The following is a 230,686-nucleotide window of genomic DNA, read 5'->3' as shown; positions in this document are numbered from 1 at the left end:
GAGATTTATTGCTAGTAATATAAATACTGAAATTCCCATAGAAAATGGTGCCCCTCCCGGAAATTATACAGTAACGCTTCTCTTTTCAATAGCCCAAGACGGTTCTGTTATAAATGTAACTGCACTAAATAATCCCGGATACGGCTCTGCTCAAGAAGCTATCCGTGTCATATCTAACTCTCCCAAATGGTTTCCTGCAGTTCAAAATGGAGAGGCCGTCAATTATAGGCAGAAACAGATGATTACATTTCAAGTAAGGGAAAAATAACGTACCTAAGTAAATAATCTCATTATTAAAATATACTGTGCATTATGTAATTGTTTAAATGTTTTATTGTATGTGGTTGAATTTGATAAATACACTTAAGTAGATGTGGAGTTCTGGAGCTGTAAACTAGGAATAATGTAGGTTTGATAATTGTTGAATTAAATTGAAGTAAATATGTTAACAAGAGGATTTATCATTGGAAAGATTGTGGATGACCTAAGTGTTCTCCAGGGGAAAATTAGCTTTCGCTGTCAGTTGGGATTAACGGATCTGAATAAGTTTTGCGAAGATTTTATCAAAGATGTAATAAATATATGTTGGGATTATAACGTTAAAAATTTAAATCAAGACCGCTCTAATGAACCTGGTCTTGATTTAGGAGATGTTAAAAAAAGTGTAGCATTTCAAATAACTTCTACTAGTACATCTGATAAAATTAATAGGACGTTAGATGCTATTACTAGGGAACAACTAGAACGATACAAAAAAGTAATTGTTTTTATATTAGGAGAAAAACAGTCGTCCTACACTGCTATCAATGAAGCCTTGAAAGAGAAGTGTTCCTTTAGTAACGATAATATATGGGACTTTAGTGATTTGTCCAAAAAAATCATTTCATTGAAATTTGATGAACTGTATGAATTAAAAAAGCTATTTGAAAAAGATTTAAATGTTGTGTTGACGGAAATAGAAGTGCCTAATGGTAAGGGGGAATTTCCGACAACATTCGCTGATAAACTTGAAGTGTCGCCTAATACAGTTCCCAATAATGCTACTAAATATTTATTAGATTATGAGGATGCTTCATTTGATGAAGTAAAGAATGTTTTTAAGCAACTTAAACAATTGCCTAGAATAACGAGGGACTTTCTTGAAATATTTATTAGCTTAGGCGAAAACGATAACGGCAATTTTACTGTAGATTATAATGAATTAAAGAGAAAGCTTAAATCTCCAGAAAAAGAAATTAAGGAAGAATTAAGTATTTTGATTAAAAGACGCCTTATTAGTGAGCCTGAGGAAGGGGATACCTCTTTTTCGACAAATTTTGAAGATGAGATGATAGGTGTTGTTGATTTTGCGATAAAGAATGACTGCCTAAAAAAGGTTCTTGTAGCTTTAGATTTTACACTTCTTGATGCAGATGAATGATGGTGCTTGAAATAATTTAATATTATACCCCATTTGCTTGGATGGGGCAAATATAATTGTAAAAATAAATAAACTTAATTGAATGCTTTATGAAAGATTACGATAGGCGAATTAAAAAATATGAAATGGCTACGCAATTACTGATTTATGAAGGCCAAATGTTATGGACAATTCTTTCTGCATTTCTCGTTACAAATACTCTGCTTCTTGGTTTTGTAGGTCAGATGGTGTCAAATTTAAAGCCGCTAACATTTTTGTCAAATTGGCCTTGCTTTATCGCTGGGATATTAGGATTTCTTCTAATGATTCCTTGGACTGGTACATTTCTTCGCAATTCAGATTACTACCATTTTAGAATGGAGCAAGCTAAGGAAGCAGAGCCGGAAGAATATCAGTTATTAAGAAATAGAGGCGAGTTGTTTGCAGAAGGTAATAGAGTTGTCGTAAATAATAAAGGGATTAGGATTGGGCATTTTGCTTGTATTTTAAGAAACAAGAGGGCTGTGTATTTTTTGCTGGGAATTTTCTATGTATTATACATGTTTATAATTGTCACTTTTGGCCCTTGGTGGTGTAATAAATAGCTTGTAATAAAATTTAAGATAGTAGTATAATCTTTCTGATTGAAATACAGCAGCTATCTAGTATTAAAATGCTATTTAATAGACAGCTGCTGTTATTTATTTAATTAGAACGTTGGTTTAGTTAATTCCTATCCAATTTGGGAGTTTTTCTTTGCGTGAGTTTTCAAATTTTTCTTTCTCTTTTTCTCCTATCCAACGAATGTTGTCGGGTAGGTTAATTACCAGCTCTTCAAAGGAACTATAGTCTGCATATTTCTTCAAGTTTTTTTGTAATATGAGAATAGTGGCTTTCATTCTTACACTTTTTTTTCTTTCTGTTAAATCGTTTAGAACATCCTTTAATTGGGTTTGGTTGTTTTCTTTAACAAGAATTTCAAGTGATTGAATTATCGTTGCATCAGGTTGAATTGTTGCTAATAGTGTTCCAAAAATTTCATTGCCAAGCACTTCGTAAAGTTCGGATGTCCCATAATAATGCAATGCTTCAATATTTTGTTCAAGTAGTTTTATGAAATCTTCTTCCGAGCCGTCTTTGATATAACGTCCATGCAATAATTTAATCATCTCAGCTGTGTCGTGCAAAACATAAGAACATTCTGTCATTCCATAAATGAGTTCCTCTGTAACTAGTTTTTTATCCGTTGTGTTATTGCAGACCAACTTCCAAGTACCCATGCCACCTGGCCATGTTCCTCCAAACCCGTTCAAGCCAGCAAATACTAATTCTGACATACAATTTTTAAAGAAAGGCGCTATATTATTTTCAAGTATGTAAGTAATAACTGATTGCCAGAATTTGATATTTTTTCTTTGTGTCGCAAGCCACCAAAGTGGTTGTGGTTTTCCGAAATAAAATGCTAATGAATCTGATAAAATTTGAGTGTCAAGTTTTTTGATAAATTCCTCTGGTGGTAATAAAAAGACAGATTCTCCGAACAAAGCATTCTGTATTTCTTCCGGTGGGCGCTCGCAGGTTAATAAAACAGCTTTAATCCACCTGGAATCATTTCTATCATCTTTAACAAGGTCGAGTATTTGTTTTTTCTCATATTCTGCCAGGTTGTCCCAATATCTTACTGTCCACTTTAAGGTAGATACCATAAAACTTGTATCGTTGTAAGATAAAAGTTTATTGAATAGTTTCGAGCGAATAGCTGCGTCATCCTCTGTGAAATTCAAAAGAATATCAGCTATACATAATTCGAATTCATCTAAGACTTCATTGTTGGTTATTTTGAAATCAATGCGGTTATACCAAGCGTCTAAAACCGCCATACCTATGGGTTTGCTTAAATATTTAAATGCTTCATCAATTGTGTTTCCAAATCTTCCAGGGTTTAAAAAGGCTGAGGATGGTAGATGTTCTAAGTAAATGGGATAAAGCTCTCCCCATATGTTCCAAAGTTCTCTTGTCTCTGCTGGATTTAATGAAGACCAGTTAATAGCTTCATGCGTATGTTCTTTACTAAACGTACTGAATAGACGATTCGTACGTACGGAAACCGCTTGTGTTTTTATTACCTTTTTAATCAATGGCAATAGAAAGCTTTTCTTTTCCTGGTCAAATAAATTCCAGTTATTCAATGAATACCTGATAGCAGTGAATACTACTGAAGGATGATTATCAGTGTATAAAGTAGATAAGTGCTGGATTTTAGCTGAATTTCCTTGCATGAATATTGAGCGACAAACTTCTTTCCTAATAAATACTTCGTCATATTGAATGAGGTATTTAAATATTTTGTCGTTTAAAATGTATTTATTTCTGCTGGATGCGCCTAAGATAAAATGCCACGCATCCAAGGGACTAACCTTTTGATCAGTGTTAAACTTATCTTCTATTGCCTTAAAATCTTCATCTGTAATAGTGTAATATCTATGAGGTAATATGCCTTCATTTTCGTTTGATATAAATGGGAAACCTTCATGCCACGCAATTTCAATTGGGTCTATATCATAATATTCAAGGGTGTTAATAATGCTGGTTTCAATTTCATTTCCAACATCGGAAATATGCTTAATGAGAAATACTAGACATATATCTCTAGCAGCTGGGAAAATAGATTTTTTGCCGTGCACTGCCAGTTCAAATACTTTTGATTTATCTTTAATATTGGTGTCATTGGATAAGAAATCAAAGTGTTTGGCTGCCAAAATAACGTTTCTTGGAGTAAGCAAACTGAGTGCTTTGCGATAGAAATTAAAGATCCTCGTTTGACGAAATGTACCTCCGGTTGTAATAAGTTGTTTACCAGCTTCATAAAAATTAGGATGTGTAAAAAAAAATTGCACACCATTGAAAATTATAATCCCCCTTCTTTCTAAATATTCAAGAGCTTTTTGATTTCCTGTGGTAAATGAAAATGAGTGTTTATATTCTGGATAGGATGCTTTCTTTTTCGAGCGTTGATTCGACCAATTAATTTCAGGCAAGGTTCCGTATTCAACGTTGTCCTCTGATAGCAGGTACCCTAAGTCCTGGGGGGAAATGCCGGTAATTGTATCAACGGAGATTGCCAATGTCGCTAGTATTGTAGCTGTTTCTTCATCTTTGGATTGAATGTCTGAAGCTATTTGAGAGGAGTTATGCCGAGCGATATGGAGTAATCCTTCCAATGGTTGGTTTACCAAATCTTCCTGATCATACCTTGCCAGGTATTGAAGTTCGCCGATTTGTAAAAGATGATCAGGAGGGCAGATAGAAATATGATCTTCGATCAACTTCACTATTTTATTATTCAGCTTGGCTTCATCTGCAAATATTCGCCAAAAGCTATCTAATGTTTTATTTTCTATAATAGTAGTGTTAGCCCAATTATAGCCTGCTATCTGATTTTGTGTCACAAAGCCCCCGGCGCTTAGCTCCTGAAGAATTTCGTTGCGGGAGGTGACGATGATCTTATGTTGAGGTTGTTTGTTTTTAATAAGATTTTCTAATTTTTTCCATTTGTTCAGGCCATTATCTACCACTGCTACGTGTCCCCACGGATCTTCAATAACTAATATTTTATCTTCTTTAATATTTAGATTTAAGAATTGTTCTGCGTGTTCAATCTCTGTACATATTTTATAAGTAAAACCTTTTTTGTGGAAGTAGTCAGCAATTTTCTTTGCTAATTCGCTTTTGCCGGCTTGTGTTACCCCCTTTAATAATAAGACTCCCTGAATCTCTAGTTGTTGAGTTAGTGTTGATTCTTCGCTCCTTGATTTGTAGTTGGGGTCGATTATTGGAGCTTCGCCTTCATATTCATTAATCAATTTTTTAAATATAGGAGTAAGATCTGTTTTTTGATCTCTAGATTCTTTGACTGCTTCTAGTAATTTAAAATACAAGGTTTCACTTGCGGACTGTGGAACAAGATAAAGCCTGTTAAGTAACTGAAGAATTTCGTTATCTAGTGAATCAGCTGTCAATCCATCCCAGATAAGTATCTTTGAAAGATCATGCTCTAGAGTAAGTGAGTTTTGAAGGTCTGTAGCTTGTGCCTTACAGAAAGAGTTGCGTTTTGTCTGTAATGTAGTAGAGCCTGTAAAGCCATTTTTATCTAGCTCTTTACAGAAATCTTTTTGCCATGTTTTTGTAAGTTTTAAACTATTATGGCTTGACAAATCTTTAAACCTCTGGCTGAAAAGATGTACGTCATCTAGACAGCGTCCAGAGGTAATAATAAGGGCTGTATGTTTTTTATTTATAACCCGATCAAGCAAGTTGTCTTGTGCTAAATTTGCCGGAAAATGACATAGCCATTTCACAAAAGTTGAAAGCGAAATGTCGGCTATTGTATCTTTCATTTGTACCTCAACAATATGGTCTTGCCCGTTATGTGTGATGGTGATCTGTCCATCTTCACCTCCATCTTTTTCAATAAAGATTGATCTACTTTGACGCAGATTCAGCAAACCTAGGGCAATAATTGCCTTGTATTGATATTCGTATCCTTTAACACCAGCAGTAGTTACATTCATAAAATAATTTGCAGGCAAAGTTATTTGGTTTGGTAGGCAAAGTGTTGATATTATCCAAAAAATTAGGGCTGGTATATAAGTTGGTGTCGGCCGTAGATACTATTTAAAAGATTGAGAACAAAATCACTTGAATGTATGGTTAGTATCTATAGGGTATTACACCTAAACACCCACCACCACCTCCAACACCAGCACCCCAATCAACCCCAACACCGAAATCGCTGTCTCCATCACCGTCCACGATAAAAACGTCTGCTTCAAACTCAAATTAAAAAACTCCTTAAACATCCAAAACCCCGAATCATTCACATGCGACCCAAACACACTACCCGTACCCACCGCCAACACCATCAACTCTGGAGAAGCCACCCCGGAAGCTACTAACGGCGCCACCACACCCGCAGCAGTAATCCCCGCCACGGTAGCCGACCCAATAGCCACCCGCAGTATGGCAGTAATCAACCACCCAAACAACAACGGCGGCATTTGCCACTGGGCACACAGCGCAGCAATATGCTTATCCGTACCACTATCCTGCAACACCTGCTTAAACACTCCACCGGCGCAGATAATAAACAATATCACAGCAATGCCCCCAATGGCTTCATTTACCCATTTCACGGTAGCAGCCAAAGGCTGGCCGGCAGCTTTACCAAAGTAAGCAATAGCCAGCAGTACAGAGATCAACAAAGCAATAGTAGCATCCCCAGTAAAGTCCAATATCGTCCTCAAAAGATAATCACCTAGAAGATGATCCGCCAGCAGTTTCGCGGTAATCAACCCTACAGGCAACAACCCAATCAAAAAACTAGGCAAAGTACCCGGCAATGGCTTTTCCGGATCATCATCCTTCGACAAAAAAACAGATTCCGTTTTCACCTGCACGTTCTTCAACAATCGCCCCAGCAATGGCCCTGCAACAATTACCACCGGTACGGTAATCATCAACCCATACACCAGTGTTTTACCCATGTTCGCATGGAAGGCGTTTATCAGAAACACCGGGCTGGGGTGGGGCGGCAAAAAGCAATGGGTGGTAGAAAGTGCAGCGGCCATGGGCATAGCCACATACAGCAGCGGCAGCTTAGCGCGGTAGGCCACGGAAAACACCAGCGGCACCAATATCATAAACCCGGCGTTATAATACAGTGGTATGCCGATAAGAAAGCCGGTAAGCAACAGCACCCACTGAATATTACGCTCACCAAAAGCGCCGATAAGGGTAGTGGTAATGCGTGTTACAGCCCCGCCTGCTTCCAGTATTTTACCCAGGGCGGCGCCCAGGCAAATAACCAGGGCCAGGCCGCTGAGGGTGTTGCCTACACCTCTTTCTATGGAGCGGATCAGTTGCTCCGGGTGCATGCCCAGGCATAGGCCGGAAAGTAGGGCCACGATAAGCAAGGATAAAAAGGGGCCGAGTTTTTTCCAGGTAAGGTATACCTGCAAGGCTACTGCGGCCAGTATAACAAGCCATTCCATATGGTGGTGTTTAGGTTATGCAACAGTGTTGGTAAGCGTTCCGATACCGTCAATGCCAATGCTGATTTCATCGCCGCTTTGCAGGGTGAAATCATGGCCGGGTACTATGCCGGTGCCTGTCATAATCAGGCAGCCGTGGGGGAAGCTGCTTTCGCGGTATACAAAGCTAACCAGCTCTTCCGGGGTGCGTTTCATTTGCGATAGTTCTACATCGCCGGTAAAAGCTTGTTCGCCGTTGCGGGATATGGTAAGGCGTATCAACGCCTGGGCAGGCAGGGGCTGGTTGGTAACGTAAATGCAGGGACCTAACGCGGCGCAGCCATCGTAGGTTTTGGCCTGGGGCAGGTATAGCGGGTTTTCGCCTTCTATGCTGCGGCTGCTCATGTCGTTGCCGATGGTGTAGCCGATGATTTTGCCGGAGCTGGTTACCACCAGTGTCAGTTCGGGTTCGGGTACATCCCAGGTGCTGTCTTTACGTATGCGCACGGGCTGGCCGGGGCCGACTACACGGGAGGGAGTGCTTTTAAAAAATACTTCGGGTCTTTCGGCGTGGTATACCTTTTCGTAAAAGTCGCCACCGCCGCTGGCTTTGCTTTCTTCCTGGCGGCCTACTTTGCTGCGCCAGTAGGTAACACCGCAGGCCCATAGTTCCTGCCGGGGGCCGATGGGGGGCAGTGTTTCCGATGCGGATGGGTGGGGTGTGGCAGTGGCCTTACCGCTGGCGAGCAGGCTGGTAAGGGTGTTATATAAATCATCGTTGTTAATAAAAGCTTCCCAGTCGGTAACGGGTAGGGTATATGTGTTTCCTTCGGCTTCCAGCAGTGCGCCGGACTGTGTTTTGTAAACCTTCATATGGCAATCGTGTGTTTTGTTTTAGCAGTTATTGTTAATGAGAATCGCGGGTGACTTCCGATCCGGAGCTGCCTTGCAGAAAATCCAGGTCGGCCCCTTTATCAGCACCCATTACGTGCTGGATATATAAACTTACATACCCACGGCGCGAAGCGGGTGGTGGCGCTGTCCAGGCCTGTCTTCTTTGTTCCAGCTCGGCTTCGCTTACGTGCAGGTGCAGCAAACGTTTTTCTACGTTCAGCTCTATCATATCACCGTTTTGCACCAGCGCCAGGTTGCCGCCAATGGCACTTTCGGGAGATACATGCAATACAGCGGTACCATAAGCGGTGCCGCTCATTCTGCCATCCGATATGCGTACCATATCGCGTATACCTTTTTCCAGTATCTTTTTGGGCAGGGCCATGTTGCCTACTTCGGGCATGCCGGGGTAGCCCACGGGGCCTACGTATTTCAGTACCATCACGCAGGTTTCATCTATATCCAGGTGGGGATCGTCAATACGGGCGTGATAGTCTTCAATGCTTTCAAACACCACGGCGCGGCCGGTATGCTGCATCAGGGCAGGAGTGGCGGCGCTGGGCTTTATTACGGCACCGTTCTGTGCCAGGTTGCCTTTTACCACTACTATACCGGCTTCGGGTTGCAGGGGTTGTTGTATAGAAGCAATCACGTCTGCATTATAACATTCGCTGCTGCCTTTGATATTATCGTGGTGGTTGTGGCCGGTTACGGTAACGATGTTGCGGTGCAGCAGCTCCTTCAGTTCGTTCAGTATTACGGGCAGGCCGCCTGCGTAAAAGAAGTCTTCCATTAAAAACTTGCCGGAAGGCATGAGGTTCAGCAGCAGCGGGATTTTACTGCCGAGTTTGTCAAAATCATCCAGGTGCAGGTCAACCCCAATACGACCGGCAATAGCCATCAGGTGTATTACAAAGTTGGAAGAACCACCTACGGCGGAGTTGACCATAATCGCGTTTTCAAACGCCTCGCGGGTGAGTATTTTATCAATGGTAAGGTTATCCTTTACCATTTGCACAATGCGCCTGCCGCTGAGCTGCGCCATTACTTTTTTGCGGGAGTCCGCAGCGGGTATGGCAGCCGCGCCGCTGAGGGTTAAGCCCAGCGATTCTACCATGCAGGCCATGGTGCTGGCGGTGCCCATCGTCATACAATGTCCTATGCTGCGGCTCATACAGCTTTCGGCATATTCACATTCTTCCTGCGTCATGACGCCGGTTTTCATATCCTCATCAAATTTCCACACGTGCGTACCGCTGCCTATCTGCTGACCTTTATAACGGCCGTTCAACATAGGCCCGCCGGGTACTACAATGGTGGGCAGTCCCACACTGGCAGCGCCCATAACGGTAGAGGGGGTGGTTTTATCACAGCCGGTCAGCAGTACCACACCATCTATCGGGTTACCACGTATGCTTTCCTCTGCGTCCATGCTGGCCAGGTTGCGAAATAGCATGGCAGTGGGTTTGAGCAGGGTTTCGCCCAGGCTCATGATGGGAAACTCTACCGGAAAGCCGCCTGCTTCCAGCACGCCTTTCTTCACGGCTTCTGCATGATCGCGGAAGTGGGCGTTACACGGAGTAAGCTCGCTGAAAGTATTGCATATACCTATCACAGGCCTGCCATCGAACATATCCGTAGGCATGCCCTGGTTCTTCATCCAGCTGCGGTAAATGATACCGTCTTTGTCTTTGCGTCCAAACCAGTCCTGGCTTCTAAATCTGCTGCTCATCTTGTTTACAATTATAATTGGGTAAAGGCTCTGCCGCCGTTGACCATTCTGTAAATGCCCATGGGGTTGCTTTCCTGCAATTCGGCAGGCAGCAGGGCATCGGGCATGTTCTGGTAACATACAGGCCGTACAAAACGGTATATGGCGGCGGTACCTACTGAGGTGCTGCTGCTGTTGGTTGTTGCGGGGAAGGGGCCGCCATGCACCATGGCGCTTACAGGTTCTACACCTGTGGGAAAACCGTTGATGACCACACGGCCTGCTTTCTGTTCCAGTATATCCAGCAGCTCCTGCCACGCAGGCAGTTCTTCTGCGGTGCCGTGTACAGTAGCGGTCAGCTGACCGGGCAGGCTATGGGCCAGTGCCAGCATGGCTTCGCGGGTGGTTACAGGTACGGCTATAGAAGCCGGGCCAAATATTTCTTCCCGCAGTAAGGGTTGTGTGATCAGTTCATCGCTATGGGTGGTCATCAGCACCGGTGTAACTACATGGGTATCGGTGGTATCGGGTGCTTTACCACTGGCCAGGGTGGCAACGGCAGGCAGCGCCAGCCTTTCTTCCACACCTGCCTGGTAGGCATGATACATATAGGCAGCCAGCATAACGCCGCCGGTAATATTGGAAAAAACATTACTTAACTGCCCGTTAAAGTCAGCCGCCTGCTGGGGGTAGAACAACATACCGGGACTGGTACAAAACTGCCCTACACCCATAGCTACCGAAGCGCTATAGGCTTCTGCAATAGTGGCCCCTTTTTGCTGTGCGGCTTCGGGCAATACAAACACGGGGTTGGTGCTGCCCATTTCTGCAAACACGGGTATAGGCTCCGGCCGGCGCACGGCCATATCATACAGGGCTTTACCGCCTCGGTACGATCCGGTAAAAGCTACTGCTTTTATCAGCGGGTGCGTAACCAGCTGTGCGCCGGTTTGCGTGCCACTATCAAACAACAGGGAGAACACGCCATCCGGCATGCCTGTGCTTTGCGCAGCGCGCTGTATGGCTTTGCCGGCAAGGGCAGAGGTTGCGGGGTGTGCGGGGTGTGCCTTTACTACTACGGTACACCCGGCAGCCAGTGCCGATGCGGTATCGCCACCGGCCACCGAAAATGCGAGGGGGAAATTGCTGGCTCCAAATACAGCCACGGGGCCGAGTGGTATATTCATATAACGCATGTCGGGTTTGGGCAATGGCTTCCTGTCGGGCAGTGCCGTTTCAATACGCGCATCTACCCACGAGCCTTCTGCCACCAGTGTGGCAAACATACGCAGCTGCCCGGTGGTGCGTGCGCGTTCCCCTTCCAGCCTTGCGCGGGGCAGGGCGGTTTCCTGCATGCAGGTGGTAATGAGTGCATCGCCGCAGTTTTCCAGTTCTGCTGCTATGGCGTTTAAAAAAGCGGCTTTACGGGCCGCAGGTATTTTGCGGTACAGTGCAAAAGAAGAACTGGCCTGCTGCACCGCCTGGTTTACTTCTTCGGCTGTTGCCTGGTGAAAGTAAACGGCGCTGTTTTCTTTTCCCGAAGGGTTAATAGAATAAAATACTTCTTTACTGTTTCCTGATTCTCCGTAGCCGATAATGTGTTTTTCTTCCCGCATTATGTAAGGTAGTTTAACTGTTACCCGGAGCAAGGTATTAACATCCCCTCCCTGAAACTACCAAAAAAAACCGGTGTAGCATTTTATACAGTGAGTTAATAATTTTTGCCTTTCTTTAGGTGGTAATAAAAATTGCCTGCCAGATGTATCAGTTTCACTACCAGCAGGGCGCTGCCGGCAAGTTGGACGCATTTCCGCACATCCTGGAGATATATGCAAAAAAGAACACCGCCATACAACTGCAGTCCTTTCCGCAACAGGTAGCCAAAGGCCTGTGTATTTATTTTATACAAGAGGGAAAGTTTGAATGGTGGGTGAACGGGGTGCATTATTTCCTGTTCCCCGGCGATACCGTTTTGGTATTGCCCGGCGAAACCATTGGCAATGAGAAAGGATTACTGGAACTGGGCAGCATTTATTGCCTGGAACTGAATATAAAACCGCTGAAACAGGGCGAGCTGGTGCCAGGGGTATGGAGTGGCCTGGGCCAGGCAGAATGTGCGGCTATTGGCAAGCTGCTGCACCTGAAGAGTACTTCCGTGCTATCGCGCATGAGCGATGCAGGGCGTATATTGACCAGCCTGTTTTACGAAATACACCACCTGGAACTGGCGTATGTAACACGCGTGAACCAGCTGATAGATGAACTGATCATTGCCATTACCCGGCAGCTGACACGGCAATGCCTGCCCGCCCGCGATTTCAGCAGCATATTTATGAAACTGGAAGATGCGTTGCGTAAAGATTTGTCGCACCAGTGGACGGTGGAAGAAATGGCCGCTATAGCCGGTATGGGCACCACGCTGTTTACCGAAAAAGTAAAAGGGTTTACGGGTTTTACACCCATTAACTACCTCATCAATATCCGCATATCGGAAGCTACCCGGCTGCTAAAGCGCAGGGATATCAGTATTACGGATATTGCGCTGGACACGGGTTTCTACTCTTCCCAGCATTTCTCTACCACTTTTAAAAAGCTTACCGGTTACACTCCCGGCGAGTTTAGAAAAAACAATACGTATACCGAGTAAATGTAGAATATGAAGTGCATTATTACCATAGAACTGGGCACCAATGCGGTACGGATTTTTGCCTTTGACCTGAACGGTTCCGTAATAGGGAGTATGAAAGGTTTTTACCCCACCTTTTACTCGCAAACGGATTACAGCGAGCAGGATCCGGAACAGATATTTATTACCATGCTGTATGTGCTGAAGAACCTGCTGAATGAGGTGATACATGCCCGGAAATATACCGTGGCTTCTATTTGTTTCAGCTCATCGATGCACAGCCTGCTGGTGGTGGATAAAAACGGAGTGCCGCTGGGTAATGCGCTAACCTGGGCAGATAACCGTGCTAAAAAAGAGGCCCGGGAAATCAATGCTTCGCCGCTGGCCGATACCCTGTATGCCAGCACGGGTACCCCTTTGCATCCGATGTCGCCTTTGCTGAAGATAGCCTGGCTGCGGCATAACGAGCCGGATAAGTTTCAACGGGCCGGCAAATTTCTATCGGTAAAATCGTACGTCATTTACCAGCTTACCGGCGCTTACCTGATCGATTACAGCCTTGCCTGCGCCACGGGTATGATGGACATTCGCACGGCAGACTGGGCCGAAGAGGCGCTGCAATATGCCGGCATTAGCCGTGACCAACTGCCGCAGCTGGTGAGCGTGTTTGCCGGTGCGGGCAACCTGAAAAAAGCCTATCAGAATTCACTGGGAATAACAGATGATACCCGCATACTGGTAGGTAGCAGCGATGGTTGCATGGCCACACTGGGTGCAGGCATCTGGAACAGTGATAAAGCTACCATTACCATTGAAGACAGCAGCGCCGTGCGCATCGCAGGCAACCACATATTACAGGATGAAAAAAAACGTGTGTTTAACTACCTGCTTACCGATAACTGTTTTATCAGCGGCGGCCCCAGCAATAGCGGCAGCGGCATATTTGAATGGTTTGTGAAACAGTTTGGTGATAGCACCGGTGCCTATGATATGGAAACCTGCCTGACCACTTTGCTGGAAGAAGCCACCAAAGTGCCACCCGGATCGGAAGGCCTGTTGTTTTTGCCTTACCTGCTGGGCGAGCGTGCGCCTATCTGGAATCCCGATGCGCGGGGCTGTTTCTTTGGCATCAACATTCAACACGAAAAACAACATTTTATACGCGCTACCATTGAAGGTATTTTATATGAGATATACAGCATTGGCCGCCTGCTGATGGAACACCGGGATATTAAAGGCCTGTCTGTTAACGGCAGCTTTGCTACCATCCCGTTTTGCTCGCAGATGATTGCCGATATGTACAACGTGCCTGTGTATGTTACCAAACACAACAACAGCGTAAGTGTAGGCGCGTTTTTGCTGGCGGCTACCGAAATGGGCATCTATCGCACACTGGATGAAGCAGCAGCACAGGTAGAGATAGATAAAACCTACTGGCCACAGGAATTACACCACCAAACCTATATGAAGTATTATGATATTTTTGAAAGGCTCAGCTATAAACTCAGCGATGAATTTGCGCGCATTGCAGAATTGCAGGCCCACCGAACGCAATAGCCGGTAATAGCTGCCTTTTTCTTCCTCTTATAAATGGATTGCTATGTCATTGAACCACAAACCGCTTTACACGGGCGGGTTGGTGGCGGCTATTGCCTGCGCCTGCCTGTACCTGTTTCTTACCCTGCGCCAGTTACATGTTATGGCAGGCTGGTGCCTGGTGCTGGCTTTATTGTGTACTGCATTGGCCGTGCGGGGCCACCCTTTGCTGCGGGGCTTTTCCTATACCATTACCATACTGGCTGCCGTGTGCATGGCGTTGTATTATCCCCGGTATTTTGTGCATGTGGGCAGCTTTCGCTTATCCAGCCTTACCATTCCGCTGTTGCAGCTGATTATGTTTGGTATGGGAACGGAATTAAGCCTTAACGATTTTTCCGAGGTATTGCAATCGCCCAAAAAAGTAGTGGTGGGTATGGTAGGGCATTTTACCATTATGCCTTTCCTGGGTTTTGGTATTGCGCACCTGTTCCATTTCCCGGGCGAAGTAGCGGCGGGTATTATCCTTATCGGCTGTTCGCCCAGCGGGCTGGCATCCAACGTAATGGCCTACCTGGCCAAAGCCAACCTGGCACTGTCGGTATGTATTACCGCCTTATCCACCTTACTGGCACCGGTGTTAACGCCGCTGTTAATGAAGCTGCTGGGTGGCACTTACATTGAAGTGCATTTCTGGGCCATGCTGTGGGATATAGCGAAGATAGTGCTGTTGCCTATTGCTGCCGGCCTGCTGTTTAACTACTTTCTGTACGGCCGCTTTCCGTGGCTGGATAAAGCTATGCCTTTTGTGTCTATGGCGGGCATTATGTTCATCATTATCATATTCATTGCTGCCGGGCGCGATCATCTGCTACAGGTAGGAGCGCTGCTGTTGCTGGCTGTGTTGATGCACAATGCAGGCGGCTTTTTTATAGGCTACTGGCTATCGCGGTTGCTGGGCTTTGCAGAAAAAGATTGCCGTACCATTTCTATTGAAATAGGTATGCAAAACGGCGGACTGGCTTCGGGTCTGGCCCTGAACATGGGCAAGATGGCTACCGTAGGCCTGGCACCCGCCATATTCAGCTCTATGATGAATGTCACCGGCTCGGCACTGGCCAGCTGGTGGCATCACCACCTGCCTGAAGAACACGATCATTCACCATCCAATAATAACAACCATGAACAGGAACCTTCTGCGGCTAACCCTGGTGGCTATAACGGTTAGCTGTTGCCAAGCGGCTGCACAGGAAGTGCAGATTACCCGCAGTGAATTAGTAGCCTTAACTCCCGAATGGAAAGGCACCCGCTTTGCCGATGGACGACCCCGCGTATCGGACACGCTGCTGCAACGCATGAAGCAGGTAAGTGTGGAAGAAGCCTGGGCGGTGCTCAAGAATGCCGGGTATGGCTACCAGGTAGCCGAAAGCTGGCAGGTGCTGCAGCCGGATAGTGTGTTGGTGGGCCGTGCTGTTACCGCCACCTTTATGCCTGCACGCCCCGATGTATGGAAGGCCATAGACAGCCTGGGCAAACAACAGGGCAAACGCGGGCAGAACACCTGGCCGGTAGACCTGCTGGTAAAGGGCGATGTGTATGTAGCCGACCAGTTTGGCGCGCACCGCAACGGGCCTACCATTGGCGATAACGTAGGCAATGCCATTTACGCACGTAGTGGCAACGGCATTGTATACGATGGTGCGCTGCGCGATATAGAAGGACTGAAAGAGATACCCGGCTTTACCGCTTTTTACACCAGTTACGACCCCTCGTATCACAATCCCCCCGGCGATCTCAACACCATGATCACGGCTATTAACCGCCCCACGCGCATACGCACCGTAACCGTAATGCCGGGTGATGTAGTGCTGGGTAAACTGGGCGTAGTGGTGTTTATACCACCGCACCTGGCTGAGAAGGTATGCACCACCTCTGAAATAGTACGTCTGCGCGATATGTTTGGCCACCAGCGCCTGCGCGAAGGCAAGTACACCGCCGGGCAAATTGATACGCGGTGGACAGAGGAGATAGAAAAAGATTTCTCCCGCTGGATCAACGACCATATCAGCGAACTGCCTGTGCCGAAAGCTACCATACAGCAGTTTCTGAAAGACCGCACCTGGTAAACACCACCCGTTATACTTCTACATTTAAAAACTTCCATATGAGCAACAGTCATTCACGAAGATCTTTTCTTTCCAAAGCCGCGCTGGCCACCGCTATGGCGCCGCTGGCATCGTTCAGCAGCTTTGGCAGCAGCTATGAAAAAGCAGTGGGCGAAACACCCAAAAACTCCGCACCATCCGATTTAAAGATCACCGATGTAAAATGCGGTTATATCAAAGGCAGCCTGTTTGTAAAAATTTACACCAACCAGGATATATGGGGATGTGGCGAAGGCGTAGATGCCGTGCCCGGTACCTATCACCTGGTAAAGAACTTTGGCCAGCGGTTAAAGAACCAGAACCCGCTGAACGTATACCGCCTGTTTGAAAACATCCGCAAATCAGGCTTTTTCCAGGGCGCACAGGCGGGAATGTATGTAGCCGTACTTTCTGCCATAGAAACCGCGCTGTGGGATCTGGCGGGCAAGGCGCTGCACGTGCCGGTGTATCAGTTACTGGGTGGTAAGTTTCGCGATAAAATACGGGTGTACTGCGATACGGCCCTGTACCAGCGCAACCTGCCCCAGCCAAAGGATTTTGCGGAGGCGGCGATGAAAGCAAAGGGCATGGGCTTTAACGCCATTAAGTTTGATCTGGATCAGTTTAACGACCCCAATAAATACGATATGTATAACTGGACGGCCAGCCCCGGCGAGCTGCAGCGTATGTACGAGCAGATAGCTGCCGTGCGCGAAGCCGTAGGCCCCAAAACAGATATACTGGTAGATATGCATGGCCGGTACGATGCCGTAACCGGCCAGGCCATCAGTAAACGGCTGGAACCCTTAAACCTGCTATGGCTGGAAGAGCCCATACCCGCCGAAAACATAGAAGCCTATAAACTCATTACCGAAGCCACCAGCACACCCATTGCCGCCGGTGAAAACCTGTACCTGGCCTACGGCTTCCGCCGTTTGCTGGAAATAGGCGGGGTGGATATTGTAATGCCCGATTTGCAGAAGTGCGGGGGGCTGGGAGAGGGGCAGCGTATTGCCAACCTGGCCAACCTCTACTATACACCGTTTGCACCGCACATGGTGGCTTCCTTCCTGGGCTGTATGGCCTCCTGCCATGTATGTGCTTCAGTACCCAATTTTCTGATACTGGAATGGCAGAGCTATTTTCATACAGACCCTATGTTTAAAGAGATTGTGCAGTACGATGGGGAATGGGTGAAAGACAGCTTTATTACCGTGAGCGAAAAGCCGGGGATAGGCGTAGAGATCAATGAAGCTGCGATGAAGAAGTACGCGGTGCCCGGTGTGCCTTTTTTTGAATAGTCCAGGAAACAGAAAGAAACCAATCATACATAAATGGGGCGGCTTTTCATCCGCCTGACTGCTGAAAATATCCTTTGTCACCTGAAGAGGCAGGCAGAGGATATTTTCTTTTATGTCTCTCCTGAAACGCTTCGGCTATCCCGAAAATGAGTGGCTCCTGTTTTACTACTCTATTTTCGTTTATCTTTCTGCTACCTCATTACCCTATAAACATGAATACATCCAATGACATTTACAGAGCCCGGATTAATAAAGTGATCGATTACATCCAGGCTCATGTGCATGAGCCTGTTTCCCTGGACAATCTGGCGAATGTGGCCTGTTATTCCCCATTCCATTTTCACCGGGTTTTTAAGGCGGTTACCGGTGAAGCAGTGAATGAATATGTGGGGCGCGCCCGCTGCGAAAAAGCGGCACGCCTGTTACGTTTTTCTAAAAAGCCGATTGCAGCAATTGCTGTTGAATGTGGTTTTTCCTCAGCGGCTACGCTCACCCGGGCTTTTACGGGTTACTTTCAGATTGCTCCGGGTGCCTACCGCAAAGGGGGTGAAATTAAAAATGGCAAGATTGGCAAAGAATTTTTCCCGGTACAATCCTACCATTGTGACCGTGAGTTTGAGGTGGAGATCAGACGGTATCCGGAAAGGAGGATCGCTTATATCAGGGTTACGGATGCGTTCAGGCAGGGCCTGGTGTTGCGGGCCTTTGAAAGTTTGGTTGTTTGGGCGAAAGAAAAGAACCTATTTGATACCCAGACCATCTTCGGCATGTCCATAGATGATCCGGAAGTAACGCCCAAAGAGAAATACAGGTATGATGTGTGTATTACGCTTCCGCCGGATTTGAAAATACAGGAGGAGGAACCAGTCAGTACCACCCTTTTACCACCATGCAGATATGCCGTAACCCGGTTGTCCGGTGATTTACAACTGGTAGGTGAGGCTTTTCATTATCTGTTTGATAAATGGCTGATCAATAGTGATTATGAGTGTGAGGCGCAGCCAGGGATGGAAGTGTATCTGGATAAGGAAAACATTTGTAACTGGGAACACTTTGACCTGGACATTATGATACCCATCAAAGCTTTAACCAATTAAATGTTTGTGACCGCATTGCATTTATCGGTCGATGCCTGCAGTACAATTGGTGAAAATAAAAATGATATAAAATGAAAAAAGTAACTGGAATTGGCGGCATTTTCTTTAAGTGTAAAGACCCGAAAGCTGTAAATGAATGGTATAAAGCGCACCTGGGTTTCGATACCACCCCCTACGGCACCACCTTTTCATGGACAGACGCTGAAGATGTTACGAAGAAAGGATTAACCCAGTGGAACCCTTTTCCCGAAGACACGAAATATTTTGCACCATCCGGAAAAGATTTCATGATCAACTACCGGGTGCAGAACCTTGAGGCGCTGGTGGCTGAACTCAGGAAGGAAAATGTGGTGATTGTGGACGAGATATCATCCTTTGACTATGGCAAATTTGTACATATCCTGGATGTTGAAGGTAATAAGATTCAATTGTGGGAGCCTGCGGAGTAATGAAACAGATTCATTTGCTGAGTGATGGGTTAGGTCATTTACCGATCACTTCTTTGCGATGAGCCAAACCCCAGAAATGGAGTTCATCCAGTACTTTTTCAAGAGACAATCCGTGTGGCGTTATTGCATACTCAATTGTTGAAGGGAAAGTATCGAGAACAGTTCTGCGGATAAGTTTATTTACTTCAAGACTTTTCAGCTCTTTTGACAGGGTTTTATCTGTGATTCCATGGACTTCTTTTGCGATCTGACTGAATCTTTTCGGCTTTTCGGCCAGGGCAAATAAAATAAGCAGCTTCCATCTTCCTTCTACAGCATCAAGCGCATCTTTGATGGAAAGCATTGTTTTTGGACACCCGGCATTTGACAGCATCTCTTTCTTTTTTACGTCACTTCCATTTTGGATAGTGCTTTCCGGATGGAAAGTACTATCAATCGGATAGCGAATATAAATACTTTGCGCTATAAACACGAAGTGATGAGTACACAACAAGGATCGTCAAAAGCGATAAATCTGATGATTTGGGTAGCGCAAGGATTATTAGCTGTAACTTTTATGTGGGCGGGGGCAACGAAAATATTTAAACCCGAAAGTCTGCCATTTCCCTGGGTAAAAGACAACCCCGCCCTCGTTTTACTAACAGGCATTATTGATGTGTTGGCCGGAGTTGGCATTCTATTGCCAGCTGCACTTAACATCCGGCCTAAACTGACAATTTTTGCCGCTTATGGAATTATTGCATTAATGACAGCTGCAATTGTATTTCATATTTCACGCGGTGAAGGACATGACATTGGTGTTAATATTTTCATACTGCTTCTTGCCGTATTCGTTGTGTGGGGTAGAGGTAAAGGATCATTTAACAAGAAATGATGGAGGAGGCAGTCTGAAATATCTAAATAATACTGCCTTCCATATTCATTATTACTCATAGGTGGCCATCTTTTGTATCCGGACTTATTCGCTATTCCTTTGTAAAAATTAAGCCTTTATGAAAAAGAAGAAGCTGCCTCATTTTGAAGTGAACCCAAAACCTGAGACCACTTCTTTTTGAGGCAACTTACTTTAAAAGCTCTTTCAGGAGACGCTTGGTTATTTGCTTTCTGTAATCAGAATAGCAGCCAGTTTATCCGGCATAGAAATAAAGGGCGTATGGCTGGATGGCAGGCTGTATACTTTAGCCACTTTACCTGCTTTTGCCATGTACTGTTGTGCTGCATAACTGATGGCATTGTCATTCACAGTGTGTATATACACTTTTCTGATGCTGCCGAAATTTTTATCGGTGAGGTGAACCGGTGTGGCAAGAGGGGCCAGCGGCTCTGGTTTCAGGTTGGCTGCGATGTATTCCTGTACCTGCTGTGGCGCATCGGCAGCAAAGATGTCTGCGGCGGCCTCTTTGGTAACAATGGCTGCACCATGCTCCTTGTCAATGGTAAGCGCCTTGCCTATATGAGAGGCAGGATCCTGTTTGGCAAGGGATAAAAGACTGGCTCCGTCGTTGGGAAGCGCTGCTGCCAGAAAAACCAGTTCTTTTACCTGGGAAGGTATTTCTTCAGCTACCTGGCTTATTACCAGCCCCGCAAAACTGTGGCCTGCCAGAACAACGGCTGTGCGGTTGCCGATGGCTGCCTTTACCTGGTTAACATAGGTTTGAAAGGAAATACCGGCAAATGCAGTGGTATCTTTTCCGTGACCTGCCAGGTTAATATTAATTACCTCTTCACCCTGCGCCCTTAAGATGGGGGTTACGGCATTCCAGGAAGAAGAATCTGACCATGCTCCGTGAACAAGTACAATGGTTTTGGAGTGTTTGCTGACTACTTTCTGAGCCTGGGTAGTAAAAGCGGATACGGTCATGGCCAGAATGAATATTACTTTTTTCATGATGTTGGTTGCCTATTGTTTTTTAGGACATCACAAACCTCGCACTATGCCATGGGGATAAATTTAACCTGGGTTAAAATCAAAAACGTTATTTGCCAACCATACGTTTGCGGATACGGCTTAGCGATGGGCCCTGTATACCTAAATAAGAGGCAATATGATAAAGTGGCACCGCATTGAAAATATCCGGATGCTTTTCCAGCATTTCACGGTAACGATCTTCCGGTGTTTTAAATAAAAAGCCTTCCGTGTTCACCATTACTTCATGAAAAGCCTTTTCTGCTACCAGCCGGCCGAATCTTTCCCACTGATGCGATTGCTCATACAGCGTATTAAGATGGTCTATATGGATATATAATATAGTAGAATCAACCACCGCTTCTGTGTAATAGTCGCATGCCGTTTGAGCTAAAAAGCTTTTATAGGAGGCTACAAACTGATGATTGGTAAAAAAGAGCATATTCTTCTCTTCTCCCGTTTCACTGTTTACCCGGTAAATCCTGAACACCCCGTTAATAACAAAGCCAAGGTGCTTGCAAACATTTTTGTATTCGTTGTAGAACTCTCCCTTTTTATATTGTTTTATACTCCAGTATGGTATTGATAAATCAAATGCTTCCGGCTTCATTCCCGATGCGCCAAGTGCCGACTTTAATAATTCGATTTCATCTATGTTATCTGACATGCAGCAAATGTATTCTTTTTCCTTTTTTTCCCGTTATCTGGCTTCGGAAGATGAAAGCATATCGCCCCTGAAACCAAAAGAAGCCGACTCATTATTTTTGAGCCAGCTTCTGACAATCCACACCCCGGCACCTCTGCCAGGGTTTTTCTTTCACACAACTTTATTAATTCTGATCCCAGAATATACGTGTAGTAAGATTATCCTGACCTCCTATGCTTTTAACCGCTTCAATGTAGTTGGCGGCGTTTTTGGATGATTCCTCGTTGGGGTAAGGATAGCGCCTTACAAAGCCACCTTGCAGGTTGTTGTTGTATTTGTTAGGACTCAGCGCCGGGTAACCGCTTCTTCTGAAATTGGCAAACCCTTCTGCTCCGTTACTGATGGAAGCGATCCAGTATTGGGTATTGATCTGCTGCAACGCATTGGCATCGGTATACGCTACGCCCGGTTGCGCCAGGTAACTATCCTGCATAGCAGTAGGTACGGCTGGTACCGGTGTGTTAGGGTAGCGTTCAAAATCGTTCATATGCGCCCTTACACCTGCTTCGTAATACTGTTGTGCGGTAAGCGCGCCCGACAGCCCCGTAAGCCAGCCACGATAAGCGGCTTCGGCCAGCAGCAACTGGGTTTGTGCATAGCTTACAAAGAAGTTAGGTGCAGTAGCGCTGCCCAGCACCAGGAAGTTGAGTTGCGAATAGTTTTGTCCGGTGCCTGCCGCGCCTCTGTAGCCAGGATAGTTTCCCACCGTTAACTGATCGTACCCTACAGGAAAACCAAACTGGTTGGCAGTAGTGGTATCCGGTGTTAAAGCCAGTACCTGGTTAGGATCGGTGTATTTACCGGATATGTATTTTAAACGGGGATCGTGCGTGGTTTTCAACTGATTGATAAACGGCTCTGCCAGGTAATAGAAATAAGGATTCAGCGTACGTGGGTTGGTGTTAATGGGGTTTACATACACCGAGGTGTAGGTAATGAACGCATTATCACTGTTGCTTTGCATTACACCTGCATTAAACGCTTCCTGTACAATGATTTTGGCTTTGTTCTGGTCTATTTTGGAATAACGCATGCCTATGCGCAGCAATAAACTATTGCCCAGCCTTTTCCACTTATCTACCTGTGCAGCGGCACTGCCGGCTTTGCCATACAGCAGGTCTTCTATTACCAGGTCGCCGCTGGGATTAAGCGCTGCTATCGCCGCTTTTATATTCGTATACAGCCCGGCATAGATGTCTTCATCCTTGTCATATGCCGGATAAAAGTTGGCTTCCAGGTAGGCTTTACCTGCCTGGCTATAGGGTATATCCCCATAGGTATCTACCAGGGTCATATACACATAGTTTTTCCATATTACCGTCATATTAGCCAGGTTGGTACGGGCGGCATCCCCTTTTACCAGTGCAGTTACCTGCTCCAGCATCTTAATGGGGTTGGGATAGTTATCATTCCAGCGGGTAACATTGAACGTGTTGTTATCATCATTCAGGTTAAAGCCCGAGGTGGCCCCGGTATTATAGGCATTTACAAACTGCTGCACAATGGTTTGATCACCTTCCCACGAACCCGGACTGGTAAGCCGCTGCGCATTGGTGAAAAGCAGCGCGGGGTTGGTGCTGGTTAAGCCGTAGGGATTGGTATTGATTTGGCCAAAGTCTTTATCGCAGCCTGTGTGCAGCAAACAAATGGCTGGCAGTAGCGCTATTAATCGATTCAATTTTTTCATGCATACACAATTTTAGAATTTCACATTCAGGTTAATACCATAGTTGCGTGTGGTAGGCAGCGTGGTTTGTTCGTACCCTACACGGTTATCGCCGGAGGAAGCAAAGGCTTCCGGATCCAGATCGGGCAGGTATTTTTTAATAATGGCCACATTGCGGCAGGTAGCAGAAAGAATCAGCCCTTTTACAAACTTCACCTTGTCGCCTACTACGCGGGTAAGGTCGTAGCTCAGTGTAATGTTCCGCAGTTTGATAAAATCGCTTTTGAATACAAACGGATCGGCAATCTGCTGGTTACGGTATTGTGTATAGAATGTTTGCGGGTCTACTGCTTTGTTGTTGTTGGTGCCATCTGCCTGCACACCATTAAACACTACGCCGCCCTCGCGGCCCACCAGCGAAGCTTTGGTATGGCCCTGGCGCAGCCCGTTAAGCGCGGTGGATGAGAGTATTTTACCACCGGCCTTATAATCGATATGTACCAACAGACTCAGGTTTTTATAACGGAACGTGTTGTTCCAGCCACCGGTGGCTTTGGGCAATGCGCTGCCAAACAATACATCAGCGCCGGTGTTGGCCTGTAGGCCGCCTGTGGAGTTTAATACAATCTGGCCCTTGTCGTTTCTTAAATAGGTTTTGGCGGCCAGCTGGTTCAGGGGTTTACCCACCTCGTACACCAGCGAGCCTATAAACTCGTTACCGGAGAAAGTGGTAACCACCTGCCGCTGCTGACCGGGGGCAAGCGCCAGCACTTTGGTGCTGTTGATGGCGGTGTTGAACGAACTGCTCCAGCTAAAGTTTTTATGACGTATAGGCACCAGTTCCAGCATGAATTCCAGGCCCCGGTTTTGCAACGAGCCCAGGTTCAGCGGCGTGCCATCATAGCCGGAAGCATTGGAAATGGCTACGGTAATGATCTGATCGCGGGTTTGCTTATCGTAAGCAGCCACATCCAGGTTTACCCGGTTGTTAAACATTTTCAGTTCCAGGCCTATTTCCTTTTCTCTTACACTAAAGGGCTTGAGCAGCGGGTTAGGACTATTGGCACCGGGTATATTACCCAAACTAAGGCCATTGAAGGTATTAGGCAATATGCCGTAGGTAAGTAAACCGGTAAAAGCGCCGATACCATTGGCACTACCTACGCTGGCGTAAGAAGCGCGTAGTTTACCATAGTTAAGCCAGGGCAGGTTTTTGGTAAGCTCAGAAAACACAAAACTACCGCTGAAACTGGGGTAGAAGTAGCTGTTGTTTTTGGGGTTAAGCACGGTAAACCAATCGTTACGGCCCGTGATGTTTAAAAACAGCATGTTTTTATAACCCAGCTCTGCAAAAGCGTAGAGTGAGTTTACCTGCTCGCGGTAATAATCGTGACGGGTAAGGTTATCCGGGTCTGATTTGGTTAACCCGTTTTCAAAAGAATAGAGATCGCGTACGATAAAGTCTACCACGCTGAGTACAGAGTTGCGGTTGAGCACGGTGTAAATGTTGCCGCCGGCACTGAGATCGACCGTAAAGTCTTTAAACGCATGGTTGGCGCCGATGAGGAAGTCGGAGTTCATTTGCCGTGCTGTGCCCTGGGCAATGCTGTAAGTACCGTTAAAGCCCGTGCCTGCCGAGTTAAGCGGGGTTGAGCTGCCGGTGCCGGTAGGACGGTTGCGCTCCAGCAGGTTTACACCATAGTCCATATTTACACGGCCCTGTGCATACAACCACTTGGTAATATCATAACGGAGAGTGGCCGTACCCAGTATCCTGTCCCGCTTGTTAATGATAAACTGGCGGGGCATCAGGAAGTACGGATTGATGAGTGTGGTTTGAAAACCGGAGGTCTGTGTTTCTGTACCCGTTGGTGTTACCGCCTTCTCCTTCAGCACATCCAGCCCTATGGAATTAGACATGCGGTATAAAAAGTTGGGAGCGCCATCGCCCTGGGCACCTACCTGTGGCGGATTATTGTTGACCTCGTTGGTATAGTTGATGTTTACCTGCAATGATAACTGGTTGCTGAGTTTATGGTTTACGCCCAGGTTAAAAATGCGCTTCTTATAATCGTTGTTAGGGGAGATGCCCTGCACGTTCTGGTTAGAATAAGAAGCCCGGAAACTGCTTTGCCCGTTGCCGCCGGAAAGGGCCACCGTATTGATGACAGAGCGGCCGGTTCTGTAAAATTCTTTAATACGGTTGCGGTGGGCTACATAGGGCCTGGCCACACCATCAAACTGCACGGTAGGCACACCATCGTATTTTGCGCCCCAGCCAAACTGGCCTGTGGTAATGGCTTCCCCCTGTGTAGTGGGCTTTTTACCGCCCTGGCCCTGGCCATACTCATACTGAAAGTCGGTAAAGTCCAGCACCTGGTCTGCCGAGTAGTTCAGGTTATATTCCACCCCCAGTCCTTTTGCCTTGCTGCCGTTTTTGGTGGTGATAATGATAGCGCCGTTTGCCGCGCGGGAGCCATACAGGGCAGCAGCCGTAGCTCCTTTTAATACGGTCATGCTTTCAATATCATCCGGGTTAATCTGCTGCATGTTATCGCCCAGGTCAATAGAGTTGTTGCCGTCTGCACCGCGGGCACCCTGATCCATCGGTAAACCGTTGATGACAATGAGCGGTGAGTTGGTAGCACCTGCAAAAGCACTCTGGCCCCGCAAACGTATTTTAGTGCTGGCGCCGGTACCCGCTGTTGGCGGCGATATATCCAGCCCGGCCACCTTGCCTTCCAGCGCACCCATCACATTGGTAGTACGGTTTTGCTTCATTTCATCCACCTTAACGGTTTCAGCAGAGTAGCCCAGCTTTTTGGCCTGCCGTTTCATGCCCAGGGCTACAACAATTACATTGTCCAGGTTGTCGGCCACCTCTTGCTGCAAGCTTACGCTCAGGGTGGTGCGGCCATTCAATGCCACTTCCTGCGTGGCAAAGCCTACAAAAGAAATCTGTAAAACATCTTTGCCGGATGCAGCAATCGTAAACCGGCCTTCTTCGTTGGTAGTCACTTTTTTGTTGGAACCTTTAACGGCTACTGTTGCGGCTGCAACAGCTTTTCCCGAGGAATCTGTTACTTTGCCCGTGACGTTTTGGGCTACTGCCACTGTACAAAACAGCACAGATAGCAGGAGAGTGAGTAAGTCTTTTTTGTTCATATCGCAAGCCTTTGGTAGTTAAATGCACTTTATACAGAAAGTGTAGAGAGTACAATAATAACCGCTTTAACCCGCGGAAACTTCCAATAATAACCACTGTAAGATTCTGTACAAATTGTATTACCCTTCTTCGCCTCAAACGGGTACCGTGAACTGAAATGCTGGTAACGATTGCAGTAATTTTTTCATGCCTATGGTAACCTGGTTGCGTACGGTAGGCAGCGAAAGCCCCAGTACATCAGCAGCTTCCTGGTAAGTGAGGCCTTCCAGCTTTACCAGCTGAAAGATAATACGGCATTGGGATGGGAGACTATGGATGGCCTGGTTGATTTTTCTGATCGCTTCGCCGGATATAAAAATATCTTCCGGGTGCTGCCAGGTGATACTGTGGTCATAGGTAAAATCGTCAATGGTATAGAGTATATGCTTATCGCAGCGTGTTACATAATTAATAGAAAGATTTTTAGTGAGTGTAAACAGGTACGCTTTTAAATTATGGATGTGGTTAAGTTGGGCTGCCTGCTGCCATACTTTTATAAAAGTATCGGATACAATCTCTTCTGCAGCCTCATGGCTTTTTACAAAGGAAAAACTGAAACGGAACAAAGAAGGAAACAATAACTTATACAAAGCCTCATAGGCTTTCATATCGTTGTTATTGGCAATGCGTTGCTGAATAGTTTTGATATAAGCAAAGTCAGTGGTCATGGCAGCATCTCCCGTTAAAGATAGGAGTTTTATGTAATCGGTTACATCCGGTTGTCTTTATTTCTAATTTATAGGTATTATGCCGCATTTTACAGATAAATACTTAAATTAGCAATCGATTGCAATAAAGGGTGGGTTTGGATGCCCTTTGCCTGTTTTATGAAATACTTATAGGAATGATTGTTTGTCGCCCGATCCTGCTTATAGTTCTCACCTTTGGTATATATACCTGCTATGCCCGACAGGATAGCCTGCATTTTATTCATCTGAGCAGCAAGGATGGCCTTTCGGCCAATACCGTTAATGCTGTATTAAAAGACAAGTGGGGTTATATGTGGTTTGCCACAGACGATGGTTTAAGCCGTTACGATGGCACTCACTTTACCAATTACAATCATAATTCGTCAGATACCGCTTCTATCCGCTCTAATGCAGTATTGGAACTGATGGAAGATGCCAGCGGCAATTTGTGGATAGGTACCAATAAAGGAGTATCGCTGTACAACCGCACCAGGGATGCTTTTATGAATACCGATATTACACGTGGTGCTTCCGTTCGTGCCATGTGCCGCGATCACAACGGTAATTACTGGTTCGGCGGTTATTCCGGTTTGTTTAAGTACAATCCGGCATCGGGTAAAACAAGGTATTACTTCATGGAAGACAGCAGCAGTACCCATTTACCCGCTGCCATGTTCCTGAGCATATTGGAAGATAGCCAGGGGCGTTTGTGGTTTGGCACCAATGAAGGTTTATACCTGTACCTGCCTGCACAGGATCAGTTTACATTATATACCGGCGGCATTGCTAACAGGGCGCAGTGGCGTTTGGCTGTTAAAAGCATCAGCGAAGATGCAAAAGGGAATGTATGGTTTGGCACCATTGATGGTGGATTGAACCAGCTGTTGCCGGGAAGTACCCATTTTCGCAATTATAATACCGGTGGAGCAGCGGGTAACAACCTCAGCAGTGATCGTATTTATAAAACTGCCCATGACGGGGATGGTAAAATATGGATAGGTACAGAGAAAGGGCTGGACATACTGGAACCAGTATCAGGCAATGTGCGTCATATACCCGTAAATCCGCGTAACCAGTACAGTTTGCAAGGCAGCTCGGTAAGAAGTATTTTCATTGATAAAAAGGGTATTTACTGGATAGGTACTTTTCAAAGCGGTATGAATAAATACGACCGCAACCTCACGGCTTTTGACCTTGTGCGTAGTAATCCCTTTGATCCGCAGGGACTCAGCGCGCCTAAGGTAACTGCTTTTGCTGCTGCAAATGAAGGCAATGTTTATGTGGGCACAGATGGCGGTGGTTTGCACTTATATCATTACAGCACCGGCTTGTTTACCCGTATACCCATTGGGCAGTCACCTTTAACCATATTAGCGATGGAAAGGGTGAATGAGGAGCTTTGGATAGCCACTTATATGCAGGGTATTTATGTACTCAATACCATCACCGGCGCCATACGGCATTACACAACAGGGGATGGCGTATCGGGCCTGTTGAGCGATGAGGTGTTCTGCCTTCGTAAAGACCGGCAGGGTCATGTATGGATAGGCAACAACGGGAAAGGCGTGCAGGTGTATGTACCCGCCAGGCAGGTGTTTGTAGCATTGAAGGATTATGTGGGTAAGGTTAATGGCGATAAGGTACCCGAAAGGGGCTTTATACGCGATATACAGGAAGATGCGGAAGGCAGGATATGGATAGCAGCACCCGGCAGGGGTGTGGATATGTATGATGCCGCTACTGCCACCTTTCGTACGTATGGCCGCTACCAGTCTGGTAACCTGCCGGTGGATGAAGTACAAACCCTGTTACCGGGCAAAAACGGCGTACTATGGGCAGGAACGGGGGGACGTGGACTTTGCAGGCTGGACTTCCGGAAAAACAGTTTTGCTATCTATACCACCAGGGAAGGGCTGGCCAATAACGTAATAGCCAAAATACTGGCAGATAGCACAGGCACGCTCTGGTGCAGCACCAACAAGGGTATCAGTTCATGGGATACAGCCACACAAAAGTGTAAGAATTTTACTACAGATAATGGATTACAGGGAAGTGCTTTTGCTATGGGGGCAGGCTTTATTTCCCGGGAAGGCGTGTTCTTTTTTGGCGGGCTGGATGGGTTTAACTTCTTTCATCCTGCAAGGCTGCATTATAACCACAATGTGCCTGCGGTGATATTTACCGGGCTGAAGGTAGATAATAACGATGTGGCCCCGGGCGGGCATAGCCCCATTAGCAGCAATATTTCTGTGGCACAGGAAATAAAGCTGCGTTACAAACAAAACTTTTCCCTGGCGTTTACTGTACTGGATTTTACCAGTCCCGATGAATGCCGTTACCTGTATCAGTTACTGGGTTTTGATAAATCGTGGAATGCAGTGGGAGCCAGTCAGGCCGCTGTGTTTACCAACCTGGACCCTGGCGAGTACACGCTGCTGGTAAAAGCCTATAATGCTAACGGAGACTGGACTACGCCTGCAGCTTCTATCCGCATTATCATTACACCGCCTTTCTGGCGCACCGGGTATGCCTGGTGTGCCTATATACTGCTGGCTGCCGGTTTACTGTGGGGTATACGGCACCGGGGTATTCAACGATTAAAGCAAAAATTTGCAGCCGAGCAGGAGCGCAGGCGCATTCATCAGCTGATAGAAGAAGAGCGCAAAGAAGCAGAAAGGCAACGTGCGTTTGATGAGGGCAAGATTCAATTCCTTACCAATCTCAGCCACGAGTTTCGTACCCCTATATCACTGATAGCAGGGCCGGTGCAGGCTTTGCTGGATAAAGAATATGACCCGGAGAAAAAAAGCCAGCTGTCGATGGTGCGCAGGAATACACGCCGGCTGCTGAACCTGGTGAACCAGTTACTGGATATTCGCAACCCGGAAGAGCAGGAACTGTTGCTGCATGCACAACCCGGCGACCTGGTAAGCTTTGTAAGAGAAGCGGCAGAATCGTTTCGCGACCTGGCAGAACGCCGTAATATCCGGTTCAGTTTTCATACCGCTTTAGAAACCTATTACACTTCGTTTGATAAAGACAAGATAGAACGCGTGCTTTTTAACCTGCTGGGCAATGCCTTTAAGTTTACCCGCGATAACGGCATGGTAAGCCTGCTGCTGCAGGAACAGGACAGTGGCATTGCTATTACAGTAGCTGATAACGGGCAAGGTATGACGGCAGAAGAGCAGCGCCGCATTTTTGATCGCTTTTTCCAGGGTGAAACACGTGCGGATATTATGAACCAGGGTAGTGGCATTGGATTGTCTATTACGCGTGAGTTTGTAAAGCTGCATGGTGGTAGTATAGCCGTGCACAGCGAATATGGCAAAGGCAGTGCGTTTATCGTACACCTGCCCTTATTGCAGCAAGCGCCTGTTAATGCACCGCTATCATTCGTGGCGCGGGATGCTGCAGGTGAGCAGGAGGAGCCCGCCCCGGTGGCTGAAACCCTGCTGCCACCGGATGAATGGCTTACCGTGTTGCTGATTGAAGATAGCGAGGATTACCGCACCTTTTTGCGCAACCAGCTTACTCCCTACTACAAAGTGATAGAAGCGGCAGATGGTAAGGAAGGATGGCAGAAAGCATTGGCCTGCCATCCGCAGGTAATAGTAAGTGATATTACCATGCCTTACATGGATGGCATTACGCTGAGTAAAAAAATAAGGGAGGATAAACGTACCACACATATTCCCATTATACTGCTTACTGCCCTTACCGGCGATGCGCATCAGCTAAAGGGATTGCAAACAGGCGCCAGCGATTATCTTACCAAGCCTTTTAGTCCCGGGATACTGATAGTGAAAATCCGTAACCTGGCATCGCTGAACCAGCGTTTAAAAGAAACCTATACCAAACGGGTAGAGGTGGCTACACCACCGGCTCTGGTAGAACGAGAGAACGAAAAGCTGCTGCTGAAAATAAACCGTTACATAGAAGAGAATATGGAAGATGAAAAGTTGTCGGTAGAGCAGCTGGCCAAATACCTGTTCATGAGCAGGGCTACCCTGTATAATAAACTGATGGAGCTTACCGGTGAAACACCTGTGGAATATATCCGCTCGGTGCGGCTGAACAAGGCGGCGGCTATGCTGGAAAACAGCGATATGCGGGTGGCCGAGATCGGGTACGCTGTGGGCTTTGTAACCCCCAACTATTTTGCCCGGGCCTTTAAGGCAAAGTATAACATGTCGCCTACAGAATACATTGCTCAAAAACGAAAACCGGCGAATTAGCAGGTATCAGCGGTATATGATGGAAGATCAAAGTATGTTTAACATTTGTGCTATTCTTTTCATCATTTGTTCTCCTCTGTTGAGGTGGGGCCAGTGTAGTTTTGGCTATAATCATTGCTATATGCCAAAATCATCCACTGCCTTTTTTCGTTGCTTTGCCTTGTTAAGCGTAATGCTTTTTATTACTGCTGCCCGCGCACAGGATACCAGCTTTCATATTTATTTATGCCTTGGGCAATCTAACATGGAAGGCAATGCCCGCTTTGAGCCACAGGATACTATCGTGAGCAATCGTTTTAGAATGATGAGTGCGGTGGATTGCCCTGACCTTAACAGGAACATGGGGCAGTGGTACACGGCCCGGCCACCTTTATGCCGTTGCCGCACGGGCCTTACCCCGGCAGATTATTTTGGCCGGGAAATGCTGGCTCACCTGCCGGCCCGTAACCGCGTAGGCGTGGTAATGGTGGCAGTAGGTGGTTGTAAAATAGAATTGTTTGATAAAGAGAATTATGCCGGCTACATTGCTTCTGCACCGGACTGGCTGAAGAACATGGCAAAGGAATATGCTAACAATCCTTATGGCCGGCTGGTAGAGATGGCTAAACTGGCGCAGCGCGATGGCGTAATTAAAGGCATACTGCTGCACCAGGGCGAATCTAACACCAACGACAGTACCTGGCCGGGCAAAGTGAAAAAAGTATATGAAAACCTGCTGCACGATCTGGGGCTGAATGCAGCTGAGGTTCCCTTACTGGCAGGCGAGGTGGTGCATGCTGAGCAGAACGGTAAATGCGCCGCTATGAATGGCATTATAGCCACACTGCCACAGGTAATACCCACGGCACATGTAATTTCATCCAAGGGCTGCGGGGTGGCGGGTGATAACCTGCATTTTAATGCAGCAGGCTACCGCACACTGGGCGCACGTTATGCAGCCACCATGCTATCCTTACTATACACGGGTAACGCGCAGCAGGCCCCGCCTTACAGCCCACTTACCAACACAACTAAATAAGAATAATTATAATGATGCAATTTTCAGTTACTACCCTTAGCGGAAAAAAAACTTCTGCGTATATGCTGGCATTGGCCATGCTACTGGGTTCGGGCGCGCAGGCACAGAAGAAAAAGCAGGCACCCGTTAACAACCAGCCTGTATTTACCCAGTTTGTATACCAGGGCGATGATCAGATCTATAAAGATCATCCGTTAAAAGAAGGTGAGTTTTACAGTCCCGTTTTACAGGGTTGTTACCCGGATCCCAGCATTACCCGCAAGGGAGATGATTACTACCTGGTTAACTCTTCTTTTTCTATGGTGCCCGGTGTGCCTATCTTTCATTCCAACGACCTGGTGAACTGGAAACAGCTGGGGCATGTGCTGGACAGGCCTTCGCAGCTGAAGGTGGAAAAGGCGGGTATCTCCGCCGGTATCTATGCTCCTGATATCAAGTACAACAAGTATAACAATACATTTTACATGATCACCACTCAAATTGCAGGAGGCATAGGGAATATGGTGGTGAAAACGCAAGACCCTGCCAAAGGATGGAGCGATCCTATCAAGCTGCAATTTGACGGCATAGATCCATCGCTGTTTTTTGATGACAACGGCAAGGCTTATATTGTACATAACGATGCACCGCCCAAAGCGCTGTACAATGGGCACCGTTGTATTAAGATATGGGAGTACGACCTGGAAAAGGATGCCATCATTCCCGGTACCGATAAAGTGATTGTAGATGGTGGTGTAGACATTACACAGAAGCCTATCTGGATTGAAGGCCCGCATTTGTATAAGAAGAACGGCCGTTATTACCTGATGTGTGCCGAAGGGGGCACCGGTGGCTGGCACAGTGAAGTGATTTTTGTAAGCAATGATGCTAAAGGCCCTTTTGTGCCTGCCAATAATAACCCCATACTTACCCAGCGTTATTTTCCGAAGGACAGGGCCAACAAAGTAGACTGGGCAGGACATGCGGATTTGGTAGAAGGCCCTGGTGGCAAGTACTATGCGGTGTTCCTGGCTGTTCGCCCCAATGATAAAAACCGGGTGAATACCGGCAGGGAAACTTTTATGCTGCCTGTAGATTGGAGCGGCGAGTTTCCGGTGTTTGAAAACGGCCTGGTGCCTTTGAAACCCGCTATTAAAATGCCAGCCGGTGTGGTGAACCAGCAGGGACAGAATGGTTTCCTGGCCAATGGTAATTTCACTTTCAAAGATGATTTAACAGCAGCCAAGCCCGACTTTCGTTGGATAGGTGTAAGAGGTGCGCGCGAAAACTTTATCACTACCGGCAAAAACGGGGTAACCATTCAGCCATTTCCGGTAACCATTAAAGCTACCGGACCCACCTCCACACTATTTTACCGCCAGCAACACGCCAGCTTTGATGCTACGGTAAAGCTGAGCTATGCGCCACGCAGCGAAAAGGAACTGGCGGGTATTGTCTGTTACCAGAAAGAGACATACAACTTTGTTTTTGGCGTTACCACCAAAGGCAGCGACCGGTACCTGGTGCTGGAAAAAACGGCGAACGGTGAATCTACCCTACTGGGCAGCGTTAAAATAGCCGCCCAGGGCGATATCCGTTTAAAAGTAGCTGCCAAAGGTGATGCCTATACCTTTAGCTATGCTATGGATAATGAGCAGTTTACCTCCGTAGGCGGTACTGTTTCCGGCGATATATTATCTACCGATGTGGCTGGAGGGTTTACCGGCGCGCTGATAGGTTTATATGCCACCTCGGCCAATGATGTACTGATTCCTTAATACCTGTTACCAGTGCCGGAGGGCCTGGTACATTACTCAAACGGCTATGCTTTTGTTTCCACAAAACATAGCCGTTTTGCATGTATTCATAGACATACGTGCTATTTTTTTAGCGATTTGGAACATACAGCACCCGGTGCTCACTCTACTTTTGTTTATGCTGTATAACACAGCCTCATGTATTGATTAAACGATTGCAGTATGAAACCGAAACAATGCTTATGCAAGGACTTGCCATGTCCTTTGCCCATTTTTGCCACCGGTGATCATTACCGGATTCTCTTTCTTAAACCACATTCCGAACTTTAAAAAGCTCATTATGACTTTCAGATTGCCGCTGCTGAAGGGACTACCTATGTGCTTACTGGTGCTGTCAGCCTTGCTATGCTGTTGCGCCGGGTTTGCACAAAATGCCCGAACTATTAAAGGAACTGTTTACGATGCCCAGAACCAACCCCTGGCAGATGCCACCGTAAGGGTGAAGGGAAAGGGCACTATCACCAAAACCAATAAGGATGGAAAATTTACGATATCAGTACCTGTCGGGAAACAGGTGCTGGAAATAAGCCATGTAGGCAAATCCACCCTGGAAATGACCGCCGATAACCAGGAAGACCTGGTATTATCTTTAAAAGATGCGGCTGCCAACCTGGAAGATATTATTGTGGTAGGCTATGGCCAGCAGAAAAAAGCCAGTGTAGTAGGCGCCATTAGCCAAACTACCGGCAAGGTGCTGGAACGCACGGGGGGCGTAAGCAACCTGGGTATGGCCTTAACCGGTAACCTGCCCGGCCTGGTAACTACTGCCTCTACCGGTATGCCTGGTGCAGAAACACCGCAGATACTGATTCGCGCGCAAACTACCTGGAACAACAGCTCGCCGCTGATTCTGGTAGATGGGGTAGAACGTCCCGGTGCGTTGGGGGCTATTGATATTGCTTCGGTAGAAAGCATTTCTATTTTAAAAGATGCCTCCGCTACCGCAGTGTATGGGGTAAAAGGCGCAAACGGCGTTATATTAATCACCACCAAAAAAGGCAAGGAAGGCAAGGCTACCATTCGTATTCGTAGTAACGTTACGGTGAAAACTGTTTCCAAATTACCCGCTAAATTAGATGCGTATGATGCATTGTTACTCAAAAACCAGGTAATTGAACGCGAGCTGCCCAGTACGCCCAGCGCGTGGACGGCTTATATGCCACTGGCCATTATTGATAAATACCGCCACCCGGCCAATGCGGAGGAGTGGGACAGGTACCCTAACGTAGACTGGCAGAAAGAGTTGTTTAAAAGCAACACCAAATCGTACAACACCAGCGCCAGTGTATCAGGCGGCTCTAAGTTCGTGACTTACTTTGCCGGGGTGGACTATACGTATGAGGGCGATTTGTTCAGAACCTTCCAGAACAACAGGGGCTACCAGAGTGGTTACGGTTACAGCCGTACCAACGTACGCAGTAACCTCGATTTCAATCTTACCAAAAGCACCAAATTCACTACGCGCATATTTGGTTCCAATGGCGTACGTAAAGTGCCCTGGGGTGCGGCGGATGGCGATGCCTCTTACTGGGCAAGTGCCTACCGTACTTCACCGGAAGCGATGCGCCCGGTGTATTCCGATGGTACGTTTGGTTTCTATTCCCCCCGTAATGCCGATGTGCCTAACTCTGTTTACAACCTGGCGGTATCCGGCCTGGAAAAAAGAACCAGCACGCAGCTGACTACCGATTTTGTATTGCAGCAGGAGCTGAATATGATTACCAAAGGGCTGAGCGCGAGAGGCAGTATCTCACTGGATAATACTTTCTCTGAAACAGGCCGTGGCATTAACGATTTATACAACGGCCCGCAACGTAAATGGATTGATCCTGGATCTGGTTTGGTGGTATACGAGCAGCCCATTAACAGTGGTACCCAGCTGGATTATACCGATATGGTGCGCTGGTCTATTGCCGCCGGTTCGGTGGATAAAGGAGCTACGTACCGTCGCCTGAACTACATGCTGCAATTGAACTATGCCCGCCGCTTTGGCAAGCATGATGTATCGGCACTTGCCTTGTTGCAACGGGAGAAATATGCTACCGGCAGCGAGTTCTACCGCTTTAGAGAAGACTGGGTTTTCCGTCTTACCTATAACTACAATAACAAATACTTTTTAGAAACCAACGGCGCTTATAACGGTTCGGAAAAATTCGGGCCTGCGTATCGTTTTGCTTTCTTCCCTTCCTTTTCGGGCGGCTGGATGATAAGCAACGAATCTTTTGTAAAAGATCACCTGCCTTTTATAGATCAGTTGAAGCTGCGCGCTTCCTGGGGTAAGGTGGGGGATGATAACGTAAGTGGCCGCTGGCTGTACAAAGATCAGTGGTCGTTTGGTGGCAACGCGCAAATGGGTAGCCCCATTGTAAACACTCCGTATACCTTTTACAATATTACCCAGTTAGGCAACCCCAACATTAGCTGGGAAACCGTGGAAAAGCGTAACCTGGGCGTAGAGTACAGTTTACTGGATGGAGAGATTGCGGGTAGTGTGGATGTGTTTAAAGATGAAAGACGCGATGTTATTATAGATGGTGGCTCACGCGCAATCCCTACCTATTTTGGGGTGGCTGCACCCAAAGCCAACCTGGGCCGCGTTTCCGGTAAAGGGTATGAAGCAGAACTGCGTTTAAGTCATACTTTCCGCGGTGGCTTTCATATATGGGCCAATACCAACTTTACCCACGCGGTAAATAAAGTGATCTTTCGCGATGATCCGGAATTATTACCCGCTTATCAACAGCAGGCCGGATGGGCGCTGGGCCAGAACCGCTCTTTCCTGAACAATGGCTACATTCAAAGCTGGGATGATATTTATGGCAGCACCCAACGCAATGCCAACAACAACGCCAAGTTTGCAGGCGACTATAATATCGTAGACTATAACGGTGATGGTATTATTGATAACTACGATCAGGCTCCTTATCAATACAGCAGCTCGCCACAAAACACTTACAGCATGAGCATAGGAGCGGAGTGGAAAGGCTTTAGCGTGTTTGTGCAACTGTATGGTGTAAACAATGTAACCCGCTATGTAGACTTTCCCACCTTTAACACCTACTCGGGCTCTAACGTTGCTTTTGTGGAAGGTACTTACTGGACAAAGGATGCAGGTGGACAGATTCCGCTACCCCGTTACAGCACACTTATGCCTGCCGGTGGCAATGGTACCCGTTACCTGTTTGATGGCTCTTACCTGCGTTTAAAGAATGCGGAGATAGGCTACACCTTCAGTGGTAAAGCTATTAACCGCCTGGGTGTGAAAACATGCAGACTGTATGTGAACGGTAACAACCTGGCCTTGTGGACGAAAATGCCAGATGACCGGGAAAGCAACTTCTCCGGCAGTGCCGCCTTTGGCGCTTACCCTACCATGAAACGCTATAACGTGGGTATTGACATTAACTTATAAACTATAAGTACAATGAAAAAGTTTTTTACAACGATATGTTTGCCCTGCACACTATTGCTTGCCGTAGCAGTGGGCCTGGGTTCCTGTAATAAATATTTAGATAAATCGCCCCTTACCGACATCAGCGATAAGCAGGCTTTTAAAGATTTTCGCAACTTCCAGGGTTTTACCGAAGAGCTGTACAGTGCTATTCCCCTGCTTACCGGCATTGGCTCGCACAACAACTGGAACTTTGGCGATGAAGACATGTGGGAGCCTACCGAAACCAGGGTGCTGGCGTATAATATAGACCAGGGCGATTACTGGGGCTGGAACACGGCCATCTTTGGCTCGTGGTTTAAAAACGGTGGTGTTCCCAGCAGCCAGGTACGTGGCGATAAGGGTAACCTGTGGGGCTTATCCTGGTATGCCATCCGTAAAGCTAACATAGGTATTGCCAACCTGGGGCTGCTGAACGAGGCTACCGATGAAGAAAAGAACCTGATTGCCGGTCAGCTGTATTTCTTCCGTGGCTGGTATCATTTTATGTTAATGCAGTATTGGGGTGGCCTGCCTTATATAGACCTGGTATTGCCTACCGATCAGACGCCTAAACTGCCCCGCTTAAGCTACCAGGCTACCGCGGAAAAAGTAGCGGCCGATTTACAGAAGGCAGCGGATCTGCTGCCAATAGATTGGGATCAAACCACTGCCGGTGCACAAACTACGGGTAACAACAACTTCCGCATCAATAAAATTATGGCGCTGTGTTTCCTGGGTAAAAACCTGTTGTATGCAGGTAGCCCGTTAATGAACCGCGAATCTACCGGCAACAGCAACTATAATGCAGACTACTGTAAAAAAGCAGCGGAAGTATTTGGCCAGGCCCTTACACTGATAGAGAGTACCAAGAGGTACGAACTGGCTAATTTTGCCAACTACCCCCAACTCTTCTACACCTTTAATCAGAACGGTAAGATACCCGGTTTAAAAGAAGCCATTTTTATGGAAAACCTGGCAGAAGCTGCTGGCCGCTTCCGCTGGAACCAGGTGAACGATTACCGCCCTATGACCATTAACGCTTCCGGTATTAAAGTATATCCCACTGCCAACTATGTGGATTATTACGGCATGGCCAACGGGCTGCCTATTACCGACCCTGCTGTTGCTGATGCTGAAAGCGGTTACACCCCGGAATATCCCTGGAGAAACAGAGATCCCCGCTTTTATAACGACATTATGATTGACGGAGAAAAATGTGTAAACAACGCCGCCAACGTGGGAAACAACCAGTTTCGCCAGTATGCGAGTTTGTATACAGGAGGTTTTTTCCGTACCGACTACTCCACCAAAGCGGTGTTTACGGGTTATATGAACTCCAAGCTGTGCTCTAAGCTCACGAACGACTGGGATGGTTATCGCGAAAACAACACGTTTGTATTAAGCCTGCTACGCTTGTCGGATGTGTACCTGCTGTATGCAGAAGCGGCTTCTGAAGGCAATAATTCACCTACCGGCCAGGCCACCAACTACAGCAAAACCGCGGTAGATGCGGTGAACTTTGTAAGAGACCGTCCGGGGCTGGGCGTAGGCCATGTAGCTGCTAAGTTTTTAGGTTCACAGGATGCCTTCCGCAGTGAATACCGCCGCGAACGTGCGGTAGAGCTGGCATTTGAAGGCCACCGCTTTAACGATCTGCGCCGCTGGCTGCTGTTAACCGAGCGCCCTTATACACTAAAAAAGGGTATTGATTTTGACCGCGCCACGCCTAATGCAGAAATATACGAGAGCCCCAGAACCGCAAAAGTGAACAACTTCCGCGAAAAAGTGCTGTTTGAAAGACAACTGGGACAAAGACATTACTGGTTTCCGTTCCTGATAAGCGATGTGAACATGTATCCGGAATTTAAGCAGAATCCAGGTTGGTAAACTTCAAAACGAACAGTAACAATGAACATCAAAAATATAAGGGCCTGCTGCCTGCTGTTTGCTGCTTCAATGCTGCATTCAGCGGCAATAAAGGCGCAGACAAATAAAGACAGCCTCGTAAACGTGGCTTTTAAAACAGTGGCGCGGGAAGACTTACCGGGCGCTGTAACCTCCATTAACGTTACCGAACTATTAAAGAAAAATTATGCAACGTATAGCCTGGACAACCTGCAAAGCCTGGTGGGTGGCTATACCGGCAATATATGGGGCCAGGCGCCGCTGATACTGGTAGATGGTATACCCCGCCGCGCTACAGATGTGCGCCCGGTAGAAATTGAAACCATTACCATACTCAAAGGGGCCAGCTCGGTGGTACTGTATGGCAGCAATGCCTCCAAAGGGGTAGTGCTGATTACCACCAAGCGCGGTACAGTAAAGCCTTTAAGTATTGATGTGCGTGCCAACTCCGGCTGGTTCTTTCCCAAAGCCTATCCTTCCTACCTGAAGGCAGCTGATTATATGACGTTGTATAACGAGGCCAGCCGTAATGATGGCGTTGCCGAACGTTACACGCAGGATCAGATCAATGCCACAGCTGCGGGAACCAACCCGTACCGCTATCCGGATGTGGATTTCTTCAACTCCGCTTACCTTAAAAAGGCGTATACGCGGCAGGATGTTACCACCGAAATATCGGGCGGTAATGAGTTTGCACGCTACTACACCAACTTTGGTGCATCGTACAACAACAGTATCATGAATTTTGGTGAGCAGAAAAAGAATAATGATTTCAATTTTAATATCCGCGCCAATGTGGATATGAACCTCACCAGCTGGCTTACTGCCAGCACCGATGCGGTAGCTATTTTCAATAACAATTATACAGGCAGGGGCAACTTCTGGGGGGCTTCGGCTACTATGCGTCCCAACTGGTTTTCACCCTTTATCCCCATCAGCATGTTCAGTGCGGGTAATGCAGGCTTAAAAACCATTGCCGATAACAGTAACCACCTGATTGACGGGCAATACCTGCTGGGTGGTATATCCACCGACCAGACCAATGCGTTTGCAGATAACCTGGCTGCGGGGTATATCAAAACCCGTAACAGAACGCTGATGTATAATGTAGGCGCTACGGCGGATTTGGGCAGTGCTGTAAAAGGGCTGAAGTTTAAAACCGTGTACAGCATGGATTATACCTCGTTATATTCCGAAGCTTACCAGGTAAGTTATGCTACCTACGAACCTACCTGGGCTACCGTAGATGGTAAGGATGTAATTACTTCCCTGCGCAAATACAATAACGACCTCAGTTCTACCAACGAATATGTAGGGCAAACGGCGTATACGCAAACCATGAGCTTACGCTCGCAGTTTAATTACGACCGCACTTTTGCTTCTAACCATAATATTACCGGAACCTTGCTGGGCTGGTGGTACCTTACGCAGTTTTCCAGCGATGCTGATAACAATGGCGGTAGTACCTATCACCCTATACGCAATACCAACCTGGGCTTTCAGGCAGGCTATAACTTTAAAAAGCGCTATTACGTTGACTTCTCAGCAGCGGTGGTGCACTCTGCCAAAATGCCGCCGGGTAAACGCAATGCACTGTCACCTACTGTTACGGTGGGCTGGCGCATCAGCGATGAGGCTTTCTTCAAGAACAAGGTGACCTTTGTGGACAATCTGAAGCTGAACGCTTCTTATGCCAATATTAAGCAGGATCTGGATATTACCGGTTTCCGGCCGGATGGCACTACACCTACCGATTACTACCTGTACCAGGGTTATTATGGCAATAACGGTCAGCTCGGTGGCTGGTATCCATGGCGCGATGGTGCTTCCGGCGGCTTTACTTCTATCTCTGGTCAGGGTACCAATCCTGATTTCACCTTTGTGCGCAGGAACGAATTCCGGGTAGGTTTAGAAGCTTCTTTATTAAAAGGCGCTATTACTATGGATGTAAACTATTTCCGCCAGAACACCAATGGCCTACTTACCAGGGGCGTGCTTACGTATCCTTCCTGGTTTAGTGGTAACGGTGATTTCCGCCCGTGGTTGAATTACAATAACGACAGACGTACCGGTGTTGACTTTGCGGTAAACCTGAACCGTAAGTTAGGAGAGGTACAGTACTCTATAGGCGTAACCGGTATGGTGTTTAATTCAACAGCGGTACGCCGTGATGAAATTTACCTGGATGCTTACCAGAACCGTGCAGGCAAAGCCCTGGATGCGTACTGGGGTTATATCAGCGATGGCTTCTTCCAGGATCAGGCAGATATTGATGGTCATGCCCGCCAAACCTTTGGTGGTACGTTAAAGCCTGGTGATATTAAATACCGTGATGTAAACAACGATGGCGTGGTAGATGGTAAAGACCAGGTAAACCTGGGCCGCAACGGCTGGGCTGCCAACCCTTTCAACTACGGTATAAACCTTACTGTTAAGTGGAGACATTTTACATTGTTTGCACTGGCCAGCGGACAAACCGGCGCTATTGGTTTTAAAAACAGTTCGTACTACTGGGTAAGAGGTACCAGCAAATTTTCGGATGCCGTATGGGGTCGCTGGACAGAAGCCACCAAAAACACGGCTGACTATCCGCGCCTGACCACTACTGCCGGTAACAACAACTACCAAAACTCTACCTTCTGGATGTATAAAACCAATCGTTTTAACCTGAGTCGGGTACAGCTTACCTACGACTTCAATAACGATCTGTTTAAAAATTCTGTTATCCATGGCCTGAGTGTATACGTGCTGGGCGATAACCTGCTGGTACTATCGAAAGAACGCAAGCTGATGGAAACGAATATTGGAACCGCCCCGCAATACCGCTTTTATAACCTGGGTATCAGGGCTTCTTTTTAACGAACTAATAAAGCACGGCTATATGAAACTTTATTTGGCTATACTGGGGGCAGCGGTACTTACCGGCACCGCCTGTAAAAAAATGCTGACCCCGGATGAGGAAAACCTCAAATCTGTGGAGCAGATGTATACTGATCCCAACTACGCACAAGGCTTCCTGATGAATGCGTACCGCTCCATTCCTGCTTATTATGATAACAGTGAATATGCTACCGATGATGCGGTAACCAACCAACGCAACGATGGTTACCTGCAAATGGCTACGGGATCGTGGACGGCAGCGAACAGCCCTGTATCGGTATGGAACCCATCCTACGGCGCCATGCAATATGTAAACCTGTTTCTGGCCAACGCCGACAAGGTAAACTGGGCGGCCGATCCGGAAGCAGCGGTGTTGTTTAAAATGCGTATGAAAGGCGAGGCCTATGGCCTGCGTGCGTTGTATATGTACTTTCTGCTGCGCAACCACGGTGGTTTTTCTGCCGATGGTCAGCTGATGGGTGTACCTATCATTACCGAAATGCAAACGGCTGCATCCGGTAACTACAATATGCCGCGCGCTACTTTTGCCGCCTGTGTGCAGCAGATTTATAAAGACCTGGATAGTGCCGAAGCCAATCTGCCTATAGAGTACTCCGACCTGAGTAACGTAAACCAGATACCGGACAAATTTAAAGTGGCTACGCAAAAAACAGCCGTGTACAACCGTGTGATGGGACAGTACTCCCGCCAGTTGTTCAACGGACTTATTGCCAAAGCCTTCCGTGCCAGAACGGCGCTGCTGGCGGCGAGTCCCGGTTTTCAGCACGCCTCTAATTCTGTTACCTGGGCCAACGCAGCAGACTTAGCCAGCGCAATCATTGATTACAAAGGCGGTGTAAGTTCCCTGCCTGCCAACGGTTATACCTACTATGCCAATGCGGCGGATATTGACGGCCTCAGCGGTGGCAACAACCCCTCTGAAATTATCTGGCGCGAAAACATACAAACCGGCAACGGCGACCAGGAAGCAGCCAACTTTCCGCCTACACTGTTTGGCAACGGCGCTATGAACCCTACGCAAAACCTGGTAGATGCTTTTCCTATGGCCAATGGGTATCCCATCAGTCATAACAGCAGCCAGTACGATGCGGCGAATCCCTATAAATCAAGAGATCCGCGTTTAACGGCCTATATCATCTACAACGGTGCAACAGCCGGGGTAAGTAATTCTGTGATCCTTACCGGCAGCAATTCCGGCACTGATAACGGCATCAACGTAAGGGAAACTTCTACCCGCACCGGTTACTATATGAAGAAACGCCTGCGGATGGATGTAAACCGTAACCCGGCTTCTATCAGTGGTAAAAACCGTTACAACCCACGCATCCGCTATACAGAAATATACCTGGCCTATGCCGAAGCGGCTAATGAAGCCTGGGGGCCAACCGGTACCGGCAGCCACAGTTATTCTGCGTACGACATCATTAAAAGAATACGCAGCCGCGCAGGTGTAGGGGCAGGTAATGGGGATGCTTACCTGGAAGAGTGCAAGGGGGATGTTGTTAAAATGCGGGAACTGATACGCAACGAACGCCGCCTGGAGCTGAGCTTTGAAAGCTTCCGTTTCTGGGATCTGCGCCGCTGGAAAGCGCCTCTGAATGAGACCGCACGTGGCATGAACGTGAATGGTACCAGCTACACCCCCTTAAACGTGGAACTTCGCACATACCAGGATTTCATGTATTACGGCCCTATACCTTTTTCAGAGGTGCTGAAGTATAACAACCTGGTGCAGAACAAAGGATGGCAGTAAACGCTTTCAATCATCACTAATTGTAATTAAATATGAATATGTATAAAACTTTTGCATGGCTGGCGGTTGCCGCAGGGGCACTGGCCGGTTGCAACAAGAACCAGGATGTTACCCAGCCGGATTTTGTGTACCAGACCGTTTATTTTTCCACGCAGTTCCCCGCCAGAACGGTGGTGCTGGGCGAAGACCTGATTGTAGATAACTCGCTGGATAATGAGCATAAAGTGAGCATTAAAGCTACGTTGGGCGGCACCAGGGATAACCAGAAGAATGTGACCATAGATTTTGATGTGGATGCATCGCTGCTGAACAACCTGTATTACAGTGCTGCCGGCGCTAAAGTACAGGCCATGCCTGCTAACTACTATACTCTGGCATCTAACAAAATAAACATCACCCCCGGAAACATACTCGGGGGTGTGGAGGTGCAGCTGACAGATGCGTTTTTTGCTGATCCGCTGTCGCTTACCAATACCTACGCCATACCGCTGTTGATGAAGGATGTGCAGGGAGCAGATTCCATCCTGCGCGGCACCGCATCGGTAGCCAACCCCAACCGTTGTATTGATGGCAACTGGGTGGTGAAACCACGCGACTTTGTTATCTATACCGTAAAGTTTGTAAATCCCTGGCATGGCAACTACCTTCGCAGAGGGGTAGACGTAATTACCGGCAAACCCGGCAACAGTGCACTGGATGGCACCTTTAGCCGCAGAAAGCAGTATGTAGAGCAGGATGAAGTAAAATCTACCACCACCAAATCATTAAGCAGTGTGGAACTGCCGCTGGTATTTAAAAACACCGCCGGCCAGAACGTAAACATGAACGTACTGCTGAGCTTTGATGCCAAAAACGAAAACTGCATCATATCTGCCTCCGGCAGTGGCTATACCGCCACCGGCACCGGTAAGTTTGTGAAGAAAGGAGAGAAGAACAGCTGGGGCGCGAAAGACCGCGATGCTTTGTACCTGGAATACACCATCGATCACCCACTGATGCAGATTGTATCTAAAGATACCCTTGTAATGCGCGACCGGGGCATTGTACCGGAATACCTTACACCTGTAGTGAAGCAATAATAATATGAAAAAACTATTTCCTTTGACAGTTGCCCTGTGTTGCTCCGTAGGGAGCGCACAGGCGCAAAACAACCCGGTTATTCAAACCCATTACACGCCCGACCCCGCACCGATGGTACGGAAAGACAGTGTATACCTGTACACCGGTGATGACATACCGGGTTATCCTTTTTATTACATGACCAAATGGCGTGTATATTCCACCGCCGATATGGTGAACTGGACAGATCACGGCTCGCCTATATCCCTGGAGTCGTTCTCCTGGGCGGTAGACCGCGCCTGGGCTGCACAGTGTATTGAGCGCAACGGTAAGTTTTACTGGTACATCTGTGCACAATCGAAGGATAACAATATGGCCATTGGTGTGGCTGTAGGTGATTCGCCCACCGGCCCTTTTAAAGATGCGCTGGGCAAACCGCTTATCGCTACTCCTAATTGGAGTAACATTGACCCCACCGTGCATATAGATAGCGATGGACAAGCTTATCTATATTGGGGCAACGGCCACCTGTTTTATGTAAAGCTAAACAAGGATATGATATCCTACACCGGCGATATAACAGAAGTGCCTCAAACCGCAGCCGCCTTTGGTGGCGTAAGGGGTAGTGGCGATGCTCCCCAGGATATGTTTGTAGAAGGCCCCTGGTTTTACAAACGCAAGCAGCAGTACTATATGATGTACGCCGGCATGGAAAACCGCACCGAATGCTTATCCTACGCCACCAGCGCGAATCCCACCGGCCCCTGGGAGTACAAGGGCAAAATAATGAGCAAGCAGCCCACCAACAGCTTTACCAACCACGGAGGCATCATTGACTTTAAAGGAAAATCATACTTGTTCTACCATAACGCCCTGCTCAAAGGGGGTGGTAGCTTCGGCCGCTCCACCGCTATAGAATCTTTTACCTACCATGCAGACGGCACCATTCCCGCTATCAGCATTTCCGCCGATGGCCCGGCCCCAGTGGGCGTTATCAACCCCTACAAACGGGTAGAAGCAGAAACCAGTGCCAAGGCCGAAAACTGTAGCACCGACCAGGATGAGCATACGGGCGTATATGTATCTGACATCCGCACCGGCGGTTATCTGCGTGTACGTAATGTTGATTTTGGCAAAACACCACCCAAAAGTTTTACTGCTTCTATAGCCGCAGGCCTGGCCGGCGGTATACTGGAAGTATATGCAGATAGTGTAGGGGGCACCAAACTCGCCAGCATCATCGTGTCCCGCACCGGCGGCTGGCAAAACTGGCAAGCCTTTACTGAAAAAGTGGTGGTACCTGTTACCGGTGTGCATGATGTATTCTTTGCTTTTAAAGGGCAGAATATTACAGCGGGGCGTAAGCTGTATAATTTTGATTACTGGAAGTTTGAGCAGTAACGCGGAGTCTTTGTTACAGGAAAGAGGGTAAATCCAGGTTCCTGGTTGTATTAGCAAATGCCTGTATATAAATGTATACAGGCATTTGTACATAAAGTAAGTGCCGGCATGCGTTCTGTCGCGTTATTGCCAACCGGGTGAAATGGGTTAGTTTTGCCGGATGTTCTACAGGCGCAAAGTTATATTAGCATTAATTCAGTTATTCGATGGTGAGCTGGAAAAGATCAGGCTGCAAAAGCTGTTGTTCTTATTTACCAGTAAGCAGCAGAAAACCGAATATGATTTTGTTCCTTACAAGTTTGGCTGTTTTTCCTATTCGGCCAATGCAGATATGACTGCTATGGTAGGAAAGGGGCAACTGGCCGAAACTGAAACACATTTTTCCCGTTTGGATAATACTGATTATCTAAAGCTGCTGAAAGAAACAGATAAAAAAATACTGTCAGATGTTCACCGGCTCTACGGTAAAATGAATGCCGATGCGCTGATGAAGCATACCTATGTTAATTATCCTTATTGGGCTACCAATAGTATTAAGGCAGCCAAAATTCTTTCAATGGAAGAAATGGATAAGGTAAAAGCCACCAGGCCTGAGCGAAACGATACAGTGTTGTTTACTATAGGTTATGAAGGTATTTCTCTGGAAGAATATTTGAACAGATTACTAAAAAATGATGTTCGTGTATTAGTAGACGTGCGTTGCAATCCTTTAAGTATGAAGTTTGGTTTTAATAAGAACCAACTCAAGCGTTATTGCGAAAGCTTACAGATTGAATATATGCATTTTCCAGAGGTAGGTATCCAGTCAGATCAGCGGCAGGAGCTGGTTACACAGTCTGACTACGATGTTCTTTTTGACACTTATCGTAGAAATAATCTCACAAAAACTTCCTCTACTCAGAATAATATATTTAAATTACTTCAGCAATACCAACGTATTGCATTAACGTGCTTTGAAGCCAATATTTGTCAGTGTCATAGAAAACACCTGGCAGAGGCAATTGAAAAATTGCCGGGCTTCACATATGAAGTAAAACATATATAGATGCCATTAACCAAAGTGTTAATCACCGTAAAAACGTACCCCAGCATTTCTGCTAAATATGATGAACTTGTTTGTACTGCCGGTTTTAGAGAAGATGGTTCATGGATAAGAATTTATCCTATTGCTTTTCGGAAGAAGACTTTCGCAGAAAAATACAGTAAGTACGATTGGATTGAAATGGACTTAGTGAAAAACGAAAGTGATTTCAGACCTGAAAGCTACCGGCCCTTCTCTCACGATACACCTATTAAGATTATTGATAAAGTAGACACTGCCAGCAACTGGGCTATTCGTAAGCAAGCTGTATTGGGTAAGGTTCACTATAATCTTTCAGAATTAATTGCAGAAGCAAAAGATAAGAGTATATCCACTTCTTTTGCGGTGTTTAAACCTACACGGGTGTTGGATTTTAAAATAGAGGAAGTAGATAGAGACTGGGATAAGGATAAAATGAAAAAGCTGGTTCATTTGAGAAGTCAGATGGACTTGTTTAAACAGGAAGTAGAAGAAGATATGTTCCAGGTAGTACGTAAGTTGCCCTACAAGTTTTCGTATCTGTTTGAAGATGTGGAAGGGAAGCAAAGCTGCCTGATGATAGAAGATTGGGAAATAGGTCAGTTATACTGGAATTGTTTGGATAAACATAAAGATGAAACTAAGGCCATTGCTGATGTACGGGCGAAGTATATGGATGATTTTGCCAAAACCAAGGACTTGTTCTTTTACCTGGGTACCACACAGCTACACCATTATACCTCGCATAATCCATTTATCATTATAGGTACTTTTCATCCTAAAAAAGAATTGCAGCAAAGCCTTTTTTAAATTGTAATTGCTTTATTGCGTATATGCCTGGTAGTGAAAATAAGTATATAAAAAGCAAACAGGGTGTATAATAAGTGTGATACACCCTGTTTCTATTTTGGTAACCTGATAGAGTCGAATCTCGTCACACGATTCTCAGGTACTCACTTTTTCTTTTGATTCCTCCTTCCTTACTGAGAAACCAGCGTAGTTACACTGGATGGTTCGAGGTTAATGCCAAAGCTGCCGCCCGAAACGCTGAACGAGTTCGCGGCCAGGTTGGTGGTGCTGGTAGTGTAATAACGATTAAAGCCAGTTACAGTTACACCGCTGAGTGTAAAGGGCTGATAGGTGGTAGCGCTGTTTTGGTTTACAATTACCAGCACTACTTTTGATCCGCTTTTATAGGCTGTAACATATACGCCTGATGTTGGATTAGCTGTGCAGGCTATTTTAGTATAGCCAGGACGTACATAGCGGGCGTATTGCGCCATTACATAACCCAGTTTGGTAATGTTGCTGCTTTCATCAATAGGGCCGTAGAAGCGGCGGATATACCACCATACATAGGCTGCCCAGCCTGCGTTCATGCAATCGTGAATTTCTTTGGCGGCGGTCATAGCGTTGCCCCAGTCATTACCGCTAATGGATGAATTAGTATAATGTTCTGTCATCCATACCGATTTGCCAATGCTACCCAGATTATAAGGTGTAGCTCCATAAATGTGGCCGCATACAAAGGATGTTTTGGCTTTGGCAGTAGCATTGCTTAAATATGTGTTGAAAAACGACTGCTGCATGTTAAACGGCTCGGGTGCCATAATGGGGGCACCGCAGTTATCGCCCTGTGCAGCCACAAAGTTGGCTACTTCGGTTGCGGTAGCGCCCATCCAGCCGGAAGCGGAATAGTTAGGTTCGTTCCAGGGGCTGATGGCGTATACACCGCCTACAGCTGAATTATAAGAGCTGAGGTGCGCTGCATAATCTGCATAGGAAGTTGTTTTTAAAGAAAGGCCATTCATCATACTGGCAGGTGCATTCCAGGCGGTAGCAATGACTTTAGCGCCAAAGCCTTTAGCGGCATCAATGGTGGGTTTTTCGGCTGCAAACTGGCCACTGCTGGTGGGTACCATTACCCGTAATATGCTCATGCCAATGCCATTGGTAGTAGAGAAAGCTTTGGTGCGTTGGTCGCTGGTTAAATCGCCAATCCAGATAGGGATGCTGGCTCCACCAAAACCCTGGATCGTTTGCTGAACAGTTGCGCCATCAACGGCAGCGGTTCCCTTGGGAATGTTTTCCTGGCTAGCGGTAACGTCTTTGTTTTTTGAACAGGCCGTAAAGAATAGGCTAAAAGCCAATAATGCTGAACTGGCTTTTACTGTGAAAAGTTGTTTGGTCATGTGATTTAATTAATTAAGTGATTTCATTTTGTTAGAACATGGCAGTACAGGGCGCTGTCAGGTAGGAGCGCGCTTTTTCATTATAGCAATCGATCAACAGTTTTACATAAAAGCAGTGAAAGGAAAATGAAGATGGCAATAGGCTTTTATGGCTGTTACGTAATCTGAAATTAACACAGGCAGATTTCAACAACTGCGTCAGATGTTTTAAAAGCTAGCATATATGTTTAATACATTCCGTTACCTGTTTATTGTGGGCCTGCTATAAAGGAAGCGTTGTATACCCGGTCACTGGTAAACACCTGCAAACGGTACACGCCATAAGGTAACTGAAAATAAACGGTATTGCTGATTTCGGAGGGCTGAAACTGCACCGGCATTTCTTTGCCTGTAGTATTTATACAACGTACCTTTTTTATGGAAGGGCATCCGGGTAATGTAAAATGAAGATAGTTATGTGAAGGATTAGGATATACGCGCATAGTGCCCAATACAGGACGATGCGTTTTGCCATAACATTCCTGGATGCCTATGCCGGCAGCAGTAGTTATATTGGCATCAAGTTGATGAATGGGTTGCCAGCTTCCATCTGCAATAAATAAAGTAGAAGCTCCGTTTTTTCCCCTGTTGGCAGCCCGGTACAGGTTTAGTTGCGAGGAGGCTTGTACATGCGGATCATATCCCACAAAGAAGTTGCCCTGAATGCTTAATAACGAGTCAGGTAGGATGGTGTTGATGCCTTTGTGTAACTGGTACAGGCGAATATGCTGAGCATAGATTTCCCGTTGAGGTGCGTTTGCACCCTGCCAAAGGGTAACGGTAATATAGTCGGTAGAGTCTGCAAAAAACAGGCTGGCTATGTGCAGGTAGATTGCGGAAACTACTATACTGCCGGGGTTAAGGTATTGTTCTGCTAAAGGCGTGGAAGCAGGATAGGGTTGCCTGGTAAAGGGATGAGTGAGCAGTGAACTGTCCAGCTTTTCATAGGGTAAAATGTTCCAGGCCTGACCACATAAAGTGCTGTCAAAACCATATGGATCGTAACCATCTATCGCTGTTAAACCGGTTGCTGCAGCATCCAGCCAGGGTTGTAAGGCGTTGTTTATACCAGTGGTATTTTGCCAAATGGCTGCTATCTTATAAAAGTAATCATTACCGCCCTGCCCACAGGTAGCATTGCCACCGGTGAGTGTGCCTGCCAGGCGATGTTGTTGGTTAAACAATGGGGCACCGGATGAACCCGGTTGTGTAATGCCTATATTCCAGGCGCAACGCCAGAAAGTGGTAGTAGTGTCGTTACTATTGTATGCGGATGATAGAATACTTTGATAGGTAAGTGCAATTTGTGTCGGCTTTCCCCAGGGATGGTGCAGCGTGGCGGCAGGCCATTGAGGGGCTACATTGCTGGCATCCCAACCTGCATAAAATGGATGAAAGCTGGTGGGGGGAATGGTGTTCAGCTTCAGCAGTACCGCATCAGCTCCTTCTGCCTGCACTACCAGGCTGGCACCTGACACGGATTGGATGGTAGGTATAGTGGAATCAGTACAGGTGCGGTATTCATAGTTAAATATAAATACGGCTTCCTGCGCATGCTGCTGGGTGAATATAACATGTTGGGCAGTGAGCACATAAGGTGTTTGGCTATGGCTGGTATTACCTACCAGTGTACCGGTGCACAATGCGCCATCGGTAATGATTTTGCACACGGCCCGTTTTTCTGTTTGCCAATAGGTGCCGTTTTCGCAGTTGATATTTTGTTCGCAGGAAAGAGGGGGTACAGGTGTGGAGTGCTTGCTGCCAAAAAGGTTCAGCCGGTCGTGGTATACATACTTCACTATTAAGCTGCCATAGCTATCTATATGCTCAGGAATGTTCAGCTCTATTACTACCCGGCTGCCGGCCAGTGGGGCAATGGATAAGATGGACTGGCCCTGTAATGTTTCCCTGGTGAAAGGGCCTTGTACCTGTTTGTAGTGGTTGTTATAAACATACAATTTCACACCGGGGGCCAGGTGTAGTGATTGTAGGGTAAGATATAATGAATAGGCGCCTGCCGATTGAATGCCCAAACGCCAGATACGTCCTTTGGTGGTTGTGTACCAGGTGCCGGAATTTTTAGGAGTAAGTGCAGTGGTATACTTGTTGGCAAATACGCATGCTGTTTCATGGTCATTACCGCTAAGCAGCTGGCTGCTGGGGCCGTGGGGGGAAAGTACGGCACAGTTTGCTATGGGCAGATAGGTGATAGGCCAACGCAATGATAATTGCCTGCTGGCAGGCATTTCGGCGGCATGTGCCACCGTTGTGCCTGCCAGTAACAGGAAATAGAAAAGTGCGTACAATAAGCGCATTAGTTGCCGGTATTACCACTAATAGTATTGTCCAGTCTGTAATAATCAAAATCAGCATAGCCACCGGTTGTTTGGGTGGCGTAGTTAAACAATCCCAACCGGTAACCCATGAAATGCGGAATGGTGTACGCCATAGGCAATGGCGTGCCTATAGCTGTCCAGGTGTTACCATCCAGGCTGTAATAAAAATATCCTTTATCTGCCCTGTTACGGAAATCGGCGGCTGCTTTGAGATAAACAACCGGTTGATGTATCGGAATGCTTGCTACCTCTTCCGGAATGCCATTAGCCGTGTTCACCATAACCAGTCGATGATTGCCTTTGGCGCCTGCTTTCACGCCTACCCAGCCATATATTTTCTGAAACAACGTTAACCCCGCACAGTCGCCTTCTTTCATGTGGCGTGTATCCAGCGCCGTAACGGCAGCGCATTCCGGGCCAAAGGTGCGTTGGGTAAGCATGTTGCGTACCATTACCAGGGAGGTATCTATGCGGCTGGTAGTCAGGCGCAGATAGCCACTGCGTTTTGTAAGCGACCAGTTATTATTATCCGGGTTGTGGTTCCATTGCCAGGGAAGGGGCAGGGTGTTAGCGCGTGGGCTACGGTCAAACTCGTCAGAGCATACAATGCCTGGCTGGTAGCCGGTAGATACTGGTAACGGAAGGCTATCGGTAACCTTGCCGTTGACACCCAATATGGGCCAGTCATTTTCCCAGGTTACGGGAACCAGGTAGGGGATGCGTCCCACGGCACCAAAGTCTCTGAACAGGTATGCGAACCAGTTGCCTTCCGGTGTGTTTATCAGGCCACCCTGCGCCACGCCTTTATCCTGCAAGGCCAGTCTTCCTTCATAAGGGCCGGTAAGGCTATCGGCCCTGTGTATTACCACTGTTCGCATGCCGCCTTTGGGCCAGGTGATATTAAAGAGATAATATTTGTTATTGATCTTAAATAGTTGTGATCCTTCTGCTGGCAGACCAATATTATTGCCTGCTGGAGCGCTGGCGTTTTCAATCAGTACACGGCTGGTGCCGGGTTTGATGCCCGAAAGATCGCTTTCCAGTTCGGTGATCATAATGCGGCCGTTGCCATATACCATATACACGCGACCATCCTCTTCAAAGAAAAGCGAATGATCGTGCAGGGCCGGAGAAAAGGACTGGGCTTTCCAGGGGCCTTTTTCTATGTCTTTGGTGGAATAGATATATGTTTTACCGGGAGGATTGGCAAAGGTGCTTACATAATAAGTGCCGTTGTGATAACGCAGGCTGCTGGCCCAGGAGCCGTGGCCGTAGGTGCTTTTACCATTGGTAAGCTTGAAGGCATCTATAGTGCTTAAAGTGTCGTAGGCATAATTTACCAGCTGCCAGTTTACCAGGTCGTTCGATTTCATAATGGGTAACCCGGGATTCATATGCATGGTAGTGCTACTCATATAGTAGGTGTTGCCCTGGCGGATGATAGACATATCCGGCACATCAGCATAAATAATGGGATTGCTGCCTTGTTGGGCTATAACGGTTGCGCTGGTGACCAGGAAGAATAAGGAAACAGGTAATGATAATAAAAAACGTTTCATATTGCAAAGCATACTTTCTGTGTTATAATGAATAATGGGTGTTAGGGTGTTCGGAGGGATGAATTGCGTACTACCAAACCGGAACGTACAATGATGGTATTGGTTTGTTCAAGGTTGCCAATGCCATTAATATGATTGATTAAGTTACGGGCGGCAATTTCGCCCATGTCTTCACCCGGATAGTTGATGGTGGTAAGTGTAGGGTCAATCAGCTCGCCAATGGCATCGTTGTTAAAGCCTACTATGGCTATATCCTTTGGCACCGCAATGCCATTTTCTTTCAGCGTGCGAATACACACGGCTGCCAGGAAGTCGTTGGTGATGAATGCGCCGTCGGGCATAGGCTTGCTGTTCATGATTTTGTTGGCGGCACTGACGCCGGCTTTTTTAGAAAGATCTTCTACCATTAACATACTTTCCTCAAAGGGCAGGCCGTGATCGAATAACGCATCTCTGTAGCCCTTATACCGCTGTGAATACACGTTCCTGTTTAAACTGGAAGTTACATGCACTATCCGGCGGCAACCTTGTTCTATCAGGTGTTGGGTGGCTATATAACCGCATTTGGCATTGTCAATGATCACCACGGTTTTGTTGCCATCCTGCTCTACACGGTCAAAAAACAACACCGGTACGCCTCTTTCAAAAAACGGTTTAAAATGCTCCAGGTTACTGGTGTCAAACGAAAGGGAGGCAATTAACCCATCTACCCGCTTATTAAACAGATTTTTGACATTCGCTGCCTCTTTATGAAAGCTTTCTGAGGAGTGGGCTATAATAATATCATATCCTTCTGATGCAGTTACTTTTTCTATACCTGCTAATACGGAAGTAATAAAGTTGCTGTTAAGCTCGTGCACCAGCACGCCAATGGTTTTGGTTTGCTTGTTACGCAGGTTGCTGGCAAAGGGATTGGTTCGAAAACTGGTTTGCGCCACGAAGTCGGCAATCATTTTCTTTGTTTTCTTATTTACCCCGGGATGATCCTGTAAAGCACGGCTAACTGTAGATGCTGAGATGTTCAGTTGTTTGGCTATATCATAAATGGTAGTTTCTTTTCCCTTTTTCATACAATCGATTACAATTCTACATACAATATAGATATTGTGAATTTCATGAAAATTATTTGAAATCGATTGTAAAAACAGGAAAAGTTTATAATATTACATTCGTGTTAATAGAGATAGCTTAATAGCATAGCAACTAGTAATAAGCAATCGTTACAAAAAACGGGGTGATTATTCACCCCGTTTTCGTTTCTGACAGTATAGATAGTTAATGAAGGGATGATTCACGTATCACTAATTGAGACCGGACAATGATGCGGGAAGCATTGGATATACTGGTTACACCATCCAAATGGTCAATCAGGTTTCTGGCCGCAATTTCTCCCATCTCTTTACCCGGGTAATGAATGGTGGTTAATTGCGGATTGACCAGTTTGCAGATATTATCATCGTTGAAACCCACCACTGCTATGTCTTCCGGTATGCGAATGCCTGCATCCTGCAGTTGACGCATACAAACTGCAGCAGCAAAATCATTGGTGATAAAAATGCCATCGGGACGGTCTTTCATGTTTAGAATGGTTTCAGCAGCTTGCATACCCCCTTTTTCGTCCAGGTCGTTGATCATCACCAGTTCTTCCCTAAAGGGAATATCATTATCGCTTAATGCCTGTAAATACCCCTGGTAACGCTGTTCATATACATTGCGTTTCCTGTTGCCGGTAACCAGGGCTATGCGCCGGCAACCGCGTTGTGCCAGGTGATGGGTAGCTTCATAACCGCAACGGGTATTGTCTATCACCACCATTGTGCTGTTAGGCTGGTCTTCGGCACGGTCAAAAAACACCAGCGGAATATTTTTATCCTGAAAAGGCTGGAAGTGGGAGAGGTCTGCCGTATCCATAGCCAGCGAAGCAATTACCCCATCTACCCGTTTATGGAAAAAATTACGGGCATTGGCGGCTTCTTTCACCACGCTTTCGGCGGAATAGCCAATAATAATGTCATACCCGGACTGTGCAGCAACCTGTCCGATGCCCGCTAATACCGAAGTGATAAAATGGCTTTTTAACTCATGTACAATAATGCCAATGGTGCGGGTGCGCTGCGTTCGAAGATTTACCGCGTAATTATTACGCCTGTAACCCAATTCTTCAGCGGCGGCGGCTATTTTCTTCCGGGTATTTTTGTTGATAATGGGGTTATTCTGTAACGCACGGCTTACGGTGGAACTGGCAAGGCCCAGGTGGCTGGCTATATCATATATAGTAACCTCCGGTGTAATAACTTCTTTTTTCATCAGCATTCGTTAATGGAATTACATAAAAGGCAATGAGTACATCCCTGTTTAAAATTAGCTGGCTATGAGGCGGTGGGGTGCGCTTATTGTTGAAAATACTAGCACAAATGTTTAAAATGAACATTTGTGCTAGCGCTTTATAGTTGAAAAACACGCATTTATCATTCCTGCGGAATGATTTGTCGCCAATCGCCATTCTCCGGTTTTGTTAAAATAGCTGTATATTCATCTTATCGATTGGGTGTTTAATGGATTGCTTATGCGTATATGTACATGGATAGCCTTTGCGGTGATACTTATTAGTTTACCTGTTGTAAGGCTGCAGGCTCAAAGCAGCCAGATTAATTTCACTTCCCTGACGGCTCAAAACGGCCTTTCCTATAATACTATCAATGCCATACTAAAAGATAAATATGGGTGGATGTGGTTTGCCACAGACGATGGCTTAAACAGGTTTGATGGTACACGGTTTACCATTTACCGGCATAAGGAAGGCGATTCGGCCAGTTTGCCTGACAATAACATTACCTGTATGCATGAAGACCGGAAGGGGAATTTATGGGTTGGCAGCGGCAGGGGCAATGTGTGCATGTACGATCGGAAACGGGATGTGTTTGTGTCGGTGAAGGGGTATAAAAACGCCAATGCGTTGGACAACTGTGTACGAAGTTTGCATGATGATTACTCCGGTAAAATATGGGTAGCCAGTTTTACCGGTATACATATTATAGATCCCTTAGCGCTCACGGTAGCGCCACTTCCCCTGATAACGCTTGCCGGCAAAACTCCCGCCGATAAACTGGCCATGTGCATTTATGAAGACAGCCATAAACAAACCTGGGTGGGCACCAATCATGGCTTGTACCTATATAACAGGTCGCTGAACAAATTTCAACAGTTTCAACGTGGAAATAGTGTCGCGGGTAACCTGGTGTGCGATAGCATCAATTGCCTGGCGGAAGATAAAAACGGAAAGCTATGGGTGTGCACAGAGAATGGGGTAAGCATGTTACAACCGGGCAGCAACCGGTTTGTGAATTACCGGCAACCGGAAGCAGACGCGGGATTGAACGGTAATGTAATGTATTCATTGGCAGCAGATTCATCTGGCCAGCTATGGATAGGCACCGAAAACGGACTGGCCATACTTACCCCGGCTACCGGTCGTATACAGCGTATTTTGCCGGATGCCCGTAGTGTATATAGTTTGCGGAATAAATCCGTACGGGCAGTTTATATCGATAATAGTCAGGGCATTTACTGGCTGGGGTGCTACCTGGGCGGGATTAATAAATATGACAAAAATCTGAACCTGTTTCAGTTAAAACAAAGCAATGCTTTTGATGCACATGGCCTGAGCGCGCCTTTGGTCACCTCTTTTGCCGAGGGGGATAATGGTAATGTGTATGTAGGCACAGATGGCGGTGGCTTAAACCTGTATTCGCGTGCTACGGGTTTATTCAACCATCTTACTGTTGGTAAAGCTGCGGAGAGCGGCCGGCTGGCTATACTTTCCCTGGAAAAAGACCGGCAGGGAGATATTTGGATAGGCACTTTTGGCAAGGGATTATTCCGGTATCATCCGGCTACCGGTGCCAGCCAGCAGTTTACAAAAGCAACAGGGAAGGAGGCTATACGCAGTAACGATATATTCTCACTACTGGCAGACAGTCGCGGCCTTTTATGGATAGGCACCAATGGTGGTGGCACGGATGTATACGACACACGTACCAACCGCATGCTGTATCATTACACCCGTACCCCTGTGGCACCGGACGACAGGCCGTTGCCCTTAAACGGTTATATCAGGGGCATCCAGGAAGACAAGGAAGGACGGATATGGATGGGCTCTTGCGGTACCGGTATTGTGCGCCTGAACACCGTAACCGGCCAGTGCGATGTATATAATAATGCCAACAGCCAGCTGCCTTCTATGGATGTGCGCTGTATGTTGTACGACAGTAAAGGGCGCTTATGGGTGGGTACCGGCAATGGGTTAAGCCTGTTTGATGCCGTCTTGCAGCGTTTTACTACCTATAATGAAAAGCAAGGCTTAGCCAATGCGGTCATACACGATATTGTGGAAGGAGATAACGGGGTGGTTTGGGTAAGTACCAATAATGGTATCAGCAGTTTTACTACCAGTAGCTCACGTTTTACCAATTACATGCATTATAACGGAGTGCAAAACAACAATTTTGTGATGCGCTCAGGCATTCGTGCTGCTGACGGGGAAATCTTCTTTGGTGGTTTAGACGGGTTTAATTCATTTTATCCCAGCGCCCTGAAGCAAAATCACAATATGCCTGCCGTGGTATTGACCGATCTGCATGTGGCCAATCAATCTGTTTCCCCGGCTGAAAAAGGGCCTATACAGGAGCATATTTCCACTGCCGGGGTTATGCATCTGCGTTACGGGCAGAATTTTGCCTTGAGCTTTGCGGCTTTGGATTTTACTTCTCCCGAACAAAACCGCTATGCTTACCGCCTGGAAGGATTTGATAACGATTGGGTAGATGCCGGATCACATCAAACAGCTTCCTATACCAATATAGATCCGGGGGAATATGTGTTCCAGGTAAAGGCCTGTAATAATGATGGCGTATGGAATAGCAACGGTGCCCGCATTCGTATTGTTATTGATCCTCCTTTCTGGCGTACCACCACAGCCTATGTGTTGTATGTGTTGCTGATAGCCGGGATATTATTGTATTCGCGTTACCGCACGCTGCAGCGTTTGCGCCGGAAGTTTGCTGCGGAACAGGAAAAGCTGATGGCAAGGCAACAAATGGAGCAGGAGCGTAAACAGGCAGAGATGGCCCGGGAACTGGATCAGTTGAAGATTAAATTCTTAACCAATCTCAGCCATGAGTTTCGCACACCTATCTCATTGATAATGGGGCCGGTAGACAATCTACTTAGTAAAAAACAAGACCAGGCATCAGCCGGGCAACTAGGGATGGTGAAGCGGAATGCACGCAGACTATTAAACCTGGTGAACCAGTTGCTGGACTTCCGCCGACTGGAAGAGCATGAGTTGACTTTACAACCTTTACCGGGCGAGATGATAGGTTTTATCAGGGAGGTGTTTGATTCGTTTACCGATCTTGCCGACCGGAAGAAGATCTGTTACCAACTGGATTGTGACACTTCCTCTTTAATTGTAGCTTTTGATCATAACAAGCTGGAACGCATACTCTTTAACCTATTATCTAATGCGTTTAAGTTTACCCCGGCAGGAGGAGCTATTCAACTGGTGGTTAAAAAGGAAGAAAAGGTAACAGAAGATGTTGCCACCACCTGGCTTAGTATTGCCGTATCGGATACCGGCATGGGAATTCCGGAAGAAAAACAAGCGCGCATATTTGAACGTTATTTTCAAAGCCATGCCGCCAACGCTCTTCTTACTCAGGGCACGGGTATCGGGCTTTCTATCACCAAAGAGTTTGTGCAAATGCATGGTGGCACTATTGAGGTGAGCAGTAAGCCTGCACGGGGCAGCACCTTTACTATACAGCTGCCTTTTACTATTGTGCAACCCGTTACGGACAGCTTACCTGCACTGCCTGAACCCAAAGTGTTGCCCATGCAACCGGTGGAGCAGTTGCCGGAGAAGGAGGGCGATACTGCGCGAACCACCCTGTTGCTGGTGGAAGACAATGACGATTTTCGCTTTTACCTGAAGGATAATTTAAAAGCCAACTACCATATTATAGAAGCCAGGAATGGTAAAGAAGGATGGCAAAAAGCACTGGCGGTGCATCCGCAGTTAATTGTTAGTGATATAAACATGCCGGAGATGGATGGCTTGCAGCTATGCAGGAAAATACGGTCAGACAAACGCACCTGCCATATCCCGGTTATCCTGTTAACAGCCTTGCCGGGCGAAGCAACAGAATTAAAAGGATTGGAAACGGGTGCCAGCGATTACCTGACCAAGCCTTTTAATGTGGAACTGCTGCATGCACGTGTACACAACCTGTTACAGATGAATCGCCGCCTGAAAGATACTTTTACCAAACAGCTGAAAGTTACCGGGCCTGAAGTGGAAATAGATTCGGATAACGCCCGTTTTTTGCAGCGCGTGGTATTGTTCATTGAAGAAAACCTGAACGATGCCAGCCTGTCGGTGGAAGCTTTAAGCAAACACCTGGGTTTAAGCAGAAGCACTTTATATAGCAGAATGGTGGAGCTTACGGGTAATACTCCGGTAGAGTTTATACGTAATATTAAGCTGGACAAAGCCGCTGTGTTGCTGGAAAAAAGTGATATGAATATTGCGCAGGTGGCTTATTCTACCGGGTTTTCAACACCTAATTATTTTACAAGGGCATTCAAAACCCGCTTTAATATGCAGCCATCAGAGTTTTTGCAGCAGAAAAGAAAACCTGCTTCGCACACTACAGAATAATATGCGTGGTACATCAGGCTTTGGCAGCAGTACGTTTACCGCTTTTAGACGCGGAAGCAGGAGCCCCTTTATGGAGTGTGCTTTGCCGGGTAATGATCTTGCTGGGGATCACCAACTTCTCATCTGTCAATTCCTTTGTGTTATCTTCATTGGATTTACCGAAATAGAGGTTGGCAGCCTGCTTACCCAATTCTTTGCTCTGCTGATCAACAGAGGTAAGGGTAGGGCGTAACAGTTCTGTAAAGCTTTCATTGGCAAATCCAAGTATACCCAATTGTTGAGGCACTTCTATTTTCAGGCTTTCGGCCAGTTGCAATATAGCCAGTGCCTGGGTATCAGATACTGTAATAAAAGCATCCGGCTTGTCTTTCTGGCTCAGTAGTTCTGTAGCGGCTTCAATAGTGCGCTCGCGAGAAAGGGCATTGTCAACAATATAATTGAACGGTATATTCAGTTTGGCTTCTTTAATACCTTTTATATAGCCTTCTTTCCGGAGCTTAAATGCCGGAAGATGTTCCGGCCCGCCAATAAAGGCTATTTTTTTATATTTTTCATTTACCAGGTGTTTTACAGCTTCATAAGCTGCTTCCAGGTTATCGTTTATTACTTTATAACCTGCTATTTTATCCAGGTACCTGTCAAATTGAATAATGTCTATCCCGGTATCCCTGGCAGCTTCCAGGTGTTCGGCAGATTGGGTTTCTTCTGAAACTGATATCAATATGCAGTCCACATTCTGGCGTACTAAGGTGTCTATTGCTTTACGTTCCTGCTGGAAAGATTCGTGCGACTGGCAAATGATGAGGCTGTAATTGTTGGCAAAACAAGCTTCTTCAATACCGGCAATGGCTTCTGAGAAAAAGCTTTGGGTTATATGGGGTATAATCACGCCCATTGTTTTAGAAGAACCCTGGCGAAGGTTGGCAGCATGCGAATTATGGCGGTAATTTAATTCCGCAGCTTTTTTCTTTACCTTCTCCTTTATCTTCTGGCTCACCAAAGGGTGGTCGTTCAATGCCCGCGATACATAGGAGGCAGACATGCCCAGTTCTTCTGCAATATGATAAATCGTTGCTCTTTTTCCGCTCATCTTAGGCCCAAATTACGCAAATAATTGGGAAGCTACACCACTTGTAGACAATATAGGGCATTGTTGTGGTATGTATTTGTCACCTGAAAACAGCAACATATGGCTTAATTTTCACTTAACTGTATATATGCGGAGGTTGTTTAGGTAAAAAACGCTTTACTTTGTCACTGCTTGTTGTTATGAGTGGGCTTACACTATATGCAGATACGGAACTCTTACAATTGTTAAGGCTACATGATATGTCAGCCTTTGAAGAGATATATAACCGTTACTGGAACAAACTTTTCGATGCTGCTTACCATCGCATTAAACAAAAAGAAACCTGCGAAGAAATTATACAGGAAGTGTTTGTGGTTCTGTGGGAAAAACGGGAATCATTGGATATTACCACCAGCTTGGGTGCTTATCTTTTTTCTGCCGTTAAGTATAAAGTCATCGATTATTACCGCAAACAGCTGGTTCGCGCCAGGAACGCCCCTGCACTTGCCGCTATAACTTCCATAGACAATTCTGCAGAAGAACAGGTTTTTTTGAACGATTTAATGGTGCATATTGATAAACTGGTAATGCAATTGCCGGTTAAATGCCGTTCGGTATACGAACTCAGCCGCATCGAACATAAAAGCAACAAAGAAATAGCCTCCCTGCTCAATATTTCCGAAAAAACAGTAGAAGGCCACCTTACCAAGGCGCTGCAGGTATTGCGCCTGGCGGTTGGTAACTCTGTTGTTATACTATTGTTGGTAGCTGCGAGATAACAGGTTATCAAGGCCGTATCATAATATCAGAGCCGTTTTCCTTTCCCAAAAGGAGGCGGCTTTTTTTATTTAATTTTTTTTGAAAACGGGCAAGGGATGACGACCAGTTAAACGACTATTATTCAGATACGGTTAACTTTTTCAACGCAATTATGAACAGAGAGCAACTGAACGAAGCGCTTAAAAATTACCTGGATGGCACTGCCAGCCCGGAAGAAAAAGCGGTGATAGACCAGTGGTACGAGCAGTATGGCCATATGCCGGGTTTTACGGAAACCTTGTCTGATGAAGAAAGAAAGGGAATGCAGCGTCGTTTATTGGCCGGCATTACCCACAAAATAACACCAGTTGAGCAACAGCAGGTGGCTGAGCTGCCCGCAACGGGAAAGTACCGGCGTCTGACCCGTTGGGTGGCTGCGGCAGCTGTATTAGCAGCACTGGTGCTTACTACCCTCCTCTGGAATAGAAGCGGCAGCAGCAAAACGCATATGAACCTGGTGGCTAACCAAACCGGCCATATTCTAAAGCAGGTATTGTCTGATGGGTCAGTAGTATGGCTCAACCCCGGTGCAACGCTCCGCTATCCTGATACGTTTGCCATAGCCACGCGCACTGTAACCATGAGTGGCGACTGTTTTTTTGAAGTAACCAAAAATCCTCAGCGTCCTTTTATCATAGAGAGCGATAAACTGGTAACAAAAGTTTGGGGTACCAGCTTTCGGGTATGGGATAAAAATGATGGCAGTGTAGCCAAAGTAACGGTGGTAACGGGTAAAGTGTCTGTAAGCAAAAAAGGGAGTGAGGGGGCTGCTTCCACCAATGCCATTGCCCGTGATGAAGTGGTATTGCTGCCAAAGCAGGAAGTGGTGTTTGATAAAAATACGCAGCAGCTGAAAACAGCCGTTGATCCGGATATGAAGCCGGTGCAGAAATGGTCACATACGGGCATGGTGATAGAAGACGAAGCGTTTGCTGATATTGCTGCTGCTTTACAGGAAAAATTTGGTGTAACGATACTGCTTGCTGATAGCCGGTTAGGGCAACAACGAATGACTGCAGATTTGTCGAACCTGAACCTGGCCGAAGTGCTGGAAGTATTAAAAGTATCCATGCAAATACAATACACCATACATGACGACAGTGTAACTCTATCCAGATAAAACAATAAACAATCCGTGCGAAATTTTATGTACAATTACTTGCCATTTTAGCCAATTATTGCTGTAACGGGCTGTAGCCCTTTATTCCGCCTTTTATGCAACCTGTAAAGTTCAGGTTGTACAGGCTTGTCATTATCTTTTTTTACTACAATTACCATTATTATGAATTTTGCTTTCCATCGTTCCCGCTTCTGGCGTCATACAATGAAATGTTCATTTCACCAGTTGTTGCTGATTGTATTGCTGGTGAATATGGCTTATGCAAAGCGTGCTTTTGCACAGGAAGCTTTGAATAAAAAGATCAACTTTACTGCGGAGAACCAGACACTTGCTGCTGTATTAAAAACTTTATCTAAAGACAATAATATCCAATTTGTATACAATCAGGATGTAGTGCAGATCAACAACCGGGTTACGGTAAATTTCACAAACGTTACTTTGAAGGAAGTACTGGATAAACTGCTGCTTCCTTATGCTATCCGCTACCAGGTATACAAGGAGAAAATTATACTTACCAACGCCCGGCAGCAGGATAACGAGTTAGATGCTACTTATAAACTACCGGATGATATTGTAATTACAGGTAAGGTAACTGATGAAAAAGATCAGCCCTTAAATGGAGTGGCTGTTACAGTTAAAGGCACCGATAAAGGTGCCATTACTGATGTTGCGGGAAATTTTAAAATACGGGTAAAGAGTACAAATGATATACTGGTGTTTAAGTCGCTGGGATATAATGTAGCAGAAATACCCGCCTCCGGCGTACAGCCGTTAGCAGTGAAACTGGTAGCAGAAACGAATTCACTGAATGATGTGGTGGTGATTGGTTACGGCACCAAAAAGAAGAGCGATCTTACCGGAAGTCTTGCCACATTAAGCTCAGAAGAAATTACCAAAACCAAAGCGCCCAACGCGCAGGAAGCCATGCAGGGCCGTATGCCAGGCGTAGATATTAAACGCAGCTCAGGCAAGCCTGGTGCAGATATGACAGTGGAAATACGCGGTGTAAACTCCATTTATGGTAACACACAACCATTGTATGTAGTGGATGGCATACCAGTGGCTAATATTAATGATATTAACCCGGCTGATATTGAGCGTATGGATGTATTGAAGGATGCCTCTTCCACAGCCATCTTCGGTTCCCGTGGTGCCAATGGCGTGGTCATTGTGACTACTAAAAAAGGAAAGCGCGGGCAGGCCAAAATAAGCTATGATACTTATGTTGGCGTGGTGAATGCGTATAACCTGCCCAAGGTGTACAAAGGTGCAGAGTTTGTAGATTATGCAAGAGAGTATTATGCTACTCTCGGTGCGAATGCAACACCACAGGTTACTTACACCGACGCGAATATATTTTCCGCCACAGAGCTGGCCAATATTGCCAGTGGCAAGTATACTAACTGGGTGGATATGATTAAACAAAATGGTTTGCAAACCAATCACAACCTCAATATTACGGGAGGCGATGAAAAGACCATTTATTTTTTATCGGCCGGTTTTCAGTCTTATGAAGGCGCTACCAAAGGTGCCAGTACAAAGAAATATACTTTGAAGGTGGGTATTGACAAAACCATCAACAAATGGTTGAAAATAGGTGCTTCTGCTTATAATACCTTTGCCGATTTTAATCTGGGCAGTGGTGAAATATTCAGAAGTGCTTACCGCCTGCGCCCTACAGGCAGTGCGTATAATGCTGATGGCAGCCGCCGTTTTTATGCCTATGAAACAGAATCGCAAATTACCAACCCGCTGTACGATCTGGATAATGACCTTCGCAGAACGCAATATATCCGCATGTTACCCAACTTGTATACTGAGTTAACCTTCTCTAAAAACCTGCGCTTCCGCAGTTCTTTTACGCCGGATATCACCTTTCAGCGTGCAGGTACCTACTACGATACCTATTCTAAAAACGGCGCAGGCACTAAGCCCAGTGCAGCTACCAATACCTCTACCCACAACTTCAACTATACCCTAGATAACGTACTTACCTATAACACACAGCTAGGTAGTGAGCATAAAATAGAAGCCATAGCCGGTAACTCTTTAAACTACTACCAGGCAGATAACAGTTCTATTTCAGTAACAGGGCTGCCTTACCGCTCACTTTGGTACAATGTGGGCAGCGCAACAGCAGTAACTATTAACGGAACTACCATACAGCCTACTACTACGGTATCCAGCAGTTACTCTAAACAAAACATCAGCTCTTTCTTTTTCCGCGCTAACTATACCTTTAAAAGCAGGTATTTGTTTACAGTAACGGGCAGGGCAGATGGTAACTCTATTTTTGCAGACGGGCATAAATGGGGCTTCTTTCCTTCCGCGGCATTTGCGTGGGTGGCAAGTGAAGAAAACTTTTTAAAGAATGTGGAAGTTATCAGCTTTTTGAAACTGCGGCTGAGTGCAGGCCGATCCGGTAACGCTGCTGTTAATAATACTTATTTCTATCCGTATGTAACGCAATCATCTGTTTCCACCAGCTTTTATGACTTCAATGGTAATAATGCAAATGGTTCGCTTGTGGCCAACCTGAGTAGCAAAGCCATTACCTGGGAAAAAACTTCTGAATACAATGCGGGGTTTGATTTGAATATTCTCAAAAACCGTATTGCTTTTACGTTTGACTATTACAATAAAACCGCCAAAGGCACTTTGCTGCCTCAGCAAATACCCGCTGCCAACGGTTATACACAAGTGGTAGCTAACATCGGCTCTATCCGCAACAGCGGTGTGGAAATTGGTATCAACAGCACCAACATTAAAACCACTGATTTTACCTGGACCTCCAATATCAACTTTTCCCGTAACAAAAACAGGATTGTAGACTTATTTGGCAACGGAGCCAATGACGTAGGTAACGCCCGTTTTATTGGCCAGAAAGCAAGGGTATTATACAACTATAAAATTATTGGTGTGTGGCAAACCAGCGAGGCGGCAGAAGCTGCTACCTATGGTCAAAAGCCGGGTCAGTATAAAATGCAGGATACTAAAAAAGACGGTGTAATTAATGCCGATGATCGTGTAGTGCTGGGTAGTGATATTCCTGATTGGTTCGGAGGTATTACCAACACCTTCAATTATAAAAACTTTGATCTGGGGTTTACGGTATATACCCGCCAAGGCACCTTGCAGCAGAGCACTTTCCTGGATCTGTTTATGAATGGCGACCAGGGCCGTGCAAGGTTTGGTGCTTTTAAAAGAAGTTATTGGACAAGTACCAACCCCAGTAACCAATGGGCCAACAATGCCATTGAAACAGATGCCACCCGCAGAACAGTGTCTACTTACCAGAATTCTTCCTATACTAAAATCAGTAATATTACGCTGGGGTATACCTTTCCTAAAAGCATTATCAGCAAGTGGAAAATGAGTTATCTGCGTGCTTATCTTACCGCGTACAATCCCTTTATCTTTACCAAATTTATTGGCTGGGATCCTGAAACGGCCGACCTCAGCTCTTTTGGATTACAGGACTTCCGTACCCGCACATTCATTTTCGGAGCCAGCGTAACATTCTAATTCACTTACTACAACACATGTTCATATGAAATACAGGGCAAACAAATTATTCCGGTGGTATATGGCAGTAGCTTTACTGGCTTCTACCGGTTGTAAAAAATATATTGAGGAATCTAACCTGGGTTCTTCTACCGACGAAACTTATTATGTAACCAAAATAGGGTTTGAAGATCTGGCACGTTCCAATTATTCCAACCTGCGGTTTATATTTCAACAAGGTAATCTGCATACACTGGGTACTGATGTATTTACCAGCTATGCTACTACCGATGTAAACGGACTGAACCAGTACAATGTATCACTCAACTCTTCTCTTAACGATCTGGACATTTACTGGAAGCAACTATACTTTACCATTGGCGGGGCCAATAACACGCTTTACTGGGCTACCCGTGTACAGGGAATGGACAGTACCGTTTTGAAAAACCGCATCGGGGAAGCCAAGTCATTAAGGGCATATTCGTATTTTCTGTTAACCGAAACTTTTGGCGATGTTCCATTGGTAACTGCACGCACTACCGAGCCCAGTGTATCTTATACCAGAACGCCCGAAGAACAGGTGTATGCGCAAATGATCAAAGACCTTACAGAAGCCGTTGACGTTTTGCCAGTTACCACCAGCGATTTTGGCCGCGTTACCAAAGGCTTTGCACAGCATTTGCTGGCGAAGGTGTATCTTACACGGGGCTATAAAACTTATGGCACCACTGCTGATTTTACCACAGCAGCCGGATTGGCCGAAACGCTGATTAAATCAGGAACGTACACGTTACGTAGCACTTTCTCCGCATTGTTTGATCCTGCGGCTTCCGGTTTTCAGAATAATTCGGAGATTATATTTTCTGTACAATACAGTGCCACTGCTGCTACTAACCAGGTGTATTACCTGGGTAAGGTGCAGTCTACAGCAGTAGTAGGCAACAACCTGCATCAGTTTTTTCTGTGGGATCCGCAGGGGCTGGCTGCTATTGGCAGAAGTTCCTTCTATAACAGAAACAGTGTTATTGTGCAGTCAGTACCCGATCCCTATTTCTTTAGCCTGTTTGACAAAGCCAGAGACAGCCGCTACAATGCTACCGTATGGACAGCGCTGATTGCGCAAACGGCGGGCACTGTAAACAGCCGCAGCTTTGCGGTGGGCGATACTGTGGTGTATTATCCCGATGTTGCATGGACTTCAACCCAGAAAGCCGCAGTTAAATATTTTGTGTATAATCCTGATGAGTATCGAACCTCTTCCTTTTCAGGACAAACCCGTTCCTTCCCCTTGTTTAAAAAGTTTCGCGATCCGAATGTAAGTTATGGCGATTATGGTGGCACCCGCGATACTTATGTTTTTCGTTTAGGCGAAACTTACCTGGTAGCAGCGGAAGCATATTTAAAAGCCGGTAACAGTGCTAAAGCGTTGGAATATTTCAACGCCATCCGTACCCGTGCTGCCAAACCGGGTACTAACCCGGTTTCCGGTAATACTTATGTTTCCGAAATGCAGGCTACTTCTCTTACCATTGACAATATCCTGGACGAAAGGGTGCGGGAATTGTCAGGTGAGGAGATGCGCTGGTTTGAACTGAAACGAACCGGCACTTTAATCAGTCGTACTTTAGCGCATAATGAAGAGGCGGCTGCCGCTAATACTTTAACCACTAAGCACCTGGTAAGGCCTATACCACAAAGTCAGATAGATCTTAACCGTGGCGCTTCATTCCCCCAGAATACCGGCTACTAAGTAGCCGGTATTAACCATATCAATTGAACTATTTATGAAAAAAACAGTGTTGTGTTTATTACTGGCAGGGTGCATACCGGCTTTGTATGCGCAAAAAGATTTTAATATCCTGAAATATGGTGCTGTATCTGGTTTAAGCAACAGTAATACAACGGCCATACAAAAGGCCATAGATGCCGCTGCACAAAAAGGCGGCAGGGTAGTAGTTCCCGCCGGTAATTATGTTACCGGGCCATTGATGCTGAAAAGCAATGTTGAACTGCATTTGCAAAAAGATGCCGTGCTGGCAGGCAGTGAAAAAAGATTGGATTACGGCGAAGGCAAAATGTCGCTGGTGGTGTGTATGGGGCAGAAAAATGTATCGGTTACCGGTAAAGGAGTAATAGACGGGCATGGCCGCGAGATTGTTGAAAATGCCTTGATGCTGCTGAATGAAGGCAAGCTGGAAGATGATCCGGAATGGCTGGTAAAAAGACCAACGGAAAGGAACCGGCCCTCTGTTTTGTTTTTTAAGCAATGCACGAATGTGAAGGTTACGGGCATTACTTTAAAAAACGCAGCCAGCTGGGTGCAGAACTATAAAGAATGTACACAGGTGTTCATAGACAGTATCACTGTACAGAGCACGGCTTACTGGAATAATGACGGTATTGACATTGTAGATTCCAAAAAAGTGAAGATCAGTAATAGCTATTTTAATGCTGCTGACGATGCCATTTGTCTTAAATCAGAAATAACCGAAGGGGTATGTGAAGATGTGGTGGTGGAAAACTGTATTGCACGATCCAGCGCCAATGGTTTCAAAATCGGTACCGGTTCGCTGGGTGGATTCAGAAACATCACCGTTAAAAACTTAACTGTTTTTGATACCTATCGCTCTGCCGTGGCTTTAGAAACGGTAGACGGCGCTTTCCTGGAAAATGTAACGGTGAGTAATGTAAATGCCCGTAACACCGGTAATGCGATATTCATTCGCCTGGGCCATCGTAATAAAGACAACCGTTATAGCACTTTGCAACATGTACTTATTGAAAATGTGAAAGCTGAAATACCACTGCGCAAGCCTGATATGGGTTACCCGGTAGAAGGGCCATTGCCTAAAGTACCTCCGCATAACCTGTTACCCTCTTCTATAGCGGGATTACCTGGTCATACTATTAAAGATGTACAGTTAAAGAATATAGAGATTATATATGGCGGAGGTAGCTCGCGCGAAAAGGCTGAGGTAAAAATGGATTCGCTGGGCAGTATAACGGAAAATCCGGCAGGCTACCCCGAGTTTACTATGTTTGGTGAGTTGCCGGCCTGGGGCTTTTATGTAAGGCATGCTGAAAACATAATAATGAATAACTGTACGGTAAAGCTAAAACAGGATGATTTCAGACCTGCCATAGTGTTTGATGATGTAAAGGGGCTGGTACTGGAAAAGATAAATATACCTGCTACAGCCACCTTGCCTGCATTGATTTTTAAACAGGTGCAGGGATTAGAGCGTACACAGGTGGTATTACCTGCTGATAATAAAGCGGTACTTACTATTCAATAGTTTTTGCAGATAGTAGCCGGGGGGCTCAACTCCCAAACTGCTGCTCCCGGTAACGCGCGGGTGGCAGGCTGGTTTTGTTTTTAAACACTCTTGAAAAATGCGGTAGGTTATCAAACCCGGTTGCTTCGGCAATCTCTGTCAGCGACATTTGTGTCGTTACCAGCAGGTATTGCGCCCGTTCTATGCGTTTGGTATGCAGGTAAGAGAGCGGCCGCTCACCGGTCAATTTCATAAACAACCGGGATAGATAGTCCGGATGATAATTGGTCATGTCAGCCAGTTTTTTCACTGTCAGAGCCTGGTTTAGGTTCAGATTAATGAAGCCGAGCAGGTCTACAATTTTAGAGGGTATGTTGCCGGCTATGTTCTGTTTATCTTGTTGAAGGGCAGTAAACCTGGCTACCAGTTGCAGCAGTATTCCCTGTGTTTCCATAAACAGCGCATAATCCTGTTGGTTGTTCAATGCTTCATATTCCTGGTAATAGATGTTTTTTTCATACACCAATGGGTTGTCAGAGCGGTTGATTTTTCGATGCGGATTTATTTGCAGCAACCTTTTAAAGCCTGTTATATCCATGGCCGTGGCTTCGGTTTTAAACACCGTGCGGTGGTTATGAAACAGGGAAATACTGTTCACTGCATCTTCAAAAAAGTGAATAAAGTACTGTCCAAGGCTGGTAGCACAATGCAGGTTACAAAGCGTAAAACCGGGAACCAGGTATAGATGGCCCGGTTCCAGCAGCCAGCTTTGTTTACCATTGGTAATAGTGCCCGATCCCTGATCTATATAATACAAACGGTAATAGGGGCTGAGTACATTTTGATAGTTCCAGCGCTCGTCAAGGCTTACATAATCAATGTTCAGGAGCGAGAAAGAATGTCTTAATATTCTTCTGTTCATAATGGCAATATCGGATTTATATAATACAAAGTCGAATCTGGTTAAAGATATTAAACGGCCAGCACCTAGCTTTGATACAACGCTTGTAATATGGATAGAAGAATGTTACTGAAACAGCTGGGATTGGCCTTACCTGCTTATCTGCTGGCTACGCAGGGCAGCGCACTGGGACTGGCAGATAGCGCTTACGGATATAAGAAAGAACGCTTTTCACCTGATTGGAAATCGCTGCAAGGCTACCAGGTGCCCGAATGGTATAAGAAAGCCAAGTTTGGAATATGGGCGCATTGGGGGCCGCAATGTGAACCGGAGTATGGCGATTGGTATGCACGTGGCATGTATGAAGAAGGTAGTGATCAGTACAATTATCACGTTAGAAAATATGGTCACCCCTCTCAGTTTGGATTTAAAGATGTGATACACCAATGGAAGGCAGAAGAGTGGAATCCGGAAGATCTGGTGAATTTTTACAAAAGGGTAGGGGCAAAATACTTTTTTGCCATGGCCAACCATCACGATAACCTGGATCTCTGGAACAGTAGTCACCACTACTGGAATTCTGTAAACCTGGGCCCCAAAAAAGACATCATTGGCGGGTGGGCCAAAGCAGCTAAAAAGGCAGGTTTACCGTTTGGAGTAAGTGTGCATGCCGCCCATGCGTGGACATGGTATGAAACTGCACAGCATGCCGATAAAAAAGGCCCTTTGCAGGGCGTGCCTTACGATGGCAAACTTACCAAAGCAGCTGGTAAGGGCCTTTGGTGGGAAGGCCTTGATCCGCAGGAACTGTATGTGCAAAATCACCCGTTAAGCAGCACCGAAAACAACCTGAACATTCATGCGCAATGGCATTGGGGCAATGGCGTGGCCTTACCTTCCAAAGAATACTGTGAGTTGTTTTATAAAAGAACCATTGAGCTGATTGATAAGTATGAACCTGAGCTGATTTATTTTGATGATACGGTATTGCCTTTTCATCCCATTAACGATATAGGGTTGAAAATAGCAGCCCACCATTACAACAAAAGTATACAACGCAATAAAGGCCGGCTGGATGCCGTGGTATTTGGAAAAATACTGGATGAAATGCAGCGCCAATGCCTGGTATGGGATATTGAACGTGGCCAGAGCAATGTGATAGAACCCTTTACCTGGCAAACCGATACCTGCCTGGGTAACTGGCATTACGATAAACGCGTGTACGACAGAAAAGGCTATAAGAGTGCCCGCACCGTGGTGCAAACTTTGGTAGATGTGGTAAGTAAGAATGGCAACTTCTTATTAAATGTACCCGTAAAAGGTAACGGCAGTATTGATGAGCAGGAGCGCGCCATATTGGAAGAAGTGGCTGCCTGGATGCAGGTGAACAGTGAATGTATATACGACACCACTCCCTGGAAAATACTGGGAGAAGGGCCAGCGCTTGAAAATGCGGCTCCGCTATCTGCCCAGGGTTTTAATGAAGGCAAAGGAAAACCCTTCACGTCAGAAGATATACGGTTTACACAAAAGGGAAATATTCTCTACGCAGTATTGATGGGTTGGCCTGAAGATGGCGTGGCGCGCATAAAAAGTTTATCGGAAGGAAATATTTTGTGGCCTGGTGCTATTCACAACATAAAATTGTTGGGCGGCCCTGCACTTACCTGTCAACGCAGCAATACAGCCCTTTCTATTCAGCTACCCGACCTCAGAACTCAACAACAGTATGCAGTAGTGTTGAAAATAACATAAACGGTTTTGTTTGGCAGTTGTTATCCTGGAGTCGCCCGTTATACTTACCAGGATACGCTCCGCCTGGCCTTGTGCCCGGCGGAGTTTTTTTTGCTATTCATGGTATGGTATACGGTACCATATTTGTAGCACAACAGGAATCTGTTTACAAATAATATCGCATAGCATGTTTTTGAGCAGCCTCGTAAGACACTACAATGTGTTTGTTTGGAAAGCAATGCGGGAAAAGAACACACGCCAACACTCTGCTTTTGAATACTGGCAAAACAACCTGTTTGTACTGGTAATTACCTGGGTGTTCCCGGTTTGTTTAATTGCCCTTTTACCTACTACTTACCTGGAAATAAAGGGAGGGGGATACACAGTGGCCTGGATGAATGCTATTGCTTTAACTGCTATATACATCCTGGCAATTCAACGGAAGATCAGTTTTCATTGGAGAAAGATATGGGTAGCCCTTATCCTTGTGGTGTTTTCCCTGGTGCTTTCCCGGCTGTTGTATACACTGGAACTGGGAGGTATTTACCTGTTTGCTTTAAGCATTTTTATGGGGCTGCTTTTTACCGGTAAAATGAGCTATGCCGGTGTAATAGTGAACGGGTTGATTATACTTTCTTTTACGCTCAGCCTGCATTTGAATCCAACTCTTTCTTCGCTCTATCAGATAACCTTTCAAAAATGGATCATCTATGCCTCCAATTTCCTTTTCATCAATTTTGTAGTAGTGGTAATGGTAAGGATACTGCTGATAAGTGTAGAAAAAAGCCTGAAAGCACAAACGGAACTGAACAGGCAGCTGAGGGTGGAAATGCTGTTAAAGCAAGATCAGCACCGGAGGTTGCGGGAAATTGCCTATATCCAGTCGCACCTGGTAAGGGCTCCACTTTCTAATATTAAAGGCGTATCTGGCCTTATCCGGTCTATGCACGGGCATCATGTGGAGGAACTGCTGTTACATAGCCTTGATAAATCGGTGGAAGAGTTGGATAGTGTTATAAAATCGGTAGTAGACCGCACCTGTTAATCACGAAGGAAGTTGCGGAATAAATTGGTTTCTGTAAGCTGCCGGTGACTGCCCCGTTACCTTTTTGAAAAAACGAACGAAATTAGAGGTGGCCGAAAAATTATAATCATAACCAATTTCTGCTACGGTTTTAGCAGTGGTTAATAACTCGTTTTTACAGGATTGCACCAGCTCGCTATGTATAAGCGTCAGTGCGGTTTTGCCAAAAGTATCCTGGCAAAGCTGGTTCAACCGGTTGCGATTCATTTGTAATAATGCTGCGTATTCATTTACTGTCTGCTTTTCCTGAATATGTTCCCGTAACAGCTTCTTAAAATGAAGTATATCTGTATTCCGGTAAAGGTTTCCGGATAGCTGGTAATGGGTAGCATACATTCGGTTTAATAGAATCAGTAATTCGTACAGGTAAGCCCGCAGCAAATGCTGACTATCATCCGCCCAATGATTTATTTCCTGCTTTGCCCGGTCAAACAGCAGCTTTAATCTATCTGCTTCTGAACGGGATACCGGTAGCACGGGGGCGTTGCCATAACTGCCAAAATAATACAGGCGGTTTAAAAATAAGTTGTCCTTTAGAAATAGCTCCATAAACTCCCCTTCAAATATCAGTATCATACTGTCAGGCGTTATTTTCAGGTTCCACTTCCGTGGTTGGGAAGGAGGAAGCAGTATTACCGCCGGGCCTTTAAAATGGTATTCGGTACCATCCAGTGTAACAGCTCCTTGGCCTTTCAGAAAAAGGAATACCTCATAAAAAGAAGTGGCATGCATTTCTCCGGAAGAAATAATCTTCGCTTCAATCTCCGGCAGATAGAAACAGTCGATCAGTAATTCCTTACCGTATTTATATTTCTGAAAATCTAAACGTTGCATCTGCTGTTGTTATGCTGCTACGCAATAAAAGTAGTATAAATGCTTTTCCCGGCAAGCAGGCAAATTGATAACAATGAAAGCATTCTGATAATAATACCACCTGGTAGCCAAAGTAGTTTTGTGTTGTCTTTAAACGTATTCATTATTAACAACACAATATAGAACAACAATGAAAAATCTGATTGCCACATTGGCTACCGGTGTTAGCCTGTCTGCTCCCGCGTTTTCACAAGAGTTACCCAAAGCCAGTGTACAACTGGCCGCACAAGCTGCACACGTGAAAATATACACCGTGGTAGCACCTCCTGAACAGTTTTCTAATACTACACATGTTATTGAACTGCCACATGAGCTGGTAGTGATAGATGGACAGTTTTTTGCGCCCTATGCCTGGCAGGTAAAAGCACTTACAGATAGCCTGCATAAGCCGGTGACCCGCTTTTATATCTCGCACGATCACCCTGATCACTATATAGGCTTTGGTGATGCTTTTCCTGATGTGCCTGTTTACGCCCTTGCTGAAACAAAGGCGGGTATAGAACAAGCAGGACAGCAAACGCTGGAACAAAGACAAAAACAGTTTGGTGATGTGATTGCCAAGAAGCTAAACCTGCCTACGCACATACAGCAACCTGGTACAGAAGTTATTGATGGGGTGAAATTTATTTTTGAAGTATCGCATGATAATGAAGCCGCCCTTTCCCTGGTGGTAAAGGTGCCGGAAGTGAAAGCTTATATCGCGCAGGATATTGTGTACAATAACACGCACCTGTTTATTTCGGGCAATTCAGACGGCTGGCGTAAAGCGTTGCACAAAATAGAAAAGGAGCATGATTACACACTGATTTTACCTGGCCATGGTAAACCGGCAGATCGTTCTGTTTTGAAAGAAGATCTCCAATACCTTGATTTTGTAGATCAGGCGCTGGCCGCTTCTAAAACAAAAGAAGAGTATAAGGCCAAACTGCTGGCTGCCTATCCTGGTTATGGCGGTGCACACCTGATTGATATTTACCTGGCTTATTACCTGAAAAAAGATTGGGGCAAGTAGTATGATAGAGAACAGAAAGAGCAATATAAAGTTGCTCTTTCGTTGTTATAATAAACTAATTGATAATCTCCCCTTTATTAGCCGCCAACCTTTCCCGCCATTTGGCCACTTCTTCCGGTGGTGTTTTTATCCAATCAGTAATCTCGCCCACAATTTTTAATGGGGAAACAGTACGGTAAGATCGTGTAGGGTTTCCTGGGAATTTTTTATTGGTAACGTTGGGATCATCCTCAAATTCACCAGTGGGCTCTACAATATATACCCGTTCAATGCCATCCCCCTTTGCCAGTGTGGCAGCTAAGCCGGCTCCGTTGAGAAGGGCGGTAAAGTAGATGTGGTTCATCATCAATTCGGCCTGATAATTAGATTCCTTGCCTGCTACCAGGAAATCGCCGGTTTGCAAATCAGCTTTTGTGCCGTGATAGAATGGCCCTTTGTCAGCAGGCGTGTATACAGATGCAGCTGCCAGTTCGGCATTCTTTTGGGCGTTCTCCTGGTCTCCAGCTTCTTTATAGCTTTCAGCAAGCTGAGAATATAACAGGGGGAAAGCTGCCCTGACGCTATCGTCGTTAAGTGTATGTGCCAGTTGTATCGCCGTTTCCAGCCACTCTATTTTGTCGCGCGTATTTTTTTGCGTGCGTGCTACGTAATAAGCGGCGATAAACTTTTCAAAGTCGCTGGCAGCTTCCTTCCATGCCTGCAAAAACAGCAAACCCGCTTCTTCGGGTTTGCTGCTCGCTTCCATAAACATGCCTTGCATGCAGAGTTTCACAATGTTATTGTTGGGGCTAAATTCCATATTTGTTCAATATCTATTTACTATTTACCCGATAAACGGATGGTGTAAGTAAAGCTGGTATCGTCCGACCAAACCAGGAACTGTTCTAATGGCCTGGGGCCGCAACTGTTTGAGCCTACACCCAATGTTTTGGTGGAGAGGCAAAATACAGTGGCTCTGCTTTCCGGCAAATCAATTTTATACTCTACCGGGTACATCTGTTCATCAGTATGGGGTAGTGCAGAAAACTGCATCTTGTTTTCGTCAGCTTGCAACAGTACAGATGGTTTGTCTGCACCGCTCAGTTTTACCCATCTTACCTCTTCATGATTGCCTCTTTCCATTGGTTTTTCATATTCATACTGCTGGTGCACATTTAAATCAAACAGGCCAATGTCTGCGGCTGTTTTTCTGTCTGGATAGTTTTCAAAGGGGCCGCGGCCAAAATATTGTACCTGATCCAGCTTTTTATCAAATAAGAACCGTACGCCAATGCGGGCCAGGTTAATGCGCCAGCCTGTGAACTGTATTGTATTGTTTACCTGGATGGTGCCATCTCCCTGCACCAGGTAGGTAGCAGTATGATAAGTGTTAAAACCTTCCTTACCGGCAGCGCGTATCACAGTAGTTATTTTTATAGCTCCGGGCCCTGCTGTTTCAGCTTTACAGCTGATAAGGGAATCGGATAAGTTTTGTACGCCAAACCTGTTCCATGTTCTGTTTACCCAGTTATCGTCTGTCTGGTGGGCTGCACGGGTTAAGTAAATCTGTGGTCCTCCACCTTCCGCCAACAGGTTTACCCCGTTTTTAGTGAGTTGTGTGAGTAAGCCTGTTTTGTTATTAAACTGTACCGCAAATCCATTGCCTTTAATAATGATGAACGAAGCGCTCTGGCTCATGGTAACGGGAGGGAGGCTTGTTTTTGCAGACTGCATCACAGGCAGGGTGCGTATAGGTAGTGCAAATTGTGCTGCAGCTACTTCAAAACCTTTACCGGCCCATAACGTTGGGGTCTTTTGCTGGTAGCTCACCCGTAAAAAATATTCTGCACCAGGCTTCAGCTGTTCCAGCTTTACAGGCAGGTTTACGGTGCGAGCGCGACGGGCAGCAATAGAAGGTAAAGCAAAAGTGCCTTTCCCAATCTCTATTCCATTTTCTGTTACACTCCACGAACCCTCAAAGTTATCCAGCGGAATAAACTGGTATTTGTTTTTGATAAGGATAGTGCCGTTTAAAGGATCCACCAGGTCGGTGCCTATCCATTGGAAAGCTTTTTTCATTTCCGGGTAATGGGGTTTCGTGCGGCTGCCTTCCACTGTGCGATCATACGATACTACACCCTTGTGTATAAAGTAATGATCGTTGGGTACTTCGCCAAAGCCTCCACCATAGGCCAGGATGGTATGGTTGGGTGTGCGGTTGTTGGTCAGTGCCTGATCCTGGAACTCCCAGATGGCACCGCCCAGTATTTCGGGGTTTTTATCAAACACTTCGGAGTATTCTGCCAGCGAACCCATGGAGTTAAACATGGCGTGTACAAACTCGCAGATATAAAAAGGTTTTGTCAGTTCTTTATTCTGCGCCACCCGTACGTAATCTTCTGCGGTGCCATACATTCTGCCATCTAAATCGGCAGGATTATTTTTACCGGTGCCAAAGCGCTCGTAATGTATCGGTCGACTGGGATCGAGTGCTTTCACGGCATTCATAGCTGCAACAAAATTAGGGTTGGTACCCCAACCGCATTCGTTGCCCAGCGACCAGATAATAACCGATGCGTGGTTTTTAAAGTTTTCAATGTTGGCAATATTCCGGTCAATGATAGCGGATTGAATGGTAGGCTCGTTTTCAAAACGGCTGTCATAACCATGGCATTCTACGTTGGCTTCTGCTACCAGCCAGATGCCCCATTCATCACACAGTTCGTACCAGCGTGGATCGTCGCAATAATGACTGGTGCGTATATGATTACAGTTGCCTTGCTTAATTACCTGTAAATCGCGTATCATCTGCTCTTCGGTAACTGCATGTCCTACATCCGACCAATGTTCGTGACGGTTTACACCCTTTAGTTTAATGGGTACGCCGTTTACGGTAAACACACGGCCTTTGATTTCTATTTTCCGGAAACCTACTTTAGTAGAAAGTATTTCCCCCTCGGCACTGGTTAATACCAACGTGTATAATTCAGGTGTTTCGGCTGTCCATTTATCTGGATTGTTTACAGAAAATGATATAGATAGCTGCTCTTCTTCCTCCGCACGTAATGCCTTGCCGGCTACTGCAGCTTTGGCTACTATGCTGCCATCCTTACTGTATAACACGGCTGATACAGCTTGTTCTTTTCCTTTGTCAGTGCCATAGTTCCTGGTGTTTACCAATACCTGCACCGTAGCATTTTTATAGTTACTATCCAGATCCTGCTTTACAAAAAAGTCGCGCATATGCACCTGCGGGCTGCTCCAGATGGTAACATTCCTAAAAATGCCATGCAAGCGCCACATGTCCTGGTCTTCCAGCCAGGTACCGGAGCTGTATTGATATACTTCCACTGCAATGCTATTGGCACCTGTTTTTACATACTTTGTAATATCAAATTCGGCTGCGTTTCTGCTGTTGACACTAAAGCCTACTTTCTGGCCGTTGATCCATACGAAAAATGCGCAATCCACACCATCAAAAGTGAGGAACAGCCGGCGGCCATTCCAGGTGGCCGGTACTTCAAAACTGCGCCGGTAGCAACCTACAGGGTTTCGTTCTTTATAAGCCGTATAATTTTTATCCGGCTCACTCATCACCTTGGGATAATCTTTTTTAATAGTATACCCCAGGTTGCGGTAAAAAGGAGTGCCATATCCCTGTACCTCCCAGTTAGAAGGCACGGGTATATCGCTCCAGCCAGAAACGTCATAGTCTTGTTTGTAAAAGTCTACCGGTCTTTTTTCGGGACTGGGCTCCCAATGAAACTTCCATTGACCATTCAGGCTGCGGCAATAGGTTGAGGCATGTCGTTTCCCTGCAAGTGCTTCCTGCAAACTGGCATAGGGCATTAAAGTGGCATGATAGCGTTCTTTGTTGATGCCCAGCAATTCGGGGTTTTCAATTTCTGAAGGGTAATCTACGCCGGCTTTCAAAGGGCTGGCTGGCTGGGCTTTAGCTGCATTCCATAGTATACTGGCCGACAGATAACCGAGGAAGCAGGTTTTGAATAATACGTTTTTCATTCTTTCATGGAATCGTTAGTCGAAGAGATATTGTTACGCCTAAATTACAGTCAAAAACGGGAATTAAGCAGGTTACCCGGTTAAGTATCCAATTATTTCTGTATAACAACAGCCCCGGTGTATCAGTAACACCAGGGCTGTTGGGTTAAGTGGCCAAAAAGGTTAATAGTTGCGAATAATACCCAGGTCGTAGGGGATACTACCATAATCGGGGTAACTGCCATTCTTAACACCCTGTATAATCATCTGGCAGCGATCCATATTATCCACCTCCATGCGTTCATTGTTGGAGGCGCGCAATACTTCCACATGCGATACCTGGTCTGTCCACTGTTCGGCTAAAAAGGTCAGGTTATCCTTGGCAGCCCATTTTTCTGCCACCTTCGTCCAGGTACCGCCCAGCGTGCTGGCCGTCCATAGTTCCTGGTAGCGGTTAATGTCTTCCACCACCATATAAAACTTACCATCTGCTTTGTTCTTGTACACATGTGGCGCTTCAAAAGTAGCGGTAGCGGCCACAGTGGGGGCTTCCCAACTGTAAGGGAAGTTGGCTATGGTGGTTCTTCTTCTTTTAATGGTGTGCGAGCCATCCTGTGCCGAGTAAAAGCAGTACACATAACTGTCATCGGCAATACACCAGAAGTCAATACCGTCTGTAAAGCCCATGGCCCTGTTAGCCGTCCACAAACCTGGGTTGGCTACATCTGTATTGGTAGAAAAAGAAGCGCCCAGGCCGCTCTGGTATATCAAAAACCATTTGCCTTTTACCGGGAACCAGAACACCTGTGGAGCGCAGAAGTAAGAGCCGGCATTTAAGGCGCTCATATAGGTACGGGTAGCACTGTTTAATCCGCTAATAGTGGTAGCGGAAGTGTAACCCATGCGCCACAACCCATTAGTGCCCACATTGCGCCCCGTGTAAAAGAGGTGGTATTTACCGCCTGAATACACAATGGAAGGATCTTTTACGGCAATGTCGTCAAAAGCGCCGGAAGGCCCGTCCAGGAAACAACGGGCTTCGGCTTTCCATACAGGTGAAGCCACCACACTGGCTGTGCTTACTGCTGCCAGCTGGTAGGCGGGCAGCAGTGTGGCAGCATCTTTTTTAACACAGCCTGCAAACAGGCTGTACATGATGGCCGCAATCATACATTTTTTCATAGAAGCTTTTTTTAAATGATGGAATTATTGTTTTACCAATGGCAGCGATGCATGCACCCCGCTGTTATTGGAAATGTTGATATAATACAATCCGGCTGGCAGCGGGGCTACATTCAACTGTTCTGTGCTGCCTTTGATAAGGCGGGTTTCCACAGCCCTGCCTGTAGCATCACACAACATCAACTGATCGCCGGCTTTCCAGCGGTTGCCTAAACGTACGGTTACCAGGTGTTGTGCAGGGTTAGGATAAATGGCCATACCTGCCTCTTCCTTGCAGTTTAGCAAATCCGGTGTTTGCATAACGGTAGTAAGGCCGGTGGTGCAGTTGGCTGCTGTGCCGCCCACTACTTCTATATAATCCACATTCGGCAAGCCGCTGGCGCCAGTAGCTGCCAGCCTGATATCACTGCTGCCGGTGCCTGCGCTGGTGTATACGGTAACCGTGTTCCAGGTTGTCCACGAACCGGTGGCAGGGAAGCTTACATTGGCGGCCACCACAGTACCATTAATCAGCAGGTTGGCTGCACGGGTATCTATAGAGGCATAGCGGAAGGTGAATGATTTGGTGCCGGCAGCAGCAAAGTTCACTTTCCAGCTAATACCATTTCCCATGGCATTATTGGTGTTGGCAAAACCTGCACCGGTATAGCCTCCATTATCCGTATCTACCGTACCATCCACACTGCAAAAACCGGTGGTGTTTTCCTGAATGATATTACCACCACTGCCGGCTGGTACTACCACTATGTTATCAAAATACATCCCATTGGCAGCTGTGGCGCTGGCCTTGTACTCAATCACATTATTACCTGCGTTCAATGTAATGGTTTGTGTTTGTATGGCCCATGCACCCAGGCTGTCGGTGGTGGTAAACACAGGGGTTGCTACCAGGCTGCCGTTTACATAAATGCCTATGGTATTTACGTTGCCTCCGGTAAGAGAATAACGGGTGCGTAACTGGTAGGTGCCGGCATAGGGCAGGTTAATGGTATCCCGTATGCTGGCCGAGGCATTAGTGCCAAAGCGCAGGTAACCCTGGCCTGTGTAATTGCGTACGGTACCACTAACGCCATTGGCAGTGTTGCCGCTGATGCTTTTATAATCAAAAAGCTCTGCTTCATGTTGTAGTGGGCCTGCATACACAGCAGGGGCTACCGGTGCGCTTACCACGGATGGTGTATACGCAGTAAGCCTGCCGGTAGCAGTGCCAGCGCAGTTAACGGTAATGTCCAGTGCGCCGTTGTGCTGCACAGTGAGGGTAAACACACCGCCCGACCAGGCAGCGGTTACATTGCTGGCAGTGTGGCTGCCTCTGTCGGTATAAGACCAGGTAGGTTGGGTGCTGGCGCCGTTAATACGGATAATATCTGTTTTTAAGCCCGTGTTCAGCACATTGTCGTAGTTGTTCAGGTATATATTCAGCCTGTTCGAATACTCCTTAATAACACCGGCAGAATATTGCGAATAACTCAGGTCTATGCTGCTACAGGTATTGTATTTGAAAGGAATATTAGCAGTAGCCATCTGGTTGGTTTTATAGGGATTATAGGTAACCCAGCCATTCTCATGCCTGCCGGCATATAATGTGCCTGTATATTCAGAAGGGAACAATGTGTTCAATTCGGTAACCTTTGAAGTAATGTCTGGCCAGCGGGTAGCATAATCTGATTTATTTACCTTAACAGAAAATGAATTGGCATCTGTATCGTCCAGCTGGTATACAATGGGGATGGCAGGATAACGGCCTGTTTTTTTAAAGAAGCTTTTATTAAACTCATAATTGCCATCGCTATCCATCCGGTAAAGCCCCTCAAACAATGTTTGAGGGGTACTGTATTGATCCTGGTTACTGCCGCTGCTTACATTGTTAATGATCACCACTTTGGTGCGGTCAATAACTTCCCTGCGGGTGGGTATGCGCACGTTTCCATCCAGTATTTTACGAAACAGGTCTACGTTCACATTGTAAAACTGGGGGTAAAACTCCCAGCGGCGCGTAGTAAAGCCATCGGGGGTGTTGGTGGTATTGATTTCACGGGATGATTGTGTCATAATCAACTCCGGCCCGTCTATCACCGTTTCCCCGGTAAGCATTACATGCTCTAAGTGTGGAGCAATACCGGTAGCGGGTGTAAAGTTGGCGTGGGTGCCCGTAGAATCTGTCCAGCCGGTTTCATCGTAGCGAATTCCGTATTGCCCTGTATAGCCGGATACATAAGCGCCCAGGCAGGTGCTCTCCATATCGTGCTGATAGGTTTGCTGGGTGTACTTCTCGCAAAGAATATAATTTTCTGTATAGTTCCGGCACGCGGCAGCAAAGGCCGCATTTCTTTTCAGCATGGCAATGGGGTTTATATTCGCATCCCATTGGTTAGGGCACCAGCTCACCGTCAGGTAACCACCATAGCGATTACTCAGCTGCAGCAGGTTGGCAAACAGGTTAATGCGATCAGCCCAAGGGGGTGAAAGTGGATCATAGCTACTGGATGAAGTAGGCAGGGTGCTGCCATCAAAACCCCAGAACTGCTCGGCATAATTAAAGCCGATAAAATTGGGATAGTCGCGGTAGAACTCTTCATATACGGCCAGGTCAGACTGTGAAAAATGCTGAAAGCCGCCGCTGCTCTGCTGTATCATAGCCCATACGCGGTTTTCTGCACATACCCTTAACCATGACTTCGCTATTTCATAGCCATACTCAGCCTGTAACCATTTGCTGCTAAGTCTGTCGTGGTTAATAGAGATGGAGATATTAAATACTACGTAAGGGCGTATATCGGCAGGCACCATGTTAATGATCTTCTGTGGGTCGGCCTGGTTCCAGGAGTCAATATGGATAAACCAGGCTGGTTGTTGTGGTGATATGGGGCGGCGCAGTGTTGCTGCTTGTCCGTTTGCCTTGTATTGCATCATTATCAGCAATAGGGTGGCAAGCCAGGCAATACTTTGCCGGCCCCTGGATAAAGGAGATTTCATTGTGAGGCTTTAAATATGAAGAATAGGAGGTGAAATGTTTATTTTTTCATAAAGGATTGGCTGGCTCTTTGTCCGTGTACATTGGTTACTTGTATGTAATAAATGCCTGTTGGCAGGCCTGCTGTATTCAGGTTTTCCTGGCTGGCTTTCAACACACGGCGTTGCAGTGTTTTACCCTGTGCGTTATACAAGGTGATATAGTCGCCTGACTTCCAATAGATACCTGTTTTTACAGTAATGGCAGCACCGGCGGGGTTAGGATATACCGAAATGCGTTGGTCTTCCCGCAGGCCTGCATTCGCAGTTGCTTTAGCCTGGGCACTGTCAGCCACTGACAACAGGGTGTTGGCGGCAAGGCTGGCAGGGCAGGCCGCAGCCACACCATTTGTTATTTCCAGGTTATCTATATTAGGTAAGCCACTGCCCCCTGTAGCTTCCAGGCGTATGGTAGCATTGCCTGCACTTACGGTAGCCGGTATGGTTATGGTAGTCCAGGTGCTCCACGAGCCGGTGGCGGGAAAGTTGATGCTACTCATTGCCGTGGTTCCGTTTATTTCCAGTTTGGCTTGCCGTGCATCGGTAGCGGCATACCGGAAGGTGAAATAGGAGGTGCCTGCACCAGCAAAACTTGCATTCCAGCTTATGCCAGCGCCCGTTGTGTTATTGGTGTTGGCAAAGCCAGTGCCTGTGTAGCCGGGATAATTATTATCTATAGTGCCGTTCACACTGCAAAAGCCCGTGCTGTTTTCTTCCAGCACTGCACCGAGAGAAAAGCGTTTTACAAAATTCCATATCTCCTGGCTGGTGTTTACGCCATTTACCGAATCCATCGAATACCAGTGGCCTTTACCCGCCAGGGTAATTAACACCACTTCCGATTGCGACAAGCCGGGCCCCCAATATCTTTTAGTAGCAACCGAATTGGGTTTGCTGGAAGGATATGGCTGGGTTATCTGTGGTGTAGTAGGGCATTGGTTACGGCTGATCCAACCATTCAGGTAGTTGCCCAGGTTGGGATAGGTGACTACGTCATCTGCATCGCCATGCACATGAATAAGAGGTATGGGGCGTGAGCTGTTATAATTACCTCCACCCCATAACGGATAGCCCGATACAGGTGCAAAAGCCGCAATTTTATTGGCTATTTGTGTGGCGGCATGATACGTCATCATGCCCCCCATAGAAAAGCCCGAAAGATATACCCGGTTGCGGTTAATGGCATAGCGCTGCTGCATGGTATCAATAATAGCATTGATAAAACTGATATCAGAGGTGCCGCTGATATCCCACTGATTATTGATGCCGCTGGGGAATACTACTATAAACTTAGACGTATCTGCAATAGGTTCCCATTTAGCGGCATTGCGCTGATAGTCTGCACTCTGATTGGCACCGTGCATGGAAATGAGTAAAGGACGGTTCTGGGGCAGGTTGGTGGGTACATATACGATCATGCTGCGAAGAGTGGTGCCTACAGGAATGGTTACCTGGGCGGTAGATGTGTGGTAAAGTATACAGCCAAGCAATACTGTACACACGAGTTTTCGGTAGAAGTGTTTCATTAGATTGAATTTTGGTGTTGAAAGTATATAGTGTTAACTGTTAGGTAGTTACACAGCGGGTTAGTGAATAATGGCAATCGTTCTGGCACTACTGAAATCATTGGCAAACAATGCTGTGAAAGTACAGGCCTGCAGCAGTGGTGGCTGCGACAAATGTTTTATTTACTAGCAGAAATGTCAAAAAAAGGGGGGGAGGGTAAAGGCTATACAGCAGTTCGTTCTACTACGGATTTGATAACACCATCTAATTCTTCTACAGATTTTTCCAGGCTTAGCAATAGTGCTTCTTCAATATTATATTCCTGGGTATTGATAATTAAGTGCGAAATTCCTTTAATGTTCAATAGCGGGGCCCTTACCAGGTGTGATTGAATAAAGGCAATTTCTCTAAGGCGGCGGTGTTGTTCATGCTTTAACCTGGCTTCCCTGATCAGTTGGCGGTTCAGCTCTTTCTGCGTTTTCAGGCTCCGCTCTATGCTGGTAAGCAACACTCTTATCAATAAAACAAGGGCCATATCAATAAACAGGAAGTTTGCGGCAAAAATTACCCAATTGTACAGGCTAATATTAAAATCAGCAGTGGCGGTTGGGCTATACTGTAAATAAAAAGTAAACACTGCCAGCACCATTGCATTCAGTACTACCCCGGCATAAGCAATGGAGCCGGAAAAGAACAGGGCCATAAAAATGCTGGCAGTGAACAGGTAAATACCACCCAGGGAAAGGTTATGTAAAAAGCCGGCCATTGTTAATGACATTATGGCCAGGATAATGGCAAACAACAGCTTGCGTATAAAAACGCTTAACGAACGTTGCAGCACTATGGTGTTGAGCGAGAAGATAGTAAAGATGTTGGTGAGCACAATGGTATAATCTCCTTTTTTCAGTTCAAAACAGCTTACCAGGATAGTAACTAAAATACCAATGGGCATTATCCAGGTGATGATAAACAAAAACAGATTGTTTTGCCAGTAATCAAAAGCATTATCGGAAGGCGGCTTTTTGTCGCGGATTGTTTTCCAGATAAAAATTCTATAACGCCTGACGGCATACAGATGGCTGTAAGGGATGGTTATCATAGAAGTGGATGTTACCTCAAATGTAGCATTGGTTCACTAATTATGCTTATTTTATAAGTAACATGCAATAATTACATGTTTTTTTAATGCCAGACATATATATAGTAGTATTTTAAATGTATAAATGGCTAAACACATCGTAGCAGGCTTTTGTTTGGTTTTTCAAAAGAACTAATGAACATTTATCTATTGGATTGTTTAGGAAGGGGGGCGGGCCTGTTCCATTAATAGTGTCAGTTCTTCTACTGCCGCATCATCGTCATCTTCAAAGCCGATAAGTTTATACCGGATAATACCGTTTTTATGGTTAGTCAAAAGATTGCCTGAATGCTAATGGCAAAATGTTTGTCTTTTTTGCCTTCATTTCTCCTGAATTTTACAGTGCTAACAAAAAAGAAAAGCCACGCTGCCTGGAAAAGCCGCTCTCAACCTGTTTTGAGTATGCCATGAAGTGTAAGAAAAATAGCTAAATGTTACTATATTTTATTATAGTTATTTCTCTAATATTTACAGTACAAAACATAAACTGTTTAGCTTCTGACGCCTGTGCCATAATAACCGGTGAAAAATGATATAAAGGTGTTCAGATAATATATAGAAAATAAACTAACCAATAAATGACTACTTTGAGAAAGGGGCTTTTTCCTGCTGTTTGCAGGAATAGCTTTCTTATGCTATTGATCCTGTCTATCGTTATTCAGTCGAATGCCCAGGTAAATACATCTATAGGCACAGGCACTGCTACAAACGATGCCTGGCAATCACCCTGTCCGTTGCAGGATGGGGCGGGCGGTAACAGGGCACAATATCTGTATCGCGCCAGTGAATTAATAGCAGCAGGTATGGGGCCTGGCAATATTAGTGCTGTTGCTTTTACTGTAGTAGATCGTGATCTTAATGTGGGCAATACGCATACAGCCATAGAACAATATGCCATTAAAATAGGCACTACTACCATTAATTCCTTAAATCTGAATGCCTGGGTACCCGGCACCACTATGGTATATGGTCCTGTGGATTATATGCCTTCCATCGGGGTAAACACGTTTTCACTTACCAGCCCGTTTTTCTGGAACGGATCGGATAATATCGTAATAGAAGTTTGTAACGGGGCTGCGGATAATAGCAGCACCTGGTACGGCAGCTCCAATCCCCTGGTAAGAATGACAACCGCTTTAGGCTTTAACGGGTCACATTCTTTTGTGCTGGATGGCCAGGGAAATTTATGTAACTCACCAGGTATATTACAGGATGGAGATGCTACCAGCAGACCCAATATCATTTTTAGCTGGGCAGCTGCTCCCGCCTGTTCAGGTACGCCTGTGGCGGGCACTGCTGTTTCTACTATTACTAGTGTGTGTATGGAGCAGGCTTTTTTGTTAGCCCCCCAGGGCGCTACTGTTGCTTCCGGTCTTTCGTATCAATGGCAGTCGTCAAAAGACAATGCCGCCTGGACAAATGTTCCTGGCGGAACTGGTTTTAGCTATAATGCTACGCAGGATACATCTACCTATTACCGCGTAAAAGTAACATGTAACAACGGTGGAGGCTTTTCTTACTCTGCGCCGGTACAGGTTTTTTCTCCGTCTTTTGTACAGGGGGGGTATACTATTGATAAAAATGCGCCTGCAGGTCCTAATATATTGCATTCTTTCAACGAGGCTTACAACCTGGTTAAATGCGGCATTAAAAGCAGTGTTGTATTTAATGTGGCGCCAGGCAGTGGTCCATACAACGAACAACTGATCATGCAACGGGTGCCTGGTACATCTGCTACCAAAACGGTTACTTTCAATGGTAATGGTGAGGTATTGGAATTTGCATCTGGCAATGGCAATGAACGGGCGGTGATCAAATTGGATGGCGCGGATCATATTATATTCGACAGCCTGGTTATTCGTGCAACAGGCGATTTTGGTTATGGTGTGCAAATCATGAATAATGCAGATTCGAATACTATTAATCGTTGTGTTATTACGGTAAATGCTTCTTCCGGCGAAGCTAAATATGCAGGTGTGGTAATCAATAATTCCGATATAGATCTTTTGCCAGACATCGGCGCGTTATGCGATGGCAATATTATTTCCAATAACCATATCACAGGTGGATTTTGTGGTATCGTACTGGCCAGCAACACCACTTCCTCTAATAGTGGTAACATCATACGGAATAATGTTGTAGACGATTTTTACCAATACGGCATGTATATCAGAGGTTCTTTTACCACGACGGTGCAGCGGAATGTTTTTTCCCGTACCGGCAGGGTTGACGGGGCTTCTGACATCTATGGCATTTACGCTAAAGACCTGAGTGCGCGTTTAAGTATTAATGCCAACACCATCACGCACTTGCAGGGAGGAATTGTTTCCGGCAATACACGTTTGAATGGTATTGTGCTGGAACAGGTAAAGGCATTGGCTGGGGTGGATAACCTGGTAAGTAATAATTTATTGTATAGCCTTGGCGACAGATGCAGTATCCGGGGAATAGCCAGTTTAGGTTCCACCAGCGTGTTTTACTATAATAATACCGTTTCTCTGGATGGGAATAACCCGGCTGTTAATTTTGGACCAGCCATTATGGGATATTACCAGGAGGAGCAATCAGCTAATCTGAAGTTCAGTAATAATATTATTACCATCAGCCGTACCGGAGCAGGAGAAAAAACGGCCTTGTATTTCAACGGGCCTGTATCTGGTATCACTTCCGACAGGAATGACCTATATATATTCCCGGGTACAGGTGGAGTTACCCGTTTGGCTCATTCTGATAATGGAGATAAAGCCTCCCTGGCGGATTGGCAGAATGCTACAGGGATGGATATGAATTCTTTTTCACTCAATCCTTTTTATCCGAATGTATCTACCGGTGATCTTCATGTTTTCAATACCGCTATTGACAACAAGGGAGTTCCGGTTACGCAGGTGCCCGCAGATATGCTGGGAGTAGCGCGTAGCACTACCACTCCCGATTTGGGAGTGTACGAGTTTATACCGCCATCTTGTGTTACGCCACCTGTTGGGGGCCATATCCGGTTAAGTAAGGATACGGTGTGTGCCAATACGCTGGTGATGATGAAGCTGGAGGGCAATACGCTTGGAGGCAACCAGATTTACCAGTTGCAGTCGGCTTCTTCTGCCGCCGGACCTTTTACAAACCTGGGGCCAGCTATGCTTAATGGCGATACGGCCGTGCGTGCCAATACAAAAACCTATTACCGTATATGGGTTAATTGCAGTGGTATAAGCAGCTATTCCGATACGGTTGCGCTTACTATTCGCTATCCGCTACCCGGAGGCGTTTATGCCATTAACAAGAGTGGCAGCACAGCTGACTATAAAAGCTTTAACGAGGCTAAAGAGGCTATGGGTTGCGGCATAGCTGATGCAGTTACTTTCCAGGTAGCACCTGGCAGTGGTACTTATGATGAGCAATTGATCCTGGAGCCGATAACAGGTACTTCCAGCACTGCTACAGTTACCTTCAGCGGTAATGGCAATACCCTCCATTTTTCTTCTGATAACCCGGAAGAAATGGCGGTGATTAAGTTGAACAGTGCCGATCATATCATTTTTGATAGCCTGACCATCGATGCTACCGGCGGCGGCAGTTACGGAGTAGGCGCCCAGTTACTGAATGATGCAGACAGCAATACTTTCCGGAAGTGTAACGTAGTGATTCCGTTCCGTGGTTCTGATAATCACTTTGCGGGCTTTGTTATGAATGCCAGCGCGAGTGATCTTTTCGGTTATGGCGATGCTGATTGTGATGGTAATATATTCGATGGCAATAAAGTGAGTGGAGGTTATAATAGTATTTCCTTTTCCGGAAATTCCGGTAAACCTGTAAGGGCGAATCTCATTACCAATAACGATATACAGGACTTTTATAACGCCGGCATACGTTTGACTTATACAGAAAATACTGTTATAGATCATAATAGGATTTCCCGACCTACAGCAAGCGATGTGTCGGATTTTAATGGTGTGTACCTGGAAAATGAAGAAAACGGTGTGCGTATCAATGGTAACAGGTTCTTTCATCCATTTGGTGCTAATACAAGCAGTCTGGCAAACGCTTCCGGCATTGTGTTGATGTTTTGTAGTGCAGAAGCTGGCAAGGAGATAATAGTGTCCAATAACCTGGTGTATGATTTTGTGGGGGCGGGTTCCTTATATGGATGTGATGATATGGGGGCCAGCAATGTAAAATTCTATCATAATACCATTTCACTGGACGACGTAAATAGTACGTCTACGGCATACACATCCGGGTTCAGGCTCTCTTTTGCTTCGACGGTGGCATGGCAGAATAATATCATTTCCATTACACGCGGCGGTAACGGAGAGAAGAAGGCGATGGAATTGAGTGGCAATGCTGCTGACTGGGTAATAGACCACAACGATTATTATGTCAATGGCGCTGGTGGTAAAAACTATATCGGGTATTACAATAATAGTTATACAACATTGACCGATTGGCAGGCTGCTTTGGGGCAGGAGGCGCATTCTATGAATATGGATCCTGTTTTCACCAGCCCGGTTGCCGGCAATTTCATACCTGCTATTACGCCTATGGAAAATACCGGTATTCCTGTGGGAATACCGGCAGATATATTGGGCGTAGCCAGAACTTCCGCTACGCCAGATATTGGGGCGTATGAGTATACAGTAACACCTTGCTCTACACCTGTTGCAGGAACAACAGTATTGACCCCAAACTCCGGCATGTGCATGGGCGCTACGGTAGAGCTGGATTTGAACGGCAGCAACACAGGAGGAGGTCAAACCTATCAGTGGCAGAAAAGTGCCAACGGTGTTTCCGGATGGGATAATGTGGGACCTAAGCTATATGTGAAAGATTACCAGACAGAAGTGTTGCACAGCGATTATTACCGTTGTGGCGTGGCGTGTGGCACTGATACCGTGTACTCTGTTCCGGCACAAATGCATCTGAATGCAGCGTTCCCTGCGGGTATATATACTATTGACAATAGCGGCAATGGCGATTTTTCTTCGTTCTCAGCTGCTGTAGCTGCTATGGATTGTGGCATTGAAGGTGCTGTTACTTTTAATGTTAAGCCAGGGCTTTATAACGAGAAAGTACGCATGCACCGCATCGTAGGGGCTTCAGATACCAGCAGGGTTACTTTCCAGTCTGCTAATGGTATTCCTGCTTCTGTGCTGCTTACTTACCAGGCTACAGACAATACAGATAACTACGTGCTGCAGCTGGACAGCGCTTCTTTTATTACTTACCGCGGCATTACTATACAGGCTTCGAACGATACTTATGGTCGTGCGGTGCATCTGTTGCATCAATCTTCCTTCGATAGTCTGTTGAATTGTGCCATTGTATCGCACAGTACAACAACTACTTCGGAAGACATGGCGGCTGTCTATATAACCGACTTTTCCGGTAAAGGAACAGTGTTGAAAGGAAATACCATACAGGATGGCTCAGCAGGTATCTGGCTGGCCGGCGATTATAATAAGCTGACTCCTGGTGTAACTATTGATAGTAACAAGGTAGTGGGGGCTTACCAGTACGGTATTTACGGACATTATGCAAGCCGTCTGGTGGTTACACGGGATAGTGTTATCCTGGGAGCATCGCAGAATACACCCGCTCATGGCATTTACGTAGACTATTGTGACAGTTCTTTACAGATCACGGGTAATACGGTACTGATGCATAATACAGCAGCTTCTGTTCACGGTATATCGGTTGCCGCAACTGCTGCAGGCCCATTGAATCCGGTGAGCGTAGAAGCTAACTATATGCTGGCCACAGGCAACAATACTGGTGATGTGTATGGATTAACCATGCAAGAGAGCCAGGGTGTGGTAGTGCGTAACAACGTAATCAGTATAAATAGCAGTGGCGACAATGCTTACGGTATTTATAATTATAGTTCTTCTGCACGGTACGAAAACAACTCTGTGCACAGTACTTCTACTGCTGCCATTGATAACTATGCTGCCTATTTCTGGCATTGGTCTGCTTTTGTAGGTGCTTCTACGTCAATCAATAATATTTTTTCGCAGACAGGCGGCGGTAAAGCCATTTATTCGGCTCTGAAAGAGCTGTATGGAGGTGATTACAACATGTTGTATACTACCGGCAACGACCTGGCTGTAATAGGAGGGGATACTTACCAAACTTTACAGGGTTGGATCAATGCTTCTTCACAGGATTTCAATTCTATTGTTTATAAGCCTGCCTTTGTCAGTGATGAAGACCTGCGTCCGGATGTAACCGATTCTACGGTATGGGGTATGCACGGCCGTGGTTTACAGGTAGCGGGTAATGATCATGATATCAATCATCAGCCAAGGCCGGTAACATTGCAGGCAGGTGTGCCGGATTTAGGTGCTTACGAGTTCGTACCTGCCTCTGTGCCCCCTGTTTCCCTGGCTGTGCCTGCTGTGGCAACTGCCAATACCCGTCAGGCATTTATGCTGGGTACAGATACGGTGTATACGATAACCTGGGGTGCTACAGTGCCGGATCAGCTGAAAGTAAGAAGATATTCCGGTGTGGTACCTCCCGCATTGCCGTCTACTGCAAAATATATGTATTTCTATACCGATGCGGAAATAACGGGTACAGGTGCTACCGATTATACGCTGGAGCAACATTACCTGGATTCCTGGCAAGGTTATATAGATCCGGAGAAATATATCCGGTTGGGCAGAACAAAAGCTTCCGGTGAATGGATAGTAGATACTGCCAGCAGATCGGATATTGTTTTCAATACTATTACAGAGCATCACCTGGACTACCTGCACCGGTTTACAGGGCTTGCAGACAGTACGGTAGTGGTGCCGAAGGATGATCCGTATGTGAGTGTTGACAGCTCTAACAGGGGTACCCGGTTTTGGGTAGCTTATGGTAATCATAGCTTCTTTAAAGGCACTAACTCCCAGGAAATGCTGTTGTACCTGAGTGCCAAAGATGCTGCGAACGTAACGGTGCATATCAATGGCACGTCATGGGTAAAACAATATCGTATACCTGCCAACACTGTTATTACCAGCGACCTGATTCCTAAGGCCGGTGTAGCTGATGCCCGCCTGCTGGATGAAGGAAAGTATGATCGTGGTATTAGCATAGAAAGTGATGTTCCTATCGTTGCCTATGCACATATTTACGGTGCGGCATCGTCAGGCGCCACTATGCTGCTGCCTGTGGGTACTTATGGTTATGATTATTATTCCATCAACTCCCAGCAGGTTTTTGATGAAGATAATAGCTACTCCTGGTTTTATGTAGTAGCCAGTCACGACAGCACTGTAGTGGAAATAACACCTTCTAACCCTACACTGGGTGGTCGTGCGGCAAACGCAACGTTTACTGTTCTGTTGAATAAGGGAGAAGTGTACCAGGTAATGGGTGCTTTTGATCGTATGGATGGAAAGAATTATGTCGGATATGATCTTACCGGCAGTCACGTTCGATCTATTCAGAATATGTCAGGAAAATGTTACCCGATTGCTGTGTATTCCGGTAGTGGTCGTACTTCCATTAGTTGCAATTCCGGTGGCGGAGGTGGTGATAATATTATGCAGCAGAACTTACCGGCACAGGCATGGGGCAAGCGTTATCTTACTGCACCTACGTCAGTATCTTCCGATCCTACGGCGGTGAATGCCAATATCTTCCGGGTGGCAGTAAAAAATCCTGCCACTGTTGTGAAGGTGAATGGGGTAGTATTAACCAACCTGATTAACAACTATTATTACGAATATATTTCCAATACACCTGATTATGTGGAGGCTGACCAACCCATTATGGTGGCACAATACATGATGTCTCAGGGAACATGCGATCAGGCCGGCACCGGCGATCCTGAAATGTTCTATCTCAGCCCGATAGAGCAGGGGATAAAAGAAGTGAACTTCTACAGGAATTCGGAAGAGGATATCACCGTCAATTATCTCACATTGCTGATACCTTCTAAAGGACTGAGTTCATTGCTGATTAATGGTTCCAACACTTTTGATTTTACTTATCCGCATCCCAACCTGGCGGGTTATACGGTAGTCGTGAAAAGATGGGATGCCGCTAAAGAGCAGGTAACTGTTGTAAGTGATTCTGGTTTCACGGCCATTACTTATGGAGAGGGCATTGTGGAGAGTTACGGATATAATGCTGGTACATTGGTGAAAAACCTGAGCTCATTACCCGGCTTTACCAATGTGTTCTGCTCCAATGGGGGTAATAGTGATTATACCTGTGTAGGCACTCCGTTCCGCTTTACCATGGCTATACCGGTGAAACCTCAATCTATTCGCTGGAAGTTTAGTGAAGTTGCCAGCCTGGCACCACATGCAGATAGCATACAGGTGAATCCGATACCATTGGATTCTGTTATGGTCAATGGAAGAAAGTTATATCAATATACCATTCGCCAGGATTTTGTGTTCAGCCAGGAAGGTACCTATTATGTTCCTATTGAATATTCACATCCTGATATAGAAAGCTGCGATAACACATCAGGCGTGATGCTGGTTATTCATGTGATTGGTAAACCGAAGGTAGATTTCACGGTGAATTACTCAGGATGCCTGAACGATCTTGCGCAATTCCAGGGCATAGCTACTATGAGTAATGGCACGCCGGTAAATAAATGGAAGTGGGACTTTGATGATAATACAGGGTCAGGAACACAGGATACAGTAAAGCGTTTTGGGGAGCCGGGTACGTTTTATGTAAAGCTGCGTATTATTGGTGAAGATGGTTGTATTGCAGATACCGTGAAGCCTGTTGTTGCCAACGCCTATGCTGCATTGAACTTTGTGAACGATTCGGTAGTGGTTTGTGAGGGTACACCGGCGGAGCTTACCATACAAAACCCGGAGGCTGGTATTACATATAGTTGGTACGATGCGCTGTCAGGCGGTACAAAGGTGCAGGATGGTGTAAGCTATACTGTCAGTACTGTTACGCAGACCGTCAATTTCTATGTTACTGCAGTGAAGAATGGTTGTGAGTCGCCAAGAGAAAAAGCAACAGCCACTTTACTGGCCAAACTGGCAGTGCCTGTAGCGACTGTAGATTCCTTAGGTACGAATATGGTGCGTTTCCGATGGGAAGCTGTGCCAGGAGCAATGGGGTATGAAGTATCTGTGAATGGCGGCACCACCTGGGCTACTCCTTCGTCTGGCAATCTTGGTCTAACACATACGATAGTTAACCTGTTGCCAGGACAGGAAGTGACGTTGCTGGTGAAAGTAAGAGGCGAAAGCGCCTGTCAGGATACGGTATCTGAAACAGCGAAAGCAATGGTGCTGCAGAGCCAGATTTTTATACCGAATTCATTCACACCTAATGGTGACGGCCTGAACGATGTGATACAGATATATGGTAATGTGATCAGGGAAATGCGGTTTATCATATTTAACCAATGGGGTGAAAAACTGTTTGAGACACGGGAACAGAACAAAGGATGGGATGGCACTTATAAAGGCAAGCCTCAACCATCGGGTGTATATATATACCTGTGTCAGCTGGTATTAGCAGATGGTAGTAAACAAACGAAAAAGGGTAGTATAAACCTGGTAAGATAATGAGGTGCAGATTCATCATATGGCTGCTGGTGCTGCCGGCTTTTGTACAGGAGCTGGCGGCACAGGGGCTTTCTAATAGGGGCAAGGAGTTCTGGACAGGCTACGGTCTGCATCAGTTTATGGAATTACCCTTTGGCGATAACAGCCAGCAAATGGTATTATATTTTAGCGCAGAACAGCCTGCCAATGTAAAAGTGACGGTCAGGGGCAGAACGGACAGTTTTTCCAAAACCTATCCTGTACCGGCTAACTCTGTAATTGTTACAGACCCCATGCCTAAAGATGGTGGTGACTATGATTGCCGTTTATACGATCTGCCTCCGGGTTTTGGAGGTAATGGCGGCGACGGGCTTTTTCATGTATCTATTCATATTGAAAGCGACGTGCCCATTGTAGCTTATGCACATATTTATGGATCCCTTTCGTCAGGAGCTACTATGCTCATGCCTGTAGAAACCTGGGGATATGCTTATACTTCCCTGAACAGTAAGCAGGTATTTGAAGATGATTGTTTTTCTTTTTGTTATGTAGTGGCGCAACATGATAATACGCTGGTGGAAATTATTCCATCCGTGCCTACGCGGGATGGCAAGCTTCCGGGAATAACTTATTATGCAACGTTAGACAAGGGTGATATTTACCAGGTAGTAGGTGCGGGCATGGGTATGGGTAGTGGCCTGGGATATGAGCTTACAGGTACTACCGTTCGCTCTGTGTCCAACGGAGACGGGCATTGTTATCCGATCGCTTTTTTCTCAGGCAGCAGTCGCACGCGTAACCCCTGTTCTGCTGGCGTGTTGGGTGGTGATAATGATATGCAACAGGTGTTTCCTTACGAAGCATGGGGCAGACGTTATCTTACTGCGCCCTTGTCATCCACTATCAGCCCCTCTGTTTTTATGAACAATATCTACAAAGTAGTAGTGCGCGATGCAGCTACTGTAGTGAAGCGAAATAATGTGCCACTCACTAATTTCGATCCGGCATCTATGAGTTATACCTTTGAGAGTGATAAGGGCGACTATATAGAATCGGACAAGCCAGTGCTGGTGGCGCAGTTCATTTCGGGTGGTTGCCTGGCTGGTGGTAAAGGTGATCCTGAAATGATTTACCTCAGTCCTTTGGAACAAGGAGCTAAGCGTGTTGGTTTTTATCGCAACACGGCAGAGGCTATTGAACGGAATTTTGTAACACTGATCATACCGAAAAAAGGGTTTCCCTCGCTGCGTATAGATGGATTTGCTAATTTCAGTCATACCTATACACACCCGCGTGATACCAATTATATAGTAGTAGTAAAGCAATGGGCCTCTGCAAAAGCTCAATGCTTAGTGCAAAGCGATTCTTCTTTTACAGCGGTTACTTATGGCCTGGGGTATGCAGAAAGTTACGGTTACAATGCGGGTACAGCCATCAACAATTTGCATGCGGTATTAAATGTGCACAATACGCCTGATACTACCTCCGTTGTATCCCATCCGTTTACCTGCCGTAATACCCCCACAGAGCTTTCTGTATTAATGTTATACGAGCCTACAGAGCTGATATGGCATGTGAGTGCATTGCCGGGCATGACGCCACAGGCAGATATTACACAAACCAATCCTTCGCCTGTGGCAACGGTGCTCGTTAATAATATCAACTATTATAAGTATGCTCTGCCTGGTACTTACCAGTTTGATACATCAGGCATATTCGATCTGCCTGTTACAGCAGCCAATCCATTCATAGAGAACTGCGAAAAAAGGGAAACGATCATTACTTCCATTACGGTAAGGCCGGTTCCGGAAGTGCTTATTCATTATACGGATACAGGTTGCCTGTCAGATTCAGTGCATTTTGCCTGGTCGCCTGCAGCAGATGGTTTTAATGCCAGCCAATGGTATTGGTCTTTCGATGATGGAACTACGGCCAATAAAGACAGCATAGTTAAAGTGTTTACTACTGCGGGCAGGCATATTGCCAAACTTCAGATAGTAACCACAGAAGGTTGCATAGCAGATACCGCTATCGGGTTGAACGTGTATGCGCCCCCCAGGGCTGCTTTTTCTGCCGTCGCTACCGCCTGTAAAGATCAGCGGGTAACTTTAACAGATATCTCTTCCGTTGTTTCGGGCAGCATTGTTGAATGGCATTGGCATTATGGTGATGGTACAGAAGACACATTCAATCAGCCGGCTGCTTTTTCGAAGCAATATGCACAGCCCGGTTCTTATATCATTCAATTATCCGTAACCAGCGATAAAGGTTGCAGCGATGATACTTCTCAAAGTATTACCATACAGCCATTGCCTGTTGCAGATTTTCAGCTGCCTGCAGCAGTATGTATGCCGGAAGGTAAAGCGGTTTTCAGCAACAATTCTTCTGTGCCTGGAAATGCAGCATTAACTTATCAATGGAATTTTGGCGATGGCGGTGCGGTGTCTACTGCTGCTTCCCCTACACATATTTATACCGCAAAAGGTAATTACCCGGTTAGTCTTACCGTTACGTCGCCGTATGGTTGTACTTCCAGCAATGTGCAGTCATTAACTGCCTTTTATGATAAGCCTGTTGCGTCATTCACTGTAGTGCCGGAAACATTATGCCAGGGGGCAGACAACCGTTTTACCGATGCCAGTACTGCTACGGGCAGCACTGTGGCTGCCTGGAATTGGGTGTTTGCGGATGGCACCACTGCTTCAGAGCCTGATCCTGTAAAGCGATATGCCCGGGCCGGACATTATCCGGTGCAATTAACAGTTACCAGTGCGGCGGGCTGTACTTCTTCTACGTTTGAAAAAGAAGTAATTGTATATGTACAGCCGGTGGTGGATGCAGGCCCCTCCTTTACAGTAACAGAAGGTACTATGGTTACTTTTCAGCCTGTTACCAATGATTCTGTGAAAGTGCGCTTTCAGTGGTCGCCTGCTGCAGAGTTGAACAATGCTGCTCTGCTGCACCCCACTTATCTGGCCAGGGCAGACAATACCTTTACCATTACTGCCACAGGCCTGGAAGGGGGCTGTACGGCTTCCGACTATCTGACAGTAAAACTATTGCGTGACGTGAACGTGCCTAATATTTTTACACCTAACGGCGATGGTATCAACGATGCGTGGGACATTACCAATCTGCAAATGTATCCGGGTTGCACGGTAGCAGTGTTCAACCGGTACGGACAGCAAGTGTACTTTTCCATCGGCTACCCGGTGGCCTGGAAAGGTACATGGAATGGGAAATTGGTGCCCGCCGCTACCTATTATTATGTTATTGATCTGAAAAACGGAATGGAAAAGCTCACAGGGTCAGTAACCATTGTACAATAATGGTTCTTTTTCAATAATAAGGCATAACTAAAAATGAAAAAGGTAGCTTTTCAGCTACCTTTTTCATTTTTTAAAAGGCTATACCAAACTGAAATCCTACACCAATAGCAGCCGGCTGATTATTCCCAAAACGGGCGGGAACGGGAAGGGCTATATAATAGCTGTAGTCCTTCTTTTTAATAATGGTTTTGTTTAGCACTGGAGTTACGCCATACCTTCCCGACGTTTCAAAAGCGGCACGGCTGGCAAGTACAAAGCCATGCCCCAGTGATAGCAGCAGGCCAGGATGAAATAAGAGATTGTTCATTTTGCTGGTGCCATCAGCGGCACGGATAAAGGGAACTACTTCAAAAGAAAATCCGATTCCGGAGCTTTTCCAAATGTTAATACCAGTAGGTAAACCTCCTACATACGCCCCATCAAAATTTGTATGCGTGCCGTCTTTACTAAAAGTGACTATGGGATGAATGATGCCTACATATCCGGTAACCTTCGGATAAGCAGGTAATGATGTTTGGGCAGGGGCAACAGAAACAAAACCAGTTGTTACCAGAGTAAGTATAATCAAATACGTGTACGTTGTTCTTTTCATAATAGTATTGCATTATAGAGCCAATAGCTTTTCTTATGCAATGCTATTATGTTGAAACTGCCTGGAATAGAACAGAATTAACTTTTGGGATCCTTTTTACCTTTTTGAAGCCTTTTTTTATGTTCGGTTGGGTTTCGCCGGTTTGTTGTTTAAAAATGCGTGTAAAGTGGCTTTGATCGGAAAAACCGGTTAAATAAGCTATTTCGGTGAGTGAATAGTTAGCGTTGGTCAACAATTCAATAGCTCTTTCTATCCGTATCTTACGAATGTATTCACCGTAGGAAAGGTTGTCGAAATATTTGGAAAACTCCCTTGACAAATAAGAAGGGTGTATGTCAAGATCTTTGGATACATCTTTCAGGCTAAGGCTTACATTGGTATCAATCTGGTCTTGAATCAGGTTTTTCAGCTCTTTTGCCCAGGCTGGTATTTTGTTAGCTCCACTTTTTTTGATGTACTTATTAAAAACCTCCAGTAGCATTTGTTCAACCGGGCCTGCCTGGGTGTGCTTTAAATGATGCAGGTGTTTGGCCCAGCTATATAAGCCGTCATAAATGGTCAATCCCAGTTCTAAAAGCTCCTGATCGTTCCTGATATTGTAGGCCAGGCCTGAAAATATAGCTTCCAGTCCTGCCGACTGCGCCGCAAAATCGTGCCTGTCTGTATCTGCACCCCGTACAATTGCCGCTATACGATCCAGAGCAGGGTCATTTAACTGGTGCTTTTTCAGGAAATAGTCAAAGGTACATTGGTCTTCATAGTGAGTATATTCTATATCCGGCAAGTCAAATGGGATGGCTTGCAGCAGTTCAGCCTGGGATAACACCTCTGTATAAGGAACATAAATAATTTCAGCATCGGGATCAATAAAACGTTTAATTAACCACGGGCAGGCAATTCTGTCAATTTTGGGGCGTTCACGGGTAATCCATTTCATCAGTGGAATTCATTAGTTTGTGACTGTCCTAAAATAAGCATTTATAGAACAAAAAAGGCCGGAGCTTTCCGGCCTGCAGTTTCAAGCATGTAAAAATACTGGAGACTGCTGGGTTCATTTTTTAGAGACATTATTAAACAAAAAGTTGACTGATCAATAACTAATTCTTTGGAAAATTAGTATTGGCTTTAACCTCCTCTATCTGTTTTGTATGCCGGCTTGTATGTGCCGAAATAAGCAAAATAAATTGATAAGCATCATAAGTGCCCATGGGAAGCACCGATACATGGTTGCGGAGGTCTTTTTGAGTACTGTTAATAAAGGTTATTAGTTTTTCACGGTTCTCTTTAAAGGAAGAGAGCGCTTCTGTCATTGTTTTGTAGGGAGAATTTGCCGGTTCCAACGCTGCAAATGTTTTTGACTTATGCGAACGATCTTCTACAGCTGCAATCAACGCTTCATCGGTAAAGGTAAGTGCTGTTCTTTTATCGGGGTTAGCTGGTTGTTGTAATGATTGCTCCACCATTACCCAAAGTTCTCTTTCAGCCGCAGCAATATGTTTAACACATTCTTCTACGCTCCATTTGTCCATAGCAGGCTTATAACTCAATTGTATATCATTTAAGCCCTTTACCGCATTAAAAACTCCTGTCCCGGTTTCCTGTAAAAAACGGGTAGCATATTCTCTTTCATGAGGCGTAAGCACGGTGTCCTTTGCTAGGGCAGGTACAGTTGCAGGCATAGTCGTTATTTTAGTATTCCTATTTTCTTGTTGGGCATTAATAGGAGAAGCAGTAATACTGAAAAATGCCAGCAAAAGCCATGTATTTGTCCTTTTCATGCGTTTAAATTGAATTATCTATAATGTAAATCACTAAATAAAATTAGGGTCTAAAAGCCGCTGACAATGGCGGGTATTTAGACAACATGATGGGTTGATTTGGACACACCCTATGCAGTACCTTTACCGGAAAGTAGTTGTTTATGAAACATCTAACCATCCTGGTTCCTGACGGTGAGAATAATTTAAGCAGTATTGTGGGGGCTTACAAAATTTTTACCCGCGCAAATGCCTATCAGAAAGAACTGGGAAAAAGGGAGGTTTTGCAAATAGAATTAGCCGGTACATCCAGCGAAGTAGATTTTTACAATGGCCTGTTCACTGCAAGACCTCATAAGCATATATCTGCCATCAGCAAAACCGACCTGATCATTGTTCCTTCTCTAAACCATAATTATCAACAGGCAATAAAGGGAAATGGTTCATTAATTGACTGGATAGGTCAACAATACAGGAATGGAGCTAACGTTGCCAGTATTTGCACAGGAGCTTACCTGTTGGCAGCTGCGGGTTTGTTAGATGGCAAAAGTTGCTCTACACATTGGTTAGCGGCAGATCAACTGAAACAGCTGTATCCAAAGGTTCATGTACAAACCGACCAGCTGATTACAGACGAACAGGGTATTTACACCAATGGCGGTGCTTATTCTTTCCTGAATCTTATTCTTTACCTGGTAGAAAAATACTACAACCGCGAAACTGCCATCTTTTGCTCCAAGGTTTTTCAAATTGAAATAGACCGGCAATGTCAGTCTGCTTTCATCATCTTCAATGGGCAGCGAAAGCATAGTGACGAACTAATAAAAAAAGCACAGCAATACATAGAAAGCCAACTGGATGAAAAAATTTCTATTGAAGATCTGGCTGCTCATTTTTCTATTGGCAGACGCAACTTTGATCGTCGTTTTATCAAAGCTACAGGCAATACACCTACAGAATATGCACAACGGGTAAAAGTTGAAGCCGCGAAAAAGGCATTTGAAACCAGCCGCAAAACCATTAATGAAGTGATGTACGAAGTGGGCTACTCAGACCTTAAAGCATTTAGGGAGGTGTTCAGAAAGATCACCGGGCTATCGCCTTTAGAATATAGAAATAGATATAACAAAGATGCCCAGGTGATAAGCAAGATGTAGTTTAAGTTTAAAAAACAGGATTATCCCCAAAACAGCAACTTAAGTGTTAAGATTGATAAAAAAATAAGGATCACATTTCTGTGATCCTTTTCTCCCAGAGGTCCCGAGCGGATGCTCGTTTTCAGCATATCTTATTCGATAACAAATAATTATATTTATTGTCGATTACTTTTTTGACGATCATTAAAAAGAGCTGTAAAATATTACTCTGCTTTACTTTCGGCAGATTTAACTTTACAAATATAGGGAACTGTTTTGGGTTTCAAAATGGAATTTCATACCATAATAGAGCCCACTTTATTCTTTAATGGCATTTTCTAATTGTTCGTATGGAATAATATTTCCATCAGCATCATAATATATGCTTTTTATATCGGTTTTATCAGGGGTTATTGCTATTGTAATATGCTGTTGATAAAGGCCATTAGACCACTCTACAACCACGTCATACTCAAGATTTATATACCCCTCATGATCAGGCATGGTACTAGAATAGATGTGTTTTCGGCTTTTTAATGCCAATGTGCCAATTAAGATGTTCTTATAAGTTCCCCAATCCCTTTGATCGATCACTTGCTTCATGTAATTGTAAGGTGTAATTGCTTCTTTATTGTCTTTATTGTAAATATCCTTTATTGAGACGCTTGCATCCTTAATAGTATATTTTCCCCCATTAACGACTAAAAATGTAATTATGTTCCCTTTATATATAAGCCGACCATCTGGTTGTAAAGGATTTAATGCCTGCCCACTTCCATTATGCCCAATAACAAGAACTGGAAGATTTTTTCCTCCGGTAATTTCATTTAAAGATCTACCTTGCATATCAGCTATTTTCTGATTAGCTTCTACTAAATTTTCTGATCTTTTTGCAATTTCTTGTGTTAGCTCTAATATCTTATTGTTAGCTACTTTTAACTCTTCTTTACTTCGCCTTTCTTCCACTTTACTTTCTTCGGCTTCCTTGTTGGCTTTCTTTTCCTTATTATATTGGGTTATTGCAGCACCTACAGTAACTAAGCTTCCTACAATTGCACAGACCAATGTACCATCCATATGTTTAAAAATTTTCTTCAACTTTAGAGTTTTAAGAAAATAGCTTAAAAATAGCAATTCAATTAAAAACGCATTTTATTTACTTCGGAGAAAAAGAAAATCTTTCATGGCTGTCATACACTTTTGAGGTGCAAAAGCTGAAAATGATTTAGGTAAGCTTTGTGCAAGATCGAAACCGCTTCCAACCAATATCAACCTTTTCATTATAAAGTATCTTTTTAAAGGATTAATTGCTGACCACGTTCACGTTCAAGGTACCTGAAATAACGTTGGGGATATTATCGACATGCAACTTGTAGTTTATGGAAAAGCCTTCCATCTTATCCATCGACTCAAACCGAACATATATAGTTCTTAAACCTTTCTGCTGCTTATGTCTCAGGTGTGGGAGCGTAAAGCTCACATCGTACCCGGTTTCAGTTTTTCTGATATCCGGCTTGTCAAAATCCGGCCCAGGAACATAAGCTCCTAGCATCGAGCTTGTTACCTGTGTACCCACACTGGCAATTCGAATTCCATATGGATTGGCAGAAAACTCCGGGGGTGTAGGTTTCTTTCTTCGTTTAGGAAAATGTTTGTCTTCGATGATTTCAAAATTACCCTGAAAGCTAAATGTTACTTCCATACTGTCCGCAGGGGAATTGCCTTCATTGATCAACATAAACTCAAGCGGAATAATACTTTGTATGAAAGTCAAATAGTCATGATCGTTTTCCAGGTAGCTTTTGTAATCCTCAAAAAAGCTATCCAGATTTTCATTGTAATGCTCTGCCTGTTTATTCCGGATGTCGTGGAAGAGCTTACTCACAAAAGGATACACATTAGGCTTATATTCTGAAATCAGCGCATAGGAGTGTTTTTCCATTACATCAGACAGAACTTTGGTCACATAATTTTCTTTTGACACATGAAAATCATCCAATTTATGTTCACAGAATAATTGTCCATCCGCAAAAGAAAGCTTCATGACAGGCATGCGGTTTTTTAGTGCAGCGACTTCTTTTTTAAGAGCCGTCAATTCCTTTTCCGTTTCATCGGGCTCCGGGGTTGCTAAATAGTCCTCACTGAGTTTAGGAGCAGACAGGTTTTTCTGCCTGGCTCGTTGCCTGGGGCCGGAGTCATTGGATATAAAATGAATGTTGTCGCCGTTGGTCAGCTCTTCCTGAAACTCCAGCATCGTGGCAATGATCACCTGATCCTGCTCTCTCCGGTCAAGCTCGTGTATATCAAAAGTTGCTTGCTGCGGTGTTTTTAATAGGATTTTTACCGGGTAACGCGAGGTTTTATTCTCATCACCAATAGCATCCAGTTTGGAGCAGGCTTTTTTTGCCTTCTGGGCTACCTTTTTGTTTTTATCGTTGTACTTATGACCATCCAGTTCGTTCATCACCATGGGGGCAACGACGATGGTATATTGCTTGTTACCCGGCACTACCTGATCCCACGGAATATGTTCAAAATCTATAAAGTGTAAGAATACATTAGTGTCTAAAAAGAGATAAGTCATATCGGCAACATACTTTTTAGTTGATGGTCAATTTATGCAAAATCCGGGAAGCCAGCAAGTGAGTACTGAAAATGCGAAACAATAAACCGGTAACTAATTGGCAGAAACTGATAAATGAAAGCAGTCTGCATTTTCATTCAACAGCAGAAATGTACAGTAAAACGGGCTAAGGTAAGCTGCTGCAAGAAATCAGAGCCCTCTTAGAGAAGTATAGAAAGGGAAATCAACTGCTTTTGTTATCACGATGTATTTCTCCTACCTCCCGGGCTATGAACGAGCCGCTTTATACATGCCGGAAACAAGATGCAGGTGCATTCTTTTTACATTTTCATCTCTGGCATTATTAGTTTAATGAGTGTATATTAATAATTCAGATTTTAGTTAGTTTATGGGGCTAGTAAATATATTACACAGTGTTTGGATCATGGGCAGTGGTTTTAAATTCAAACTGGTGGAAAGTGTCGAGAATAAATTCTCCGTTAGTTAGTTCTAGCCAGCTATTTGCAGAATCAATAAATTCGCGATATAAGGATATCAGTACAGGTAGTTTTTTAGGATTTACTGTATAGAGTTGCAGAAAGTTTTTAATGCGGAAGGGGTAAGGGAAGTCTCCGTGATCTGTAATTTGCAGATGACGCTCATCTAATTTTCTACCTATGATATATCGGTTTGGCAATTCAGGATTTGGGCTTAAACTGGAAGGTGGGACTATCTTATATTCGTTGCTCATATTTCCCGTAGGCAAGAAACAGTCCTCTAATTCTCTAGGTGAATTAACGCTATCGAATCGTCCGGCAAAATGCATCAGTTCAATAATAGGTTTAGCAAATTCCCTATTATGATGAATGGAAGAAATAACCGTATCGGCCAGCGACCTAAATTTCTGTTCATAAATGCGAAAGTTTTTAAAGGCCAGGAATCCCAATTTGTCAGGCAAATGAAGTGCTTTTGTTAATTCTTCATTACTTAGCTTTAACAAGGTGGTTGTTAATTCAAGAGGAGAAGGTGTTGTGTAGCCATAAAGAAGCCTGCCCAGGTGTACCGCTACGCCAATGATTTCAGTATCCACTTTCATTTTCAGGTAATCATCTACCACATCAAACAGGCGGCCACTGCGGAAGAGTTGATGGACATTATTGGTAATGATAGAAGCAAGTTGTTTTTTTACCTTTGCTTTGGGGTCATTTTTCAGACTATATAGAATAGGGCGCCGCTGGCGAAGGTCAAAAGGAAGTTCTTCTACTTTGGCGTAATCGGTATTAAAAAAGCAAAAGACTCTTTCCCATCCCAATACACGGGCCGCATAACCCAGTTCAATCAATACATTGGGGTTAGGGCATTTCCTGCCTTCAGTTTCTGTATTTATAATGGAAACATCCGCTACAAATATTTTGCATTTGGCTATCTTAGAAAAAATGGAATCCAGAATATCGGGTGTGCCTGGGATATTTTTGGTATCTCTATCCAGATTCATTTCGATGGAAAACCCCGGTGTTATAGTAAGTTGGTCAACAGCTTCCTTTAGGCAAGATTCAATAAAGCTGCGGTTCGTGTTACTGGGGAGATCAGACTGCCAAGAATAAAAGATGGTCCGTTTCATAAAGAAAATATCAATGCTGGTAATAGAAATGAATTAGGGAAGAGCCACAATATCATTAACATCATTCGGAATGGCTTGTGGGCCATATTGATCATACACATCCAGTCGCCAGATATTCGCCCTCGCCGGCCAGGAAAGTAGGAAACGAAAACTCAGGAATAAACCTACCGACCTTTCCAGGTCTTGTCCGTTCTCAGGAACAAACATGTCCCTGATATTTGGGTTCTCATGAAGGTTAACAACAGCACCATAAATATTGTAAGTGTCGTCGTAGTTGGTCAGTGACAATTCGTCTAATATATTTTGTTCCAGCTCAGGATGTGTAATCCAGGGCATCGCTGTTTGGGGAATGATCAAAATGCTCCAGTGAAAAACCAAGCTATCATAAGCGACTGCCGGTATTTCAGTGATTGTAACATGGGGAAAGTTTACAATATTGTTCAAATATTGACGACTGAGACCTAATAAGAAAATATGGTAGTGGGTGCTAGGATTAAGCCTTTCCAATGCTGACCTCAGATCGTTTTGTCTGATGAGATAACGCCTGCCAACGTGTGCATGCAGGTTCAGGGAAAACTCTCTGGCAAGACGGGTAGCCGCCATTTCCGCAGTAATAGAATCATAGTTTAAATGTGTAATACCCTGGTTTTCGCAAAAGGCCGATTTATCCATAAGCTGGCGTATTCCTCCCAGTTCTATAGGAGGATTAGATTCTGCTATTGGCAGGGTATTATGAAAGAGTTGAATCGCCTGGAAGACAGGGGAAAGCTTCTGCAATGAAGTGATCTTGTATTGCTCTACTTTAGCAGGCGATAAGGCTTGCTCAATTTCACGGTTGTTGATTACTTGCGTAATAGTTGTTCTATAATCCTCCAGTAAGTCTGTTGGATAGCGTAGGTTTTCTTCCTGGCAAAAATCAGGTGTAATATGTTCCAGTTGGAAATGACTTAATAACGTGGCATCTGCCAGCAGTCTCGTTACTGCCGAAATAAAATAGGGCAGGTTTTCTTCATACCATTTCAAGGAAGGCAAATCATTGGGAGGTTGGGGCATTGAGGTATACGAAAAACCATAATAGGGAGAAGGGATAGTATAAAATCGAATGAGTAATAAGGCCAAGTATTGAATGATCTGTTTTTTGATGATCTCGCTGGACTGCAGGCCTTCTGTGCGGGGGAAAGGGAAACGAAATTCAATCGGGCTGGTATCCCCGATAAAATCGTCCACAGTTTCGCGGTAAAGGGAAAGCAGCGTTCCAATATTACCCGGAAGTAAATCATAAGCCGGAGGCTCACTATTGGTAAAACGAAGCACCCTGTTGAGGCATGAGTAGTTTTGTTCGTATAATAACAGGCTGCCTAATGCCAGGTGAAAATAAAGAAAATCGTGTTTGTCCTTTTGCCTGCTATTGACTTGCGGAATCGCTTCTGGATCATCGGGTATGTTCACAATGGGGCGAAATCCAGTATCACGCAGTACATAAGTCATGTATTGGTGGGACATTTCCCAATAGTTCATTAGCAGATCATCACGTTTGTTAGCTACTAAAACGCGTTTCAAATTCCATAAACAGCTATAGGTTTGAGTGCTGATCTCGGTGTGCTGCATCTCACCTAACAGCCAGGTACCATTAGTGGCTGCGTAGGCTAACCTGCGTAATTTCGGAATGTCATTAGGGGTCAGATCCCGGACCAGGTTGTACAGCATGATATAAAATGCTTTAGGATATATTAATGGCCGATTTGATGCTGGCTGCCTTTTACCGAGAAACTGGGAATGATAATATCTAAGGAGCGTTTCCACCGTAGTTTCATCTCCGCGTTGAATCACAACATTGAGTATATCTGTAAGGGCTCTGAAATGCCGGTATTCTTCAGTGTCGGGTTGGTTCTGCAAGTGCAGTACTAACTTTTCAATAGAGAAATATTGTAGCATCAGGCTTACTAAGCGGATCGTATATATAGAGAGAAGTATCGTGATTGACAGCAAGGTGATACCCGTAATCAGCACCAGAGGGCAGGTTTCAGAAAAGTCATTGCCTTTGTCGGAAGAAACAATAAAATGAATGATGATATGAAGTAACCCTGCACACAATGCAATTATCAGTACCCGGTTGAAGTAAGAGTATCTTTTTTCTTGCCGGAAGAGGCTTAGCACAATACTGGATTTATAACTATCATCCAGGCGTGAAAAAGCGGTCAACAATAATGGATACGCAACGGTGACGATCCCGATGATAAAGTAAATGCAAGCATCAGTATACAGCATAAGGGATAAAGGAAATTAACACACCTTTACCTTAAATATAGGATATTTAGGCATGTAGATAAAAGAGTGCAGAAAAAAAAGTTATAAGTAATCGTGTACGATATGTGATTTTGCTTTCGTAGAGCGACATGTTAAATAACTCCAAACAGAATATAGAAGCTTGGACGATTGCAGACAAGAACCGGTAAGAAACGAATAGCCCACTTGATAACTGCCGTTGAAAAAGAAAGCAGCCCGCTGTAGTGCTAAGGCTGCTAGATATATATAGGATTAGTAGCAGGGGTTGGTATAACGCCGGCTTCTTGTAGTACGGTATTGTTAAAAGACAAATAAGCATCTGTAAAGTAATACAACTCCAACATGCGCGGCAAATTAATGCGGTCAAGGTTTAGCGCAATGGAATTGCCCCGTTTATCAGAAGGATACCTGAAGATGCGGGAGTTAAAATCCAAATCATGTATCAGCTGATTAAAGCTAAGGTACTTCTCCCGAAACATTGCCAGTTGCGGCTGTAGTTCAGCTGGTAACAAGGTAAGATCCTGCGCATTGAGAAATCTTTCATAGATATTGTACAGACTTACCAGCGAATGTTCGCGTATGTTAAAAGCAGGAGCAAAGCCCTGAAATAAATTCTGAGCTTCCTGAAGGTTACCTTTGATAACCAGTTCGAGTGAATGCCTGATCAAGAAAAGCAGCGGCAGGTAGACTTCTTCAATATTGACTCTATTCTCCAATACCCCTTCGATCAGGATTTCAGCCAGCCCTGAGTAGTGAGATTTCACCTGCCGGATGGTATAGGCCTCATGCATATGAAAGGTGAGAGCCCAGCTTGTAAATTTACCGGTAGGTTTGATAGCGGCGGGCAGCAAAGGCCTCGTTGTGAAGGTGCCGCTGGCTTCCAACAGCCGGTGTAGATCAAAGAAAGGGCCTACTGCAAAAGCAAAATTATCAGGAAAATAGAGCTGACGGCTATGTGGATCTTGGGCATAGCGATAACAGCTGCCATCGGCATCGCGGTCAATGAGCGCAATCATACCCTGGAGGCTTTCTGGTAATCGATCCATCCCGCCGAATCCTACGGCAATATCGGCAAAAGCGTGTGAGATAGGAATAGGCAGGCCCTGCTGTTGAAGCTGCTGCTTCATACATAATTCCAGTGTATGGCGCATCAAAAACAAAATAGCGCGGGCATTGCAATTGTATGGATAGCTGATACGCATACCATCCTCCATGATGGTATACAAGGCATGGCTATAACTGTTATAGAAGAACTGCCAGGTAGGCGTGTGCGTATGCTTGGAAAGGCTCAGGCGTTCGTGGGCTTCAGGCGTACTAAAATCAAATCGTTTGAAAAGCATGTTTGAAAGTATTCTTTATGGCTGATGCCGAAGATAAGTGTTACACTTCATGGGTCGAAATTTCTGATTTTAATATGATAAGTATATCCTTGAAAAATATTGCCTGAGAATATAGGCCAGGGCTGGAAAACCCCGGCGGCTATTTACTTAATCACCCCTCAATTCATCCAGTTTATGTGCTTCTACCAGCTTATAAAATGCAAAGGTGGCGTGCTTAACATTTTCTTCCTTTGTTGTTTTATAGTTCTGAATGGATACATTGTTTACAAAATACTGTAACACCTCTTGCAGGCTATGGTTAAATAATTCCATCATTACATAGCTTTCTGGAGTATGGTCAATTTCAAAAGTCATTTCCATAGCTTAGTTGTTTTTATTGATTTGCAGCAATTCCTGATAGGTGTCATTAATCAGCTGGTTATATTTCGCTTCTGACCATTCCAGCACTCCTGTAACAGTCATCGCAATAATGGCTTTAGTCGCTTTTATACAAATCTCCCTTTTAACTTCGTTAGATGTCGGCACAACAATGGTGGTTTCCATGAAGTCCTTAAAAACGTTTGTTGTTTGTGCTATCAATAAGTCGTCATTACCTTCAAAGAAGGTGCAGACGGTGACTAAATGACTGGTAAAAAGTTGTAGAATTCGTTGCTCGGTTATGCCATACGCTTCACAGTCTTTTGTAAAACTTTCCGGAATGTCAAGTGTAACAGAGATAGTTTCCATTGTTATGGTTTTTCTTGTTTGTGTTATAACTAGTTGTTATTTTATGCGTGTTGATTAAATGGTTAGCTTAGCCATTTCTTCCAATGCCTTAATTTTATCTAAGTATCCCTCTAAGCAGTCAATCATATCTATAAGCTGTTCATAGAAAAAAAGAGATTCACCCGCTTCTTTTCCGCCTATTATTTCTCCTCTGAAGTAGATATATGCGGTCATCCACTCCCAAAATTCATTTCTGGTCTTTTCAAATGGGTTGTTTAGAAAGAAGTGGACGATTTCTGTATGAATGTCCTTTAATAGCTGGTCTTTATTTTCTTCACTCATGATTATCGGCAATTGGCTTGTGTTTATTTAGTTCATCCCTGACGGTTAAAACGGTAGCAATCATCACAGGTTGGCTAAGAGGTTCTTCTTCTACTTTTTCAATGGAAACGTGATCTATGTATAGCTGCAAAACCGCATGAGGGTCGAGCCGTAAGGCATCGCATAGTAATGCCATTTCTTCGCCAATGTGAAGGGTGATAGTCTTTTCCATAGTGTTATTTTACAAGGTGAGTACGGCGTTTTTCCAGTCGTGTATAATTTGCTGGTACAGTAAAGCTTTTTCAGGCTGTGGTTTTTCAGAGTGTATCACTTTAGCTATTTTCTGCATAAAACCACTGGACATACTGTATTTAATGGTGTTTCCTTTCAGTAGCTTCTTTTCAATCTGTAGATGCCAGTTGCAGAGCTTTATAAACTCGCCTGCCAGTTTGGAGGAACTGGTATTATACTTTTCAAGATACCCCACAATGGTTACCCGGTCAGCAAACTGTTGTAATACTTGTTCGGGCGTTTTACCTGTCCAGTTGCAGGCATACAAAAAATCATCCGTAAGCTTGAATGTGGCTTTCAGTGTTTGAAACTTCATGTGTCATTTATATTAATCGTTAGGAAATACTAAGGAAGTAGTGTGTGGATTAATAGTGGTGGATAGTGGTTCCGTCATACATCTGTATTCGGAAAAGAAGGTCTTTAGCAATAAGCAGCCTGGATAAACCTACATATAAAATGTAGGCAATAATAAAAACAAACCCGATGATTAAGCTATGGAAGAAGATAGCAGCCCCAATGTAAACTGGGGTTAATACGGCAATGTGTATAAGCAAAATTATGTAGCTCCTTTTTCTTTTAACACGTTTTGCCCGCTTATACAATTTGCCAAATAAAAACACTATTGCCAGCATATACACCCCATATAATAGCAGGTAGGTGTACCAAATGTTTCTAATAATTAGTAATTGAATAATAGTAATAGGAGAGCCTGCCACCAGGTTAAAAAGGGCTGTACTGAGCATTTGACAGAGCCAGTAAATGAAAAGTGAGATAAATGGTAGCCGTTTCCAACAAACCTGCAAACGGAATATAGGTAACCTTTGCGGAGTGAATGCAAATTGGAATGCCATATAAACAATTAGATGGTTATAGCCATGCGGCCACCGCTAGTGCCTGTCACCAACACATAACAATTCCCCGTTTTCCATGAAGAATAACGGCAACCGCTGGCTAATAAATTGAGATTCCGGTTAGGGATGCAGCAAATGAATTGCTGTTTATTGAGATGGTAATGCTGTAATTAGGTGCGACATACGCTTACATTTATAGGTTAAAAAATGTAAGTCTCTGGTAGACGTGGCGTGTCCGGAAATAAAATTGCCTATAGGACAGGTCTCGTCTTACCGATCTGAGGCACCGCGAAGAGCCCGGAAGTGATAAGCTGATAGAGACCTACCCTATAGGCAATATTCTATAGAGCAGGCTTCTACTATCATCTCACTTCCAATGAAAATTCGCGGTTTTCAGACGGAGACTTATAGCGAAGTCCTTCAAATTCAATGAAGAACAACAAATGTAATATTTACTAAGTAAAGTAAGTAACTCTGATCTGTCTATTACAGACAAAAGCTGCCTTAAATACCGCTTTTTTGCCTTTTTTACCCCGTTTTTTAGGCTATCTTAGTTTTATTATTAGATTTACGGAGTTTATATAATATACTTAGTATGTCAAACACTAATCAGCCACATCACGGTAGAAACTTTAAGCGCATGAGGGAAATTCTGGGAATTAAACAGGAAGCTGTAGCCCTGGAATTAGGTGAAGACTGGGATCAAAAGAAAGTATCAAGACTAGAAGAAAAGGAAATAATCCCCGATGATCTTATGGACCAAATAGCAAAGATTTTAAAAGTGCCAGCAGAAGCAATCAAAAACTTTGATGAAGAAAAAACAATCAACTTTATATCGAACACCTTTCATGACAGCTTGAATGGTAGTGCGGTTGCTAGTACCTTGTATAACTGTACTTTCAATCCAATTGATAAGCTAGTAGAAGTTTACGATGCTTTGTTAAAAGAAAAGGATGAAAAAGCTGCAATACTACAGAGGTTGCTTGATGAAAAAAGATAATTCAACAAGATATTCTCCAAAGGTCTGCGCTCAAATGCAGACCTTTTTCTTTACAGCAACTGATGCCTCGCTTTTCAAATCTTTAGACTTGTTAATAATATACACTTACGATTGCCTAGCAACAATCTATGATTTATCTACTTTTCAATACTGTCGTTAATTTAGAAATCACATAATTCTCTTGTTTCGTATATATCATATTGATTACCAGTTTTTTCGAAAAAAAGTTTTTAGCAATTCTTAAACGTTTTATCTTTTTAGTTTATTAACCGCATAAAAAACAAGTAACCTGATAGAAATGCTAATAAAGTTAGTACATTTACTTATGGTTACGCATGACTGATTGCATGACTGTATTATTTAAGAGTGTATTCCGCTTTGACCTAGATCGAAATACTCCTGTTGAAATCACTATTAGCACTGAGGCTAATGACTTTAGTTTCTACATTGAGCAACTTATCGTAGATGTTATAGGCGATCAGAGAAGTAAGAAGTATTTGTTTCCTGATGAACCTACTGCTTTAATTACTATGATAAATAGTTTAGGGGATGAAATCAAAAGACCTACTCTTTTGTTAGATGCCGCAAAAAGGTTACTTCGTAAAGAAGAAAATGTTCAACAACGAATAGAGCATTTAAACAGAGAAGTACAGAAAGGGATAATGATTCAAGCTTTAGTTGAATATAACGAAGAGCTTTTGTTTTTGATAATAAAAGCAGAACACTCTGATTTTATTAATGAAACAGATAATAAAAAGGCTACAGGTCTTCCAATTAAGAAAAAGATATTTAAAGCATTTTGTGCTTATTGTGATAATAACTTTATACCGTTGTATGCGAAGGTTAGCGATTATCGGACAGTTATTTCTTCATATTGGTGGAAAGACTTTTTAGAACTTGTTGAAGAATATACCAATGAGCATAACACCGAGAAATCTTTTGATATGATGGATAGAAAGGTGTTTAGTGGATTAAAGGCAAAGCATCCTCGCGACTGGATGATAATAAGAAATGCAACCGTCCAGTATTACAGATCGATGCCTGAGTTTGTTATGGAAGACTATTTAAATGATATAATTGTTTCTTATGTGCCAGAGGACTCAGAACTTAACATGAATGCTGTTGCAACTAACATACGTAGCCTGCCTGATAGATGTAAGTTTGAGGGTAGGTTTCAAATAGTGAGGAGTTGTTTAAAGAAAAGGATGATATATAAACTAAATCTTACTCCTCAATTGGAATTGATAATTAAGGAGGACATCAATCTGGACTCTTCAGTGTTAGCTTTTACTGAGCATGGTGAAAAATATATCAAGATAAAGACGGATGTTGGATTTAATTATTTTAAAACGCAACAAATAAATGATTCTTCCGAATGATATATTGTCCGTTTTGGCAAAAGATGTTACTATTACATCCAGTTCAGAAACACTTTTACAATTTGTTGTCAATGCTCATATTCAGAGATTGAATTTCAATCTCCGTGATAGCTTATCTGCTTTACTTAGGGATCTTGATTCATGGGATCGGCTTACATTGACTGCTACTATATCTGGCGAGCCTATTTCCTATGCATCCAACCAACTCAATAATGAACTATTTTTTGCAACCTGGGAAAGCGAGGAAGATGTAATTGATGATTTGGATTTTGTTGAAATTGATCTGCGAATTGATAAAGGGAAATTAAAGGGAGACACTGTTAATATCTATAATGTAGCAATCTTTGAACGTTACTTGCAAGAATTAAAGATATTCGATTTCGTTTCTGTGTTCTCATCTTTTTTCTCATCTGGCAATTCCGATTTATTTTTAATAAATCCAAGTTTCAAAAATCATTTTCATACCAACTCTATACATTTAATTTCTGATCCGGATTTTAAGAAAAACGGAAACGTCGGAAAGATAGAGCACATTAAGTTATGGGAGAAGCTTAAATCAGTAAGTCATTTTAGCATTAATGGTAGTAATATAATGTTGCCAGATGACTTTGAGGTTTTGCATAAAGGAGGTTTAAGTAACCTGACGATTGATAAGTTTTCTGTATCCTGTCTAGCCTTTTCTATGGCTATTCTAAATGATTTCTCTGTCTTGAAAGATGACAAGCTATCGCTTAAGATGAATGGATACAAGACTATTTCAGCCGAAGTAGATTTGAAATCTTTAAAATTAGAGAATCTACCTAGCTACTATAACATCTACAGATGGGTGACATCTAATGGCGGCCTCCAAGATAAAATTGGGCTTTCAAGAAATCTTATATCCTTAAATATTAGCTCCAATGACAATTATTCTATAGATCAATCTGTTTACACTTCAATTCTGTCAGGATTTAAAGTTTATGAAAAGCAAAATGTAAAGCAGTACATAGATTTACGTAATAAGATGTCAGATCAGATTTTTGGGTTTAACGAAAAAGCGGGAAAAGTTATTGAGGCATTCGCGTCGGGTTTTCAAAAATCAGCATTAGCAGTTGTTTCTCTGTATGCGACAATGATTATCAGTAAGATAATTTCATCAAAAACTTTAGTCGATCTATTTTCTTTAGAAGCCACGATTTTATCTATATCTTTTTTGCTAGCTTCATTTTTGTATTTTTTTGTTTGCCGATGGGAAGTTAAGCATCAGAAAGAACGACTTATAGACACTTATAATAAAATGAAGACCAGAAATGAAGACTTGCTTACCAAAGAAGATATTCAAAGAATATTGAATAATGACTCAGAGCATAAGTCTGATCTAGAGTTTATAGATAAAAAGACAAAAGTTTATTCTAGGCTTTGGATAGGGATAATCTTGTTACTATTGTTTCTTACAATTGTTCTTCATCTTATGTACAAGAATAATGTTGAGCACAATCTTAATTCGATTGTAGTAAATAAAGATTCTACAATTGATAATCATCTTAATTGTATTGACTATAAAGATTCTAATTTGAATATAAAATTAGATAAAGTGAGCGATACATTAAAAGTTAAAAAAAAGGCAAGGCAATAATCTGTCAAGGTTTAGTTCATATATAAGTAAGATTTGCCTTGATTAAAACAAACCTTACTTATTAAAAAGTATTTTTTATACTAATTCTTTACGCAGCGGTATCTTTCCGCCCTTCCTTCAAAAGAGATTGAATGTCCTGCCATAGAAAAAATACACGTGAACGAATTTTTACTGGTTTTAGCTTACCGCATTCCACCCATGAGTAGATGGTAGGTTTGCTAATCTGGAAGAGCTGGCATACTTCTTCTATCTTGTAAAGTGGTTTGTATTCCAGCCCCGGCGTTTCATATAAGGAAGTTACCGGGGCGGCTTTTTCTACCCGGCTCACTTCCTCCCGTATGATAAGTCGCACCCGCTGCCAAAATACTTCCGGGTCAAAAGGGAATAACATAACTGTCTGTTTTTTTTCGTTGTGATTCATTGTTTCCATTTTCAAAAGTTTAATGTTGAAATAGTAGCTGTGCTGCTATTTTACAATGATACAACAACCGAAAAGTGCCCTTTCCCGGTTTGGGCACGTTTAGGATGACTTTTGCCAAAAAAATCCAAAATATGCTGAAAAATTTTCTAAAGGGACAAGAGCGAAAGGGTAGCTTTATCTTGCTTGCCACTAAAAAACTTTTCAAGTACGGCCTTGAAAACAATATCAGCATCGGGAACCAATGAAAATAATGTCATAGATGAATTGCAATTTTATATCGCCGGAACGCCCCATAATCTCCGTAGTATTATTGCTGGGAAGTTCCAGTAAAGCCTGGCTGATTTTCATCAGCCGTTTTCTTAGTGCCGGATGCGCCAGGTAATCTACTGCTTCACCTAAATCGCTGATGTCGTAGCGCTGCGCCATTTCACTAAATGTAGATTCTGAATTATGTTAACCCATCGTTCTGTTTTCATGCTGACCCACCATTCTGGATGTTGACCCACCCGTTTAGAAGGTTTTTCTGGGATTCGTTTTTTAGCGATTCTGGAATGTTGACCCACCCCCAACCGTAATTCTGGTTACGAAACACCATTGTCATTCTGGCATGTTGACCCACCCGACAGCAGGAAATAATAGTAGGCGCTTTTTATAGTCATTTGCTCCAAAAACAGGAGCATGGCACAAAAGCCCATAGCAATGGAACAATTAAAACAGATTATTCAGCTTCAAAAGGATGGTGTCGGTATACGTGAGATAGCCCGGCGTATAGGCATCAGCCGTAATAGTGTGCGTAAATACATTGCTTTGCTTGCTGCAGATACTCCTGTTGAAGAATCCGATAATAAAACGCTTGCTGACAGAGCCTATGGAAACGATAGCGTGGTTCATGATGCAAACCGCCTGCAACAACTGATTACTCATTTTCAATATGCCCAGGTTGAATTGAATAAAACCGGTGTGACACGGCAATTGCTCTGGCAGGAATACATGGTTCAACATCCAGACGGCTATGTGTACAGCCATTATTGCCACCACCTCAATCAATACCTTAAAAACAGGGACTTATCAATGCACCTGGAATACCAGGTAGCCGATATGATTATGATCGACTTTGCAGGTAAAAAGCAGTCTTATATAGACCTATCTACCGGCGAGCTTGTTCCATGCCAGGTCTTTGTGGCTATCCTGCCTTTTAGCGGTCTTATTTTTTGCCTGGCGGTACATAGCCAGCAAACCGCAGACTTTACCACCTGTATCAATGCTATGTTGATGTTTTATACCGGTGTGCCCGCCACCATTCTTTGCGATAACCTGAAAACTGCCGTAACCCATCCCAGCCGGTATGAACCTGTTTTTACAGATATATGCCATCAGCTCAGTGAGCATTATAACACCACCTTTAGTGCAACCCGCCCGTATAGCCCCAGAGATAAAGCGATGGCAGAACGTGCTGTTAATATAGTATATACTCATGTGTATGCTCCTTTAAGAAACCGGGAGTTCACCAGCCTGCAGGCGCTAAATGTAGCCATGCAGGAACAGCTGCTCCTGCTCAATAACAAGCCTTACAAGAATACACCTTATAGCCGCTGGTATTACTTTGAACAGCAGGAACGCAGCGCCCTTAAACCATTACCCACCGAACCCTTTAGCCCTAAAAAGGTGGTTACTCTTACGGTTCAACGCAACTACCATATACAGCTCTCAGAAGATCATCATTATTACAGCGTACCCTATGTGCATGTAGGCAAAAAGGTAAAAGTATTGTATGATCACCGGACGGTAGAAGTATACCTGGATCATCAGCGTATAGCCCTGCATATACGCAAAAGCCACCAAAAGTCGTATACAACACTGGCTGAGCATATGCCTCCCCATCATCAGCAGATGCAACAGATTAAAGGCTGGAATCGGGAAGACCTACTGGCCCAGGCAACCCGTATAGGTCCCTCTACATACCAGGCGGCAGCACTTATGCTGGAAAATAGCATTTACATAGAGCAGAATTACAAAGCCTGTTTTGGCATGCTGATGCTCTCGAAAAAATACGGATCCGGACGGCTGGAAGCTGCCTGCGCCCGCATACTACAAGGCACCCGTGTTAACTACACCATGATCAGGAATGTTCTGGAACGTGCCCTTGACAAACAGTTGCCATTAGAAGAAGCACCACCGCCACTAACCCATGATAACATAAGAGGTAAAGAGCATTATCAATAATTACATAAACTAAAAAAAATGAACACAACGCAAACGCTTCAGCAAATGCAACAACTGCGACTGCCAGGTATGTACCAGGCTTACCGTTCCCAGCTGGAACTATCTATGGATCAGCAACTGGATGGTCATGAACTAATAGCCCACCTGCTTCAATCTGAAGAACAAAACCGTTCTAATGAAAAAACAGCTCTTTGCCTTAAGCTCGCAAAGCTCCGGCTACCAGTGACCATAGAACAAGTGGAATGTAGTCAGGCCAGAAACATCACTAAACAACAACTGGCTATGCTGGCAGAAGGCAGATACCTCTTACAGGGAGAAAACATACTGATTACGGGTGCAACCGGCTGCGGAAAAAGTCATCTGGCGTGCGCTCTGGGACACCAGGCGTGCCTGCATGGTTATAAAACTATTTACCTGAACATGAACCGGCTTGCGGAGAAGATAACCCTGGCCAGACTGGATGGCTCTTATATTAAACTTTTAAATCAACTGGAACGCCAATCCCTGATTATCCTGGATGACTTTGGCCTGGCACCGATGACGCAGGATATGCGTCTTACCTTACTACAGTTACTGGAAGACCGGTATGGGAAAAAGAGTGTTATTGTGACCTCACAATTACCAGTTGCAAAATGGCATGAATACTTAAACGATCCCACCTTAGCTGATGCCACGCTTGACAGGCTGACAGCCAATGCTCACCGGGTGGAACTCAAAGGTGAATCTCTCCGAAGAAAAAAAGAGAAAGCTAATCAATAACACTTTGTATTTTTAACCTGCATCAAGCTCTTACTCTTATTGCCTGCTTCGCAGGTGGGTGAACATCCCAGAACACTGGGTCAACATCATCAGAATATACACACTAAATCCTAATCCTTGGATTTGGGGAAAGATGTACCATATCCAGTGACTCCGCTTTCGTCCGCTCCTGACTTCCTCCAATGCTACCTTATAGTACGATGCCTGTGTTAATTTCTTTTCCTCCTTCTTCTTTTTAGCAAAATACAGTCAGGCTTGTTTTAATCCGGTAGTAACAACTGCCCCTTCATTGCCGGTAGTCCGAAGCACTTCATTGGCAATTTCTCTAACTTTATCGCGAATGGCTTTAGGCTGGCTCTTATATGATGGCGGATAATCGCCGTTGTACCAAAGCATAAAAGGTATTTAGAGTATTGACGTGACTCCCAGGAATCAAAACTGAACGATTACATATTGATTTTATATTAAAACGTATTAAAAAAGGTTAAGGTGCCGAATGAAATTTGAAGAAAACGGAATGAGTTCCAATAGGTGGCAGAATGAAAAATACGAGGAGAACTAATCACAAGAAAGTATTACTGTCATTTTTCTTCACTTGGTTGTCGAGGGGGGAGCTTAGTGCCTATAAAGTCAGTCCTACACAATAGTAGTAGCCGAAAGCGTTTTTAATATTACTGATTAGTCTTGCTTTTACTTCTCGTTGCGAAATGATAGCTTCTGTTCCGGAGAAAGAAACGAATAGCAGCTTAACACTTTCTTAGAACAGATATTGATCGACTTAATTTTCTTAATTTACATAAAATAACTGTAAATGAGTACTGTTTGTGTTCCGCCTGGGTTTGAAGAACACGCGAAGCTATTCTTCAGGATTTACGACTTGGAAAGTTCTCATACTTGCCCAGAAATGAAAATGACGGGATTAAAACCCAAAACTAGCAGACGATGTCGATTCTGTGGTAATAGTTATTCTCCCAATACTAAGTTCCGCAAGGATGCCCACTTGTTTCCTAATTTATTGGGAAATCGCTATTTAGTTTCGGATTTTGAATGCGATAGATGTAATTCTACTTTTTCAAAATACGAAAATGATCTTGCGAATTTTCTGGGAGCATCAAGGGTGTTGAATGACGTAAAAGGAAAAGAAAAGATCAAGTTTGTTTCGCCAGAGAAGAGTCTTCGTGCCGAAAAAACGAATCTAAGTAATATACAAGAAGGGATTTTGCCTGAAGGTCTGTTATTCGATCGAGATAATATCTCTGATCAGACCTTTACATTTGATAAAAATACTGGCCAGGCTAAGATAACCTATACTAAACCTTCGTATAGGCCGATAAACGTATACAAGATTTTTTTAAAAATGGCTTTATCCTGTATAAAAGAAGAGGACACTAAATACTTTAAAAGGACCCTCGAGATTCTAATGACCAAAGAGCTTGATGGTTCTATTGAAAGTCTTTGCACTATGGGGGTCTATACTCAGCATATAGCAGGTGGTTATCCTGCTCCAATAGGTTTTCTTTACAGGAGAAAAGATACTACTTCATTTATTTATCCTGCATATGTGTTCGCTCTTTATTTCCAGAATTACATATACCAGATGTTTATTCCTTATTGCATCTTTGATTTACCTCTATACTTTAAATCAGCAATTCCTTATATATGGAGTCCACCTGTTTTTTCAACGGAGGTAGAGATTCCTAAGATAACATATTCACCAATTAATCTTGGGCGAACTGATATGGTTAAGGGGGAAAAACACAGTGTGAATTTTAAAGTCAGTCAAGACGAATTGACTAACATTGTCAGGTACGACCCGGCTACAAAGACTACCGAAGCTTCTCAATTGGATTTAGAGAACGCCAAAGGGATTTTCTTTATAGATGAAAATGCCAGAATAAATATACCAAAGGAATAGAGGTTCCCTAATCGAGATGATACTTGTGGCCGTAATTGCGGTAGATTTAATAAGTAAACTCCGGCAAAAATGGGTATTAGTTCATTGGCAATATTAATAATACAATCAAATAACTTTACTACAATTCTAAAATTTAGATGTATTAGATAGTATTTGATCTGACAAACGAGGATTAAAACAAAGATATTAAGCTGCTGAATATAGGTCATTCAGCAGCTTTTGTTTTGCTAAAGGTAGTGATTCGATAAATGTCTGCATAGGAGTTTTACCAAAGCAATATCTGCCACTATGTGGTCTTTCATTGTTGTAGTACTCCATCCAAGCATCCAGATCATTTTGCAGATCGTCGATGCTGTCGTACAGTTTTTTCCGGAATGTGACCGCGTAAAATTCTTCTTGCATAGTCCTGTGAAGCCTTTCACAGATACCGTTCGTCTGTGGATGCCGCACCTGGGTTTTGGTGTGATCAATACCCTCGATTTGCAGGTATAGTTCATATTCGTGGTGCTCTGGTTTGCCTTTGTACTCAGTGCCACGGTCTGTAAGAATTCGAAGAAGTGGGATCTGATGTGATTCAAAGAAAGGCAATACCCGATCATTCAGCGTATCTGCTGCTGTAAGGGCTGTTTTGCCGTCATAGAGCTTGGCAAAGGCCACACGACTATAGGTATCAATGAAGGTTTGCTGATAGATCCTGCCCACGCCCTTAATTGTGCCCACGTAGTAAGTATCCTGGGAACCGAGGTAACCTGGATGCATAGTTTCTATTTCACCCTGGGATTCCCGCTTTTCTTTTTTGCGCTCCATTGCTATCATCTGAGCTTCGGTAAGTATCAGACCATCCTGAGCCACACGGGCTTCTAATGCTTTCAGGCGCTTATCAAATACTTCCAGATCATGGCGTTGCCAAACACTACGAACACCACCGCCTGAAATAAAAATACCCTTCTTGCGCAGTTCATTACTGGTCCGCTGCTGCCCCCAGGCAGGATTCTCGAAGGCCATAGTAACCACTGCTTCTTCGATGGCTGGCTCAACGCGATTCTTGATAATAGGTTTCTTTCGGCTGATTTCGTGAAGGGCATTTTCTCCTCCGGTATCGTACAGCTCTTTAATTCTGTAGAAGCTGTCGCGACTGTAGCCCATTACCTTGCAAGCTTGAGATACATTGCCTAAATGAGCCGCTAAATTGAGGAGTCCTAACTTGGTTTTGATTAACTTAGTTTCAGATTTCATGGTCTGACATTTTGGGATTGGTTAAAAGTGTGGTTACTTAAAATTAATCCCATTTGTCAGATCAAATCTTAACTTCTACAATTTAGAGTTGTAGTCATCTAGGTTAGCTTGCATTCTATCGTCATACTTTTTCTTGTGATTTATTTTAACCAATAATGCAGCTACATGCTGTTTATTATGGTTGTCTTTAGTAAATACGCATCAAATCTCATCACATTCGGTTGTAGTGTAAATGTGCCATACTCTCGTACTGTGATAGGAAAATGCAATTTTTTTTTGCCAAACTTAACCTTCTTTAAGTAGTCTTAGCTATAATTCAGGCGATATTGAAAACCGAATTTAGTTAGCAAGTCTGCGTAATTCCACAATAGAGCTATTACTATTGATAGCTTTTAATGCAAAAGGAACCGTATTGGTTGGACTAAAGGAGAAATATTCCTTCCTTCTAATTGGGCTACCGTATGTTGATTCGTCGCCCTGCTCCAATATTTCAATATCCATTAATAAAATTCTATTCACAGTATTATAATAAAGGCTCTTTATACTTCCTATAGCATTGCTTGATGACAAGTTCATATTGCCGGAATTTATAGACACCATCTGGCTTTCCAGTTTATTTTCATTCAACCTGTGTACAACAAGCCAATCACCTTCAAAGAAGGTTATCTGCGATAATTCGTCAATAAACTTTAGACGCATCGCCTTTTCTTCTAGTTCAGCCCTGACTTTAACTATTTCGGTGTTTAATAAAAGATTTTCATCTAATGTTGAATTCTCTTTTGCCAGAATTTCCTGCAACTGCCCCTTTAGTATATCTGTTTCTTTTGTACGCTTTAAATAGATGTCTATCGGTACAACCGAGTCTTTTGAGATGGCTACCTGCCAGTCTGTACCCCATGCCACACAGAAAGCCTGCCAGGCACTTATTCCATTTCGTATGATTGGAAAGAACATAACATACAAAATCGCACTGATTATAGGTCCAAACAGCATGTTCCAGCAATCACTATTTTTTGTAACCAATTCTATATATGTATCATAACCGGCTCTTTCAAGCTCTTTAGAAGGATAACGAATGATGCCCAGTACAACCCTCCAGTTGAAGATCGCCCAAGCAAACAAAAAAGAGGAAAAAAGAGGGTTAGTAAATCGGCTCCTAAGCTCTTTAAAAAAGTCCGTAACAGCTTCCATGCAAACAGATTTAATATATGCTAAAACAAGTATAAGTGCCTGAATGTAAATATATTATATTCTAAGAATAGTGAGTGATATTTAATATTGTCCAGCTTCCCTTTTTACAGAATGATCTAACTATCCCCAAAAGACAATTCTGTTTTCTCGCGCTACAGCTTTTCCTTTTAGCTTAACTACTAGGTAGTAATTGTTCAGGACAAATAACGCCATTGCTCGCTGGCAACATGATGCAAATGTCTCCCGATTGCTACCTGTAATCTAATCGATTCTGGCAGTTTGATAAAAAGGCAATGAACTCCTCTGGCTACAACCCCTAATAGTTGTTTTAAGGCGGTTTTGAGATCCTTGAATTTAGATATACCTTATGACTTGTTAGATGCCAAAATGATAAATAGATATTGCAAATGTCTCAATGCTTGTAAAAATGGTCGAAAGAATAATCTTCCGACCATGATTATGTATGTCTCGGCCTGTTTCAATGCTGAGATAAGAAATTATGCGGTTGCAACCTTTGTATTTGAGCTACTAACAATCAATTGTTCCCGCAGTTTCCAGATCTCTTTTATCTTCCTGCCAGCTTCTTCCGGCGATATACGTATGTATTTGTAAAAGTCTTTCACACTTTTATGTCCGCTTATTTTCATAATCAACTCTACAGGCGTACCTGCTAAGAACTCATTTGTGCAGAACGAACGACGGCAGGTGTGTGAAGTAGCCCACGCATACTTAGGCTTAACCTCAACTACATTTTTATTGAGCTTCTTATGGGAATGCTTTACAAGATCACATATACCAGCCAACTTTGTAATGAGCTTGATGTTCTTATTAAACTCACCGTTATCACTGGTAACAATACCTTTATTAAAACGCTCTTGCAAAATAGTAAGCGCTTCCGGCCGTAACGGAATTACTACCCAGTGTTCTGATTTCTGCTGCTTTTTGTGCAACATATCATCGCGTAAATCATAGACATCTAATTTAGAGAAGTCAGAAAAACGCAGCCCTGTTAAGCAACCTAGTACCGTGTCGTTCCTGTCGTCAATCAGTTCGGGAAAGTTGGATAAATCTACGTCTGTAATCTTCCTGATTTCCTCTTCTGAAAAATAAATAGCATCCACTTCTTCTTCCAGTATAGTCCAGCCTTCCATATCAATAGGGGGGATAATCCTTTTACGCATACGGTTACGCAGGAAAGTGCGGAACTGTTTAATGGTTTTGCCTACAGTATTAACCTTCAAACCTACAATCTGCGTTTTTCGGCGCTTATGTACATAGTCGTAGGTAAGGAAGTCCACAAACTCTTCATAAAAAGTTAAGTCCAGGCAGCTAAAAGTAATAGGCTTCTTTCTGAACTGCTCAAACTCCTTTAAGTGATCGCGCATATTGGCGTAGATGCGCGGCATATCCTTGCAGGTTTTCTTCTCTTTGGATTTGATATAGTCATTAATCTGATAGTATATGTCCAAAGGATTAACAGGCTTAGGCTTGTCCTGATTTTTATCCGGTTTAACGGCTTCTTCTTTTGCAGCCAGAAGAGTAGTAGCGTCCAATATTTTCGTGTCTATATCAGGCTTGTAAGCCGCTTTTACAAATTCAAGCGGGTGTATGTTTTGCTCTGTAGCAAAATCAATGAGATCTTCTACGGCACGCATCTGCTTTTTAATCCTGGTGTTTAGTGCTTCATAGCTGCCGTACTCTGGTGGTAGTTCGGCGGTAATACGGCATAGCCTTTTATGCCAGTACTTCATAGGAACATAGATTTCGGTGTTTAACACTGTCCTTTGATCGGTTCGGTAGCAGTACTGAATACAGATAGGGTTGGTGCCATCTTTTCTAGCTCTACGATCACAGATCGCCTTAACTGGTAACATACATTGTAAGTTGTGACAAGTGATCGACAAGGGTGTTTTAGTTCTTGTTGGGATTCGATGTAAAAGTCTGTCGATTAGTTGTCGATCATTTTGTCGATTAGCTACCGAGCGACTAAAACATGACTAACAAAATTTAAACTTTTGTCGATTTTTTTGTCGATTAAAGTAATGTCTGCTTCTTTGTAAAGGTAAAATTGAACAGCTCGGTTCGGTGTTGCAAAATCCTCAAAAACAACACGTTAAGTGTTAAGATAGGTAAGAATAGAAAAAGGTTACATTGCTGTAACCTTTTCTCCCGGAGGTCCCGAGCGGATTCGAACCGCTGTGGAAGCTTTTGCAGAGCTCTGCCTAGCCTCTCGGCCACAGGACCCTTTGTGTTATTTGGGATGGCAAAAATAGGGGAAAGTGTTGAATTACAAAATATTATTCCAAAAATCTTTAAAAGATTTTGAATGAGACGGTTATACCAATCTATTCCTCTATTCCATCATCCTTTTTTCTATAAAAAGAATGACGGTAAGGGGGGCTATCGCCCCCGGATAATGTCAATAATCACTGTTCTGTTATAAAAGCGCTCTTCCGGTAACTGGTTACCGAATGGCGACATGATTTTGTCCTGCCCAAACCCATAGTACTCGAATTTTACGCCTTTTCGTCCCTTGGCGGTTAATGCGGATTCTAATATCTGCCGTGCTTCCCGAACGCGGTTGTTGGATAAAGAACGGTTCTGGTTTTCATTGCCAATGATATCGGCGTGTCCGTGAATGATTACTGTAGAGCTATCTGTAACCTGCGGGGCCACCATGTCTTCCAGGAATTTTTGATTAGCGGTAATGGTTTTGGAGCTGTTAAAGTCGAACAATACGGCGTAGTGTGTTCCGGCCGTTGAGGTGAAGTTGGAGGTAAGGTTCAGCAGAATGGTTTTGTGTATCACCTGGCTGTCGCCAAACATTCCACTCATTTCCACGGTGTATACAGTTTGTTGGGCGCTCGCTGTTAGAACTGACACCGGTAATTGTATCACGGTCACCATTGGACAAAATGGATATATTAACGCCATGAGCATTTTTGTAATCTGCCACAAGCTGGTAATTGGTGATGATTGTGTAATATCCTGGAATTGCCAGTTCCTGGATGAAGACTTTCATTCCATCACTTACGAAGGCAAACAAAATAAGCCGGCAGAAATTATCATTGGCAATCATGTATGGGTTGGATGTGATGTGAAAATTTATAAAGGCACCGTGATACCCTCTGGTTGTGTTATTGCCGCAGGCTCTATTGTACGTGGCGTGTTTACGCAGGAAAATTCCCTGATAGGGGGCAACCCGGCAAAAAACATTAAACCGGCCATTAGCTGGGCGTAGGATTCACTGCTTTACAGGTCTTCCAGTGCTATCAGGCGTTTGTGTTTCCTGTTTTTAAAGCAGGAGGGAGTTACACCCGTTACTTTTTTAAACTGGTTAGACAAGTGTGCTACACTGCTGTAGTGCAGTTTTGCTGCAATCATGGTCAGGCTCATTTCATTGTATATCAGCAGTTCTTTTACCCGCTCTATTTTATGTGCCATCATGAAATTACCAATGGTAACACCCTCCATTTCCGAGAACAGGGTAGAGAGGTAATTGTAGTCATAATGAAGCTTATTGCTTAAGTAGGCCGAAAAGTTATTTACAGGAGGCTCTTCACTGTAATGGATCATTTCAATGATCACATTTTTAATTCTTTCAATGAGAATGCCTTTTCTGTCTTCCAGCAACTCCAGGCCCGATTTAGACAAGTTGGTGGACAGCTCTATCATTTGCCGGGCCGACAATTCTTCCTGTATAAGCACTTCGCCCAATCCTAATTCGCTAAAATGTATGTGCAGATTTTCTAATTCAGCCTTAACAATCAGTTTGCACCTGAGGCTTACCATGTTCTTTATCACTAGTTTCATTTTGCACAGCGCATATAAGGTATATAATGCAGGGGGAGATCACTTAAAGATATATATTATTGTAAAGTATTTATTTAAATATTTAAGTATTTGTTTGCATAGACAGCATGTTTTCTTGTAATGATGTTATAGTGAGCGAATTGCATGGAAAGCGTCAGGCTGTTAGGGCAATGCGTTACGGTAACTTTTATTTTTATACATACCGCTTTCCGGAATGCCCTTTAGAATACCCATTTTGCTATACATGGGTATTAATAGTAATGGTTGTTGCCACACTGTTTAAGATATAGGCACGGAATGATTTTACAGGCTATACTATTATCAAATTAAATTAATTACATTATGGAACAAGTAGATAGTGGAGCACATTCAAAGCTGGAAGTTTTTTTTATTACGATGTTACAGGAAATGTATTGGAGCGAAACGCATTTGCTGTCTGTGCTGGCAACCATGCGTGATGAAGCCACTACGGATACTTTAAAAGAGTGTTTTTCCACACATCGTCATCAAACGAATAACCATATACAGCGCCTGGACGAAGTTTTTCATTTACTGCAACTATCCCCTGAGCCAAAGCCCTGTATTGGGCTGCAAGGCATATTTGACGAGGGCTGGCAGGTGATAGATGAAACTGAATCCGGAACTGCGCAGCGTGACGTGGCATTGATTATTGCTGCCCAAAAAGTAGAACACTACGAGATGGCGTGTTACGGTAGCCTGGCGCAACTGGCCCGAACATTAGACAAGGAAGAGCTTGCCGGCTTGTTGGAAGATACATTGGAGGAAGAAAAGGATGCAGATTCCCTTTTAACGGATATAGCAGAAGAAGGTATTAACTACCAGGCTAGTAAAGAGCCTGTTGCAACATCAGAAAACACTATCTATCCCGAAAACAATCAATAGCATGTATCCTGTATGTAAAAGCAAGTAAAGGCGGCATAATTGTCGCCTTTACTTGCTTTCATTATTTCAATGTGCATCTATGCTTAAAAAGTATCCCTTCTATCTCAAAAGCACTGTTGTCCTTTTTGGGCTTATTCTGCTTACCTATGCTCTTTTTCATTTGGCTGACACATTAATCCCGCTTGCTTTTTCTGTGATGCTGGCTATACTGTTAAATCCACTGACCAATTTCCTGGTAAAAAAAGGGCATTTCCCTCATGTTGTAAGTATTAGCGTGGCGGTATTAGTTGCTATGCTCATTCTTATTGGTATAGGTCTGCTGCTTGTGATGGAGGTGAGAGGTTTCAGCGACCAGCTTCCCATTTTTCAAAAAAAGCTGGCTGAAATGGGCAGTAAGGCGCAGGCGTTCATGCAACAACACCTGGGTATGGATAGAAATCAACAGCAACAATATCTCCATGAAGGAAAAACTGCTTTAAAACCGCTATTAGCCGCTACTGCATCATCTGCACTCGGTGGGTTTGCGGGTTTTGTGCTGCTGCCTATTTACACTTTTCTGTTTCTCTTTTATAAAGCCCTGCTACTTAATTTCCTGTACGAAGTTTTTGCGGAAGAAAATGAGAGCAGTGTTCGTAAAATATTGACAGAAACCAAAAGTGCCATCCAACAGTATATGTTTGGCCTTTTACTGGAGGCAATTATTGTAGCCACTCTTAACTCTGTGGCGCTTTTGATACTGGGTGTTAAATACGCAGTACTTCTGGGGGTTATGGGGGCACTATTGAATGTTATTCCTTTTATTGGTGGTATTCTGGCTGTTTTAATACCTGTTGTTATTGCTACCTTAACCCAAAGCGGTATACACACGCAAGTTGCCATCTGTATTGCCTATGCTATTATTCAGTTTACCGATAACCACTTTCTTATTCCCTATGTGGTTTCTTCTAAAGTCAAGATCAATGCCCTTGTATCCATAATCATCGTTTTTTTGGGTGGCTCTCTTTGGGGTGTATCAGGCATGTTCCTGTCTATCCCGTTCACGGGCGTATTGAAAATTATTTTTGACCGCGTTCCGGACCTCAAACCCTGGGGTAAACTTCTTGGAACAGAAGTGCCTACCCAACATAAAGGACAGTTTCGACAGATCAGTCGCAGAATAGGCAAATCCTTAAGCGGCAAAAAAAATTAGTTGATCGTTTTTTGTACTTTATATATTGAAAGATTTTATTGAGAAAATTAACTATTTCCAACATCCGGTGTTGAGAAGGAGGTGTTGGTGTGCTCAAATTTTATTCATGATGATTACTAACGTATTATTAGTGGAAGATGATCCGGAAGATTTAATGATTTTGAAGGAAATGATACAGACGCTGCTTCCAGAGATTGAATGCTACCTGGCCAAAAATGGAATTGAGGCATTGCATATTTGCCGGTCTTTGTCTGTAGACCTGGTTATTTCCGATATAAATATGCCCGTAATGGACGGCAAAGAATTGGTTACCATCATTAGAAAAGAAATAAGCCGTCATTTACCGGTTATTCTTGTTTCCACATCCAAGTGGGAAGAGGCTGAAGTATTATCCCTGGGAGCTACTTATTTCTTTGTGAAAGGATATTCATTCCAGGAATCTTTGAATAAACTGGAATACGCGTTGTCGGTATACGCGAAATAGCTTTTTATATATCGGCTTTTACCTGGTTGCAAAATAATCCAGCATATTAGGTAAATCTTCCATTGTACCACCAACAGAGGGCTGATTACTTTAGTACACTGTTATTTTCTATAGCCATCCGGAGGGCTGCGGAAATAACAGTATTGCCAATGAAATCATAATCTAACAGTGTAATCAATGAAAACCAAACGATTGCTATTAGCCATAGGGCTATGGCCATGCCTTGTGCTTACTGCAACAGCACAATCTCCTGTAGTAAAAATTGATTTTGATCAGGCCGGAAGGGCCACCGCAGAAGTTACGGAACCGGGTTATACCGCCTGGGTAGTACCCGAGGCCGTTACAGACTCACTTACGGTGAACGGCATAAAACTGGTGCTCAAAAAAGGAACCGCAGGCACCAGCCTGGGAACAGACTGGTATAAAGCCGGTATACAATCGCCCAGCTATGCCAGGCTGGTATGTGATGGTGTTACGGTGAAAGATGGCAATGCAGGGGGAGAGATAGAGCTGCGTATAAAAGGGTTGCCGGCTGGTCAGCACACCTTGCTTACCTATCACAACAACGTACAGGCGCCTGCCAACACCTTCAGTCCGATAGATATTCTGGTGAACGGAGTATTGGTTACCAATAACCTGGTGCCTACCAACCGGGCGCTGCTAACGGCAGATGCGCGTATTTCCTATCTTACCATTACAGCACAGGCCAATACAGATGTAGTGGTTTTATTCAGAAGTGAAACCACCGGGTCTGAAACCATTAAAAATGTTATTATCAATGGACTGGAGTTAAATACCCCCAATGCTACACAACAGGCCAGACTACCGGTGCCCGGCCACCAGAACGAACATGTAGAAGCACCATCGAACAATTTTACCCTGGGCTGGACATCAGGCCCCGGAACGCCTACGCACCAGGTATATTTTGGTACAGACTCTGCAGCTGTAGCCAATGCCACTACTACCTCGCCGCTGTATAAAGGCTGTAAAGCCAATGCCGTTACCACGCATGCCATAACGGGCCTGTACAGTATGCTTACCTATTACTGGCGGGTAGATGAAGTGCTAGGTTCGGTAGTGACCAAAGGCAATGTGTGGATGTTTCGCACAGCGCAGAAAGCTTTTCCGGACGCGGAGGGCTATGGCCGTTATGCACGTGGCGGCAGGGGCGGAAAAGTAGTGGAAGTAACCAACCTGAATGATGATGGTCCCGGCAGCCTGCGTGCCGCTGTTACCAACGACATAGGCCCCCGAACCATTGTGTTTACCGTGTCGGGGGTTATTACGCTCAGCTCCAGACTGGTATTGAGTCAGCCCTATGTAACGGTAGCAGGGCAAACCGCGCCGGGTAAGGGTATTTGTATACGGGCGGCTCCTTTTGGCATTACGGGTAATGATGCGGTGGTAAGGCATATGCGCCTGCGTTTAGGCAAAGGAACTACGTATGATGGAATGGGGTTAACGGGCGCTAATTACAGCATTATGGATCATTGTTCTATCAGCTGGACTATTGATGAAGCTTTCAGCTCGCGCAATGCCCGCAATATTACCCTGCAGCGTACGCTTATTTCAGAAGCACTGAATGCAGCGGGGCACCAGAACTATCCGGCTGGTACCGAACATGGCTATGCGGCCACCATAGGTGGCGATACGGGTAGCTTTCACCATAACCTGCTGGCACATTGTTACGGCCGTAACTGGAGCCTGGGAGGAGGGTTGGATGGCAACGGGTATTATGCCGGCCGCCTGGATATTACCAACAATGTAGTATACAATTGGGGCTCCCGCTCAACTGATGGCGGTGCTAATAAGGTAAACTTTGTCAATAACTATTATAAGCCCGGTGCAGGAACCACTTATTTCAAAGCGCTGAATGCACAGCATGAAGCGGTGGGGCTGGGTATGCAGCAGTATTACTTCGCCGGCAACGTCATGCCCGGATATTTTGATGAAAACAGTCAAAGCAACGGCCGGGTGGCCAGTGGGGAATCTGTATCGTATACTACCTTTCTCAGCAGTGCTTTTTTCCCTTCCTATGTAACCACGCAAACAGCCAAAACAGCGTATAAGCAGGTGTTGTCGGATGTGGGCTGCTCGCTGCCTGTATTGGACGATCACGATGTACGTATAGTGAATGAGGCTTTGAACGGAACGTACACTTATACCGGCAGTGTTACCGGTAAAAAAGGCTTTCCTGATGATGAGAATGATGTTGGCGGCTATGAAAGCTATCCCACCGTACAACGCGCTTCGGGCTGGGATAGCGATCATGACGGTTTACCCAACTGGTGGGAAAGCCTGAAGGGAACCAATGTGAATTCAGCCGCCGGCGATTTTTCAGATGCCAATGCGGATGCCGATGGTGATGGATATACACAGCTGGATGATTACCTGCAATGGATGGCAACGCCACATTACAATGCCGTGAACAGTGCACCGGTGGCTGTTACGTTAAATCAGCTGGCAAAAGGGTTTACGGCATCACCTTCCTATACAGTGTCTGGTGCAGTCAATGGCGCTGTTACACTGGCTTCGGGGGTAGCTACCTTTACGCCGTCTGCTTTAGGGCTGGGCGCCTTTTCTTTTACGGTAACAGATGCAGAAGGGGCTACCATGACGCGCAAAATAAATATATTGAACACTGCCACTGCGGTAAGTCTGGCAGCTGCACAGCCGGTGAAAACAGAAGAGACAGAAACCGGCTTCCTGGTATGGCCGGTACCTAACCAGGGCCACTTTTCTGCGTTGCTGCAAAATGTACAACAGGCTTGTAAATTGTTTATATATGATGCTGCCGGTAAACTGGTAGAAAGCCGTTCCATTGCACCAAACCAACAGGAGTCATTACACCTGAAAGGTCGTGGTATGTACGTGCTGAAAGTGGCAAGTGCTGCGGGGGATACTATTTTGTTTACCCGTAAGGTATTGGTACAGTAAAAGTTACTGAAAAACGCAAAGAGGGCTGCATCTGTCAGCCCTCTTTGCTATTAGAATATAGCCGGTTAAAACCATATATACAGGGGATGTACCATGCCAGGTGCATCCCCTGTGTTATTCCGGGCCTTCCAGTTTTCGTTTTAATCGTCCATAAAATATCCGGGATCATCCCTTTACCAGTCAATTACCAAATTTTGAACCTTTTCCATTAAAAAACGGACATGCTCTTCTCCAACTTGCTGTAAGTTTAACTAAGGGCTTTTGATACCACTAATTACTGCCAACCGATTGCACCCATATTAACCAAACCATGAATACACTTACTATTCAGCTGCTACCGCATTGCCTGTTATGTAAGCTGGCACCACCACTTGCAGGCAATAACATTACTATTCCCTTCCTTATGGCCAATCCTGCAACAGGCCCACCTTATGTCTGTAGAATTAATACCTGGCATATGGCCATAATGTAAAAAAAGCAGAATACTTATTTAATAATTATATATAAGCCTATTTATGAAAACATTATTACTTACCATATTATTCATATTCTTATACTTATCAGCAAGTACCGTAGCCATTGCACAGGATGGTTATTGTATGATAAACGGAACTACCACCGGCGGTGCCGGCGGCACTACGGTTACGGTAACCAATGCCACAAATTTAATAACCTACGCTACATCTTCCAGTGCTTATATTATCAGGGTTTCAGGCACCATAACGTTAAGCAACAGGCTTGATGTGGCAGCGAATAAAACCATTGAGGGGGTTAATACCAGTTCTACCATTAACGGAAATATAAGCGTAGGCGTAAACAATGTGATTATCAGGAACCTGAATTTTACCAATCCTTCGGGAACCGGGTTAAGCGATGGTATTAGTATCTGGGGAGGCACGCATGTATGGGTTGATCATGTGTCATTTGTTGACTGCGCGGATGGCTCTTGCGATATAAACCACCTGGCAGACTATGTTACTGTTTCCTGGTGTAAATTCTCTTATCCCACCCAGGTGGATCATAGGTTCCCCATGATACTTGGCGGTGATCCCTATGATGCTCCCGGCAGTAATTTACATGTGTCACTGCACCATAACTGGTTTGCTGAACGATGCGATCAGCGAATGCCCTCCGGAAGTTACAGTAATGCCCATGTATATAACAACTACTTTAGCTGCGCCGGTAATTCTTATTGTACCAATGCACGTATAGGAACGCATTGGCTGGTTCAGAATAATTATTACAATGGCGTGGATGATCCATGCAATTACCAGGATGGGGGAATCATGCAAATATCAGGCAATACCTATTCTAATTGCACCGGAAATCAATTTACAGCAAGCAGTGGCACTGTAACCGTTCCGTATTCCTATGCTCTTACTACCACCAGCAGTGTGCCCGGGGTGGTTACAGGTGGGGCAGGTAATGTTATTGCAGTACCTGATAGCAGAAGCGCCTTTTTAACCATACAAGCCGAATCGTATAACAGCATGTCGGGCGTGCAAACGGAAACCTGTAGCGAAGGCGGTCTGGATGTTAGTTACATTGACAATAGTGACTGGATACGTTTTGCATCGGTAGATTTTGGCACAGGTGCTACCGGCGTATCTGCACGTGTTGCCAGCAATACGGCGGGGGGAACTATAAAGTTCAGGATTGATGCTGCCGGCGGTACGCAAATCGGTGCCCTCAATGTGGCCAATACGGGCGGCTGGCAAAACTGGGTAACCTTAACGGGTAGTGTAAGTGGGGTAACTGGCGTGCACGATCTGTATCTTTCGTTCTCTGGTGGTACCGGTTATCTGTTTAATCTGAATCATTTTGTGTTTACAGCCGGAACCGCACGAATGGCTGTGAGCGACTCTGTGGCATCAAAGGAGGACATCACAATTCAGTTGTCTCCCAACCCGGCTGATAATGTGTTGAATATTATAACGAGTCAAAAAATAGAGCAGGGGGCCAATGTTTTTATCTATGATAATATAGGAAGACTAGTGCTTCAATCCAGATTGGGCAGTAACAATACCGCCGTTAATGTGGCAGGTTTTACCCCTGGCGTTTACACCATCCAATTCATCAATGGCCGCCATGTTTTCACTAAAAGATTCCTGAAAAAATAAACTGGCAGCCTGCCTGATTTATAATGGTTCACAATCCAACATCTCAGTTATGAAAAAGTTACTATTGTTTTTATACCTGCTACTGGCATCATTTATCAGCACACATGCACAATATAATATTATTGTGGCGCAAGATGGCTCCGGTAATTATACCACAGTTCAGGCAGCGTTTAATGCCGTAGCATCCAACAGTTCATCACGTACCATCATTTATATTAAAAATGGCACCTATACCGAGCATCTTACTGTTCCCAGTGGAAAGAACAATATAACGGTTATCGGAGAAAGCAGGGATGGGGTTATCCTGTCCTATAATCTCTATGCCAATACGATTAATGCGGCAACGGGCTCTACGTGGGGCTTCGATTGTGCCTCCCTTATTATCAGAGGATCGGGTTTTTACGCCACCAAAATTACTATCAGGAATAATGCGGGTACTGCTGCGCAGGCATTGGCAGTTAATATCCAGGGCGACAAAACCATTTTCAATGATTGCCGGTTCCTGGCCCGTCAGGACACCTGGTATGGTGGCAATGTTCGGGTATATTCCAAAAATTGCTACATAGAAGGTACCACAGATTTCATTTATGGAGCAGCTACCGCTTTCTTCGAAGGTTGCTCGTTGTACAGCTATGGGGGTACGTCAATCACAGCAGCTTCTACAGAAAGCTATATGCCCTATGGTCTGGTATTCAATAATTGCAATATCACCGGCGCCTCCTCCAATATCACAGATCTTGGCCGTCCCTGGAGAGCGTATGCAGCTGTATGTTTTATGAATACGAGCATGACCAATTGCATCAAGGCTGCCGGCTGGAACGATTGGGGCAATGCTGCTAATCAATCCACAGCGCGGTTCAGAGAATACAACAACAGTGGTGCGGGAGCAGCAACAGGCGGCAGGGTAAGCTGGATGCAATTTCTTTCGGCTTCAGAGGCTGCCAGCTACAATTATTTAAATGTGCTCAAAAACACCTATTCCAGTTCGCCAACCACCGACAACTGGAATCCGGTAGCCACCATTAATGCCACACCTGCGGGCGGCGCTGTAAGCAGCAGAAGTGCGTTTTCTACTATCCAGGCCGAAGACTATAACAGCATGCAGGGCGTGCAAACGGAAACCTGCAGCGAAGGGGGCCTTGATGTCAGTTACGTTGATAATAGCGACTGGATACGTTTTGCCGGGGTAAATTTTGGTACCGGCGCCACCGGTGTTTCGGCGCGCGTTGCCAGCAATACTACAGGGGGAACTATAAAATTCAGGATTGACGCTGCCGGTGGTACGCAAATCGGTGCACTCAATGTGGCCAATACGGGAGGCTGGCAAAGCTGGGTAACCTTAACAGGTAGTGTAAGCGGTGTAAGTGGAGTGCATGATCTGTATCTTTCGTTTTCCGGTGGTACCGGCTATCTGTTTAATTTGAATCATTTTGTGTTTACAGCCGGAACCGCACGCATTGCTGCGAGCGACTCAGCTGAATTAAAAGTATCCACTGAAGAAAATGAGGTTCAGTTGTTCCCTAATCCTTCCAGTGATTTTGTGACTATTAAAACGGGGGAGTACAAAAATGCGAAAGTGTTGGTCTATGATAACTCCGGAAGACTGGTGTCGACTTCTGCATTTTCCGGTAACCAAACCAAGGTGAGTGTTAGCGGCTTTGCACCGGGCATTTACATCATAAAATTTAATAACGGCCGGAAAATTATCACCAGGAAATTCCTGAAGCAATAGAAAGGGATCAGTTAACAAAGAGTCGTCCTTCCAATGGCGACTCTTTTATAAAGGTTACAAACATTTCCCAATGGCCTCTTACAACCTATAAGAAGCCATTGGGTTTATTTGTGGTACAACTGGATGGTGTAAGCTTGCCTAATCCAGGCCCCATTGTTGTAAAAGAGCGATGGTGAATACTTTTCTGGTGTTGGCATCAAGTAGTTTATTTCGTGCTGCTTTCCAGGCGGTGGCATCTGCACCGTACATATTGTTAATCCTTGCGGGCGATAGCTCCAATATTTTACCCCAATGAAAAGTGAAGGGAATATGATGGTCTTCCAGTAGCTTCCATATCTGGGTGTAAAATTTGTACACTTTATCGGATTTTGCCGCGTCCAGCTCCATTACGCAGGTTTGATCGAATTTGGTAAACCCCAGGGTGGCTTTCGATTTTTTTACAAACCGGAAGGAGAGCAGACCAGCAAAGGGGCCTATGCTTTCATTCGCTTTCAGTATCAGGTCTGCCACCTGGTTAATGTGGCTGATAGGAAAACCAATAGCCGCGCTTAATAGCTGGCCACGCAGGGTAGTATTGTTGAAAATTTCCCCGACAGTGCCTGTTTGAGGGATAGGCTTGCCGTTGGTGTCTGTTTTGCTTACGGTAAGGCTGGCACCTAATAATTTATTGACCAGTGTGGGTACCATTGCCGGATTAGCATCCGTTACCAGGCCTATAAAAGCAGGGGCATCATCGCCCGGGCCAATGCCGGCCGGGTTATGTGTGGGAGCAGGATAGCCCTGTACATAAGGACGCTTGTACATAGTGGTTACATAAGCGCCTTTAGCCATATCGTAGGGATTCAGCAGTACAGAAAAGTGGTAGGGGCGTTCGTTGCCATGCGGCAATCCGGCTTTTTGAAAGTTAAGCGTTTGCATAATCTCTTTCAGCACTTTTCCTTTATCTGTATTATCATAAGGCAGGCGTTGCATGTAGGTTTCCAGCAGGAATACTTTTTCTGTTTCTATCATCACGCCATGTATAATACCAAAGCTGCCGAAGCTAACCAGGGCAGCATTAAACAGCGCGTCATCTAAAATATGTTCCGCCTGAATGTTTTGTATAAACTGGTTGGATACTATCGGGTCTGTAGCACGCTCCAGGTACACATGCCGGTTGGCTCCTACAATGAGATGTAGCCCCACTACGAATTCCGGAATGGCGCCAAAATCAAATGCCGAGCCATGTACGCCTGTGCTGATAGCGCCGGCAATGGTTTGTCCGTTGCTGGCTCCCGAGGTTTTTAGCGACTGGCCTTTTTGCAGCAGAAACTCGTCCAGTTCCTGTATACTCATACCGCTTTGCGCAAACACCAGAAATTCCGGGTCTTTGGTACATTTGTTGGCAACACTGTTTTTACTGATGTTAAAGCGGGTGTTCAGCGGTTTGGTATCCAGCATAACACCGTTGTTTACCGTGGCAATTTTTGTCCACGACCAGCCGGCACCCAATGAGCGCAAAGGGGTTTGGGTGGCTATGGCTTCGCCTATCATGTTTAAAAAGCCGCGGGTAGCATCGTTATAACTGCTCAACGCGTCCAGGTTGGCTTCATTGCCCAGTGTATACAGGTCTTTAATATTTTCAGTAAACGTATCGTGCCTGTTTGTCCACGTACGTTGCTTTTTCTTAATAATTTTCATAAGGTGTGCTATTACAGGTTTCCGGTTTTAGGACAGGGTTTACTGCATTTCCATTTTATGATAGCAGGATTGTAGATGCCGATAGTGATGCTACTTAGCAAATAGTGCCCAAAATTGCGCCTGATATATACTTCAGACATGCCGGGCGTTCCCAGCGAATCGCAAACAGGCGTGGTGATCACTTTGGGGTTTTGTACAATACCCCAGAATAAAGAGCTTACTTTTCGCTCTTCATATTCGGTTCCTTCCAGTTTTTGTGTTTGAACACGATAGGTGATACAGCTGCTGAAGCTAAGGGCAGCTGTTAGTACCATTGCGGGCACCAGGTAGCGGTGGCCACGGGCATTGATCAATGTAGCAGGCATGATTATTTGTTTTATGATGGCAGAGTAGAGGCTTAGTATGGGTGTTGTTTAATTTTGCTGATGTTGAATACTTCGGTTCGTAATATGGCGCTTTGGCAGCCAATAATAATAACAGCTGGCATGAGCTGAATGGCAATGTAGATCATCGTTTTCAATTGAGGTAGGAGTAAAATAATTACTATTGCTGATAAATACAAATAATTATTGCTGTTTCAACTCCGGACAGGCTGCTGCCTGGTGTTATACCGGGAGCGCTATTGCCTATAAATAATTTACATATATACCATTGTCAGGCAGGCAGACAGGAATCAACACAAACTACAGGCGATATATAAACATTCTCAAAACTTCAACGGGCACTTACAATTATTTCCTGCCGTCTGAGATTACCAGCCAGGAATCAGGTGTTTTTCTTGTATTCTAATGGGGAAATAGGGGGATTGTTCAGGAAGGAAGGGCAGAGGACGCGATGAAAAATTGGCTGAAAGCTGGTTTCACCGGTTGATAATTATAATATTGCTACGCTACTTTATCCAAATAACACTATCTTGTCCCCCTCTATAATAAATGCATGGTAATAATCAACAATTTCGAAGAGTATCAATTATATGTAGGCAAAGAGTTAGGACAATCTAACTGGCATACTATTGACCAGAATCAGATCAATAGATTTGCAGACGCTACATTAGACCATCAATGGATACATGTAGATGAAGAAAGAGCAGCAAAAGCAGAGCCCTTTAAATCAACCATCGCGCATGGTTATTTAACATTGTCATTAATTCCCCACCTGTGGAAGCAGATTGCTGATGTTCGCAATATTAAAATGGAAATCAACTATGGCATAGAGAATTTCAAGTTTGGCCAGGCTGTTTTAGTCAACAATGAAGTACAGCTTAAAGCTAAATTGAAATCGATCGTTAATTTAAGAGGCACCGTTAAAGTGGTGATTGAAGCCATACTGGATATAAAAGATCAGAAAAAACCAGCTTATACCGGTGATGTGATATTTCTGTATCATTTTGCCTAAAAAACTGGTGATCGCTTACTTTATCTGAACAATAACAGCGCAAATTATAAAGTGACCAATGCCTTCTTATTACATATAAGAAGGCATTGGTGTTATGGGTGGAACTGAAACCGGAATCTCCTGTTCATACTGCTGCAAGCATACACCAATAGCCTGAAATTATCTGCAACCTTGCATTTAGTGGTCTTAAAAACAAAGTAAGCAGGTCTTTAAAACAAAGCTCCCCCAAAGTGAGGTCTCTAATTTTGTTCCCTCAAACAATTAGAGACATGAAAGAAAATAATTACAACGGTACGCTGCAACATCCGTTGCATTCAGAATTTGGTGCTACTTCTACTACAAACGACATTATTAAGGGCATTCACCTGGCTGGCAAAAATGCCATTGTAACAGGCGGTTATAATGGCATTGGTTTGGAAACCGTAAAAGCCCTGGTAGCTGCCGGTGCAAACGTGGTTGTGCCGGCAAGAGACATGAATAAGGCTGGTGTTAACTTAAAGGATATACCTGAAGTGGAACTGGAAATGATGGATTTAATGAACCCGGATTCCATTCACACATTTGCTCAAAGGTATATAGCCACAGGCAAACCATTACATCTGCTGATTAACAATGCCGGTATTATGTGGAATCCGTTAACCAGGGATGCGAGAGGGTATGAATCTCAGTTTGCTACCAATCATTTAGGCCATTTTCAGTTAACAGCGGCACTATGGGAAGCTTTAGTAAAAGCATGCGGGGCAAGAGTGGTAAATGTGTCATCATCAGGGCATTATTTTTCACCCGTTCATTTCGAAGATGTAAATTATAATACAAGAACGTATAATAAATTTGAAGCGTACGGACAGTCTAAAACCGCCAATATTCTTTTTACTGTAGAGTTGGATAAGCGGGCGCAGGCATTGGGCATCAGATCTTTTTCTTTACATCCGGGTTTGATATTGGAAACTAACCTGGGCAGGCATCTCACGTTCGAAGATTATGTAGCCATAGGTGCTGTGGATGCTAATGGCAATCCCATCCCGGAAGCAGAAGCCGCATCAAAAAAGATACAAAAAACGATACAGCAAGGAGCGGCAACAACCATTTGGTGCGCCACAAGTGCTCAGTTGAAAAACCTGGGGGGCGTGTATTGCGAAAATGCTGATGTAGCTGCATATGACCCTGACTTTTATACCAGTGGTAAATGGGTGAATAATATGTTTGGGTTAAAAGGGGTAGCCCCTTTTGCAGTGGATGCAGAAGCTGCACAAAAACTATGGACATTGAGCGAAGAATTAACCGGAGTGAAATTCAATATTGCTTAAAAACGTGCAGGAGGTTGCCCATCATAGGCAACCTTCCTGTTTTCATTACCTGTGAAAAAATAGACTTTGTAAATTTGTAATATGGCTAAAAGAGAGTTTAATAGCAATGCCGAGATTGTTTTCACCTGCGGAGAAGCATTTCACTACAAAGGCGAAATGATGGTGGAAGAACACTGTCTTGTGCGTGTGTTGTCGGGCGAACTCAAAGTAATTCATGCTGATAAAACCTATGTTTTTGGTGCCGGAGAAACGCATTTGTTTCCGAGAAACCAATTGGCTACATTGGTTAAATATGAAAAAGAGGGGCTGCCCTACAAAGCCATTGTGGTAAAACTTTCCAATACTGATTTAAAAGATTATTACGCCCTGCATCCCTTTAAACCAACAATAGCGCTATCAGGAAAAATAGCCCGTTTTGGTAAATCCCCCTTACTGGATAGCTTTTTCCAATCACTGCTTCCTTACTTCGAGTTGAGTAATAAACTACCTGAAAACCTGTCTAAATTAAAGATCACCGAAGCCATTACTATTCTTCGTACCCTTGATAAGCATGTAGATGAAGTATTAGCTGACTTTTCAGAACCTGGAAAGGCGGAACTAACAGCGTTTATGGAGCGGAATTATATGTTTAATATGCCTATGGAGAAATTCAGCTATCTCACCGGAAGAAGCATTACCACCTTTAAACGTGATTTTAAAAAAGCATTTCATACCACTCCACAGAAATGGCTGATTCAAAAGCGATTGGAGCTGGCGCATCATTTATTAAAAGAGCAACGGCGAAAACCGGTAGATATTTATTATGAGACCGGCTTCGAAAATTTATCCCATTTTTCTTTTGCTTTCAAAAAACATTTTGGCTACGCGCCCACACAAATAGAAAATAAATAGTTTCTTCCTTATATTTGGCCTCCTCCATTATCCTTCCTGAATAACCACTGTTACCATACTTTAAAATTTATTTTATTATGTATACTAACATGGGTGAATTGGAGCAATATGACGGTGAAAATGAATCTGAGCTGATGAGTTCACCGGCATACAAAGAATATGCGAAAGCCTACAAAGGCCTGTTGCAATCGTTGCTGAACCTCAGGTTTTCCTGGGAAAAAGATCCGGAAGACTTTCTGGCATTAGTGCTGTTAACCTACAAAGCCATAACCAATGTAAAGCCCTGGTCTTTTACAGAACTTACAGAGGAAGATATAGCCCATGGTATTGTTTTGCCGGATATTAATATTGTGGCTGCCGTATTTGAAGAATGGATTCGTATAGACTACGGCGTATACCAAAATTTTCAGCAGTTAATGCAAAACGCCATTCCCTCAGATAAGATATTTAACGAAGAATTGCTGGTTTTGGCTGAAAGCAAACGTAACGATTTTGGAGCCATGCTGGAAACGAGTCATGGCGATGGGGCACATATGATTCACTCTCCGCTTTACGATACGCCGCATCCTATTAGCAAAATATGGGCAGAAGCTTTTACAGCTAAGCTGGCGAAGCGTATAAAGCTGTTTGATGATAGTCTGTGCGAAATTTTGCTGGGTCACGCCATTTATAAAGGCGCCTATATGGTTATTTAAACCTGGTCACTGTTACAATTCCATTTATTGTACCCTTTTAATCGATTGCATTGATTACTATGAACGAATTGCCGGGGCAGCCAACTGCCTTACCTCAACCGTCACAATTACTGGCGCTTAATAAGCTTACAAAGCTAATATATGAAATAACCAATCCTTCGCGTAGCGAATTACTTTTTGATGCCGGGATATTGGTAAATCATATTGGATCATTGGTAACAGAATCGATTCATCATATACATGCCTTGTGCCAGGAGTTAAAGCCCAATATGCATGAAAGTCTCACCAACCGGTGTGTGATAGTGGCCGACCTGGCAACGATGGTGAAACAATCGCCACAGCTAAAACGCTATCCTGAAACTACGGAGAAAGCTATTATAGAGGGATTGGAAAATTTATGCCTGGTATTTCACCGGCAGCTTTACCAACTATTTCCTTCTGATTATCAATTGCCACACAGCTACCTGAAAATGGAAGTGGCCAATGCCAACAGGCAGTATCAACGTTTACTATCGCAGTATCCTGAGAACAAGTTGTTGAAAGCTGTATTGCGACCAGTTAATAAGTTTGTGCATCATACAGCTGCTAACAATACCAAAAAGTGTATTGAATATAATAATACCCTGCTGGCTAATATTAAGCTATGGCAACGTAAGAATGGAACGCAGAACGATTTATATGAAATAGCGCTTGCCATGAACCTGAACTGCCCACGTTTTATGCATCATATGGCAAGCGAGGCCAGTTACACGTTACAATCGTTTGAAAAGAACGCTGACAAAAACGCCTATATTGAGCAGTTACAAAAATTATTTTTGCGTGCTTCCACCAGCACGCAATGGAGATCATCTGCCTACGGCGCTTACCTGCCGGATGTGCATCCTGTGGCTACGCAGGTGCAACAATGGTTGAGTAATCAATCTGACCTGGTAAAGCTGGATGCTCCGGAATCTGATGGGGCGCAGGTGAGTGAGCGGATAGAGATGCAGGTAGATGCTGCATTTTTCTGTTTTCTTTTCCGGATTATGATAATAGAAGGGCTAACTATACTTAAAAAATTTGCCCCAGTATTCCGTATTATCAGCCAGGTGATTTCTTTTAGTAAAACTGTTGAACCTACCAGTGCAAATTTGATAAAGCTTGCCAGCGGCCGTGTTAGCAATACCATGTTAGATAAATTAGAAACTTTTTTTAATAGATGCCAGCTGCGTGTAAAAAAAATAAGAAATAATGAAGGAAAATTTCCGGATGATGCGGCATAACACCAGGGGGCAACATTGCTATTACCTTATTGTATTGTAATTGTAAGATCAATTGAATCTGGTGAACTTATTATCGTAGTAGAAGAAAAAATCTCCATTTCTCCCACCTGCCGGCTTCTTCGTGCGTACTGCCGGGTCTTTCATCTGTTCGGATGAGTCATCCATCCGTACAGATGAACGTTCAGGAAGTACATTTCGCTTCTTTTTACTTACTTACTGCCTGGTGCTCAGTAACGCCTCATACTTCTATAGAACACATTTATCTTCATTTTGGGCACTCCGGTCTTTCATTCGTGCAGATGAGTCATCCATCCGTGCGGAGGAACTATCGGACAAAACGCACCAGGCATTTCTCCTATGAGTGCAAACTCCCGGCAGGACGCACGAAGAAGCCAGAAGGTGGGATGAAGCGCTCATCCGCACTACCGGGACATTCCTCCCATGAGAGCAAACTCACATTACTACGCAGGAAGGAGTCAGCAGGTAGGATGGTTATCCCATCCGTACTACCGGGTCATTATTTCTATGGGAGCGTTCGTGGGTAAGTACTTTCTGATGGCTCCTCCGCACGGATGGATGACTCATCTGCACGCATGAAAGCTCCGGAAGTACGGATGAGTGGTGGAAATGTTGGCTTTTGAAGCAGAGTAATGATAACTATTGTCTCCTGTAATGCAACGTGAGAAAGGATTGTAGTAAAAAACATCGTGTAAACCCGTATGGTTGCGTTGTTTCTAAAAATGACAAATATTTGATATTGAATACGTTATGTTTTTTTGAGAGCCCGGCGATGTAGTCTGAAAAAATAAATAAAAACTTTTTTTCCTTATCCAGCCTGCATTTGAGCCTATCCGACGTCTACATGATGTTTTGAAGGGATGGCCCGCTGATGCAATTTTACATCACAGTTGAGCGACGAAGCGAATATGGAACGGCCGTTCAGCCATCGACTAGTTTTCCGGTACCGGTTACTGCGCAGCAACCGGAAAACAGCGAAGGTTTGGCTTCATGCCGCAACTCTTTTTTTTAAAATTTAAAACGAAAAAAATGAAAAAATTATATATCCATTTTATGCCTAAAGCTGATGGCGATGCAGGTATCTGGTTTGCTAATTATAAGGAAAGAATCAGCGTGGTAGGACCCCAGCTGGGTTTGAGCGCAGCACAGGTTACCGAGCAGGAAAATGCTGCGGCAAACGCCATGATTGCTATAGACGCAGCCGATACCAAACGGAAAGACCTGGAGGAGGCTGTAAAAGTGAAAAACGAAACAAGGCAAACGGCGATGCAGGTAATTAGCAGGGGAGTAGCGATCATGAAAGCTAGTGCTGACTACCAGGAGTCGCTGGGTAGCTCCCTGGGAATAGTTGGCTATTCACGTGTTTTCGATCTTAATGAAATTAAGCCCGTTATTAAAGCTGTAGCTTACCCAGGCCGTGTAGCTATTTCCTTTAACCTGCTGGTCATGAAAAGTGTAACCGTTTACAGCCGCATCAAAGGCACTTACGGCTGGGAAAAACTAGGCAACGATTATGCTTCTCCTTATGAAGACCGCCGTCCGCTGGCAGTGCCGCAGCAGGCTGAAATAAGGGAGTATATGGCGTTTTACTTCAACGGAAAAGAAGATGTAGGCCAACAGAGCGATGTGGTATCTGCTGTGTTTGGTGGATAGTTCGTCTTTCTTCTTTATGAATTTCAATTGTAACCAGCCCGCGAAAGCGGGCTTTTTTGTTTTTAAATCCCCTCCTGAAATGCTTATACAGCAGTTCGTTCTGCCACCGATTTAATAACATCATCTAATTCTTCTACCGATTTTTCCAGGCTCACCAGCAGCGATTCTTCAATATTATATTGCTCGCTATTGATAATTAAGTGCGAGATTCCTTTGATGGATACACCAAAAATGTGTTGCCAATTGGCATGTTGCGGCAAATGGGCCAACCGCGTGCGAACCATTAACCAGGTGAAACTGAAAACTCCTATACACTTTCCTATCACCAGGCCAACTAAAATGCCACCGCTGACAGGGTTTAAAAGTATTTTTTTCTAATCAAACAATCTATTGTCATAGCATTGTCGTATTTGTTAATAAATAGCTCATAAATCCCTATAAATGTGCTGTTTATGATGATATGAACAAAAGATTAGTCAAAAGAATAGCACTAGCAATAGCTACTGTATTCCTCATGCTTGTAATTGTACTAGGTATCCACATCTATGTTGTAACCAGGCCTCAACCTCCTGATGAACATACAATCATAATGGCACGTATTGATATCAAGCAAGACATTCATCAGTCTGATGTTGATAAAATAACCGCATGCCTGTACAAGCAAAAAGGAGTAAATCATGTGTTGGTAAATCCTGAAAGCAAGATAGCAGTGTTTACCTTTTTCGCATTGCAGAACAATGGCGACAATATAGTGAACAACTTTAAAGCTACTTCGGGCTATAAAGCCGAGAGAAATTTGCCTAGTAAAGAAGAACTAAAAAGTGGTTGTCCGGTTTCCTCTAACTCCGTATCCGGCAGGCTTGCCGCTTACCTCAAACATGTTTTTTAAACAATAAGTACCAATATGAAGAAGATTACACTCTTTGCCCTGGTTGCGACACTGGGATGCACCGTTATGTTCACACAATCCTGCTCTAAAAGTAACAATGATGCTCCGGTGGCACCTACCTTGTACGATTCCCTTGGTGGAACCGTTATGGTAACAGATCCGGCCAATACCAGTGTTAAAATTGAAGCCGGCCGTTTGTTGATCCGCAACATTATTGACAGCACCATTTTTGTTATTGCTGCTGACAGTAAGATTAATGGCTTTTTTAAAGTATTGCTGGCAGAAGTTACTGCGGGTAATACCAGTGGTTTTGCAGCTTTAAGTAAAAGCCTTACTGATTTTGTTTGTGTAGGTACAGGTGCCAAAAACTTTACCTATGGTGGTAAAAGTATGGCTGCTGCACACGACCCTGCTCAAAACTCACGTATGAATGGAAAGGCTGCTAATGCTGATATGGATCAGTTTGAAGTTGACCTGGTTGCCGGAGCTAAAAAAGCCGGCGTTCCTTCTACTAATGCGGCTTTAGGAAGTGTAGCACGAATAGTAGAATCGCTGCGAAGTGCGGTAGTTCAAAAATAGTTTTCCTGCTTTCTTGTGTATGGGGTTGATTTTTAATCAACCCCATTTTTTAAGTACGCATACTACTATTGACGTTGCTTTCGCCTAATTACCATAAAATGAAAAAGAAACTACTATTTGTTCTCTTCCTTATTATATGTTGCGCCGCAGCCTGGGGCTGGTACTGGTATAAAAAGCCGAGAACAAGTGTTGCCGCCATTGCTTCTACAGTAACTATTCCGTCCACTACTTTATATTATCAGTATCAACAGAACGCAGCGGCTGCCGACAGTTTGTATGCCGGTAAGGTGCTAACAGTAACAGGCGTTGTTGATGATGTACAGCATAGCGATAGCACTGTCAGTATCTTTTTACATGGCGCAGGCTTGAATGGTGTGAATTGTAGCATGGCTGTTACTCATAACAAGAAGCCATTGCCTGGTAAAGGCGTTTCCATTACCATTAAAGGGCGCTGTACAGGCTATTTAATGGATATAAACCTGGTAGATTGTATTATAGAATAACCAGGGATGTACACTTCGTAAACAATAACATACCCCATTATGAAAAATAACATTGCACTTCTTCTATTAGGTGCTGGTTGTATCACGCTTGCCATTATCTCCTGCTCTAAAACCAGCGAGGAAAAATTGACTGCCGGAACCAGCAATACCTGCGACACGGTGAACGTATCCTATAGCGCCACTATAGTTCCCATTTTACAGGCCAATTGTTACAGCTGCCACGGCAGTTCCAGCAATGGAGGTAGTGGTGGCATTGTACTCGAAGGCTATACCAATCTTGTTAAATGGGTGAATAACGGTTACCTGGTGGGCAATGTTACCCATGCGCCAGGGTATGTGGCCATGCCTTATGGCAAGGCTAAACTGCCCGATTGTGAAGTAAATACCATCGTTGCCTGGGTGCGCCAGGGTGCTAAAAACAATTAAACTGATACATATGAAAACGCATGTTTTAGCCTTGCTGTTAGGACTTTTATGCACAGGGCAGGGGTATAGCCAGTTATATGCTACCAAAAACGGCTCTATCAGCTTCTTTTCCACCACGCCCCTGGAAGATATCAAAGCTTATAACAACCAGGTATATGCTGTTATTGATGCCGGTAAAAAAGAGCTGGCTTTTGCTTTATTAATGAAAGGCTTTCTTTTTACCAGGCAATTGCAGCAGGATCATTTTAATGAGAACTATGTCGAGAGCGACAAATATCCCAAAGCCAGTTTTTCAGGCACCTATACAGGGGAGGTGCTACTAGCCAAAGACGGAGTATATCCTGTATCTGTAAGCGGCAATCTTACCATACACGGGGTTACACAGCCCGTAAAAACAACGGCCACCCTGGAAGTAAAACAAGGCCATATACTGGGCCACTGTTCTTTTATTGTTAAACCGGAGGACTACCGCATTATCATTCCCTCACTCGTGAGAGATAAAATAGCCAAACAGGTAACTGTTTCGGTTCAGGTAGATGCCAGTACTCACTAACTATATTTTTATGAAACAATTGTATTGCTTATTTCTTTTTACCGCTTTTGCGGCGCCATTGCAGGCACAGGATGCTACTTTGCTGAATATGCTTACTGATTCGCTTACGGCCAATGCTACCCCTGCTTTGATAACAGGTACTTTTAAAGCTACCCACATTGTAAATATGCAAACCATTGAAGCGCCTGCACGCGGAGCTTTAAGCTTTGTTATCCAGCACCGGTTTGGACAGTTAAACAGCGGCGCTTATAACCTGTTTGGTATGGACAACGCAACGCTAAGGCTGGGGCTGGATTATGGTATTACCGACCGTTTGGCGGTGGGCATCGGGCGTAGTTCTTACCTGAAAACTTTTGATGGTTATGTGAAATATAAATTACTGCAACAAACAGATGCTAAAGGGCATATGCCGGTTTCAGTTTCATTACTGGGCACTATGTCTAACTACACCCAAAAGATACCGGAGAAGGACTTCCTGAATTTCAAATACCGTACAGCCTATACAGGAGAAATACTGGTAGCGCGAAAAATTACCAGCTGTCTTTCTATTCAATTAACACCTACTTACCTGCATTATAACCTGGTGCCCACCAACAGCGATAAGAACGATCTGTTTGTATTGGGTAGCGGTGCGCGCATGAAAATAACCCGTCGTTCCAGTGTGAATGTAGAATACAATTATTTACCTGCCAACCAGGTAGTTTCCACAACTGTACATAATTCCTTTTCATTAGGATACGACCTGGAAACAGGCGGACATGTGTTTCAGCTGATTTTTACCAACTCACAAAGTATGATCCAAAGTCAGTACCTGGCGCAAACCACGGGCAGATGGGGCAATGGTGATATCTATTTTGGGTTTAACATCTCACGCGATTTCAACCTGAGCAAACATGCCAAAGGTATGAGTGCACAATAGATACAATCTATAATAAGTTGTTCAACGTATTTATTTAAAACAACCACATGATCCTTAATTACGGTAATGATATTCATAACTTTTTTGTTATAGGAATTAACTATCAAAAAACCAACGCTGCTTTAAGAGGACAATTCGCGATTCATGCAGAACAACATGCTGCTATACTTACCAGGGCCGCTGCCCTGCAATTGCACGATGTATTTGTGCTGAGCACCTGTAACAGAACAGAAATATATGGATTTGCTGCACAGGCAGAGGTTTTGATAAACTTACTATGCAGCGAAACAGAAGGGACGAAAGATACTTTTATGGAGCTGGCCTATATTAAAAACGGCATGCAGGCACTTACCCATTTGTTTTATGTAGGAGCGGGGCTTGATTCGCAAATACCTGGTGATTATGAAATTATCGGTCAACTAAAACAGTCAGTTCAGTTTGCTAAAGAGAGGGGTGGGGTTACTTCCTTCCTGGAACGTATTATCAATTTTGTTATCCAGGCATCCAAATCGGTTAAAAACGAAACCTGTTTAAGCTCCGGCACGGTATCTGTTTCTTTCGCAGCAGTTCAATTCATCCGGCAACAAATGACAGACATTTCCGGTAAAAGAATTGTATTGTTAGGAGCCGGAAAAATAGGCCGTATCACCTGTAGAAATATAGTAGATTATATTCCAGGAGCCAACATCACCATCCTTAACCGTTCCGAAGAAAAAGCAAAAGCTTTGGCCGGCGAGTTACAATTACATTACTTACCTATAGAAAAACTACCCGAGGCCATCGCTACTGCCGACGTGCTTGTGGTAGCCACCAGTGCACCCACGCCATCCATCACCCGCAAGCACCTGGAAGGTCAGAGTGCCAAACTGGTCATAGATCTTTCTATTCCCTGCAACGTAGAAGCCAGTGTAAAGCATTTGCCTGATGTAACTTTAATCAATGTGGACGAGCTTTCTCTATTAAACAACGCTACCTTGCATAAGAGAAGTGAAGAGATACCGCTTGCCAAAGACATTGTGCAGCGGTACATTGCTGAATTTATAAGTTGGAATCAGATGCGCAGTAATGTGCCCGTATTGAATGCTGTAAAAATAAAACTAAACGAAATAAACACCTGTCCCTTATTTACTACCTCTGGTATATCCTTTAACTTTTCTGTGTCTGTTACAGAAAAACGAATTCAAAAGGTGATCAACAGTATGGCTAGTAAAATGCGTGCTCACCAGCAGCATGGCTGTTCTTACATTGCCGCTATTAATGAGTTTATTCAACCCTGATTTTATTTCAGCAAGAACTCCATAAAATTCCCCTTTGAATAATGTTTGAGGCAGGCATAATGCTAATGCGACCTTTTTTGCCGGTAATCCAACGGAGACACACCCATTACCTTCTTAAACACCCGGGAAAAATAATGCTGATCAGGTAATCCTACACTTTCGGCAATCTCTTTAATACGCAGGTCGGTAAACAGCAGGTACTGGCAGGCGCGCTGAATTTTCAGGTGGTTAAAGTATTCAATCACCGTAAAGCCTGTTTTACGTTTAAACAATACCGTAAAATGATTGGGGGAGAGGTTGCATACCTGGGCAATATCTCCCAGCGTCAATGGCTGGTCAATGTGTTTGCGTATATAATCAATAGCCACATCAGCAGGTTCCTGCTTTCTGGCGCTGATAGCGGTGCTGGCAGGCTCATTCCCCGAAAAGCAGGTAAGCAGGTAACCGAAAGACAGGTTTACATGAATCAACGTTTTGATACCATACCCTCTTTCCAGTTGCTGGTATATATCATGGAATAGTTCGGTGATGCGGTCGCCGGCGCTGATAAAGCCTTTGATGCCAGACTGCTCCTGTGCAAACTGTACCAGGTAGTCGGCCGTACTGCCCTTAAAATGTATCCAGTAAATAGTCCACGGTTTGTCAGGAGACGCCTGATAGGTATGCCGGGTATTCCGGGGAATAAAACAAAAGTCGCCTGCTTCCATAGTCAGCACCTGGTCAAGCACCGAAACCGTACCCTTACCATCTACACAATACAGCAGGATATGCTGGTCTGATCCGTTGGGACGCATGCGGTAGTGGTGTTCTGCCTTGGGATAGTACCCAATATCGGTGATGTACAGCTTACCGGCCACCTCGTTGGTTTCGCACTGCGTGTGCAGGATAGAACGCGGTATGGCAATAGCTTTTTGTCCCCGGAATCCCTCTTTCTTTTTAATGGCCATGAGTGCTGCTGTGTAATGCTATAAAATCGTAAAATAATCCACAAAATCCATTTTTTTCTCCAACAATCGGGAAGTCGGGATAGGTTTATTTTGTTGGTAAGAATAACAATCTGGAGATATGATGCAAGAAGTCAAAGCCTGGGAAGAAGAAGTGGTGATTCCCACATACCCTACCGGTGAACCGGAAAAAAATCCCATGTTCCTGGAAAAGCGGGTATATCAGGGCAGTAGCGGTGTGGTGTATCCACATGCGGTGATTGAAAAGATTGCGGACGAAAAAACAGATAAGATATACAGGGCGGTATACCTGGAAAACGAATACCTGAAAATTATGATACTGCCCGAGCTGGGTGGCAGGATACAAATGGCCTGGGACAAGGTAAAACAACGACATTTTGTGTATTACAACCAGGTGATTAAACCGGCGTTAGTGGGACTGACGGGCCCATGGATTTCCGGCGGCATAGAGTTCAACTGGCCGCAGCACCACCGGCCTTCTACGTTTTCGCCCATTGATTACTGTATTAAAACCAATGAAGATGGTAGTAAAACGGTATGGGTGAACGAGGTGGAGCGTATGTTTCGCACCAAAGGCATGGCCGGTTTTACCTTATACCCGGGCAAGGCTTACCTCGAAATCAGCGGTAAGCTGTATAACCGCACACCGTTTCCGCAAACCTTTCTGTGGTGGGCCAACCCTGCGGTGAAAGTGAACGATCATTACCAGTCTGTTTTTCCGCCTGATGTGCATGCCGTGTTCGATCATGGAAAGCGCGATGTATCAGCCTTTCCCATAGCCAAAGGTGTATACTATAAAGTGGATTATGCACCGGGAACAGACATTTCCCGCTATAAGAATATACCCGTGCCTACCTCATATATGGCGGCATCCTCTAAATACAATTTCATAGGGGGGTATGAACATGATTCCGGTGGAGGTTTACTGCATGTGGCAGACCGTCATGTATCGCCTGGCAAAAAGCAATGGACATGGGGGCATGGCGCATTTGGCCAGGCCTGGGATCGTAACCTCACGGATGAAGATGGCCCTTACATTGAGCTGATGACAGGTGTGTTTACGGATAACCAGCCCGATTTTTCGTGGTTACAGCCTTATGAAGAAAAAACGTTTACCCAATACTTTATGCCTTACCGCGAAGTTGGCGTGGTAAAGAACGCGAGCAAGGATGTGGTGGCGAATGTAGAGGTGGATAAGGGCCAGTGCCGGATGATAGTGTATACTACTTCTGTGTTTCAGGCGCTGGAAATATCCTTGTTGAAAGCAGGGCAATTACTGTATAGCGAAGTAACTCCTGTATCGCCGGAGAAGCCGTATACCCGCGAGATAACAGTGCCGGAAAACCTGGAAGCATCAGAAGTGCTATTTACCATACGTGATGCCGAAACAGGCAGGGAATTACTGCGTTACCAGGCAGAGAAAGAAAAAGACCAACCGGTGCCGCAGCCAGCGAAGCCCGCGCTGTTGCCGGAAAAGGTAGAGAGCTGCGAACAGTTATACCTCACCGGTATGCACCTGGAGCAATACCGGCATGCCACTTACGTGGCTACTGATTATTACCAGGAAGCCCTGCGAAGGGATGCAGGTGATATCCGTAACAACAATGCCATGGGTTTGTGGCTGCTGCGTCGTGGTAAGTTCAGTGAAGCAGAAGGGTATTTCAGGAGCGCCGTAAAAACAATGACGGAACGTAACCCCAATCCGTATGATGGCGAGCCGTTATACAACCTGGGCTGGTCGCTGGCCATGCAGGAGCAGTACGAAGAAGCCTATGAACTGTTTTATAAAGCCACCTGGAATGATGCCTGGAAACATGCAGGCTTTCTGAACCTGGCACGCATAGCCAGTTTACGTGGCTGGTGGGAAGATGCACTGGCACATGCGGACAAAGCATTGGTTAAAAATTACCACAGCCATACGGCAAGACATGCCAAAGTATTTATACTCCGGAAGCTGGGAAGAACAACAGAAGCGCTGGCGCTGATTGCAGACTCCCTGACTATAGATCCCTTTCATTTCGGATGTCTGTTTGAAAGATACCTGTTGTACAAAGCAGCAGGCCAGGAGCAGGCAGCAGCAGCCTGCGCGGCATTGCAAACCATCAGTAGAAATGAGGTGCACAACTATATAGAATACGCACTGGACTATGCGCATGCCGGTTTGTATGAAGAAGCTTTTGAATTATTATACTTACAGGTGCAACAGTCCGCTACGCCTTATCCGCTGGCATGGTATTATCTGGGCTGGTTTGCTTTTAAAACCGGCAAAACAGAAGAAGCATTGCATTGTTTCCGTTCTGGTGCAGCACTGGGTGTTGACTTTGTATTCCCCAACCGTATGGAAGAAGTGCTGGTGTTACAGGCGGCCATTGCCTGCCAGCCTGACGATGCCCATGCCCACTATTTCCTGGGTAACTACTGGTACGATAAACGACAATATACAGATGCCGTGGCGCATTGGGAAAAAGCAGTGGCCCTAAAGCAGGAGCTGCCAACGGCCCATCGTAACCTAGCACTGGCCTATTATAACAAACAACAAAACCCACAGAAGGCGTTGGCATCATTGGAAACCGCTTTTGCGCTGGACAAAACGGATGCCCGCGTTCTGATGGAGCTGGATCAACTGTATAAGAAGATGGGGAAGCCATTGGCAGGCCGGTTGTTGTTGCTGGAGCAGTATGCTGACCTGGTAAGCAGCCGGGACGATCTGTTCCTGGAAAAGATTACGCTATACAACCAACTGGAAGATTATGTTACCGCACGCAACCTGATTGCTGCCGGCCGTTTTCATCCCTGGGAGGGTGGTGAAGGCAAGGTGGTAGCGCAATACCTGATTTGCCATATAGAACTGGCCAAAGTGGCCATTGCAGCGGGCAAGGCAGCGCAAGCCTTACACTTACTGGAGCAGGCGGAGGTATACCCCGACAACCTGGGCGAAGGCAAACTAACAGGTGTGCAGGAAAATGATATACATTTCTGGAAGGGGGTAGCTTACGAACTGTTGGGGAATGCCGCACAGGCGGATCATTGGTTCAGGCTGTCTACACAAGGTATTAAAGAGCCGGTGCAGGCTATTTTTTATAACGACCCGCAACCAGATAAGATACTGTACCAGGGTTGGAGCTGGAAGAAGCTGGGAGAGCCGGACAAAGCGGCAGAAGTGTTTCAGCGACTGATTGATTTTGGTCAATTGCACCAGGAGGACATCATTACCATTGATTACTTCGCGGTGTCTTTACCAGACATGCAGGTATTTGATATGGATTTGTCGGAGCGTAATCGCATCCATTGTCTGTACTTGCAGGCTTTGGGATGGTTGGGTAAAGGCGACACGGATAAAGCTGATGCACTGTTTACACAGATATTGCAGGCAGATGTGAATCACCAGGGAGCTATTGTACATAAAAATAAGATAACGATGCCCATGGCTACTGTAGCCGGCATTGCAGGATAAAATAATAACGTGAATTGTCATATGAAAAAACGGATCAGAACGCAATATGCAGCAATGGTGGGAGCGTGGCTGTTACCAGCAATGGTACTGCATGCGCAAACACCCAAACTGTACCAGATAGATGCAGCCGTACCTGCTAAAAAGATATATGGGGGCCACCTGCAACTGGGTGGCCATAACCCCCAGGGGGATAGCATAGGGGTGAATAATTATTATTTGACCCTAAACGGAAAACCGGTAATACCCGTGACCGGAGAATTTCATTTTTCGCGCTATCCCCAACCTCATTGGGAAGAGTCTATACTGAAAATGAAAGCCGGTGGCATCACTGTAATTGCCACCTATGTTTTCTGGAACTTCCACGAAACAAAGGAGGGCCAGTTTAACTGGTCGGGCAATAACAACCTACGTCAGTTCATTGAGCTATGTGCAAAGCATAACATGTATGTGATAGTACGGGTAGGGCCTTTTTGCCATGGGGAGGTGCGTAACGGTGGATTGCCGGACTGGTTACTGGGCAGGCCGCTGGTGATACGTTCTAACGATAAGCTATACCTGGATTATGTAGACCGCTTTTACCAGCAAACAGGCGCACAGCTGCAACAACTGTATTATAAAGATGGTGGGCCTGTAATAGGCATCCAGATAGAAAATGAATACCAGCATTCCGCAGCACCCTGGGGACTTACTTATCCGGGACAGCCATTAGACTTAACAGCGGCGGAACGTGACCTGAAAGGCACACAGGAAGGTGTTGGCGTAGCAAAGGAAAATAACCCTTACGCAGCACTGGGCCAGGATCATATGAAGATTTTGAAATCACTGGCTGTAAAGCACGGCATGGTAACGCCATTATATACCGCTACGGGTTGGGGCAATGCCGCTATTATACCCGGAGAAACCATACCGGTAACAGCGGCTTATGCTTATCCGTTCTGGACACCGAAGCGCGATTATTCTCCTTTCTTCCTGTATAAGGATATGCAGGTAAAACCGGATTATGCACCGGTGCGCTACCGCCCGGAAGACTATCCTGTTTTTGCGGCCGAACTGGGTTCGGGCATTATGAGTGTATATAAGAGAAGGCCCATTGCAGACCATAAAAGCTTTGATGCCATGATTAACCGTTGCCTGGGCAGCGGTGCTAATGGCATTGGTTATTACATGTATCACGGTGGCCTTACGCCCAAAGGGGGCGAAGCTTTTCTGAGTGATGAAGCCTATGGCCTGCCGAAGATCTCCTACGATTTTCAGGCACCCATTGGAGAGTACGGCCAGGTAAGGGAAGGGTTTCACCGGTTAAAGCTGTTGCATTTCTTTATGCAGCAGTTTGGCGATATACTGGCACCGATGACTACTGTATTGCCTGATAACGCAGCCACACTGCAACCCGACAACATTACAGACCTGCGCTATGCAGTGCGCGTAAAGGATAATAGTGGTTTTTTATTCATCAATAATTTCCAGGATGATACCAGCATGCTGGATCAGCGCAACATTCAGTTTGCCATACAAACAGCTGCGGGAGCCATAAAAATTCCCGCTACACATGGTATGGATGTGCCGGGCGGGGAGAACCTGGTACTGCCATTTAGATTGGACATGAATGGTTTGTTACTGCATTATTCCACTGCTCAATTGTTATGTAAGGTGGAGAACAACGGCGTTCCGGCTTATGTTTTCTTTGCGCCAGACCAGGTGCAGGCCGAGCTGGCATGGGATGCAGGTGCACAAATATCCGGCTTGTCAGGCGCAACCCTGATGCGCTCCGGTGGTAAGGCTATAGTAACCTGTAAGGGGGCAATAGCCACGTTTACCGTGCAGGAACATGGACGTAAAACACAGGTACTGGTATTGCGTAAATCACTGGCTTTACAATCTTATTTAATAACGCTGAATGGGAAAAAGCACCTGGCTTTATCACAGGCTATTTTGTTACAAAACGGCAAGCAATTAGCGTGCCTGAGCGATTCCGCTGTTTTCGATATTTACCTGTATCCCGGTATAGCTGTAAAGCCTGGCACTGCACAGGCAGTCACTCCTCAAAACAAATGGCATCCGTTCACCGGCTGGCAGGTAACCAACACGCCTGTATCGTTGCCCGTGCAAGCGAGGGAAGTGAGTAGCAGGAAGTGGGCGGTAACGTTACCACAAAGCTTGCCGCAACAGCTGAACGACTGTTACCTGGTAGTAGATTACACCGGCGATACGGGTCAGGGCTTTGTCAATGGCGAGCTGGTGATAGATGAGTTTTATAAAGGCATACCCTGGCAGATAGGATTGCGTGACCTGGTTGCCGCTACCGGTAAGCCGGAAGAAATGGTGCTGTATTTCCGGCCCATGATGAAGGATGCATCTTACCAGGTAGATTTGCAGCCGTTACCCGGCAGCATTCCTGATTTTGGTAAGGATAAAAGCTACCTGAAAGTAAAAAGCCTTTCTATGAAGGCGCAATACAAAACGATGCTTAACTTTTAATTATGGCCATCTTTATAGCAGATCAGCCGGGAGTGCCGGCAACGAAGGATACACATGCTTTCAGCAAAAAATATATAGTGGTTATTTCACTGATCTCTGCATTGGGGGGCTACCTGTTCGGGTTTGACTTTGCGGTGATTTCCGGTGCGCTTCCTTTTTTGCAAAATCAGTTTCACCTGGATAGTTACTGGGAGGGCTTTGCCACAGGCAGCCTGGCCCTGGGTGCGGTAGCTGGCTGTGTGATAGCCGGTAAAATTGCCGACCGTTATGGACGCAGGCCCGGTCTGATGTATGCCGCCCTGGTTTTTACGGTTTCTTCGGTGGTAATGGCTTTATCTGTATCCCGGGAAATGTTCATTGGTGCGCGTTTTTGTGCCGGCATTGGTGTGGGAATGGCGTCTATGCTATCGCCCATGTACATTGCCGAAGTAGCGCCTGCGCACCTGCGCGGCCGCCTGGTAGCCATTAACCAGTTAACTATTGTAATAGGTATACTCATTACCAACCTGGTCAATTACTGGTTGCGCAATAGCGGGGCAGATGCCTGGCGCTGGATGTTTGGCCTGGGCGTGGTGCCTTCTTCGTTGTTTTTGCTGGGTAGCTTTTTTCTGCCCGAAAGTCCACGGTGGCTGGTGAAGGTGAACAGGGTACAGGAGGCTGAAAAGGTATTACTTCGCATTGGGGATACCGCCTTTGCCAAACAAGCGTTGCAACAGATAGCAGCAAGTCTGCAGGGCATTAGCAAAATGAACTATTCGGGCCTGTTGCAAAAACAGGTGATCCCTGCGGTGCTGGTGGGCATTGGCCTGGCGGTGTTTCAGCAGTTGTGCGGTATCAATACCGTGTTTAACTATGCCCCTAAAATATTCCAGAGCATTGGGGCCAACCAGGACGACCAGCTGATGCAAACGATCTTTATAGGAGGAGTGAACCTGGTGTTTACCGTGCTGGCGCTGTTGCTGGTAGACAAGCTGGGCCGCAAACCACTGATGCTGATGGGAGCAGCAGGATTAACCATTCTGTATATCTTCATTGCGCAGTTATTGGGCGCGCATGTGGCATCAGTATCCTGGTTTCTGTTGGCGGCTATAGGGTTGTATGCGATGACACTGGCCCCTGTTACCTGGGTGCTTATTTCGGAGATATTCCCCAACAAGGTGCGGGCCGAAGCCATAGTAGTAGCTACAGTTAGCCTGTGGATCGCTTATTTTATGCTGGTATTCACCTTCCCGGTGTTGTTTGAAAAATGGAAGGAGCAATCGTTCTATATCTATGCGGGTGTTTGTGCAGTGGGTACGTTGTTTACCTGGCAAAAAGTAAAAGAAACAAAGGGGAAATCGCTGGAGAGTATGGAGTAAAGGCTTTCCCTCTAAAATGAATACAAATGAAAATTCGGTTGGTTTGGATGCTGTTATTAGCGGTTACCACAGTAAGCGCACAAGAAACAGGTATATCACTGGCAGGGCACTGGGAGTTTCAGGTAGACTCGCTGGATGCGGGTATACGGGACAAATGGTATATGGGCCGTTTTACCGATAGCATACAGCTGCCAGGCTCTATGCTCACCAATGGCAAAGGCGATGCTATCAGCCTTACCACACGGTGGACAGGCTCTATCTATGATAGCTCTTATTATTTCAGTCCCTACACAGCTAAATACCGTCAGCCAGGACATATCAAAATCCCTTTCTGGTTAAATCCTTTAAAGCATTATGTAGGCGCTGCCTGGTACCAGCGTTCGGTAACGGTACCTGCATCGTGGACAGGTAAGCGCATCATGCTTTTCCTGGAGCGTGCACATATTCAAACACAGGTATGGGTAAATGGTGTTTTCGTGGGCAAACAAAACAGCCTGGTAGCGCCACATGAATATGATATCAGTGCCTATTGCCATGCCGGTGTAAACCGGGTAGTACTGCGGATTGATAACAGCCTGAAAGAAGTAAATCCCGGGCAGGATGCACATAGTGTATCTGATCACACACAGGGCAACTGGAATGGGGTGATTGGTACCATGCAACTGAAAGTAAGTGAAAAAGAATATATAAAGGAGGTGCAGGTGTTTCCCGATGTGCCTGGCAAAACAGCCGCAATACGGCTGGTGCTGGCGAATGCCACCGATGGTGCTATCAACGGAGACATACTGGTTCATGCAACAGGCAACAATGGTGGGAAGGTGCACCGGGTAAGCCCGGTAAAAAAGGCTGTTCGGTTAGGTGCCCAGAACACAGATACTGTTTGGTTATCGCTTCCTATGGGAAATGATATGTTCACCTGGAGTGAATATCAGCCTGCGCTCTATCGTCTTACCGTACAACTGGTTTCCGGCGGCAGGCAGCTGGCCGCCCATAGCACTACATTTGGTATGCGTAGCGTAGCCATTGCAGGCAGGGAGATACGCATCAACGATCATCCCATCACTTTGCGTGGCACGCTGAATAACTGCGAGTTTCCTTTAACGGGGTATCCTTCCACCGATGTACGCGAGTGGGAGCGTATTTTAAAAGTGATACAGTCTTATGGCTTGAATCATGTACGATTTCATAGCTGGTGCCCTCCCGAAGCGGCTTTTGAAGCGGCGGATAAACTGGGCGTATACCTTCAGCCGGAAGCACCCAGCTGGCCCAATCATGGTGTTGCTATTGGTAAAGGGATGCCTGTTGACCAGTATCTCTATGACGAAACAGCGCGTATGCTGCAATGGTATGGCAACCATCCTTCCTTTATTATGCTGTCGGCAGGTAATGAACCGGCTGGTAACCAGGTGCCTTATCTGAATGCTTATGTAGATTATTGGAAAGCGCAGGATACCAGGCGGCTGTACACCGGCATGTCGGTAGGTGGCAGCTGGCCTGTAGTTGACCATGCGCAATACCAGGTAAGAGGTGGCGTAAGGGGCCTTACCTGGGACAAGGAAAGGCCGGAAACCTACAGCAATTATGCTGCTGGCTTAGCCAAGTTTGACAAACCCTTTATTGCCCATGAAATGGGGCAGTGGTGTGTATTTCCCGACTTTGGTGAAGTGAAATCGTATACAGGAGCTTACCGGGCTTATAATTTTGACATATTTCGCGAATCGCTGCAAGAGAAAGGCATGCTGGATCAGGCCGGTGCGTTTTTGCAGGCATCCGGTAAATTACAGGCTTTGTGCTATAAGCATGAAATAGAGAAAACGTTGCGAACACCTGGCTATACCGGTTTTCAGTTACTGGGATTGCAGGACTTTCCTGGTCAGGGTACAGCACTGGTGGGTGTAGTGAATGCCTTCTGGAAACCTAAGTCTTATACTAACGCAGCAGCATTTCGTCAGTTTTGTAACGATGTGGTTCCGTTAGTGCAGCTGCCAAAGTTTGTATATAAAAATTCCGATACTTTACCGGGCAGCATACTGGTGGCCAATGCAAAGCCGGCACCCATGCTGCAACCTCAATTTCAGTGGGTGCTGAAGAATGAAACCGGTGCGGTATATGCACAAGGTACATTGGGTATGGATTCACTGGGTTATGGCAATGGCCAGAAAGTAGGGGATATCCGAGTGGCATTACACAAGGTATTACAGCCGGAAAAACTGACATTGTCAGTACGTATAGCAGGTACTGCTTACCAGAACAACTGGGATATCTGGGTTTATCCCGATCAGGAAGTGAAAGTGCCGCAAGAGGTGTATTACACCACGCAGCTGAATGATAGTGCCAGACAGGTGTTGGAGAGAGGTGGCAAAGTGTTCTTCAATGCAGCCGGCAAGATTGTAAAAGGCAAGGAAGTGGTGATGTATTTTCAGCCGGTGTTCTGGAATACCTCCTGGTTTCAGATGAAGCCACCGCATGTAACCGGCATGGTCATAGCCAAAGATTCAAAGGCATTTGCCGGTTTCCCTACAGAAGGTTATAGCAACCTGCAATGGTGGGAAATAGCTAACAAGGCACAGGTGATGGTGCTGGAAGATTTTCCTGCCGGCTTTAAGCCATTGGTGCAGCCTATTGATACCTGGTTCCTGAACCGCAGGCTGGGGCTTATTATGGAAGTAGCTGTAGGTAAGGGAAAGCTCATCCTATCCAGTGCTGATCTGGGGCCTGCCATTTCCAATGACAAACCTGCTGCACGTCAGCTGTTTGCCAGCCTGATGCAGTATATGCAATCGTCTGACTTTGCACCAACACAATCGGTATCGTTTGAAACGGTAGCTGATTTGCTGAAAACGCCTTCCCGGTTCCGGTTTAGTACGCATACTGCAGACAGCCCGGACGAACTGAAACCCAATACCGGTAAACATTAAACACGCCCCCCATGAATATACTTACTACACCTGCAGAAAATGTACCGGGCAACCGTATCATTGCTGCGGGCTATATCAATACACAGCAACTATGGATTTGTGAACTATACCATGCAGGCATCCGGGTGCAGATCTGTAATTATGGAGCCACCATTATGTCTGTTATCCTACCAGACCGGAACGGCGTGCCTTTGAATATTGTAGCAGGCTTTTCATTACCACAGCATTACCTGGGAGTACATCCTTACTTTGGCAGCACCGTAGGCCGGTTTGCCAATCGCATAGCCAATGCCCGTTTTGAAATAGACGGCAAGGTATACCAGTTGTCTGCCAATGAACCGCCCAATCATTTACATGGTGGTGTGCAGGGGCTGGATAAAAAAGTGTGGCGCATAGAAAGCCGGTATGCGGATGCAGACAGAACCGCTATCACCCTTGGCTACGACAGTCCGGATGGCGAAGAGGGCTATCCGGGGAATGTAAACCTATCCGTTACCTATACGCTTACAGCCAACAAAGAGCTACAGGTGTCTTATACAGCTGTTACAGATAAAAGCACTATCCTGAACCTGACCAATCACAGTTATTTTAACCTGTCCGGCTTCAGCTCTGATACCATTGCCGGGCATACATTACAGGTATTGGCAGAAGCCTATGCAGCAAAGGAGGCGGGCGGCATTCCTACCGGAGAGATACTGCCGGTAGCTGGTACTTCTCTGGATTTCAGGCAGCCCCGTATAATCGGGGAGGTGCTGGGTGATTTCCCTGCCGATCGGGGCCTGGATCATTACTGGCTGCTACAGGGTGCTGCGGGTGAACTGTTGCCCATGGCAACGCTGGCAGACGCATCATCAGGCATATGTATGCAGGTGCATACCAATCAGCCCGGCTGCCAGATCTATACTGCTAACTTCTGGGACGGGACTATCACGGGCGAACAGGGTGTACGTTACAATAAACATGGTGCCATAGCCATAGAAACACAGAACATCCCGGATGCGCCTAATCATGCACATTTTCCATCTGCCTTGCTGGAACCGGGTGATGTGTATTCGGCAGTAACAAGCTTTCGGTTCAGTTATTTGTAAACAGTGAGCCAACGCCAGTTTCCTGTACGGAAGTAGCATGCTGAAAATGAACAAAATGAACAGCGTTGTTTGACTGGATGCTATTATTTTTAGCATCCTAAAGACGAGCTGCCTATGGCAAATGAATTTGACAAAATATTCAGGGAAACTTTCAAGTGTCCTAAACATAACCTTTTAAAGCAGTTATTACCGACAGAAGCCGAAAGCATACGGGCAATGCCCACCAAAGTACAGCAAACCATCGTAGAGCGTGAAGCAGATACAGTATTCGAGATACAGCCTGTCTCAGGTGAAACATACTTGCTCCATATTGAATGGCAATCAACCAACGACAAACAAATGGCATTTCGCATGGCGAAATATAACATGTTGTTGACTGAAACCTATGGTATACAGGTAATGGGAATAATGATATATGTAGGAGAAAAGCCCATGACAATTGTAAACACGTATGCTTCATTTGGCCATCAGTACTGCTGCCCATTCATTGACATTCGTGATTTTTCGCCGGAAACCTTTTTATCTTCTAATGACTCTGACGAGGTATTGCTGGCCATTTTAGCTGGTAGAGAGGATGGGGTAGCAGTAGTAAAAAGAATTTTCGCTAAATTGCGTATATTAACAGCAGGGGATATCACCCTTTTCAAAGAAAAGGTGAGACGTCTGGAGTTAATAGCGCAGTTACGTGGAATTGATTTACAAAAGCAAATCATAAAAGAGGAGGGCAATATGCCAATAACTTTTGATATAACTAAAGATTTAAAGTACAAGCTGGGGGTGGAAAGTGGAGAAAAAAAAGGCATTGAAAAAAATAATCTAGAAAATGCCCGGAAAATGCTGGCGAAGGGGATAGACATCTCCATTGTGCATGAAATAACAGAGATTCCTACTGCTGAATTAAAGAAGTTAAAAACACTAGTATACAGATAAACATTCTCACTTAGTATAAAAAAAGCCGCACTTTACAACAGGTGCGGCTTTTTTTATACCTCTACTAATCATGCATTTTACTCGCCCTCAAATAAGCAAGCAACTCTTGTGGTCGATCAGTTTGTATAGTGTTGGCACCCGCTTTAATCAGCCAGCCCCAGTTGGCGTTGGCATTGATCATGGCTTTTTCATCATCATGTCCAGCACACTGAGAAGGCCACAATGAATTCAGCCATACTGTAGTGTGATGCCTTGCTACTGCAGGCAGTGCTTCTGTGATAACTGGTGATTGTTCCTTATCAAACACCAGCTCAAAGCCTGCCGGGCGGTAATGATCATAAAAGCCGGCTATCAGGCTGTCCGGGCGTTCTGCTCCTGTTTTGTCTGCGCTGTAATCCGAAGGGTGAACCATGGGCATATAATGAATGCTGTCCATTACATTACCAAATTGTTGACGTAGCTGTGCCAGGGGGAGGTTGCCTTTGAACAGGGCTTGTTCTACGGTACCTGTTTTTTTCAGTATAGCATACATTTCGGGAATAATGTCCCAGCCCTTATCTAGGTTAATCAGTATCGGTTTGCCTTTTACAGCCTGCATAAAGGCTTCAAAAGTAGGAATGTGCTCTTCTGTAGGGCCACCATGACCCTGGCGTAATGTTACATGCTGTAAAGAGTCCCAGGTAAGTTCTTTTACCAGTCCTTTACCCGAAGTGGTTCTGTCTATACGGTCATCATGCATTAATACCAATACGCCGTCTTTTGTTTTACGTACATCGGTTTCCATAATATCCACTCCCATCTGTATACACAACTGTAAGGCGTGAATGGAGTTTTCCGGTGCGTTACGCCAGTCGCCGCGGTGTGCTGCCACCAGCACGTACTTGCCATCAGGGTGCAGAAAATGCTGCATTATGGCCGATGCAGTACGGCCTTTTTGTTGTGCGGAACATACGCCTGTAAACAGTAGCAGGATAGCCAATAAGTTTCTTTTCATAATAAGAGGTATTAATTATAACCGGTATTTTGTTTAATAGAGGGATCGGTATCTACCTGATCCTGTGGTATGGGCATTAATAAGTTAAAGTCTTTGATAGTAATATTCTGCCCGGTGGTTTTAAAATAAGTGTTCATGGTGTTTACCGGGTCGGTGGTATGTAAAAGATCAAACCAGCGGTGACCTTCCCCCACCAGTTCCAGCTGGCGTTGCAGGGATATTTCATTCCTGATCTGCGTTTGATCTTCGATAAGGAAACTGGTAAGCCCGGCCCTGTTCCTGATCTTATTCAGGTAAGTCAATGCATCGGCGGTATTGCCGGATTCATTGCTGGCTTCTGCCAGCATCAGCAGTACATCTGCATAACGCAATACTACAAAGTCACTACCACCATCGGTGGGATTGCTGGCATTAGCAGTATATTTTTTACAGTAGGGTACACCTTGTTTAGTGGTATCCAGGTAAGTGCCTTTTCGCAGGTCGGCATTGCTATACATATTGTACAGGTAACGGGTAGGCAGGTTGTGTCCTTTAGCGCCACTTATAAAACCGGATGGACTTGACTGCTGTTGCAGCGGGCTACCTTCGGTATTGCCATTGACGCCGGCAGCAAACTGCACTGCGAAAATGATTTCAGCATTGAGTTCATTGGATAAAGAGAATATACTTCCCGGTGTGCTTAACAGGCTGTGTACACCTGAGTTCACTACTGTATTCAGTATAGCGATAGCCTCGGGGTATTGTGCTAATGTAAGATACACTTTGCCCAGCAGGGCTTGCGCAGCAGTTTTTACAATACCACCTTTTTGATCAGCCACAGCGGGCAATGCAGTGATAGCGTCTTTTAAATCTTTGACAATTTGCGTATAGATGGTATCCTTGTTTGTTCTGCCTTGTCCAAAGTAGTCATTGGTGTTAGTGGTTTCTTTTGTTACCAGGGGCACATCGCCATAGGTACGTACCAGATTAAAATAAATCAACGCACGAACAAATTTCATCGCGCCTTTACGGGCTGTTTTAACAGAGTCGGTTTGATAACTGACTGCATCAATCCTGTTCAGCACCACATTGGCTCTTTGTATGGCCACATACGAATCGCTCCAGTTGAGGGAGAGAATGCCATTGGAAGGAATGGTAGTGAACAGGTCTAATTGCCCGGCATAGCCGTTGTCATTGGCCGGAACCTGGTCCCAGGTATTATCAGAAGATATCTCCGCCAGAACGGGCAGGTACTGGCCATAAAGGCCTACCCGCTGCAGCGTTCCATATACAGAGCTGATGTATTCTTCTGCCTCATTCTGGGTGGTAAAGAACTGGTTGCCTACTTTGGATGTGGTAGGTAACTGGTCCAGTTGTTTAGTACAAGCCCCTGCCAGAATGCAGGCAGTGAAGGCTGGTAACATATATTGTATCATTTTCATTCCTTACTAATTTTTATGTTAGATATGCTGTGCTATCAGTGATTAAAGAACCAGGTGCATGCCTACCTGGAAAGACCTGGCTACCGGGTAGTTGGAATCTGCTGCACCGGAGGTTAACACGTTAGAGCTGGTGGCATCCGGATTAAAGCCCCTGTAGGGGGTAAACAGGAATGGGTTGTTGGCAGATACGTATACCCGGCATTCTGTTATCCTGTTTTTGAGCAATAGCCTGGCAGGTAAGTTATAGCCCAGCTGTATCATCCGCACGCGTAAATAATGGGCATCGTAAAAGAACTGGTTGCTGGCCTGTGCGTTTAACCTGTTGGCAGAAAGGTTGGTGGTAGGCCTTGCCAGGAATCCATTAGGATTATCGTTCGGGTCCCATCTGTTCTGGAAATAGTATTGGTTGCCCACACCAAATGATTCACCTGATTCCATCAGCCAGAGACTGTTATCATAGATCTTTCTTCCGGTAAGGCCCGTGATACTAAAGGAAAAGTCAAAGTTTTTATAACTGAAATCGCTGGAAAACCCGTACACCAGTTTGGGAGAATAAGAACCAAATCCTCTTCTGTCTGCTGTGGTTATTTTACCATCGTTAGTCAGATCACGCATGATATAGTCGCCCACCACAGTACCGGCAATGTGCGGTGTATTGTCGATGTCTGCCTGTGATTTATAAACCCCTGTCACATCATAGCCATACATCTCGGCAATAGAGCCACCTACTTTTGTAAGGAAAGCGCTGTTTTTACCGGTATAAATTTGCTGTTGTCCCTGCGCCAGGGCCAGCACCTGGTTTTTATTAGAGGTTACGTTGGCGCTGTACGACCATTTAACAGGCCCCAGCTGGATATCATTGCCGGAGAACTCCAGTTCTAACCCGCTGTTTTTTACCTTGCCAATATTCTGTAAGGACGTTACGTAGCCCGATTGAGCGGGTACGGGCACGTTCAGCAACAGGTTAGAGGTGGTAGTGTGGTAATAGTTGAGGGTAACACTGAAACGCTTGTAAATACTGGCATCAAAGCCTACGTTGAAAGCGGTTTTGGTTTCCCACGAAAGGTTGGCATTAGGGGCAGTGGTAGCTGCGTAGCCGGGTGCCAGGGTATTGCCGTATACATAGTTTTCCTGTGTTACCAACGCCTGTGAGCCATAAGCGCCTATCTGGTTATTGCCTGCTTTGCCCCAGGTAGCCCGTAACTTCAACAGGTTTAACCAGCTAAGGCCCTGCATAAAATACTCTTTGCTAATGATCCAGCCTGCTGTTAAGGAGGGGAAATAACCGTATTTGCTGTTTTGCCCAAAGCGGGAAGATCCATCGCGGCGAATAGCGGCAGTAAACAGGTAGCGGTCTGCAAAAGCATATTGCAAGCGGGACAGGTAAGACAACTGACTCCAGGTATAGGCCGATTTAGTGGCGGAGAAGCTGGTAGCGCCTGATATGTTCTGCAGGTTGTCATCCGGAATATTCGTGCCGTTCACTACTGTGCTATCCCCGTTTTCTTTTTGAAAAGAATAACCTGCCAGCAGGTTGATATCGTGCTTGCCAAAAGTTTTGGAATAGGTTAGCGTGTTTTCGGTGATATAGTTCCATACCGCTGCATTGGTGGCAGAAGCTGCTGCCGGTTTAGGTGCAGCAGTACGGTAAGCGCCTACGTTAGAGGGCGTGTAATAGTTGATGTTAGTGCCCGTGTAATCGCCACCCAGCATGGTTTTGAACCGGAGACCTTTTGCCAGCTTAAACTCCAGGAAGGCGTTACCAAAGTTGCGAAAGAAGTTTCTGTTATAGGTAGTCATCTTCATAATGGCTACCGGGTTTTCTCCCAAAGCGCCATCTTCCGGTGTGTTGGCTTTGATCTGCTGGCTGATAGCCAGGCTACCATCGGCATTATACACCGGGAAGAAAGGATACATGATCAGCGTAGCTGCTAATGGATCAGAGTTCCGGGAAGCATCGTTTTTATAGAACTTCTGGATATTATAGGAAGGGTTTACACTAATGCCCACTTTTAGCCAGTCGGTAGGTTGCGAATTCACTTTCACAACACCGCTGAACCTTTCCAGGCCGGTATTGAGAATAATACCCTGCTGGTTAAAATAGTTGCCGGAGATATAGTAACTGGTTTTGCTGTTGTTGCCCGAAAGACTGAGGTTATAGTTGTTAACAGGGGCTGTTTTGAAAATAGCATCCAGCCAGTTGGTATTGGTAAGTCCCGATTGCTTGCCCAGCCACGGGCCTACATAATTCAGCACATAATCCCTGGCAGTAGCGCCATTGGCTTTTCGCGTAGCTACGTCATCGTTCAACGTGCGGTGTGCCTGATCTTTAGACATATATCCCCAGTTACGGGCTTCTGTAGAATACTGGGCATACTGGTAACCATCCATCAGTTTCACTTTGTCTGACCGTTCCTGAAACCCGGTATATGCATCAAAGCTGAGCTTTGTTTTGTCTCCTTTCCCGCTTTTAGTGGTAATGAGGATAACACCGTTGGCGGCCCTGGAACCATAGATAGCAGCGGAAGAAGGATCTTTGAGGATGTCTATGGTTTCAATGTCCTGCGCATTAATAGCGTTCAGCGAACTGCCTTCCGATAAAGGAAAACCGTCTACCACTATCAGCGGAAAGGTGCCCGCCGTAAGGGTGCTGATGCCCCTGATAACGATTTGCGGATCGGTACCGGGAAGGGCAGAGGCATCATTGATCTGGATACCGGCGGCCCTGCCTGCCAGTTGCTGACCAAAACTACCAGATGCATACTTATTCAGTTCTTCTGACTTCAAAGAGGTAATGGCACCTGTAACGCGCGACCTTGATTGTGTGCCGTAACCTACTACTACCACTTCATTCAACGCATTCACGGCAGCGTGCATGCGAATGAGTAAGGAGTTGTTGTCGCCTGCACTTACTTTAAAGTTTTTTACCGTATCTGGCTTATAACCGGTAGCGGTAAAGTAGAAATGGTAAAGGAAGGTTTTGTCAAGATCTTCCAGTGTAAAGTTGCCTTTGTTGTCCGTAACAGTGTTCACCGTTTTGTTGTTGGCATTGTTGGTAACGTTGACGGTAGCCCCGGCCAGGCCAGCGCCATTCTCGTCCAACACTTTGCCTTTAACCCTGGCGCCTGTTTGGGCTTGTGCTATACCAGTTAAGAGCAGGGCCGTTACTAGCAGCCTTATTGTTTTTATCTGCATGGTTGCTTTTTTTTCCATTTTGGTAATGTTTGGGCAATAAGTAGCCCGCACGCTCCTGAGAGCGTTCCTGTACATGAATTAAATAGATAATAGATTTATTTACTACCGGTAATCTCTATACCCTGTTCTGTTTTAATAAATGATAAACCATTCAGGCTACATAGGATGTCCAGTGTATTTTCCAGGGAATCGCCTGGTTCTATGTTCCCGGTAAAAGTGAGCCCATTTACTACCGCCTTGTTAAACCTGATCTTTACCTGTTCGCGATGCGCTAACCTGGTAAACACTTCGGATAACGGGGTTTTGTGAAAGCTCAGCTTTGTTTTAGCGGGTGTGGCATGTGTGGACGCCATTGCTGCAGTTGCGCTGGCTGCAGCAGTGGCTACCGGTGATGCCAGCTTCACTTCGCGGGTGCCGAAGTTGATGCTTAATTCTTCCCCGGGATGCTCCAGCAATTTGTTGACGCTCAGATGGCTGTTTTGCAGTGATTCTACTTTTACACTGCCTTCTTTCAGGTGAATTTTTACGAGTGACGATTGTTGTGCATCAATACAAAACTCTGTTCCTATATCTGTTGTTTTTATCTGCATCGCAATTACCTGGAAAGGTTTGCGGGCATTGTGCTGCACTTTAAAATTGGCTTTACCGGTCAGCTGCACCACCCGCTGTTGCCCCGTAAGGAAAGCCACCGGGTAGCTGATGCTGCCGCCGGGGTATATATTCACCTGCGAGCTGTCGTCCAGGCGAACAGTCATTACCTGCTGATGCGGGTTGGAAATGGTTTTAACAGCGGCTGTAATACCTTGTTGTGCAGGCTTTGTGGCAGCATGTTGCCAGGTTTGCCTGTTGGCCCATATTACCAGTAGGATGACTGCCGCTGCCGCTGTTATTGTGCCCAGTAGCTTCCATACTTTCGTACGGGAAGTGCTCTTCTTATATATATCCACCGGTTGAATGTTGCGGTGAAGTGCTTCCAGTATATGTTGCGACTCTTCCAAAGTCAGTGGGGCCACTTCCTCTTCCGCCTTGTGGTCAGTTGCATCAGAAGATACACGGGCGTTCTCTTCCTGCTGCATCACCATTTTGTATAGGCGGAGTTTTTCTGTTTCGGTAACATCACCGGCCCAAAACTTCTTTACAAGTGTATTATAGTCTTTCATTGTTGTAGTAAAGACTAAGACTACGTAAAAAGGGGATGAAAACTGGTATTACCGAATTGTTAACAAAAAAGGGGGTTATTGGCAGGATAATACAATGATGCCTGCCATCACAGATAGCTCAGCAGGATAATTTTCCTGTATATATTGCCGGATCATACGGGTAGACTGTTTGAGATAGTCCCTGGCAGACTCTTCTGAAATGCCCAGTACATTGGCTACATATTCAAATGACCGGCCTTCAAAGCGGCACAGGCTGAATACTTCTTTTTTGCGTTTGGGTAAATGATTAACAGCGTCTTCTAAAATCTGCAATTGTTTCTGGTAAAAGGCTTCATTGATTTCGGGGCTGGCTTCAATTTGCTCTATCACACCGGGGTTTTCCAGTAAAACGGTGGAGGACTTCAGTTTTTGTTTGAGAAAGGAGATGGACTTGTTGTGACTCACTACATATAACCAGCCTATAACAGATTCGGGGGATTGCAGGGAGTTTCTCTTTTCCCAGAAAGCCAGGAATACGTCATGTAAAATGTCCTGCGCAAAAGCCCTGTCCTGGATAATTTTATAAATATTGGCAAAAATGGCCTGGTGGTGCCTGTGGTAAAAAAAGTCAAATGCTTCAGCGTTTCCCTGAAGCAATAAAGCATATGCCGAGTTTTCAGTAAGGTGCTGACTCATATCAAATTACTGTAAGCCTGTTGGCACAAAGGTAGAGAAGTGGCTGCCTGCTGTTTATTATTTTAATATTAATAATAATGGGGCAGAGCCGGTGCGCTGTGGTCACCATCTCTTTACCAAAAAACATACAAACAATATCCCTCCTAAAAAAGGCATCAAACAAAACAGCCCCAATCGCATTAATAAAGGAAAATCACTCACCACTATTTTAAAAAGATACACCCCCCATAAAATCAATGCAACGCCAACAGCCACTACCATTACAAAATGGCGTTCCATAAAGTGAGCAGGATTTAATACATACAACACCAGGAAAACAGAAAGAATAATATAGTAGGCTATATTCACCCTGACCATCCTTTTTATATTATCCATAGGATAGCGTTTAAACGCACTAATGTACTTTATTTTTAAGAAGTCAAAAAAACAGGCTTTATCACTGTTTGCGGTAATGATGCGCCACACAGCCCGATTTAAAAACAATGGTATCGGTCAGCTGCAAAGAAAGTGTTTCCAGCAGGCTTCCGCTATCCAATAAACGTCTTCCGCGCCCTGCCATCACCGGATGAATGACTAAGTTGAATTCATCAATAAGTCCTGCTGTTAACAGTTCCGGCAGCATGCTTACGCTATCTACCGAAATCTTTTTGCCAGGTTGCTGCTTTAGTTCCTTTAGTGCTGCTACGGGGTTGCTGCGAATGATTTGCGTATTCTCTTCTGCATTTTCTAATGTGCGGGAAACCACCACTTTTTTGAGGGAAGTCAATTTTTCGGCAAATCGGATCTCATCTGGTGAACCGGATTTGTTTTTCGCCACATCAGACCAATAGGGAAACATCAACTGATACATGATACGGCCGTAAAAGGTAAGGTCTACGTCGTTCATCATGTCGGTGAAATAATCCATCAGACTTTCACTGGGATTAAAAACGGTGTGATCGCAACAGCCATCCAGGCTGATATTCATTCCAAATGTTACTGTTCTCATAGTATAGTTTGATTGTTAGGAGTAGGGATCAAAAATACCGGATGGTTTTAGCTGTAGTGAGGGGAATATGCGACAAATAAGAGGGCGATTGAGTCAAAGCGGGCATTTTTGTACCATAAATACAGGTCTGGATCAGCTGTGGTTTGCCTGAGTAGCCGATAAGAGAATACTCCCTTTTCACTACAACGTTCTGCCTTTTGCCTACATTCATCCAGTGTCTGCTGCTGATTTTTGTGTTATCAAACATCAAACAACATGCATTTACAAAATAACACCATCCTCATTACCGGCGGCACCAGCGGTTTTGGCTACGAGTTTGCTTCCCGCTTACTTGCACTCGGCAATACCGTTATTATTACCGGCCGCAATGCGGATAAACTGCGGGAAACCCAGCAGAAACTACCTGCCGTACACATTATACAAAGTGATGTAAGAAAGCCGGAGGATATTGTTCGTTTACACGATCAGGTAACCCGCCAGTTTCCCGCGTTGAACATGCTTATCAACAATGCCGGCGAAATGCGCAAGCTGATTATGCAGCAGGAGGGAGAAGAAAAAGACCTCACGCGGGAAATAGAGATAAACCTGATGGGGCCTGTTCGCATGACAGAACAATTTCTGCCGCATTTGAAAAAGCAAAAGAATGCGGCCATTCTTAACGTTACCTCCGGTATTGCACTCATGCCTATGCCGCTAACACCGGTGTATAGCGCCAGCAAGGCAGGGCTTCGTTCCTTTACGCAGGCATTGCGGGTACAATTAAAACACTCCACAGTAAAAGTGTTTGAACTGGTGGCGCCTGGTTCACCTACACCTTTAAACGATAAATTCCTGGAAGTGGATGGCTTTAATCCTAAAATGCTGATGCCGGCAGATAAGATTATTGAAGCAGCCATAAATGGTTTAAAAAAGGATCAATATGAAATTTATCCCGGCATTTTTAAGGTACTCCGGTTTGTGATCAGGCTTTTTCCCGCTGCGATGCTTTCCTTTGTAAGTAAAATGGGTGCTAAAGAAATGTATGCTCCCGCATTCAATCACTAAAATTACCATAGATGAAAATAGTAAGTATTGTACTGTTGCTGGTATCGGCACTCCTGAGCCTGAAACATGGCTGGGATGCCTTTCAGCCACCCAGTCCGCAGCAGGCTAAAATGATGGCTGACCTGGGCATTACCAAAAGTTTAGTACCCGTGGTAGGAGCGCTGTCTATTGCCATTGGTTTGTTATTGCTTTTTCCGCAAACATTTTTTGTGGGTAATGTGCTCAATGCAGTGGTTATTCTGCTGATCATGGCCTTTAGCCTGCGGGCAGGGAATGTAAAAACGGCACTGATTGAAATTCCTTTTTTGTGCCTGCCCTTGCTGATGATCTGGCTAAAGTACCCCTTTAAATTTTAACTACCTTAGTAACATGGCCCATGCAAAACCATACAGGATAAAAACGATAACGGAGGTGCACCGGTTGTTAGGCCTGCCCAGGCCACAACATCCGCTGATTGGCGTGATTGATTTAAAAGGGTTGAAAGACGAGTCGGGTATCAGCGCCATCACCTTTGACTTTTATGTGGTATCGCTGAAAAGAGGGTGCGACAGGCTTGTGTATGGACAACAGAAATACGATTTTGACGAGGGATTGATGGGTTTTATGCAACCCGGACAGATACTGCGTGGAGAAGAGGGGGGTGTGCCGGAGCAACTGGAAGGGTGGATGCTGTTTATTCACCCGGACTTTTTATGGAACACGCCGCTGGCTAAAAAGATAAGGCAGTACGAGTATTTTGGTTATGCTTCAAATGAAGCACTGTTTCTATCAGACAAAGAAGAGGCTATCATTAACGGCATTTTAGCCAACATTAAAAACGAGTACCATTCCAACATGGATAAATTCAGCCAGGAGGTGATTATTGCACAGCTGGAACTGTTGTTTACCTACGCAAAACGGTTTTACGAACGCCAGTTCATTACCCGTAAAATCACCAACAGCAAAATAGTAAACCGTTTGGAAGAGCTGCTAACGGATTATTTTAACAACGAAGAGCTACTATCGAGGGGGTTGCCTTCTGTTCAATACATAGCAGCGCAACTGCATATATCCGCCAAATACCTGGGCAGTTTGCTGAAACAACTTACCGGGCAAACCACGCAACAGCATATTCACGAAAAGCTGATAGCGAAAGCCAAGGAGAAATTATCTACAACGGAGTTGTCCGTGGGGGAAATAGCCTACGAACTGGGCTTCGAGCATTCCCAATCGTTCAGCAAACTTTTCAAAAGCAAAACCAGCCAATCCCCGCAGGAATTCCGGGCTTCTTTTAACTAAAGTGACAACAACATTGTATCTCGCAAAATACCAAATGCATGGATAAAATAAACCAGTTGCAGGTAGCCGATCCTATGTTCGTGAGGGCTTCCTGATGGAAGATATAACTGCAAACAGGCGCTGCATATACAGCGCCTGTTGTTGTTAAACCGTTACGATGGTTACACCTTCACTAGTGTAAAGGACTCAATGCGTTAAGGCAATTTTATATTCGTTAACTTCCCTTGCCGGATAACCAGTGTGTCCAGTTCCTTTGCCGACCAAACCTTGCCGGAGAATGTAGCATCAAAATTATTGCTTCCCACCCGTGTAACGTTTAGCACTACGGTAGAGCCGGAACCAGGGGCTATATCATTATTCAACACATCTGTACCGTGGTCTATGCCATTATAGCTAAAACGCATGTAAGGCAACCTTATCTGTTGGCCCTGATACAATGCTGCCTGTAACGAATCGGAAATAAATCGTAAGCTGGTAATAAGCTCCTGCATATTCAGGCTATATACTTTCAGGTTGTTGTAAACGAAGGAAGTCAGGTAGCTTTGTACGCTAAAGCTTATGGTGTCTGTGTTTACCAGGAAATAGGCAGATGACGTAAAGTTATTGGTAGTACTGGTATCTGCATCCGTTTCAAACTTGTAGCGGCTGTTATCACATTGAATAGAAACGGCAGTGGTGCCGGTAACCAGTCCAATATACCCCAGGCTTTTCTCGTAATAATTCACCGTACCGGTTGAGTCCTGGCGGATGATATTTTTATATCCTGCAGGAATCACTAGACTTACGGTAGTGTCGGATGCCGCAGAGCGGTGTAACAACGCCGAAACGGTAATATTGCCATCCACCACCGTGTTGTAAGAGATCTGGAAATAGCTGGCTCCTGACAGATAATTTCCGGTAGTATAGTTGGATGTTACGCCGGCTACATGCATGGTTACAATAACGGGATCAGTGGAGCTGGGTGTAGTGTTGTCATTTTTAACACAGGCTGTGGCGCTCCATAAAAGAAGCGCACAATAGGCTAATCTTTTATTCATATTTAGGTTAATGTGTTAGCAAATGTAACTACAAATAGTGCTATCTACAACTCTAATCCCAACCCCCAACGTATAGTCCAGGGCGATACACCGGGGTTATTAAGGTAGGTAAACCGCTTCAATACATCTACCCGCAGTACCTTAAAAATGCGGGAAATACCGGCTCCTGCTTCTATATAAGGGCCGTTGTTCAAGGAAAACATAGTAGGCACGTTATTGTTAGCGGGAAAACTGAATACAGCATTGCCGGTTACAGGTTTGTTTTCATTACGCAAACCTCCCCATAATATCCTGCACGACACGCCTTCCCGCCATTTCAGTTTTTTTAGCAGGGGTATTCTGTCAAAGAAAAAGCCTTTAAAAGAATGGTCAATATTAATACCAGCATAATGGTCGCTCACAAACTCCAGGTAGTTCATCATGTTATACCCGGTGCCGTTGTAGCCTGCAGATTGGTTGCCTTCGTGAATGGCCAGTAAGGGCCAGGGCAGGCGGCCGGTTACCCATCCTCCGGTTGCTTTCACATCTGTGTAACCCAAAGGCACCACGTAAAAACGCTTTTTAATAGTGGCATCTATCCTGTTATAATTGTATTGTCCCTTGAATAATTGCCTGATGCCATGTGTGAGGGTAAGGGTCATTACCGGGTATTTGTTGGAAATGCGATACCGGTCTGTTTGAGTTTGATAAAATTGCTCATGGGGCGCCCACCGTATCTGGGCAGATATTTCACTGGTGGTAATCGATGAGGTAGTGTCTTTGCCGGAGGTAGCCTGTGGCAGGAAGTATAAGCCGCCGGCAGGCAGCTGCTGCCTGTTTTTAAAGCCCAGGCGAATGGCGATATGATTGCCAAACTCGTGCAGGTAGTCCAGCCGGTATATGTAGTTATACAGGTATTTGTTATTGGTACCTGTTTTAATAGCCATCAGTATATTGCTTTCCACATATTCATCGTCCATGCCGGGTATATTGGTATCGTGCCGGTAGCTGAATTTTACGTAGTGCATAGGATATTGGTATACCGAACGGTGGTTGAGCGACCAGGCTATGCTGCCAAACTGTTTCCATTGCCGGTCTTTAGTACCATAGGCCAGGTAGCCATCCAGGTAATAACGTTTGCTGAAATGACTGTTGGTGCGTGCGCCAAAACGGCCTTTTACGCCTTCTACCGAGTTATAACTCAAAAAGGTATACAGAGGGCCTACATCCACCTTGTTAAAAGAAAAATAGCCTGTGGCGCCCATGTTCACCAGTTTGGTGGCAAACTGGTACGATTTCATTTTGTTCAGGCTGTCAATATTGGCATAAGCCTGCCTTTCGCTGGCGGTCATCACCTTTTCACGGTAGGCGGTAAAAAAAGAATCGGGCCGGTCGTAACCCGTATCATATTCCATGCGCCAGTCTTTACGAAACAAACTATCGGCTGGCCGGTAGGTGGTATTAAAATCGCTTACTGTAACCACGCGTTCGCCAAAAAGTCCGCTGCCCTTTTTGGTAAGCCCAAAATCCGTTACCACATCCGAATGGCTCAGGTAGTATTTATGGCTGGCGCTGTCCTGGCTAAAGTCCTGGGTAACGGTAAAGCCCCGTACCAGGCCCAGGTTCATGTGTTTATTCGTGTGCATGTTCCATTTATACACCGTGTAATGCCCATCCAGGGTAATAAACAAATTACCGGTGAACAATAGCGCGTTGGTGTTGCGCGGAGTAACATATAGCTTTAGTAGCCGCACATTGTTTTCCTTCACCGTGTCTACAATGTAATATTGGTAGTAGGCAGGGCCGCCGTCGGCTATGGGGCTCATAAATTGCCTGGTAAAAGCGACGATGGCATTGTCGTAAATATTGATGTCTTCATACAAACGGCCTAAAATAGTGCTTACCCCTTTGGTATCAATAAACTCGCCATAGTCTACTTTTTTCTGTCCCGCCAATAAGCTATTCTTCCTGTCCGGGTCGGTGCTGTAATAGTTATGGAATAGTTTTTCCTGTATATACACAGGCGTTAGTTCCTTACCGGGATATTTGGTAGTGTCTTTATTCTCAAACAGGAAGTGATAACGCTTCAGCAGTTTGCTGTCAGCAATCCAGTGAGGAAATCCATCCAGGTACAGGCATAGCTTTTCATAGCTGTTAAAACGGGCATTGCGGAATGCCCCCATGTCATTTTCCTGTTTATGAGCAATCACCTGCCGGATAAAGTCTACAGCAGGGTTGTTTTTATTAGAATAATGCCGGTGTTTGTTGGAGCCTACAGTAACGCCTTCCAGCTGTTCATATTGGCGGGGAAGTAGTACCGTCATTTTCTGGTGCGTGCGAGAAGTAATTGCTTTTAACAATCGTTGATACCCTGATGTAAAAAATACCAGCGAGTCGCAGGGTGCTTTTAGTAAAAGCTCAAACTCTCCCCGGGCATTGGTACGCGTGCCCTGTTTTTTACCAGCGTCAAAAACACTTACATGGGCTATAGGCGTGTGGGTTACAGAATCGAGAACAACGCCTTCTACAGATTGTTCCTGTGCATAGGCGCATGTGATGGCCATGATAGAAAAAAGCAGCAGAAAACAGGTTTGTTGTTTCAATGTCATAACGGTAGAGTAATGGCTGGTTTTAACAGCTGGTGTTCATAAGTTGCAATATGCCATAACTTTCTGGAATTATGCGGTAGCCAATGGCTGCTTTTAGATAAAATCACCTTTTTTGTATATGGGCTGCGTTGTTTTTACCAACACAGGCAATTTTTACCTGCTTTTGCTTTACTGATTTTATAGTTTATAGTAGTAAGAGACAGGATATTACCCACCTAAGTAAACTTAATAACTCTTATTGCAAAGAGGGTTGTCTCCCTTTTAGAATCGGGCAACAGTCTTCTTTTAGAAAGGCTGGAGATAAGCGGGAGTGATGGTACTTATCAAAGATGATTTGCCTGTTGCTTTATAGCATCCAGTACCTGTTTCTTCCGGTTTATCAAGGTGCCTTTTACTTCAATGGTCTTTATTCCCCAGTCATCTATCCAATTATATAGTATCTCATTCACTTTCCGCCGCAGTTTAGGAAAGTCAGCTGTATCGCAGTGTATGATATCCGGATCTTCTATTGGCACAAAAACAAGCAGGTCAATTTCGTGAATGACAGAATAGGTTGTTTCAAACAATGACTGAAGAGATTTGCCTGGATCAATAGCATGAATATAGGCTAGTATATCAATGGGACATCTGTCGAACAGGGTATTGTTTTCGCTTTCGGAGATTTGTTGTACGGAGAAGGAAAACTGTTTTAAAAAGTCGTCTACATAAGGCGTTTCAGCAAACTGGTAGCCCGATTCCTCCAGCTCGTAATATGGTTCCCTGTTCAACACAAATGTGGGCATTTGCTCCTGCAGTTGTTCTGCTAATGTTGTTTTTCCCACCCGATGTGCTCCAATGATAGCAATTTTCATGTGCAATTATATGAAATTGCACATGAAACAAATGCAGATAACTGCTATAATCCGGAAGTAGGTATTATTTATAATGTATGCCTGTTTACAAGGGGAATCAATTTTTCGCCAATAAGTTCAATAGAACGCATCAACTGCTCATGCGTTAACCCGGCATTATCCATCTGGAAGGTAAAGCGGTCTATGCCACCCAGTGACTCACTGTGACGTACAAGCTTTTCAGCAACCTGTTCCGCACTTCCCACCAGCAATGCCCCCTGCGGGCCAATTAAATGATTGAACTGTGCGCGGGTTACGGGCGGCCAGCCACGTTCACGCCCCAATTTTGTCCATAATTCTTCATACCCGGGATAGTATTCGTTTACTGCACGTTCGCTGCTGTCCGCCACATAGCCGGGCGAGTGCAGTCCTACCTTTAATTGTTCCGGGCGGAAACCTGCTTTGGCGCCAGCTTCCCGGTATAAATCGATGAGTGAACGGAAGCGGGAAGTGTTACCTCCGATAATAGCCACCATTAAGGGCAAGCCCAATGTGCCTGCTCTTGCAAATGACGCCGGTGTGCCACCTACGCCCAGCCATACGGGCATTTTTTCCTGTGCAGGCCGGGGATAAACTGGAAGATGGGGAATTGGTGCTCTGAACTTGCCCGACCAGTTGATGAACTCGTTATCCCTTATCTGTAACAACAAGTCCAGCTTTTCCCGGAACAAGGCATCGTAATCATCCAGGTTAAAGCCAAAAAGCGGGTAGGCCTCTACGGAAGAGCCACGGCCCACTACCATTTCTGCACGGCCTTTGGAAATGAGGTCAAGTGTGGCAAATTGCTGAAACACACGTACAGGGTCGGATGCGCTAAGTACAGTTACAGCACTGGTGAGCCGGATACGTTTGGTTCGGGCAGCAGCAGCGGACAAAATCACGGCAGTGGCAGAATCAAGAAACTCTTTTCTATGGTGTTCGCCTATACCAAATACATCAAGCCCCACCTCATCGGCATGCACAATGCGGTTCAGTAACTGCTCCATAGCATCAACGCTGCTCAAGGTGTTGGTGCCATACATGGCCGACGCAAAACTGTCTATCCCTATTTCCATAGTTATAATATTACAGCAAAGCTACAGGGGGGATGCTATACAAAAGATATTGCTATCCTAAAGTATACTGCTATACCTGGGTATAGGGCACTTAACAAAAGGTTGCTTTATTTCTTTGGCTTTAGTTTCCTCCATGAAGTCTGTAGATTGAAAATTTTATTTTATCCCTTTAATAAAGCATCCTGTCTACGCAATACCCTTACTTATCTGTAATTAATTCCGCTTTGCGTAAAGGGTTTTCCTGTTTGTGAAAAGCAGGCAGGAGGGTATCTGGTAATTTCGCGCGCAAATTTCCACCTCTTTATGAAGCAACTGATCTACTCACTTATCCTTGCTTTGCCTTTTTGTGCATTCGGCAAAAAGGCAGACCCTGAGTCCGGAACCATTAAAGGACAGGTAACCACCAGTGATAATAAACCCGCCTCCTTTGTGCATGTGGTATTAAAAGGCACGAACAAAGGAGTGATGACGGAGGATAATGGCTCTTTCCTCCTAAACAAAGTAACCCCTGGCACTTACCAGCTGGAAGTGTCACTGGTAGGATATGAAACACTCAAGCAACAGGTGGTGGTAGAAAAAGATAAGATCACCGCTGTTGCAGTGCAACTGACAGTATCTAATACACAGCTGGAAGAAGTAACAGTGACCAATGCGCGAAACAAGTTTGCTGATAAAACCAGTGAACAGGTAGCAAGGATGCCATTACGCAATTTGGAAAACCCGCAGGTGTATAATGTAGTGGATCGCCAGCTGATACAAGAGCAAATGGCTACTGAGCGCACCGAGCTGTTCCGTAACATTCCCGGTGCAGTGCCCAACTTTTCGGCAGGTGGTTCGCAAGGCTTTAGTATGCGGGGGTTTACCACTACCATTGGTATGCGCAATGGCATGGCCACCAGCGCCATCGTTCCATTGAACCCTATTATCCTTGAAAGGGTAGAGGCTATCAAAGGCCCGGCCGGCACCCTGTTTGGCAGCAACCGTAACGTTACTTTTGGCGGCGTATATAACTATGTAACCAAGAAGCCTTTTGCCGATTTTGGCGCAGAAGTGAGCCTTACCGGCGGCAGCTTTGCATTCAGCAGGTTAACGGCAGATGTAAATTCGCCATTGAATAAAGACAAAACCCTGTTGATGCGTGTAAATGCCGGGGTGCAATCGGAAGGCTCTTTTCAGGATCAGGGTTTCAATAAAAACATCACATTTGCCCCCACCTTTACTTACCTCGCCAGCGATCGTCTGAAATTTACGATTGATGCGGAGTTTACCAGGGGCAACTACACCACCACTGCCTTTGCTATCGATTCTTTGAAGAATACTTCTTACCGCAATTTCAAAGACCTGCCACTTGCTTATAAATCTTCGCTTATCAACAATAGCATTGATATTAGCAATGGCATAGACAATATCCAGTTTCAGATGGAGTATAAGATCTCTGATCAATGGAAGTCACAAACCAATTATCTGTACTCCAACGGTTTTTACAAGCATTTGTACTGGACAACCATCACCATGATCACCGATTCTACTTTCGGCCGCTCGGTAAGAAACCAAACGCCCGAAACATTTGGCAACACGGAGTTTCAGCAAAACTTTATCGGCGATTTTCATATCGGCTCCCTGCGCAACAGGATGGTGGTTGGGGTAGATTACAATTATAATTACAATCAGCTGAATCGCGTGACAGTTAACTACGATACCGTAAGATTGAATAAAGCACAGCCTGTTATGAACACTGATAAGATCAATGCGCTGTCTGCTCAAAAAGGTTTTGTTGTTACTTCCACTAAAACGCTGAATGTGAGCGCCTATGTATCAGATGCTATTAACATTACTCCTGAGCTGATTGCTATGGCCAGTGTGCGGGTAGACAGGTATTCGACTGATGGCCTCTACACGCAAAGCACAGGTTTGTATGCTAACGCCTATAATCAAACTTCGGTGTCACCTAAGTTTGGTGTGGTGTACCAGATGCTTCATAATAAACTGTCGCTGTTTGGTAACTACATGAATGGCTTTGTGAACCTGGGCCCTTTAACACAGGGAGATAACATTGTAATGGCTAAACCACAGTATGGTAATCAGTGGGAAGGTGGTGTTAAGTTTGCTTTGCTGAGTAATAAATTAAACGGAGGGGTAAGTTTCTATAATATTGACATTACCAATGCTACCCGCGATGAATCCATAGGAGGTAAAAAGTATACTTTCCAGGATGGCACACAACGTAGCAGAGGGGTAGAGGTAGAATTGATTGCAAATCCGGTAGCAGGTTTGAACATAGTATCGGGTTATGCTTATAACAAAAATGAGTATACAAAGGCTAGTGCTGCTACACAAGGCAAACAAGTAGTGTTCAGTCCTAATAACACCATTAACTTTTGGGCAAGCTATGTTATCACCAAAGGAAAAACCAAAGGCCTGGGCTTTGGTGCGGGTGGTAACTATGTAGGAGAATCCTGGTTTGAAGCTACCAATAGCTTTAAAGTGCCTGCGTACACTTTAGTAAATGCAACCGTATTCTTTGATCAGAAAACATATCGCTTATCCCTGAAAGGAAATAACCTCACAGGTCAGCAATATTGGAATAACAATGGCACTGCGCAAAAGCCGGTTAACTTCCTGGCCAGTGTAGCGTTTAAATTCTAGGGAACGTATCATTACATAAAAGTGGGTGTTTCATCAATGATGGACACCCACTTTTGTATGGAGGATAGAACGCTATATACCTATTCCTTCTTTTTGAAGAGCCACCCTTATTTTCCTGAGCATATTTATACGCATGTTCCTGATACGATCGGGGATGCCTTCCAAATTGAGGATAGCAAAAGTATCATTTACCAGGTTGCGTACATTATTCACTGTCTCAGCAGGAGAAATAAGTAATGTTTCCGGTAATCTGTCTGTATGTGCATGAAAGAAATCATGTAACTCGGTAATTTCTGTGTCTGATATCGGATTTGTTGCCATAAAAAGGGGCGCGAAGATAAGGGGGAGTTACATACAACACCAAAAAATAATATCCCCGTTTCTGGTCAGAAGTCATTTATAGTCAATCCATTCTATTGCTTTTGCCAGGCTGCACCGGCAATAAAAGAATTGCGGTAAAGCCTGTTTTAACAGGAGTGACTATATCTTATCCAAATTATAAAAAGGCATAATATTTGTTCGTCCCAGGCAGCAAAAAATCAATTCTATCCATGAAAAAATGTATTGGCGTAGTGTGCTTACTGCTGATCACCTGTTTTGCCAAGGCAGACCAGCTGGCTTTGATCAGCCACGAACAGGCTGAAAAAGCAGTAGCCTACCTGAAAAAAGAAACCTCTGTAGTGCTGTGGTGCAGCTGCTGCGAGGGTGACGAGATGAAACGTATTACCGTTGGCGAAGTGTTTGTGAAATCTGTTGACAATGGTAAGTATTACGAAGTAATATTAAAAGGCCGTGATGAAAATGGGAAAGAGGTAGAAGAAGCGTTGGATCTGGCCTATGTGTTTGTGAAAAAAGGCAGTAAAGGACAGTCGCTGGGTAAGGTGCTGAAATTTAAATGCGATCCTTGTGTAGATCCGTTTAACTGGGAAACTCCCGGAGCCGGTTAATCAATCACGTTATTCTTTATAGTAAAGGCTATCACTTCTGTAAAAGGGGTGATAGCTTTTTTATTTGTTAAAGTACGAAAAACCTGTTTCTATTACCCGGGAAAACACAAATGCCTTCTATGGCAGAAGGCATTTGTATATTATGTTTTATCTGCTAGTAGCTTAATTCTACAATCTCTTTTACCTTATCGGGCGTAACAATACCGTTTTCACCCAGCTTTGCCCAGCCGCGGGTTTCAAAGCGTTGTACAATGATATTGGCAGTGTTGGCATAGTCTGGTGTTTGAGAAGATAAATTACCAGGCATACCCATCTCTGCAAAAAAAGCTTCCGTTTTCAGGATGGCTTCACGGGCGATAGCATCTGTGTCGTTGCCGGTAATATTCCATACACGGCGTCCGTATTGCGCCAGCTTGTCTTTTTTAGCGCTAAACAGCACTTTGTATAAGTTGGGAGCAATAATAGCCAGGGTGCGTGCATGATCAATACCATATAACGCGGTAAGCTCGTGCCCGATCATATGTGTAGCCCAATCGGTAGGCACACCTTTTTGAATCAGTCCGTTCAATGCCATAGTACAGCACCACATAAAGTTAGAAGCCAGGGTATAGTTCTCTGGTTGTTCAACTACTTTAGGGCCTATTTCCACCAGTGTTTGCAGAATGCTTTCCGAAAACCTGTCCTGCAGTAATGCATCAATAGGATAGGTGAGGTATTGCTCCATCACATGTGTAAAGGCATCTATTACACCATTCTGTAATTGCCTTTTGGGCAGGGAGATGATCACCTTGGGATCGCATATAGAAAATACCGGGAACATAGCCGGGCCACCAAAGGCCAGCTTCTCCTGGGTGGCAGCAATGGTAACCACCGAACCGGAGTTCATTTCACTGCCGGTAGCCGGTATGGTAAGCACAGCCCCAAACGGAATGGCATTGTCACGGATAGACATTCTTTTATGCAATATCTCTTTAGGATCACCTGCAAACTTCACTGCGGCAGAAATGAACTTAGCCCCATCAATCACCGACCCGCCACCTACAGCCAGTATAAAATCTAGCTGCTCGTTACGGATAACTTCCACCGCTTTCATCAGCGTTTCGTAGTGTGGATTGGCCTCAATGCCACCAAACTCAGTAACGGAAAAACCTTCCAATGCTGCTTTCACCTGGTCATATATCCCGTTCTTAAAAATACTGCCGCCGCCATACACCATTATTACCCGTGCGTTTTGGGGCACCAGGTCTTTTAGTTTGGCAATCTGTCCCTCACCAAACACGAGCTTGGTAGGGTTGTATAACTCAAAATTGTTCATGGTAGGATGTTTTTACTTTCTGCAGGCAAAGTTAGGGCGATGTGTTGGTAGGGAAGTGTAAACCTTTAAGATAGTGATGTAAGTCACAGTTATTCAGCTAATGTTAATAGAATTATAAGTTGCTTTTAACGATTCACAGGCAACAATAATTAGCGTTTTGGCCTCTTAGATAATGAAAAAACGTACCAGATGTTTGCCGCCAAAAACAGATCTACACTCCGGCATTTTTTTGCCGCAACCAACCATTTAATAACTGCCTTCGCTGTTGTATTGTCTTTATCTTGTAGTAATCCCCGCGAGTGTATTGCTTTCAGCGATACTCAGTTGTATACCTGGTTTCCTTACGACACTACTCACACCTATTATTTCTCAGGTAGCAATGGACAAATCGATTCAATGAAACTGAATGAAAACACTGCAACGGATGCCTATACCAGTGGTAATCATTTTAACTCGGAAGCATGCTCGGCCGGGGCCACTATGAGCACAGGAGAGAAACCTCAGTATATCTACCTGAATATTTATGAAACGAAAGTGAATAATGAGGTTCAATATGCCGACATAGAAGTGAATGGCCTGGATTATTTTGGCAACTGCCTTTCCGATACAGGATATGTATATAGTAATTCACATTTAGCACATACGCAATACCATGAAAGTTTACAATTGAATGGTCGTGAGTTTACCCAGGTACAGGAAATCATTGCAGATACAGTCAGGAATGGGCAAACAATATCCCATTTCTGGATAGCTAAAAATAAAGGACTGGTAGGGTTTGAAGAAAATGGCAATAGCACTATTTTTACCCTGCAACCTTAACAGGTTTAATTACTCAGCCCTAAATATGCAATCAAATGGTGTATTCGAATGATGAATCGGATAAGGCAATAAGACAAAGAAATTTTTACCTGTACGTATATGTATTACCTGGTGTATTGTTCCTGTTAATGATGGCATTGGTGTATGTAGCTGCTTATGTATACCATACAGGAAGGGGCGAGATCATTTTTTTACTGATAAGTTCGTTGTCGTATGTAACGCAGGGGCATAATTACCAGAAAGAGAAATGGGCTAAAATGCCGGATGGCACTTATTATCATATTAAAAGCATTTTACAGAACCAGCCTTTTTATCTGGATGAGCCAGCCAGCTATGAAGCGGAGTTTTTTCAGCCCAGATGGCAAAAGATATTTGTGCTGCTGTTTGGGGTGGGATTAGCGATAGTGGGAGTGGGAGGGTTTGTCTTTTATAAAGTATCTCCCTTTGTTGCGTTTTTTCTCGCATTGCAGGGTATCTTTTTTACCTTATGGGGGGCTAAAAAGCTGAGCGATAATTCGGCCAGTTTAAAGCTGGATAAAAAAGGACTATGGATGAAGCGGCTGGAATTTGTGCCGTGGACAGCCGTAGTAGATGTACGCATTACAGAAGATGATACCGGAGATAATAAACACGCCTACCTGGAAGTATATTTACACAATACCATTTTTGCACGTATAGGTAAACCGGATGCCCGGTTGGAAATCACTTACTTGTCGGAAAAGAGTAAAATAAAGCCACTGATAGAGGAGTATAGAAGCCTTGCCATCCAGACTCCCGTTCACGAATAAACGGAATACTGGCTGGCAAGGTATGGAGCTTAACAACCATCCTGGGCTTTGCTAAACCGCATGTGCAGAATAAGCTCAATATTGTTGGCGATCATTCCATTTTTAAGCCCTCTGAGCGGATCATCTGACTGATAAGTAATCCCCCATTTAGTTCTGTCGATATGAATAACTGCCTGCAATAGCAAGGTATCGTGTTGCATCTGGTAAGTAAAAGGAATATCTATAGGCTGGCTAACTCCTTTCAGGTTAAGAGTGCCCTGTACGCGTGCCGGCGTGTAATAACTGCTACCTGTTACGGTAAAATATGCATAAGGAAACTGAGTTGCTGCCAAAAAATCGTTGGATAGCAAATGTGCATCCAGCTCTTTTCTTTTCTCCGCTTCTGGCTGATCGGTACTGTGAATGGTGTTGATATCTATTACAAAACGACCGTTGGTAATCAGATTGAGCGTGCCTGTTTGCAGGTTGCCTTCTTTTAGTTGCAAGGTGCCCTGGTGGCCGCCCCCGGTAATATAAGAAGCTTTCCATTCTATGTTACTCCCCACCGGTACTAAACGCCAGCTGGCTGCTTCCCAGCCAAAATGGGGAAGCGTAACGGATGTTTTGTCAGGTGGAGTTACACAGGTGGTATGGCTGGCTTTTAAGGCGGCAAAACCGGCTAGTAACACAAAGGCGGATAAACCCATAATTTTATACATAGTAGCATTGTTTGTTCAAACTTAAAAAGTAAGGAAGGATATGTAGCTATGCGGCGGGTAAAATGAATGTAAACGGGTTGTAAAATGTTTGTAAATGAACGGGTTACAGAATTTTGAGTAAACGGAACGCTTAAATTCACATTATGATGTGTTATCGCTGTTGGATGATATTTTGCCTGGCTGGCGCCATTGTTTGGGCCGATATTGCTTATGGTCAAGATGCCCGCACATCCTATCATAATGCTGCAGCCATGATTGTGATGCGTCAAATAGGGCACCAGTTGCTGCTGGCAAGTGGAGATGATACTTCCCGCGTAATGCCGGTGCAGCAGGTGGCAGAAAACGAATATCGCATCAGCTTTGAAAGCTCCTTTATTTTCCAACCGGATTCATTAATAGCCATAGCTAATCGCTACCTGGCCACCAGTTCGCTTCCTGCCGCCTATGTTGTAAATGTATTGGAGTGTAAAAGCCTGGAAGTGGTATATGGTTTTGCGCAGGGGGTGAATAATCAGCCGCCACCCTGTACAGGCAGAAACCAACAGAAAGGGTGTTACCAGGTACAGGTTATTTTTCCGCAAACTTCCGGTTCCGGTTCACCTGCTATTCTTTTAGGTGCCGGCGTTTCTTTGTTGGCACTGTCCGGAATGTTTGTTTGGCAAAGACGCCGGCGGAGACCATCGGAAAATGCTACCGACGTAGTTTCTGTTACAACCATAGAAACAGCGCTACCTGTACAGCTGGGCGATTATACTTTTTACCCCACCCGGCAACAACTCATATATCAACAGCAGGAGGTGATACTAACCTTGAAGGAAGCTAAGCTGTTGAGCATATTTGTAAAGCACATCAACGAGTTGATTAGCCGTGAGCAATTACAAAAGGAAGGCTGGGAAGAAGAGGGGGTAATTACCGGCAGAAGTCTGGATATGTTTGTGTCCAAGCTTCGAAAGCATTTACAGCAGGATGCTTCCGTAAAGCTGGTCAACGTTCATGGCCGGGGATATAAATTAGAGATCACTTAAAGCAACTGCTTTTAAGTTTAGGTAAAACGGGTGTTTCATAATCAGAAACACCCGCTTATGTAATAGATCTTATTTAATCAATCGCCATAAAGTAGTTACCAATCGGTCAACATCTTCACAGGTGTTATAAAACGCCAGTGAAGGCCGTACGGAAGTTTCTACGCCCATTCTTCTTAAAATAGGCTGTGCGCAGTGGTGGCCGGTTCTTACGGCTATCCCTTCCTGGTTTAAAGCTTTACCCACCTGATCGTTAGAAAAGCCTTTGAGGTTAAAGGATAACACGCTGGCTTTATCGGGGGCAGTACCAATCAGGCGAAGCCCTGGTATTTGCTTCATATGATAAGTGGCATATTCCAGCAACCAGTGTTCGTATTGGCTGATAGTTTCCATGCCCAGTTTGGTAACATAGTCGATAGCAGCGCCTAAGCCTACTGCATCAGCAATATTACCGGTGCCGGCTTCAAAACGGTTAGGAGAGGGATGATATTGAATTTCTTCAAACGTTACATCCTTGATCATATTACCGCCGCCCTGCCAGGGTTCTGTGGCGTTAAGCAGACCTTCTTTACCATATACCACACCAATGCCGGTAGGGCCAAACACCTTATGTCCGGAGAATACAAACCAATCGGCATCTAACGCCTGCACATTCACAGGCATATGTGATACAGATTGTGCGCCATCTACCAATACTTTAGCCCCGGCAGCATGTGCCATAGCTATCACCTGCTGGGCGGGCGTAACCGTGCCCAATGCATTAGATACCTGTGTAAAGGCTACCAGTTTGGTTTTAGGCGATAGCAGTTTAGCGTATTCATCCAATAACAGTTGCCCATCATCATCTACCGGAATTACTTTCAAAGTAAGTCCCTTTGCATCTGCCAGCCGTTTCCAGGGAACAATGTTGGCGTGGTGTTCCAGGTTGCTTACAATGATTTCATCACCCGCTTTCAGGTATTGATTACCCCAGCTTTGCGCCACCAGATTAATGGCTTCTGTGGCACCGCGCACAAAGATGATTTCGTTGGCCGACTTAGCACCCAAAAAAGCCCTTACTTTTTCACGTGCTGTTTCGTAGGCGTCAGTAGCCCTTGCTGCCAGCTCGTGTGCTGCGCGGTGAATGTTTGAGTTTTCATGCGCATAGAAATAAGCGATTCTATCAATAACCGATTGGGGCTTTTGTGTGGTGGCTGCATTATCCAGCCATACCAGTGACTTGCCGTTCACCTTTTCATGTACCAGTATGGGAAAATCTTTTTTAATAGCATAAGCATCAAAGACAGGGCCGCCCAGCGCATGTTTCAACTGCGATGTTTGACCACCTGAAATTTCCTGTGAATGCAGCTTGCTGTTATCCAGGAAATAAAAGGAGGGGGCAGGGGCGGGAGCGCCTGTAAGCGGAAAGCTCACCGGCACTGCGGGGTGGTGAGTGTTTTGTAGCTGAAAAAAAGAAGGTACATCCCATTGAAAAGGATGACTGGCGGCACCTACAGTGGGTTTTTGACCCTGTTGTTTTTGCTGCAGGTTATTGTCGGGAAAACTGGTTTCCGGTTCTTTGATATTAAAGGTGTTGCCTTGTTGCAGATAGGAGGGTGAAGCGCCGCTGCCTGCAACAGCAGTAGGTACACGACCACCCTCATTACTATGATGGGGTGTGAACGAATGAGACGATTCGTTGCCACCTGCATATAATAACTGGTCTATATCGGCAAGATCAGCATAATGGAACAAGCTACCGGCAGAAGCGCCTGCACCGCCAGTGGAAGGTGGTGTTAATTGCCCACCCATTGGATTGGCAGCTGCACCTGGTGCGTATTGTGATTGACCGGCATAGAAATCGGGCGGTGCCGCATTTCCCCGGGCAGCCAGTGCTGCCACGTTTTCGGCATATGCTTTTGCACGCGGGTGTTCTTCCGGATTGGCAGAGAATTCCTTAGGCGCTTCATTGGGCAATGCTTTGAAAAAGGCGTTAGCCAGGTGCTGCAGGTCGTTCACGTCCGGCAATCCTGTTTGCTCGTTAATATTTATACTCATAATAATTGCCTATTTCTACGTCATCTAATACCGCAATAGCATCATCTACTAACACGGCCAGTGAACAGTATAGCGACACCAGGTAGGAGGCAATAGCGCGGTCGTTAATACCCATGAAACGTACACTCAGTCCAGGTGTTTGCTCACCTTGCAAACCAGGTTGAAACAAGCCAATTACACCTTGTCTGCTTTCGCCGGTACGCAACAGGATAATTTTGGTTTTGCCATTTTCAATAGGCGGTTTGTCAGAAGGAATCAATGGAATACCGCGCCAGGTAAGAAACTGTGAGCCGAATAAAGAAATGGTAGGCGGAGGAACACCACGGCGGGTACACTCCCTGCCAAAAGCTGCTATCGCTAATGGATGCAGGAGGAAGAAGCCAGGCTCTTTCCACACTTTGGCAATCAGTTCATCCAGGTCGTCTGGCGAAGGGCCGCCTTTACGTGTTTTAATGCGCTGCTCATCTGCTACACTGTGCAATAGCCCATAGCTTTTGTTGTTGATCAGTTCGCTTTCCTGTCTTTCCTTAATGGTTTCAATAGCCAGGCGCAACTGTTCTGAGATCTGGTTGTAAGGCTTGCTGTACAAATCAGATACCCGGGTGTGCACATCTACAATGGTTTGTACGGCTGCCAGGTTATACTCACGTGGGTTTTCTACATAGTCCACAAATGTTTGCGGCAGTATTTTTTCATCACGGGTAGAGCAGTCTACTTCAATCTGTGTAGCATTCTTTACCTTGTTTAAACGGAATACGCCCGATTCTACCGGAACCCAGTTGAGCAGTTGTGTTAACCACCTGGGCGAGATAGTGATCATTTGGGGTGCGGTTCTCGTTGCAATAGCCAATTGCCGTGCGGCTACGTCTCCTAAAGCGGTCTGTTGCGTTGTGTTTTCTGTTGCCATAGTTTGTTGAGTGAATAAAAAATAATGAGGATATAAGAATGAACATGGTTAAGCATTCATAAGCTTACAATTGATTGCTTTGGTGTAATCGTTAAAAATTAGTTGAAATAATATGGAAGCGCTACCGAAAATAACAAAAAACAACTATTATAGCAAAAATGAGAAAGTTGTAAGAAGAACTGTATATAGGTTATGATTTTTATTAATAAATGGAGGGTGTTGTTCCGGTGGGAAGGGTATATAAAAGAGGTTGCATTTGTATTGTTGTTGTGCTGCTGTTCCACTACTTATGCGCAGGAAACAGATAGTACGCTTATGCTGCCGGTTGATTCGGCAGATGTTTTCCAGGATAGTATCGCTTTTCCCGAATTTGAAATGCCCATTTATACGGTGGAAGATGACAGCACCTATTGTAATGATGCTACGGAAAGGCATGCCCGCAGGTTGCGTTTTTTATCACCCAAAGCCTCTTACCGGCTGGCAGTAATGCTGGCGCGTGTAAAAGCCTATGCGGCTTCGTTAAAATACTTTTCTTTATCGCGCCGGATGCAGCTGCAAGCCACCGATACTGCAGCTATGGCGCATGCAGGCGTACCTGTTACAGATAGCATGTTGCAAAAGCTGATTCCTTACCTGGCAGATAGTATAGAGGATAGCCAGTCAGATACCTTATTGCTACAAAACCGGATGGCTAAAAAAGGAGGAACACGTTTAAGAAGTGCCGACATAACAGCGCCTTTTCGTGACGGAGAGGCCGGAATTGGCTACGGCGTATTATTGCACATTAAACAGCCTGTTCCTGGAAACCGGAAAAGCTATGCATTGTTTAATAATGTAGGCCATATGTTTATTACCCTGGTAAAGTTTGAAGGGGATGGCAGCCATGTAAGCCGCACTTTTGGTTTTTATCCGGATAAAGAAAACCTCTTATCAGCTACGCCTTTACAACCACTGACAGCTTCCATGTTTTTAAACGATGCCGATCATAGTTGGGACGAGCTGGTGGCACGCTTTATATCGCGCCGTCAATTCAGGCTTATTCTCCGCAAGATTAAACAATACTCCCGCGAACGTTACCACCTCAATAAAAACAACTGTACCGATTTTGGGCTGAGCGTTGCATCTATCGCCGGTCTTAAAATACAGGAAACCCGTGGCTCGTGGCCGCTGGGAAAAGGCAATGATCCCGGTGATACCGGTCAAAGTATTTTAGAAGGCAAGGTGTTGGATATGAGCGGGCAGGGTAAAGGAAGTATTTTCATGTGTACTATTAAAGACTAAGGTGTTGTATTATTAACTGAAGTTATTAACCAACTTATTTTGTAGGATAATTAAATTAAGTTAGTTTTACCTATCAAACAGGAGAACATCCCGTTTGTTGAATTGTATATGAGTGATGTAAAAGGCTTATATATCGATGAACACGTTGTACGCATTGTAGCAGCACTGGTAAGTGTAATAACAATAGTGTTGTTATTTACCGGGTGGGAATGGCTTGCTGTATTATTGACGGTAGATTTTGCCTTGCGCGCATTTACCAGGTTGCCTTCCCCATTAGCATGGGCGGCAAAAGCAGTAGCGAAGCAGGCTCATTGGCCACCGAAACCTATTTTTGCCCCTCCTAAAAAGTTTGCTGCAGCTGTAGGTAGTGTGTTCTCTATACTTATCTTCTTATTTCTACACTTTCAACTTATTACTTTATACTATATTACTGCATTCATTCTTCTGGCTTGCGCAGTGTTGGAATCTGTTTTTAAAATCTGCCTGGGGTGTTATATGTATAACTGGATAGTGATACCATTCGTTAACCTCAGTCAAAAAAACAGGCAGCATTCCTGACTGGAAAAAAAGTATTGTTACCCACCGGTTCATCTTACCTTTAAGAGAAGAATGAATCATTATGGACATAAAGACACGTTACTCCTTTGAAGTTCGCTGGTCAGATCTCGACCCAAACTTTCATGTACGACACAATGTGTACTACGACTGGGGAGCCACTTCACGTATCCTTTGTTTAAACCATGCCGGTTTTGGAGCAGCTTTCCTGGCCAAACATCAGCTGGGGCCGGTGCTGTTTAGAGAGGAAGCCATCTTTAAAAGAGAAATACATTTTGGCGATACTATTGAAGTGAGTTTACAGCTCACTAAATCAAGACGTGATTACAGCCGCTGGAGCTGGACACATGAAATAGTGAAAAACGGCGACACGCTGGCTGCTATTGTAAATGTAGATGGCGCTTTTATCAATACACAGCTACGTAAACTAACCGCACCTCCGGAAGAAATGTGTCCCTTGTTTGAAAAACTTCCTAAAGCGGAAGGTTTTACCTGGACGGATTAAAATGAAGATATAAGTAAGGCAACAACAGATAAGTAAGCTTTACTACAAAATATTAAACAGCCTTAGCAAATGAATGCTAGGGCTGTTGGTGTATTAGAAGGATGGTATTGGAAACTTTTGTTTGGCTTGTATCCAGGTTTTATTAATCACCGGTGATAGCATCACCAGCAACAAGGTGGCCACTATCATGGCACAAATACCCCAGTAGTAATCCATCGCAAAGCGGGTAAAGCTTACTGATGTGCCTGCTTTGTTTAACAGGCCATATGCCGCCTTGCCCGCCTGCTCACTGCCCATACCACGTGCAGACAGGACACTCTTATACAGATTCAATCTTTCCTGTGTGGTGGTTTGCGCTAAGGTTACATCCTGTATCGTTTGATCGTAGTGCTTTTTAACCAGATCCATCTGAAAGTAGTTGACCAGTCCGGTACTTAAGCTGGTGCCAAAGAAACGGAAAGCCATGCCCGTCATAGCAGCCGAGCCGGATATCTGCTGTGGAACAGCAGATACAGTAAACAACACAATAGGCGTAATAAGCAGCCCTGCACCCAGCCCTTGCATAAACAATGGGATAGGGAAGAGGGTAACATCGGCATTCTGGCTGAACAGGAAATACATCCAGCCATGAAAGGCAAACAGCACTGTAAAGCCGATAAATAAAATACGTCGGATATGATGTAGGGCCAGTAACATGCGAGAAGAAAGAAAGACGCCGGTTACGGCCCCGACCATATTCCATATCATGAGAGTGTTGAGCTGGAACGGATCCATGCCTACCACCGTGGAAAAATAAGAAGTAGTGATGTTGAGTGCCCCTCTGGCTATATATAATATTACCAGCAGCAGTGCACCTAAGCAAAAGTTACGTGCTTTAAACACTTCTATATGCAGAAAAGGGCGCTTCAGGCTGCGTTGGCGTATGACATTGATTGCCGACAATACCAGCACTATTACAATACAGCGTACAATGCCGGCATCTTCCAGCCATTCTTTTTCTTGTCCATATACAAACACGTAAGCAATACATAACAATGTAATAGCCAGGAAAACGAAGCTGTGCCACTCAAACTGATACAAAGCTATTTTTCGCTTACCCAGGTAGCCGGGGCTCAACAAAAAATATAATAACACAAAACCCGGAATAGGGGCCGCGGCCACTACGAGGTAAACCTTATTAAAATTAATGGTATCTACCAGTTCTGTGGTTACCAGTGAGGTAAATGGGGGCACGGTAAGCAGCATGCAGTAAAACAACGAATAGCCTATTTCGCGTGCGCGTTCCGAATTCAGGTTCCTGAAAATAAGCCCTAACCCCACCGACACCACTGCGCCACAACAAAAGCCGTGCATGAAACGCAGCACATATATCTCGCGTATATCAGCAGAAGCATAACTAAGTAAGCTAAGTACCGTGTTTAACACCAACACCAGCACCAGGTAATGTTTTACCTGAATGCGGCTGCTCAGCCTTCTTTCTATGGGAATAAATGAAACCAGGGCCGCATAAAACACCAGCATGGTATACGAAATATCCGCAGGCTCCACACCATAATAGCCGGCAGCTGCATTTACGTTTACCGTACCAATGGCTAATAGCATGGTAGTGGTAAACAACACCAGGAACACAGCTATTTTAGCCAGCCATAACGGAACCCATGCTTTAAACAGGGAAGTAGAGGGATTCATTATGCTTTTTGCTTTTTAATGATCACAGTAGCGCTCATGCCTGCTGTTACGCCCTGAAGTGAATCTGTTGCCGGCATCAGGCGTATCCGTACTGGAATACGCTGTGCAATTTTTACAAAGTTACCGGTAGCGTTATCCGGCGGCAGCAGTGAAAACTTAGAACCGGTAGCGCCGCTCAGTGATTCTATTTTGCCTTTGAATATTTTGCCGGGGTAGGCGTCCAGTTCAATATCACTTTCCTCGCCTACATACATATTTCTTACCTGTGTTTCTTTGAAATTGGCTACCACCCATTTACCGGCTTCGTGGTTTACAATAAAACCGATGGTTTGTCCGGCGCTTACCAGCTGTCCTTCCTGCACCGTGCGGCGCCCCATTTTGCCAGTGTAAGGAGCGGTGATTACCGTATAGCCTACCTGTATATTATGCAGGTGTAAAACCGCTTCTTTACGCTTGATTTCGGAAGAGGCCGCCTGCTTTTGCATGGCTATGTCGGTTACTTTAGCCAGGGAGGCAGTATAAGCGTCCTGTGTAGCCTGGTAATCGGCCTTAGCTACATCCAGTGCAGTGCTTATATTTTCGAATTGTTGTTGGGTAACAGCTTCTGAAGCCAATAGTTTTTTGTAACGGTCAAACTCCTGCTGTGCCTTCCATAATTTAGCTTTGGCTGCTTCAATCTGTGCTACTGTTACCGTAGCTGTTTTTTCCTGCGTGTGAATGCCGCTTTCCAGTACGTTTAACTGCGCTTTGGCATTTTGCAGGGAGGCGCTGGCTTCTTCCTGTTGCGAAAGATACTCGCTGTTATCAATAATTAATAAGGTGTCTCCTCTTTGCACATCCTGGTTTTCTTCAAACCTGATTTCCTGTATATAGCCGGAAACTTTCACGGCTATAGGATTAATATACTCTTCTACCTGCGCATCGTTGGTTTCTTCATAAGCTTTGGCGTTAAGCCATACCCTTATGCCCCAGAAGCCCAGGCCAGCCAGTATAATAATTGATAAAACGGAGGTAATGCGGGTTACAATTTTATCCGCCTTGTTTTGTTTTGGGTTACTCATATAATTATAGAATTCCTATCGTTTTTTGTAATTGGTAGTACAGCATATCAGAAGCGATGTTGGCAGAAGCCAGATCAAACCGTGCCTGCAGCAACTGGTTTTCGGCATCCAGTAAATCCGTCATCAGGGATAACTGGTTCAGATATGTTTCGCGAAAGATGCGCAGGTTTTCTTCGGCCCGTTTGATGCTGGTTTTAGCCACATCAATCCGCTCCAGCGATTCGTTGTATTTAATGTACAGCTGCTTTACCTGCACCGCCAGCTCGTCGCGCTTATCAGACAGCTGTATCTCTTTCTGAACAATACTGCTTCTGGCTGCCGCTACGCGGTGTTTGTTCCTATACAGTTCTGATAAAGGCATGGATACCTTTACGCCATATAGGCCGATACTGTATATAGCCCCCTCGTAAGGATACAGGAATATTTGGGGGTAAGAATATTTAAAGTCGGCAAACAAACCCACTTTAGGGCTCAGATTCGCCTGCACCTGTTTTAGTTGTAATTTACTACCTGCCAGTTCGGCTTCGGCTATTTTATAAGTAAAATCGTTGGCCAGGGCGCTGTTTACCTGCGTGGTTTCGTTGCCGGCGAGCAGTGGACTGGCTATCTGGCGGGGGAGGGTGTCCGGTACAATGATTACCGAGTCGGGGAGGCCGCTTACCACATCCAGCTGGGCGCTACCAATAATAATATTATTTTCTACTTCTTTCAGGTTCATCTGCTGGTTAGACAGTCGCAATTCCGCCCGTAGTACGTCTGTTTTCAGCACTACACCATTCTTATGCATTTCCCTTATCTGCAGCAGCAGTTTTTCCTGCTCTTTAATATCTTCCCGCAAAAGTGTGCGAAAAAAATAGCTGCGTTTAAGGGTAAGGTACCAGGAGGCGGCTTTGAAGCGCATTTCGTTACGTGTTGAATTCCTGATCTCAGTAGCCACTTCATGCTTAATCTTTTCTATCTCAATATTGCGCTTGACTTTACCTCCATTGTATAACAAAAACTGCGCTTCGCCTCCTAAAGTATAGGTATAATGTAAAACGGGAAACATATCCGGCCCGTTAAATAAACCATGTGTGTACACCGGCATGTTGGTAACCCTGGCCACATTGCCAGCCAAACCAAGTTCGGGAAGTTGCTCTCTTTTTGATTGAATGACTTCTTCTTCACTTTGCACCAGTTTTTGATTCTGGGCCAATAATGCTTTATTGTTCTTTTCTGCGCGATCCCATATTTCATTTAAAGAAACATGCATTTCATAAGTGGGCAGTTGGGCATTCTGGCAGAAAACGGTTATCGGTAAACACATACATAGTGTGGATAACCATAAACGGGGTATAGACATAAAACGTGTTAAACAATTATTACAATTGCAAAGTTGGAGCGAATTAGCAACTTCCCTTTTTTCTAATATGCCAAAGATTATATGAATTCTGCCAAAAGGCATTTGTCCATTTCTGCCAGCCGTAAATTGGCTGAAAATTGTAATTTACAAACCGGATGCCCTATAGCAGGGGCACGCCAATAAGCAAATGAAAGTGAAAAAGAATATGGAGCCCGTTAATGATTCCGTGTTGCCATTGGTGGATGAAGTGCCCGGTTGCTATTATATATGGCATACCAAAGCCGAGTTCAGGCATAAGATGCATACCCATAACAAAGGACAGTTAACTTATTTTCAGGGCGGGTCAGCTTTCCTGCATACGAACGATAAGTCGTATTTTTTACCTGCCCGCCATTATGTGTGGGTGCCGCCGGGTATGCCGCACTACCTGGAACAGCGGGATACCGCCTATTCTGTACGCAACCTGTATTTTCCGGCACTACTGTTAAAAAAGCAACCCTTTTTTGACAAGCTGGGTATTTACCCGGCCAGCAATCTTATTTATGAATTGTTGTTATATACCGAAAATTGGATAGGTAATATTCATAAAGGTGCGCCCGGCTACGATTTATTAACCGCTATTAAAAGCCTGCTGCCGGAAGTAAGTAAGCAGCCTTTACCAATTGCGTTACCTACCACCGATAATTTAAAACTGCGCCCGGTGTTACGTTACCTGCACGAGAATATTTCCGAAAAACTATCCATGCCTGAGCTGGCGCCCCAGTTTGGATTTAGCGAGCGTAGTTTATACCGGTTGTTTCGCACCGAGATGGATATTTCTTTCTTGCAATACCTTAAAATGCTGCGCGTAATAAAAGGCATTGAAATGCTGCTGAAAGCCGATCAGAATATCAGTGAAATTGCTTTTAAAACGGGCTATGAAAGCATCTCTGCGTTCAGTAATACTTTCCAGCAGATAGTAGGTATGCGGCCGAGTGAGTTTAAGTTATAAATGTATTAACCAGGCAAAGTTTACTTACTAATCGTAAACTACGTTTCCAAACTCAAATGGATTAGCCATTAACATACTGGTTATCCAGGATTGGAATTCGCTGTCCAGCATGCCTTTGGGGGGTAACACTCGTACCAGTTTAAATAAAGCCGGATTTACCTTTATTTGCCGTATATGTTCATTCTTAACAATGGCAGAGGTAAGTAACTGCGGCGTTTTGCATAGATCTGTCAAGGCAGGAGGTATAGTGTTTTTTTCCATATCTGCCCACATTTCTTCCGGTACTTCAAAAGAAGGGCTTTCTTCTTCTACATTGATAAAGACCCGCATAATCATAGAACTGGTAGCTGTCATTTTACGGCGTTCGCTGGCAACGGTATCTGAATAAACCCTTTCTGTATCGCCTGTTCCTTCCGTTAAATAAAAACCAGGTCCTAGCTGGCTGGTTTTATATACTTTTTCGCTCTCTTCTTTTCTTTCCTTTAAGCCGCTATATAAAGAAGGTGCATCTGCTTTGGATGTACCATGAAAACCATGAAGCCTGTATGGCTTCAAATAGTTATTGATATCTGCAAATTTTACATTAACAGTATAATTTCTATCGTAGAATTTTAAACTGAACACTAATTGGGAATCAACCAGTCTTTTGAGGAAGTGATTAACGCCACGCACATTAGCCAGGGTTGTTATAGGCATAAATGAAAGAATCCGCCGAATATGATCAACATTGCCCAATACTCCATGAGAAACCTGGTTCAGTTGCTCCTGGCCTGTAAGTATCTTATAACGTTCTGTGATGGTTTCCAGAAAAAGAGTGCCGGCGTTGTCTCTGCCTTCAAAGTCTTCCAGATTTATGATGCCCGCATTAGCAGTTAATACTTTTTCCAGCATTTTTGCCGGACAGGTTTGAAATAATGTATCCGGTTGTTGAGAATACCATTCCTGAACAGCTTCATATGTTTGCCGTTGCCCCCCTTGTCTTACAGTACGTTGTGCTACCGGAGTAAACTGCTTGCCGGCAGATAGCAATTGCATAGGATTAACCCTGTGTGTAGGAGAGGTAACAGCCTTTTGCAAGAACGGATTGGCAGCAGGTTTACGTTGCAACAGCTGAAGGGGATTAGCTGAGACTGCCTGATATTGTTGAACTGCTGGCTGCGAATCGATCCTTTTTCCTGTTGTTTTCATTAGTATGATAATGATTGTGGGCTAAATATAGGCCATTTTAAATAAATGTTACTGCGGTAGCGGAATAGTAAATGGATGTTGGCATGAGATAATGTGGAGAAGATATGAACACATCGGCTTACCTCAATTGTCGAATTGTAAATTGAATTTTATTGCCTTTTCAGGAAGTTCCCTTTATTATTATATCAATAAAAAATCTATTGCAAAGTACGTGTTAAAAATTTCCCGATAAGGTTGCTATTTTTCCGTTAATGATTTGTGGCTGTTTAGATCTTTGAGTGCCTTTTAAAACAGGCAGTTAAGATTTAAATAGCCATTTTTCATGCGTACAACAATAGTATTAATGAGCCGGTTAGTAATAGCAGCCTTTCTGCTGCCCGCTATGTTAACCACTTCGTGTAAAAAAGATTCTGTAGACACTGGTACCGATCCGGATACTGCCACTTCGGATACCGTTTTTTATAAACTATACCGGGTAGAGAATTTTGTGGCTACTACCGTAGATGATCCTAATAATGCGGCATCAACTGTATTATTCAGCCTGGAAAATAAAGCACAGGTAACCAGTTCGTATGCTAAAACCAACCGTTGGGATATTGCTTTTGGTGGATTGTATAATAGTTTTTTAAGTGGCAATAATGGGGCAGCTTCTGCCAATTACGGCTATGGAGCCAGTGGTAAAGGTGGCATTCTTGTATTAGACAAAGCATTTGACGATGTGATTAATATTCCTGCTGATGCACAATTTAAAACAACCAAAGACATTATCGGAACCGATGATGCTGGTGACTATGGTGCCGGGATGGGATGGTATTTGTACGACTTTGGCGGCACCAGAGTACGTAGTGGAGCCTATGACGATCAGCATGTGGCTTATGCACTCGGAGATAGCCTTACATTGGTTAATGGCAGCAAAATAAATCCGCGCACTGTGGTAGTGAAAACCGCTAAAGGGCATTATGCAAAAATTAAAATGATCAGTTGCTATAAAGATCTTTATACACAAGCCGATTGGCATAGAGACGCCCCCCATATGTATTTCACTTTTGAATATATAATCGTTCCTGCCGGAAGCACAAAATTCGAAATCAAATAAAATGATGCGTATCAAAAAAGCAAGTAACGTATTGCTTACATTAGCAGGTTTGTTTCTGTTATCTTCCTGTAAAAAAACTGTAGATTATGAACATGAGCCGGCAAATCAGGTAACCTCTTATAAAGTAGCAGTTTCTGATGGCTATCTATATGGCTCAATCAATAACATTGATAATACGATTACTTTATATGTTCCTTTTTACTATGAATTGACTGTTGTTGATCCTGAAATTACGGTGTCAGTCGGCGCAGCATTAAAAGAGGAGATTTTGCCTGTGCCCATTACAGATACAGCTGTTTATTACACAGTAGTTGGCAGCGATGGAAGCACCCGTAAGTATAAGCTGGATATAGAAGTACAGAAGATAGGTGTGCTTACAGTGAGTGAACAATCTTCCGCTACATACACTGCCACATACAGTCCTAATGAAAACATAGAGGTGGGCGGTATGCTGAACACTGTTGACATTGGCAAGGTGCATGTATCCCTGGTCAATAAAATCACCCAAAAAAGTACAGCATTGAGCGGAGATGGAACCAGTGCTTATACCATATCTGTAGGTGGTAACAATACTGCTTATGTTGGAGGCCTGCGTATTCCGGGCACGCTGGATACTGGTTTATACTATATAAGAGTAAAAGTATATAACGATAGTGTGCAAAGTCAGTATCCTATCCGTTTAGTATACACACAGCCACAGTTGTTGTTGTTAAACCCAACAGCAACGGTAGGAGGAACATTTACTATACAATCGTATAATACAGTGATTACACGTCTTAATTCTGTTTCAGGTGTAATCGATGGAGTCACTTATCAGTTTCCGGTGGTATCTCAAACAGCTACAACAATTGTTGTAAGTGTGCCTGCAACGTTTAAAGCAGGTTCATATATTACTACCTTTACTGTACTCTTCAACGGGTGGGAATCCTTTACCACTACCACCACTTTAGCTATCACTTAACTAAAAATAATTATCTGGAAATGAGGTGTTTTCAGGGTGTTTGCAATTTGGTTAACCAATAAAAAATAAAAAATGAAAAACAAATTCTTAAAACTAACAGGCGTAGCGGCAATGGCTTTAATGGTATTTGCTGCATGTAGCAAAAAAGATGCTTCTAATCCTTCTTTAACAGTAAATGGCACTGTGGCTTATGTTGGAATTGATAGTATTGTGAATGGAGCGTTTACTACTCCTTTGGCAGATGCAGGTGGCTCTACAGGCAATTGGGGAACTGTTTCATATGATTTATTCAAACCTGGTGTCGCTGGCACCGGAGATACAACACACCTGATTTTCGACGGAGCCTGGTGTGGCGATGTTTCTCCCGGATCAGGCAGAAACCTTGGGTATGTTGATGTGTCAGGAACCACATTAGCTGCTATTTCTCTCACCACAATCGGCGGTGCAATACTCAACCCTGCTTCTAAACTTGGTTACAATAGTGGCTCGGCTGGCTGGTATGGTTATGATCTTAGCACGCACCAGGTTGCTCCTGTAAGTGGCCGTTATGTAATACTGTATAACGGAGCTTCTTTAGCAGCTTCGAGCGTTATATATGTTTTACAGATTACCACCATTACTTATACTGAAACTCCTACTGGAAGCGGACTGTATAAAGGAAACGTATCCTTTAAATACAAACGTTTGAAATAGCAACTTTAGCACCTCTAAAAGTCAATTTATGCAAAGTTGTACAAAGAAAAGAGGCCGATGCTCAGCAAAAGAATACGGCCTCTTTAAGGATGGCTTGCATTAAGTGATCATTTACCAGATAATAACAATGCCGGGACGCAAATTATAACAATTTGCGCCCGGTTTATAAAATAAGCCCGATATAATGATATTTAATATGAAGTCCGGAGTTTTTAACTTCGCTACAATTGTACCCGCTGTAACTTTATGTTCTTTTCTTTTTTTAGCAGCTTGCCAGAAAGATTACCAGGATAGCCCCTATAATAAGTTGGAAAGCTTTACCATACAAAACACTGCCGGCTCTGCACTAAGTGCAAGCATTGCAGGTAACGACATTATTATTTACTGGCCATCTTATCAGGCTATGCCTGACAGTATTACGCCGGTAATAACCTTTTCCAAAAATGCCATCATAAAGCCTGCCTCAGGAGTAAAAGTTGCTTTTGATTCTACCACCACCTATACGGTAACCGCGCAGGATGGTAGTCAATTTGTTTACCGGTTAAAGATCCCGGAGTATCAACCCATACCTTATATCAGTTCTTTTACCAGTATTACTTACAAAGACATGAAACTGGTGAGAGTTTTAACTAATACTGTAGTCATCAATGGCAACTACTTTATTGCTGATACTTCAAAAACCCATGCGTTCCTGGTAATGTCCGGTGATGGAACAGAAAAACCTATAACTATAAACAGCATACAGAAAATAGGTCTTGTATTGGAACCATTGTCGCGCTTTAATTTTGCAACAGGCACTTCTTTTAAATTTAAAGTAGTCACAGGTAATAGAACTGTGGTATCGACAGATGCTCTTATTGTGGCGCCTGCAGTTCCTGCTTTTACTTTGCCCACAGCGGCAACAAGTGTAAAGTCAGGAACTACATTTACACTTGTTGGTACCAATGCAACCTATATCAATGGAGCAAAAATTGGCACTACTGCATCCAGTACAACATTGTATTCATTGGAGGTAGTGGGCACTACCGCAACTTCCGTTACGTTCAGAGTGCCTGAAAGTGTACCGTTGGGAGAGTACAGAAGGTTTACCTATACATATACAGCCAGCGCTTATAACGATGCCGGAACTGCTAACTTAAATATTAATACTGCTACAAGAAGCATTACTGTACAGGCTCCCTGACAGTATATGCTCATGCGGTATGCAGGAATATCCGGATAATAGCAATGCCGTTCACGTATGTCTACTCATGAACGTACGATATGCTATTTTAAATTCAGTTCACCGGCATTTGCGCCAACTCTTCCTGTAGTAATAATGCCATGGCTATATTCTTTACAGCCATGGCTTCTTTATAAGTAAAATGATGAGTGCTGCCAGTAAAGGAAAACGACATTTCGCCCCGGAAGGTGTTGGTTAAAACGGTATTGTAATTACCTGTAGGCCCCATTACTGTGGAAGGATAAACAGCGGCTACTTCAAACTTAGAGAAGCTTTTAGGAATGTCCAGCCTGCCCAGGTTAGAAAATACGAGGTCATAATTGACTTTCTCTTTTTCCTGCTTTTGAGATACGCGGGTAAGTATAGGATGAAAACATTCAAAATTCATGAGATAGTGATAACCGTTTAATTTATTGGATTGTTTGGTTAAATCGGCCTGCACATCCACAGCTACTTCCCAGAAGTTTTTACCAGTCGCCTTTTCAATAGACAGGTTTACACCCATTCCAAAAGCAAACAGGGTATCTTTTTTTATCTCCTTTACATACCTTCTGATGTCTACCGGACATAATACCTTATTGCGTGCCTGCGTTCCTTTAATCTGCTGAAAGGCCAGCAGGAAGGCGGCAGATAAAGCAGCATGAGTAGTTACCCGGCGTTGGGTGCAGCGTCGGAGCAAAGCAGAAGAAGTGTCTTTATCTATTTTCCAGGTAATTAAATAGTCTTCCCGGTTGGTAATGGGGGAGTGCTTGTGCAGTGCCTTTGCCACTACCAGGGTAGCGGCAGCGAGTTGAGCCACTCCTTGTAAAGCCAGCCGTTTCATCCTGTTTTTGGCGTTGGAATAAATAGCGTGGGGAATTAAATCACGAACTTGCTCAAAAGGTGGAGTAGAACAAGGGCCAATATCTTTTACCGGCTCGTCCAGTACAAGAAGCAGGTCATTTACCAGTGTCAGTACTGAGCCGCCATCAAAGGCACAATGATGTACGGTAAGTAACAGGTCTGATACATCATCAGCACGTAACCATACTATTCTTAGTAATGGTTCGCTTTGCGGTTTAAAGGGAATGGCCCATTCTGCATGAGTTTCCTGTATCCAGGCATCTTCACTATTACGCGGCACAATACGCACGGGTATGGGAGCTGGCTGCAAACTGGTAACAAACCAGGGAGTTCCGCGTTTATCCCTTTGCACCACAGTGTTCAGCAGGGGATACTTGGCCTGTAATCTTGCGAGCGCTTGTGTTAATTGTTCCGGAGTAAAAGAGCCATGAAGCTTGAGGCCAAACACACCATGAAAAGGAGCGGTGCCGTTGCCATACATGAATCTCTCCAGAAAGAGTAGTTTTCTTTTCATAAGCCAGGTAGTTGGGGTAATGGATTAGCCACAGTAACATCCTGGCCGCGAAATTGTTTAACTGGTTTGCAACAATTGCTTACGGTATTCCCGCGGACTGGCGCCTTTTATCTTTTTAAAATATTTATTAAAATGACTTTCATCTGTGAAATTAAATTCAAAAGCTATTTCACTAATGCGTTTATCGCTGTGTTCCAGCCGGTGTAATATTAGCTTCATTTTATAATTGGCAATATACTGCTGCATGGTATCACCGGTATGCTGTTTAAAATAGCGACTGAGGTAGGCGGGAGAAATATGAAATAGCTGGCTGATATTTTCGGCGCGAAGCTTATCCGGCTCGTAAATATGCGCCTGTATGTAGTGTAATATATCCATCGCCTTCTCTTCGGTTTGTTCGGTCACAGCGGCGGGTTGGTACTTGGCAATATTACGGGCTACTACAATAATGAGTGTGTTTACCAGTTGCTGTATCAATTCCTGGTTGTATATATCGCGGTTTACAAATTCCCGTATCATGGCATCAACCATGGGGCGTACCAATTGCTTATCCACCTGATTTTTTAATATACAACCTGGCTGATGATTGGCGTTTTGCAGTATAAACTCCAGTCGTTGAATGTTCTCTTTAGGTAGTCCACCCTCGGTAAGGTAGATGTTGTTAAAACGCAGGAAAAAGAAAGAGGTAGTAGTGTTTACCTCAAAAGAATGGCAATCTTCGGGCGTGATCAGGAACATATGCCCCTCGGTATACCTAAACTGGCTTTTGTTAATACACTGCACTCCCGAACCAGAGACGATATACACCAGTTCAAAGAAATTATGCTTGTGTGCCTGCTTAGGCCCTTCGTCCAGGGTTTGAAAAGCGATAGAAAAAGGCTCGTACAGGTTTTCTTTTTGCATACTGCTTGATTTCACCCATAAAGGTGTTTGTGATGCAAATATACCAATTTGCGTAAAATATATACCATTTTTACGGCACCTGGCTGGTATAGTTTTGTCTTATCAAAATAACGCAAAATGAAAGCAATTGTATTACACCAGCCCGGAAGCATAGCAGCATTACAGATACAGGAAGTAGCTAAACCAACCCTGCAACCGGAAGAAGTGCTGGTACAGGTAAAAGCCATCAGCATAAACCCCGTAGACGTAAAAAGCCGTGCCGGCAAGGGCGTATATGGACGTATAAAAGAACAACAACCATTGATACTGGGCTGGGATATATCGGGTGTGGTAACAGAAAGCAACAGCAGTGCTTTTAAAGTAGGGCAGGAAGTGTTTGGGATGGTAAACTTTCCCGGACACGGTAAGGCATATGCAGAATATGTAGCTGCACCAGCATCACATCTGGCCTTAAAACCATCCAACATAACACACGAAGAAGCGGCAGCAGCCACACTGGCGGCATTAACCGCTTACCAGGTGCTGTTAAAACAAGCGAATGTACAGGCAGGACAACAAGTGCTGGTGCATGCCGCAGCTGGTGGTGTAGGACATTATGCCGTGCAGATAGCCAAGCACCTGGGGGCTTATGTAGTAGGTAGTTCTTCCGATAAAAACAAAGAGCAGGTGTTGCAACTGGGAGCAGATGGACATATTAACTACCACGGATATGATTGGGGAAACAGTCCTTACCAATTTGATACAGTGCTGGATACTATTGGTGGAGACAATATTGATCATTCTCTGGAAGTAACCAAAGCCGGTGGTACTATCGTAAGCATTCCCTCTGGTTTAAATGAAGCGGTTACAGAAAAGGCAAAAGCCAAAGGGGTAAATGGTTATTTCTACCTGGTACAAAGTGATGGAGAAGATATGAAAGTGATAGCAGACTACCTGCAACAAGGAATTATACGCTCTGTTGTATCGCAAACCTTTGCCTTTGACGAGATGGGTAAAGCGCACGAACAGGTAGAGAGTGGCCGTACAGTGGGTAAAGTGGTTGTTACGTTGTAACGGGGTATCATGCAGGATACCGGTAACGGGTACAAACAGCAGCCGGCATGGAGATTCCACGGCCGGCTGTTTTGTATATTTACCTTTTTAACCATCGCCTGAAAAGTATGTTCGAGGTTTTTCTGCAAAAGTTCAATGAGAAAGTAAAGCTGACTCCGGAAGAAGAAGCTTGGGTTGTGCAGCAGCTGACACCTAAAAAGCTGCTGAAAAAGCAGTACCTGCTACAGGAAGGCGAAGTGTGCAAACAGGTGGTTTTTGTGGAAAAAGGCGCTTTACGGGCTTTTGTGCTGGATGGCAAGGGGAATGAGCATATCACCGCTTTTGCGCTGGAAGGGTGGACGATGGGCGATCTGTGCAGCTTTATGAAAGAAGAACCTGGTACCTTAAACATTCAGGCGCTGGAAGATTGCGATCTGCTGCTTATTAGTAAAGCTGCGCACGACCTGCTGCTGCAAACCCAGCCTAAATACGAGATCTATTTCAGGATATTGATGACAGAAGGCTATATGGCCCTGCAAAGGCGTACTACCAATTTGATAAGCCTGTCGCTGGAACAGCAGTACAAGGCATTTACCGAAACCTATCCCAACATTGTGCAGCGGGTGCCGCAACACATGATAGCCTCGCATATGGGGCTAAAACCCGAAACGCTCAGCCGCATACGCAGCCGGATGAATGCCGATAAGGAAAGCAAAAGCATTGATTAAAATCAACGGTTTTTATTGCCCGAAGTCATTGTACCGGAAGGGCAGGGTGGGGTACCTTTGTAGTATCGTCAATAACTGGAAATAATGGAGCGTAAGAAGTTTATTCAAACATTGGCAACAGGAGTATTAGGTATGACAACACTTTCCGCATTCAAGAATTTCACCGATGGTCTGGAACAGCAGGAGCATTTAATGCCTGTTTTGTTTGTAGGGCATGGGTCGCCTAAGAATGGTATAGAAGATACAGAATTCAGCCGCAGGTGGACACAGATGGCCAAGGAAATACCCACACCTAAGGCGGTGCTGGTGGTATCGGCACACTGGTTTACCCAGGGTACTAAAATAACAGCGATGGATTTTCCCAAAACTATTCACGATTTTGGTGGGTTTCCTAAAGAGCTGTTTGATGTACAATATCCCGCACCGGGTAACCCGGCGCTGGCAAAAGAAACTGCCGGACTGATTCACTCAGCGCATGTAGAGCTGGATCATGACTGGGGCCTGGATCACGGTACCTGGACTATTATAAGGCACATGTACCCCAAAGCCAATATACCGGTGTTACAGTTGAGCATTGATTATTCCAAAGGCCCGCAATATCATTACGAGCTGGGAAAAGAATTGGCCGCACTGCGTAAAAAAGGGGTGTTGATTATCGGCAGTGGTAACATGGTGCATAACCTGCGCATGGTAGCCTGGGATAAACTCAACGAAAAGGAATATGCTTACGACTGGGCAGCGCAAATGAACAATACGTTCAAATCACTGATTCAGGAAGGGAATCACCAATCGTTGATCCAATATAACCAACTGGGTAAAGAAGCCCTGCTAGCCATCCCTACGCCTGAACACTACCTGCCATTGATGTACACACTGGCATTACAGGGTAAGAATGATGCGGTTTCGTTTTTCAACGACAAAGCAGTAGGCGGTTCATTGACTATGACCTCTGTAAAAATCGGATAATGAACAACGGAAGAGTAATGCTGGCAGGTCTGTTCCTGTTGGTAACTGTGTTTGTATGTAAAGTAGAAGCAATGATGAATGTAACGATAAAAGAAACCGGGGCAGATAGCCTGGTGTTACAATACCTGGTACGTGAACCGCAGGTTAAACCTGCCAAACATAAAGCCGTGATATTATTGCATGGCGTGGGTAGCAATGAAGCCGATCTGTTTGCGCTGGCTGAACAGCTACCTCCCGATTATTATATTATTTCGGCACGTGGCCCGCTGACTTTAGGCGCCGATCGATATGCCTGGTACCAGGTTGACTTTTCTACAGGCAAGCCAGTTTTTAATGCTCAACAGGAACAAAGCAGCCGTGAGTTAATACGCCGGTTTATGCACCAGGTAAAGCAAAAATACCAGTTGGCAGAAGTGTACCTGGGCGGCTTTAGCCAGGGAGCTATTATGAGCCTGAGCATTGGCTTGACGCATCCTGATGAAGTGCAGGGAGTAATGGCATTAAGCGGCAGGTTACTGGAAGAAGTAAAGCCATTGGTTACTGCCAGCCCTGCTTTGCACCAATTGAAAGTGTTTATTTCCCACGGCACACAGGACAATACATTGCCTGTTACCTATGCCCGTGAGGCAAAAGCCTTTTTGCAACCGTTACAGCTGCCTGTAAGTTACCACGAGTATACAGGAATGGGACACCAGATCAATGCAAGTGTGCTGGCTGATTTAAATGGGTGGTTGAAACAGTAAGCTACACCACTTCCAATTCCGGCAAATTCAACCATTCAAAAGGTTCTGTTTTCCTTTTGTCATCCGGCCTTGGCTTGGTGGTACGTATGGTATGCACCGTATAATATTGCATTTCCTCTGCCGGCATTTCGTAGTGTAATATTTCCTGAATTTGCATATCGTTTAAACCTTCCTGCAGCCATTGCAATTCCAGTTCTTTGGTAAGGAACAGTGGCATGCGGCCTGAATTAGGGCCATTGTTATGTATCTGGCGCATTAGCCTGTTGGCGGCGCGGGTTATAATAGTGAAGGTACCCGTGAGTTCGCCGGTTTCTTTATTGGCAAAAGGGGAGTAGTGGAATAAGCCTGGCAAACAGAATAAAGAGCGCTGGCGCAATTGCACATGATAGGGGATTTTGTTTTTAAAGCCTGTTACATTGCGGTGTTCATATATGCCGGTAACCGGTATCAGGCAACGGTGCTGACGAATACGCCGCCAGAACGAACGGGTGTCATCAATAATCTTCTCCGACTGGGCATTACACATAAAAGATCGCCCCTTTTTTACATCTTCCGGCGTTTTAAAATAGTCCGGAATAACGCCCCATTCAAATGGTTGTAGTGTTAACTGTCCGCCATTGTTTGTAATGATAGGAAAAGGCTGGTATGCCTGTGCCTGCACATGATCGGAAGTAAAATCAATATTTACCTGCGGATCAACGTGGAGGCCTGGAAAGTAATCTTGTACGTGTCGTATGTTGCTGGTAAAGCTGATGTCGTAACACATGGTTTGGTAGTTTCAAGTGCTGATAATCTTGTCTGTGCCTGTTGGCCACCCAGCCTGAAAGTAACAAAAAGTTCTCCAAACTGCAATTCCAATTGAGCTTTCACTGTTGCCGAAGCAGTTGGTTTCCAGTTAGTTTCACTATCAATATAACTTTTAGCTGCATTGGCTATGCGTTTATCATTTTTCAAATTCACCTTATTAGGGTCATCTGTAAAGGCTGCATACAGCACATATTCGCTGTAAGGCTGACACATTTCTGCCAGTTTTGCTAAATGTTTTGGGTTTTGCAGGTCGATAATTGCCGCCCATTTGTCTGTAACCTTAATATTCTGGTAGTGAGTGCTAGCCTGAACCAGATCTGGATAGTCAGTCAGCAGCAGCGGCAGCTGTTCCGTAGAAGGAAGCTTGCCGCGATAGTACTGCTGGGCCACGAGGTAGCGCACCTTCATGTTAGCAAATCCAGGCAACATGTCTGTTTTAAATTTAGTGAGTGGGTTATACATACCTCATTTGTTTAACGATATTGGATTTTAAAACGGCAATTCAAATATACTAACTAATTTAGCATTTGCATCAGGAAGGGGTGTTAAGAATTCACACAATTGTGTTTTTGATTCACTTTGGAAATGAAGCCCTTGGCATCATTGATAAAAACGACATCAGAGCTACCATCGTTAGCCATAGAACAGGAATATTTAACAGGAGCTGCAGAATCAAATCTGGCGCGAATATTAAAGTTGGTTACACTGATAACAAATTGTCCCTTTGAAATAGAAACCATTGCGTCAGTTGAGCCATCCTTTTTTCTCAGTTGAATGTAACCGTCAGAGCCACCCTGATAAGGAAAGTCAAAATTAAGTTGGTTGTCAGATTTGACAGAAGCATTTACTACGCTTTTGGAAGTCATAGCATCAGTAGATGAATCGATAGACCAGTTGCTTTTCGGTACTTCACTTACAGTAGAAGCTTCTGAAATGAGTACGGCATGAATTTTACTGTTTATATGTTGGCAAACATGCTTAAATCTGTTACTTATGAAAACAACTCCACTACAAAACACCGTACGCATTATACTGGGTACTTTTCTCACCTTTGCGGGCATTAGCCATCTTACGTTTGCCCGTAAAGAATTTCAGGCCCAGGTGCCACCCTGGATTCCTGTGAATACAGATTTAGTAGTAGTGTTATCTGGTATTGTGGAAATTATGTTAGGCACCGCATTAATAGTACTGGTAAAACAACGTTCTATAGTTGGCTGGATTGTGGCTTTGTTTTTTGTGCTGGTGTTTCCGGGCAATATTGCCCAGTTGACCGAACACAGGGATGCTTTTGGATTAAATTCAGACCTTGCCCGCTGGCTACGGCTACCTTTTCAACTGGTGTTGATTGGTGCCGCTTTATGGGGTACGGGTGCCTGGCAGCGGTGGCGGCAAAGTCGTTCATAAAAGCTACCAGGTAATTATAAAGCCACTTTAAAATACTGCGTAGTGGTATCCTGGTCATCAATCAACGGTTTTAGTTTTACCGCAAATGAATGGTTATCAATCCAGGCAATGTTTTCAATCAGATTATCAGTTAGTTTCCTGGTTTTGAAATGGGTATACATATTCCTTCCGTGATCATTTATTTTCCATACAGAAATATAGGCCCCACTCTTCAGGTATAAGTCGGTGGCATAAATCAGTAACAGCCGCTGATCAGGGGAGGGCAGGGGAACATCGCAGGAATTGTCAAAAGTGCTTTCCAGGTTGTAAGTATAACCCGAAGCGCTATCTATCAGTAACAGGCTGCTTACTTCATTAGCAGCAGACACGTCATCTACAACATATGTTTTTAGAGAAGGAATATACCCTTTATAATAGGCGTAATTTTCATAGTTGGTATCATCATTCACAAAAGTTACTACACGGCTGGTGGTATTCAATTTTAAGCCATGTGGAGTTCGGGTTATTTGAACACCACTGGTATCTATGTTCGGGGTATAATACTGAAAATATTTATCAAATTGTTTAGCAGTAATGGGTTCAGGCTCTTGTATAGAAGTGGAGTCTGTAGCCTCAAAATATCCAAGGTAGATAATGTTGGTATCCTGCTTTTCTTCCAGGGAGTCTAAAGCGGGGGCTATCACTGACGGTGAAGTGGATGTAACTGGCAAACTATCTTGGGAAACAGTGTTTTGTGCAGGAGTGTTTTTTACCTGAGTGTCACAGGCGGCCAATAGTACCAGGGCCAGAAGGAAAAAAGGTTTAGTCATAAGATATAAATGTAAGTAAATATGTGTTTTACTTTTTCATAATAAAGACGGCTGCTTCTACTCCTGAAGAATAGCCGCCTTTGTTATATGCCGGATAGTTACGGGTAAAATGTATAGGATTAACCGGCTAGTTGCCTTAGTTGTGTTGCATCATACGGTAATTGATATTTACGGAATATCTCAGCATGGTTTACAACACCGGGATTTTTGTCCACTATGTCAGCTGATAAAAGCAGGGCTTGTTTACGTGTCGGCGTTATGTTTTCCAGCGATGCCCGCTGCCAGAATAATATAGAAAAGAGGGCATCAAAAAGTGTTGTCAGTGTTAATATATTGGCTTCAGGCAACATCGCTAAAACTGGTGCAATCTTGTGTTCCTGCTTGTCGGCATCAATGTATCTCAATACCCCCAAAATATATTCTTCGATATGATAAGAGTAGGTATAAGGATTTAACTTAAAAAAATCCTGTTTTAATGGGGCGGGGTGTATAAATACCTCAATGAGTTCCATAATCCATGGCGTTTTTGATTCTCCCTCGGCAGCCATCACCAGATGTGCCGCTAATATCAGGCGAAGCAGTTTTTCTTCTGTGGATTCCCATATAGCTGAAAACTCGGTAATTAAGGTAGTGCTCTGGTCGGTTTCTACATACAGTATTGCCAGTGTAAACAGCGCATAACTTCTTTTGAATGTAGAAAGAGCAGTGTTGTTGTATATTTTCCATAAAAACACCACTGTTTCGGGCGCTGTACGGCCGGCATGCAACAACAGGTAAATGCCCTCTAATGCAAATTTGTCATCGGGATGGGCAGCGCGTTGGTAAAAAGCAGGAATGGATGCCTGTAATTTTGTGGTCAGGTTCTCATAGGCATCCTTGCCTTTACGAATTGTAAGACGCGACATGATGAGAAATAAAAATTTCACCACGCGTGTATGCACCTCACTTTCCGGGGTATATCTGGGTAACAAGGTCGCCAGTATTTCCCCCACTTTATAAGTGGCTTTATACACAGCCTGGCCTATTTCTTCATCCAGTACATCGAAGCAGTGATCGCCCAATTCCGGGTCTTCTTCTGCCAGTAGTCCATTGATAAATATGGGTAATTCGCCACCATCACCGGTGTCGGTATCCAATTCTTCCCAATCTGTTTTATCCAGTTCTTCCTGTAAAAATGCGGGGATGGATAAGGTGTAAGGCCTTTTTCTTACATCAGGTTGCTCGTGTGTTTCAGGTTGTGACATGGTTTAGGTTTAAGAGTGGCGATAAAGATAGGGGATGTTATATAATATACATTTTTTTATCAAAAAACCGCTCCGTATTATCACGAGACGGCTTTTACGTTTACCCAACAGATGTGTAACAGGTGCTATTGCACCACTACTTTTTTGCTGACCGTTTTTCGTCCATAGCTTACCTGTATAATATAAAAACCAGGTACAAGCTGTTTACCGGCTACAGCGGTGGTTTGTCCTTTTACCGTTTGCCTTTCTGCTACCTGGCCCGATGCATTGGTAACTGTGATAGTAGCAGTTTGGTTAGCAGCTACCTGCGAAAGCGTAATGGTAAAGCCCTGACCACGGGTAACGGGGTTAGGGTAAATATTGATATTGGCAGGCATATCGGCACCCGGAAGGCTGTCTGTAGAAACAGCCGTGCCGGTAGCAGGCTCTGTATTATTAGCTACACGTGCCGATGCCCCCAGGTAAGTAACATTCCATTTCTGGCAATTACAACCATTATAATCGTACAATGCTAATTGTGTACCGGCTGTAGTGGACGCATTAGGAACTTCAACAACCCGGTTGCCGTTGACCGATTCAAACACCAGGCTACCGCTGCCTGTTCTTTGCAGGCGGAATTGCTGACAGCTGCCGCCCCAATAGGAATACAGATCCAATGCAGCGCCGTTGGCCGAAGAGCAGTTAAGAACATCTGCCGCCAGGCCCCCCAATGCACAGGTTATTTTATATACGCCATTACCCAGCGTAGCAAAGTCCCACTTCTGGCAGGTAAGTCCCGAGCTGGTGCCCTGGGCTATAGCCTGTAACGACGCACCCGTGCAACCCCAGGCATCCCATACCAGGCCGCTGTTGACATTGGTTACCGTATACCTTCCCGCGGCTATCCAATCATAAGTGATAAACGGCCAGTTATTATTCCACCCCATATTGGCGATACCTAAAGTAGGTGTGCCGCTGGCTGCACCATTATAATAATGGTGTGTAACGAAGTTGAAACCGTTTTCCTGGTAATATCCCACGTGACCGGGGCCTATATAGTTACCGGTACTGCTCATTACCGTGGTACCACCGCCACTTAGCAAGCTTACCCCGTTCTGATCGGTGTATGGGCCAGTAGGACTGGAGGCCCGTCCCATTTGTACATAATAAGTGCTGCTGGTGCCGTTGCAACATACGCCCCTGTTATAAAACAGGTAATAGTAGCTGCCATTGCGGATAACATAGGCAGCTTCGTGTTCGCTGCTGCTGCTACCAGCTACGTTGGTTAACGTAGTGTTGAGTCTTTTGCCGGTGGAAGTGTTTAATTGCGCCATCCATATACCGGTAAGGTGCGAACCAAAGGCCAGCCAGTAGTTGCCGCTGGCATCAGAAAACACTGCAGGATCAATGGAACCGTAGGTACTGGTAGTAGTAGAATATACCACCACACCCTGATCTGTCCAGGTGCTAAGGTCGGTGCTGGTAGCTACACCGATAGCGCAGGGACGGCCACCGGTACTGCACGAGTAATACATGTAATATTTACCATTCATGTACACACATTCAGGCGCCCAGAAAAAGCCGGCAAAGCCAGAAACATACGTATTAATCCAGCTGGGCCAGGTTCCGGAAGCAAATACGGTTCCGGCAACAGTCCAGTTGATTAAATCGGTAGAAGTTAGGTGATAAATCTGGTTGCCGGTGCCCCAGACATGATACACCCCGTTTCTTTTAATAATGGTAGAAGGGTCGTGAATGCCGGTAGCCCCCTGCAATGCCTTGGCAGGATGACTAAGGGCGGCAAGTAAAAAGAATACCGCTGCTATACAGCATGAGCGTAGCAGCCCGCTAATGCAGGGTAGCATTTCTTTTTTCATAATCGTTACTTTTTAAAAATGAATATTGGTAGTGGGTAAACGCTGACTATAGTGCATGCCTTTGCGCATGCAGGAAATGCATAAAAACTGATATGATAAGAGAGAAGTCAGGAAAAGAACCGTATTCCCGGGTAGAAATGAATGTAAAGCAATCTCATATGGCTAAGTTTAGTGTTTTTGGCAAAATCGTTACATGGCATAATAAACCATTCTAAAAATAAATTATTCTATAAGCAACTATAGGGCAAAATGACTCAAAATTGCGATGTTTTGTCTCATTCCGTAAAAGTGGCATTTTTCTATGCTAAAATGGTCAAAGAGTACACTAATGCAATGGAACAGCAGTCGTATAAATACCACCACGTAGGCTTTATGCTAAAAAGATAATAAACAAAAAAGGGTTGTTTCTTTTCGCTAAAAAAGAAACAACCCTTTTTATATGATCAGCCCTTTATGTATTAGCTTCCTGCGTCGGGAAAGCTTAGTATTTTAAAGGCTTCAATTCACCGAATATGTGACTGATGCCCACAGGGTTGAGGGATGGAGGTGCGTTTCTTGTTTTGTGACAGGTAAAACAGCTCCTGGTATTTGACTGAAAATAGGTTTCCATGGTACTGTTGGCCAATGTGTTGGTTCCGATAGAAACACCAGGCTCCTGGTGCTGCTGGCTATATACATTACCGTTGGGCGCGGTACCACCAAATGTCCAGGTGGCACCTATAAACAGGTAGTTTTTCCTTACGTCCTTACCCAGTAAACTGCGAATAGAGTTGTTAATGGATAATATTTTAGTATTGGATACATAGGTAAAGGTATCTTCCTGGTTAGACAGGTTACCAACACCAGGTGTGGTACCCCATGGACACCATTGTTGCGTGTTGCTGGCCTTAATGGTAGTGGAAGCAGCAGTGATAGTATCATTTTTACTTTTTGCCTGCGACACGTTTGCTTTGGTGTCCAGTGCATTAGTGCTGAACAACCAGCCAGTGCCGGTATCGGCAGGTGCTGTAACCAGTTGCTTTTTACTGTTCTGGTATTGGTAAGCGATGTTGGGCGCATTACTCTGATGTTCAAAGGTTGCCCATACCAGTTCAGGATGTCCGGCTACGCTACCTACTACGTGAACTCCCACCAGGGCCACAGATACGGTTTTAGTACCTTTGGGCAGCCATCTGGCCGGGTTGGAAGTATCATATTTAGTTACCCTGGCTATCATTCTGATATAACCCGTGCTGTCGTCCAGCGTACTGGTTTCTACCCATGATGATTTAAACTCCATTGCCAGAGCGTTTGAGTCAGGTAAGGTAACTCCAGACTTACGAGCCAGTTTACAGATGGAATCCAGGGTGGCGGCAGTAGTAGGAAAACGGCTGTTGTTAATCAATCCCTGTTTGGCAAAAGTGAGATAGTTGGCATATACATCATTTACAATAGTAAGATAATATACCAGTGCCCCATTGCGCGATAACAAAGCATCACCGGTGGCCTGCCCGCTTTCTGAATCTACCAGGTTACCGGCAGCATCCAGGTAAATGGTTTTATTACCTGCAGTAAACCTGGTTACTATCTGCTGCTTGTTAAAACCTGCATGAATAATGGCTTTCGGATGTTGAATTACTTTACCACCCGCATCTAAAAACTCAAACTTCCCGTTCGGCGCTTCTCTTACCTGCGCTACTTGCGCAGCCGCTCCATTGGCAGCGGTTACCAGTTTTTTACCATTGGGTTGCTGCTGAAAATCTTCTATTTCAAACAACTGTCCGCTGGTAGAACGCATCACAGGCAAGCCATTTGGGCCTGTTTTATTTACCCCGCTGCTTAATTGCAGCGGCTGGCCCGGAACGTGCGGTATAAAGTGTCGCTCTTTGTTTTCTTCGGAAGACACATCATAAAAGAGCGGAGTTTCCATTACCAGCTTACCGTTGCCTGCTGGTGAGGTAAGCCACAGAAACATTTGTTCCGACCATTTATAAAAATCACAGTTGTTGCTGGAAGGAAATGTAACGCTATTGGCGTGCTTTACCTTACCGCCTACGCTGGCCTTACCACTTTCAAACCAGCCATCAAACTCGTTTGGCGATACCGTGCAATAAGCAAATACATCCGATGGCAGGGGAGTAGAAGAAGGTTTATAAGAGGCAGTAAGTGCCTGCGAGTGGTTTTCATTGCTGCCGCAAGCCCACACACCTGCCAGCAACAGGGTAACACCAGCAGCTATCTTCAATTGTTTTTTCATACTTGTAATGAGGGTTATTCAGTGATCTCTAAAATATATGGTTTATGTTCTGTGGCGCTTAAAGCTTTAAACTGTCCAAAACGAAGTTTATTTTGCTGTTCGCGGCCTACAATTTCAGCGGTGAAAGCTCTTTCCTGTACTTCTTCTTTGCTATAATGTTGCAGGCTAATGCTACCCAATACGTTAAGGTGCAGCTGACAGTTGGCACAGCCTGCCACCTTCCAACGGCTAAGTACAGAGTGATACCCTTCCAGTATTCTATCTTCTCCTTTCTGCGAATAGATAGCTACCACAAAAGAGCCACTGATGCCACTACGCGTGATGCCGGAAATATGTAGCTTCTGGTTACTTTTTAATGCTATTGGCTGAGTGGCTTTTAATAAAGTATGCGATTGAATGCCAGCCGACAGTGAACCTTCGCTATAGGTATAGTTTAACTGGGTTTCAATATTTACACAATCATCAGAGATAAAGAAACTGCCATCCGGTTTGGTAAAGGGATTTAATGTGGTTTGCATGGTAAGCGTTTCATTGAGCGACTGACCATTGGTAGGCCCCTGACCATTACCATTATTAAAACTGTTGTTTGTTCCCGGATCGTTGGGGTCATTAATAATTTCCAGTGAGTTGGTATAGCCATGCTTTAGTTGCCACAGCCAGAACATACGGTCTATATTACAATGGTGGAAAAAGAAAATAGGATCCAGACCGGCTGTATCATTCTCGCCCATATCGCCATTGGCGCCAGGTATTTGTGAAAAGTCAGCTGCGGGGCCACCATTATTCACAGCAGGTGGCAGGTTAAAGCCGCCTACAGATAAGTGAATGTCGTTATGCGGCGATTCCAATGCCACCACGTGTTTTTGACCGGGTATTTTACTGTAATAAGCAGCAGACTGCGTGTTAGAAAAGGCATTATAATTAGGCGCATCCAGGCAATCAGCAAAAGCTTTGGCCACACCGGCAGGGCGGGTTTGTAATTTATCTTTTCCAAACGCTGCTTCCGGTACATAATACACCGGGTTGTTAATCCACTGCAATACGTTGGCATTTAAGATAGCCGTGTTAGTATTGTAATCGGGAAACATAGCATTATGCTTATTGGTAGTTTTTTGAAAATCTTCTGTACCAACCAGTCCCGATAAAGGATAGCGAACAGTGCTATATCCTTCAGGCTTGGAATATACACTGCCATCACCGGTTACCGTATCCGTAAAACCTGCGGTAAAGGTGAAAGAAGCCAGGGGATTTTTGATCGTGTTGCCATCATGCCATATATCTTGCGCTAACAGGCATTCAGGAACGGCATCTCGAAAAGTAAAGAACTCTTCTGTTAAGGCATGAGGTATACCATATTTAATAGAGTAGTTGTCCGTTTCATCCCAGTAAGGCAACATGACATCTTCACAGCCGGGTGTGCTTTGCAAAGCCTGCTCCAGGCGATACAGGTAAACGCGGTGCCAGGTAGGGAATAATACGTTAGCGTGGTTGCAGTAGCCACCCCACCATTCCGGGTTAGTGGCGCCTTCACCAGCAAAGGGCTCGCCATGATAGCCGCCAATGCAAAAGAAGGAGTTAAGGTCGGTAGCGGGTAAAGCTTTTATATACGCCCAGGCAGTAACTACTTTTTCCAGTTCGTTGCTGGTACCCAGTTCATATTCGCGTTGAATTTCAAGTATGGAACGGCGAACGCCTGTATTTCCAGATTGTTTCATTGTTGGTTGTTTTATTGATTGCTTGTGAGTGTTACGTTATTGCGTGAAAAGTTGTGTAGCAGTGAGCCGCCGATAATACATACTATACCTGCCAGCAGCAGCCATTGTGTAGCAGGAAACCAGGTACGGCCCAGGAATAATATAGCCGATCCGGCCAGGCTTACATAAAAAGGCAGGTAGCCCTGTTGCCTGGCTTTACGGTATATTAAAAACAAATGCACCGCCAGAAACAGCATCATAACAGGCAACAGCCATTTCATATAAGGCAGTCGCGCCAGGCCAATGCTGCTGAACATACTCATATATACTGCCCAGCAAAGCGGACATTTAGGAAAAAAAGCAATGAATATGCTTAACAAAATGGCCGGAATACTTTTACCTGTTTTTTTAGTGGTAGTAAGCAATGCCTGCGGCGGTGCCGTTGTAGCAGGCTTGCTACAGCAACAATGTGTATTTTCTGTCAGCTGATTCATAGCAAAATGTATTCATGTTATGAAATAGTTATCTCGATTGCAGCACTGCATAAAAGGAGGCTACTACACCCGCAGGGCTGGTGCCACCATCGCCGTTAGGGTGGGGGATAGCGCGCGTAACACTACCTGTCAGGGCCGGAACCTGGTCAACACCATTAGGGATAGCAGGCACTACATAACACAGGTAGTCATATATCCAGGGTGCGCCACTTACTATACCACTGCCCTGAAACCACAAGGTGCCGGGAGCGCCTGGCTGGTAACCGCCTTTTAACGTAAGTTCCCAGCCAGTATCATAAATTTTACCGGTTAATGTGCCGTCAGATGCAGTTTCAATAACCAGGTTAGCACGACCAAATTCTAACGAGTCAAAATCTGCAGACAAGTCGGGGTTATTCAGCAGGCTGCGGTACGTCCATGTACCCGAAGCCGCTGTTACATAAGTGTTTGACATAATGAGTAATTAAGGTAGATATGAAAAAAGGTTCTTTACAGGTTATTAGCCAGCAGGATAATAGGGAGGTAAAATAGTATAAGGTGGTAATGGTGCAGCACGGTTATATATCATCAGATCAGCTACTTGTTGCGCCATATCTGCTCCATCATTCTTTTCAATCAGGTATAACGCGCCATCTATGCCCGAACTGATACCGGCAGTTGTTACAAACTGGCCATCTTCTACATAGCGCACATTCTTGATAATCTGAATTTCCGGATAATCTATATGAAACTGGTTAATGGCCATGTAATGGGTAGTGGCCTTTTTCCCATTTAATAAGCCTGATTTAGCTACGTGATAAATGCCCACACATACAGCAAGGATGGTAGCATTGTTGCCCGCCACGGTTTTTATCCAGTTCACTACTGCATCGGATGCTACTATAGGCACTCCGTTGGCATTCAGCTGACCGGGTATAATCACAATGTCCGGCGTGGGATGCTCGCTGGTAAAAGCATACTTAGGCACAATGGTTACAATGCCGCCTTCACTGCCAACAGCATCGGGGGTTTCGGCAATGGTAAAAATGTTGTAACGGTTGTTGGTAAACAGGCTGGCGTGGTAAAATACATCTACCGGCCCATTCATATCAACAAGTTCTACGCCGTCGTAAATAAGAACGGCAACATTCAGGGGGGAGCTGCTCATTATTGTTTTTTTATGCAGGTGAAAGCCATAGCAAGGCCATGCACCCTTGTTAGTAAATGAAAGGATGGTGTACTACAGGAAAAACACCTGTAGTAGTATGATTATTTGTTAATAAGTTAGTGTGCTAAAAGATGTAAGCGTCCTGTTATGGCAAGGCTAAATGTGCCATTGGGCATAGGCAATAAGTGTGTTTTTGTAGCAGGCATACATACTGTTTAAGGTGTTGTAAAAATAGTCCTTCTATATAACTGTCCAATACCGGAAAACCGGCATTCTCATTGCGTTTTCAATGTTTAATCAATGGTGTGGAGCAAGGATAATGGCAACTGCGTGCAGAAGACTTATAGAAATAAGAATGGAAATAAATTCTTATATGCGTTTGCTCGCCACATGAGTACGTTTACTAAAATTTATATTGTTTTTCCAAATTAATTGTTATCTTGTATTCAATAACCAATTACAGTATGTAGTTGAAACACCCAAAGCTCATCGCTTTTTCTTCCCCGGAAAAAGTAATTGAAAAACATAAAGCAACGACTGACAGGAATTTATCGAAAGACTACTGAAACCTTTTATAAAGGCTTCGACGATGTAATAGCCATACCCAATCCCACGGCCCTGATGCCGGTTCAATACACTTTTTTTCTTTGGTACAGGCAAGTTGGGTCTTGCACTAGCGATAGCTATGTTCATCGCTTTGCAAAACAGCCCCACCTACCATATTATTGTAAACACCAGAAAAGCAGAACACTAACCATCATCTTTTCATACCCCTTATTTTCAGAACTTATGGACAACTTTCAGCAAGGCTGGCGTGTGATATACACCAAATCGCGCCACGAGAAAAAAGTAGCCACCCAGTTACAGGACTTATCACTGGATGCTTATTTACCCTGTGTTAAAAAGCTGCATCACTGGTGCGATAGAAAGAAGATCATTGATGCGCCCTTGTTTCCTTCGTATGTGTTTGTGCATCTGAAACACCAGCAACATTATTTTAAAAGTCTGGGGGTGGAAGGCGTACTTAGCTATGTAAAAGTAGGCAAGGAGATAGCGAAGGTAAGCGACTCTGTGATTAACAGTATTCAACTGGTAGTAGGCAAAGGCAGCGACCTGGAGGTGTGCGACGACTACTTACGGCCTGGAAAAACACTGTGCATTAAAGACGGGCCTTTTACCGGCTTTACCTGTGAAGTAGTAGAATACAAAGGCAAACAAAAGATTGTTGTACGGGTGGCCCTACTGCAACGCAGCATTCTGTTGAATTTATCTTCCGACATTCTGATGGAAGAACAGGCAACACTACAAATGGCTTATTAATACCGCATTCTCACATACTATCATAAAACCATTTATTCGGCAACGAACATCTCAAAAAATGTAATCTCATGCCTGCACAATTATCTTACCCGGGCGTATACATAGAAGAGTTATCCAGTGGTGTAAGAACCATTACCGGGGTAGCTACTTCCGTTACCGCCTTTATAGGCCGTGCACTCAGCGGGCCTGTTAACGAACCTGTGTTAATTAACAACTACGGCGATTATGAACGCCGGTTTGGCGGCTTATGGATTGACAGTACGTTAAGTTACGCCGTACAGGATTTTTACCTGAATGGTGGCAGCCAGGCTATTATTGTTCGGGTGGCCTTAGGAACCAAGCCCGCTAAAATTGCGGTGCCGGGTACGTATAGCCCTATGGGCGATTTCTTAAACCTGTTTGCCAGCAGTGATGGCGCCTGGGGCAATACATTAACGGTGACCATTGATCATAACACGGCCGATCCAACTGCGCCGCCACATTCACCGGCAGGCAGTGAGCTTACGAATTTTAACCTGGTATTATATGCCAATGGCGTTAAAGTAGAAGAATACCGCAACGTATCGCTATCGGCCAATGACACCCGTTTTCTGCCCCGCGTGCTGGAACTAAGCTCTACCCGCATTACAGTGGAAAAAGATGCCAATGGCAACTGGGTATTGCCTGCTGTTACCCGCCCGGCAGTAACACCGTTTCCCATACAGGGCATTGACGGATCGGACGGCAGCACACCAGACACTGCTACCTACAGCGGCAGTGAAGCCAATAAAACAGGCTTATATGCGCTGTTAAAAACAGATTTATTCAACCTGTTATCCATACCACCACCCACCCGTGCAGGCAACACTGCCGCCAGCGTATATCAGGCAGCCTTGCAACTGTGTGCTCTGAAAAGAGCCTTTTTGCTGGTAGATCCACCGGCAGAATGGGCAGCCAATGCTGTTACAGCCGTATCACAGGCAGTGAGTGGTTTACCTGCTTTAAACTTATCGGGCACCATAGCGCGTAATGCCGCTATTTATTATCCCCGTGTAAGAAAGCCCGATCCATTAAGAGAAAATCAGATTGACACATTTGTGCCTTCCGGTATTATTGCGGGCTTAATATCACAAACCGATACCAACCGTGGTGTGTGGAAATCGCCCGCTGGTATTGACGTAGCATTGAATGGCATACAAGGTTTGCAAGCCAATTTAAACGACCTGGAAAACGGTACCCTCAACCAGTTGGGCATAAACTGCCTGCGTGCTTTTCCGGTTACAGGCAGGGTAGTTTGGGGCGCACGCACGTTACGCGGGGCCGACCAGCTGGCAGATGAATACAAATACATTGCTGTACGCCGCACGGCCTTATTCCTGGAAGAAAGTTTATACCGTGGTACCCAATGGGTGGTGTTTGAACCCAATGACGAATCGTTATGGGCACAGATACGCTTAAACATTGGCGCCTTTATGCAAAACCTGTTCCGGCAGGGCGCTTTCCAGGGTAAAACACCTAAAGAAGCTTACCTGGTGAAATGCGATAAAGAAACCACTACACAGGATGATATTAATCGCGGCGTGGTAAATATACTGGTGGCATTTGCCCCGTTAAAACCCGCTGAGTTTGTGGTGATTCAAATACAACAATTGGCTGGTCAAACTGAAAACTAATTTTATATGGCACAGTTTACTGTAAACGCGCAACGCTTCGATCCTTATAAAAATTTCAAATTCCGTGTAAAATGGGATGGCCGCTATGTAGCGGGAGTGAGCAAAGTAGGCGGCTTAAAGAAAACCACCGAGGTAGTAAAACACCGCGAAGGTGGCGACCCCAGCAGTAGCCGCAAATCTCCGGGCCGTACCGAGTTTGATGCTATTACACTGGAACGTGGCGTTACCCATGATATTGAATTTGAAAGATGGGCTAACAAGGTGTGGAACTTCGGCTCTGGTTTGGGTGCAGAAGTGTCGTTAAAAGACTTTAGAAAAGATATTACCATAGAATTATACAACGAAGCAGGCCAGCTGGTGATACTGTATAAAGTATACCGTTGCTGGGTAAGCGAATTTCAGGCCCTGCCCGATTTAGATGCCAATGCCAACGCAGTGGCCCTGCAGCATATTAAGCTGGAGAACGAAGGCTGGGAGCGTGACTACTCCATTGCAGAACCCGGCGAACCTTCTTTTGTAGAACCCTGATAATTAGCGCACATGCGCCCTCTTACCACTACAGAGCTATTACAGGTGTGGGAAAACGGCCTGCACCAATCGCTTACCGAGCGTAGTTTGCATTTGCTATGCGTGGCCTGTGGTATGCAAAACATACAACAGGCTGCCCGGTTAAGCATAGGCACACGCGACGCCTGCCTGCTGCAACTGCGGCAATGGATGTTTGGCAACAGGTTGCTGAACATGGCCCATTGTCCGCATTGCCGTCAACAGGTAGAGTGGGAGCAGCCCGTGCATACCCTGCAGGTACAAAACATGGTGTGGGAACCACTGGAATATGCCGCCGAAAAAGAGGGCTATTCTATTCGCTTTCGCCTGCCGCAAACACAAGACATATGGCAGGTGCAGCACATTACCGAACCGGGAGAAGCTACGCTAAAAGTGTTACAGGCCTGTATTCAGGAAGCACTGTACCAAGGCCAGCCTTGCGCGATACAGCATTTACCTGGCGAAGTGGCAGAGCATATCATGCAACGCATGAGCGAAGCCGACCCGCAGGCGGATATTACCATGCAGCTGAATTGTCCGGCATGTGCAACACAATGGAATGCCGTATTTGACATTGCCAGTTTTTTATGGACAGAAATTCACCAGTGGAGCCTGCGTATGCTGCAGGAAATAGGTACCCTGGCAAAAGTCTTTAGCTGGAGCGAGCAGGATATTATGAACATGAGCGCCCAACGCAGGCGGCTATACCTGGAAATGGCATTAACATGAACACATTTATCAGCAATATTATTACACGTCATACACGGCCCGCTAACCAGGTTATTCCCCGGGTATTAGGCCGTTTTGAAACACCATCCTATTCCCCTCCACCACACGAGCATACGGAAGAGGGAACAAGCGCCCATCCTGCAACACAAACATATTTCACAGATACCGGTTTATATCCGTCCCCTTCCCAAGGCACAGAACCATCAGCATCATGGACGCATGCTAACGGCATACAAGCAGCAAACGCTATGCGCATGCCCGATACTGCAGCTATGGCGCAGGAATCATCGTTGGTGCCGCCGCAATCCCTGGCCGCTAAAGCCGGTAAGGTTGCGGCGGTGCATAACAATGCAGGCCTGATAAACGAGGGGCTGATACAAACCATGCCTGCTGCACAACCATTGGCCAGCACAGCGCCTGGCTATGTACAACCCACCACACACATACAGCCAACAGGGTTGCACCACCCGGCAAATGGCGAACAGGCAGCAGCCGGAACACAGCCTGTTACTGCACAACAGCAGCTGAACAGCTTGTTTCCAACTCCTTTGGCATCAATGCCCACCGAACAGGTGAGCCATAACCCTTATCATCCTTTTACCGAAAATATATTTGCGCCGGATGAGGTGGTAAGCAATACCACGCATAATGGCGTTCCCTATGTACTGCATCAGCAGCCAGCAGCATTACCGCTGCAAGCACTACCACAACAAAAGCAGGCCGGTGCTGCAACACCGCCTGCGCCCCCGAAATAAAAATAACCATAGGCAGGATAGAAGTAAGGGCTAACAACCCTGCTGCGCCTGTAAAAGCCACCTCCGCACAAAAAACGGTGATGTCGCTGGATGAATACCTGAAACAAAAGAAATGAGTAACGCTCTTGCTATAGCTGCTGTAACACAGGTGTTGAAAGACCTGTTGAACGACGGATTGATCAATAACGATGTAACCGGCTCGCTGGGTACTACCGTTACGGTTACCACCACCGCCCCGGACAGGGTAGACACTTCTGTTGCCGGCGAACAAAGTCAGCTGAACTTGTTTATGTACCAGGTATCGGTAAACAGTGGCTGGCGTAATCATAACCTGCCCTCGCATAATGCAGCCGGCGAACGCATCAATAATCCCCCGTTAGCGCTGGATCTGCATTACCTGCTTACCGCATATGGAGCAACAGACCTGCATCCCGAAATATTATTAGGCTATGGCATGCAGTTACTGCACGACCACCCCATATTAAGCAGGGAAGCTATCCGCAAATCATTACAGCCTGTATCCGGAGATAATTCTTTTTCCAACCTGCCATTATCGCTACGTTCGCTGGCATCCTCGAAGCTGGACGAACAGGTAGAGTTGTTAAAAATCACGCCGGAACAACTAAGTGCCGAAGAGTTATCTAAATTCTGGACAGCTTTTCAAAATAAATACAGGCCCACCGCAGCCTATAAGGTCACCGTGGTGCTGATAGAAAGTGAAAAATCTACCAAGGTAGGATTGCCGGTAAAAGAAAGAGGATTGTATGTAATGCCCTTTAATCAACCGGTTATCAAGGTGATTAAATCGCAGGTTACTGCAGGAGCACCTGTCAGCGATTCGCAACCCATACTACCGGGTTACCGGTTGGTGCTGGAAGGTACACAGCTGGCAGCGCAAGTGGTAAAACTACATATAGATGGTAAAGAGATAGCAGCAACGCCACAATGGTTAAGTGCCGGAACATTGGCCTTTACCCTGCCTGCTGATATCAGTGCCGGTGTGCATGGCGTACAGGTGAGCCACCCGGTGAACATGGGCAATCCACCCGTGTTACATGCAGGGGCCATTTCCACAGCCGAAGCATTTGTGCTGCATCCACAGTTAACCAATATACAAGTGAACAATGCGCAGGGAAGTGGCACACAGCCACGTAGCGCAGACATTACACTAAAAATAAATCCGGGTGTAGGCACTACACAAAAGGTACTGCTGTTGCTCAATGAAGTAGACAGCGGTGCTCCGGGCGTTACCTTACATGCCTATAGTTTTTCGTGGGCACAGGCTTCGCCGCCTGCTCCAGGCCCTTTTACTGATATAGTGATACCTATCCATAATGTTGCGGCAGGTGCTTACCTGGTGCGCATTCAGATAGATGGTGTGCAAAGTGTACTGGGCACAGATGGCAATGGTAAATACAACACTCCACAACTGGTGCTGGCATGATACAGGAACAAACAAGCTGGATAGAAGCCAATCAGCAATACCTGATGGCTAACGTACAATGCATACGGGAGCAGATACAGGTGTTTCAAAACGGCACCGATTCCAATAAACAAGGCTTGCTGCAAGCACAGGAAACTGTAGCGCATGCGCGGGCAAAGTTAACAGCACCGGCGCCTATAGATGTATTGACCGAATCACTGATGCTGAGCCATTTTGAAAGGGAAGTGATCCTGCTATGTGCAGGCGTGGAGCTGGACAGTCAATTTGCAGGCATCATAGCCAACGTGCAGGGTACACCTGGTTATTACCTGCCCACCTTTGGCACTGCACTGGCGGCTTTGCCCCATGCACACTGGAGCGGTTTATCGCCCGACAGCGCTTTACGTTACTGGCGTTTGATAGAAGTAGGTAACGAGCAACTGATTACCAAAAGCGCCCTCAGGCTGGATGAACATATATTGCATTATCTCACCGGTGTAAAACTGCTGGACGCCCGTTTGCTGGGCCTGGTATCACCATTAACCTGTAAGGCTCCGTTGGTGGCTTCCCATCAACATATTGCAGATCAGATGTTACATATTTGCACCGGAACAACTGCAGGCAATGCCTTACCCTTGTTACTGGTAAAAGGAGATAATGAAACAGATAAAGAGCAGTTGTGTGCCTATGTAGCTGCCAGCCTGGGCTTTGCATTATACAGTATATCCGTACATGCCATACCCGGTACGTTAAAAGAAATGCAGGATCTGGTGCGCATCTGGAACCGCGAAGCCGCTATTTGTCAATATGCATTGTATGTAGATTACACAGGACTGGACACCAACGATAAACATAAGATGCAGATCATGCATCATTTTTTAGACAGTTTGCCCGGGTTTGTAATAGTAGGTTGTTCGCACACAGCACCACGTATTAAACGACAGATGGTGTCATTTGAAATAGAAAAACCTACTGCGAATGAACAATACCACCTCTGGCTGCAACAACTGGGCGAAGGAGGAATAAGGCTGAATGGTCAATTACATGCGATTACCGCGCAATTTGATTTATCGGCTGCTACTATACGCGCGGCCGGAGCTACCACCACACAACACCTGGAAACCGACACCACCGGCTATATAGAAGCCGATGCCATGGCCGGGTTGCTCTGGAAAAATTGTTGTGTACACACGCGCCCGCAGGTAGATGAACTGGCACAACGCATTACCGCTAAAGCCAGCTGGGACGACCTGGTGCTGCCACCATCGCAAAAAGAGATGTTATGGGAAATGACCTTGCAGGTGCATCAACGCAACAA

Annotated in this window: 179 protein-coding genes and 1 tRNA gene (2 of these 180 cut by a window edge); 94 read left to right on the top strand and 86 right to left on the bottom strand. The window is 44.8% G+C overall.

The window, feature by feature from the left end; all coding sequences use genetic code 11:
* From FLA_RS13585 to FLA_RS13575, 3 genes are all read left to right on the top strand, one after another.
* A protein-coding gene (locus tag FLA_RS13585) for an energy transducer TonB (protein WP_076382682.1) crosses the window boundary here: on the top strand, positions 1–268 show its 3' portion. Its footprint begins 941 nt before the window's first position; only the last 268 of its 1,209 coding nucleotides appear in the window; its start codon lies beyond the left edge, outside the window; it ends in the stop codon at positions 266–268.
* Positions 269–442: 174 nt separating this feature from the next.
* Positions 443–1,420, top strand: a complete 978-nt coding sequence (locus tag FLA_RS13580) for an SMEK domain-containing protein (RefSeq protein ID WP_076382683.1) — start codon at positions 443–445, stop codon at positions 1,418–1,420.
* Positions 1,421–1,509: 89 nt separating this feature from the next.
* Complete coding sequence (locus FLA_RS13575) at positions 1,510–2,004, top strand: hypothetical protein (RefSeq protein ID WP_076382684.1); 495 nt, start codon at positions 1,510–1,512, stop codon at positions 2,002–2,004.
* Positions 2,005–2,121: 117 nt separating this feature from the next.
* Here the strand turns inward: FLA_RS13575 and FLA_RS13570 are convergent, their stop codons facing one another.
* From FLA_RS13570 to FLA_RS13550, 5 genes are all read right to left on the bottom strand, one after another.
* On the bottom strand, positions 2,122–5,988 hold the full coding sequence (locus tag FLA_RS13570; protein ID WP_144264195.1) for an nSTAND3 domain-containing NTPase: 3,867 nt from the start codon (positions 5,986–5,988) through the stop codon (positions 2,122–2,124).
* A gap of 144 nt (positions 5,989–6,132) precedes the next feature.
* Positions 6,133–7,449, bottom strand: coding sequence for a GntP family permease (locus FLA_RS13565; RefSeq protein ID WP_076382686.1), 1,317 nt, complete (start codon positions 7,447–7,449; stop codon positions 6,133–6,135).
* 15 nt (positions 7,450–7,464) lie between these two features.
* Positions 7,465–8,301, bottom strand: coding sequence for a fumarylacetoacetate hydrolase family protein (locus FLA_RS13560; protein WP_076382687.1), 837 nt, complete (start codon positions 8,299–8,301; stop codon positions 7,465–7,467).
* Positions 8,302–8,335: 34 nt separating this feature from the next.
* A complete protein-coding gene (locus FLA_RS13555; protein ID WP_076382688.1) occupies positions 8,336–10,054 on the bottom strand; it encodes an IlvD/Edd family dehydratase in 1,719 nt (572 codons plus the stop codon).
* Positions 10,055–10,065: 11 nt separating this feature from the next.
* Complete coding sequence (locus FLA_RS13550) at positions 10,066–11,649, bottom strand: aldehyde dehydrogenase (NADP(+)) (protein WP_076382689.1); 1,584 nt, start codon at positions 11,647–11,649, stop codon at positions 10,066–10,068.
* A gap of 143 nt (positions 11,650–11,792) precedes the next feature.
* Here FLA_RS13550 and FLA_RS13545 point away from each other — a divergent pair, with 143 nt between their 5' ends.
* The 7 genes from FLA_RS13545 (at position 11,793) to FLA_RS31840 (ending at position 19,186) form a co-directional block, all read left to right on the top strand.
* Positions 11,793–12,680 carry a helix-turn-helix domain-containing protein gene (locus FLA_RS13545; RefSeq protein ID WP_076382690.1) on the top strand — a complete coding sequence of 296 codons (888 nt, stop codon included), beginning with the start codon at positions 11,793–11,795 and terminating at the stop codon, positions 12,678–12,680.
* Between the two features lie 9 nt (positions 12,681–12,689).
* Positions 12,690–14,216, top strand: a complete 1,527-nt coding sequence (locus FLA_RS13540; protein WP_076382691.1) for a gluconokinase — start codon at positions 12,690–12,692, stop codon at positions 14,214–14,216.
* A 43-nt stretch (positions 14,217–14,259) separates the two neighbouring features.
* The gene (locus tag FLA_RS13535; RefSeq protein ID WP_076382692.1) at positions 14,260–15,423 is read left to right on the top strand and encodes a bile acid:sodium symporter family protein; all 1,164 of its coding nucleotides are present in this window, start codon (positions 14,260–14,262) and stop codon (positions 15,421–15,423) included.
* On the top strand, positions 15,377–16,321 hold the full coding sequence (locus FLA_RS13530; RefSeq protein ID WP_084206556.1) for an RraA family protein: 945 nt from the start codon (positions 15,377–15,379) through the stop codon (positions 16,319–16,321). Before FLA_RS13535 ends, FLA_RS13530 begins: the two co-directional genes overlap by 47 nt.
* A gap of 38 nt (positions 16,322–16,359) precedes the next feature.
* Entirely contained in the window at positions 16,360–17,640 is a 1,281-nt protein-coding gene (locus tag FLA_RS13525; RefSeq protein WP_076382693.1) for a mandelate racemase/muconate lactonizing enzyme family protein, read from the top strand.
* 212 nt (positions 17,641–17,852) lie between these two features.
* Positions 17,853–18,737, top strand: coding sequence for an AraC family transcriptional regulator (locus FLA_RS13520; protein ID WP_076382694.1), 885 nt, complete (start codon positions 17,853–17,855; stop codon positions 18,735–18,737).
* Positions 18,738–18,808: 71 nt separating this feature from the next.
* Positions 18,809–19,186 carry a VOC family protein gene (locus tag FLA_RS31840; RefSeq protein ID WP_076382695.1) on the top strand — a complete coding sequence of 126 codons (378 nt, stop codon included), beginning with the start codon at positions 18,809–18,811 and terminating at the stop codon, positions 19,184–19,186.
* A gap of 34 nt (positions 19,187–19,220) precedes the next feature.
* Here the strand turns inward: FLA_RS31840 and FLA_RS13510 are convergent, their stop codons facing one another.
* Entirely contained in the window at positions 19,221–19,658 is a 438-nt protein-coding gene (locus tag FLA_RS13510) for a winged helix-turn-helix transcriptional regulator (protein WP_231940439.1), read from the bottom strand.
* 6 nt (positions 19,659–19,664) lie between these two features.
* Between FLA_RS13510 and FLA_RS13505 the strand changes: the two genes are divergently transcribed.
* Positions 19,665–20,060, top strand: a complete 396-nt coding sequence (locus FLA_RS13505; protein WP_076382697.1) for a DoxX family protein — start codon at positions 19,665–19,667, stop codon at positions 20,058–20,060.
* Between the two features lie 219 nt (positions 20,061–20,279).
* On the opposite strand, the gene FLA_RS13500 is transcribed toward FLA_RS13505, so the two are convergent.
* From FLA_RS13500 to FLA_RS13480, 5 genes are all read right to left on the bottom strand, one after another.
* Positions 20,280–21,074: an alpha/beta fold hydrolase gene (locus FLA_RS13500; protein WP_076382698.1), complete on the bottom strand. Its 795-nt coding sequence runs from the start codon at positions 21,072–21,074 to the stop codon at positions 20,280–20,282.
* Between the two features lie 88 nt (positions 21,075–21,162).
* On the bottom strand, positions 21,163–21,759 hold the full coding sequence (locus tag FLA_RS13495) for a Crp/Fnr family transcriptional regulator (RefSeq protein ID WP_231940438.1): 597 nt from the start codon (positions 21,757–21,759) through the stop codon (positions 21,163–21,165).
* 163 nt (positions 21,760–21,922) lie between these two features.
* Positions 21,923–23,485, bottom strand: coding sequence for a SusD/RagB family nutrient-binding outer membrane lipoprotein (locus tag FLA_RS13490; RefSeq protein ID WP_076382699.1), 1,563 nt, complete (start codon positions 23,483–23,485; stop codon positions 21,923–21,925).
* Between the two features lie 12 nt (positions 23,486–23,497).
* Positions 23,498–26,629 (bottom strand): SusC/RagA family TonB-linked outer membrane protein, encoded by a 3,132-nt coding sequence (locus FLA_RS13485; protein ID WP_076382700.1) that lies wholly within the window; start codon positions 26,627–26,629, stop codon positions 23,498–23,500.
* A 135-nt stretch (positions 26,630–26,764) separates the two neighbouring features.
* On the bottom strand, positions 26,765–27,337 hold the full coding sequence (locus FLA_RS13480; protein ID WP_076382701.1) for an RNA polymerase sigma factor: 573 nt from the start codon (positions 27,335–27,337) through the stop codon (positions 26,765–26,767).
* Between the two features lie 176 nt (positions 27,338–27,513).
* Here FLA_RS13480 and FLA_RS13475 point away from each other — a divergent pair, with 176 nt between their 5' ends.
* From FLA_RS13475 to FLA_RS13425, 11 genes are all read left to right on the top strand, one after another.
* Entirely contained in the window at positions 27,514–31,596 is a 4,083-nt protein-coding gene (locus FLA_RS13475) for a hybrid sensor histidine kinase/response regulator transcription factor (RefSeq protein ID WP_096511008.1), read from the top strand.
* Between the two features lie 121 nt (positions 31,597–31,717).
* Positions 31,718–32,614, top strand: coding sequence for a sialate O-acetylesterase (locus FLA_RS13470; RefSeq protein WP_084206558.1), 897 nt, complete (start codon positions 31,718–31,720; stop codon positions 32,612–32,614).
* Between the two features lie 11 nt (positions 32,615–32,625).
* On the top strand, positions 32,626–34,371 hold the full coding sequence (locus FLA_RS13465) for a glycoside hydrolase family 43 protein (RefSeq protein WP_197705894.1): 1,746 nt from the start codon (positions 32,626–32,628) through the stop codon (positions 34,369–34,371).
* A 319-nt stretch (positions 34,372–34,690) separates the two neighbouring features.
* Positions 34,691–37,822 (top strand): SusC/RagA family TonB-linked outer membrane protein, encoded by a 3,132-nt coding sequence (locus FLA_RS13460; protein WP_076382703.1) that lies wholly within the window; start codon positions 34,691–34,693, stop codon positions 37,820–37,822.
* A 12-nt stretch (positions 37,823–37,834) separates the two neighbouring features.
* Positions 37,835–39,730 carry a RagB/SusD family nutrient uptake outer membrane protein gene (locus FLA_RS13455; protein WP_076382704.1) on the top strand — a complete coding sequence of 632 codons (1,896 nt, stop codon included), beginning with the start codon at positions 37,835–37,837 and terminating at the stop codon, positions 39,728–39,730.
* Between the two features lie 21 nt (positions 39,731–39,751).
* Positions 39,752–42,607: a SusC/RagA family TonB-linked outer membrane protein gene (locus tag FLA_RS13450; protein WP_076382705.1), complete on the top strand. Its 2,856-nt coding sequence runs from the start codon at positions 39,752–39,754 to the stop codon at positions 42,605–42,607.
* 22 nt (positions 42,608–42,629) lie between these two features.
* Positions 42,630–44,402: a RagB/SusD family nutrient uptake outer membrane protein gene (locus FLA_RS13445; RefSeq protein WP_076382706.1), complete on the top strand. Its 1,773-nt coding sequence runs from the start codon at positions 42,630–42,632 to the stop codon at positions 44,400–44,402.
* 32 nt (positions 44,403–44,434) lie between these two features.
* Entirely contained in the window at positions 44,435–45,481 is a 1,047-nt protein-coding gene (locus tag FLA_RS13440; RefSeq protein WP_197705893.1) for a DUF5627 domain-containing protein, read from the top strand.
* Positions 45,482–45,485: 4 nt separating this feature from the next.
* Entirely contained in the window at positions 45,486–46,862 is a 1,377-nt protein-coding gene (locus FLA_RS13435; protein ID WP_076382707.1) for a glycoside hydrolase family 43 protein, read from the top strand.
* Positions 46,863–47,022: 160 nt separating this feature from the next.
* The gene (locus FLA_RS13430) at positions 47,023–47,907 is read left to right on the top strand and encodes a DUF488 domain-containing protein (protein WP_076382708.1); all 885 of its coding nucleotides are present in this window, start codon (positions 47,023–47,025) and stop codon (positions 47,905–47,907) included.
* Positions 47,908–48,732, top strand: coding sequence for a hypothetical protein (locus tag FLA_RS13425; protein ID WP_076382709.1), 825 nt, complete (start codon positions 47,908–47,910; stop codon positions 48,730–48,732).
* A gap of 170 nt (positions 48,733–48,902) precedes the next feature.
* Here the strand turns inward: FLA_RS13425 and FLA_RS13420 are convergent, their stop codons facing one another.
* From FLA_RS13420 to FLA_RS13400, 5 genes are all read right to left on the bottom strand, one after another.
* On the bottom strand, positions 48,903–50,114 hold the full coding sequence (locus FLA_RS13420) for a glycoside hydrolase (RefSeq protein ID WP_084206559.1): 1,212 nt from the start codon (positions 50,112–50,114) through the stop codon (positions 48,903–48,905).
* 248 nt (positions 50,115–50,362) lie between these two features.
* Entirely contained in the window at positions 50,363–52,468 is a 2,106-nt protein-coding gene (locus FLA_RS13415) for a trypsin-like serine peptidase (protein ID WP_076382710.1), read from the bottom strand.
* Positions 52,468–54,048, bottom strand: coding sequence for a glycoside hydrolase family 43 protein (locus FLA_RS13410; RefSeq protein WP_076382711.1), 1,581 nt, complete (start codon positions 54,046–54,048; stop codon positions 52,468–52,470). The genes FLA_RS13415 and FLA_RS13410 overlap by 1 nt, the downstream gene beginning before the upstream one ends.
* A 41-nt stretch (positions 54,049–54,089) precedes the next feature.
* Positions 54,090–55,118: a LacI family DNA-binding transcriptional regulator gene (locus FLA_RS13405; RefSeq protein WP_076382712.1), complete on the bottom strand. Its 1,029-nt coding sequence runs from the start codon at positions 55,116–55,118 to the stop codon at positions 54,090–54,092.
* 205 nt (positions 55,119–55,323) lie between these two features.
* Entirely contained in the window at positions 55,324–56,355 is a 1,032-nt protein-coding gene (locus FLA_RS13400) for a LacI family DNA-binding transcriptional regulator (protein WP_096511469.1), read from the bottom strand.
* A gap of 259 nt (positions 56,356–56,614) precedes the next feature.
* Here FLA_RS13400 and FLA_RS13395 point away from each other — a divergent pair, with 259 nt between their 5' ends.
* On the top strand, positions 56,615–60,766 hold the full coding sequence (locus FLA_RS13395) for a hybrid sensor histidine kinase/response regulator transcription factor (RefSeq protein ID WP_096511006.1): 4,152 nt from the start codon (positions 56,615–56,617) through the stop codon (positions 60,764–60,766).
* A 13-nt stretch (positions 60,767–60,779) separates the two neighbouring features.
* Here FLA_RS13395 and FLA_RS13390 read toward each other — a convergent pair whose 3' ends face one another.
* Positions 60,780–61,856, bottom strand: a complete 1,077-nt coding sequence (locus FLA_RS13390; RefSeq protein ID WP_076382715.1) for a LacI family DNA-binding transcriptional regulator — start codon at positions 61,854–61,856, stop codon at positions 60,780–60,782.
* A 161-nt stretch (positions 61,857–62,017) separates the two neighbouring features.
* On the opposite strand from FLA_RS13390, the gene FLA_RS13385 reads away from it, so the two are divergent.
* From FLA_RS13385 to FLA_RS13365, 5 genes are all read left to right on the top strand, one after another.
* Positions 62,018–62,614, top strand: coding sequence for an RNA polymerase sigma-70 factor (locus FLA_RS13385; protein WP_144264197.1), 597 nt, complete (start codon positions 62,018–62,020; stop codon positions 62,612–62,614).
* Between the two features lie 152 nt (positions 62,615–62,766).
* Complete coding sequence (locus tag FLA_RS13380) at positions 62,767–63,774, top strand: FecR family protein (protein ID WP_076382717.1); 1,008 nt, start codon at positions 62,767–62,769, stop codon at positions 63,772–63,774.
* A gap of 204 nt (positions 63,775–63,978) precedes the next feature.
* Complete coding sequence (locus FLA_RS13375) at positions 63,979–67,299, top strand: TonB-dependent receptor (RefSeq protein ID WP_159445201.1); 3,321 nt, start codon at positions 63,979–63,981, stop codon at positions 67,297–67,299.
* A 25-nt stretch (positions 67,300–67,324) separates the two neighbouring features.
* Entirely contained in the window at positions 67,325–69,028 is a 1,704-nt protein-coding gene (locus FLA_RS13370) for a RagB/SusD family nutrient uptake outer membrane protein (RefSeq protein WP_084206561.1), read from the top strand.
* A gap of 34 nt (positions 69,029–69,062) precedes the next feature.
* A complete protein-coding gene (locus FLA_RS13365; protein ID WP_076382719.1) occupies positions 69,063–70,574 on the top strand; it encodes a glycoside hydrolase family 28 protein in 1,512 nt (503 codons plus the stop codon).
* 25 nt (positions 70,575–70,599) lie between these two features.
* Here the strand turns inward: FLA_RS13365 and FLA_RS13360 are convergent, their stop codons facing one another.
* A complete protein-coding gene (locus FLA_RS13360) occupies positions 70,600–71,475 on the bottom strand; it encodes a helix-turn-helix domain-containing protein (protein ID WP_076382720.1) in 876 nt (291 codons plus the stop codon).
* A gap of 90 nt (positions 71,476–71,565) precedes the next feature.
* On the opposite strand from FLA_RS13360, the gene FLA_RS13355 reads away from it, so the two are divergent.
* The gene (locus FLA_RS13355; RefSeq protein ID WP_076382721.1) at positions 71,566–73,209 is read left to right on the top strand and encodes an alpha-L-fucosidase; all 1,644 of its coding nucleotides are present in this window, start codon (positions 71,566–71,568) and stop codon (positions 73,207–73,209) included.
* A 166-nt stretch (positions 73,210–73,375) separates the two neighbouring features.
* Complete coding sequence (locus FLA_RS13350; RefSeq protein ID WP_076382722.1) at positions 73,376–74,233, top strand: phytochrome family protein; 858 nt, start codon at positions 73,376–73,378, stop codon at positions 74,231–74,233.
* Here FLA_RS13350 and FLA_RS13345 read toward each other — a convergent pair whose 3' ends face one another.
* Entirely contained in the window at positions 74,234–75,106 is an 873-nt protein-coding gene (locus tag FLA_RS13345; RefSeq protein WP_076382723.1) for an AraC family transcriptional regulator, read from the bottom strand.
* A gap of 169 nt (positions 75,107–75,275) precedes the next feature.
* On the opposite strand from FLA_RS13345, the gene FLA_RS13340 reads away from it, so the two are divergent.
* Positions 75,276–76,157, top strand: a complete 882-nt coding sequence (locus FLA_RS13340; protein ID WP_084206562.1) for an MBL fold metallo-hydrolase — start codon at positions 75,276–75,278, stop codon at positions 76,155–76,157.
* 55 nt (positions 76,158–76,212) lie between these two features.
* Here FLA_RS13340 and arr read toward each other — a convergent pair whose 3' ends face one another.
* From arr to FLA_RS13310, 6 genes are all read right to left on the bottom strand, one after another.
* On the bottom strand, positions 76,213–76,626 hold the full coding sequence (gene arr, locus FLA_RS32055; protein WP_394337497.1) for an NAD(+)--rifampin ADP-ribosyltransferase: 414 nt from the start codon (positions 76,624–76,626) through the stop codon (positions 76,213–76,215).
* 350 nt (positions 76,627–76,976) lie between these two features.
* The gene (locus tag FLA_RS13330) at positions 76,977–80,159 is read right to left on the bottom strand and encodes a glycoside hydrolase family 2 TIM barrel-domain containing protein (protein WP_084206563.1); all 3,183 of its coding nucleotides are present in this window, start codon (positions 80,157–80,159) and stop codon (positions 76,977–76,979) included.
* Positions 80,160–80,321: 162 nt separating this feature from the next.
* Complete coding sequence (locus FLA_RS13325; RefSeq protein WP_076382725.1) at positions 80,322–81,320, bottom strand: non-reducing end alpha-L-arabinofuranosidase family hydrolase; 999 nt, start codon at positions 81,318–81,320, stop codon at positions 80,322–80,324.
* Positions 81,321–81,344: 24 nt separating this feature from the next.
* On the bottom strand, positions 81,345–84,296 hold the full coding sequence (locus FLA_RS13320; RefSeq protein WP_076382726.1) for a glycoside hydrolase family 98 domain-containing protein: 2,952 nt from the start codon (positions 84,294–84,296) through the stop codon (positions 81,345–81,347).
* A gap of 38 nt (positions 84,297–84,334) precedes the next feature.
* Positions 84,335–85,858, bottom strand: a complete 1,524-nt coding sequence (locus FLA_RS13315) for a carbohydrate-binding protein (RefSeq protein WP_084206564.1) — start codon at positions 85,856–85,858, stop codon at positions 84,335–84,337.
* A 203-nt stretch (positions 85,859–86,061) separates the two neighbouring features.
* On the bottom strand, positions 86,062–86,937 hold the full coding sequence (locus FLA_RS13310) for a hypothetical protein (RefSeq protein WP_076382728.1): 876 nt from the start codon (positions 86,935–86,937) through the stop codon (positions 86,062–86,064).
* Between the two features lie 671 nt (positions 86,938–87,608).
* On the opposite strand from FLA_RS13310, the gene FLA_RS13305 reads away from it, so the two are divergent.
* Positions 87,609–96,509: an Ig-like domain-containing protein gene (locus FLA_RS13305; protein ID WP_076382729.1), complete on the top strand. Its 8,901-nt coding sequence runs from the start codon at positions 87,609–87,611 to the stop codon at positions 96,507–96,509.
* A complete protein-coding gene (locus FLA_RS13300) occupies positions 96,509–99,817 on the top strand; it encodes a gliding motility-associated C-terminal domain-containing protein (protein ID WP_076382730.1) in 3,309 nt (1,102 codons plus the stop codon). Before FLA_RS13305 ends, FLA_RS13300 begins: the two co-directional genes overlap by 1 nt.
* A 70-nt stretch (positions 99,818–99,887) precedes the next feature.
* Here FLA_RS13300 and FLA_RS13295 read toward each other — a convergent pair whose 3' ends face one another.
* From FLA_RS13295 to FLA_RS13285, 3 genes are all read right to left on the bottom strand, one after another.
* Positions 99,888–100,409 (bottom strand): hypothetical protein, encoded by a 522-nt coding sequence (locus tag FLA_RS13295; protein WP_076382731.1) that lies wholly within the window; start codon positions 100,407–100,409, stop codon positions 99,888–99,890.
* A gap of 46 nt (positions 100,410–100,455) precedes the next feature.
* Positions 100,456–101,346 (bottom strand): chromate resistance protein ChrB domain-containing protein, encoded by an 891-nt coding sequence (locus FLA_RS13290; protein WP_076382732.1) that lies wholly within the window; start codon positions 101,344–101,346, stop codon positions 100,456–100,458.
* A 160-nt stretch (positions 101,347–101,506) separates the two neighbouring features.
* The gene (locus FLA_RS13285; protein ID WP_159445202.1) at positions 101,507–102,088 is read right to left on the bottom strand and encodes a DinB family protein; all 582 of its coding nucleotides are present in this window, start codon (positions 102,086–102,088) and stop codon (positions 101,507–101,509) included.
* 242 nt (positions 102,089–102,330) lie between these two features.
* On the opposite strand from FLA_RS13285, the gene FLA_RS13280 reads away from it, so the two are divergent.
* Positions 102,331–103,323, top strand: coding sequence for a GlxA family transcriptional regulator (locus tag FLA_RS13280; RefSeq protein ID WP_076382734.1), 993 nt, complete (start codon positions 102,331–102,333; stop codon positions 103,321–103,323).
* A gap of 297 nt (positions 103,324–103,620) precedes the next feature.
* On the opposite strand, the gene FLA_RS13275 is transcribed toward FLA_RS13280, so the two are convergent.
* The 10 genes from FLA_RS13275 to FLA_RS13225 all read right to left on the bottom strand — a co-directional run bounded on the left by FLA_RS13275 (position 103,621) and on the right by FLA_RS13225 (position 112,745).
* Positions 103,621–104,379 (bottom strand): hypothetical protein, encoded by a 759-nt coding sequence (locus tag FLA_RS13275; protein ID WP_076382735.1) that lies wholly within the window; start codon positions 104,377–104,379, stop codon positions 103,621–103,623.
* Between the two features lie 226 nt (positions 104,380–104,605).
* Complete coding sequence (locus FLA_RS13270; protein ID WP_076382736.1) at positions 104,606–105,886, bottom strand: PIN domain-containing protein; 1,281 nt, start codon at positions 105,884–105,886, stop codon at positions 104,606–104,608.
* 406 nt (positions 105,887–106,292) lie between these two features.
* Entirely contained in the window at positions 106,293–107,486 is a 1,194-nt protein-coding gene (locus FLA_RS13265) for a hypothetical protein (protein WP_096510998.1), read from the bottom strand.
* A 33-nt stretch (positions 107,487–107,519) separates the two neighbouring features.
* Positions 107,520–109,754 carry a hypothetical protein gene (locus FLA_RS13260; protein ID WP_144264199.1) on the bottom strand — a complete coding sequence of 745 codons (2,235 nt, stop codon included), beginning with the start codon at positions 109,752–109,754 and terminating at the stop codon, positions 107,520–107,522.
* Between the two features lie 254 nt (positions 109,755–110,008).
* Positions 110,009–111,112 carry a hypothetical protein gene (locus FLA_RS13255; RefSeq protein WP_076382739.1) on the bottom strand — a complete coding sequence of 368 codons (1,104 nt, stop codon included), beginning with the start codon at positions 111,110–111,112 and terminating at the stop codon, positions 110,009–110,011.
* A 147-nt stretch (positions 111,113–111,259) separates the two neighbouring features.
* A complete protein-coding gene (locus tag FLA_RS13245; protein WP_076382740.1) occupies positions 111,260–111,472 on the bottom strand; it encodes a hypothetical protein in 213 nt (70 codons plus the stop codon).
* A gap of 3 nt (positions 111,473–111,475) precedes the next feature.
* Complete coding sequence (locus FLA_RS13240) at positions 111,476–111,838, bottom strand: hypothetical protein (protein ID WP_076382741.1); 363 nt, start codon at positions 111,836–111,838, stop codon at positions 111,476–111,478.
* Between the two features lie 54 nt (positions 111,839–111,892).
* Positions 111,893–112,159, bottom strand: a complete 267-nt coding sequence (locus tag FLA_RS13235; RefSeq protein WP_076382742.1) for a hypothetical protein — start codon at positions 112,157–112,159, stop codon at positions 111,893–111,895.
* Positions 112,152–112,370, bottom strand: a complete 219-nt coding sequence (locus FLA_RS13230) for a hypothetical protein (RefSeq protein ID WP_076382743.1) — start codon at positions 112,368–112,370, stop codon at positions 112,152–112,154. The genes FLA_RS13235 and FLA_RS13230 overlap by 8 nt, the downstream gene beginning before the upstream one ends.
* Positions 112,371–112,379: 9 nt before the next feature.
* Complete coding sequence (locus FLA_RS13225) at positions 112,380–112,745, bottom strand: hypothetical protein (RefSeq protein WP_076382744.1); 366 nt, start codon at positions 112,743–112,745, stop codon at positions 112,380–112,382.
* Positions 112,746–113,875: 1,130 nt separating this feature from the next.
* Between FLA_RS13225 and FLA_RS13215 the strand changes: the two genes are divergently transcribed.
* The 3 genes from FLA_RS13215 (at position 113,876) to FLA_RS13205 (ending at position 117,274) form a co-directional block, all read left to right on the top strand.
* Positions 113,876–114,280 carry a helix-turn-helix domain-containing protein gene (locus tag FLA_RS13215; protein WP_076382746.1) on the top strand — a complete coding sequence of 135 codons (405 nt, stop codon included), beginning with the start codon at positions 113,876–113,878 and terminating at the stop codon, positions 114,278–114,280.
* Between the two features lie 347 nt (positions 114,281–114,627).
* Complete coding sequence (locus FLA_RS13210) at positions 114,628–115,659, top strand: hypothetical protein (protein WP_096510990.1); 1,032 nt, start codon at positions 114,628–114,630, stop codon at positions 115,657–115,659.
* Positions 115,643–117,274, top strand: coding sequence for a hypothetical protein (locus FLA_RS13205; RefSeq protein ID WP_076382748.1), 1,632 nt, complete (start codon positions 115,643–115,645; stop codon positions 117,272–117,274). The genes FLA_RS13210 and FLA_RS13205 overlap by 17 nt, the downstream gene beginning before the upstream one ends.
* Before the next feature lie 88 nt (positions 117,275–117,362).
* Here the strand turns inward: FLA_RS13205 and FLA_RS13200 are convergent, their stop codons facing one another.
* The 3 genes from FLA_RS13200 to FLA_RS13195 all read right to left on the bottom strand — a co-directional run bounded on the left by FLA_RS13200 (position 117,363) and on the right by FLA_RS13195 (position 118,121).
* Entirely contained in the window at positions 117,363–117,665 is a 303-nt protein-coding gene (locus FLA_RS13200; protein WP_231940436.1) for a helix-turn-helix domain-containing protein, read from the bottom strand.
* Between the two features lie 176 nt (positions 117,666–117,841).
* A complete protein-coding gene (locus FLA_RS32050; protein ID WP_197705892.1) occupies positions 117,842–117,952 on the bottom strand; it encodes a DUF1810 family protein in 111 nt (36 codons plus the stop codon).
* Positions 117,921–118,121 (bottom strand): DUF1810 family protein, encoded by a 201-nt coding sequence (locus tag FLA_RS13195; protein WP_076382750.1) that lies wholly within the window; start codon positions 118,119–118,121, stop codon positions 117,921–117,923. Before FLA_RS13195 ends, FLA_RS32050 begins: the two co-directional genes overlap by 32 nt.
* A gap of 252 nt (positions 118,122–118,373) precedes the next feature.
* Between FLA_RS13195 and istA the strand changes: the two genes are divergently transcribed.
* Together istA and istB are read left to right on the top strand one after the other, a co-directional pair.
* A complete protein-coding gene (istA, locus tag FLA_RS13190) occupies positions 118,374–119,918 on the top strand; it encodes an IS21 family transposase (RefSeq protein WP_076383021.1) in 1,545 nt (514 codons plus the stop codon).
* 18 nt (positions 119,919–119,936) lie between these two features.
* Positions 119,937–120,677 carry an IS21-like element helper ATPase IstB gene (istB, locus tag FLA_RS13185; protein ID WP_076383023.1) on the top strand — a complete coding sequence of 247 codons (741 nt, stop codon included), beginning with the start codon at positions 119,937–119,939 and terminating at the stop codon, positions 120,675–120,677.
* 36 nt (positions 120,678–120,713) lie between these two features.
* On the opposite strand, the gene FLA_RS13180 is transcribed toward istB, so the two are convergent.
* Both FLA_RS13180 and FLA_RS31480 read right to left on the bottom strand, forming a co-directional pair.
* Entirely contained in the window at positions 120,714–120,860 is a 147-nt protein-coding gene (locus FLA_RS13180) for a DUF1810 family protein (RefSeq protein ID WP_231940435.1), read from the bottom strand.
* A gap of 66 nt (positions 120,861–120,926) precedes the next feature.
* A complete protein-coding gene (locus FLA_RS31480) occupies positions 120,927–121,073 on the bottom strand; it encodes a DUF2188 domain-containing protein (RefSeq protein ID WP_170022678.1) in 147 nt (48 codons plus the stop codon).
* Between the two features lie 415 nt (positions 121,074–121,488).
* Here FLA_RS31480 and FLA_RS13175 point away from each other — a divergent pair, with 415 nt between their 5' ends.
* Positions 121,489–122,592, top strand: coding sequence for an HNH endonuclease (locus tag FLA_RS13175; protein WP_076383025.1), 1,104 nt, complete (start codon positions 121,489–121,491; stop codon positions 122,590–122,592).
* 186 nt (positions 122,593–122,778) lie between these two features.
* On the opposite strand, the gene FLA_RS13170 is transcribed toward FLA_RS13175, so the two are convergent.
* The 5 genes from FLA_RS13170 to FLA_RS13150 form a co-directional block, all read right to left on the bottom strand.
* Positions 122,779–123,828, bottom strand: coding sequence for an IS481 family transposase (locus FLA_RS13170; RefSeq protein WP_076383033.1), 1,050 nt, complete (start codon positions 123,826–123,828; stop codon positions 122,779–122,781).
* Between the two features lie 339 nt (positions 123,829–124,167).
* Positions 124,168–125,019: a hypothetical protein gene (locus tag FLA_RS13165; RefSeq protein ID WP_076381011.1), complete on the bottom strand. Its 852-nt coding sequence runs from the start codon at positions 125,017–125,019 to the stop codon at positions 124,168–124,170.
* Positions 125,020–125,516: 497 nt separating this feature from the next.
* On the bottom strand, positions 125,517–126,770 hold the full coding sequence (locus FLA_RS13160) for a phage integrase SAM-like domain-containing protein (protein WP_394337487.1): 1,254 nt from the start codon (positions 126,768–126,770) through the stop codon (positions 125,517–125,519).
* 422 nt (positions 126,771–127,192) lie between these two features.
* Positions 127,193–127,263: transfer RNA gene (locus FLA_RS13155), tRNA-Cys, on the bottom strand.
* A 156-nt stretch (positions 127,264–127,419) separates the two neighbouring features.
* Entirely contained in the window at positions 127,420–127,854 is a 435-nt protein-coding gene (locus tag FLA_RS13150; protein WP_076381009.1) for an OmpA family protein, read from the bottom strand.
* A 97-nt stretch (positions 127,855–127,951) separates the two neighbouring features.
* On the opposite strand from FLA_RS13150, the gene FLA_RS13145 reads away from it, so the two are divergent.
* Positions 127,952–128,260 carry an acyltransferase gene (locus FLA_RS13145; protein WP_076381008.1) on the top strand — a complete coding sequence of 103 codons (309 nt, stop codon included), beginning with the start codon at positions 127,952–127,954 and terminating at the stop codon, positions 128,258–128,260.
* 11 nt (positions 128,261–128,271) lie between these two features.
* On the opposite strand, the gene FLA_RS13140 is transcribed toward FLA_RS13145, so the two are convergent.
* Positions 128,272–128,832, bottom strand: a complete 561-nt coding sequence (locus FLA_RS13140; protein WP_076381007.1) for a helix-turn-helix domain-containing protein — start codon at positions 128,830–128,832, stop codon at positions 128,272–128,274.
* A 342-nt stretch (positions 128,833–129,174) separates the two neighbouring features.
* On the opposite strand from FLA_RS13140, the gene FLA_RS13135 reads away from it, so the two are divergent.
* The 6 genes from FLA_RS13135 (at position 129,175) to FLA_RS13110 (ending at position 138,197) form a co-directional block, all read left to right on the top strand.
* A complete protein-coding gene (locus FLA_RS13135; protein ID WP_076381006.1) occupies positions 129,175–129,735 on the top strand; it encodes a YciE/YciF ferroxidase family protein in 561 nt (186 codons plus the stop codon).
* A gap of 79 nt (positions 129,736–129,814) precedes the next feature.
* Positions 129,815–130,924 carry an AI-2E family transporter gene (locus FLA_RS13130; RefSeq protein ID WP_076381005.1) on the top strand — a complete coding sequence of 370 codons (1,110 nt, stop codon included), beginning with the start codon at positions 129,815–129,817 and terminating at the stop codon, positions 130,922–130,924.
* A 106-nt stretch (positions 130,925–131,030) separates the two neighbouring features.
* Complete coding sequence (locus FLA_RS13125; protein WP_084206393.1) at positions 131,031–131,408, top strand: response regulator; 378 nt, start codon at positions 131,031–131,033, stop codon at positions 131,406–131,408.
* 177 nt (positions 131,409–131,585) lie between these two features.
* Complete coding sequence (locus tag FLA_RS13120) at positions 131,586–134,345, top strand: T9SS type A sorting domain-containing protein (RefSeq protein ID WP_076381003.1); 2,760 nt, start codon at positions 131,586–131,588, stop codon at positions 134,343–134,345.
* Between the two features lie 515 nt (positions 134,346–134,860).
* Positions 134,861–136,465 carry a carbohydrate-binding protein gene (locus FLA_RS13115; RefSeq protein ID WP_076381002.1) on the top strand — a complete coding sequence of 535 codons (1,605 nt, stop codon included), beginning with the start codon at positions 134,861–134,863 and terminating at the stop codon, positions 136,463–136,465.
* A 49-nt stretch (positions 136,466–136,514) separates the two neighbouring features.
* Positions 136,515–138,197, top strand: coding sequence for a pectinesterase family protein (locus FLA_RS13110; protein ID WP_076381001.1), 1,683 nt, complete (start codon positions 136,515–136,517; stop codon positions 138,195–138,197).
* 138 nt (positions 138,198–138,335) lie between these two features.
* Here FLA_RS13110 and FLA_RS13105 read toward each other — a convergent pair whose 3' ends face one another.
* Both FLA_RS13105 and FLA_RS13100 read right to left on the bottom strand, forming a co-directional pair.
* The gene (locus tag FLA_RS13105) at positions 138,336–139,877 is read right to left on the bottom strand and encodes an FAD-binding protein (RefSeq protein WP_076381000.1); all 1,542 of its coding nucleotides are present in this window, start codon (positions 139,875–139,877) and stop codon (positions 138,336–138,338) included.
* Positions 139,878–139,888: 11 nt separating this feature from the next.
* Positions 139,889–140,242: a Bor/Iss family lipoprotein gene (locus tag FLA_RS13100; RefSeq protein WP_084206392.1), complete on the bottom strand. Its 354-nt coding sequence runs from the start codon at positions 140,240–140,242 to the stop codon at positions 139,889–139,891.
* 571 nt (positions 140,243–140,813) lie between these two features.
* On the opposite strand from FLA_RS13100, the gene FLA_RS13095 reads away from it, so the two are divergent.
* The 6 genes from FLA_RS13095 (at position 140,814) to FLA_RS13070 (ending at position 147,098) form a co-directional block, all read left to right on the top strand.
* Positions 140,814–141,272, top strand: a complete 459-nt coding sequence (locus FLA_RS13095; RefSeq protein WP_076380999.1) for a MaoC family dehydratase — start codon at positions 140,814–140,816, stop codon at positions 141,270–141,272.
* A gap of 269 nt (positions 141,273–141,541) precedes the next feature.
* Positions 141,542–142,579, top strand: a complete 1,038-nt coding sequence (locus FLA_RS13090; protein WP_076380998.1) for an SDR family NAD(P)-dependent oxidoreductase — start codon at positions 141,542–141,544, stop codon at positions 142,577–142,579.
* A gap of 81 nt (positions 142,580–142,660) precedes the next feature.
* Complete coding sequence (locus tag FLA_RS13085; protein WP_076380997.1) at positions 142,661–143,470, top strand: helix-turn-helix domain-containing protein; 810 nt, start codon at positions 142,661–142,663, stop codon at positions 143,468–143,470.
* 77 nt (positions 143,471–143,547) lie between these two features.
* Positions 143,548–144,165, top strand: coding sequence for a hypothetical protein (locus FLA_RS13080; RefSeq protein WP_076380996.1), 618 nt, complete (start codon positions 143,548–143,550; stop codon positions 144,163–144,165).
* Between the two features lie 59 nt (positions 144,166–144,224).
* Positions 144,225–145,427, top strand: a complete 1,203-nt coding sequence (locus tag FLA_RS13075; protein ID WP_096510988.1) for a hypothetical protein — start codon at positions 144,225–144,227, stop codon at positions 145,425–145,427.
* Positions 145,428–146,474: 1,047 nt separating this feature from the next.
* Positions 146,475–147,098, top strand: a complete 624-nt coding sequence (locus tag FLA_RS13070; protein WP_144264109.1) for a hypothetical protein — start codon at positions 146,475–146,477, stop codon at positions 147,096–147,098.
* 83 nt (positions 147,099–147,181) lie between these two features.
* Here FLA_RS13070 and FLA_RS13065 read toward each other — a convergent pair whose 3' ends face one another.
* A complete protein-coding gene (locus FLA_RS13065) occupies positions 147,182–147,424 on the bottom strand; it encodes a Na+/H+ antiporter NhaA (RefSeq protein ID WP_076380993.1) in 243 nt (80 codons plus the stop codon).
* Positions 147,425–147,687: 263 nt separating this feature from the next.
* Between FLA_RS13065 and FLA_RS13060 the strand changes: the two genes are divergently transcribed.
* The 7 genes from FLA_RS13060 (at position 147,688) to hemA (ending at position 152,244) form a co-directional block, all read left to right on the top strand.
* Entirely contained in the window at positions 147,688–147,987 is a 300-nt protein-coding gene (locus tag FLA_RS13060; protein WP_076380992.1) for a hypothetical protein, read from the top strand.
* A gap of 15 nt (positions 147,988–148,002) precedes the next feature.
* Positions 148,003–148,566, top strand: coding sequence for a globin family protein (locus FLA_RS13055; protein WP_076380991.1), 564 nt, complete (start codon positions 148,003–148,005; stop codon positions 148,564–148,566).
* 98 nt (positions 148,567–148,664) lie between these two features.
* Complete coding sequence (locus FLA_RS13050) at positions 148,665–149,069, top strand: OB-fold protein (protein WP_076380990.1); 405 nt, start codon at positions 148,665–148,667, stop codon at positions 149,067–149,069.
* 39 nt (positions 149,070–149,108) lie between these two features.
* A complete protein-coding gene (locus FLA_RS13045) occupies positions 149,109–149,495 on the top strand; it encodes a hypothetical protein (protein WP_076380989.1) in 387 nt (128 codons plus the stop codon).
* A gap of 10 nt (positions 149,496–149,505) precedes the next feature.
* Entirely contained in the window at positions 149,506–150,048 is a 543-nt protein-coding gene (locus tag FLA_RS13040) for a YceI family protein (RefSeq protein WP_076380988.1), read from the top strand.
* A gap of 10 nt (positions 150,049–150,058) precedes the next feature.
* A complete protein-coding gene (locus FLA_RS13035) occupies positions 150,059–150,967 on the top strand; it encodes a DUF5777 family beta-barrel protein (protein ID WP_076381045.1) in 909 nt (302 codons plus the stop codon).
* A gap of 47 nt (positions 150,968–151,014) precedes the next feature.
* Positions 151,015–152,244 carry a glutamyl-tRNA reductase gene (hemA, locus tag FLA_RS13030; RefSeq protein ID WP_076380987.1) on the top strand — a complete coding sequence of 410 codons (1,230 nt, stop codon included), beginning with the start codon at positions 151,015–151,017 and terminating at the stop codon, positions 152,242–152,244.
* Positions 152,245–152,306: 62 nt separating this feature from the next.
* Here the strand turns inward: hemA and FLA_RS13025 are convergent, their stop codons facing one another.
* The gene (locus FLA_RS13025; protein ID WP_076380986.1) at positions 152,307–153,191 is read right to left on the bottom strand and encodes an AraC family transcriptional regulator; all 885 of its coding nucleotides are present in this window, start codon (positions 153,189–153,191) and stop codon (positions 152,307–152,309) included.
* A 118-nt stretch (positions 153,192–153,309) separates the two neighbouring features.
* Between FLA_RS13025 and FLA_RS13020 the strand changes: the two genes are divergently transcribed.
* The 6 genes from FLA_RS13020 to FLA_RS12995 all read left to right on the top strand — a co-directional run bounded on the left by FLA_RS13020 (position 153,310) and on the right by FLA_RS12995 (position 165,435).
* Positions 153,310–156,663 (top strand): tetratricopeptide repeat protein, encoded by a 3,354-nt coding sequence (locus tag FLA_RS13020; RefSeq protein WP_076380985.1) that lies wholly within the window; start codon positions 153,310–153,312, stop codon positions 156,661–156,663.
* A 21-nt stretch (positions 156,664–156,684) separates the two neighbouring features.
* The gene (locus tag FLA_RS13015) at positions 156,685–159,141 is read left to right on the top strand and encodes a beta-galactosidase (RefSeq protein ID WP_076380984.1); all 2,457 of its coding nucleotides are present in this window, start codon (positions 156,685–156,687) and stop codon (positions 159,139–159,141) included.
* Positions 159,142–159,143: 2 nt separating this feature from the next.
* Positions 159,144–160,499, top strand: coding sequence for a sugar porter family MFS transporter (locus tag FLA_RS13010; protein ID WP_084206389.1), 1,356 nt, complete (start codon positions 159,144–159,146; stop codon positions 160,497–160,499).
* Positions 160,500–160,525: 26 nt separating this feature from the next.
* Entirely contained in the window at positions 160,526–163,417 is a 2,892-nt protein-coding gene (locus FLA_RS13005; protein ID WP_076380983.1) for a sugar-binding domain-containing protein, read from the top strand.
* Between the two features lie 11 nt (positions 163,418–163,428).
* A complete protein-coding gene (locus FLA_RS13000; protein ID WP_076380981.1) occupies positions 163,429–164,505 on the top strand; it encodes an aldose epimerase family protein in 1,077 nt (358 codons plus the stop codon).
* Between the two features lie 114 nt (positions 164,506–164,619).
* On the top strand, positions 164,620–165,435 hold the full coding sequence (locus tag FLA_RS12995; RefSeq protein WP_076380979.1) for an Rpn family recombination-promoting nuclease/putative transposase: 816 nt from the start codon (positions 164,620–164,622) through the stop codon (positions 165,433–165,435).
* A 64-nt stretch (positions 165,436–165,499) separates the two neighbouring features.
* Here FLA_RS12995 and FLA_RS12990 read toward each other — a convergent pair whose 3' ends face one another.
* From FLA_RS12990 to FLA_RS12960, 7 genes are all read right to left on the bottom strand, one after another.
* Positions 165,500–166,429, bottom strand: coding sequence for a glycerophosphodiester phosphodiesterase family protein (locus FLA_RS12990; RefSeq protein ID WP_076380977.1), 930 nt, complete (start codon positions 166,427–166,429; stop codon positions 165,500–165,502).
* Positions 166,430–166,440: 11 nt separating this feature from the next.
* Complete coding sequence (locus FLA_RS12985) at positions 166,441–167,850, bottom strand: RagB/SusD family nutrient uptake outer membrane protein (protein WP_076380975.1); 1,410 nt, start codon at positions 167,848–167,850, stop codon at positions 166,441–166,443.
* 42 nt (positions 167,851–167,892) lie between these two features.
* Complete coding sequence (locus tag FLA_RS12980; protein WP_159445151.1) at positions 167,893–171,063, bottom strand: SusC/RagA family TonB-linked outer membrane protein; 3,171 nt, start codon at positions 171,061–171,063, stop codon at positions 167,893–167,895.
* A gap of 77 nt (positions 171,064–171,140) precedes the next feature.
* Complete coding sequence (locus FLA_RS12975) at positions 171,141–172,205, bottom strand: FecR family protein (protein ID WP_076380973.1); 1,065 nt, start codon at positions 172,203–172,205, stop codon at positions 171,141–171,143.
* Positions 172,206–172,280: 75 nt separating this feature from the next.
* Positions 172,281–172,880, bottom strand: a complete 600-nt coding sequence (locus tag FLA_RS12970; RefSeq protein WP_076380972.1) for an RNA polymerase sigma factor — start codon at positions 172,878–172,880, stop codon at positions 172,281–172,283.
* A gap of 102 nt (positions 172,881–172,982) precedes the next feature.
* On the bottom strand, positions 172,983–173,255 hold the full coding sequence (locus FLA_RS12965; protein ID WP_144264108.1) for a hypothetical protein: 273 nt from the start codon (positions 173,253–173,255) through the stop codon (positions 172,983–172,985).
* 61 nt (positions 173,256–173,316) lie between these two features.
* Entirely contained in the window at positions 173,317–173,868 is a 552-nt protein-coding gene (locus FLA_RS12960; protein WP_076380969.1) for a dihydrofolate reductase family protein, read from the bottom strand.
* Positions 173,869–174,123: 255 nt separating this feature from the next.
* Here FLA_RS12960 and FLA_RS12950 point away from each other — a divergent pair, with 255 nt between their 5' ends.
* From FLA_RS12950 to FLA_RS12940, 3 genes are read left to right on the top strand one after another with little or no spacing between them, the layout of a single operon-like run.
* Entirely contained in the window at positions 174,124–174,912 is a 789-nt protein-coding gene (locus FLA_RS12950; RefSeq protein ID WP_076380965.1) for an SDR family oxidoreductase, read from the top strand.
* Between the two features lie 11 nt (positions 174,913–174,923).
* The gene (locus FLA_RS12945) at positions 174,924–175,268 is read left to right on the top strand and encodes a hypothetical protein (protein ID WP_076380963.1); all 345 of its coding nucleotides are present in this window, start codon (positions 174,924–174,926) and stop codon (positions 175,266–175,268) included.
* A 13-nt stretch (positions 175,269–175,281) separates the two neighbouring features.
* Positions 175,282–176,190: a helix-turn-helix domain-containing protein gene (locus tag FLA_RS12940; RefSeq protein WP_076380962.1), complete on the top strand. Its 909-nt coding sequence runs from the start codon at positions 175,282–175,284 to the stop codon at positions 176,188–176,190.
* A gap of 194 nt (positions 176,191–176,384) precedes the next feature.
* Here the strand turns inward: FLA_RS12940 and FLA_RS12935 are convergent, their stop codons facing one another.
* The 4 genes from FLA_RS12935 to FLA_RS12920 form a co-directional block, all read right to left on the bottom strand.
* The gene (locus tag FLA_RS12935) at positions 176,385–177,227 is read right to left on the bottom strand and encodes a hypothetical protein (RefSeq protein WP_076380960.1); all 843 of its coding nucleotides are present in this window, start codon (positions 177,225–177,227) and stop codon (positions 176,385–176,387) included.
* Positions 177,228–177,271: 44 nt separating this feature from the next.
* Complete coding sequence (locus FLA_RS12930; protein WP_076380959.1) at positions 177,272–179,815, bottom strand: DUF5686 family protein; 2,544 nt, start codon at positions 179,813–179,815, stop codon at positions 177,272–177,274.
* A gap of 323 nt (positions 179,816–180,138) precedes the next feature.
* Positions 180,139–180,666, bottom strand: a complete 528-nt coding sequence (locus FLA_RS12925; RefSeq protein ID WP_076380957.1) for an ATP/GTP-binding protein — start codon at positions 180,664–180,666, stop codon at positions 180,139–180,141.
* 68 nt (positions 180,667–180,734) lie between these two features.
* Positions 180,735–181,760: an LLM class flavin-dependent oxidoreductase gene (locus tag FLA_RS12920; RefSeq protein WP_076380955.1), complete on the bottom strand. Its 1,026-nt coding sequence runs from the start codon at positions 181,758–181,760 to the stop codon at positions 180,735–180,737.
* 303 nt (positions 181,761–182,063) lie between these two features.
* On the opposite strand from FLA_RS12920, the gene FLA_RS12915 reads away from it, so the two are divergent.
* Positions 182,064–184,406 (top strand): TonB-dependent receptor, encoded by a 2,343-nt coding sequence (locus FLA_RS12915; RefSeq protein WP_076380953.1) that lies wholly within the window; start codon positions 182,064–182,066, stop codon positions 184,404–184,406.
* Positions 184,407–184,478: 72 nt separating this feature from the next.
* Here FLA_RS12915 and FLA_RS12910 read toward each other — a convergent pair whose 3' ends face one another.
* Positions 184,479–184,727, bottom strand: a complete 249-nt coding sequence (locus FLA_RS12910) for a DUF6965 family protein (protein WP_076380951.1) — start codon at positions 184,725–184,727, stop codon at positions 184,479–184,481.
* A gap of 230 nt (positions 184,728–184,957) precedes the next feature.
* Here FLA_RS12910 and FLA_RS12905 point away from each other — a divergent pair, with 230 nt between their 5' ends.
* Complete coding sequence (locus FLA_RS12905) at positions 184,958–185,353, top strand: hypothetical protein (RefSeq protein WP_076380949.1); 396 nt, start codon at positions 184,958–184,960, stop codon at positions 185,351–185,353.
* A gap of 154 nt (positions 185,354–185,507) precedes the next feature.
* Here FLA_RS12905 and FLA_RS12900 read toward each other — a convergent pair whose 3' ends face one another.
* Positions 185,508–186,668: an iron-containing alcohol dehydrogenase gene (locus FLA_RS12900; protein WP_076380947.1), complete on the bottom strand. Its 1,161-nt coding sequence runs from the start codon at positions 186,666–186,668 to the stop codon at positions 185,508–185,510.
* Positions 186,669–186,857: 189 nt separating this feature from the next.
* Between FLA_RS12900 and FLA_RS12895 the strand changes: the two genes are divergently transcribed.
* Together FLA_RS12895 and FLA_RS12890 are read left to right on the top strand one after the other, a co-directional pair.
* Positions 186,858–187,487, top strand: coding sequence for a hypothetical protein (locus FLA_RS12895; RefSeq protein WP_076380945.1), 630 nt, complete (start codon positions 186,858–186,860; stop codon positions 187,485–187,487).
* Positions 187,488–187,522: 35 nt separating this feature from the next.
* Positions 187,523–188,275: a hypothetical protein gene (locus FLA_RS12890; protein ID WP_076380943.1), complete on the top strand. Its 753-nt coding sequence runs from the start codon at positions 187,523–187,525 to the stop codon at positions 188,273–188,275.
* A gap of 29 nt (positions 188,276–188,304) precedes the next feature.
* On the opposite strand, the gene FLA_RS12885 is transcribed toward FLA_RS12890, so the two are convergent.
* Positions 188,305–188,973, bottom strand: a complete 669-nt coding sequence (locus tag FLA_RS12885) for a YceI family protein (protein ID WP_076380941.1) — start codon at positions 188,971–188,973, stop codon at positions 188,305–188,307.
* 143 nt (positions 188,974–189,116) lie between these two features.
* Between FLA_RS12885 and FLA_RS12880 the strand changes: the two genes are divergently transcribed.
* Complete coding sequence (locus FLA_RS12880; protein ID WP_084206387.1) at positions 189,117–189,998, top strand: winged helix-turn-helix domain-containing protein; 882 nt, start codon at positions 189,117–189,119, stop codon at positions 189,996–189,998.
* Between the two features lie 69 nt (positions 189,999–190,067).
* On the opposite strand, the gene FLA_RS12875 is transcribed toward FLA_RS12880, so the two are convergent.
* Both FLA_RS12875 and FLA_RS12870 read right to left on the bottom strand, forming a co-directional pair.
* Positions 190,068–192,032, bottom strand: coding sequence for a family 2A encapsulin nanocompartment cargo protein cysteine desulfurase (locus tag FLA_RS12875; RefSeq protein ID WP_076380939.1), 1,965 nt, complete (start codon positions 192,030–192,032; stop codon positions 190,068–190,070).
* Positions 192,016–192,939 (bottom strand): family 2A encapsulin nanocompartment shell protein, encoded by a 924-nt coding sequence (locus FLA_RS12870; protein ID WP_076380937.1) that lies wholly within the window; start codon positions 192,937–192,939, stop codon positions 192,016–192,018. The genes FLA_RS12875 and FLA_RS12870 overlap by 17 nt, the downstream gene beginning before the upstream one ends.
* A 192-nt stretch (positions 192,940–193,131) precedes the next feature.
* On the opposite strand from FLA_RS12870, the gene FLA_RS12865 reads away from it, so the two are divergent.
* The 3 genes from FLA_RS12865 (at position 193,132) to FLA_RS12855 (ending at position 195,280) form a co-directional block, all read left to right on the top strand.
* A complete protein-coding gene (locus tag FLA_RS12865; protein WP_076380935.1) occupies positions 193,132–194,220 on the top strand; it encodes a hypothetical protein in 1,089 nt (362 codons plus the stop codon).
* A 108-nt stretch (positions 194,221–194,328) separates the two neighbouring features.
* Positions 194,329–194,778 (top strand): DUF4395 domain-containing protein, encoded by a 450-nt coding sequence (locus FLA_RS32045; protein WP_076380933.1) that lies wholly within the window; start codon positions 194,329–194,331, stop codon positions 194,776–194,778.
* 61 nt (positions 194,779–194,839) lie between these two features.
* Positions 194,840–195,280, top strand: a complete 441-nt coding sequence (locus FLA_RS12855) for an acyl-CoA thioesterase (RefSeq protein ID WP_076380931.1) — start codon at positions 194,840–194,842, stop codon at positions 195,278–195,280.
* A 93-nt stretch (positions 195,281–195,373) separates the two neighbouring features.
* Here FLA_RS12855 and FLA_RS12850 read toward each other — a convergent pair whose 3' ends face one another.
* Genes FLA_RS12850 through FLA_RS12840 form a run of 3 tightly spaced genes read right to left on the bottom strand, consistent with a single transcriptional unit; the run spans position 195,374 to position 199,336 of the window.
* Positions 195,374–196,969, bottom strand: coding sequence for an MFS transporter (locus FLA_RS12850; RefSeq protein WP_076380929.1), 1,596 nt, complete (start codon positions 196,967–196,969; stop codon positions 195,374–195,376).
* Positions 196,969–198,030, bottom strand: coding sequence for an HlyD family secretion protein (locus tag FLA_RS12845; protein WP_076380928.1), 1,062 nt, complete (start codon positions 198,028–198,030; stop codon positions 196,969–196,971). The genes FLA_RS12850 and FLA_RS12845 overlap by 1 nt, the downstream gene beginning before the upstream one ends.
* A 4-nt stretch (positions 198,031–198,034) precedes the next feature.
* Positions 198,035–199,336 (bottom strand): TolC family protein, encoded by a 1,302-nt coding sequence (locus FLA_RS12840; RefSeq protein WP_076380926.1) that lies wholly within the window; start codon positions 199,334–199,336, stop codon positions 198,035–198,037.
* Positions 199,337–199,577: 241 nt separating this feature from the next.
* On the opposite strand from FLA_RS12840, the gene FLA_RS12835 reads away from it, so the two are divergent.
* The gene (locus FLA_RS12835) at positions 199,578–200,363 is read left to right on the top strand and encodes an AraC family transcriptional regulator (RefSeq protein ID WP_084206399.1); all 786 of its coding nucleotides are present in this window, start codon (positions 199,578–199,580) and stop codon (positions 200,361–200,363) included.
* A 27-nt stretch (positions 200,364–200,390) separates the two neighbouring features.
* On the opposite strand, the gene FLA_RS12830 is transcribed toward FLA_RS12835, so the two are convergent.
* Positions 200,391–201,551 (bottom strand): hypothetical protein, encoded by a 1,161-nt coding sequence (locus FLA_RS12830; RefSeq protein WP_076380924.1) that lies wholly within the window; start codon positions 201,549–201,551, stop codon positions 200,391–200,393.
* Between the two features lie 322 nt (positions 201,552–201,873).
* On the opposite strand from FLA_RS12830, the gene FLA_RS12825 reads away from it, so the two are divergent.
* The 4 genes from FLA_RS12825 to FLA_RS12810 all read left to right on the top strand — a co-directional run bounded on the left by FLA_RS12825 (position 201,874) and on the right by FLA_RS12810 (position 205,484).
* Positions 201,874–202,647, top strand: coding sequence for an HmuY family protein (locus tag FLA_RS12825; protein WP_144264107.1), 774 nt, complete (start codon positions 201,874–201,876; stop codon positions 202,645–202,647).
* A gap of 1 nt (position 202,648) precedes the next feature.
* Entirely contained in the window at positions 202,649–203,608 is a 960-nt protein-coding gene (locus tag FLA_RS12820) for a hypothetical protein (protein ID WP_076380920.1), read from the top strand.
* 72 nt (positions 203,609–203,680) lie between these two features.
* Entirely contained in the window at positions 203,681–204,301 is a 621-nt protein-coding gene (locus tag FLA_RS12815) for a hypothetical protein (RefSeq protein WP_076380918.1), read from the top strand.
* 196 nt (positions 204,302–204,497) lie between these two features.
* Positions 204,498–205,484 (top strand): hypothetical protein, encoded by a 987-nt coding sequence (locus tag FLA_RS12810; protein ID WP_144264106.1) that lies wholly within the window; start codon positions 204,498–204,500, stop codon positions 205,482–205,484.
* Positions 205,485–205,578: 94 nt separating this feature from the next.
* Here FLA_RS12810 and FLA_RS12805 read toward each other — a convergent pair whose 3' ends face one another.
* Together FLA_RS12805 and FLA_RS12800 are read right to left on the bottom strand one after the other, a co-directional pair.
* The gene (locus FLA_RS12805) at positions 205,579–206,880 is read right to left on the bottom strand and encodes a condensation domain-containing protein (protein ID WP_084206385.1); all 1,302 of its coding nucleotides are present in this window, start codon (positions 206,878–206,880) and stop codon (positions 205,579–205,581) included.
* A 57-nt stretch (positions 206,881–206,937) separates the two neighbouring features.
* A complete protein-coding gene (locus FLA_RS12800) occupies positions 206,938–207,783 on the bottom strand; it encodes an AraC family transcriptional regulator (RefSeq protein WP_076380914.1) in 846 nt (281 codons plus the stop codon).
* A gap of 117 nt (positions 207,784–207,900) precedes the next feature.
* Between FLA_RS12800 and FLA_RS12795 the strand changes: the two genes are divergently transcribed.
* The 4 genes from FLA_RS12795 to FLA_RS12780 all read left to right on the top strand — a co-directional run bounded on the left by FLA_RS12795 (position 207,901) and on the right by FLA_RS12780 (position 211,252).
* Complete coding sequence (locus FLA_RS12795) at positions 207,901–208,836, top strand: NADP-dependent oxidoreductase (protein WP_076380913.1); 936 nt, start codon at positions 207,901–207,903, stop codon at positions 208,834–208,836.
* Between the two features lie 107 nt (positions 208,837–208,943).
* Positions 208,944–209,543: a Crp/Fnr family transcriptional regulator gene (locus tag FLA_RS12790; protein ID WP_076381041.1), complete on the top strand. Its 600-nt coding sequence runs from the start codon at positions 208,944–208,946 to the stop codon at positions 209,541–209,543.
* Between the two features lie 84 nt (positions 209,544–209,627).
* A complete protein-coding gene (ygiD, locus tag FLA_RS12785; RefSeq protein WP_231940434.1) occupies positions 209,628–210,509 on the top strand; it encodes a 4,5-DOPA-extradiol-dioxygenase in 882 nt (293 codons plus the stop codon).
* Entirely contained in the window at positions 210,509–211,252 is a 744-nt protein-coding gene (locus FLA_RS12780) for an alpha/beta hydrolase (RefSeq protein WP_197705891.1), read from the top strand. Before ygiD ends, FLA_RS12780 begins: the two co-directional genes overlap by 1 nt.
* Position 211,253: 1 nt before the next feature.
* Here the strand turns inward: FLA_RS12780 and FLA_RS12775 are convergent, their stop codons facing one another.
* The 3 genes from FLA_RS12775 to FLA_RS12765 form a co-directional block, all read right to left on the bottom strand.
* On the bottom strand, positions 211,254–212,018 hold the full coding sequence (locus tag FLA_RS12775) for an SOS response-associated peptidase (RefSeq protein WP_076380909.1): 765 nt from the start codon (positions 212,016–212,018) through the stop codon (positions 211,254–211,256).
* Complete coding sequence (locus FLA_RS31160) at positions 211,937–212,521, bottom strand: hypothetical protein (RefSeq protein WP_144264105.1); 585 nt, start codon at positions 212,519–212,521, stop codon at positions 211,937–211,939. The genes FLA_RS12775 and FLA_RS31160 overlap by 82 nt, the downstream gene beginning before the upstream one ends.
* 83 nt (positions 212,522–212,604) lie before the next feature.
* Entirely contained in the window at positions 212,605–212,925 is a 321-nt protein-coding gene (locus FLA_RS12765) for a hypothetical protein (RefSeq protein WP_076380907.1), read from the bottom strand.
* A gap of 127 nt (positions 212,926–213,052) precedes the next feature.
* Between FLA_RS12765 and FLA_RS12760 the strand changes: the two genes are divergently transcribed.
* Positions 213,053–213,463 carry a DoxX family protein gene (locus FLA_RS12760; RefSeq protein WP_076380905.1) on the top strand — a complete coding sequence of 137 codons (411 nt, stop codon included), beginning with the start codon at positions 213,053–213,055 and terminating at the stop codon, positions 213,461–213,463.
* Between the two features lie 14 nt (positions 213,464–213,477).
* On the opposite strand, the gene FLA_RS12755 is transcribed toward FLA_RS12760, so the two are convergent.
* From FLA_RS12755 to FLA_RS12720, 8 genes are all read right to left on the bottom strand, one after another.
* Positions 213,478–214,272: a hypothetical protein gene (locus FLA_RS12755; protein WP_076380903.1), complete on the bottom strand. Its 795-nt coding sequence runs from the start codon at positions 214,270–214,272 to the stop codon at positions 213,478–213,480.
* 119 nt (positions 214,273–214,391) lie between these two features.
* Positions 214,392–215,516, bottom strand: coding sequence for a hypothetical protein (locus FLA_RS12750; protein ID WP_076380901.1), 1,125 nt, complete (start codon positions 215,514–215,516; stop codon positions 214,392–214,394).
* A 125-nt stretch (positions 215,517–215,641) separates the two neighbouring features.
* A complete protein-coding gene (locus FLA_RS12745) occupies positions 215,642–217,372 on the bottom strand; it encodes a family 43 glycosylhydrolase (RefSeq protein WP_076380899.1) in 1,731 nt (576 codons plus the stop codon).
* A gap of 481 nt (positions 217,373–217,853) precedes the next feature.
* The gene (locus tag FLA_RS12740; protein ID WP_076380897.1) at positions 217,854–219,608 is read right to left on the bottom strand and encodes a hypothetical protein; all 1,755 of its coding nucleotides are present in this window, start codon (positions 219,606–219,608) and stop codon (positions 217,854–217,856) included.
* A 14-nt stretch (positions 219,609–219,622) separates the two neighbouring features.
* The gene (locus FLA_RS12735; RefSeq protein ID WP_076380895.1) at positions 219,623–221,323 is read right to left on the bottom strand and encodes a tyrosinase family protein; all 1,701 of its coding nucleotides are present in this window, start codon (positions 221,321–221,323) and stop codon (positions 219,623–219,625) included.
* Between the two features lie 11 nt (positions 221,324–221,334).
* A complete protein-coding gene (locus FLA_RS12730; RefSeq protein ID WP_076380893.1) occupies positions 221,335–221,796 on the bottom strand; it encodes a hypothetical protein in 462 nt (153 codons plus the stop codon).
* A gap of 28 nt (positions 221,797–221,824) precedes the next feature.
* A complete protein-coding gene (locus FLA_RS12725; RefSeq protein ID WP_076380892.1) occupies positions 221,825–222,250 on the bottom strand; it encodes a hypothetical protein in 426 nt (141 codons plus the stop codon).
* Positions 222,251–222,295: 45 nt separating this feature from the next.
* The gene (locus FLA_RS12720; RefSeq protein WP_076380890.1) at positions 222,296–222,943 is read right to left on the bottom strand and encodes a DJ-1/PfpI family protein; all 648 of its coding nucleotides are present in this window, start codon (positions 222,941–222,943) and stop codon (positions 222,296–222,298) included.
* A 789-nt stretch (positions 222,944–223,732) separates the two neighbouring features.
* Between FLA_RS12720 and FLA_RS12715 the strand changes: the two genes are divergently transcribed.
* The 7 genes from FLA_RS12715 to FLA_RS12685 all read left to right on the top strand — a co-directional run.
* Positions 223,733–224,263 (top strand): UpxY family transcription antiterminator, encoded by a 531-nt coding sequence (locus FLA_RS12715; protein WP_076380886.1) that lies wholly within the window; start codon positions 223,733–223,735, stop codon positions 224,261–224,263.
* 68 nt (positions 224,264–224,331) lie between these two features.
* Positions 224,332–225,915, top strand: a complete 1,584-nt coding sequence (locus FLA_RS12710) for a phage tail sheath C-terminal domain-containing protein (RefSeq protein WP_076380885.1) — start codon at positions 224,332–224,334, stop codon at positions 225,913–225,915.
* A gap of 6 nt (positions 225,916–225,921) precedes the next feature.
* Complete coding sequence (locus tag FLA_RS12705; RefSeq protein WP_076380883.1) at positions 225,922–226,443, top strand: phage tail protein; 522 nt, start codon at positions 225,922–225,924, stop codon at positions 226,441–226,443.
* 12 nt (positions 226,444–226,455) lie between these two features.
* Entirely contained in the window at positions 226,456–227,190 is a 735-nt protein-coding gene (locus tag FLA_RS12700; protein WP_076380881.1) for a T4 family baseplate hub assembly chaperone, read from the top strand.
* Positions 227,187–227,945: a hypothetical protein gene (locus tag FLA_RS12695; protein ID WP_096510978.1), complete on the top strand. Its 759-nt coding sequence runs from the start codon at positions 227,187–227,189 to the stop codon at positions 227,943–227,945. Before FLA_RS12700 ends, FLA_RS12695 begins: the two co-directional genes overlap by 4 nt.
* A gap of 112 nt (positions 227,946–228,057) precedes the next feature.
* Positions 228,058–229,389: a DUF4255 domain-containing protein gene (locus FLA_RS12690; protein WP_076380877.1), complete on the top strand. Its 1,332-nt coding sequence runs from the start codon at positions 228,058–228,060 to the stop codon at positions 229,387–229,389.
* Positions 229,386–230,686: the 5' portion of an ATP-binding protein gene (locus FLA_RS12685; RefSeq protein ID WP_096510976.1), read on the top strand. Its footprint extends 676 nt past the window's final position; the window shows 1,301 of its 1,977 coding nt (coding positions 1–1,301); its start codon is at positions 229,386–229,388; the stop codon falls past the right edge of the window. Before FLA_RS12690 ends, FLA_RS12685 begins: the two co-directional genes overlap by 4 nt.

The sequence above is a fragment of the Filimonas lacunae genome (assembly GCF_002355595.1).
In the GTDB taxonomy this organism is placed as follows: Bacteria; Bacteroidota; Bacteroidia; order Chitinophagales; family Chitinophagaceae; genus Filimonas; species Filimonas lacunae.
The sequence above is the reverse complement of the archived record's forward strand: the minus strand, read 5'-3'. Positions and strand labels throughout refer to the sequence as shown.

Coding starts and splice junctions, on each gene's coding strand:
- FLA_RS13580 (WP_076382683.1), top strand. CDS start 443: ATGTTAACAAGAGGATTTATCATTGGAAAGATTGTGGATGACCTAAGT.
- FLA_RS13575 (WP_076382684.1), top strand. CDS start 1,510: ATGAAAGATTACGATAGGCGAATTAAAAAATATGAAATGGCTACGCAA.
- FLA_RS13565 (WP_076382686.1), bottom strand. CDS start 7,449: ATGGAATGGCTTGTTATACTGGCCGCAGTAGCCTTGCAGGTATACCTT.
- FLA_RS13560 (WP_076382687.1), bottom strand. CDS start 8,301: ATGAAGGTTTACAAAACACAGTCCGGCGCACTGCTGGAAGCCGAAGGA.
- FLA_RS13555 (WP_076382688.1), bottom strand. CDS start 10,054: ATGAGCAGCAGATTTAGAAGCCAGGACTGGTTTGGACGCAAAGACAAA.
- FLA_RS13550 (WP_076382689.1), bottom strand. CDS start 11,649: ATGCGGGAAGAAAAACACATTATCGGCTACGGAGAATCAGGAAACAGT.
- FLA_RS13545 (WP_076382690.1), top strand. CDS start 11,793: ATGTATCAGTTTCACTACCAGCAGGGCGCTGCCGGCAAGTTGGACGCA.
- FLA_RS13540 (WP_076382691.1), top strand. CDS start 12,690: ATGAAGTGCATTATTACCATAGAACTGGGCACCAATGCGGTACGGATT.
- FLA_RS13535 (WP_076382692.1), top strand. CDS start 14,260: ATGTCATTGAACCACAAACCGCTTTACACGGGCGGGTTGGTGGCGGCT.
- FLA_RS13530 (WP_084206556.1), top strand. CDS start 15,377: ATGAACAGGAACCTTCTGCGGCTAACCCTGGTGGCTATAACGGTTAGC.
- FLA_RS13525 (WP_076382693.1), top strand. CDS start 16,360: ATGAGCAACAGTCATTCACGAAGATCTTTTCTTTCCAAAGCCGCGCTG.
- FLA_RS13520 (WP_076382694.1), top strand. CDS start 17,853: ATGAATACATCCAATGACATTTACAGAGCCCGGATTAATAAAGTGATC.
- FLA_RS31840 (WP_076382695.1), top strand. CDS start 18,809: ATGAAAAAAGTAACTGGAATTGGCGGCATTTTCTTTAAGTGTAAAGAC.
- FLA_RS13505 (WP_076382697.1), top strand. CDS start 19,665: ATGAGTACACAACAAGGATCGTCAAAAGCGATAAATCTGATGATTTGG.
- FLA_RS13500 (WP_076382698.1), bottom strand. CDS start 21,074: ATGAAAAAAGTAATATTCATTCTGGCCATGACCGTATCCGCTTTTACT.
- FLA_RS13495 (WP_231940438.1), bottom strand. CDS start 21,759: ATGTCAGATAACATAGATGAAATCGAATTATTAAAGTCGGCACTTGGC.
- FLA_RS13490 (WP_076382699.1), bottom strand. CDS start 23,485: ATGAAAAAATTGAATCGATTAATAGCGCTACTGCCAGCCATTTGTTTG.
- FLA_RS13485 (WP_076382700.1), bottom strand. CDS start 26,629: ATGAACAAAAAAGACTTACTCACTCTCCTGCTATCTGTGCTGTTTTGT.
- FLA_RS13480 (WP_076382701.1), bottom strand. CDS start 27,337: ATGACCACTGACTTTGCTTATATCAAAACTATTCAGCAACGCATTGCC.
- FLA_RS13475 (WP_096511008.1), top strand. CDS start 27,514: ATGATTGTTTGTCGCCCGATCCTGCTTATAGTTCTCACCTTTGGTATA.
- FLA_RS13470 (WP_084206558.1), top strand. CDS start 31,718: ATGCCAAAATCATCCACTGCCTTTTTTCGTTGCTTTGCCTTGTTAAGC.
- FLA_RS13465 (WP_197705894.1), top strand. CDS start 32,626: ATGATGCAATTTTCAGTTACTACCCTTAGCGGAAAAAAAACTTCTGCG.
- FLA_RS13460 (WP_076382703.1), top strand. CDS start 34,691: ATGACTTTCAGATTGCCGCTGCTGAAGGGACTACCTATGTGCTTACTG.
- FLA_RS13455 (WP_076382704.1), top strand. CDS start 37,835: ATGAAAAAGTTTTTTACAACGATATGTTTGCCCTGCACACTATTGCTT.
- FLA_RS13450 (WP_076382705.1), top strand. CDS start 39,752: ATGAACATCAAAAATATAAGGGCCTGCTGCCTGCTGTTTGCTGCTTCA.
- FLA_RS13445 (WP_076382706.1), top strand. CDS start 42,630: ATGAAACTTTATTTGGCTATACTGGGGGCAGCGGTACTTACCGGCACC.
- FLA_RS13440 (WP_197705893.1), top strand. CDS start 44,435: ATGAATATGTATAAAACTTTTGCATGGCTGGCGGTTGCCGCAGGGGCA.
- FLA_RS13435 (WP_076382707.1), top strand. CDS start 45,486: ATGAAAAAACTATTTCCTTTGACAGTTGCCCTGTGTTGCTCCGTAGGG.
- FLA_RS13430 (WP_076382708.1), top strand. CDS start 47,023: ATGTTCTACAGGCGCAAAGTTATATTAGCATTAATTCAGTTATTCGAT.
- FLA_RS13425 (WP_076382709.1), top strand. CDS start 47,908: ATGCCATTAACCAAAGTGTTAATCACCGTAAAAACGTACCCCAGCATT.
- FLA_RS13420 (WP_084206559.1), bottom strand. CDS start 50,114: ATGACCAAACAACTTTTCACAGTAAAAGCCAGTTCAGCATTATTGGCT.
- FLA_RS13415 (WP_076382710.1), bottom strand. CDS start 52,468: ATGCGCTTATTGTACGCACTTTTCTATTTCCTGTTACTGGCAGGCACA.
- FLA_RS13410 (WP_076382711.1), bottom strand. CDS start 54,048: ATGAAACGTTTTTTATTATCATTACCTGTTTCCTTATTCTTCCTGGTC.
- FLA_RS13405 (WP_076382712.1), bottom strand. CDS start 55,118: ATGAAAAAGGGAAAAGAAACTACCATTTATGATATAGCCAAACAACTG.
- FLA_RS13400 (WP_096511469.1), bottom strand. CDS start 56,355: ATGAAAAAAGAAGTTATTACACCGGAGGTTACTATATATGATATAGCC.
- FLA_RS13395 (WP_096511006.1), top strand. CDS start 56,615: ATGCGTATATGTACATGGATAGCCTTTGCGGTGATACTTATTAGTTTA.
- FLA_RS13390 (WP_076382715.1), bottom strand. CDS start 61,856: ATGAGCGGAAAAAGAGCAACGATTTATCATATTGCAGAAGAACTGGGC.
- FLA_RS13380 (WP_076382717.1), top strand. CDS start 62,767: ATGAACAGAGAGCAACTGAACGAAGCGCTTAAAAATTACCTGGATGGC.
- FLA_RS13375 (WP_159445201.1), top strand. CDS start 63,979: ATGAAATGTTCATTTCACCAGTTGTTGCTGATTGTATTGCTGGTGAAT.
- FLA_RS13370 (WP_084206561.1), top strand. CDS start 67,325: ATGAAATACAGGGCAAACAAATTATTCCGGTGGTATATGGCAGTAGCT.
- FLA_RS13365 (WP_076382719.1), top strand. CDS start 69,063: ATGAAAAAAACAGTGTTGTGTTTATTACTGGCAGGGTGCATACCGGCT.
- FLA_RS13360 (WP_076382720.1), bottom strand. CDS start 71,475: ATGAACAGAAGAATATTAAGACATTCTTTCTCGCTCCTGAACATTGAT.
- FLA_RS13355 (WP_076382721.1), top strand. CDS start 71,566: ATGGATAGAAGAATGTTACTGAAACAGCTGGGATTGGCCTTACCTGCT.
- FLA_RS13350 (WP_076382722.1), top strand. CDS start 73,376: ATGTTTTTGAGCAGCCTCGTAAGACACTACAATGTGTTTGTTTGGAAA.
- FLA_RS13345 (WP_076382723.1), bottom strand. CDS start 75,106: ATGCAACGTTTAGATTTTCAGAAATATAAATACGGTAAGGAATTACTG.
- FLA_RS13340 (WP_084206562.1), top strand. CDS start 75,276: ATGAAAAATCTGATTGCCACATTGGCTACCGGTGTTAGCCTGTCTGCT.
- FLA_RS13330 (WP_084206563.1), bottom strand. CDS start 80,159: ATGAAAAACGTATTATTCAAAACCTGCTTCCTCGGTTATCTGTCGGCC.
- FLA_RS13325 (WP_076382725.1), bottom strand. CDS start 81,320: ATGAAAAAATGTATGATTGCGGCCATCATGTACAGCCTGTTTGCAGGC.
- FLA_RS13320 (WP_076382726.1), bottom strand. CDS start 84,296: ATGAAATCTCCTTTATCCAGGGGCCGGCAAAGTATTGCCTGGCTTGCC.
- FLA_RS13315 (WP_084206564.1), bottom strand. CDS start 85,858: ATGAAACACTTCTACCGAAAACTCGTGTGTACAGTATTGCTTGGCTGT.
- FLA_RS13310 (WP_076382728.1), bottom strand. CDS start 86,937: ATGATAACCATCCCTTACAGCCATCTGTATGCCGTCAGGCGTTATAGA.
- FLA_RS13305 (WP_076382729.1), top strand. CDS start 87,609: ATGCTATTGATCCTGTCTATCGTTATTCAGTCGAATGCCCAGGTAAAT.
- FLA_RS13300 (WP_076382730.1), top strand. CDS start 96,509: ATGAGGTGCAGATTCATCATATGGCTGCTGGTGCTGCCGGCTTTTGTA.
- FLA_RS13295 (WP_076382731.1), bottom strand. CDS start 100,409: ATGAAAAGAACAACGTACACGTATTTGATTATACTTACTCTGGTAACA.
- FLA_RS13290 (WP_076382732.1), bottom strand. CDS start 101,346: ATGAAATGGATTACCCGTGAACGCCCCAAAATTGACAGAATTGCCTGC.
- FLA_RS13285 (WP_159445202.1), bottom strand. CDS start 102,088: ATGCCTGCAACTGTACCTGCCCTAGCAAAGGACACCGTGCTTACGCCT.
- FLA_RS13280 (WP_076382734.1), top strand. CDS start 102,331: ATGAAACATCTAACCATCCTGGTTCCTGACGGTGAGAATAATTTAAGC.
- FLA_RS13275 (WP_076382735.1), bottom strand. CDS start 104,379: ATGGATGGTACATTGGTCTGTGCAATTGTAGGAAGCTTAGTTACTGTA.
- FLA_RS13270 (WP_076382736.1), bottom strand. CDS start 105,886: ATGACTTATCTCTTTTTAGACACTAATGTATTCTTACACTTTATAGAT.
- FLA_RS13265 (WP_096510998.1), bottom strand. CDS start 107,486: ATGAAACGGACCATCTTTTATTCTTGGCAGTCTGATCTCCCCAGTAAC.
- FLA_RS13260 (WP_144264199.1), bottom strand. CDS start 109,754: ATGCTGTATACTGATGCTTGCATTTACTTTATCATCGGGATCGTCACC.
- FLA_RS13255 (WP_076382739.1), bottom strand. CDS start 111,112: ATGCTTTTCAAACGATTTGATTTTAGTACGCCTGAAGCCCACGAACGC.
- FLA_RS13245 (WP_076382740.1), bottom strand. CDS start 111,472: ATGGAAATGACTTTTGAAATTGACCATACTCCAGAAAGCTATGTAATG.
- FLA_RS13240 (WP_076382741.1), bottom strand. CDS start 111,838: ATGGAAACTATCTCTGTTACACTTGACATTCCGGAAAGTTTTACAAAA.
- FLA_RS13235 (WP_076382742.1), bottom strand. CDS start 112,159: ATGAGTGAAGAAAATAAAGACCAGCTATTAAAGGACATTCATACAGAA.
- FLA_RS13230 (WP_076382743.1), bottom strand. CDS start 112,370: ATGGAAAAGACTATCACCCTTCACATTGGCGAAGAAATGGCATTACTA.
- FLA_RS13225 (WP_076382744.1), bottom strand. CDS start 112,745: ATGAAGTTTCAAACACTGAAAGCCACATTCAAGCTTACGGATGATTTT.
- FLA_RS13215 (WP_076382746.1), top strand. CDS start 113,876: ATGTCAAACACTAATCAGCCACATCACGGTAGAAACTTTAAGCGCATG.
- FLA_RS13210 (WP_096510990.1), top strand. CDS start 114,628: ATGACTGTATTATTTAAGAGTGTATTCCGCTTTGACCTAGATCGAAAT.
- FLA_RS13205 (WP_076382748.1), top strand. CDS start 115,643: ATGATTCTTCCGAATGATATATTGTCCGTTTTGGCAAAAGATGTTACT.
- FLA_RS13200 (WP_231940436.1), bottom strand. CDS start 117,665: ATGTTATTCCCTTTTGACCCGGAAGTATTTTGGCAGCGGGTGCGACTT.
- FLA_RS32050 (WP_197705892.1), bottom strand. CDS start 117,952: ATGACATTATTTTCATTGGTTCCCGATGCTGATATTGTTTTCAAGGCC.
- FLA_RS13195 (WP_076382750.1), bottom strand. CDS start 118,121: ATGGCGCAGCGCTACGACATCAGCGATTTAGGTGAAGCAGTAGATTAC.
- istA (WP_076383021.1), top strand. CDS start 118,374: ATGGCACAAAAGCCCATAGCAATGGAACAATTAAAACAGATTATTCAG.
- istB (WP_076383023.1), top strand. CDS start 119,937: ATGAACACAACGCAAACGCTTCAGCAAATGCAACAACTGCGACTGCCA.
- FLA_RS31480 (WP_170022678.1), bottom strand. CDS start 121,073: ATGCTTTGGTACAACGGCGATTATCCGCCATCATATAAGAGCCAGCCT.
- FLA_RS13175 (WP_076383025.1), top strand. CDS start 121,489: ATGAGTACTGTTTGTGTTCCGCCTGGGTTTGAAGAACACGCGAAGCTA.
- FLA_RS13170 (WP_076383033.1), bottom strand. CDS start 123,828: ATGAAATCTGAAACTAAGTTAATCAAAACCAAGTTAGGACTCCTCAAT.
- FLA_RS13165 (WP_076381011.1), bottom strand. CDS start 125,019: ATGGAAGCTGTTACGGACTTTTTTAAAGAGCTTAGGAGCCGATTTACT.
- FLA_RS13160 (WP_394337487.1), bottom strand. CDS start 126,770: ATGAAGTACTGGCATAAAAGGCTATGCCGTATTACCGCCGAACTACCA.
- FLA_RS13150 (WP_076381009.1), bottom strand. CDS start 127,854: ATGAGTGGAATGTTTGGCGACAGCCAGGTGATACACAAAACCATTCTG.
- FLA_RS13145 (WP_076381008.1), top strand. CDS start 127,952: ATGAGCATTTTTGTAATCTGCCACAAGCTGGTAATTGGTGATGATTGT.
- FLA_RS13140 (WP_076381007.1), bottom strand. CDS start 128,832: ATGAAACTAGTGATAAAGAACATGGTAAGCCTCAGGTGCAAACTGATT.
- FLA_RS13135 (WP_076381006.1), top strand. CDS start 129,175: ATGGAACAAGTAGATAGTGGAGCACATTCAAAGCTGGAAGTTTTTTTT.
- FLA_RS13130 (WP_076381005.1), top strand. CDS start 129,815: ATGCTTAAAAAGTATCCCTTCTATCTCAAAAGCACTGTTGTCCTTTTT.
- FLA_RS13125 (WP_084206393.1), top strand. CDS start 131,031: ATGATGATTACTAACGTATTATTAGTGGAAGATGATCCGGAAGATTTA.
- FLA_RS13120 (WP_076381003.1), top strand. CDS start 131,586: ATGAAAACCAAACGATTGCTATTAGCCATAGGGCTATGGCCATGCCTT.
- FLA_RS13115 (WP_076381002.1), top strand. CDS start 134,861: ATGAAAACATTATTACTTACCATATTATTCATATTCTTATACTTATCA.
- FLA_RS13110 (WP_076381001.1), top strand. CDS start 136,515: ATGAAAAAGTTACTATTGTTTTTATACCTGCTACTGGCATCATTTATC.
- FLA_RS13105 (WP_076381000.1), bottom strand. CDS start 139,877: ATGAAAATTATTAAGAAAAAGCAACGTACGTGGACAAACAGGCACGAT.
- FLA_RS13100 (WP_084206392.1), bottom strand. CDS start 140,242: ATGCCTGCTACATTGATCAATGCCCGTGGCCACCGCTACCTGGTGCCC.
- FLA_RS13095 (WP_076380999.1), top strand. CDS start 140,814: ATGGTAATAATCAACAATTTCGAAGAGTATCAATTATATGTAGGCAAA.
- FLA_RS13090 (WP_076380998.1), top strand. CDS start 141,542: ATGAAAGAAAATAATTACAACGGTACGCTGCAACATCCGTTGCATTCA.
- FLA_RS13085 (WP_076380997.1), top strand. CDS start 142,661: ATGGCTAAAAGAGAGTTTAATAGCAATGCCGAGATTGTTTTCACCTGC.
- FLA_RS13080 (WP_076380996.1), top strand. CDS start 143,548: ATGTATACTAACATGGGTGAATTGGAGCAATATGACGGTGAAAATGAA.
- FLA_RS13075 (WP_096510988.1), top strand. CDS start 144,225: ATGAACGAATTGCCGGGGCAGCCAACTGCCTTACCTCAACCGTCACAA.
- FLA_RS13070 (WP_144264109.1), top strand. CDS start 146,475: ATGAAAAAATTATATATCCATTTTATGCCTAAAGCTGATGGCGATGCA.
- FLA_RS13060 (WP_076380992.1), top strand. CDS start 147,688: ATGGCACGTATTGATATCAAGCAAGACATTCATCAGTCTGATGTTGAT.
- FLA_RS13055 (WP_076380991.1), top strand. CDS start 148,003: ATGAAGAAGATTACACTCTTTGCCCTGGTTGCGACACTGGGATGCACC.
- FLA_RS13050 (WP_076380990.1), top strand. CDS start 148,665: ATGAAAAAGAAACTACTATTTGTTCTCTTCCTTATTATATGTTGCGCC.
- FLA_RS13045 (WP_076380989.1), top strand. CDS start 149,109: ATGAAAAATAACATTGCACTTCTTCTATTAGGTGCTGGTTGTATCACG.
- FLA_RS13040 (WP_076380988.1), top strand. CDS start 149,506: ATGAAAACGCATGTTTTAGCCTTGCTGTTAGGACTTTTATGCACAGGG.
- FLA_RS13035 (WP_076381045.1), top strand. CDS start 150,059: ATGAAACAATTGTATTGCTTATTTCTTTTTACCGCTTTTGCGGCGCCA.
- hemA (WP_076380987.1), top strand. CDS start 151,015: ATGATCCTTAATTACGGTAATGATATTCATAACTTTTTTGTTATAGGA.
- FLA_RS13025 (WP_076380986.1), bottom strand. CDS start 153,191: ATGGCCATTAAAAAGAAAGAGGGATTCCGGGGACAAAAAGCTATTGCC.
- FLA_RS13020 (WP_076380985.1), top strand. CDS start 153,310: ATGATGCAAGAAGTCAAAGCCTGGGAAGAAGAAGTGGTGATTCCCACA.
- FLA_RS13015 (WP_076380984.1), top strand. CDS start 156,685: ATGAAAAAACGGATCAGAACGCAATATGCAGCAATGGTGGGAGCGTGG.
- FLA_RS13010 (WP_084206389.1), top strand. CDS start 159,144: ATGGCCATCTTTATAGCAGATCAGCCGGGAGTGCCGGCAACGAAGGAT.
- FLA_RS13005 (WP_076380983.1), top strand. CDS start 160,526: ATGAAAATTCGGTTGGTTTGGATGCTGTTATTAGCGGTTACCACAGTA.
- FLA_RS13000 (WP_076380981.1), top strand. CDS start 163,429: ATGAATATACTTACTACACCTGCAGAAAATGTACCGGGCAACCGTATC.
- FLA_RS12995 (WP_076380979.1), top strand. CDS start 164,620: ATGGCAAATGAATTTGACAAAATATTCAGGGAAACTTTCAAGTGTCCT.
- FLA_RS12990 (WP_076380977.1), bottom strand. CDS start 166,429: ATGAAAAGAAACTTATTGGCTATCCTGCTACTGTTTACAGGCGTATGT.
- FLA_RS12985 (WP_076380975.1), bottom strand. CDS start 167,850: ATGAAAATGATACAATATATGTTACCAGCCTTCACTGCCTGCATTCTG.
- FLA_RS12980 (WP_159445151.1), bottom strand. CDS start 171,063: ATGGAAAAAAAAGCAACCATGCAGATAAAAACAATAAGGCTGCTAGTA.
- FLA_RS12975 (WP_076380973.1), bottom strand. CDS start 172,205: ATGAAAGACTATAATACACTTGTAAAGAAGTTTTGGGCCGGTGATGTT.
- FLA_RS12970 (WP_076380972.1), bottom strand. CDS start 172,880: ATGAGTCAGCACCTTACTGAAAACTCGGCATATGCTTTATTGCTTCAG.
- FLA_RS12965 (WP_144264108.1), bottom strand. CDS start 173,255: ATGGATAATATAAAAAGGATGGTCAGGGTGAATATAGCCTACTATATT.
- FLA_RS12960 (WP_076380969.1), bottom strand. CDS start 173,868: ATGAGAACAGTAACATTTGGAATGAATATCAGCCTGGATGGCTGTTGC.
- FLA_RS12950 (WP_076380965.1), top strand. CDS start 174,124: ATGCATTTACAAAATAACACCATCCTCATTACCGGCGGCACCAGCGGT.
- FLA_RS12945 (WP_076380963.1), top strand. CDS start 174,924: ATGAAAATAGTAAGTATTGTACTGTTGCTGGTATCGGCACTCCTGAGC.
- FLA_RS12940 (WP_076380962.1), top strand. CDS start 175,282: ATGGCCCATGCAAAACCATACAGGATAAAAACGATAACGGAGGTGCAC.
- FLA_RS12935 (WP_076380960.1), bottom strand. CDS start 177,227: ATGAATAAAAGATTAGCCTATTGTGCGCTTCTTTTATGGAGCGCCACA.
- FLA_RS12930 (WP_076380959.1), bottom strand. CDS start 179,815: ATGACATTGAAACAACAAACCTGTTTTCTGCTGCTTTTTTCTATCATG.
- FLA_RS12925 (WP_076380957.1), bottom strand. CDS start 180,666: ATGAAAATTGCTATCATTGGAGCACATCGGGTGGGAAAAACAACATTA.
- FLA_RS12920 (WP_076380955.1), bottom strand. CDS start 181,760: ATGGAAATAGGGATAGACAGTTTTGCGTCGGCCATGTATGGCACCAAC.
- FLA_RS12915 (WP_076380953.1), top strand. CDS start 182,064: ATGAAGCAACTGATCTACTCACTTATCCTTGCTTTGCCTTTTTGTGCA.
- FLA_RS12910 (WP_076380951.1), bottom strand. CDS start 184,727: ATGGCAACAAATCCGATATCAGACACAGAAATTACCGAGTTACATGAT.
- FLA_RS12905 (WP_076380949.1), top strand. CDS start 184,958: ATGAAAAAATGTATTGGCGTAGTGTGCTTACTGCTGATCACCTGTTTT.
- FLA_RS12900 (WP_076380947.1), bottom strand. CDS start 186,668: ATGAACAATTTTGAGTTATACAACCCTACCAAGCTCGTGTTTGGTGAG.
- FLA_RS12895 (WP_076380945.1), top strand. CDS start 186,858: ATGTTTGCCGCCAAAAACAGATCTACACTCCGGCATTTTTTTGCCGCA.
- FLA_RS12890 (WP_076380943.1), top strand. CDS start 187,523: ATGGTGTATTCGAATGATGAATCGGATAAGGCAATAAGACAAAGAAAT.
- FLA_RS12885 (WP_076380941.1), bottom strand. CDS start 188,973: ATGTATAAAATTATGGGTTTATCCGCCTTTGTGTTACTAGCCGGTTTT.
- FLA_RS12880 (WP_084206387.1), top strand. CDS start 189,117: ATGATGTGTTATCGCTGTTGGATGATATTTTGCCTGGCTGGCGCCATT.
- FLA_RS12875 (WP_076380939.1), bottom strand. CDS start 192,032: ATGAGTATAAATATTAACGAGCAAACAGGATTGCCGGACGTGAACGAC.
- FLA_RS12870 (WP_076380937.1), bottom strand. CDS start 192,939: ATGGCAACAGAAAACACAACGCAACAGACCGCTTTAGGAGACGTAGCC.
- FLA_RS12865 (WP_076380935.1), top strand. CDS start 193,132: ATGATTTTTATTAATAAATGGAGGGTGTTGTTCCGGTGGGAAGGGTAT.
- FLA_RS32045 (WP_076380933.1), top strand. CDS start 194,329: ATGAGTGATGTAAAAGGCTTATATATCGATGAACACGTTGTACGCATT.
- FLA_RS12855 (WP_076380931.1), top strand. CDS start 194,840: ATGGACATAAAGACACGTTACTCCTTTGAAGTTCGCTGGTCAGATCTC.
- FLA_RS12850 (WP_076380929.1), bottom strand. CDS start 196,969: ATGAATCCCTCTACTTCCCTGTTTAAAGCATGGGTTCCGTTATGGCTG.
- FLA_RS12845 (WP_076380928.1), bottom strand. CDS start 198,030: ATGAGTAACCCAAAACAAAACAAGGCGGATAAAATTGTAACCCGCATT.
- FLA_RS12840 (WP_076380926.1), bottom strand. CDS start 199,336: ATGTGTTTACCGATAACCGTTTTCTGCCAGAATGCCCAACTGCCCACT.
- FLA_RS12835 (WP_084206399.1), top strand. CDS start 199,578: ATGGAGCCCGTTAATGATTCCGTGTTGCCATTGGTGGATGAAGTGCCC.
- FLA_RS12830 (WP_076380924.1), bottom strand. CDS start 201,551: ATGAAAACAACAGGAAAAAGGATCGATTCGCAGCCAGCAGTTCAACAA.
- FLA_RS12825 (WP_144264107.1), top strand. CDS start 201,874: ATGCGTACAACAATAGTATTAATGAGCCGGTTAGTAATAGCAGCCTTT.
- FLA_RS12820 (WP_076380920.1), top strand. CDS start 202,649: ATGATGCGTATCAAAAAAGCAAGTAACGTATTGCTTACATTAGCAGGT.
- FLA_RS12815 (WP_076380918.1), top strand. CDS start 203,681: ATGAAAAACAAATTCTTAAAACTAACAGGCGTAGCGGCAATGGCTTTA.
- FLA_RS12810 (WP_144264106.1), top strand. CDS start 204,498: ATGAAGTCCGGAGTTTTTAACTTCGCTACAATTGTACCCGCTGTAACT.
- FLA_RS12805 (WP_084206385.1), bottom strand. CDS start 206,880: ATGAAAAGAAAACTACTCTTTCTGGAGAGATTCATGTATGGCAACGGC.
- FLA_RS12800 (WP_076380914.1), bottom strand. CDS start 207,783: ATGCAAAAAGAAAACCTGTACGAGCCTTTTTCTATCGCTTTTCAAACC.
- FLA_RS12795 (WP_076380913.1), top strand. CDS start 207,901: ATGAAAGCAATTGTATTACACCAGCCCGGAAGCATAGCAGCATTACAG.
- FLA_RS12790 (WP_076381041.1), top strand. CDS start 208,944: ATGTTCGAGGTTTTTCTGCAAAAGTTCAATGAGAAAGTAAAGCTGACT.
- ygiD (WP_231940434.1), top strand. CDS start 209,628: ATGGAGCGTAAGAAGTTTATTCAAACATTGGCAACAGGAGTATTAGGT.
- FLA_RS12780 (WP_197705891.1), top strand. CDS start 210,509: ATGAACAACGGAAGAGTAATGCTGGCAGGTCTGTTCCTGTTGGTAACT.
- FLA_RS12775 (WP_076380909.1), bottom strand. CDS start 212,018: ATGTGTTACGACATCAGCTTTACCAGCAACATACGACACGTACAAGAT.
- FLA_RS31160 (WP_144264105.1), bottom strand. CDS start 212,521: ATGTATAACCCACTCACTAAATTTAAAACAGACATGTTGCCTGGATTT.
- FLA_RS12765 (WP_076380907.1), bottom strand. CDS start 212,925: ATGACTTCCAAAAGCGTAGTAAATGCTTCTGTCAAATCTGACAACCAA.
- FLA_RS12760 (WP_076380905.1), top strand. CDS start 213,053: ATGAAAACAACTCCACTACAAAACACCGTACGCATTATACTGGGTACT.
- FLA_RS12755 (WP_076380903.1), bottom strand. CDS start 214,272: ATGACTAAACCTTTTTTCCTTCTGGCCCTGGTACTATTGGCCGCCTGT.
- FLA_RS12750 (WP_076380901.1), bottom strand. CDS start 215,516: ATGTCACAACCTGAAACACACGAGCAACCTGATGTAAGAAAAAGGCCT.
- FLA_RS12745 (WP_076380899.1), bottom strand. CDS start 217,372: ATGAAAAAAGAAATGCTACCCTGCATTAGCGGGCTGCTACGCTCATGC.
- FLA_RS12740 (WP_076380897.1), bottom strand. CDS start 219,608: ATGAAAAAACAATTGAAGATAGCTGCTGGTGTTACCCTGTTGCTGGCA.
- FLA_RS12735 (WP_076380895.1), bottom strand. CDS start 221,323: ATGAAACAATCTGGAAATACAGGCGTTCGCCGTTCCATACTTGAAATT.
- FLA_RS12730 (WP_076380893.1), bottom strand. CDS start 221,796: ATGAATCAGCTGACAGAAAATACACATTGTTGCTGTAGCAAGCCTGCT.
- FLA_RS12725 (WP_076380892.1), bottom strand. CDS start 222,250: ATGTCAAACACTTATGTAACAGCGGCTTCGGGTACATGGACGTACCGC.
- FLA_RS12720 (WP_076380890.1), bottom strand. CDS start 222,943: ATGAGCAGCTCCCCCCTGAATGTTGCCGTTCTTATTTACGACGGCGTA.
- FLA_RS12715 (WP_076380886.1), top strand. CDS start 223,733: ATGGACAACTTTCAGCAAGGCTGGCGTGTGATATACACCAAATCGCGC.
- FLA_RS12710 (WP_076380885.1), top strand. CDS start 224,332: ATGCCTGCACAATTATCTTACCCGGGCGTATACATAGAAGAGTTATCC.
- FLA_RS12705 (WP_076380883.1), top strand. CDS start 225,922: ATGGCACAGTTTACTGTAAACGCGCAACGCTTCGATCCTTATAAAAAT.
- FLA_RS12700 (WP_076380881.1), top strand. CDS start 226,456: ATGCGCCCTCTTACCACTACAGAGCTATTACAGGTGTGGGAAAACGGC.
- FLA_RS12695 (WP_096510978.1), top strand. CDS start 227,187: ATGAACACATTTATCAGCAATATTATTACACGTCATACACGGCCCGCT.
- FLA_RS12690 (WP_076380877.1), top strand. CDS start 228,058: ATGAGTAACGCTCTTGCTATAGCTGCTGTAACACAGGTGTTGAAAGAC.